Consider the following 218,925-nt stretch of genomic DNA (forward strand, 5'->3'; position numbering starts at 1 on the left):
AAGTAAGAAACTGAAAGTGAAAGCGGCAAGCTCGCCTATTCGTTCAGGAAGGGCGAGCGCCGCGGGTCGCGCACGAAGCTGCCGGCCAGCGCAGGTGCGCAGCCCGGTCCGTCCGATACGGTGACGCGGTCGGCGTCGAACCGCAGCGTGCGGGTGCAGCCGCCGGCCTCGCGCACCACGAGGCGCCGCTGCCCGTCGAGCACGTTCTTTCCCTGCAGCAGCATGTTCCCGCGCGAATCGGGGCAGATGTACAGATCGATGCTCAGCGTGCCGCCGACCTCCGGCGTCACGTCGAGGAAGCGGCCGTCCTTGGGGCATCGGCCCTCCACGTAGCGGCCCATCCACTGCAGAAGAGGGTGGCCGAGGTAGCTGATGCGCCGCTCGTAGTCCTGCTTCAGGCACTCGGCGTTGCCCTTGCATTCGCGTTTGCGAACGACGATCCAGTCGCGCTGGTCGCGTTTCAATAGGGTGGACCACTGGCCCGCATCGGGCATCTCGACCTGCCGCTTGTAGAGCGCGGCCATCGCCTCGTCCTGGCGCGAGAGGCCGGGGTCTGCGCAGATCGCCTTCTCGGTGGCGTTGCCGGCCTTGGCGCAGTCGAAGCTGGCGGCCGTTGCCAGCGGTGCGGCGGCAATGAAGCAGAGTGCCGTAATTGCTCGGCGTGTGGATGTCGGCATGCGGGGATCTCCTCGAAGCCGATGCTAGGAGAGGCCCGGCACGCCGTCGATGTGCCAAACGGACAAGGGCGCTATGCCCTTGGACAGAGAGAAGCCTCAGCCCCGGACGGCGTCGCCGGCCAGCCGCATCCACTCGCGGTTGACCGAGCGTGCGTGCGAGTTCCAGTGGCGCGCGGCCTGCTGGAGCTCGTCCCACTGGCGCTGCGCGCCGGCGGTGTCACCTTGCTGCGCGAGCCACGCGATGTAGCGGGCGCGGGCCTCGACGGTGTTGTAGCGGCCGAGCGCGTCCTCGAAGGCCTGGCGGGCTTCCGCCTGCTGGCTGTCGGCGGCGAGGGCGCGTGCGGTCAGTACCGCCACTTCGTCCTTGCGGTAGTCGTCGCGCGTGGAGCGCAGCGTATGCAGGGCCTGCAAGGCGTCGCGCCCGGCGGTGGCGCCGCCTGCGGCGAGCAGGGCGCTTGCCAGGCCGAACTGCAGTTCCGGGTCGGAGGCCAGCGGGCCCTTCAGCGCATCGCGGTAGTGGCCGACGGCGTCGGCGGCCTGGCCCCTGTCGAGCGCGGCCCTGGCGAGGCGCAGCTTGTTCTGGGCGGTGGGAGCGAGGTCGTAGGCCTCGGCGGCCGCGCGGTACTCGCGCTCGGGGTCGATGAAGCCGATGGCCGCGTTCGCCACCTTGCCCGCGGTGCGCTGCATACGCGAGGCGGGCAGGTACTCGACCACGAAGTACACGATGCTGCCCAGCAGCGGAAAGCTGAAGAGGATGAGCAGCCAGTACATCTGCTTGCCGTGGCGCATGGCATGCACGGCGAAGAACAGTGCGATGAGGACGTGCAGGCCCAGTCCCAGGAATGGCATCGATTTCTCTCTGAGTTGTTGTGGATGGCGGGCGCTTTTATAGCAGCGCGCCATGGCACTCAGGCTGACTTGAAGGGGCTGCGCTCGCCCAGGTGGTCCATGTAGTTCTCGATGCCCGCCCCCTCGCGTTCGAGAAAGCGCTCCACCGCGTCGGCGAAGGACGGATGCGCCAGCCAGTGGGCGCTGGTGGTCTTCACCGGCATCAGGGCGCGCGCCATCTTGTGCTCGCCCTGGGCGCCGCCCTCGAAGCGCTGCACGCCGTGCTCGATGCACCAGGCCAGCGGCTGGTAGTAGCAGGCCTCGAAGTGCAGGCAGTCGACGCGCTCCAGCGCGCCCCAGTAGCGGCCGTAGGCAACCAGCGGCCTGTCGGTATCCGTCGAGAGCGCGATCAGGCTGCTCGCCATCGGCTTGCCGTTGCGCTCGGCGATGAAGAGCAGCCACGCCTCGGGCATCGTGTCCGCCATGCGCCGGAAGAAGTCGCGCGTGAGGTAGGGCGGGTTGCCATGCTCGCGGTAGGTGCGTTCGTAGCAGCGGTAGAAGAAGTCCCAGTCGGCCTTGCAGATGTCAGCGCCGCGCGACCAGCGGAAGCTCACGCCGGCGTCCGCCACCTTGCGGCGCTCCTGGCGGATCTTCTTGCGCTTGTCGTGGGAGAGGCTCGCGAGGAAGGCGTCGAAGTCGGCGTAGTGCGCGTTCGTCCAGTGGAACTGCACCGTGTTGCGCAGCATCAGGCCCGCTTCGGTGCAGGCGGCGATGTCCGCATCGGCGCCGAACAGCAGGTGCAGCGACGACAGCTCGAGTTGCTTGCACAGCGCAATGAGCCCTTGCACCAGCAATGTGCGGCTTTCGGCATCGCGCGCCAGCAGCCGTGCCCCGGGCACGGGCGTGAACGGCACCGCCACCACCGCCTTCGGGTAGTAGGCGAGCCCGTGCTGCTCGTAGGCGTTGGCCCAGGCCCAGTCGAAGACGTATTCGCCGTAGGAGTGGTCCTTGACGTAGAGCGGGCACGCGGCCTGCAGCTGCTCGCCCTGCCACAGCGTGACGAACTGCGGCAGCCAGCCGCTGTCGGGCGTCGCGCTTCGGCTGTCGTTCAGGGCCGTGAGGTATTCGTGGCGCATGAAGGGCGACGGCTCGGCCTGGGTGGCAAGCAGCGCGTTCCACGCTTGCGGGCTCACCTCCGACGGAGACGGCAGAACCCGAATGACATAATCGTCCAAGCCTTTTTCTTCCTTCTGTATGACGCTCAAGCTCGCCATCGCGCAACTCAATTTTGTGGTGGGCGACCTCGCCGGCAACGCGAAAAAGATCGTCGATGCCGCACGCGATGCCCATGCCCAGGGTGCGCGCCTCCTGCTGACGCCCGAACTCTCGATTGCCGGCTACGCGGCGGAGGACCTGTTCCTGCGCCCCGCATTCACCGAAGCCTGTGATGATGCCGTGAAAGGCATCGCCGCCGCTCTGGCCGACCTCAAAGACATGGTCGTGGTGGTGGGGCATCCGACCGGCGGCAGCCTGCGCAGCCGCTCGGTGGCAGTGCAGATGCGCCACAACGCCGCCAGCGTCATCAAGGAAGGCCGCATCCTCGAAACCTACGCCAAGCGCGAGCTGCCCAACTACCAGGTGTTCGACGAGCGCCGCTACTTCACGCCGGGGCAGGGCACCTGCGTGTTCGAGGTGGAGGGTGTCTCGGTCGGACTGCTGATCTGCGAGGACGCCTGGTTCGACCAGCCGGCCGAGCTGGCGCGCGAAAGTGGTGCGGAGGTGGTGGCGGTGATCAACGCCTCGCCGTACCACGTGGGCAAGGAGGGCGAGCGCGTCGCGCGCATGGCCGACCGGGCACGCGCGGTGGGGCTGCCGCTGGTCTATGCGCATCTTGTTGGCGGGCAGGACGAGGTGGTGTTTGACGGTGCCTCCTTCGCGCTGCAGGCCGACGGCTCCACCGCGATGCAGGCCGAGAGCTTCCGGGAGAAGCTGGTTTTCGCGCAGTTGGAGCGCAAGCCGCAGGGCGGCGTGGGCTTCGTGGCCGACCCTGCTGCCGTGGCGCCGCCACGCGATGCCGAAGCCCAGCTCTGGGACGCCCTGGTGCTCGGCGTGCGCGACTACATCGGCAAGAACGGCTTTCCGGGCGCCATCCTGGGGCTTTCGGGCGGCATCGATTCCGCCCTGGTGCTCGCGATCGCGGTCGATGCGCTGGGCAAGGACAAGGTCCGCGCGGTGATGATGCCTTCGCCCTATACCGCCGACATCAGCTGGATCGACGCGCGCGACATGGCTGGCCGGCTGGGCGTGCGCTACGACGAGATTTCGATCAGGCACACCTTCGAGTCCTTCAAGGGCGCGCTGGCGGAGGAATTCAAGGGCCTGCCCGAGGACACGGCCGAGGAGAACATTCAGGCCCGCATCCGCGGGACGCTTCTGATGGGGCTGTCGAACAAGTTCGGCTCCATCGTGCTCACCACCGGCAACAAGAGCGAGATGGCCACCGGCTACTGCACGCTGTACGGCGACATGGCAGGGGGCTTCGCGGTCATCAAGGACCTGCTCAAGACCACGGTGTTCGCGCTGGCGCGCTGGCGCAACGCCCACGACCCGTACGGCACGGGCAGCGAGCCGATCCCCGAGCGGATCATCACGCGTCCTCCCAGCGCCGAGCTGCGGCCCGACCAGACCGACCAGGACAGCCTCCCGCCCTACGACATCCTCGACGGAATCCTGGCACGCTACATGCAGGACGACGAGGGCATCGACGAGATCATTTCGGCCGGCTACGAGCGCGCGGTGGTCGAGCGGGTCGCGCGGCTGATCAAGATCAACGAATACAAGCGGCGCCAGGCGCCGGTAGGCATCCGGGTCACCCATCGAAGCTTCGGCAAGGATTGGCGTTACCCTATCACCAGCAAATTCAACGAAACCGCCGGAGCGCAAAAACCATGAAGCAGATCACCGCCATCGTCAAACCCTTCAAGCTCGAGGACGTGCGCGAGGCCTTGGCCGAAGTGGGCGTCACCGGCCTGACCGTGACCGAAGTCAAGGGCTTCGGCCGCCAGAAGGGGCATACCGAGCTCTACCGAGGCGCCGAATACGTGGTCGATTTCCTGCCCAAGATGAAGGTCGAAGTGGTCGTCAACGAGGCCGACGTGGAGCGCTGCATCGAGGCCATCGTCAGTTCCGCGCGCACCGGCAAGATCGGCGACGGGAAGATCTTCGTGACTGGCGTGGAGCGCATCGTGCGCATCCGTACCGGCGAGGAAAACGAGAACGCTGTCTGATTGGTTCGCCCCAGGCTGCGCGCACTTCGTGTCGCTGCGCCAACCCCCTTCCGGGGGCAACACCTGAGGCCCGGCGGAGCCGGTTCCTCGGTGTTCTGGAATGGCTTTTCCGGGGTTGCCTGAGGGTCAGAGGTTTTCCGAGAGGCGGTCTTCGCGCGGGTGCAGCGGCACCTCGGCGCGCAGTGCGGTGAGCAGTTCGGGCACGTCGGTGCCTGTGCGGATCAGGTCCATCTGCCAGTCGCCCATGAAGCCCTCGCGCACGCTGTGCGCCAGGAAGCTCAGCAGGCCGTCGTAGTAGCCGGCGGTGTTGAGGATGCCGGTGGGCTTGTCGTGGTAGCCGAGCTGGCGCCAGGTCCAGATCTCGAACAGCTCCTCGAAGGTGCCGATGCCGCCCGCCAGGGCGATGAAAGCGTCGGCGCGCTCTCCCATCATGGCCTTGCGCTCATGCATGGTGTTGACCACATGAAGCTCGTCGCACAGGGGGTTGGCCAGTTCCTTGTCGACCAGCGCCTTGGGGATGATGCCGACGACGCGGCCGCCGGACTGGCGGGTGGCCTCGGCCACGGTGCCCATCAGGCCGGTTCGGCCACCGCCGTAGACAAGCTGACCGCGATGCTGGCCGATCCATTGGCCGACCGCCTGTGCGGCTTGGGTGAATTCGGGACGCTCGCCGGGGCGCGAGCCACAGTACACACAGATCGAAAATTCAGGAGTCATCCCGCCATCATGCCGCAGGCGGTGGGCCGTCTCATGACATGAAGCGCTGCCACAGTGCCGCGGCCCAGATGCCCCCGCACAGCGTGAGCGACAGCAGCACGGCGGCGCTGCCCATGTCCTTGGCGCGCTTGGAGAGGTCGTGCCACTCGGGCCCGATGCGGTCGATGGCGGCTTCCACGGCCGTATTGAGCAGCTCGACGATCATCACGAGGATGGCGCTGCCTGCGAGCAGTGCGACCTCGACCCAGCTCCGCCCGAGCCAGAAGGCGGCCGGGATCATGATGATCGACAGGATGGCTTCCTGGCGGAATGCGGGCTCGCTCCAGCCGGCGCGCAGGCCGTGCAGCGAGATCAGCGTGGCATGCCAGACGCGCTCGAAGCCCTTGCGGGCCTTCTGCGGGTTGACGGCGGGATCGGGAAGCTTCGGCACGGCACTCATCGGCGGCTCATCGGTTTGGAGGTGATGAGCCGTGTACCGGCCCAGGCGTCGTGCCAGAACTGGCGGTCGGGGTGAAAGCGTGCCAGCACGGCCCAGACGGCCACCCAGCCGAAGATCAGCACGGTCGATTTGCCGCCCGACAGCTTGAAGGGCGCGATGGCGGCCAGCGGCGGCAGGAACCAGACCCAGCTCAGCAGATAGCGCGCGAGCGCGCGGCGCTGGCTCACAGGCCGGCCGAGCATGTCGACGATGCGGATGTTCCAGGTTTTCATGGCGAGGGTCTGGCCCTTGGTCCAGAACCAGACGAAGTACACGCCGAATACTACGAAAAGGAAAGCCTGCAGCAGATGGCGCCGCGAATCCATGGCGTCGCGCATCTGGCCGAGGGTGCTGAAGAGCCAGCCCGAGACGAACACCACCGCGAACAGCAGCATGCCCTCGTACAGCCAGCAGGCCATGCGGCGCCAGAGGCCGGGCACTACGGAAACAGGAGCGCTGGCTGCGGGAGGGGTGGAGGAGGCGGGCTGGTCGGAGCCTGAGGCTTCGGAAGAGCTGGAAACCATCGAAGCCTTGCGGTCAGGGGGCCGAGGAGGAAGGCGGCTGCTCTGCTGCCGACGACGGCGCCGGCACCTGGGCTTCGGCGGGGACCGGCGGAGTCGCCGAGCTGGGCGACGGGGCAGGGGCTGCCGGCACCACGGAAACCGCTGGCGTCGCCGCCGCGGGGGCAGGTGCACGCTCGGGCGGTGACGACACCAGCACGGTCGTGGCCGGCGTGGCGGCAGGCGCGGGCGGCGGGGCCAGCAGGATGCGCGGTGTGTGCTGCCCGCCTGGGGTGATGGCGGGTACGGGCACGAGCTTCTGGGACGACACCGGCCGCACGGGAATGGCGGCGCCGCGTGGCTTGGGCGGAGCGCGCTCGGCGAGCTTGCGCTTTTCTTCTTCGCTCAAGGCTTGATACTGCTCCCACTTGACCTTGCGCTCGTCAGCCGGAATGCGCTTGACCTCGGCGAAGTTCAGGCGGGCCTGGGCGCGCTGCTGGTTGCTCAGGGCGGCCCATTCGATCATGCGGCTATGCAGGGTGGACTGGTCGTCCGCGGACATGCTCCCGAAGTTGCGCGAAAGCGCCAGCCACTTCCGCTTCTGTCCGATGTTCAACGTGTTCCAGTGGGTACCCAGGGGTTTGAGCGCCTGCTGTTGCTCGGCCGTGAGCTCGCTCCAGAGCGGCTTGGTCGTGGAGACCGCCTTGGGACTGGAGGCCGGCGCGGAGCTTCCAGCCGCTTTCGAGGCCGCCTCGGAGTGAGGCTGGGCGCAGGCAATCGTCAGGCTGAAGGCCGCGACAACAAACGCCCCTGCCCAAACGACTGCGCCCGCCGGAAGCGGGCGCAACGGGCGGGGGCTGTTCGCGCTGGAAGTGGAACGGCGTCGCATTCGATCGATGAAGGTTCAGTCGGAGGCGTTTTCGGCCTTGAGAAATTGGGCAAAACCGGGGTCGGTATAGGCGGCCGGAGGGAGATCGCCCGTCAGCAGCGCGGAATCCACTTCGGCCAGCTCGCTGGCGCGGTCGTCGTCCTGCATCACGCTGATGGTGATCAGGCCTGCGACGAGTGCGATCAGCGGCACCACGGAACCGATGCGGGTCCACCAGCTGCCGCCCATGGTCAGCGTATGGCCCGACTGAACCACCACAGGCGCGGCCCTCAATTGCGGGGCCTGCTTGCGCGCCGCAACGGCCTGCGCGCGCGCCACGCGCAGCCGCTCGCTGATGTCGTGCGGCAATTCGCCGTTGCCGGCCGAAAGGCGGGCGGCAAGACGCTTGCCGAACTGGTCTTCGGCGACGGTGTTGGTTGAGGTTGGAACCTTAGTGTTCATAGCGATATTCCCTTGGCCTTGAGCGCCTTGCTCAGAGCGTGGACGGCTCGCGAGCAATGGGTTTTGACGCTGCCCTCGGAGCAGCCCATCGCGGCGGCCGTCTCTGCGACGTCCATTTCCTCCCAGTAACGCATCAGGAAAGCCTCGCGTTGACGGCCCGGCAATGCTGCGATCTGCTCCTCGATTTCCTGGAAGATCTGGGCACGGCGGGTCGTGTCTTCGGCGCTCTCCGACTCCCTAGAGTCGGCCGGCGAGACGAAGTTCTCCAGCAGGTCGAAATCTCCGTCTTCGTCGACCGAATCGAAATCGCTGAGGTTGGAGAACAGGGCGCGCCTGGTTTTCTGGCGGCGGAACCAGTCGAGCGTGCAGTTCGACAGGATGCGCTGGAACAGCATCGGCAGTTCGGCCGCGGGCTTGTCCCCGTAGTGCTGGGCCAGCTTCATCATGCTGTCCTGCACGATATCGAGGGCTGCTTCTTCATCCCGCACGTGATAGACCGAGCGCTTGAAAGCGCGCCGTTCGACGCTTTTCAGGAAGTCGGAGAGTTCTTGTTCAGTGGCCAAGCGAGAGGGGGCGCGCAGGGCGCGCCGCGTGGGAATGGGGTCTAGCGATCGCTACGTTTATCGCCGCGGATTATGCCTTTGTAGCTTTACAAGGCAGCTGAAGCGAATATGAACGCCCGGAAATGTCATAATCCGGGTCGCAAGTCAAAAGGCAAACGGGTCACGGTCCGGCGGAACATCAGTCCGCTCATGGCTTTGGCCTCAAGTCCTGGCGCGACCTCACAAGGGTTGGCAAGGGGCACCCAAGGTATTTCGTTCCCGAAATAAACAAAGGTTGATCATGGAAATCTCCAAGGCGGAAATCGTCTCCGCAGCCGCTGCGTCCGCTGGCGCCGGCAACTCGACTCAGGAACTCATGGGCGCCGAAGTGCTGGTCAAGGCACTGCAGGCCGAAGGCGTCCAATACGTCTGGGGCTACCCAGGCGGCGCGGTTCTCTACATCTACGACGCGTTCTACAAGCAGGACACCATCCAGCACGTGCTGGTGCGCCACGAGCAGGCCGCCGTCCATGCGGCCGACGGCTATGCCCGTGCCACCGGCGAAGTCGGCGTGGCGCTGGTCACTTCCGGTCCCGGCCTGACCAACGCGGTCACCGGCATCGCGACGGCGTACATGGACTCGATCCCGATGGTGATCATCTCGGGCCAGGTGCCGACGGCGGCCATCGGCCTCGACGCATTCCAGGAATGCGATACGGTCGGCATCACCCGTCCCATCGTCAAGCACAACTTCCTCGTCAAGGATCCCAAGGATCTGGCCATGACGATGAAGAAGGCCTTCCACATCGCACGCAGCGGCCGTCCGGGCCCCGTGGTGGTGGACGTGCCCAAGGACGTCTCGTTCAAGAAGATCCCGTACGCTGGCTATCCCGACAAGGTCGAGATGCGCTCGTACAACCCGGTGCGCAAGGGCCACGGCGGTCAGATCCGCAAGGCGCTGCAGTTGCTGCTGGCCGCCAAGCGCCCCTACATCTACACCGGCGGCGGCGTGCTGCTGGGCAATGCCTGCAACGAGCTGCGCACACTGGTCGACATGCTGGGCTATCCGGTCACCAATACGCTGATGGGCCTGGGTGCCTATCCGGCGAGCGACCGCAAGTTCCTGGGCATGCTGGGCATGCACGGCACCATCGAGGCCAACAACGCGATGCAGAACTGCGACGTGCTGCTGGCGGTGGGCGCGCGCTTCGACGACCGCGTGATCGGCAATCCCAAGCACTTCGCGCAGAACGAACGCAAGATCATCCACGTCGACATCGACCCGTCGAGCATCTCCAAGCGCGTGAAGGTAGACATCCCGATCGTCGGCGACGTGAAGGACGTGCTCACCGAGCTGATCTCGATGATCCGTGAGAGCACAGCCAAGCCCGATGCAGGCGCCCTGGCCGACTGGTGGAAGACCATCGAGTCCTGGCGTTCGCGCGACTGCCTGAAGTACGACCGCGGCAACAAGGACGTGATCAAGCCGCAGTACGTGGTCGAGACCCTCTGGAACATGACCAAGGACACCGACACGTACATCACGTCGGACGTCGGCCAGCACCAGATGTGGGCCGCCCAGTACTACCGCTTCGACGAGCCGCGCCGCTGGATCAATTCCGGCGGCCTGGGCACCATGGGCGTGGGCATTCCCTACGCCATGGGGATCAAGCTCGCCAAGCCCGATTCGGAAGTGTTCACCATCACCGGCGAAGGCTCGGTGCAGATGTGCATCCAGGAACTCTCCACCTGCCTGCAGTACAACACGCCGATCAAGATCTGCTCGCTCAACAACCGCTACCTGGGCATGGTTCGCCAGTGGCAGGAGATCGAATACTCCGGCCGCTACAGCCACAGCTACATGGATGCGCTGCCCAACTTCGTGAAGCTCGCCGAGGCCTATGGCCACGTCGGCATGCTGATCGAGCGTCCACAAGACGTGGAGCCGGCGCTGCGCGAGGCGCGCAAGCTCAAGGACCGCACGGTGTTCATGGACTTCCGCACCGACCCGACCGAGAACGTGTTCCCGATGGTGAAGGCCGGCATGGGCATCACCGAGATGCTGCTGGGTTCCGAAGATCTTTGACCGATCGACGGAACGGACATTCGCTCAACTCTTAACTACTGACGAATCTATTGCCCGCCAAGCCCGCGCATTACCGTGCACGGGGGAGGGCGGCGAAAAGAGGAGTCACGCAAACATGAAACACATCATCGCAGTGCTGCTGGAAAACGAGCCGGGTGCTCTTTCCCGCGTGGTGGGCCTGTTCTCGGCCCGCGGCTACAACATCGAATCGCTCACGGTGGCGCCCACGGAGGACTCGAGCCTCTCGCGCATGACCATCGTCACCACCGGCTCGGACGACGTGATCGAGCAGATCACCAAGCACCTGAACCGCCTGATCGAAGTGGTGAAGGTCGTCGACCTCACCGAAGGCGCCTACACCGAACGCGAGCTCATGATGGTGAAGGTGCGCGCGGTCGGCAAGGAGCGCGAGGAGATGATGCGCATGGCGGAGATCTTCCGCGGCCGCATCATCGACGTGACCGACAAGAGCTACACCATCGAACTCACCGGCGACCACGGCAAGAACGACGCTTTCCTGGAAGCGATCGAGCGTAGCGCTATCCTCGAGACTGTCCGTACCGGTGCCAGCGGCATCGGCCGCGGCGAGCGCATCCTGCGCGTGTAGGAGGGTGAAGGCGCCCTCAGTTCATACGTTCATCCACACATGAGGCAAGAGTGATGCGAGGTCTGCTCGGTTTCGACAGGATGGTGACCCCGGCGATCGTCCGGGTGCTCTACTTCCTCGGACTGCTGGGCGTGGTCGTGCTGGCGGTGGCCGCGCTGTTCCAGCGGCAGTACCTGCCGGCCTTCACAGTCCTGATCTTCGGCACCATCGGCGTACGCATCTACAGCGAACTGCTCATCGTGCTGTTCCGCATCCACGACAGCCTCGTGTCCATCAACCAGCAGATGAAGGACCGGAATTCGTCCGGCCTTTGAGTGAAGTGCATCCGTACGGATGCTCGAGATTTTTTAGGAGAGATTGAAATGAAGGTTTACTACGACAAGGACGCTGACCTGAGCCTCATCAAGGGCAAGACGGTTGCAATCATCGGCTACGGCTCGCAAGGCCATGCGCACGCACAGAACCTGAACGACAGCGGCGTCAAGGTCGTGGTCGGCCTGCGCAAGGGTGGCGCCTCGTGGCCCAAGGTCGAGAAGGCCGGCCTGAAGGTCGCCGAAGTCGCCGACGCCGTGAAGGCCGCCGACGTCGTGATGATCCTGCTGCCCGACGAGCAGATCGCCAACGTCTACAAGAACGACGTCGCCCCCAACATCAAGGAAGGCGCTTCGCTGGTGTTCGCGCACGGCTTCAACGTGCACTACGGCTTCGTTCAGCCGCGCGCCGACCTCGACGTGTGGATGGTCGCTCCCAAGGCCCCTGGCCACACCGTGCGCAGCACCTACACCCAGGGTGGCGGCGTGCCCCACCTCGTGGCGGTGCACCAGGACAAGACCGGCAAGGCGCGTGACCTCGCGCTGAGCTACGCCACCGCCAACGGCGGCGGCAAGGCCGGCATCATCGAAACCAACTTCCGCGAAGAAACCGAGACCGACCTGTTCGGCGAACAAGCGGTCCTGTGCGGCGGCACGGTCGAACTGATCAAGGCCGGCTTCGAAACGCTGGTGGAAGCCGGCTACGCCCCTGAAATGGCGTACTTCGAGTGCCTGCACGAGCTGAAGCTGATCGTCGACCTGATCTACGAAGGCGGCATCGCCAACATGAACTACTCGATCTCGAACAACGCCGAGTACGGCGAGTACGTCACCGGCCCGCGCGTCGTGACGGAAGAGACCAAGAAGGTCATGAAGCAGGTGCTGAAGGACATCCAGACCGGCGAGTACGCCAAGAGCTTCGTGCTGGAAAACGCCGCCGGCGCTCCCACGCTGATCAGCCGCCGCCGCCTGAATGCAGAGCACCAGATCGAAGTCGTCGGCGAAAAGCTCCGCGCGATGATGCCCTGGATCAAGAAGAACAAGCTGGTCGACCAGACCCGCAACTGATCTGCGAGCCAGGAGGGCGCTTCGGCGCCCGTTTCCCGAGGGCCACCCGTTGCGGTGGCCCTTTTGTTTGACGAGGGGCGGCGCGGCCCCTGAACTACACTGCGAACCATGCGATTCAAAGATCAAGATGCTATCGAATGGATAGCTGTCAGCGCAGTGCCCACGAGGGATGGAGGCGAATTCAATGCATGACGACACGCTCCCCGACGATGTGCCGCCGCGCAAGCGGCGCAAGGGCATCTACATCCTGCCGAACCTGTTCACGCTGGCGGCGCTTTTCGGCGGCTTCTATTCGGTCGTGATGGCCATGAATGCGCGCTTCGACCTCGCGGCGCTCGGCGTGTTCGCGGCGATGATCCTCGATAGCCTCGATGGCCGCGTCGCGCGCATGACCAACACGCAGAGCGCGTTCGGCGAGCAGATGGATTCGCTGTCCGACATGGTGTCCTTCGGCGCGGCGCCGGCGCTCATCGCCTACGAGTGGTCGCTCAAGGGACTGGGCCGCTGGGGCTGGATCGCGGCCTTCGTGTACTGCGCCTGCGCGGCGCTGCGGCTCGCGCGCTTCAACGTCAACACCGGCGTGGTCGACAAGCGCTGGTTCCAGGGGCTGCCGTCGCCCGCGGCCGCGGCGCTAGTGGCGGGCTTCATCTGGCTGGTGAACGAGTGGGGCAAGCGGGGGGGCGAGGTGCTGTATCTCTCGTGGACGCAGATCACATGGGTGACTTTCGCGTTCACGCTGTACGCGGGCCTCACGATGGTCACCAACGCGCCGTTCTACAGCTTCAAGGACATCCAGATGAAGAAGAGCGTGCCGTTCGCGGTGATCGTGCTGATCGCGCTGGGCATTGCCGTCATCAACATCCATCCGCCGACAGTGCTGTTCGGCCTGTTCGTCGTCTATGGCCTGAGCGGCTACGTGGTCTATGCATGGCGCAAGGCCAAGGGCCAGCAGGCCAGCGTGATCAGCACGTCGACCGAGGAGCCCGACGAACGGGGCTTGCATAACTGAGTGTGGCTTGTGCTACATTCGTCACCCTCATGAACAAGATTTCGCTGCTGGCCCTACTAGACCTCCCTCGCGGGCGGAGACGGTAGCGCACGCGCAAATCCCTCACCACGGCCCGTTCGCACCAGCAACGGGCCGTTTGTTTTTTGGGGTTGCTGGTCGATTACCAACCATCTAAGAGAAATCGACATGCTCAAGCAACCTCAAAGCAAATATCGCGCATTCGCCCCGATCGGCCTCAAGGACCGTACCTGGCCCGATGCCGTGCTGACCAAGGCGCCGATCTGGCTGTCGACCGATCTGCGTGATGGCAACCAGGCCCTGGTCGAGCCCATGGACATCGCGCGCAAGATGCGCATGTTCGAAACCCTCGTGGCCATCGGCTTCAAGGAGATCGAAGTCGGCTTTCCCTCTGCTTCGCAGATCGAGTTCGATTTCGTGCGCAAGCTCATCGAGGAAGACCGCATTCCCGACGACGTGACGATCCAGGTGCTGACGCAGGCGCGCGACCACCTCATCGCTCGCACCTTCGAAGCGCTGCAGGGCGCCCCGCGCGCCATCGTGCACCTCTACAACGCCGTCGCGCCCGTGATGCGCCGCGTGGTGCTCGGCATGGACGAAGACCAGATCGTCGAGCTCGCCAGCAGCCACGCCCGCATGTTCAACGAGTTCGCCGCCAGGCAGCCGAACACGAAGTGGACCTTCCAGTACTCGCCCGAAATGTTCTCGGGCACCGACGTCCACTTCTCCAAGCGCGTAGTCGATGCCGTCACCGAAGTCTGGGCACCGACGCCCGAGCGCAAGTGCATCGTCAACCTGCCCACCACGGTCGAGCACTCCACGCCGAACATCTTCGCCGACATGATCGAGTGGATGCACCGCAACCTCGCTCGCCGCGACTCCATCGTGCTGTGCGTGCATCCGCACAATGACCGCGGCACCGGTACGGCGGCCGGCGAACTGGCCTTGATGGCCGGCGCCGAGCGCATCGAAGGCTGCCTTTTCGGCAACGGCGAGCGCACGGGCAACCTCGACCTGGTGAACGTCGCGCTCAACCTCTACACCCAGGGCGTCTCGCCGGAGCTCGACTTCTCGAACATCGACGAGATCCGCGCGACGGTCGAGCACTGCAACCAGATCCCGGTGCACCCGCGCCATCCGTACGTGGGCGACCTGGTCTACACCTCGTTCTCGGGCTCGCACCAGGATGCGATCAAGAAGGCCTTCGCGGCACGCAAGGACGGCGACATCTGGGAGATTCCGTACCTCCCCATCGACCCGAAGGACGTGGGCCGCAGCTACGAGGCCGTGATCCGCGTGAACAGCCAGTCGGGCAAGGGCGGCATGGCCTACCTGCTCGAGAGCGAATACGGCATCGAGATGCCGCGCCGCCTGCAGATGGAATTCATGCAGTCGGTGCAGCGCGTGATGGACGTGGCCGGCAAGGAGCTCACCGCCGCCGACCTCTGGCAGCTGTTCGTGCGCGAATATGGCATCGAGACCGCGCAATCGCTGCGGCACCGCCTGATCGAGGAGAAGAGCGAGGGCGCCGACGCCGCCGTGGCAATTCACGCCGACGTGCATTGGGACGGTGAAGTCCGCGCCATCGAAGGCCGCGGCAACGGCCCCATCGACGCCTTCACCCAGGCGCTGAGCCAGGCCACTGGCCATTCCGTGCGCGTGATGGACTACCACCAGCACGCCATCGGCGCGGGTGCCGACGCCAAGTCGGTGGCCTACCTGGAGCTGCGCGTGGATGGCAACCAGACGCTCTTCGGCGTCGGCGTGGACGCGAACGTGGTCACGGCCTCGCTGAAGGCGATCGTCTCGGGCGTGCAACGTGCGCGTGCCCGGGGCGCGCACAGCGCACAATCGGTGGTTGAAGTCGCCTGACGCTGAAGCGCTGGTCCGGTCCGGACGCGCAGGAAGGGCGCGTACGAAGGAGAACCACGATGACCGACCAGCTGATCATTTTCGACACCACCCTGCGCGACGGCGAGCAATCGCCGGGCGCCTCGATGACGCGCGACGAGAAGATGCGCATCGCCAAGCTGCTGGAGCGGCTGAAGGTCGACGTCATCGAGGCCGGCTTCCCGGCCAGCTCGAACGGCGACTTCGAGGCGGTGAAGGCGATCGCCAACGCGATCAAGGATTCGACGGTGTGCGGTCTCTCGCGCGCCAACGACCGCGACATCGGGCGCGCGGCCGAGGCCCTGAAGGGCGCCGCCCGGGGGCGGATCCACACCTTCATCGCAACTTCGCCGCTTCACATGGAAAAGAAGCTGCGCATGTCGCCCGAGGAAGTCCATGAGCAGGCCAGGCTGGCCGTGCGCTTCGCGCGCAACCAGATCGGCGACGTGGAGTTCAGCCCGGAAGACGGCTATCGCAGCGACCCCGACTTCCTGTGCCGCGTGCTCGAGACCGTGATCAACGAGGGCGCTACCACCATCAACGTGCCCGACACCGTCGGCTACGCCATCCCCGAGCTCTACGGCAACTTCATCAAGATGCTGCGCGAGCGCATTCCCAACAGCGACAAGGCGATCTGGTCGGTGCACTGCCACAACGACCTGGGCATGGCCGTGGCGAACTCGCTGGCCGGCGTGAAGATCGGCGGCGCGCGCCAGGTGGAGTGCACCATCAACGGCCTGGGCGAGCGCGCGGGCAATTGCTCGCTCGAAGAGGTCGTGATGGCTGTGAAGACCCGCAAGGACTACTTCGGTCTCGACCTGCGCATCGACACGCAACACATCGTGGCCGCGAGCCGCATGGTCAGCCAGACCACCGGTTTCGTGGTGCAGCCCAACAAGGCGGTGGTGGGAGCCAATGCCTTCGCGCACGCTTCGGGTATCCACCAGGACGGTGTGCTCAAGGCGCGCGACACCTACGAAATCATGCGCGCCGAGGACGTGGGCTGGACGGCCAACAAGATCGTCCTGGGCAAGCTCAGCGGTCGCAACGCCTTCAAGCAGCGCCTGCAGGAGCTGGGCGTGGCCATGGACAGCGAGGGCGAGATCAACGCCGCCTTCCTGCGCTTCAAGGAGCTGGCCGACCGGAAGTCGGAGATTTTCGACGAGGACATTCTTGCGCTCGTCAGCGCCGAAGAGGTGTCGAACGTTGGTGAGCAGTTTGCTTTCGTCTCTCTCTCCCAGCACAGCGAAACCGGCGAGCGCCCCCAGGCGAAAATCGTGTTCACCGTCCAGGGCAAGGAAGTCACCGGCGAATCCGACGGAAATGGCCCGGTTGATGCTTCCCTGAAGGCCATCGAGTCGCACGTCAAGAGCGGTGCCGAAATGGTTCTTTACTCTGTAAATGCCATCAGCGGCTCGACGGAAAGCCAGGGAGAAGTTACAGTCCGGTTACAAAACGCAGGGCGGGTGGTCAACGGTGTGGGTGCAGATCCGGACATCGTTGTCGCTTCGGCTAAGGCTTATTTGAGTGCGCTCAACAAGTTACAGAGCCAAGCTGAGAGAGTTGCGGCACAAGGTTAGGTTTTCGGGCGATCCTTGATATTCGAATGAAGAAGAGGATGCAAGTAACTGATATTGCGTGTCTTTTTTGATTTCGATACACTGCGGTCCTCGTTTTTGCCGCTGGAGATTTTTTAATGCCTGAAGCCCGCCTACGCCGAGTTTCCAGCCAGCGGTTCCTGCCCGCTTTCAAAGCCATCGCCGTCGCGCTCTGCGCCACGGCGTTTTTGCTGCCTGGCGCCCAGGCCGCGAAGAAGGAAAAGCCCGCCGCCGCCAAGACCGCCGTCGCCTCCAAGAAGGCGAAGGGGCCGGTGCCGGTCGAAGTCAAGCGCAACGCCGCTTCCTCCAAGACCGCCACTGTCGCCAAGCGCGGCGGCCGTGCCGAAAAGGCCGAACGTGCCGAGAAGGTGGTTCGCGGCGGCCGCAACGTCGTCGCCACCATCCACAAGAAGAACGGCAAGACCGTGGTGGCCGTGCAGCGCCGCTCGGTGGTTCGCGTCGTCGAGGCGCCCGCGCGCCAGTCCTTCGGCCAGATGGCCGGGCTGCATGGAACCGAAGATGCGCTCGACCTGAAGTCGAGCGTCGCCCTGGTCATCGACCAGGACACCCACGAAGTGCTGTTCAGCAAGAACGACCATGCCGTGCTGCCGATCGCTTCGCTTACCAAGCTCATGACCGGCCTGCTCATCAGCGAGGCCCATCTGCCGAACGACGAACTCATCACCATCACCCAGGACGACGTCGACACCGAGAAGCGCAGCAGCTCGCGCCTGACGGTAGGCACCACGCTCTCGCGCGGCGAACTGCTGCACCTGGCGCTGATGTCGAGCGAAAACCGCGCCGCGCACGCGCTGGGCCGCACCTACCCGGGCGGCCTGACGACCTTCGTGAGCATCATGAATGCCAAGGCCAAGATGCTCGGCATGAAGGACACGCGCTACGTGGAACCGACCGGCCTCTCGAGCCGCAACCAGTCGAGCGCGCAAGACCTGGCGCTGCTGGTCAATGCCGCCTATGCCGATGCCACGGTGCGTTCGCTGTCCACCTCGCCTGAATACCAGGTCGAAGTCGGCAACCGAGTGCTGCAGTTCAACACCACCAACCGCCTCGTGAAGAGCCCCGACTGGGAAATCGGCGTGCAGAAGACCGGCTACATCTCCGAAGCCGGCCAGTGCCTCGTGATGCAGGCGCGGGTGGCGGGCCGCAAGCTGATCATGGTGTTCCTGGATTCGGCCGGCAAGTTCAGCCGTATCGCCGATGCGGAGCGCGTCCGCCGCTGGGTTGAAGCCACGCACTCGGTGGGCTCGCCGGCGGCTTCGTCGCGCAATGCTGCTTACCAGGTGGCTGGCTGATCAGCCGATCGGGCAAGTCCCCGGCCCTCCACCTCCAACGAAAAACAGGCCCTCTCGGGGCCTGTTTTGCTTGGGGGTGGCTGTTTGGCCCGCTTGTCAGACGCTGGCCGATGGTGCAGACCCCCCCGAGGGTGACGGCGTTGCCGGCATGCCTTCCTTGAACCCCAGCGCACCCGAGATTTCGTTTGCCGTCGCCTGCAGCTTGGGCAGCCAGCCCTCGTCCAGCCGGTCGGCCGGCGCGGAGATCGACAGCCCCGCCACCAGCTTGCCCTGGTCGTCGTAGATGCCTGCGGCCATGCAACGCACACCCAACTCCAGTTCTTCGTTGTCGCGGGCAATGCCGTATTGGCGCGCCTTCGACAACTCGCGCTCCAGCGCCGGCAGCTGGGTGATGCTGTTGCGCGTGTGGCCCGCCAGGCCGGTGCGGGTGGCGTAGCTGCGCACCCGTTGCGGGTCATCGGCCGCCAGGAACAGCTTGCCGGTCGAAGTCAGGTGCAGCGCGGCGCGGCCGCCGATGGCACGCACCACCTGCATGCCCGAGCGCTCGCTGTAGGAGCGCTCGATGTACACGATCTCGTCGCCCTGGCGCATGCTGAGGTTGACGGGCTGCTGCGTCAGCTTGTGCAGCTCGCGCATCGGGCCCAAGGCCGCGTCGCGCACGTTGAGCCGGCCCTTGACCAGGTTGCCCAGCTCCAGCAGGCGCATGCCGAGCCGGTAGCTCCCGGCCTCGGGGCGGTCGACGAAACGGCCGACTGCCAGGTCGTTGAGGATGCGGTGCGTGGTCGACGGGTGGAGCCCCGTCTTTTCGCTGATCTCCTTCAGCGAAATGGCGTCCTCGCGCGATGCCAGGACGTCGATCAGCGCAAACATGCGCTCGATCACCTGGATCACGGGAACGGCGGGAATGTCGGATTGGTTTTTTCTCATGGCGCTCTGCGGTGATGACCGAGCGCCATTTTACCTTGTGAAATCACTTGGCGGCTGCCAGCGGCCATCCAACAACACTTCATGAGGGGAGAAGCGCGCCTTGTAGTTCATCTTGGGGCTGTGCTCGATCCAGTAGCCCAGGTAGACGTGCGGCAGCCCGAGCTTGCGGGCCTGCTCGATCTGCCATAGCACGCTGTAGGTGCCGTAGCCGGCGCTCGAATCGGGCTCGTAGAAGGTGTAGACGGCCGAGATGCCGTCGTTGAGCACATCGAGGATCGACACCATCCTGAGCGCTCCCGCGCTGCCGTCGGGCTGGGTCTCGCGGAATTCCACCAGCCGCGAGTTGACGCGGCTCTGGAGCAGGAACTGGGTGTACTGGTCGATGCTGTCGTGGTCCATGCCGCCGCCTGCGTGGCGGCCGTTCTGGTAGCGCAGGTAGAGCTGGTAGTGCTCCGGCATGAAGCACAGCTTGAGCACGCGGGCCTGCAGGTTTGCGTGCTGCTTCAGCGCCCGGCGCTGGCTGCGGTTGGGATGGAAGGCATTGGCCAGCACGCGCAGCGGAATGCAGGCCCGGCAACCATCGCAGTACGGCCGGTAGGTGAACATGCCGCTGCGCCGGAAGCCGCTGAGCACCAGGTCCGAATAGGCGTCGTTGTGGATCAGGTGGCTGGGCGTGGCCACTTGCGAGCGGGCTTGCCGGTCCGGCAGGTAGCTGCACGGGTAGGGCGCAGTCGCGTAGAACTGCAGTGTGTGAAGCGGGAGGTCCTTGAGGTGCGTCACGTCAGGGAAGGAGGTCGCGCTGAAAGGAGTTCGGACCAGTATACGGGCTCGAATCGCCACCGTGGGCCCTCTTGCTGCCGTGCCCCTGCCACGTGCGCGACGAAGCGCTTGCGCGCCATTTCGCGTGCGCCGAGGCTCGCGAGGTGGGCGGTGTTCTGCTGGCAGTCGATCATCCGCACGCCGAAGTGGCGGCATAGCGACACCAGCGCGGCCAGCGCGATCTTCGATGCGTCCGGCCGGCGGGTGAACATCGACTCGCCGAACACCGCGCGGCCCAGCGAAACGCAGTAGAGGCCGCCCGCCAGTTCGCCATCGATCCAGGTCTCGACGCTGTGGGCGTGGCCCGCGCGGTGCAAATCCGTATAGGCCGCCACCATGTCCGGCACGATCCAGGTGCCCGACTGGCCCACCCGCGGCGAGGCCGAGCAGGCCCTGATGACGGCCTCGAAACCGTGGTCGATGCGCACCTCGCAGCCGGGCGTTTCCACGAAGCGCGCCAGGGTCTTGCGCAGAGAGCGGTGCAGCCTGAACTCGTCCACCTGCAGCACCATGCGTGGGTCGGGGCTCCACCACAGGATCGGCTGGTCCTCGCTGAACCAGGGAAAGACACAGTTGCCGTACGCCTGCATCAGAGTATCGACGTCGAGAGCACCTCCGGCGGCCAGCAGGCCGGGCACCGGGTCGGCCACGCCCCAGGCCGAGGCGGGGTCGGGCAGGGCATCTCCAGGTTCCAGCCAGGGAAGTTGTCGCATGGGCATAGGTATACACGGCTTCGCAAACACCAATCCAGTGGGCGAAAATCGCTGGTCGCCGATATCGCCACCAGCGTTCGGCCCACACGCCACGGCACCACAAGACCCGCCGGAAACCCTATAGTGCACAGCTTGCATCCGCAGCACCCACGAACAGATCAGGCAGGCCCGAGCGCACGCCGGGGATAAGTACAAGAGGACAACGTTGACCACTGAACCCAATCCCACCCGCTTCGGCAGCGGCCAGGCAGTGCGCCGCCTGGAAGATGAAAGCCTTCTGTCGGGCGCCGGCCGCTACACCGACGACGTCACGCTCCCCGAGCAGGCGCACCTCGTCTTCCTTCGATCCTCTTACCCGCACGCGCGCATCCTGTCCATCGACACCAGCGCCGCCGCCGCCATGCCCGGCGTGCTGCGAGTGATCACCGGCGCCGAGATGGTGGAGGCCGGCGTCAAACCTCTTCCTGGTGCCGCCGGCTTCAAGCGCGCCGACGGCAGCGACAGCGCCAGCCCCCCGCGCCGAGCCATCGCCCACGAGCGCACCCGTTTCGTCGGCGAAGTGGTGGCGGCCGTGGTGGCCGACACCGTGCAGCAGGCGCGCGACGCCGCCGAAGCCATCGTGGTCGACTACGAAGACCTGCCCATGGTGGTCGACCTCGCCAGTGCCACCGCGGAAGGCGCGCCGCTGCTGTGCGAGGAGGCCACCGGCAACATCTCCGCCGAAATGCGCCACGGCAGCAGCGAGGCTGCCACGGCCGCCTTCGCCAAGGCCAGCCACGTGGTCGCGCTCGACGTGAACAACCAGCGCGTGGTCGCCCTGACGATCGAGCCGCGCTCGGTGCTCGCGGCGCGCGACGCCGAAACCGGCCGCCTCACGATCCGCATGAGCACCCAGATGCCCTCCGGCGTGCGCGATTCCATCTGCGCCGCCATCGGCCTGCCCAAGGAAAAGGTGCGCGTGGTGGTAGGAGATGTCGGCGGCGGCTTCGGCATGAAGACCGGCGCCTACCCGGAGGACATCGCCGTCGCCTATGCGGCGCTCCAGGTGGACCGGCCGGTGAAGTGGGTGGCCGACCGCAGCGAGGAGTTCCTCTCCAGCGCGCACGGCCGCGACATCGAGGCGCGCGCCGAGATGGCACTCGACGCCGATGGCAAGATCCTCGCGCTGCGCATCAAGACGCTGGCCAACGTCGGCGCCTACGCGACCGGCACCGGCGTCGCAATCCAGCTGCTGATCGGCCCCTGGGTGCAGACCAGCGTCTACGACATCCAGACCATCGACTTCCATTTCAAGGCGGTGCTCACCAACACCGCTCCCACTGGCGCCTACCGCGGCGCGGGCCGCCCCGAAGCCATCTTCACCATCGAACGGCTCATGGACGAGGCCGCGCGCCAGACCGGCATCGACCGCATCGTGCTGCGCCGGCGCAACTTCATCCGCCCCGAGCAGATGCCGTACAAGAACCCGATGGCGCAGACCTACGACACGGGCAACTTCGAGTCGGTGATGGACCAGGCGCTCACGCTTGCCGACTGGCAGGGTTTCGAGAGCCGCGCCGCCGAGTCGGCCGGCCGTGGCAAGCACCGCGGCCTGGGCATCGCCACTTTCCTCGAATGGACCGGCGGCAACGTGTTCGAGGAGCGCGTCACCGTCTCGGTGCAGGCCGACGGCGTGATCGAGGTTTTCTCGGCCGTCAACGCCATGGGGCAGGGCATTGCCACCTCGCTGGCCCAGCTCGCCGTGGATGCCTTCGGCGTGCCCATCGAGAAAGTGCGCGTGGTGCTGGGCGACACCGACCGCGGCGACGGCTTCGGCAGCGCCGGCTCGCGCTCTCTCTTCACCGGCGGCTCGGCCGTGCGCATCGGCGCCGAGCGCACCATCGACAAGGCTCGCGAACTGGCCGCGCAGGAGTTCGAGGCGGCGCTCGACGACATCGTCTACAGCCGAGGCGTCTTCAACGTGGCCGGCACCGACCTCGAACTCGACCTCTTCACGCTCGCGGCGAAGCAACCGGGGCGCGAGATCTTCGTCGACTCCACCAGCACCGTGGCCGGCCCCACCTGGCCCAACGGCTGCCACATCTGCGAGATCGAGATCGATCCGCCCACCGGCGAGATCAGCGTGGTGGCCTACAGCTCGGTCAACGACGTGGGCCGCGTCATCAATCCGATGATCGTGCGCGGCCAGCTCGAAGGCGGTGCGGTGCAGGGCATCGGCCAGGCGCTGTACGAGCAGGTGGTGTACGACCACGAGACCGGCCAGCCCGTCACCGGCAGCCTGATGGACTACGCCGCCCCGCGCGCCGACATCGTCGACACCATGTTCAACATGGAGATGGACGAGTCGACGCCCTGCAAGAACAACCCGCTGGGCGTGAAGGGCGTGGGCGAGCTGGGCACCATCGGCGCCACGCCGGCCATCGTGAATGCGGTGGCCGACGCCTTCGCGCGCAACGGCTTCGCTACGCGCGCGCCGCGGCTGCACATGCCGCTGAGCCCTGCGCGTGTCTGGCAGGCGATGCAAACGGTCGATTGAGCAATCGTTTTCGTGGGGCAGAAAGGCACCGGCCATGCTTGTCACCACCGAGGTCCGGACCGATGCGATCCGCATCGCCAGCTACCGCTGCGACGCGGGGCCCGACGCGCAGCCCTTCACCGAGCTGCACGAAGGCCATTCCGTCTCGTACGTGCGAAGGGGCAGCTTCGGCTATCGCACGCGCGGAAATGCCTATGAGCTGGTCGCCGGCTCGGTGCTGGTCGGCTGTCCGGGCGACGAGTACGTCTGCACGCACGACCACCATCTCTGCGGCGACGAGTGCCTGGCCTTTCATCTCTCGCCGGGCTTCGTAGACCTGATCGGCGGTGACCGCAAGACCTGGCGCACCGGCGGTGTGCCGCCGCTGGCCGAGCTCGTGGTCATCGGCGAGCTGGCCCAGGCCGCTGCCGACGGACAGAGCGACGTGGGGCTGGACGAACTGGGCATGTGGTTCGCGAGCCGCTTCGTCGAGGTCGTCTCGGGGCGAGCGAAGCCAAAGTTGCCGTCCCCGGCCATCTCTCGCGACCGCCGCCGCGCGGTCGATGCCGCGATGTGGATCGACGCCAACCTGCAGCACGACATCGGCCTCGACGGCGCCGCTGCCGAAGCCGGCCTGAGCTCCTTCCACTTCCTGCGGCTCTTCTCGCAGGTGCTGGGCGTCACGCCGCACCAGTACCTCGTGCGCTCGCGCCTGCGGCATGCCGCGCGCCTGCTGGCCGACGACGACAGCCGGCCCGTGACCGAGGTCGCGCTGGACGTGGGCTTTGCCGACCTCAGCAACTTCGTGCGCACCTTCCATCGCGCAGCGGGCGTGTCGCCGGGCGGCTTCCGCAAGGCGGCGAAAGGCGACCGCAAGATTCTCCAAGATCGCATCGCGGCGCTCTTCGATGATGGACTCCTGATCAACCCATCGAGTAGGAAGCCATCATGTACGACCACATCGGACTGAAAGTCAAAGACCTCGCCGCGAGCCGCCGCTTCTACGAAGCAGCGCTCGCGCCGCTGGGCCATGTTCCGGGCCCGCACGACGACAGCTACGCCGGCATCGGCCCGGCCGACGAACCCGCGCTGTGGCTCTACGCCGCCAAGGGCGCGAAGGGGCCGGGCACTCACATCGCATTCCGTGCACCGAACCACGAGGCCGTGGCCGCCTTCCACAAGGCCGGCCTGAAAGCCGGCGGCACCGACAACGGTGGCGCGGGCCCCAGGCCGGACTACAGCCCGACCTATTACGCTGCCTTCCTGATCGACCCCGACGGCAACAACGTCGAAGCGGTCTGCCCCTGAAGAGAGGTTCCACGCCATGGCCACGGTCTACAAGGAATTCATCGTCGAGGCGAGCGCGGCGCAGGTCTGGGACGCGCTGCGCCACTTCGATGCAGTGCACACGCGGCTCGCGCCGGGCTTTCTCACGGCCTGCACGATCGATGAGGAGGGCGCGCGCATCCTGACCTTCGCCAACGGCCTCGTCGCGCGCGAACTGCTGGTGGGCATCGACGAGGCCCATCGTCGGCTGGCCTACACCGTCACCGGCGGGCAGGCGAGGCATCACCATGCGACGGCGCAGGTTTTCGAGGAAGGCGAAGGCCGCTCGCGCTTCGTCTGGATCACCGACGTGCTGCCCGATGCGATGGCGGCCTACATCGGGCCGATGATGGAGCAGGGCGGCGCTGCCATGAAGGCCGCGCTGGAAGGTCGCCCGGTTCCGTCTGCGGCCTAGAAGTCTTCGAGCGGCAGCCCGACGTAGTTCTCCGCCAGCGCGGTGGAGGCGGCGGCCGAATGCACCAGGTAGTCGAGCTCGGCTTCCTGGATCTTCTGGCCGAAGGCGCCCGTCTCCGGAAAACGGTGCATCAACGAGGTGAACCACCACGAGAAGCGCTCGGCCTTCCATACGCGGCGCAGGCACAGGTCGGAATAGCGGTCGAGCGCCGAGGCCGACTTCTCGCCGTAGAAGATTTCGAATGCGCGCGAGAGATACCCGACGTCGGCCGTGGCGAGGTTCAGCCCCTTGGCGCCCGTCGGCGGCACGATGTGCGCCGCGTCGCCCGCCAGGAACAGCGAGCCGAAGCGCATCGGCTCGGCGACGAAGCTGCGCAGCGGTGCAATGCTCTTCTCCAGCGAAGGCCCGGTCACCAGTCGCTCGCGCGCTTCGGGGTCGAGGCGTGCGCGAAGCTCGTTCCAGAAAGCCTCGTCGCTCCAGTTCTCCACCCGCTCCTCGGTGGGCACCTGCACGTAGTAGCGGCTGCGCGTGGCGCTGCGCATGCTGCACAGCGCGAAGCCGCGCTCGGTGTTGGCGTAGATGAGTTCGTGCGACACGGGCGGCACGTCGGCCAGCACGCCGAGCCAGCCGAAGGGGTAGATCTTTTCGTAGGTCTGGATCGCATCGGCCGGCACGCTGGCGCGGCTCACGCCGTGGTAGCCGTCGCAGCCGGCGATGAAGTCGCATTCGATCTCGTGCGTCTGGCCATCCTTTTCGTAGCGCACGCGGGGCTTGCCCGACTGGAAGTCGTGTAGGCTCACGTTGGCCGCGCTGTAGATGGTGGCGAGCCCTTCGGCCGCGCGCGCTTCCATCAGGTCGCGCGTCACTTCGGTCTGGCCGTACACCGTCACCTGCTTGCCGCCCGTGAGGCCGTGCATGTCGATGCGGTGGCGCGCACCCTTGAAGAGCAGCTCGATGCCCTCGTGCGGCAGTCCCTCGGCCTTGGCGCGGGCGTCGACGCCCGCACGCGCCAGCAGGTCCATCGTGACCTGTTCGAGCACGCCGGCGCGGATGCGGCCGAGCACGTAGTCGCCGCTCTGGCGTTCGACAATGACGTTGTCGATGCCTGCCTTGTGCAGAAGCTGTCCGAGCAGAAGGCCGGCGGGTCCGGCTCCGATGATGGCGACCTGGGTGCGCATGTTCGTGTCTCCGAGAGGGTTTCACGAAGCGTAGGGGGCACGGGGCCTTCCAGGGAGGCCGTGCGCGCGGCTGTGTGCGATCATGCGAATGCGTGCGCGATCATCGCGCAACACTTCCACAGACGACGAACCCCATCCTCCATCGACCGAAGAATGAGCATCGCCAAGGCCGACTTCATCGAGGGCATCGCCAAGGGCATGGCCGTGCTCGAAAGCTTCGACACCGAGCGCCAGCGCCTGAACGCCACCCTGGCCGCCGAACGTGCCGGCCTCACGCGCGCAGCAGCCCGCCGCCATTTGCTGACGCTGGCCCACCTGGGCTACCTGGAAACCGACGGCAGCTATTTCTGGATGGCGCCGAAGGTGCTGCGCTTCTCGGGCAGCTATCTCGCGTCTTCCCGATTGCCGCGGGCGCTGCAGCCCACGCTGAACCGGCTCGCGGCGCAGACCGGCGAGTCGTTCTCGGCCGTGGTGCTCGACGGGGAAGAGGTGGTCATCGTCGCGCGCAGCGGCAGCTACGGCACGCCGACGCGCGTGCTGGCCTATGGCCTGCACCTGGGGGCGCGGCTGCCCGCGCATGCCACTTCCACCGGGCGCGTGCTGCTCGCGGCGATGGCGCCGGCGCAGTTCACGCAGTGGCTCAAGGGCCGGCATCTCGCACGGCTCACGCCGCGCACGGTGACGCAGGCGCGCGGCCTGCGTCAGCTGATCGCCCGCGCGCGCAAGGACGACTACTGTTTCGCCAGCGAAGAGCACGAGCTGGGCGTGCAGGCGCTGGCCGTGCCGCTGCGCGACATGCAGGGCCATACGGTGGCCGCGCTCAACGTGGTGCTCTCGGGCACGCGCTACCAGGAAGAGACGCTGCAGCGCGAGATGCTGCCGCTGCTGTTCGAGGCCGCACGGGAAGTCCGTTCGCTTCTCTGATCTGAACTTTGGCAGCGGCCCGCGCCTCGAATCCCCGAAACGGACACAACCATGCGACTCCTACTCCTCGAAGACGACGTGATGATCGGCGAAGCGGTGCTCGACCTGCTGCGCGCCGAGCAATACGCAGTGGACTGGGTGAAAGACGGCGAGGCCGCCGAATCGGCCCTGCGCACCCAGCAATACGACCTCGTGATGCTCGACCTCGGCGTGCCCAGGCGCGACGGGCTTGAGGTGCTGCGCAACCTGCGCGCGCGCAAGCAGCGCATGCCGGTGCTGATCGCCACGGCGCGCGACTCGGTGCAGCAGCGCATCGAAGGCCTGGATGCCGGCGCCGACGACTACGTGCTCAAGCCCTACGACCTCGACGAGCTGCTGGCGCGGATCCGGGCCCTGCTGCGCCGCGCGGCGGGGCGTGCGGAACCGGTGTACGAGCACATGGGTGTGAGCATCAACCCGGCCACGCGCGAGGTCACTGTGGCCGGCCAGCCCGTGGTGCTGTCGGCGCGTGAATGGGCCGTGCTGGAGCCCCTGCTGGCCCGGCCCGGCATGGTGCTGTCGCGCGCCCAGCTCGAAGAGAAGCTCTACAGCTGGAAGGACGAGATCAGCAGCAACGCCGTCGAGGTCTACGTGCACGGCCTGCGCAAGAAGCTCGGCGCGGAGCTGATCCGCAACGTGCGCGGCGTCGGCTACATGGTGCCGAAACTATGACTCACCCCCAGGCTTCGCGCACTTCGTGTCGCTTCGCCAACCCCCTTCCGGGGGCGACGCCTACGGCCCGGCAAAGCCGGTTCCGTGTCGTCCCGCGAAGGGGGCGTGTATGAGCAGAGTCATTGGTTCGCTGACAGGCTCGCTGCGCGCGCGGCTGCTGTGGTTCCTGCTCGCAGCCATCGTGCTGGCGGCGGGGGCGCAGGCACTGGTGGCCTACCGCACGGTGCTGGCCGAGGCCGACGATATCTTCGACTATCACATGCAGCAGATGGCGCTGTCGCTGCGCGCCGGCCTGCCGCCGAGCGCTGCGGTGGGCGGGCTGGGCGCCGCCGAGCAGAACTTCGATTTCGTCGTGCAGGTGTGGACGGCCGATGGCACGCGCATCTTCGAATCCGCCGAGCAGGCCGCGCTGCCGCAGCTCGCGGTGCTGGGCTTCGCCGACGTGAACGCGCGCGGCACCACCTACCGCGTGTTCTCGATGCAGACGCGCGGGCTGGTGATCCAGGTGGCGCAGGACATGGCCGCGCGGCGCCACATGGCCGGCACGCTGGCCCTGCGCACCATCGCGCCGGTGGCGCTGATGGCGCCGCTGCTGATGCTGGTCGTGTGGTGGGTGGTGAGCCAGTCGCTCGCGCCGGTGGCGCGGGTGCGCAAGCAGGTGGCCTCGCGCCAGGCCGACGATCTCTCCCCGGTGAGCGAGGAGAACCTGCCCGAGGAGGTGCGCCCGCTGGTGCAGGAACTGAACCTGCTCTTCGACCGCGTACGCCATGCCTTCGACGCGCAGAAGCACTTCGTCGCCGATGCCGCGCACGAGCTGCGCTCGCCGCTGGCCGCGCTCAAGCTGCAGGTGCAGGGCCTGCAGCGCGCGCCTGACGATGCCTCGCGCGAGTTGGCGGTGAGCAGGCTGGTGGCGGGCATTGACCGGGCGACGCGTCTGGTCGAGCAAATGCTTGCGCTGGCCCGGCATGAAGCCAGCATGGCGGCCGGCGCGAAGCCCGAGCCGGTGGACCTGGCCGAGGTGGCCCGGCTCGCGGTGTCCGACGCCGTGGCGGCCGCACAGGCGCGCGGCATCGACATCGGCATCGCCCATGCCGACAAGGCGGTGGTGCATGGACAGTCCGAGGCGCTTCGGATGCTGCTGCGCAACCTGCTGGAGAACGCGATCAAGTACACGCCGGTGGAAGGCCGCGTCGACATCGGCATCGCGCGCAAGGGCGATACGGCCGAACTCACCGTGGACGACAGCGGGCCAGGCCTGCCGCCGGAGGAGCGCGAGCGGGTGCTCGACCGGTTCTATCGCTCCGGCGAATCCCAGGCGCCCGGCAGCGGCCTTGGGCTGGCCATCGTCAAGTCGATTGCCGACCTGCACGGGGCCACGGTGGCGCTGGAGCAGTCGCCCAGCCTCGGCGGGCTGCGCGTGCTGGTGCGCTTTCCCGCGCGCTCCTGAACTGGAGCTGAGCCCCGGCCGCGCCGTTTAAGCGGCGCTTAAGTCAGACCCGCGACATTCCTTTCATCGTTTTGCGTCCATACGCCTTGAAAGGAACCGACAAATGAACTCACGTCTGACTTCGCCCCGTGCCCTGGCCATCGCGCTGGCAAGCGCCGGCGTGATCGGTGCCGTCGGCGCCGGCGCCTACACCAGCGCCCGCGCCGTGGGCGCGCCGACCACCAATGCCGTCGCCACCGCGCCCGCGGCCATGGTCACGCTGCCCGACTTCTCGACGATCACTTCGCGCGACGGCCCGGCCGTGGTCAACATCAGCGTGACCGGCACCATGAAGGCCTCCGACGACGAGGCAGCCGCCGAGATCCAGGGCATCGATCCGGACGATCCGATGTTCCAGTTCTTTCGCCGCTTCCAGGGCCAGATGAATCCGCGCGGCCAGCAACAGCAGCGCGAAGTGCCGGTGCGCGCGCAGGGGTCGGGCTTCATCGTCGACCCCAGCGGCATCATCATCACCAACGCCCACGTGGTGAAGGACGCGAAGGAAGTCACCGTCAAGCTCACCGACCGCCGCGAGTACCGCGCGAAGGTGCTGGGCGCCGACGCCAAGACCGACATCGCGGTGCTCAAGATCGACGCGAAGAACCTGCCCGTGCTCGCGCTGGGCAACACCAAGGATCTGAAGGTCGGCGAATGGGTGCTGGCCATCGGCTCGCCCTTCGGCTTCGAGAACACCGTCACGGCCGGCGTGGTGAGCGCCAAGGGCCGCTCGCTGCCCGACGACAGCTACGTGCCCTTCATCCAGACCGACGTGGCGGTGAACCCCGGCAATTCCGGCGGTCCGCTGCTCAACACGCGCGGCGAGGTGGTCGGCATCAACTCGCAGATCTACAGCCGCAGCGGCGGCTACCAGGGCGTGTCGTTCGCGATCCCGATTGACGTGGCGATCCAGGTGAAGGACCAGATCGTCGCCACCGGCAAGGCGCAGCACGCACGCCTTGGCATCGCGGTGCAGGAGGTGAACCAGGCCTTCGCCGATTCGTTCAAGCTCGACAAGCCCGAAGGCGCGCTGGTCTCGAACATCGAGAAGGGCGGCCCCGGCGACAAGGCCGGCCTGAAGGCGGGCGATGTGATCCGCAAGGTCGACGGCCAGCCCATCGTGTCCTCGGGCGACCTGCCCGCGGTGATCGGCCAGCAGGCGCCCGGCAAGAAGGTCACGCTCGAAGTGTGGCGCCAGGGCGAACGCCAGGAGCTGCAGGCCAAGCTCGGCGATGCGAGCGACAAGCCCGCGAAGGTCGCCAAGGCCGATGCCGACGTGGGACAGGGCAAGCTGGGCCTGGCGCTGCGCCCGTTGCAGCCGCAGGAAAAGCGCGAAGCCTCCGTCGACAACGGCCTGCTGATCGAAGACGCGGCCGGCCCCTCGGCGCAGGCCGGGGTGCAGGCGGGCGACGTGCTGCTGGCCATCAACGGCACGCCGGCGCAGAGCGTGGAGCAGGTGCGCGAGGTGGTGACCAAGGCCAGCAATAAGTCGGTGGCGCTCTTGATCCAGCGCGGCGAAGACAAGATCTTCGTGCCGGTGCGTATCGGTTGAGTTCGCCCCGCAGGCATGACGTCGCCCGCCCAGAGCCTCTCGGCTCACATCCTGCCCACGTCTGCGACCATGATCGGCGTGTGCATGACGGTGATGTCCATCGGGCACCTGGGGCCGCGCGACGACATGCGGCTTCTGATCGACCGCCTGCTCGCAGTGGACGCGCTGGTCTTCCTGGCCAGCGCGTTGCTGTCTTTCATCTCGATGCGTTCGCGCAGGTCGGGCGCGCGGCTGGAGGCCTGGGGCGAGATGGTCTTCATCGCCGGCCTCGGGCTGCTGGCGCTGGGTGCGGTGACGCTGGCCTTTGCCCTGCGCTGAACGGCTGCGCGGCGCCTCAGGCGGGCGAGCAGGGCCAGTCGAGCTGCATGCGCGTGCCGCCGGCGGCCGGGTCCGCCGTCTCGATCTGCAGCCGCGCGCCGATGGACTGGGCGCGCGCCCGCATGTTGGCGATGCCGTGGCCGGTTCTCCCGCCATTGGCCGGCGCCGAAGGCAGGCCGCGCCCGTTGTCGGTGAGCATGATGCGCACCAGCGCAGGCGTCTCTTCCCCGTGCCAGCTCGCGTGCATCACGATGCGCGTGGCGCCCGCGTGCTTGAGCACGTTGGTGAAGGCTTCGAGCAGGATGCGTTGCAGCTGCAGGGCCGCCTGTGCGGCGAAAGGCTCCAGCTGCGGGATCACTTCCACGTCCCACACCAGCTCGATGCCGGCGGCGTCGAGCCGCGGCTGCAGGCGGTAGCGCAGCGTGGCCAGCACGGTGGCCAGGTCGTCGTGCGTGGGCTGCAGCGAATCGACGGCCATGCGCATCTCGTCGAGCGCGAGCTTCACGTGTTCCTCGATCACCGTGCGGTCCGGTTTGGCCTGCGTCACCACGTTGAGGAGGCCGACCAGCTGCGAGCCGACGCCGTCGTGGATCTCCCGCATGATGCGCTGGCGCTCCAGCAGCACGGCCTGTTCCTGCTGCTGCTGGCGCATGGTGTCGAAGGCGCTGCGCAACTGCTCTTCGCGCTCGGCCACGCGGGCTGCGAGGTTGGCGTTGAGCGCGCGGTAGTCGGCTACGGTGCGGCTGTAGCGCTCGACCACCAGGCCGGCCAGGATCATCACGAAGAAGAACATCGCGTGCGCCGTCAGCGTGTAGTAGGCGCCGCCGAAGAGGCCCATGCGCACCAGCAGCAGGTCGTGCGCGCCGGCCAGGATGGCCAGCGTGCCCGCGGCCATCAGCACGCCCGCGATACGGCGGCGGTCCACCAGCGCCCCGTACACCACGTAGGGCAGGCAGATGATGCTGATGCATTGCAGGATGACGAGGCCGCCGGTCCACAGCAGCGGCTGCGCGAAGGCGAAGGAGGCGCAGGCCAGCGTGACCGACAGCGCGAGCGCCGTGTAGATCGAGCGCACCAGCCACGGCGGATTGCGCTCCAGCACCAACAGCACGAAGCGCGCGATCAGCCCGATGTGGCAGGCGTAGCAGACCGCCACGATGGCGCCCCACAGCGGCCAGGGAATGGCCACGTCGGGCCATACGCGGTCGAGGTTGCGCGCCACGCCCGAGAGCGCGGCCAGCGCGAAGCAGCCGTAGAGCGCGTCGCGCTGGCGCAGCCATAGCCCGCCGGCGATGCCGCCCATCAGCAGCAGGCTGACGGCATAGACGATGGCCGAGGTGTTGCGCCAGTTCTGCCGGGCGCGGTAGACCGTTGCCAGCGACGCCTCGGGGCCGTAGTCGATGCTGGCCAGCCCCGCGCCGCGCTGGCGCTGGATGGTGGTGCGCACCACCAGCGACTGTGGCTGGCCTGCCTGGTGCAGCACGGCCGGCACCGGCACCAGCAGGTTGCTCTTGGATGCGTCGTAGCTCGGCAAGCCCAGCGTGCCGTAGCTTGCCACCAGCGCGTCGTTGAACGAGATCGCCACCTGGTTGCCCGCGCCCGAGAGCAGCAGCGCGGCGGGCTTGCCGGCCGGCACCGCGGAAGCGGGCAGTTCGATGCGGTAGGTGGCCTTGCCGCCGCGCCCGGGGAATTCATGGTCCCAGCGGAAGGGAATCTCCACGCGTCGCTGCTGCGCCGGCAGGCCGTCGGGTTCGAGCACCGCCTCGGCCGAGGGAACGTCGAAAGCGTCGGGCGATTCCGCTGCGTCGGCATGGGAGGCCGCCGACGCCAGGGCGAGCCACAGGCACAAGGCGGCGAGCAGCAGGCGGCAGAGGCCGCCGGCGGTCACGCTAGGGAAGCCAGCCGAGGTTGCGGGCCTCGAACACAGCTTCCGATTTGTTGTGCACATCCAGCTTGCCGTAGATATTGCGGATATGGGTTTGGACAGTCGAGGCCGAGACTCCCATCTGCACACCGACTTCGACATAGGTGAAACCACGAGAGACCAGGTCGAGCACCTCGAACTCGCGCGGCGACAGGCGCTCGGGCACGACCGTCGGCGTGCCTGCCGCCTTGGCCGCGGCCTGTTCCCTGGGCGCGCCGCCCGAGTGCGCCTGCCAGCGGCGCAGCAGCTTGCGCGCGATGACCGGCGACATCGGCGAGCCGCCGGCGCGCAGGTGGCGGATGTGGGTGGCGAGGTCGGCCTCGGTGCCGTCCTTCAGCAGGTAGCCGCTGGCGCCGGCCTCGAAGGCCTGGACCATGTTGGCCTCGTCGCCGAAGATCGAAAGCACCATCACCGCGCATGCCGGCTGCATGTTGCGGCACTGGCTGATCACCTGCAGCCCGGGGCGGTCGGGCAGGCCGAGGTCCACCAGCAGCACGTCGATCGGGTTGTCGACCAGCCAGCGCAGGATGTCGCTGGCGTTGGAGGCGCTGTAGGCCAGGCTGAGGGACGGGTCTGCGTCGACCACGCGCGAGATGCGCTCGCGCATGCCGGTGTCGTCTTCGACGAGGGCGACCTGTGTTTCCGCAGTCATGCGTGGACCGGGCCCGGAAAGAAGCTGCATGCGCTCATGCATGGCGTGGTGACAAGGCGCATGGAGGAAAAGACCTGGGTTGCTGATGCCGCAAAGGGTAGGGGGCTGCCCGCTCGCTGCCCATCCTATATACGGGGGAGGCGGCCTACCGCTTTCGGTGGCCTATGGGATGTCTTGCCGGTTGCCGCCCTGGCCAGCCGCCCGGCCACGAGCGCGAGGTGCGCGACCAGCTCCAGAGGCGACTCGACCTCGAAATCGTGCGGCAGGCAGCCCAGCCACACGGCCAGCGCATCGAGCGAATTGGCCGCGGTGGCGATGCGGGTGGAACCGTCGCCGACAGCCTGCGGCGTGCCGCCGACCCAGCCGAGATAGGGCTCCAGCGCCTCGACGGGTGCATGCACCACGACCTGCGCATGGTGCAGGTAGGGCGATACCTTCAGCGCGTGCTCCATGTAGGCGGCCACGTCGCCATGGGGCAGCCGGCGCGGCGTGAAGCGCTCGCCGGTGGGCTCGGGCTCGACGATGCGGTCGAGGCGGAAGGTGCGCCAGTCCTCGCGCGCCACGTCCCACGCCAGCAGGTACCAGCGCCGGCCCGTCTGCACCACGCGATGCGGCTGCGCCGTGCGCTCGGTGAGGGCGTCGTGGTGGTCGCGGTAGCCGAAGCGCAGCTCGAGCCGGTCGGTGCAGGCTTCGGCGAGGAAGGACACGGCCTTCAGGCGCACGGGCGACTTGTCGTGCATCACCGGCACCACCGATGAGCGGACGCTGTCGAGCCGGCGGCGCAGGCGCGGCGGCATCAGCTGTTCGAGCTTGGCCAGCGCGCGCATCGAGGCGTTCTCGATGTCGCCCGAGGCGCCCACCGGGTTGCCCAGGCCGAGCGCGACGGCGATGGCTTCCTCGTCCTCGAGCAGCAGCGGCGGCATCGCGGTGCCAGCGCCGAGCCGGTAGCCGCCGGCCACGCCCGAGGTGGAATCGACTGTGTACCCCAGGCTGCGCAGGCGGTCGACGTCGCGGCGCAGGGTGCGCTCGGTGATCTCGAGCCGGGCGGCGAGGTCGGCGCCCGTCCAGGAGCGTTGCGCCTGGAACAGGGAAAGAAGCCGGATCAGGCGTGCGGTGGCGGAAAGCATGCGCGCATCATGCCTTTGATCGAGGACAGAATCTGTCCGCAATGGGTCGTAGCCTCGGTTCTTCTCTCAACCACCTCCGCACCGCGGAAAACAGGACGAAGACCCATGAAGAAGACGTACAACGGCAGCTGCCATTGCGGCAAGGTCCGCTTCCAGGCCCTGATCGATCTCGCCGAAGGCACGGGCAAGTGCAACTGCTCGATCTGCACCAAGACCCGCGCATGGGGCGCGATCGTGAAGCCGGATGCCTTCACGCTGCTTTCGGGGGAGGAGGACCTGTCGCTGTACCAGTTCAACTCGCACAGCACCGAGTGGCTGTTCTGCAGGAGCTGCGGCGTGCGTTCGTTCGGGCGCGGCAACGTGCCCGAAATCGGTGGCGCCTATGTGAGCGTCGCGGTGAACTGCCTGGACGACGTGACGCTGGAGGAACTGTCGACGGCGCCCGTCCGGTACATGGACGGGCGCAACAACAACTGGTTCGAGGCGCCGGCCGAGACGCGCTACCTCTGAGCGAGGCGGGTCGGCCGGCGGGTTGCTGCCTTCTTACTTGCGGCGGCGGGTTGCCGGCGCGGCGCCCGGTGCCGAGGTCTGCGAGGGAGCGGCACCGCCGTCCACGCCCAGACGACCGCCGCCGCCCAGGCCCTGGCCGCGCACCGTCTGCGCCTTGTAGTTGCGCAGCGAGCGGACCATCTGGTTGAAGGCGTCCATGAAGGCGGCCGCGATCACCTTGCCCTGCGGCGTGCGGGTGTAGCCGCCGATGCCGCCGGCGGCGGAGAGGCCGCCCAGGCCGGCGAAGCCCGCGAAGTCGGTCTTGGAGGCGCTGCCTTCGGCGGCCGCGACCTGCACGCCCGAACGGTTGTCGATCAGCGTCAGGAGGGCGCTGGCTTCCTTGGTCTGCAGGCTCGCGCCGAGGCTGGCGATGGCGCGGCCGCGGCCGCCGCCCACCAGGCCGCCGAGCGCGCCGCCCAGGCCGCCGGCATCGCTGTTGCTGAACACGATCTCGGGCGACAGGCCGTAGTCGGAAGCGACCATCTGGCCGCGGCCGAAGTTGCTGCCGCCGCGCATTTCGCCCGACTGCATCAGCGCGCGCTCGCGCGTCATCGCGTTCATGCCGGCTGCGCTGCGCTCGACCACCACGAAGCAGTTCGACTGCTGCACCAGCAGGCGCAGCAGGTTGGCCGTGGGAGGCAGCTTGTACTCGCCGGTGAGGATGGTGTACCAGCCCGCGTTCACGTTCTCGATCAGCGAGACCGTGCCCAGCGGCGAATCGCAGCGCTCGAGCTGGCTGCTTTCGCCGGAGGTCGCGGCGCCGGCGGCGCTGCCGGTGGCCACGGTCTTGGCCGACTGGCTGCCCATTTGCATGTCCATGGTCTGGCAACCCGAAAGGGCCAGCAGGCCGGCGAGTGCGCTTGCGAGAGAAAGTTTAGAAAAAGCCATGTCCCGATCTGTCAAGTGAAAAGAATGCGGCGCCCGTTGCGGACGTCACTTGTCAAGATCGAAGATGGATCTGCCCTGGCCTGTATGACCTCCCGATTCGACGCGCCGCCGGCGACCGCGCGACGATACGACCCGAGATTCAGGCACGCCAGTGCCGAAAGTCATGTGCATTCACGCGCGCCCGGCCGTGTGTTTTCCACCGCGCGGGCGGCGGGTTATCGGCCGGAGTCCGAAGTGTGGGAGGTGCGGGCCGCGGCAGCCCCTGTCCTCGATCGCCCGGCCGCGACGTCGGGCAGGCGCACTGCGCTTGGGGGACGGGCGGGTGGGGCGCGGCGATTCTATTACTCTGGAAACTTTCAGGAACACCGTGAAACAACGAGAGCTTCCATACCAATGGCTCAGGAGGGAAAAGCCGCGGGATGCGCTGTCCCGAAAGTTACATTCGGGCCTTCACTTCCAGGAGTTTCAGATGGCGACCAAGAAGAACATCGTTGGAGAAGCAGCCGCGGAACTGACCCGCCAGCAGGTGCAACAGGCCCTGGCCATTGCGGGAGCTTCGAACTTCAGCGCAGCGGCCGACCCGGCTTTCGTCGGCTCCATCCTGGTGGCCCTGGCAGTCAACACGAACTCGGTGAGCGCGACCATCGACAGCGCCAAGGACCGGACCAGCGCGGTGATCAAGCACTGAAAGAAACGGCCTGCCTCAGCGCGTGTAGTCGCCGCTGGCCTCGGGCTGGAAGAGCACTGCGGTCACACGCGCAGAGCGCTCGATGCCGTTGGGCATGCGCCAGCAGGCGAGCGCCCCGGTCTTCACCCCCAGCAGGCCGATGCCGACGGGCGACAGCACCGATACGAAGCCAGCGCCCGGCTGCGAGTCGCCGGGATAGCACAGCGTGATCTGCTGGCGCTGGCCCGTAGCCGGGTCCTCGATCTCGACCTGGGAATTCATCGTCACGAGGTCCGGCGGGACTTCGCGCGATGGCAGCACGTCCGCCGCGTCGAGCAGTTCGGTGAGTGCCGGTGGGAGCTGGTGATCCGCCAGTTTGCCGAGGCGGACGAAGTCGAGTTCGGTGAGCGTGCGCTCCCCGTGAATGGTGGCAAGCATGAAGCACTCCAGTTGAGTGCGGCGCCGTCAGGAACGAAGGAAATGAACGGCGACGCGGCCGCGCGGCGGGTGCCCGGCGGTCAATGGTTCGCGCATCAGAAGGAAGGGTAGCGGACCGCCGGGCTCAGGAAAGTGCGCAGGTGCGTCGGTAGGCCGCCATCGTCGCCACGGCACCGGTACGCGCTGCTTCGAGCGCAGCGTGCTTGCGGGAGTGGAACGAACGGGCCATGCGCACGAGTGTAGGGATGCACCACGAGCCCATCAAGCAATGGCCCCGCGTGTACTGCCGTTAAGCACGGCGGGCATGGGCTCATCGCGTTCCAACTGCGCTAGCCGGTTTCACGGCGTGCCTGTGCGGCGGATGGGAATCAGCAGGTCGGTGCGCAACTCGGCCTGCGAGACCTGCCGCGGCGAGTTCAGGTAGTGCTCCAGTGTTGGCCGGTCGTCGGGCTCGTAGCCGCTGGCGGGTAGCCAGCGGATGTAGAGGGCGCGCACGGCAGCGTTGATCTGCGAGTACGGGCCCGCGAGGCGATGCGCCGCGTAGCAGCCGCCGGGAATGTCGAGCATCTCGACTTCGGGGACTTCCGGCCAGGCATCGGGAGAGTCGACGGCGGCGTAGTACCTGAAGCAGATGCTGCCCTCCGGCTCGTCGAAAGACGCTCCCCAGCGGTCCGTGATGCGGGCCGTGCCGGCGTGCTGGCGCAACCGCCGATGAGTGTGAGGGATGGTCGAGAACGGCCCCTGGTGCCGCAGCGCATGCAGCCGTCGCGTCGGGTATTCGACGATGCGCACGGCTGGCGCGGCGACGCCGTCATCGGGTTGCGGCAACGCATCGACATCGAGAATCGCCCGCACCATCTTCTGCTGGAATGCGCGCGGCGACTGTCCGGTGAACTGGCCGAAGGCGCGCGTGAAGGCCTGCGGGCTTTCGTAGCCCACGGCCAGCGCGACCTGCGTGATGCTCTGGTCGCCGGCTTCCAGCAGCCGGGTGGCGAGCGCCAGTCGTACGCGCCGCACTGTGGCCGCCACGGTTTCTCCGGCCACGCTCGCATAGACGCGGTGGAAGTGGAAGGGCGAGAAGTGCGCGAGCCGCGCGAGGTCTTCGAGCCGGTGCTCGGCCATCGGATCGGCAACGATGGCCGCGACGGCGCGCGCGACGCGGGCGCGGTAGTCCTGCTCGATGCGGCGGCTGCTTTCCATGCGCGCGAGTGTGCGCCTTTCATGCGAGGGGCACTTAGCCGACTTTGCTCACATGGGCCAGCGGAGCAACCAAAGAAAAAGCCCGCTGTCCGTAAAGACAGCGGGCTCTTCAGAGAGCCTTGCGGCTTGATGGTGGCTCCTCGACCTGGGCTCGAACCAGGGACCTACGGATTAACAGTCCGGCGCTCTACCGACTGAGCTATCGAGGAACAAGCCTTAAATTATATGCAATGGATTTGCCGATCTCGGCGCTTCGACTGCATTTTTTGCATCGATGCGACGACTGCCTGCAAGAAACACCGCGCACCACTTCAAATGAAATGCCCCGCTACCTTGTGGGTAGCGGGGCATCCAGAGGCCTTGCGGCTTTGTGGTGGCTCCTCGACCTGGGCTCGAACCAGGGACCTACGGATTAACAGTCCGGCGCTCTACCGACTGAGCTATCGAGGAACAAGCCTTAGATTATAGCGTCATTTTTCATGACTTTCGGCAACGCGTTCAAAGTGCAACGCTCAGCCCCAGACGCAGCGTGCGCGGCGCGCCAGGGAACAGGTAGACATGCCCGAACTGGTAGGGCGATTCCTTCCAGTAGCGGCGATCGAACAGGTTGTCGACCGACAGCGTCCAGCTCGCGTTCGCGCCGCGCAGCTTAGTGTCGTAGCGCAGCACGGCATCGACGCGCGTCCACGAGGGCAGCGTGATCGAGCCATCAGGCAGCACGTTGCGGCGGCCTTCGTACGAGAGCTGTCCCGCAACCTCGAGGCCCGGCACCGATGCGAAGCGGTAGGCGGTCTGCGCGCGCAGCACCTGCTTGGGCACGTTCGTGGGCGACTCGCCGTTGAGCGCCGGATTGGCCGTGCTCCCGCGCCGCTTCGCATCGATCAGCGTCACGCTGCCACCGATGCGCCAGGGCCCCTGGTTCCACTGCGCACCCGCTTCGAGACCACGATGCACCGCCTTGCCGTCGTTGCGCACCTCGCACAAGCCGCTGCACAGGTCCATGTTGGTCAGCGGCCGCGAGATGTCGAACCATGCGAGCTGCCAGTTGAAGGCGTCGTTGCCGCCCTTGAGGCCAAGCTCCCACTGACGCGAGCGCAGCGCGGGCAGGGCCTGCCCCGCGTTGCTGTACTGCGAGATCCTGTTCGGCACCACCTGCGACTCGACTCCCCGCCCCCAGCTCGCATAGGCCAGCAGCCCCGGCTGGAAAGCGTAGCTCGCCGCTATCCATGGCGTGGTCACGTCCTGCTTGTAGCCGGTCGGATTCGAGCCGTCGTTGCCGATGCTGCTGCGGTCGAGCCGCGTATGGCGCGCGCCGAGCCAGGTGGTGAAGCGCTCGTTCCAGCGGATCGCGTCCTGCACCGAGAACTCGGTCGAGCGCTCGTCCCGGTTGGTCTGAGGCGTGGTGGCGTCCGGCGCCGGTGGCACGACGGCCGTGCCCCAGATGTTGCCGGTGCCCGCATAGTTGTAGGCCTGGTTGTCGAAGCGGTTGCGCACGCGGCTCTGCATCAGCCCGAAGCCGAGTTCGTGCCTCACGCTGCCCGTCGTCACGTTGCCCTTCAGGTTGATGCTGCCGGCCGTCAGCGTGCGGCGCTCGTTGTCGCTGCGGAAGTCGTAGAAGTCGAAGGTGCCATCGGAGCAGTAGCGGTCGTAGTTGCCTTCGGCGCCGCAGCCGAAGGCATAGGCCAGTCGGTCGTCGCTCTTCAGCCGCTGCTGGCCGATCTGCGCGCTCCAGCGCCAGTCGGCGTTCAGCGCCTGGCTGAAGCGCAGCGTGCCCGTCAGCGCCTTGAACACCGAGGGCTGCGACCACGGCTGGTTGTTGAGGTTGATGCGCGGATCCACCGGCGCCGGCAGCACGCTGCCCAGCAGGCTGTAGCCGTTCTGGCTGGGCTGCGTCTTGCGGCTTTGCTCGATCTCGAACTCCAGCACCGAGTCGCGCGTGATGCGCCAGTCGGCTGCGAGCGAGAACAGGTTGCGGTTGCCGTCGAGGTTGTGCGTGAGCGGCTTGAGGTTTTCGCTCGCCACGTTGATGCGGTAGCCGAACTGCCTGTTCTCGCCGAAGCGCCCGCCGAGGTCGATGGCGCCCAGCAGGCTGCCCCGGCTGGAAGTTTCGATGCGCACCGTGCGCAGGTCCTGTTCGGTGGGCCGCTTCACGACGTAGTTGACCAGCCCGCCCGGCGCGCTGGTGCCGGCCTGTATGCCGCTGGTGCCGCGCAGTATTTCGACGCGCTCCTTGTTGTCGAGCGGAATCGAAGTCTCGGCGCTGATCGGCAGGCCCTCGCGCCGGTAGTTGAAGCGGTTGTCGAGCACGAAGCCGCGCACCGTGAGGTAGTCCCAGTAGCCCGCCGAGTTGTAGGCGTCGGTGACGGAAGCGTCGAACTGCGTGAGGTCGGCGAGCCGTCGCGCGCCGCTGGCCTGCAGCTGCTTGCTGTCGATCACCGTGGCCGAGATCGGCAGCTCGCGCAGCGGCACGTCGCCGAAGCCGCTCACGTCGGCCTGCGGCGCGGCCGTGCCTTCGCTGACGGTGATCTCCGGCAGCGCGGATTGCTGCTGCGCATGCGCTGAACATGCCGCCGCAAAGAGCATGGCTGCCAGCGCGTGCGAGACGGGAGACAGCCGATGCCGGCCGGAAGAATCGAAGGGAAGCTCTGTCTTTTTCATTCTGTTCATTTGCCCGCAGCGGCATCGATGGCCGCGATCCATTCCGCGGCCGTGGCTTCCGGGTCGTCGGCCGCGACAAGCGCACGCACCACGGCGATGGAACCCACACCGGTCGCAAGCACCTCCGGCATCCGCACCGCATCGATGCCGCCGATGCCGACCTGCGGATAGCCGCGCAGCAGCCGCGCATAGGCGCCCAGCCGCGCCACGCCCTGCGGCGCGGTCGCCATCTTCTTGAGCGTGGTCGGGTACACGGCGCCCATGGCGATGTAGCTCGGGCTCACCTTGTCGGCGCGCACCATCTCCGCATAGCCGTGCGTGCTGACGCCAAGACGCAGGCCGGAGGCGCGAAGTTGCGCCAGTTCGTCTGGCGAGAGCGCGTCGAGATCCTCCTGGCCGAGGTGGATGCCATAGGCACCGGCCGCGATGGCAACCCGCCAGTGGTCATTGATGAAGAGCAGCGCGCCGGTACCTCGCACCGCCTCGACGGCCGCTTGAACTTCGCGCTCGATGGCCGCGCTGTCGTCCGACTTGAATCGCAGCTGCACCGTCGGCACACCCGCGCGCGCCATGCGGTCGACCCACTGCGCATCGGGCAGCACGGCATAGAGGCCGAGCCGTTCTGGGCAGGGCGGAAATGCGTCGTCGCGCGCGGTGGGCGGAAAGGGGCGCATGCCGAAGTCCTCCGGCGCGTCGGGCCACAACGCAGCATCGAAGCTGCTCAGGCGCTGTGTCTGCGCGGTCCATGCGAGGGCCAGGCATTCGGCGTCGATCTCGATGAAGCCGAGCGCGGAACACGCGCGCTTGGCGCCGCGATACACCGGATCGTCGGAAGAGAAGTCGGGCGCGCTCACCGGCGCCGACGTGATCGCGCCGAAGCGCAATCCGTGCGCAGCGACGATGGCCTGCGCGATGGCGCCGGAGTCGAATGTGGTGCTCATGATTCGTGGTGCCAGAAAGGCGTGCCGAGCACGGGCGTGCTGGGTTGCGCGGCCTCCTGCGCGGCCATGGCGCCGGCGCGATGCGCGCTGCGCCCGGCCTGCACCGCGTCGGCGAAGGCGCCGGCCATTGCGACCGGGTCCTGCGCCAGCGCGACGGCCGTGTTCAGCAGCACCCCGTCGTATCCCCACTCCATCACCTGGCAGGCGTGCGAAGGCAGGCCCAGTCCAGCGTCCACCAGCATCGGCACCTTGAGCCGGTCGCGCAGCACCTGCAGCGCGTAGGGGTTGACCGGTCCGCGGCCGGTGCCGATGGGCGCGGCCCAGGGCATCACCGCCTGGCAGCCGACGTCGACCAGGCGCTGGCACAGCACGAGGTCCTCGGTGCAGTAGGGCAGCACCTTGAAGCCCTCGCGGATCAACTGCGAGGCCGCGTCGACCAGGTTCAGCGTGTCGGGCTGCAGCGTGTAGTCGTCGCCGATCAGCTCCAGCTTGATCCACGAGGTGTCGAACAGCTCGCGCGCCATCTGCGCGGTGGCGATCACCTCCTGAATGCTGTGGCAGCCAGCGGTGTTGGGCAGCACCGGCACCGCGAGCTTGCGCAGCAGCTCCCAGAAGCCGTTGCCGAGCTCGCTGTTGCCCGAGCCCTGGCTGGCCGTCTGCCGGCGCAGCGAGGCAGTGAGCATTGCGGGCTTCGCGCGCTTCACGGCGGCTTCGAGCAGGTCAGGCGAGGGGTAGCGCGCGGTGCCCAGCAGCAGGCGGCTGTGGAAGGTCTCGCCGTAAAGCACCAGGGGGTCGTTCGGGGTCGTCATTTCTGTTGTCTCCATCAATCAGCCGCCCGTCACGGGGCGGATCACTTCGACGCGGTCTTCGGGTTTCAGCGCGCGCGTGGCGTAGGCCGAGCGCGGCACGAATTCGCGGTTCACGGCCACCGCGAAAGGCGGCGTGGCCTCCAGCGCGGCCAGCGCGTCGGTCAGCATCGCCTGGTCGGGCAGGGTGAAGGGCTTGTCGTTGATCAGGATGTTCATCGTCATGTGTCTCGGGTCTCCATGCCGAAGCTTTTCGCAAGGGGCGAGTGGCCCTGCGTCAGCACCTCCATCGCCGCGTCGAGCATCGCGGGCGCGATCATGAAACCGTGGCGGTACAAGCCGTTGATCTGCAGCACGCGCGGTTGCGGCAGGCGCAGGGCAGGGAGGTTGTCGGGCAGCGTGGGCCGGCATTGTGTCGCGATCTCGACGATGCGCGCCTCGGCGAAGCCGCTGTGCACCGCATACGCGGCACTCAGCAGTTCGAGCGTGGAGCGCACGCTGGCGGGCGACATGTCGTCCGACTCGATCTCGGTCGCGCCGATCACGAACAGGTTGCCCGGCTTGGGCGCGATGTAGAGCGGGTAGCGCGGATGCACGAGGCGCGTCGGTCGCTTCAGGCTCACCTCGGGCGCATGCACGCGGATGACCTCGCCGCGCACACCGCGAAGAGCATTCCACTGCGGACGGGCGCCGAGGCCGCGGCAGTCGATCACCCAGTCGGGCTGGCCTGTCGTGCCGGGCGAGAAGTCCGAAGGCGTACGCGGCGATTGCCAGTGCAGCGTGACGAGAGGGCTGCTCTCGAGCGTGGCGAGCAGCGAGGCCAGCAGCGCGCGGTTGTCGAGCTGGCCTTCGCCCGGAAGGAACAGGCCCTGAGCGAAGCGCTGGCCCAGCGAGGGCTCCAGCGTGGCGATCGCGCGGGCGTCGACGGATTGCATCGGCGCCAGCTCGGGCACCTGCGCACCGGTGTTCGCGAGCACGCGGGCGAGCCGCGTTGCTTCGGCCGCGTCCTGCCGGTGCCAGAGCACCAGCGTGCCTTCGCGCTGGAAGAACACGGGCTGTGCCAGCGGCGCGAGCAGCTCCGGCCAGCGCGCGAGCGCGTGCTGCCCCATGCGCACGACAGACACCGGTGCGACGGCCGATTCGGCCAGCGGCGCCAGCATCGCCGCGGCCACGCGCGCGGCCGCGCCTTCGGCCTCGGCGCTGCCGGCCTCGAACACATCGACCTTGCACCCGGCATGCGCCAGCGCCACCGCCATCAGCCGGCCCATGAGGCCTGCGCCGAGGATGGCGACCGAGTCGAAAGGAAGGCTCATGCCAGGGCTCCTTCGCGTCGCCGATAATTTTCGGCATGACCCAAGAGCCCACTCAGCACTACGCACGCGTGCTTTCCATCGCCGGTTCCGACAGCGGTGGCGGCGCCGGCATCCAGGCCGATCTCAAGACCTTCGCCGCCCTGGGCTGCTATGGCATGACGGCCATCACCGCGCTCACCGCGCAGAACACGCTGGGCGTCTCGGGTATCCACGGCGTGCCGCCCGATTTCCTCAAGGCGCAGATCCAGGCCGTGGTCGAAGACATCGGCGTCGATGCCGTCAAGCTCGGCATGCTGCATGCGCCCGAGGTGGTCGAAGTGGTGGCCTGGGCCATCGACCGCTACCAGCTGAAGAACGTGGTGCTCGATCCCGTGATGGTCGCAACGAGCGGCGATCGCCTGATCGAGGCCGAGACGGTGCAGGTGCTGGTGCGCGAGCTGTTCCCGCGCGCCGTGGTCGTCACGCCCAATCTCGACGAGGCGGCCCTGCTGATCGGCCATGCCATCGACGGCGTGGATGCGCTCGACGGCGCGGCCGACGAACTGCTGGCGCTCGGCGCGAAGGCCGTGCTGCTCAAGGGCGGCCATCTGCCGGGCAACGAAGTGGTCGATGTGCTGCTGCAGGCCGATAGCGAACGCAAGCGACTGGCCTCCGGCCGCATCGAAAGCCGCAACCTGCACGGCACCGGGTGCACGCTGTCGTCCGCCATTGCTGCGCACCTTGCGCTGGGCGCGACGCTGCCCGAGGCGGTCGAGAGGGCGCGCGCCTACATCCTCGGCGCGATGGCTGCAGGTGCAGACGTGAAGATCGGCGCGGGTCATGGCCCGCTCAACCACGGCTTTGCGCCAGTGCCGACGCACCGGCTGCCGTTGAAGGCCGGCTGAGCCAGGCCAGCGCGAAAGTCGCGGCCAGTGTCGGCAGCGCGGAGCCGAACTGCGGCGCCCACTTGGCAAGCGCGTGATACGCGGCGATGCCCGCGATCCAGATCAGTGCCGCGCCGAAGTCGATCTTGCGCCGCGCGCCTTGCGGCGATACCGCCTCGCCGCTGCCCAGCCGGCCGATGATCACCCCATACAGCGGCACGAACACCGAACTCAGCAGCAGCAGGAAGGGCTCCAGCGTGTGCATCGGCAGCACCAGCGCCAGCGCGATGCACAGCGAAGCCAGCAGCAGGCCCCAGCGCTTGACGCTCCAGCGCGGCAGCAGGCTGTGCGTGGAGACCGAGCCGGAGTAGACATCGCCGTACGCGTTGTCGAGCTCGTCGATGAGGATGAGGCCCAGCGCCACCAGGCCGCCCTGGGCCAGCAGCAGCGCGGTGACGAGGCCCGTGCCCGGTTCGGCCACGCTCACCACCATCACGCCCAGCGCGTAGCACCAGACGTTCGCGACCGCATAGCCGATCCAGGTGCCGCCGAATGCGCCGCCGAGGCCGCCGGAACTGCGCTTGCCGTGCCGCGCATAGTCCGCCACCAGCGGCAGCCACGACACCGGCATCGCGATCACCAGGTCGAGCGCACTGAACATGCCCATCGTGCCGTCGCCGGGGCGCGCCCAGAAGGCGTCCAGTCCCTTGGCCTGCAGTTGCGCCGCGAATTGCCACGTGAGCCACAGCAGCGACAGCACCACCAGCGGCAGCCCGAACCGGCTCACGAAGCGCCGCACCAGCTTCACCATCGAGCCAGCGAGCAGCGCCAGCAGCACCGCGCCCCACAGCAACGTCGTCAGCACGCCGCCCCAGAAGCTGCCCAGCGCCGGCCCCACCACCGTCTGGCCGATGGCCTGCGTGCCTTCGCGCATCACCACGAGTTCGAAGGTGGTCCAGCCCACCAGCTGCACGATGTTGAGCAGCACCGGCAGCCGCGCGAAGGCACTGCCGTAGGTGGCGTGCATGAGGCCGGCGCTCGCCAGGCCGCTCTGGCAGCCCAGCCGCGCGGTCCAGGCCAGCAGGCCCGCGCCGATGCAGGAGCCGAGCACGATGGCGATCGCCGCGTCGCGCGTGCCCACGGCCGGCACCAGGTAGGCGCCGATCTGCATCACAAGCAGGCCCACGCCGAGGCTGAACCAGAGCGAGGCATGGTCGTGCCAGCCGAACACGCGCCGCGAGGCGGGCAGGGGCGTCAGCGCCTCGTTCGAGACGCCAGCGGCATCGTTGTTCTTGTCGTCGTGTGCCATCCGTTTGCTCCAGTGCAAAAGGTTTGGCAGGTGGGCGAGGCCCCAGTGGCGCGGCTTTCACGCGAGAAGGCGCGAGAGGCCACCGGACCAGCTTCCCTGCGCGAGGATTACCTCAATCAGGTTCAAAGGGACTTTCTCAGCCGGACGGCAAGCCGCCCAACACCCCTAGCAAGTACGCCGCGGCAAACCCGTGGCGCGGAGCCGATTTTATGCGGGGCCGGGAAGCCGCGGCGCCAGGCATGCCTTTGCGGGCAGGGAAAACCCTCGGCATGCGGGTGCGCGGCGCGAGAATCGACCGCCGAGGAAAACGACGGCAGAAGAAACGGGAGCGCATGCCGATAAGCGTGCAGAAACAAGAAATGAAGAGGAGCTTGCATGGTCGATGAGGATTTCAAGGGCACCCGCCTCAGGCGGTTCAGGGTCGACGTGGGGACCATCATCTGCGCGGTGGCGCTGGTGCAGTCGCTGCTCCTGGTGGCCTTCGGCTACTGGGCCGCCGAGAGGCTGGTGTCGAGGCTCGGCACCGCCGCGCACAAGATCAACCACGACCGGGTCGAGGACAGCGTGCTCGCCTTCCTCGCGAAGACCGAGGCGGCGATCCGTGCGATCGCCGATTCGCCCAGCGTCCATGTGTGCGGGGAGGACGGCGAGCAGACCGCCGAGATGCTCTGGACGCTGCTGGAGCAGACGCCGGAAATCGACAGCATCAACGTGGCCACCGACCATGGCCACGTGCTGATGGCGGTGCGCTACCCGGTGCCGGCCATCCGCCAGGTGCTGCGCGCCGACGGATTCAGTACCGAGACCTGGCACTACAAGGACTCGCCGGACCGGGACGGCGGCGACGCGAAGCAGCGTTTTGCGACAACATCGATCTCGGCCTACCGCAGCGACTTCGATCCCGAGAAGCGCACCTGGTACCTGGAGGCCATGAAGGCGAAAGGACCGGTGTGGACCCAGCCATTCATGATGAGCGACTCGCAGGAGCTGGCCGTCGGGCACGCGCGGCCTTCGGCGCGCGCCGACGACGAAGGGCACAGGCGGGGACTCGTGGTCGATGCCAACGTGTCGCTGGGGCATCTGGCCAGGCTCGTGGGCGCCTTCGGTGCGCAGGGCCATGGCGAGAGCGCCCTGATGAGTTCGGACCACCACGTGATCGCGCGCAGCGACCATCCCGATCCGGTGCGCGAGCTGGAGTCGCCCGACAGCGGCGTGCTCGGCGCCATCCATGCGCACATGCTCTCGGTCAGCACGGCAGGCGGGGCCGACGACCAGGCCTTCTCCATCGAGCACGAAGGCAGTCGCTACCTCGTGCAGACCTCGCACCTGCCGCACACCCGGTGGCAGCTCGTGAGCTGGGAGCCCGAGGAGCTGCTGCTCGGTGGCCTGCAGCGCTCGGTGCTCTGGTCGCTGGCGCTGACGGTCAGCTTCCTGGCGCTGGCGCTCATCATTTCGCTGCGGTTGTCGAAGCTGGTGACCGGGCCCATCGAGAACCTCTCGCGCGTCGCGCGCCGCATCGGGCGGCTGGAACTCGACGACCTGCCGATCGAGCCGAGCCGGGTGCTCGAGGTGCAGCACCTCAACCAGGCGCTGGACGAATCCGCGCGCAGCCTCAAGGCCTTCAGCAAGTTCGTGCCGGTGGACATCATCCGGCAACTCGTCGCGGAAGGGCATGCGCTGGGGCCGAGCGGCTCGCCGAAGCGCATCACCGCGATGTTCACCGACGTGGAGGGCTTCACCAGCATCTCGGAGTCGATGCCGGCCGAGGTGCTCGTGCGCCAGCTCACCGAGTACTTCAATCTCGCCGCCGGCATCTTCGCGCGTCACGGCGGCGTGATCGACAAGTTCATGGGCGACGGCATCATGGTGCTGTGGGGCGCACCCACCGAACTCGAAGACGCTGAGTACCGCGCCTGCCTGGCGGCGATCGAGCTGCATGCCGAGATGAACGCGCTCAACGAGAAGTGGCGCGCCGAGGGCCTGCAGGAGTTCCGCACGCGCGTGGGCATCCACACCGGCCACGTGATCGCGGGTGTGCTCGGCTCGAGCAACCGCCTGTCGTACACCGCCATCGGCGACGCGATCAATGCGGCGAGCCGCATCGAGAGCGCCAACAAGGAGCTGGGCACGCGCACGCTGATCTCCGAGGCCACCTTCGAGGGGTTGGGCGGCCGGCTCGCCACGCGCCGCATCGAAGAGCTCGCGGAGCTGCGCGGGCGGCAGACGCGGATGACGCTGTACGAGCTGCTACAGATCGAGCATCAGCCGGGCTGAACGGGCCCGCGAGCAGCAGGGCAGGAACTGGTCATTGGCGGCCTGCTCCTCGGGCGTGAGATAGAGGTCGCGGTGCTCGATCTCGCCCCGCAGCACGCGCGTGAGGCAGGTGCCGCACACGCCCTGCGCGCAGGACACCGGGATGTCGACGCCCTCGGCTGCCAGCGCGTCCACCACGCTGAGCGAGGCCGGCACGCGCACCACGCGGCCCGAGCTGCGCAGCTCGACTTCGAACTCGCCTTGTTCGCCTGCCGGCTGCATCGCGCCCGAGAAGTATTCGAAGTGCACCTGGGCGTCCGGCCATTGCAGGTCGCGTGCCATGGCTCGCACCGCATCGAGGAAGCCCTGCGGACCGCACACGTAGATGTGCCTGCCGGGCGCCGGACGGCCGATGGTCGCGGCCAGGTCCAGCCGTTGCGCCGGTGGTCCGTCGTCATGGTGGAAGAACACCCTGTCGGCGAAAGCGCTGCCTTCCAGCCGACGCCGGTAGGGCGCCCGAGCGGCGGTTCGGCTGCAGCAGTGCAGCGCGAAATCCGCTCTCAGCGAGGCCAGCCGCGCGGCCATCGACAGCAGCGGGGTCACGCCGATACCGCCCGCGAGCAGCAGGCTGTGCGCGGCGTTTTCATCCAGCGGAAAGTGGTTGCGCGGCGGGCTGATGTTCAGCACAGCGCCTTCATGCACCGCATCGTGCATCGCGAGCGAGCCGCCGCGCGAGGCGGCGTCGCGCAGCACACCGATCTCGTAGTGCTCGTCTTGCCCTGGCAGGTTGCACAGCGAATACTGGCGCACCAGCCCGCCGGGCAGCGCCACGTCGATGTGCGCGCCTGGCGCGAAGCCCGGCAGTGGCGCGCCGCTAGCCGAAACCAGCCTGAAGCTGGCCACGTCCTCGGCCTCGACCGTCTTGCGCGTCACCCGCACGGCGATGGGCTGGCCCGCGATGGACGCCGCTGCGCTCATTCGCTCACGATGAAGTTGCCGGCGTCGAAATGCACGGGCGGCGCTGCCGGGTCGAAGCTCACGCCCGCCGGATCGCGCCCCTCGCGCACCGCATCGAGCTGGCGCTGCAGCAGCCGGCGCAGCATCACGATGCCGCGGTCGGAGGTGGCCAGGTGCTCTTCCGAATGCGCGGTGATCGCGCCCTGGCTCACCTGCGCCTCGTAGTCGCCCGGGAAGGCGCGGTGCTCGGCCTCGGTCAGCTCTTCCCACAGCTTGCCGTTCAGGCGCGAGCGCACGCGGGCCAGGTCGCCAGGCGTCTTCACGCGGCCCACGGTGTAGATGCGGAAGCTGTGGTCGTCGATGGGCAGCACCCAGCCGATGGACTCCACCCGGCCGTAGGCCGCCACGCGCGGGTTGGGCACCACGCGCAGCGTGGGCAGCACCGGGCCCGCCACGCGGCGGAAGACGCTGCCGTCCTCCAGCTTGCGTATCGAGATGATCTTCACGCCGGTGTCGGTGCTCTCGAAGGTCACGTCGGGCATCTGGCCCATCAGTGCCACGAACTGCGTGCCGCTGAAGCTGCCGTGCAGCACCGGCACGTGGAAGGGATCGGCCACGTTCTCGTAATGCTGCAGCCAGTTGCACGGAATGATCTGCGGCCCGCCGCCGCCGATGCTGTTGCCGTCGGCTTCCAGCGTCTCGCCCTCATCCAGCGTCTCCAGGCAGTCGTAGCGCGGCAGCACCGGCTTTTTCTCGGCCGGGCCGAGGTAGGCCCAGATCAGCCCGTACTGTTCCTGCACCGGATACCAGGGCTGGCGCACGCGGCCCCGGCTGCGCGCGCCGCCGTCGGGCTCGCAGGGCTGGTCGACGCAGTGGCCCTGCACGTCGAACATCCAGCCGTGGTAGCAGCAGCGGATGCCTTCTTCCTCGACGCGCCCGTAGTAGAGCGAGGCGCCTCGGTGCGCGCAGCGCCAGTGCACGAGGCCCGCTCGGCCCTTCCTGTCGCGGAACAGGATCAGGTCCTCGCCCAGCACGCGCACTTGGCGTGGCGTGTCGGTGGCGTCGGCGGCAAGGCCGATCGGGTGCCAGTAGCGGCGCAGCAGCTCGCCCATGGGCGTGCCGGCGCCGACCTCGGTCAGCTCTGGCTTGTGGCTGGGCGGCTTGCGGCCGTAGGCGGTGCCGGTATCGAAGGCGATCGGCTGCCATTCGTCAGCAGGGGATGCGGATGCGACGGTGCTCATTCGGGAGTGACTCCTGCGGCCTTGATCAGGTCCGCGACACGGGGAAAGTCGGCCTTGTAGCTGGCCCTGAACTCGGCGGGCGTGCTGCCCAGCGGCTCGAATCCGAAGCCCGCCAGGCGCTCCTGGATATCGGGCATCTTCGTGATCTCGCGCAGCGCGCTCGACCATTCGTCGAGCACGGGCTGCGGCGTCTTCGCGGGGGCATACACGCCGATCCAGCTGTCGAGGTCGAAGCCGGGAAAGCCCTGTTCGGTGAAGGTCGGCACGTCGGGCATCGAGCGCACGCGCTGGCGCCCGGTGATGCCCAGGACCTTGATGCGCCCGGCCTGCGCGAGGCCGCGCGCGGTCGCCGGATTGGCCCAGGCCACGCCCAGCGCCTCGCCGAACATGTCGTTGTGCGCCGCGGCCTCGGCCTTGTAGGGCACATGCACAAGATCGAGCTTGTTCTGTCGCGCCAGCAGCTCGCCGAACAGATGCGCGTTGGAGCCGTTGCCCCAGGTGCCGTAGGAGATGCCGGGATGCGCCTTGGCATAGGCCACGAACTCGCGCACGTTCGAGAACGGCGCCGAGGCGCGCGCGATCAGCATCGGCCCGCCGGTGGCCAGCTGCGACAGCGGCTCGAAGTCCTTCACCGGGTCGTAGGGCAGCTTCGGCTGCAGCACCACGTTGTTGATGTGCGTGAGCGGCAGCGTCAGCAGCACGGTGTAGCCGTCGGGCGGGGCCTTGGCGACGGTGTCGGCGGCGATGGTGCCGCTCGCGCCCGGTTTGGCCTCGACGATCACCGGCTGGTTCCAGCGGGCCTTGAGCTTTTCGGCGTAGACGCGGGCGATGGTGTCCATCGGGCCGCCCCCGGAGCCGAAGGGGATGATGCGCACTACGCGGCTCGGAAAGTGCGGCGTCTGCGCGAAGGCTGGCAGGGCGAGTGCCGTGAGGCCCGCGCCGAGGGTGCCGAGCGCGCGGCGGCGTGTGGCCTCGCCGGGCGGCGAGGGTCTGAACCGATTCATCGTGTCTCCAGTCGTGATGTACTTGTGCGCTCGACGATACGGACAGCCTGCCCCATGGGCAATTCGAAGCTTTTGATATGAGATATGGCCCAACGTGATATCCGCAGCCTCGACGTCGGCATGCTGCGGACCTTCGACGCGCTGATGCGCGAGCGCAGCGTGTCGCGCGCGGCGACCCGGCTCTTCCTGAGCCAGCCTGCGGTGAGCGCCTCGCTCAACCGGCTGCGCGATACCTTCGGCGATCCGCTCTTCACCCGCACCGCGCACGGCGTGGAGCCCACCGCCCGCGCGCAGGCCCTGGCCGGGCAGGTAGAGCGCGTGCTGGCCGACCTGTCGGCGATGCTCGAGCCCGGCGAGGGCTTCGACCCTGCCGGGTCGCAGCGCATCTTCCGCATCTCGGGCGGCGACTACGCGAGCCACCTGCTGCTGCCGAGGCTGGCCAACGAGCTGGTGGCCTGCGGCTCGCGCGTGCGCATCTACTGGGAGACCAGCTCCTTCCTCACGCTGACCGAGCGGCTGCGCAAGGGCGACTTCGACATCGCCGTGCTGCCGCGGCTGCAGCCGCCGAGCGACTGCGAATCGGAACTGCTGTACGAGGACCGCTACGTGGTCGCGGTGCGGCTGGGCCATCCGACGATGACGCAGCAAGCCACGCTCGACGACTTCTGCGATGCGCCGCACGTTTTCCTGGGCTACGGCAGTTCGGCACTCGACGATCTCATCGACCAGGTGCTGGCGCGGCTGGGCCGCACGCGCACCATGAGCGTGGCCATGACCAGCTTCGGCCAGATCGTCGACCTGCTGGCGCAGACCGACCATGTCGCCGTGATGCCGCTGCGCGTGGCCGAGCGCTTCAGGCATCTGCTCGCGGTGCATCCGCTGCCCTTCGAGCTGCAGGGCTACCGCTCGGTGGTGTGCTGGAACCGGCGCTCCAACTCCGACGCCGGCGTGCTGTGGCTGAAGGACGCGCTGCTGCGCATCGGGCGCGACGCGCCGGCCGAAGGCGCGGCTGCTAGCGGGCTCTGATCCGGCGCGCGAAGGCTTCGAGCCCGTCGATGGTGATCTGGATATGGCGCTCGAAGCTGCTGTCCAGCGGCACCGTCGTGCCGTTGTCCCAGCGCAGGATGAAGGCCTTGTTGGCCAGCTGCGCGAGGTTGCGCGTGAGCACCGGGTGGTCGAGCGGGCGGATCGTGTGCACGCGTTCGCGCAGCTCCTCGGCCCAGGCCTGGGTGTTGTCGGCGGGCAGGGGCGAGAACTCCATCGTCAGGAAGCCCAGCATCGCGGCGACCACGCAGTTGTAGGCCTCCAGCAGCGCTTCGTCTTCGAAGCCGGCGTCGGCCAGCGTGGCGAGGATGCCTTCGACCAGCTCCATCGGCAGGCTGCCGTTGGACACCAGCTGCGCCCCCAGCAGCTGCGCCACGTTCGGATGGCGCCGCACGGCGGCACGGCAGCGGCGGAAGAGTTCGGCGATCCAGTCCTTCCAGACGAGCTTGCCGGGTGGCGGCGCGACCTCGGCCATGACCAGCGCCGCCACTTCGGCCAGCAGTGCCTCGCGCGTGCTCACGTGCCAGTGCACCGTGGCCGGGTAGACGTCGAGCCGGGCCGCCACCTCGCGCATGCTGAAGGCGCCCAGGCCGAATTCGTCGATCTGCGCGAGCGCCTCCTCGGCGATGCGCTGCTTCGTCAGGCCACCGCCGCCGGAGGGGCGGCCGGCAGTGCGGGGTTTCGGTGGCTTGGGGGGCGATTGCTTCGTCATGGTTGCAGCCATTGTGCGGCAGTCAGGTTGACTGTATAAACAAAATAAATTGAGCATCGAACAATAAATCGCGCTGCATGCGACGGGCGCACAACCTACGAAGGACATCGCCATGGCGCACGCCGACATCGACCAGGCCCTCGCAGCAGCGCACCTGCGCTTCACCGAAAGCAATCCCGCCAGCCTGCGCCAGTTCGAGGAGCAGGCGCGCTACATGCCAGGCGCCAACAGCCGTTCGGTGCTGTTCTATGCGCCGTTCCCGCTGACCATCGCGAAAGGCGAGGGCGCGACGCTGTGGGACGCCGACGGTCACCGCTATGCCGACTTCATCGCCGAGTACACGGCCGGCGTCTACGGCCATTCGGCGCCAGAGATCCGGGAGGCCGTCGTCGAGGCGATGAACAGCGGCATCAACCTCACAGGCCACAACCTGCTCGAAGGTCGGCTCGCCAGGCTCATCTGCGAGCGCTTTGCGCAGATCGAGCAGCTTCGCTTCACCAATTCCGGCACCGAGGCGAACCTGATGGCGCTGACGGCTGCGCTGCACTTCACCGGCCGCCGCAAGCTCGTCGTGTTTTCGGGCGGCTATCACGGTGGCGTGCTGGGCTTCGGCGCCAAGCCGCTGCCGACGACCGTGCCTTTCGACTTCCTGGTGCTGCCCTACAACGACGAGCAGACCGCGCGCGAGCAGATCGAAAAACACGGCCCCGAGATCGCCGCCATCCTCCTGGAGCCGATGCAGGGCGCGAGCGGATGCATTCCGGGCCGGCTGGAGTTCCTGCAGGCGCTGCGCGAATCGGCCACCCGCGTCGGCGCGCTGCTGATCTTCGATGAGGTGATGACTTCGCGCCTCGCGCCGCATGGGCTGGCGAACAAGCTGGGCATCCGCTCCGACCTGACCACGCTGGGCAAGTACATCGGCGGTGGCATGTCGTTCGGCGCTTTCGGCGGACGTGCCGACGTGATGGCGCTGTTCGATCCGCGCACCGGGCCGCTGGCCCATTCGGGCACCTTCAACAACAACGTGCTGACGATGGCAGCGGGCCATGCGGGGCTCACGAAGCTGTTCACGCCGGAGGCCGCGGGCGCACTGGCAGCGCGTGGCGATGCGATGCGGCAGCGGCTGAACGCACTGTGCGCAAGCGAGGGCGTCGCGATGCAGTTCACCGGCATCGGCTCGCTGATGAATGCGCATTTCGTGGGCGGCGAGGTGCGCAGCACCGACGACCTGGCACCGGTCGACGCCCGGCTGCGACAGCTGCTCTTCTTCCACCTGCTGAGCGAGGGCATCTACACCTCGCCGCGCGGCTTCGTCGTGCTGTCGCTGCCGCTGACCGATGCGGACATCGACAGCTACGTGGCCGCCATCGGCAGCTTCATCGGCGAATACCGGGCGCTGCTGCCCGGTGCCGCCAGGAACTAGCGGGAGCCGGCCACGCCCAGCAGCTCGTGCAGGCGGGTGCTGGTGGTCGTGTACTGCAGCGGAACGGCCTTGCCGGGGAACACGATGGCCGTGGCACCCCAGGCGGCCAGCGTGGCTTCATGGAAGCCGCAGACGATGAGCTTCTTCTTGCCCGGGTAGGTGTTGATGTCGCCCACCGCGAACACGCCGCGTTCGCGGGTTTCGTACTTCTCTGTGTCCACCGGCACCTGCTTGCGCTCCAGCTCCAGCCCCCAGTCGGCGATGGGGCCGAGGCGCGGCGAGATGCCCAGGCAGGCGACCAGCGCGTCCAGCGGCAGGTCGAGCGTGGTCGCGTCGGGCGTGGTGATCTGGAGCTGCTTGCCGTCGAAGGCCGTGGGCTGGCCGACCTGGAAGGCCATCTTGCTCGCGGCCACGAGGGCGCGCATGGCCGAAACGGTGGCTTCCTCGGCCTGGAAGCCGTCGCGCCGGTGCACCAGCGTGACCTGCTTGGCGATGGCGGTGAGCGCGATGGCGGTTTCGAGCGCGATGTCGTCGCCACCGTTGACCACCACCGTCTGCCCGGCGAAGCGGTCCAGCGAATCGGGGTGATAGAAGAGCGAGGAGCCCTCGAATTGCGCGATGCCTTCGACCGCGATGCGCTTGGGCACGAAGGCGCCGACACCGGCCGCGATGAACACCGTTTTGGCGAGGAATGATTTGCCCGCCGAAGTGGTGAGAAGCAGCCGCCCGTCGGCCTCGCGCGCCAGGGTGGAAACCTGTTCGCCGAAATGGAATTGCGGCTTGAAGGGCGCCACCTGCTGCAGCAGCGACTGCGCCAGGTCGCGCCCGCTGGTCACGGGCGTGCCGGGGATGTCGTAGATGGGCTTGTCGCCATACAGCGCCACGCACTGGCCGCCGGCGGCGGGCAGTGCATCGACCACGTGGCAGGAGATTTCGAGCAGGCCCAGCTGGAAGGCCTGGAACAGCCCCACGGGGCCGGCGCCGACGATCAGCGCGTCGGTCTCGATCGGGGAAACGGCAGGGGCGGCGGGCTGGTTCAGCGCACCAGCTCCCCGATCTTGTCCGTCTTGTCCTTCCACTCCTCGGCGTCGGGCAGGGCGGGCTTGCGCTTGGTGATGCTCTTCCAGCCGTCGGCCTGGGCCAGCTCGGCGTTGATCTTGATGAAGGCGATCTGGTTGGCCGGCAGGTCTTCCTCGGCGTAGATCGCGTTGACCGGGCACTCGGGGATGCACACCGCGCAGTCGATGCACTCGTCCGGGTCGATCACCAGCATGTTGGGACCTTCGCGGAAGCAGTCGACGGGGCAAACGTCCACGCAGTCGGTGTATTTGCAACGGATGCAGGCTTCGGAGACGACGTGGGTCATTTGTTTTCTGGCGTCAGTGGTGAGGTCGGGGAAAACCCGGGATTTTAGGCCTTTGCGGCGGAGGGCTGCACGAGCACGGCAGCGGCGGTCTTGTGGGAGGCCGTATCGACCAGCACCAGCGAGCCCAGGGCGCGCGATTGCGTGAAGGGCAGCACCGCCAGCGGCTGCTGCAGCGCCAGCACCACGTCGCCGATGGCGTTGGCCTCGATCTGCGTCGCGGGCTCCGATTCGAGCGTGGTGATGTTCACGCGATCGACGATGCGCGCGACCTTGGCCTTCACCCAGCGGTGGCCCTGCAGCGCCCAGTAGACGCGTCCCGCGACCAGCGGCTCGTCGTCGAGCCAGGCGACGGTGGCGGTGATCTCGCGCACCGGCTCGAAGGCGCCGGGCGCCAGCAGCCAGTCGCCACGCGACACGTCGACCTCGCGGTCCAGCACGATGCCGGCGCTGTGGCCCGCATGCACCGCCTTCGGCTGGCGCGTGTGGCTCAGCACTTGGGCGACGGTGGCGGTCTGGTTGCTCGGCAGCACGGTCACGCGCTGGCCCGGCTCCACGTGGCCCGAGGCGACGCGGCCCCAGAACACGCGGCGGCCCTGCGAGGTGTCGGCCGACGACGAGAACTTCTCGACCCACTGCACCGGGAAGGCGAAGGGCACGGCTTCGTCCTGCGCCGTCACCGGCAGGTCTTCGAGCAGCTCGAGCAGGCTGGGGCCTTCGTAGCCGACCCAGTCGGCATGGCGCGTCGCCACGTTCCAGCCCTTGAGCGCGGAGATCGGCACGATGGCCGCGACTTTCACGCCGGCCGCTTCGGCAAAGGCGTTCAGCGCGGTCGAGATGCGCTCGAAGGCCAGGCCGGCATCACCGATGGCGTCCAGCTTGTTGATGGCGAACACGATCGACTGCACGCGCAGCAGGTGGCACAGCAGCGTGTGGCGGCGCGTCTGCGGCAGCAGCTCGCGCTTGACCACGGTGCCGTCTTCCACCTCGGCGGCCCAGGCCAGCTTGGTCGCGTCGACCAGCACCACCGCGGCGTCGGCGGCCGATGCGGCCGTGACCATGTTGCGCGTGTACTGCTCATGGCCCGGCGCGTCGCCGATGATGAACTTGCGCCTGGCGGTCGAGAAGTAGCGGTACGCCACGTCGATGGTGATGCCTTGTTCGCGCTCGGCCGAAAGGCCGTCTGTCAGCAGGGCCAGGTCCGTCTCGCCGCCGCGCTGCACGCCGGCCAGCTGGTCCTGCAGCACGGTCTTGCTGTCGACCAGCAGTCGGCCGATGAGCGTGCTCTTGCCGTCGTCGACGGAGCCGCAGGTGATGAAGCGCAGGGCGGTGCCGGTGTCGCCGTGGACTTCGGCGGGCGAGGCGTTTGAAATGACAGCAGCGTTCATTGAGTGATTCTCCAATTCGTGGAACACCGCGGAACCGGCTCTGCCGGGCCGCTGGTGTTGCCCCCTTCGAGGGGGTGGGCGTAGCGACACGAAGTGCGCGAAGCCTGGGGGTGGGTCAGAAGTACCCGTCTTTCTTGCGCTTCTCCATGGAAGCTTCCGAAGTCATGTCGTCCATGCGGGTGGCGCCGCGCTCGCTCACGTCGACCGACAGCGTCTCGAGCACCACGTCGCTCGCGTCGGCCGCCAGGCTTTCCACCGGGCAGGTGGTGGTGATGTCGCCCACGGTGCGGAAGCGCACGTCGCGCACCTGCACCGTCTCGCCGTCGCGAGCGGGGGTCAGCCCGGTCACCGGCACCAGCAGGCCGCGGCGCTCCACCACTTCGCGCTTGTGCGTGTAGTAGATCGAGGGCAGGCCGACTTCCTCGCGGGCGATGTACTGCCACACGTCGAGTTCGGTCCAGTTCGAGATCGGGAACACGCGGAAGTGCTCGCCCGGGGCCAGCCGGGTGTTGAACAGCGTCCACAGCTCGGGGCGCTGGTCCTTGGGCTGCCATTGGCCGAAGCTGTCGCGGTGCGAAAAGATGCGCTCCTTGGCGCGCGCTTTTTCCTCGTCGCGACGGGCGCCGCCGATCAGCGCATCGAAGCGGAATTCTTCAATCGCTTCCAGCAGCGTCACCGACTGGTGCGCGTTGCGCGACTCGCCCGGGTGCGCAAGGCGCACGGTGCCGCGCTTCATCGAGTCTTCGACGCTGCGCACGATGAGTTCTGCGCCCAGTTCCTTCGCGCGGCGGTCGCGGTACTCCGTGACCTCGGGGAAGTTGTGGCCGGTGTCGATCATCAGCAGCGGGTAGGGAATGCGGCCGACGCCGAAAGCCTTCTCCGCGCACTTCAGCAGCACCAGCGAGTCCTTGCCGCCCGAGAACAGCAGGGTGGGGCGCTCGAAGGCGGCCGCCACTTCGCGCAGGATGAAGATGGTTTCTTCCTCCAGCGCGTCGAGGTGCGTGTTGGACAGGTGCGCCGGCGGCAGCAGCAGTTCGGTTTCGGTACGTGCGTTCATCGGAGATGGGGCTGAATGCGGTAGGTCGGTGCGGTGCAGGGGCTCAGTGCGCGAGATGCAGTCCGCACTCGCGGTTGTCTTCGCCCTTGGTCGGGTCGACGTAGTCGAAGTTGTTGGGCAGGCCGTGCTTCACGCAGTACTCGTGCAGGTCCTTGGAAGACCAGTGCAGCAGCGGCGCGACCTTGATCAGCCCGTCGGGGTTGATGCTGACCGGGTCCATCTGCGCGCGCACGGCCGTGTCGGTGGCGCGCAGCGCGGTGAACCACACCTTCGGCGCCGTCTCACGCAGGGCGCGCGCGAAGGGCTCCAGCTTCACCTCTTCGGTGAATGCGGCGTGGCGCGGGTCGTCCAGCGCGGGCGTCGGGCCTTCCACCGCCTCGCGATGGGCGCGCGAGCGGCGCGGCAGGTAGATGTGCAGGTCCAGACCCAGCTGCTTCGTCACTTCGTCGGCGAAGCGGTAGGTGGCTTCGGTGTTGTAGCCGTTGTCCATCCACACCACCGGCACGTCGCGCTTCACCTGCGTGACCAGGTGCAGGATCACCGCCTCGAAGGGCCGGAAGTTGGTGGTGACGATGGCCGGCTGGCCCAGGCCGAGTGCCCAGTCCACCAGGCCCTGCGCGTTGCGGCCGAGTTCGGCGTTGATGCGTTCGATGTCGATGCTCATGTGCGGTGCTTTCCTGCGCTCTCAGTTGCCGGCCGCGAAGTGCGGCGCGGTCTTCACCGCGTCGCCCTGGTAGAAGGAAGCGAAGCGGTCGAACTGGCGCTGCGCGTCGGTGGCGTCCACGCCTTCCTTGAGCACGGCGCTGGAGAAGCCGGTGCGCTCCATCTGCACGAGCTGGTCGATCAGCACGTCGCCGGTGGCGCGGATGTCGCCGGTGAAGCCCAGGCGGCGGCGCAGCAGGAAGGCCTGGCTGTAGGCGCGGCCGTCGGTGAACTTCGGAAAGTGCAGGTCGATGCGCTCGATGTCGGCCAGGCACTCCTCGATGGCGAGCGGGTCGGCGTCGTTGGCCAGCTGCAGCACCTTCGGGTCGCCGTCGTCGACGTGCTCTTCCGCCGAGAGAATGTTCAGGGTCTTCTTCATGCTGCTTCCTCCACCTTGAAACGTGCACCGTTGGCGGCGGCCTTGAACGCGTCGTGGCCGACGCGGCGCAGCGTGTCGATGAAGTTCTCGCCGCTTTCGCGGGTGTCGCGGTAGGTGTTGAGCACGGCCTCGATCACGCCGGGCACTTCTGCCGCCGAGAACGAGGGGCCGACCACCTTGCCGGCCTGCGGTGTGCCGCTGAGCGCGGAGCCATCGGAGCCGCCGAGGGTGACCTGGTACCACTCCTTGCCGTCCTTGTCGACGCCGAGGATGCCGATGTGGCCGCTGTGGTGGTGGCCGCACGAGTTGATGCAGCCGCTGATGTGCAGGTCGATCTCGCCCAGGTCGTCGAGCTCGTCGAGGTCCTGGTAGCGCTCGGTGATGGCTTCGGCCACCGGAATGGAGCGCGCATTGGCCAGCGCGCAGAAGTCGCCGCCGGGGCAGGCGATCATGTCCGTCAGCAGGTGCACGTTGGCGCTGGCGAAGCCGGCGGCGCGGGCTGCGATCCACAGCGCGTGCAGGTCTTCGGCATGCACCCAGGGCAGCAGCACGTTCTGGTCGTGCGTCACGCGGGCTTCGCCGGCCGAGAAGCGGTCGGCGAGCTCGGCGATGGTGTCGAGCTGGTCGGCCGAGGCGTCGCCGGGCGCCTGCTTCAGGCGCTTGAACGACAGCGTCACGGCGCGCAGGGCCGGGTTCTTGTGCGGCGCCACGTTGCGCGCCAGCCAGCGGGCGAACTGCACGTCGTCGGCGGCGTGGTGGCGCAGCTCGGCGTCGGTCTTCTCGGCGCTCTGCAGCACGCGGGTGGCGAGCGCGGGCGGCACGAAGGATGCGGCCACGCGGTCGTACTCTTCCTGCGTGATGGTGTGCGGCGCGCCGTCGTGCTCGAGGATCTGCTTGTACTCGGCCTCGACATCGTCGATGTAGCGCTGCCCCTCGGCCTTCACCAGGATCTTGATGCGAGCCTTGTAGATGTTGTCGCGCCGGCCGTAGCGGTTGTAGACGCGGATCACGGCCTCGAGGTAGTTCATGATCTGCTGCCACGGCAGGAACTCGCGCAGCACCGTGCCCACGATGGGCGTGCGGCCCATGCCGCCGCCCACCTGCACGCGGAAACCGATCTCGCCGGCTTCGTTCTTCACCACGTGCAGGCCCACGTCGTGCCAGCCGGTGGCGGCGCGGTCCTCGGTGGCGCCGGTGATGGCGATCTTGAACTTGCGCGGCAGGAACGCGAACTCGGGGTGCAGCGTGCTCCACTGGCGCATGATTTCCGCGAACGGACGCGGATCGGCCACCTCGTCGACGGCGATGCCGGCGCGCTCGTCGCTCGTGATGTTGCGGATGCAGTTGCCGCTGGTCTGGATGCCGTGCATGTCGACCGAAGCCAGCAAGTCCATCACGTCGGCCGACTTGGCCAGCGGAATCCAGTTGTACTGGACGTTCTGGCGGGTCGTGAAGTGGGCGTAATGGGTGGGCAGCTTGTGGCTGCCGAGCAGGCCCTGCGTCTCGATGGCCTTCTTGTAGACCTCCGCCTCGGGCTCGTCGTATTCGCGGGCGATGCGGGCCAGCACGCGCAGCTGGCGGCTCGACAGTTCGCCGTAGGGCACGGCCACGCGCAGCATCGGCGCGTAGCGCTGCACGTACCAGCCGTTTTGCAGGCGCAGGGGGCGGAACTCGTCTTCGGCGAGCTTGCCCTTCTGCCAGCGCTCGAGCTGGTCGCGGAATTGGGCAGCCCGCTGGTGGACGAACTGGCGGTCGAATTCTGTGTATTGGTACATCGTGCGTTTGTCTTGAGGGAAGTGCGGTGCCGCGCGCGTAGCGGGTACCCCAGCAAGAAGGCGCGATTGTCCAAGTGCTCCTTATGGAACCAAACTATTTTTTGGTTCGCGCTTTATGCGGATAAGCTTATTCGCCAGTATCCATGCGGGTTTCCGGACGGTTTGATGCTTATTCCGGATAAGGCGAGGCAGCCGGAGCGAAGAGTCCGGCAAGGCGTTTCCGGGCACGCGCCTGCCCGGTGGCGGAAAGACGGAGGGCCGGGCAGCGCCGGCCGTCATCCGCTCAATCCAGCGGCAGATCGGCCTTCTTCGCCAGCGTCTGCCAGCGCTGGAGTTCCTGCACCACGAAGGCCGTGGTCTGCTCCGCCGTGGCGGGAGCCGGCGTCACGCCCGCGGCCGCGTAGCCCGACTGCACCTCGGGCTTCTGCAGCGCCTGCGCAATCGCCGCGTTGAGCGCGCGCACCCGCTCGGCCGGCACGCCCGCGGGCGCGGCCACCACGAACCACTGGTCCGCGTCGAAACCGGGCAGGCCGGCTTCGCGCAGCGTGGGCACATCGGGCAGCGCAGGCGAGCGCGTGGCAGTGGTCACGCCGTACGCATGCAGCTTGCCCGACTTGATGTGCGGCAGCACCGGCGTGATGCCGAGCATGCCCAGTTGCACCTGCCCGCCGACCACATCGGTGACGGCCTGGCTGCCGCCCTTGTAGGGCACGTGGACGATCCGCGTGCCGGCGATCTGGTTCATCAGCTCGCCGGCCAGGTGCTGGCTGGTTCCGTTGCCGGACGATGCGAAGCTGAAGGCCTTCGGGTCCTTGCCGGCGGCGAGCAGCGCGGCCAGCGTGGGCGGCATCGGGCTGGCCGTGGTGCCCACCAGCACCATCGGCCCCTTGGCCAGCGTGGCCACGCCGGTCAGTTCCTTGCCGATCCGGGGCACGGGCATGCTGGTCAGGATCGGCCCGGGAATGGTGACGACCGTCAGCCCGTCATGCGGTGCCCGTGCGGCCGCCTGCAGAGCGATGGCGCCCGCGGCGCCGGGCCGGTTGTCGACTACCACCGGCTGGCCGAGCGCCTGCTCGACGTGGCGCGCCACGAGGCGGGTCAGGATGTCCACGCTGCCGCCGGCCGGCTGGCCGACCAGCCAGGTCAGCGGGCGGGCACCTTGGGCAAAGAGGCGGGGAGAGGCCGCGAGCGCGACGGCGCCACCCAGGGCGGCCATTGCATGACGACGGGAGACGGAAGGCATCTTGTTCATGGGAGCTCGCTGTTCATCAGGTTAGTCGTCAAGCTGGCCGGGCGGCGTGTTCGGATGCCGCGCGAAGCTGTCCTGGAACGCCTTCACCAGCTTGAGCACCGGCCCCAGCACCCAGGTGTTGTAGACCAGCACGTCGGTCGTCTCCTTCGGGTCGCGGGTGGTGTTGAAGAGGTAAGGCGACTCCAGCTTGCCCTTGCCTTCGTTGACCTCGGGCTCCCAGTAGAAGTGCAGCTTCCAGTCGCGCCATTTCACTGCCCGCAACTCGTTCTTTATGTAGAAGGGAAAGCCCTCGCGGGCCGACTTCTCCTGCTCGCCCAGCAGGAAGGGCAGTTGGTCCACGCCGTCGATAGGCCTGTCCTGCGGCAGCTCGGCACCGGCCACGCCCGCCAGGGTGGTGAAGAGGTCGGTCACGTGCACGATCTCGTTGCTCACCCGGCCGGTTGCGATGCGGCCCGGCCAGCGCGCGATGAAGGGCACCCGCAGGCTGCCTTCCATGGCGGTGTGATAGGTGCCGCTCCAGGGGCCGGCCGTGCCCCGGTAGGGGGCGCGGAACTCGGGGCCGTTGTCGCTGCAGAAGATCAAAAGCGTGTCTTCGGCCGCGCCCAGTTCGTCGAGCGCGCGCACCACCTGGCCCACGCGGTGGTCCATCTCCACCATCGAATCGGCGAAGTCGCCCGCGCCCGTGCGGCCGGCGAACTCGGCGTGCGGCAGCGTGGGGAAATGCAGGTGCACCAGCGGCAGATAGAGAAAGAAGGGCTTGCCGGCCTCGCGCTGGCGCCGCATGAAGCCGATGGACATGTCGACCAGGTCGGCGTCGATCTGCCGCCGCGCCTCCAGGTCGTACACCTTCACGCCTTCCGAGGGCTCGCCGCTGCGGCCGCGCATGATCCAGGGCAGCTCCACCACGCTGGGGTCGAAGCCCACCGTCGAGGTGAACTGGCTCTCGTCCGTGGTGCGCGGAATGCCGTACCACTCGTCGAAGCCTCGGTCCGACGGAAAGCGCCCCGGCACGTCGCCCAGGTGCCACTTGCCGTAGTGCGCGGTGGCATAGCCCCGGGCAGAGAGCAGCTGGGCCAGCGTGATCTCGCGCCGCGTCAGCCCCTGCGGAAGGCCCGGCGGCACCGACTGCAGGCAGCCGGTGCGGATCGGGTGGCGCCCGCTCATCAGCGCGGAGCGGGTCGGCACGCAGTCGCTCTCCACATTGAAGTTCTGCAGCAGCAGGCCCTGCTTTGCGAGGGCGTCGATGTTCGGCGTGGGTGCGCCGCGCAGCGCGCCGCCGCCGTAGCAGCCCAGCTCGCCCCAGCCGAGGTTGTCGGCGACGATGAGCACGATGTTGGGAGAGGAGGAGGGTGAGGGCACGGCGATGGGCTCCGGGATTGGCGTTTTCGGAATCTAAGTGCCGATGTCTCCCAGACTCATTCCCAAGTCATCACTGAGTCATAAACTCGGGGAATGTCCCTGTCGATGCGCGATGTCCAGTATTTCCTCGCCGTGGCCAAGACCGGCCTGCTTTCCGCCGCGGCCGACGAGCAGGGCGTGACCCAGCCCGCCTTGACCAAGGCCGTGCGCCGGGTCGAGGGCGAGTTCGGGCTGCAGCTGTTCGAGCGCAGCGCGCGCGGCATGGTGCTGACTTCGGCCGGGCAGCGGGTCGCCGAACAGGTGCGGCGCCTGCAGGCCGACTACGCCGACACCGTGTTGCTGGCCAACGAGATGCGGGCGCAGCAGGCCGGGCTGCTGCGCGTGGGCGTGACCGACACCACCTCGGGCAACCGCGTCGCCGCTGCGTTGGGCACGCTGCTGAACCAACGCCCGGGGCTGCGGGTGCGCCTGCGCGTCGACCGCTCCGACACGCTGGCCACACTCGTGCGCGAAGGCGAGCTCGACCTGGCGCTGGTGCCCGCCTACGAGGGCCAGCCGCTGGATGCCGAGCGCACCAAGGTCGACAACGACCCGATGCTGCCGCTGGTGCGAACCGGCCATCCGCTGACGCAGCGCTCGCGCGTCTCGCTGGCCGATGTCACGGCCTACGGATGGATCTCGGGCCCGGCCACGTCGGCCGCCTTCAAGGCGATCACCGACATCTTCGCGCGCAACAACCTCGCTGCGCCCCGGGTCGTGATGGAAGTGCCGTTCGCGTCCGAGCTGAACCTGTCGGTGCTGGCCGCGACCGATCTGGTCACGCTGGTGCCGCGCTCTTTCATGCGGCATGCCGACGACAGCCGCTTCGCGGTGCTGCCAGTGCCGGCACTTCGCGTGCCGCGCGCGGTTGTGCTGCTTTCGCGCCCGGGCTCATCGTGGTCGCCGCTGATGCAGGCGCTGCGCGACAGCCTGCTGGCGCTCAAGGCCGCGTCGGCCTGAGTTGTTTGGATGGGGTCGTCGCGCCTCAGCGCAGCATCGACGACATCGCCGAGCAGCAGTTCAGCATGCGCACGGCCGCCTCCACCGTCGGCGCGGTGAAGCGCAGGGTGACGCCGTCCACGCGCTCGAAGCTCGGCCACTGGCAGAACAGGTCGGCCAGCGCGGAGGTCTGGGCGCGCAGCGTCACCGTCTGCGGCCCTTCGAAGACGAGCGGCTTGGCATTCGCGCGGGCCGCCAATGCTTCTTCCACGCCCGCACGGATCGCCCGGCGCGACTGCTCGGGCGAGAGCGACACGCCGCTGGTGCAGCCCGTGGCCTTCTTCGTCTCGACGAAGGTGGCGTGCGGGAAGAGCGGGCGGTTCTCGGCGATGAACACGTCGTCGCCGCTGGCCATCACCACCGGCACGCCGTATTCGCCGGCCAGCGCGCCGTAGAGCCCGGCCTCGCCCAGTTCCTCGCCGCCGAGCGAGATGCCCGCGAACGCGAAGCTGTTGATGGTGTGCGCGAGAATGCCGCGCCCCTGCGCGCGCGAGTGGTAGCCGACCATGCAGACGGCGTCCACGCCGCCTTCTTCCACGCCCGCCACCATGCTCAGGTAGCGCGGCTTGCCCTGGATCACGCGGGCGCGCGCGTCGAGCAAATCCGGCGGCATGTTGCGGAAGCCGCCGTGCGAATCGTTCACCAGCACCTCGGTCGCGCCCGCGTCGAAGGCGCCGGCGATGGCGGCGTTGGCCTCGTGCGTCATCAGCAGCCGCGCGCGCTCGTATTCGGGGTTGCCCGCGCGCACCTGCTCGGAGTGATAGACGCCGGCGACGCCTTCGATGTCGGTGGAGATCAGGACTTTCATGGGTGAAGGCTCGCGCTCAGGCGTGGTTTGAGAAGAGGGTGGAGGCGGGCAGCACGTCGGCCAGCGAGGCGCGGTGGTTGCCGTCGCGGCCGGTGACGGCGGTGGCGCGCCACAGGGCATGGATGATCGCCTGCTCGGTGCTGTCGGCCGCGGCCTGGAACAGGCCGTCGAGCAAACCGTCGTGCAGCATCGCCACGGCGGGCATCGGCCGCTCGACGCTGTCGGGCACGGTGTAGGCGGTGGAGAAGGCCAGCACGATGTCGCCGCTGCCGTGCCCGAAGACCGAGCCCGTGCGGGCCAGCCCGGCACCGGCGCGCAGCGCGAGGCGGCGCAGCTGGCGCGCGTCCAGCGGCGCGTCGGTGGCCACCACGATGATGATCGAGCCCTTCTCGGCCTCGTTCACCGCCGGCAGGCTGCGTTCGGCCTGCAGCGCGGCGAGCCGTTCGCCCACGGCGTGGCCGGCCAGCAGCAGCTGCGGCTGGCGCCCGTAGTTCGCCAGCACCAGCGCGCCGACCGTGTGGCACAGGCCCTCGCGCGCCGACACCCGCCGCGATGCGCTGCCGATGCCGCCCTTGAGCTGGAAACTCGACATGCCGCGCCCCGCGCCGACCGAGCCCTGCTCGAAGTTAGGGGTGGCGCCGGCCAGCGCGTGCAGGTAGTCGGCCTCGCTCACGGCCATGCGCTGGATGTCGTTGAGAAAGCCGTCGTTGCACTCGAACACCAGCGGATTGACCGTGGGCAGCGTGCGTCCGCATTCGGGGTTGTCGGCCACGCAGCGGCGGATCTGCGCCGCCGCCACCGCGCCGACCGAGAAGGTGTTCGTCAGCGCGATGGGCGTTTCGAGCACGCCCAGTTCTTCGACCTGCATCAGCCCGACACTCTTGCCGAAGCCGTTGAGCACCGCCACGGCGGCCGGCACCTTGTCGCGGAAGAGATCGCCCGCGTGCGGACGGATGACGGTCACGCCCGTCTGCACGGGGCCGTCGGCCAGCGTGCGGTGGCCGACGGTGACGCCTGCGACGTCGGTGATGGCGTTGCGTTCGCCCTGGAGCAGGCTGCCGATGAAGGGGAGGGAGGCCTGCTGCTTGCTGGAAGACATGAAGAAGGAAAACCGGATTTACTGGCGGTCGATCTTCGGATCGAGCGCGTCGCGCAGTGCATCGCCCAGCAGGTTGAAGGCGAGCACGGTGAAGAAGATGGCCAGGCTGGGGAAGAGCGCCACGTGCGGCGAGGTCACCATGTCGGCGCGGGCCTCGCTGAGCATCGCGCCCCATTCGGGCGTCGGCGGCTGCGCGCCCATGCCCAGGAACGAGAGGCTGGCGGCCGTGATGATCGAGGTGCCCACGCGCATCGAGAAATACACCACGATCGATGAGATGGTGCCCGGCAGGATGTGCCGCACGATGATGGTCCAGTCCGAGGCGCCGATGCTGCGCTCGGCCTCGATGTAGGTCTGCTGCTTCAGCACCAGCGTGTTGCCGCGCACGAGGCGCGCGAAGGCCGGCACGCTGAACACCGACACAGCCACCACCACGTTGGTCATGCTGCTGCCCAGGATGGCCACCACGCCCAGCGCCAGCAGGATGCCGGGGAAGGCGAAGAGCACGTCCGAGATGCGCATCACGATGCGGTCCCACCAGCCTTCGTAGTAGCCCGCCAGCAGGCCGAAGGCCGTGCCGACGATGCCGCCCAGCACCACCGACAGGAAGCCCGCCATCAGCGAGATGCGCGCGCCCATCAGGATGCGGCTGAAGATGTCGCGGCCCAGCGGGTCGACGCCGAACCAGTGCGCGGCCGAAGGGCCGGTGTTCAGCATGTCGTAGTCGAAGAAGTTCTCCGGATCGAAGGGCACGATCCACGGCGCGAACACCGCGACGAACACCAAGAGCAGCACGAAGGCCGCCGCGACGATGCCCACGGGCTGCTTCTTGAAGCGGCGCCAGCATTCGCCCCAGGGGGTGCGGACCTTGCCGGCGGTCTGCACGGCAGTCACTGCAGGAGATGGAATGGTTTCGGCAGGCACGCCGGAAGCTTGTTGCGTCATGGCTGCTTGCTCACTTGTATCGAATAGTCGGGTTGATGTAGCCATAGAGCACATCCACCACCAGGTTGATCAGGATGAATTCGAGCGAGAACAGCAGCACCAGCGTCTGGATCACGGGGTAGTCGCGCATCTGCACCGCGTCGACCAGCAGGCGGCCGAGGCCGGGCCAGTTGAACACCGCCTCCACAAGAATGGAGCCGCCCAGCAGGAAGCCGAACTGCAGGCCCATCATCGTCACCACCGGAATGAGCGCGTTGCGCAGGCAGTGCTTGATGATCACTGCGCGCTCGCGCACGCCCTTGGCGCGCGCGGTGCGCACGAAGTCCTCCTGGATCACCTCGACGAAGGAGGCCCGCGTGAAGCGCGCCATCACGGCCGCCACGGCCGCGCCCAGGGTGATGGAGGGCAGGATGTAGTGCTTCCAGCTGCTGGCGCCCACCGTGGGCAGCCATCCGAGCTGGACCGAGAAGATCTGCATCAGCAGCATGCCGAGCGCGAATGCGGGAAAGGAGATGCCCGAAACCGCGAGCGTCATGCCCAGCCGGTCGGGCCACTTGTTGCGGTACACGGCCGAGACGATGCCGATGGCCATGCCGAAGATCACCGCCCACACCATGCTGGTGATGGTCAGCATCACCGTCGGGAAGAAGCGCTCGCCGATCTCGGTAGCCACCGGCCGCCGCGTGCGGATGGAGGTGCCGAAGTCGCCCTGCAGCATGTGGGTGAAGAAGTTCACGAACTGCTGCGGCAGCGGCTTGTCCAGCCCGAGCTCCGCGCGGACCATGGCCACGGTCTGCTCGTCGGCGTCCTGGCCGGCGGCGAGACGCGCCGGATCGCCGGGCAGCATGTGGACGAACAGGAACACCAGCACCGCCACGATGAGCAGCGTGGGGATCAGGCCCAACAGTCGTTTGAGGAAGTAATTCAGCATGGCATCAGAAAACAGTCACCCTCATCCGGGGAACACCGCGGAACCGGCTTTGCCGGGCCGCAGGTGTTGCCCCCGGCGAGGGGGTTGGCGAAGCGACACGAAGTGCGCGAAGCCTGGGGGAGTACTTAGTTCGACACGGCGATGGCGTCGATGTTGATGTTGCCGTCAGGCATCACGAACACGCCCGACAGACGCTTGGCGTGCGCCGACAGGTTCTGCTCGGTGATCATCGGCACGCGCGGCAGGTCCTTGCGGATCTCTTCCTGCGCGGTCTTGTACAGCGCGGCGCGTTCCTTCTCGTCGGTGGTCACCAGCGCCTTGGCCAGCGAGCTGTCGACCACCTCGCTCTTGTAGAACGACATGTTGTTCAGCTTCGGAGCCCAGGCTTCCGAGGCGAACAGCGGGCGCAGGCCCCAGTCGGCCTCGCCGGTCGACGACGACCAGCCGGTGTAGTACATGCGGACCTTGGCCGTCTTCGGATCGGGCCATGCATCCACCTGCTCGGTGCGCTGGCCCACTTCGAGCGCCTGCACCTGCAGCTTGATGCCGATCTGCGCGAGCTGCTGCTGCACGAACTGGATCGTCTTCTGCGAGGTCGTGTTGTTGTAGGCGCTCCACAGCACCGACTCGAAGCCGTCGGGGTAGCCGGCTTCCTTCATCAGCTCCTTGGCCTTCTTCAGGTCGTAGGGAATGGGAGCCATCTTCTCGGCGTACTTCACGCCCTGTGGCAGCACGCCCTGCGCCGGGAAGGCATAGCCGCCGAACGCCACCTTGGCCAGCGCCTCCTTGTTGATGGCGTAGCCGATGGCCTCGCGCACCTTCGGGTTGTCGTAGGGCTTCTGCAGCATGTTGAATGCCAGGAAGCGCGTGATGATCGAGGGCGTTGCCACCACTTCGAGCTTGTCGCTCTTCTTCAGCAGCTCGGCCTGCTCATAGGGAATGGGGAATGCGAAGTCGGCCTCGCCGGTCTGCAGCATCGCGGCGCGCGTGTTGTTCTCTAGCACCGGCTTCCACGAGATGTTGTCGACCTTCGGGTAGCCCTTCTTCCAGTAGCCGTCGAACTTCTTGGCCTTGACGGCCTCGGTCTGCTTCCACTCGACGAACTCGAAGGGGCCCGTGCCCACGGGGTGGAAGGCGATGTCCTTGTTGCCCCACTTCTTCAGCGCGGTGGGCGAGATCATGGCGGCCGATGCGTGGGCCAGCGAGTTGATGAAGGGGCCGAAAGGCTCCTTCAGCGTGATGCGCACGGTGCTCGGGTTGACCACCTCGACCTTGCTCACGCGGTTGAACTGGTTGTAGCGCAGCAGCTTGTTGTCCTGGTTCAGCACGCGGTCGAGCGTGAACTTCACCGCGTCGGCGTTGAAGTCGGTGCCGTCGTGGAACTTCACGCCGGTGCGCAGCTTGATCGTGTAGACCAGGCCGTCCTTCGACACCTCGTAGCCCTCGGCGAGCACGTTCTGCACCTTCAGGTCCTTGTCGAACTGGAACAGGCCTTCATAGAAGGTCTTGGTCACGGCCGTGGTGATGGTGGTGTTGGTGTTGTACGGGTCCAGCGTTTCCGGCTGGTAGCCGATGGACAGCACCACGTCTTTCGCGGCCAGTGCCGTGCCCGAGGCGGCCAGCGCGGCCAGGCCCAGCAGTGCGGATGCCCATCGCAGGGAGGAGGAAGCTTGTTGCGTCATGGAAGAACTCCAGTCGGTTCGAGGAAAAAAGCAGGAGGGCCTGCGGGTTGAAAAAATTGATTGACCGTTCAGAACGCACCGCCGATGGCGTGCTGCGCGACGAAGTGACCCGGCGCGACCTGCACCAGCGGCGGCACCACGGGCTCGTCGCCCACGGCGCGGATCGGGCTGGGAATCTCGCCTTCGAGCAGCGCGCGCGGCTTGTGGCGGCGCGACGGGTCGGCCACCGGCACCGCGGCCATCAGCTTGCGCGTGTAGGGGTGCTGCGGCGCCTCGAACACCGCGCGGCGCGGGCCGATCTCGACGATCTGGCCCAGGTACATCACGGCCACCCGGTGGCTGATGCGCTCCACCACCGCCATGTCGTGCGAGATGAAGAGGAAGGCCACGCCCAGCTCGCGCTGCAGGTCGAGCATCAGGTTGACGATCTGCGCCTGGATGGACACGTCCAGCGCCGACACCGATTCGTCGGCCACCACCACCTTGGGGTTGAGCGCCAGTGCCCGCGCGATGGCAATGCGCTGGCGCTGGCCGCCCGAGAACTCGTGCGGATAGCGCTGCGCAGCCTCGGGCGGCAGGCCCACCTTCTGCAGCAGCCAGTCGACGCGCTGCTGCGCCTCGGCGCCCTTGGCGATGTTGTGGATGAGCAGCGGCTCCATGATCGAGAAGCCCACCGTCACGCGCGGATCGAGCGAGGCGAACGGGTCCTGGAAGATGAACTGGATGTTGCGGCGAAGCGCCTGCAGCTCGCGCGTGGGCAGCTCGCGGATGTTCTTGCCGCCGAACTCGATCGCGCCGCTCTGGCTCTCGACCAGGCGCAGCAGCGAGCGGCCGGTGGTTGACTTGCCGCAGCCCGATTCGCCCACCAGCGCCAGCGTTTCGCCGGGGTACAGGTCGAAGCTGATCTTCTCCACCGCATGCACGCGGCGCTTCACGCGGCCGAAGAGGCCGCTGCGCACGTCGAAGCGCGTGACGAGGTCGCGCACGCGCAGGATCGGGCCGGCGTCGGCGCGCACGGTGTCCTGCGGCGTGACTTGGCCGGACGCCGCGGTGTCGGCGCTGGCCTCGGTGCGCAGCAGTTCGAACTTGGCCGGCAGGTCGGTGCCCTGCATCGCGCCCAGTTTCGGCACGGCCGACAGCAGCGCGCGGGTGTAGGGGTGCCGAGGCGCTGCGAACACGTCGTCGGAGACGCCTTCTTCCACCTTGTCGCCGCGGAACATCACCAGCACGCGGTCGGCGATCTCGGCCACCACGCCCATGTCGTGCGTGATGAAGAGCACGCCCATGTGCATCTCCTTCTGCAGTTCGCGGATGAGCTGGAGGATCTGCGCCTGGATGGTCACGTCCAGCGCGGTGGTCGGTTCGTCGGCGATCAGCAGCTGCGGCTTGCACGACAGCGCCATGGCGATCATCACGCGTTGGCGCATGCCGCCCGAGAGCTGGTGCGGGAAGCGGTCGAGCACGTTGCGCGCCTCGGGAATGCGCACCAGCTCCAGCATGCGCAGGGCTTCGGCGCGCGCGGCCGCATCGCTCTTGCCCTGGTGGATGCGGATGGCCTCGGCGATCTGGTCGCCGGCGGTGAACACCGGGTTCAGCGATGTCATCGGCTCCTGGAAGATCATCGCGATGTCCGCGCCGCGGATGTTGCGCATGGCGCTGTCGCGCGCCTGCGCCAGGTCGAGCACCTCGCCGTTGCGGCGGCGGAACATCATGCTGCCGTTCAGGATGCGGCCGCCGCCGTGCTCCACCAGGCGCATCAGCGCGAGCGAGGTCACCGACTTGCCCGAACCCGATTCGCCCACCACCGCAAGCGTTTCGCCGTGGTCGACATGGAAGGACAGCTTCTTGACGGCATCGACCGTGCGCTCGGAAGTCGAGAAGCGAACGGTGAGGTCGTCGACGGCGAGAACGCGGCCGTCCGGCAGGGCGAGGGAAGGGGTGGACATGGGAGTGCGAGGAAAAGAGGGGGCTGCGAGCGCGTACGGCGTCAGGCGAAGATGGCCGTGAGGGGCGCTTCGTTGCCGCGCGCGTGGCCGCGGTACATGCCTTCGCTGTTGAAGGCCAGGCTCAGGTTGCCGTGGCGGTCCACGGCGATCAGCCCGCCGGAGCCGCCGACGGCCGGCAGCGACTGCTGCACCACGGCGTGCGTGGCGGCTTCGAGCGTCGCGCCGCCGTAGGCCATGCGCGCGCACACGTCGTAGGCGGCGGCGACGCGGATGAACATCTCGCCGCTGCCGGTGCACGACACGGCGGCCGTGCGGTCGTCGGCGTAGGTGCCGGCCCCGATGAGCGGCGAATCGCCGATGCGGCCGACGCGCTTGTTGGTCATGCCGCCGGTGGAGGTGGCGGCGGCCAGGTGGCCGTGCATGTCGAGCGCGACCGCGCCGACTGTGCCGAACTTCTTGTCCTCGTCGAGCGGGGACGGAGTTGCTGCTGCAGCCGCCGCCATCGTCGCGCCTTCATGGTCCGTCACCACGCGGCCCGTGCCGCGCACGCGGTAGAGCTGCTGGCGGCGCGCCTCGGTGGAGAAGAACGAAGGCTCGACCATCTCCAGCCCGCGTTCGCGCGCGAATGTCTCGGCGCCGGCACCGGCCAGCAGCACATGGGCGCCGTCTTCGAGCACGGCGCGCGCGGCGCGCACCGGGCGGCGGATGTGGCACACGCCCGCGATCGCGCCGGCGGCGAGCGTGGTGCCGTCCATCACGGCTGCGTCGAGCTCGTGGGTTTCGTCGTGCGTGAACACCGCGCCGTGGCCGGCGTTGAAGAGCGGACACTCCTCGAGCAGCTCCACCGCGAGGCAGGCGGCATCGAGCGCGGAGGCGCCCTTGAGCAGCATCGCCTGTGCGGCGGCCACGATGTTCTTCAGAGCATCGTGATAGGCCTGCGCCTGTTCCGCGCTCGTCGTTGCGGCGCTGATGGTGCCGGCGCCGCCATGGATGGCGATCACGGGCACATGGGTCTGGGTCATCGGGAAGCTTTCTTCTTCTTGCTGCCCGCGCCGCTGGGGGCGGGGGCATCGGGTGTCTGGGGTGCTGCCGCGGCGGTTCCGCTGATGCGCTGCAGGCCGTTGGCGCCATGCAGCCAGGGGCGCACAGCCTGCAGGATGCGGCCGGCCGACTGCACAGGGTCGGGCGCGCGCAGCGACACCGCGCTGGTCAGCGCCTCGATCAGCGCGAGCACGCTGGTCTCGCAGTTCGGGCGGTAGCTGGTTTCGGTCTGGCAGAACAGCGCCACGTCGGCCAGCGGCGCCAGCGGCGAGCTGGGCCGGTCGGTGAGGGCGATGACGGCGCAGCCCTGGCCGCGCGCGATCTGCGCGAGCGAAATGGTGTCCGTCAGGTAGCGCGGAAAGGTCAGGCCGATGAACACGTCCTGCGGCCCCGCGTGCATCAGCGTGCGCGCCGCATGCGTGACGCCGCTCACGCTGGAGAGCATGCGCACGTCGCTGCAGCTGCCGTCCAGCCCGTGCTGCAGCAGCCCCGCGAGCCACGCGCTCGCGCCGAAGCCGCCGATATAGACCGAGCGCGCCTTGCCGATGCGTTCCACCGCGGCTTCGCAGGCGGCGTAGTCCAGCGTCTGGCGCGTCGCGTCGATGTTGCGGCGGCTCTCGTCGAGCGCGGTGGCGAACACCTCGGCCACCGTGGTCGGCCGCTCCAGGTTGCCGCGCAGCCGCTCGACCGGCGCCACCAGCGGCTCGAAGCCGCGCACGAGCTCGGCCCGGAAGGTGGCGTAGCCGTCGAAATCCAGCGCCCGCGCAAAGCGGTTGGCCGTGGCCACCGACACGCCCACCACCGCTGCCAGCTCATCGATGGGCAGTGTGGCGACCTGCAGCGGATGCTCCAGCACGTAGTCGGCCACCTGCCGGTGCGAGCGCGACAGCCGTGGCAAGGCCTGCGCGATGCGCTGGGCCACGGTGGTGCCTGGGGAGTCGAAAGTGGTGCTCATGGAGGGTGCAATGCGCCCGAAAGTGTGCGTTTTTTGAAAACCGGTTTACAAATATAAGTCAGAGAAGAAAATTTTCTGTCATTTTTGATCGTTGCTGCAAGTAGCGGGCCAGGGATGAAGGGGATTCGGGAGGTGTAGAGGCGCACCGTTTCCCTCGTGGAGGGAACGCCCGGGCCGGTGACGGCGTGGTCTCTAGGTATTTTCCCTGATGTCGCTGATTTGCGCCGGCTGAAGGCCCGACTCGTCAAAATCCTCGGCAAATGAGGGATCTGCAATGAATGACGGGAAGCAACCGGACCGGGGTTCGACGCTGGGCGGACGGATCCTCAAGGTCGACCATGCGGGCGAGCAAGGCGCGGTCAACATCTACAGGGCGCAGATCTTCGTGGCGCAATGGACCGCACCCTCGCTCGTACCGGAGTTGCGTGAGTTCAAGTCCCACGAGGAAAGACACCGGGCTCTGTTCTGGGCAGAACTGCAGAGACGGGGATTGCGCAGTTGCCGCAGCTATTGGTTGTGCGGCATCGGCGGATGGGTACTGGGTCTGCTCACCGGGCTGCTGGGTCGCCATGCCATCGCTGCGACCACAGTGGCTGTCGAGCGCGTGGTGCTGGGACACCTGAAGACGCAATTGCGCGAACTGGCTGGCAAGGACGAAACGGCCGTCCATGTCATCTCGCAAATCGTCGAGGAGGAGCAGTTGCATCACGACCAGTCGGCGTCGCATGTGCGTGCGGGCCATGTGTGGACGAAGTTGCTGAGCCCGGTTGTTGCGGCCTCGACCGAGACGGTAATCTGGCTCGGAATGCGGCTTTGAGTTCGCTTCGATGAGTTCTTCATCCGGGCGATAAACTGCGCCCCGCACGTCGAAATCTCGGCGTGCTCGGGATTGGCGTCTCGAAGCATCTCTGCGTTTTCACCGGAGGCCATTCATGGCTGCTTCTACTCGCTCGCGTACGCCATCCGCATCAACCCGCTTCGACGCTGCCGAAGCCCTCGCTCTTCAAGCCTGCGACGACACCGACAGTCTTCGCGAAGTGCTCTGCGCCTATGCATGCCTCGAAAAGCTCATCGCGCCGCTGGAGGTGGGCGATACAGAACAACTTGGTCCCACGCGCACCGAACTCGGCTCCTTGGTGCGTCTGATCAATGAGGAAATGAGCCGTCGCATCGAAGCTGCCGACAGCGCGACCCGCGCGATGCGTGCGGCTTTGGCGAGGCCGGAGGCAGGCTGAGCGCAGCGCGGCCTTGTGCAGATCAGGCGCTGACCGGATTCATCGGCGACGGAGACGGCAGCCTCTCAGCTTGCGATTTCCTTTTGCATGAACACGCTCAGCGGGTCATCCGGGTAGCTCCCGAACGGCCCGCGCCGCGCGTAGCCCGAGCGCGCATAGAACGACAGCGCCTCCGGCTGGCTCACGCCCGTTTCCAGCCTGAACATCGCGCAGCCACGCGCCATCGCTTCGCCTTCAAGGAAGCGCAGCACTTTCGCCGCGATACCTTGCCCCCGGTTCTCGGGGCGCACATACATGCGCTTGAGCTCGCCGAACTCCGGCTCCATGACGATGGCACCGCAGCCGATGGCCGTGCCCTCGCCATCGCGGGCGACTGCGAACAGCACGTTCGGCACTGACAGCGCCGCGATGTCGATGCCGTAGTGGCACTCGGGCGGGTAGAGCGGCTTCTGGTAGGCGTCGAGGTCGTCGATGAGCTGGATGACGTCGGGCTGGGCGGGGCTTTCGAGGGAGATTCGCATCGGGCGATGGTAGCCAGCCGACGGGCGGTTGATTGGGAGAGTGGGGCGAAAGAAAACCCGCCGAAGCGGGTTGGGTGGAGAACAAGGGTCAGCGGCTCGCCCTCAATGTCTTCAGGCGACGTTCCGCTTCGCCCGGCGGAATTTTCCCTTCCGCTTCAAGTTTCTTGAGTCGCCGTTCGTCTGCCCGATTCAGCGCGTCCTTCAGGAGCTCCATCTTTCGAGCCCTGCAAGGATCGCATTCATAGTAGGTTTCCGGGCCGGGCGTGGGTTTGAGCTTGGCGTTGAGTTCGAAGGTATTGATGCGTCCCGTCGGCTCGATGCCGATCGCAATAGCTTTGCCGTTCTTGAACGTGACGCGCGCACCGCCAAGGCATCCGGTTCGTTCCGCGTACTCGTCGAAATAGGATTTCTCCGAGACCTTGCGCATATGCCGGAGTGCATGGCGAACATCTTCCTCGGTCAGGACCACGTCGTCGCAGTCAAGAAAGTTCTTGTTTTCCCATGCGGACCGTATTGAAGGCTCGGTGATTTCTATCTTCACCACGTCGGCAAGCGGATATCGCCTGTCGGCTGCGTGAGCAGCAAATGCCGTTGTGGCCGCAACAAGGGCTGCGATGCCAAGAATGCTGGCGTTGCTCATGGTGTTGGTACCTTCAGATTCCAATTCGCACCCTGCGCCTCTGTCGGATTCTTCCAACTGACGTCGGAATGTGGAAAGACTTCGCCCGGCGCAATCTGCATGGAACTCTCAAGCACGCTGACAAGCCACGCGAGCGATTGATTCTGTGCTGCGGACGGTGTGGGGAAGATGCCGAATTCTGCGCGCAGCTTTTCGAGAGGGCGGTTGGCTCGGACATCCGGATCCTTGAAGCCCGGCGGCAACCTGGCTCTGCCAACCATCTCGATTCCGATGGCTTCCATGTTGCCTGGATAGCGCTCATGCGGTGCCTTGCGCATTTCAATGCGATGAATCGCTGTGGCTCCAGCCTTTGCCGGAAAGTCCCGCGGGGTGCATTTGCCTGTTATCAGACACCTCGCCTTCAACGGCCCCACATGATTCGTCCTCTGATAAATCGCAGCCGTCTGATAGATCGTCCCATCCTTGTCGATGAGAAAGTGCGCTCCATTGGCCTTGGGGTTCCTGTAGCTGTTCAGCGATGACTCCAGCGTATCGGCGTCGGTCTGGTGCACGACGATGCCGGTGATGGCTGCGGTGCGTTTTCCTCGTTCGATCTGCGGACTGCGCGCATGCCGCACGCGCGCGTGACTGATCATTCCGTGTTCGTCGATTTCGACAAGCATGGGTTTTCCTCCCTGAAGATTTGTTGGTTATCGGCTCTGCAGAAGCCGGCTCTCGCGCGTCGGATGAGCGCGAGGCCACGACCTCGCGGCGCATGCTAAAGGCTTAAAAAGTGAACTGGTTGATGACTTCGTCAACCACTTGTGACCCGCTGCGCAAAGCCCATTCGTCCGCAGGGTTGAACGCGCCAACCAACAATGGCCGCGCGGCAGTCCGACCGGTCTGTCGGCCACCTTTCTTCATCCCGAATCCGCAAGCACCAAGGAGCACCACTTTGGAATACCGTCATCTGGGCAAATCCGGCCTCAAGGTCCCCGTACTGAGTTTTGGCACCGGCACCTTCGGGGGCAAGGGCGAGTTCTTCAGTGCATGGGGAAGCACCGACGTGGCCGAGGCGCGCAAGCTCATCGACATCTGTCTCGAAGCCGGCGTGAACATGTTCGACAGCGCCGACATCTATTCGTCCGGTGCGGCCGAGTCGGTGCTCGGCGAGGCGATCAAGGGGCGGCCGCGCGACAGGCTGTTGATCTCGACCAAGGCCACCTTCCGCAGCGGCGAGGGGCCTAACGACGTGGGCTCTTCGCGTCACCATCTGGTGCAGGCCGTCGACGGTTCGCTCAAGCGGCTGGGCACCGACTACATCGACCTGTTCCAGTTGCACGGCTTCGACGCGAGCACTCCGGTGGAAGAGACGCTCTCCACGCTCGACGACCTGGTGCGCGCGGGCAAGCTGCGCTACATCGGCGTGTCGAACTTCTCGGGCTGGCACCTGATGAAGTCGCTGGCCGTGTCGGAGCGCCACGGCCTCGCGCGCTATGTCGCGAACCAGGCCTACTACTCGCTGGTCGGCCGCGACTACGAATGGGAGCTGATGCCGCTGGGCATCGACCAGGGCATCGGCGCCGTGGTGTGGAGCCCGCTGGGCTGGGGCCGGCTCACGGGCAAGATCCGCCGCGGCCAGCCGCTGCCCGCCAACAGCCGGCTGCACGTGACGGCCGACATGGGTCCGCCGGTGCCCGACGAGCTGCTGTACCGCGTGGTCGATGCGCTGGAAAAGATCGGCGCCGAAGTCGGCAAGACGGTGCCGCAGGTGGCGCTCAACTGGCTGCTGCAGCGCCCGACGGTGTCCAGCGTGGTGGTCGGCGCGCGCGACGAGGCGCAGCTGCGGCAGAACCTCGGCGCGGTGGGCTGGAACCTCACGCCCGAACAGGTTGCCGAGCTCGACGCGGCCAGCGCGACGACGCGGGCCTATCCCTACTGGCACCAGCAGGGATTTCTCGAACGCAACCCGAACCCGGTCTAGCGTCCTTTTCTAGCCGGGCGTCAGCCCGAGCACCCAGCGCTTGAAGTCTTCCAGCGCCCCGGAGGCCGGCCGGCCTTCGGGGTACGCGAAGTAGTAGCCCTGGGGCACGTCGAGGTGCCGGTCGACCGGAATCACGAGTTCGCCCGTGCGCAGCTCGTGCTCGATCAGGATGCGCGGCGCCAGGCCCACGCCCATGCCGGCGGCCGTGGCCGCCACCACCATGGTGAAGAGCTCGTAGCGCGGCCCGCGCGAGGCATGCACCGTGTACTCCCAGCCCTGCTGCGCATACCAGTCGCGCCATGCATGGGCGCGCGTGCTCAGGTGCACGTGGCGGCAGCGCTCGAAACCGGCTTCGTCCCACGGCCCGTGCGCGTCGCGGAAGGCGGGGCTGCAGATGGGCACCATCTCGCCCTCGGAAAAGATCAGCCCGCCGCGCGTGTTGGGCCAGAACTGGTCGCCGAAGTAGATGGCCGCGTCGTAGGCGTTTTCCTGGAATGAAAAAGGCTGCGAGCGCGCCGACAGGTTCACCGTGATGTTCGGATGCAGCCGGCTGAACTCCGGCAGGCGCGGTATGAGCCACTGCGTGGCGAAGGTGGGCACCACTGCAAGCTCCAGCACGAAGCCCATCTCGTGGCCGGCGCTGATCTCCAGCGTGTCGCGGCGGATCTGGTCGAGGTGGCGGCGGATGCGCGCCGCGTATTCGCGCCCCGTGTCGGTAAGCGTGAGGCGGCGCCGCACGCGCGAGAACAGTGGCACGCCAAGGCGCTGCTCCAGCATGGCCACCTGCCGGCCGACGGCGCTCTGCGTGAGCGCCAGTTCGCTCGCCGCGCGGGTGAAGCTGCCCAGCCGCGCAGAAGCCTCGAAGGCCTGCAGCGCGCCGAGGTTGGGAATGTCTTTTCTCATCGGCGCTATTCTGCGTGCGTGCGCCGGGCAACAAAGAAAGGCAAGTCATGCGCCGTGTGGTGATCATCGGCGGCGGGGCCATCGGCTCCGCCATCGCCTACTTCCTGACCCGCGACCCCGACGGCGAGCGCTTCGAGGTCACGGTGGTCGAGCGCGACTTCTCGTACAAGCAGGCGTCGTCGGCGCTGTCGGCCAGCTCGATCCGCCAGCAGTTCTCCACCGCCATCAACATCCGGATGTCGCTCTACGGCATCGACTTCTTCCGCAATCTCGGCGAGACCCTGCGCGTGGGCGACGAGGTGCCCGACATCGGCCTCGTCGAGCCCGGCTACCTGTACCTGGCCTCGCAGGCCGGCGCCGAGGTGCTGCGCGAGAACCACGCCATGCAGAAGGCGCATGCAGTGGACGTGGCGCTGCTCACGCCTGACGAACTGAAGGCGCGCTTTCCGTGGATTTCGACGGAAGGCGTGGAACTCGCCTCCCTCGGCCTCTCGGGCGAGGGCTGGTACGACGGCTACAGCCTGCTGCAGGCTTTCCGCAGGAAGGCGGTTTCGCAGGGCGTGCGCTACGTGCAGGCGCATGCGACGGGGCTGCGCCGCAACGGCCGCACCGTGACCGGCGTGCAGCTCGACAGCGGCGAGACGCTGGAAGCCGACGTCGTCGTCAACGCCGCCGGCGCCTGGGCCGCGAAAGTGGCGCAATGGGCCGGCATCGACCTGCCGGTGCGCGGCCGCCGCCGCAGCGTGTTCAGCTTCTCGTGCCCCGAGACGCTGCCCGGCTGCCCGCTGGTGATCGACACCTCCGGCATCTGGCTGCGCCCCGAGGGCCGCCAGTTCATCTGCGGCTTCGCGCCGCCGGAAGACCAGGACCACAACGACGCGCCGCTCGAGGTCGAGTACGAAGCCTTCGACAGCTTCATCTGGCCCTCGCTGGCCGAGCGCGTGCCCGCTTTCGAGGCCATCCGCATGACCGGCGCCTGGGCCGGCTACTACGAGATGAACGTGTTCGACCACAACGCCATCCTCGGCCAGCACCCCGACTGCGACAACCTCTACTTCGCCAACGGCTTCTCGGGCCATGGCCTGCAGCAGTGCCCGGCGGCGGGGCGCGGCGTGGCGGAGTTGATCCGCTTCGGCGAGTACCGCAGCCTCGATCTGTCGCCGGTGTCCTTCGCGCGGATTCTCGAGAACAGGCCCTTGCTCGAGAAGAACGTGATCTAGGTCCTGTTTCGTCAGGGCATCGCCAGCGCGGTGAACGGCCCTTGCTGGCCCAGCGCGGATTGGCCTTCATTGAGCACCGCGACCAGCCTGCCGTAGAAGAACGGAAGGCCGAAGTCGATCGCGCTGGTGCCCGAACTCGCGGCGGCGATGTTGTCGACCGCCACGACGCCCGGATTGCCGGTGAAGAGCGATTGCGCGCTCGCGATCGCGAAGCTCTGGCTCAGCGCCGGGCCCGTCGCAGCCGTGAAGCTGGCGCTGAGGGCCAGTGTGCTCGCAGGGCAGTAGAAGCCCTTGAACGTGCCATTGCTCGCGCACTGGGCGATCGTGGAATCGTTGAGAAAGAAGAAGTTCGACCCGCTGTCCAGGAAGCTGTCGGGAAAGCTGGTGTTCTTGTAGCTGACCGAAAAGCTGAGCGTGCGCGAGTCGGTCTTCAGCACCGTCGCTCCGCTCATGGCGTTGTTGCCTTGCGTCGCCACGCCGAAGTAGAGCGTGCCGACGGTCACGCCTTGGCCGGCCGATGAGATCGCCGGCAGGCCGAGCACGACGCCGTTGTTGTCCTGCGCGAAATTGGCGACCACGTTCTGGGCCTGCATCGCGAGCGGAACCGTGGTCCCCTGGCACGACGCGCCGGCGGCGCAGGTGTAGTAGGTGGCCGGGATGACGCGCTGCGCGCATGCCGCGCCGCAGTCCTGGAGAACCGCGGCGACGCCGATGATGCCGTTCGTACCGAGTTTGTCCGGAGTGTTCTCGGGCTGCAGCGTGTTGTTGTCCGAGCATGCGGCGGGCACGTTGCCGGAGTTCGGATCGCCCACGATCTGCAGCGGCTGCGCGCTGGCGGACTTCGGCCCGAGCGTGACGTCGGCGACACGCATCGTTCCCCATGTGTAGCCGTCGAGGAACTGGGCGCAGGCGTTCAGCGGCGCTCCGTTCACGGCTTCCTGGGGCAGGGCCGACTTCATCGCCGAGTTCAGGGCGTCGGCCGCGATGCGGATGCCGGTGGAGCCGGTGTCGACCAGCACGTTGTCGATGGTCTGGCAGGTGCCGGTTCCCGGTGCGCAGAGCCTGATGCTCACCTGCGGCAGGTTGACGCCGCTCGAATCGGTGCCGTTGGACACGGTGAGCGGCATCGAATTCTGCGAACTCGACGCGGCGGTGGCGGGGGGAGTACTGGGCGCCGGAGCAGGCGCCGGCGCGGAGATGCCCGCGGCCGGCGTCGAAGTGGGCAAGAGCCCGATCGGCAATGCACCACCACCGCCTCCGCCGCCGCCACCGCAGGCAGCAAGGCCCAGCAGGCTCGCGGCACAAGCCACGGCGCGAAGGAGGTTCATGGCACCGGCTGGGCGCCGGTCGCCTGCTTGTCGTGAGTCCATGGGCACGAAGGGCGAAGATGAGTTGAAACGATCAGGAGCCTTGCGCAATGGCCAGCGAGTCGGGGTCGACTCCATCAGGCAGCATCCGCGGCAGCCAGGCGACGCCGGCCGACAGCCGCTGGTGCGACGAGGCATGGGCCGCGAAGTCCTCGTCGTGCTGCGAGGTCGTGGCGTGGGAGCCCCTGCCAAGCTGGCGCTGCGCCCGGGCGTTGTCGGCCATCTGCCTGGCGTAGCGCGTGCCCAGCAGCACCGAGAGTTCCGGCCGGCGCGGGCCGCGCCACGCGACGGCGAACACCGTGCCGTCGGCCGTCAGGTACTCGCGCTGGACCAGGCCATCGTCGGACGTGGTCTCCCGTGTGCTCCAGCCGGTGGCGGATTCCGTCTTGGCTGCGGCACCGGTCGCTTCGGCAGCGGCCGCCTTGCGCGACACCATGTCGATCCGCTGGCCCGGCGCCAGCGTGGGCGCGCCGCCTAATTCGGCGAACGCGAAAGGCGTGGCGAACAAGGACGCAGCCAGCGCCAGGACCGCTCGCATCGATGGCCTTCCGGCGCCGCGCGCATCGCACTCTCGTGACCCACGTTCCATTCAGTTTCCTTTCCGTCCCGACCGCGCGCAGATTACTGCCGGCCAGCGTCGGCTTGATAAAGACCCGGCGGGCCGCACAGGCAGGAGCGCCAAGTCGGCCAGCGATCAGGTTCGCGGTGTTAACGAGTGAGCGGCACGGGCGTACCATGCCCGCCAGAGAGGTGCCCCGCATGACCGAACGAACACTGATCGACACCGCCTGCGCGCTCGTCGCGGACGACAAGGGCCTGCTCGCGATGGACGAGAGCAACGCCACCTGCAACAAGCGCTTCGCCGCGCTCGGCATACCGCAGACCGAAGCCGCGAGGCGCGACTGGCGCGAGCTGATCGTCACCGCGCCGGGCCTGGCTGACAGCATCTCTGGCGCGATCCTTTTCGACGAGACGATCCGGCAGAAGACCAACGCGGGCCAGCCCTTTGCGAAGGCGCTGGCCGACGCCGGCATCATTCCCGGCATCAAGGTCGACACGGGCGCCAAGCCGCTGGCCGGGCACCCCGGCGAGACCGTCACCGAAGGGCTCGATGGCCTGCGCGAGCGCCTTGCCGAATACGCCACGATGGGCGCGCGCTTCGCCAAGTGGCGCGGCGTGATCGCCATCGGCGACGGCCTGCCGAGCCGCGCCTGCATACGTGTCAACGCACATGCACTGGCACGCTATGCCGCCTTGTGCCAGGAGGCCGGGCTGGTGCCCATCGTCGAGCCCGAGGTGCTGATGGACGGCGACCATTCGCTCGCGCGCTGCGCAGAGGTCACCGAGGAGGTTCTGCACCGCACCTTCGTTGAATTGCGCGCACAGGGCGTCCTGCTCGAAGGCATGCTGCTGAAGCCCAACATGGTGCTGCCGGGGCTGAAGGCTGCCGTGCAGGATTCCGTCGAGGCAGTGGCAGAGGCGACTGTGCAGTGCCTACTGCGCACCGTGCCGGCCGTGGTGCCCGGCGTGGCTTTTCTCTCGGGCGGCCAGCCTGCGCAGCTGGCGTCGGCGCGGCTCAACGAAATGAATCGCCGCTACAAATCGCGCCTGCCATGGGCGCTGACCTTCTCGTTCTCCCGCGCGGTGCAGCAGCCAGCGCTCGATGCATGGAAGGGCGATGCGGCCAATGTGGCGACTGCACAGCGGGCGCTGGTGGAGCGCACCAGCGCCAACCGGGCCGCGCGCCGCGGCGAATACAAGGAATGACCTGGCGCCCGCTCAGCCTGCCTTGGCCGCCTTCACCAGTGAAGGCGTGGCCTTGTAGCTTTCGGGGAAGAGCTTCTTCAGGTCGTCGATCTTCGGCATGTCGTTGATCGCGATGTAGGGCTGGCTCGGGTGCAGCGTCAGGTAGTCCTGGTGGTAGTCCTCGGCCGCGTAGAAGGGCTTCGACAGCTCGACCGTGGTGGCCAGCGGCTTGCCGAAGGTCTTCGCCTGGTTGAGCTGCGCGATGTAGGCGTTGGCAATGCGGGCCTGCTCGGCGTTCTCGGCGAACACGGTGGAGCGGTATTGGGTGCCGGTGTCCGGCCCCTGGCGGTTGAGCTCGGTGGGGTCGTGCGCCACCGAGAAGTAGATCTGCAGCAGCTTGCCGTAGCTGACCTGCTGCGGGTCGTAGGTGATGCGCACCGACTCGGCATGCCCCGTGCGGCCCGAGCCGACTTCGTCGTAGCGCGCCGTCTTCGCATCGCCGCCGGCATAGCCTGACACGGCGTTGCTCACGCCCTTGACGCGCTGGAACACGCCCTGAACGCCCCAGAAGCAGCCGCCGGCGAACACGGCGGTTTCGGTCTTCGTGCCCGGTGCCGGGACGAGGTCGGCGGTGGGCGCGGGCACGCGGCGGGCGGTTTCTGCGAAGGAGGGCGCCGCCTGCCAGACGAGGACTGCGGCAGCCAGCGTGCCGGCGGTGAGTGCGAAGGATTTCTTCATGGTGCGGATTCCTTGAGGGAGGTGACATTGACGCCGAATCGCCCCGGCGTCAATGGTGATGCGGTAGCGCTGTGGGGCGGCAGCGCGGTGGGGCGCCTACTTCTTCATTTCGTCCTTGCCCATGGCGTCCTTCTTCATGCCGTCCTTGGACATGGAGTCCTTCGCCATCGAGTCCTTCTTCATCGCGTCCTTCTTCATCGCATCCTTGGACATGGAGTCCTTGGCCATCGAATCCTTCTTCATGCCGTCCTTGGACATCGAGTCCTTGGCCATGCCGTCCTTCGCCATTTCGTCGGCGGCAAAGGCCGAGGCGCCGGCGAAGGCCATGCAGGTGGCGAGAAGGGTTGCGGTGAGCTTGTTCATTTGGCGTCTTCCTGAGTGAGTTGAGGTTGGGTCTTCAATGTCGGCTCGGTCCCGGTGGAACTCCGCCTTTCGCTTTCTTCGGCAGTCGAGTGGCTGTCGGCCCCTCAGCTCCCTCCGAACCAGTTGTAGCCCTGGTCTTCCCAGTAGCCACCGGAATAGGTGTTGGTGACGAACATCGCCTTGATGTGCTTGGGGTTCTTGTAGCCAAGCTTGGTCGGCATGCGCAGCTTCATCGGAAAGCCGTACTTCGGCGGCAGCGGCTGGCCGTCGTAGCTCAGCGCCAGCAGCGTCTGCGGGTGCAGCGCGGTCGGCATGTCGATGCTGGTGTAGTAGTCGTCGGCGCACTTGAAGCCGACGTACTTGGCCGTGAGGTCGGCGCCGATGTGGCGCAGGAAGTCGGCGAAGCGCACGCCGCCCCATCGGCCGATGGCGCTCCAGCCCTCCACGCAGATATGCCGCGTGATCTGCTCCTGCTGCGGCATGGCGCGCAGTTCGGCCAGCGTCCAGGCGTGCCTGTCGGCGACCATGCCGGTCACTTCCAGCCTGTAGCTGGCCTCGTCGACTTCGCGCACCTCGTCCTCGCCGTAGTAGGCGTTGAAGGGGAAGGGGCGGGTGATCTCGGCCTCCGTGTAGGTCGGCGCGAGCTGCGTGGGGCTGAAGATCAGGCCCTGCACCTTGTCGTTGAAGCGGGAGATCTTCGTGAGCGCGGCCTCCACCTGCGCGTTGTCGCTGATGCTGCAGCCGGTGAGCAGCGAAAGGCCGCCGAGGGTCAGCGAGCGGCGCAGGAAGACGCGGCGCGAGGGCTCGTCGAGCTTCTTCGCGATCAGCGTGCGGGCTTCGCGCAGCACGGCGTCGCCGTCGATGCCGCTCAGGGTGGGGGCTTTGAATATCTTCATCGGGCTTTGGCGGCGCGGCCGCGGATCATGGTGAGGAGCGTGCGGGGCACCAGGGCCACCATCACGAGGTGCACGACGACGAAGGCGACGATCGCGGCCATGCCGAAGAAGTGCACGCGGCGCGCCGACTCGTAGCCGCCCATCAGCTCGCGCAGCACCGGGAACTGCACCGACTTCCACAGCACCAGGCCCGAGAGCACGATCACGATCAGGTCGAGCATCACGAACAGGTAGGCCAGCTTCTGCACGCTGTTGTAGTGGCGCGGGTCGGCGTGCGAGAGCCTGCCCTTGAGCGCGGCCAGTGCGTCGTGCAGCACGCCGCGCGGCGTCAGCGGAAAGAACTTCGTGGCCAGCCTGCCGGTGGCGATGTTCATGAACAGGTAGACCAGGCCGTTGGCCACCAGCAGCCACATCGCCGCAAAGTGCCATTGCAGGGCGCCGCCGAGCCAGCCGCCGAGCGTGACCACGGTCGGGATGGTGAAGGGGAAGAAGGGCGAGGCGTCGTAGATGCGCCAGCCGCTGGTCACCAGGATCACCACGGCCAGCGCGTTGAGCCAGTGCGAGATGCGCATCCACAGCGGGTGGACCGGCCCGGCCTCGGCCGTGGCGGGGATGGGGGCGGTGGCTGTCGTGCTGTTCATGGGGCGGATTGTTCGGCGCACCCCATGGCCGATTCATCACGCAAAGTTCAATTAATCGTGATAACTCCGCCGGCCGGATGGCGGGACAATGGCGCCACCATGGACAATCCCAAGCGCGTGCTGATCGTCGAGGACGACGCCCACATTGCCGAACTGCTGCGCATGCACCTGCGCGACGAGGGCTACGCCATCGAGCATGCCGCCGACGGCCACGCCGGCCTTCGCGAGCTGGAGCGGGGCAACTGGGACGCGCTGGTGCTCGACCTGATGCTGCCCGGCATCGACGGCCTCGAGATCTGCCGCCGAGCCCGCGCGATGGCGCGATACACGCCGATCATCATCATCAGCGCCCGCTCGAGCGAGGTGCATCGCATCCTCGGCCTGGAGCTGGGGGCCGACGACTACCTGGCCAAGCCCTTCTCGGTGCTGGAGCTGGTGGCGCGCGTGAAGGCGCTGCTGCGGCGCACCGACGCGATGGCGCGCAACGCACGCATGGACTCGGGCAGCCTCACGCTGGGCAACCTCGACATCGAGCCGCTGGCGCGCGAGGTGCGGGTGGACGGCAAGCCGGTGGAGCTCACGCCGCGCGAGTTCGACCTGCTGTACTTCTTCGCGCGCAACCCCGGCAAGGTGTTCTCGCGGCTCGACCTGCTCAACCAGGTCTGGGGCTACCAGCACGACGGCTACGAGCACACCGTCAACACCCACATCAACCGGCTGCGAACCAAGGTGGAGGCCGACCCCACGCAGCCGAAGCGCATCCTCACCGTGTGGGGGCGCGGCTACAAGCTATCGGCCACCGGCAGCGCGGAGGAGGCCGCATGACGATGGCCTGGGCCACGCTCTCGCGGCGGCTCTCGGCCGTGTTCGCGGTGCTGCTGCTGGTGTGCTGCGGCGCGTCGGTGTGGCTGCAGGTTCGCTCCAACGGCATGCACGAGCAGGAAGTGGTGCAGCGCCTCTCGCTCGGGCTGGCGGCGCACATCGCCGAAAACTCCGAACTCATGAAGCCCGGAGGGCTCGACCAGGCGGCGGTGAAGGACCTGTTCGACAAGCTGATGGCCGTCAACCCCAGCGTGGAGGTCTATCTGCTCGGGCTGGACGGCCGCATCGAGGCGCAGGCCGCGCCGCCGGGGCACCTGAAGCGCGACAGGGTCGACCTGGGGCCGGTCCGCAAGCTGCTCTCGGGTGCGCCGCTGCCCATCGCGGGGGACGATCCGCGCAGCCCGAGCGGCACCAAGGTGTTCAGCGCCGCGCCGCTGCAGATGGGCGGGCGCGACGCGGGCTACGTCTACGTGGTGCTGCAGGGCGAGGACCACGACGCGCTGGTCGCCAACGTGGCGGCCGACAACGTGCTGCGCACGACGCTTTGGACGATGGGACTGGTGTCTCTGCTCGGCCTGCTGGCGGGGCTGGCCGCGTTCCGGCTCATCACGCGGCCGCTGCGCGAACTCACGGCGGCGGTGAAGCGCTTCGAGACCGAAGGCATCGCGTCGCTCGAAGGCGAAGCGCCTACGCTGGAGCGGCTTTCGCGCGGCAGCGACGAGATCGCCCAGCTGGGCCAGGCCTTCTCGCAGATGACGCGGCGCATTGCCGAGCAGTGGCGCGAGCTGACGCTGCAGGACCAGCAGCGCCGCGAGCTCTTCGCCAACATCTCGCACGACCTGCGCACGCCGCTCACCTCGCTGCACGGCTATCTGGAAACGCTGCTTCTCAAGGCCGGCACGCTCGACGAAGCCGAGCGGCGGCGCTATCTGGAAATTGCTCTCGGCCAGAGCCGCAAGGTCGGCCGGCTGGCGCAGGAAGCCTTCGAGCTGGCGCGGCTCGAATATGGCGTGGTCAAGCCCGAGAAGGAAAGCTTCGCGCTCGCCGACCTGGTGCAGGACGTGTTCCAGAAGTTCGAGCTGGCGGCGGAAGCCAGGCATCAGCGCCTGAAGCCCGACATCGCGCCCGGCCTGCCGGTGGTGTCGGCCGACCTCGGCATGATCGAGCGCGTGCTGACCAACCTGCTGGACAACGCCATCCGCCACACGCCCGAGGGCGGCGAGATCGTGGTGCAGCTGCGCGCCGAGAACGGCGGCGTGACGGTGCAGGTGAGCGACACGGGGCCGGGCATTCCGGGCGAGCTGCAGAAGGCGATCTTCACGCGCCCGGTGTTCATGAGCGGCTCGCGCGCCGACGGCACGGCGAGCAGCGGCGGACTGGGGCTGGTGATCGTCAAGCGCATCCTGCAGCTGCACGGCAGCGACATCCGGCTGGTGCAGCAGGCCGACAAGGGCGCTGTGTTCCGCTTCCAGCTGGGTGGGGCAACAGCGGGCTGAAGGCTTTTTCCGGGTCTGGGCGTGCGAGGCGGTCGATGCTAAAAAAGCAGCGCGACCGACCCTCAACACAAGGAGACAGCCCGCCATGCCAGCCTTCGAAACCGTCCTGATCGACAAGGATCCGCGGCACCCGCGCATCGCGCGCCTCGTGCTCAACCGGCCCGACAAGCTCAACGCCATCGGCGAGACCACGCCCGCCGAGATACGCCGCGCGGTCGAATGGGCCGAGGCCGACGACGAGGTGCACGTGATCGTGGTCGAGGGCGCGGGCCGTGCCTTCTGCGCCGGCTACGACCTCGGCGACTACGCCGAAGGCCATGGCCGACAGGGCGAAGGTGAGCAGGGCGACCACCCCTGCCGGCAGGAGAAGACGCCCTGGGACCCGATGCTCGACTACGCCGCCATGAAGCGCAACACCGACGACTTCATGGCCCTGTGGCGCAGCCGCAAGCCCACCATCGCCAAGGTGCACGGCTACGCGGTGGCCGGCGGCAGCGACATCGCGCTGTGCTGCGACCTGCTGACCATGGCCGACGATGCGCGCATCGGCTACATGCCCACGCGCGTGTGGGGCTGCCCGACCACCGCGATGTGGACCTACCGCCTCGGCGCCATGCGCGCCAAGCAGCTCATGTTCACCGGCGACACCATCACCGGCACGCAGGCAGCCGAATGGGGGCTGGCCAATCTCTCGGTGCCGGCCGAGCGGCTCGAGGAGGCCACGATGCAGCTCGCGCAGCGCATCGCGGGCGTGCCGAGCTCGCATCTCATGATGCACAAGCTGGTCGTCAACCAAGTCTGGCATTCGATGGGGCTGGAGCAGAGCCAGATGTTCGCCACCGTGTTCGACGGCATCACGCGCCACAACCCCGAGGGCATGTGGTTCAGGCGCCAGGCGGAGGCCGAAGGCTTCAAGAGCGCGGTTCAGTGGCGCGACAGCGGCCGGCCGATTCCGGAAGGCGACGAGGCGAGGGCGCGCATCGCCGAACTTGAAGCGAAGCTGGCGGCGCGCGGTTGAGCACCGCTGCCGCGGCGCTCAGCCTTCGCGGCGCGTGACGACCACCGTGGCCTCGAGCCCCTCGTAGGCCTCGGGGTCGCCGAACCAGCTGCCCGAGATCGGCGCCGCCAGCGAAGGGTCGCGTGCCACGCCGACACGGATCAGCTGGCCGCTGCCCATGAGGTTGTTGGTGGGGTCGAAGGCGAGCCAGCCCACGCCCGGCAGGTAGGCCTGCAGCCAGGCGTGCGTGGTGCCGGCGCCGGTCATCGAGTCGGGCTCGCCCTGCGCCCGCGCGGCGGTGTCGAGTGCCGCGTCGTAGAGGTAGCCAGAGACGAAGCGGGTGGCGATACCCAGGCGGCGCGTGGCTTCCATCATCAGCAGCGCATAGTCGCGGCAGCTGCCGCTGCCCAGCGCCAGCGTTTCCAGCGGCGTCTGCGTGCCTTCCTCGTCGCGCGCCTTGTATTCGAAGCTCCGGCCGATGTGCGCGTTCATGCGCGTGAGCACCTCGCGCGTGCTGTTGGGCTTGTCGGCCTGCAGGAACTGGTGGGCCCAGCGGATCAGCGTACCTTGCTCGTCGTCGTCGTGGTGCGGGCGCAGGTAGTGCTCCAGGTCGAGCCGCTCCTGCACCGAGTAGGCGAAGGGCAGGAATTCCGCGGACGGATCGAGCGTGAACAGGTCGCGCTGCGACGGCGGCACGTGCTCGATGGTGAAGGAGCACACGATGCGCAGCTCGGTGGCTTCGCCCAGCGGCTGCACCAGCGCGACGGAGTTGGAGTACGGGTCCTGGATGAGGCGCGTGTTCGCCTCCGGGCTCACCTGCAGGTCGGTGGCCAGCACGCGCAGGTCGTGGCTGTCGCGCGGGCGGAACATCACCCGGTGCAGGCCGAAGCTGACCGGCTTGCTGTAGCGGTAGACGGTGGTGTGCCTGATGTCGTACTGGATGGCCATGCGCCGCATTCTCGTGCCTTCGCGCGGCAAAAGTGTGGAACGCACGGGCGTCGATGCCGCAGAATCGGCGCCCGTCCATTCGACCGTCCGGCTCGCACATCCGTTGCGCCACCCAGGAGATTCCGGCCCGCCATGTACTGCGCCACCTTCATCTTCGCCAAGAAGCAGTTCGACGACGAGTTCCACCGCCTCGACCAGACCATCGCCGCAGCCGCCAGGTCGCTGCCCGGCTACCTGGGCGAGGAGACGTGGGAAAACCCGGGCAACGGGCTCGTGTCGAACGTCTACTACTGGGATTCGCTCGACAGCCTGCAGGCGCTGATCGGCCACCCCGTCCACAAGCAGGCGAAGGCCGCGCAGGCGAACTGGCTCGACGGCTACAAAGTGGTGATTTCCGAGGTGCTGCGCACCTACGGGGACAGCCGCATCGACCATATGCTGGCGCCCTCGGTGCAGAGCGCCGGGTAGGCAAGCGGTGCCTGAAGCGTTTGGCCTCGTCCAGGTGCTCGGCGGGCTGGCGATCGGCGTCTTCTCGGGCGCCATGGGCGGCCTGCTGGGTGTGAGCCCCGGCGGGGCGCTGGTGCCCGCGCTGGCATTGATGCCCGGGCTGGGCCAGCACGAGGCGCAGGCCGTGTCGCTCGCGGCGCAACTGGTGCCGACCAGCCTTGCGGGCTTTCTGCGCTACCGGGTCTCGGGGCACGGCGCGTCGTGGCGCACGGTGACCTGGATTTCGCTCGGCTTCCTGGCCGGCGCCTGGCTGGGCGCGCAAGGGGCGCATCGCGTGGCCGATGCGGCGCTGCGCTGGATGTTCGTCGGCTACCTGCTTGTGCTGGCGACGCTGGTCGTGCTGAAGTCGCCCGCGAGGGCCGATGGCGTCGTGGAACTGGCGCTGGAGCCGCGCGGCACGGCCGTGGCTCTGGCGGCGGTGGGCGTTGTCGCGGGCGCATCGTCGGGCCTGCTCGGCATCGGCGGCGGGTTGGCCATGACCGCGCTGCTGGCGGTGGCGCTTCACTACTCGCAGCATCGGGCGCAGGCCGTAAGCCTGGCGGTGAATGCCTTGCCGCTCGCGCTGCCGGCGGTGTTCGTCTACGCGAGCGTGGCGAACGGGCTGCCCTGGGTCTTGCTGGGGTGCGTCGTGCTGGGGCTGTGGATCGGCACGGCCGCAGGGGCGCGGCTCGCAACGCGGCTGAGCGAGCGGGCGCTGCGCAAATACTTCCTGGTGCTGGTGATCTGCATGGCGCTGTTGATGGCGTACCGCGCGTCGAGCGCGGCGGGCTGATTCAGAGCCGCTGCGTGCCGAGCGCCTTGGCCAGCGTGGCCGGCAGGGGCAGTGGCTCGGCGTGCCATTGCGCGGCTAGCAGTTCGGCGCACAGGGCCGCGAAGCTCAGGCCGCGCGAACCCAGGGCTGTGCAGGCCCAGAGGCCGGCATCGACAGGGCCTGCAAGGGGACGCCGGTCGCCGGAAGCGCATCGAACGCCGACCCATGTGTGGCTCTCGCCATCGATCAGCGCCCCGGCGGCGGCCGGGTGCAGGCGCGCGAGGCGCTCGCGGTTCGCGGCGCTGTCCGCCTCGGCTGGCTCGAGGCTGGTGCTGTCGCGATCGAAGGTGGCGCCAGCGAGCCACATCGGGGCCTCGCCGTGGTCGCCGGGGACGTGGGCGATCAGATGGCCGTCGCCATTGACTGGCGTGGCGGGCAGCAGAGCGCTGTCGTCGGGCACCGGGCCCCAGGCGACCTGTCCGCGTACTGGCTGCAGGGGGAGTGCGGGAGCGAAGCGGCCCGATTCGAAGCCGGCGCAGATGACGACGCGATCTGCTTCGGTCAGCAGCTCGCCCGCCGCGTCGAACAGCTGCCAGCCGCCTTCACGGCGCTCCAGCCGCGCCACCCGGCAACCGCCACGGAACTCGACGCCCGGCTGGCGCAGCCAGGCGGCGATCAAACGTTGCGGCTTCACCCAGGCTGCGCGGGCATGCCAGATCGCGGGAACACCTGCGGGCAAGCCTGCCGCTGCCAGCTGATCAGCACTGGCGGGCCACGATTCGTTCGGCCCCTGGCTGCTCCAGCCGGCGGGCACGCGGACATCGCCATCGGGCCGGCGCTCCAGCACGCCGCTGGCGCGCCAGTCCCGGCCTTCTTCGAGCAGCCGTGTCAGTTCGATCCAGGTCGCACGGATGCCGGCACGTGTGAGCCGCGAGAGCAGGGCGTCGTCGGGCGATACATGCGGCGCGAGCATGCCCACCGGCAGCCCCGAGGCGCCGGAGGCGGGCCAGTCGGCCGCGTCGAGCACCGTCACCTGCCAGCCGCGCCGCGCAAGGCTGGCCGCCACGGCCGCGCCCGCGAGGCCAGCCCCGATGACGGCACAGCGGCCCGGCGCCTCGACGCGCTCCGGCGCGGGTTCGCGGCGGCGCACGGTCCAGGCGGGGGCGAAGGTGCCGCGCAGGCAGTCGCGCTTGGGCGGCAGGCCGGGTCGCTTCTCGACGGCGAAGCCTTGCTGCGCGAGCGCATCGCGGATCGCCCGGGCGATGGTCCAGGTGGCGATGCGTGTGCCCTGGCGGGCGAAGCGCGACACGGCCTTGAGCGTGTCTGCGGACCACATTTCCGGGTTCTGCTGCGGGCTGAAGCCGTCCAGGAAGATGCTGTCGGCCTCGAAGCGCTGTGCGCGCAGCATCGGCTGCACGTCGCCGACGCACAGGGTGAGCAGCACGCGGCCCTCGTCGAAGGCCAGCCGATGGAAGCCGGGCAACAGGCCGTTCCACTGCGCGGCCAGTTCACCAGCAAGGGGTGCGAGTTCGGGGTACGCCCCGGCCGCGCGCACCAGATCGCCGGCCGAGACCGGATGGGCCTCGACCGAGACGAAGTGCAGCAGCCGAGGCCGTGCCGGATCGGCGCGCCACGCCTGCCAGGTTGTCAGGAAATTGAGGCCCAGGCCGAAGCCGGTTTCGAGAATCCGCCATTGGGGCTGTCCGCCCCAGGCCTCGGGCAGGCCGCAGCCGCCGAGGAAGACATGGCGCGACTGAGCCAGTGCGCCGGTTTCGGTGTGATAGATGTCGTCGAAGCGTTCGCTCCGGGGAACGCCGTCGGCGCGCCAGGTAACAGGCTCACCCCCAGGCTTCGCGCACTTCGTGTCGCTTCGCCCACCCCCTTCGAGGGGGCAACACCTGCAGCCCGACGAAGCCGGTTCTGCGGTGTTTCCCGAAGAAGAGGTGGGCGGCAATCGCGGGAGTGACCGTCAGGGGGCCGATGGGGGAACGTAGCCCTGGGCCACGTCGGCGCCTTCGCCGAAGAAGTGCTTTTCCATCTGCCGCGCCAGGTACTGGCGGGCGCGCAGATCGGCAAGGTTCAGGCGGTTTTCGTTGACCAGCATGGTCTGCTGCTTCAGCCAGGCAGCCCAGGCTTCCTTGCTGACGCTTTCCCAGATCCGCTTGCCCAACTCGCCGGGGTAGGGCGGGAAGTCGAGACCTTCGGCTTCTTTGCCGAGCTTGATGCACTGAACCATGCGTGCCATTTCTGTTGCCTTTTGAACGGGAAAAGTGGGGATACGGGGAAAAAGCGGGAAAGGGCTGCTTAGTTGATTTGGCTATTTAGAACTGAAAACTTGGTCGTTCCAGTTTCTATATGTCGTATTGAGAATACGCAGCTTCATCGATATGCCTTTTCAGAGCAAGACACCATGAGCCTTCGCCGCGACTTTATCAAGCTTTCCCTGGGTGCCGGCGTGGCCGGTGCCATGGCCCTGTCGGCGTTGCCGACGTTCGCGCAGGGCGCCGCGGCGGCCAAGGGCCCCGTGACGCTGCTGAACGTGTCGTACGACCCGACACGCGAGCTCTACGTGGACTACAACCAGGCCTTCGCCAAGTACTGGAAGGCCAAGACCGGCCAGGACGTGACGGTCAAGCAGTCGCACGGCGGCTCGGGCAAGCAGGCCCGCTCGATCATCGACGGCATCGATGCCGACGTGGCCACGCTGGCGCTCGGCGGCGACATCGACGCGCTGGTTTCGCACGGCGGCCTGGTCAAGGCCGACTGGCAGAAGCGCCTGCCGCACAACTCCGCGCCCTACACCTCGACCATCGTGTTCCTGGTGAAGAAGGGCAACCTCAAGGGCCTGAAGGACTGGGACGACCTGGTCAAGCCCGGCGTGCAGGTGATCACCCCGAACCCCAAGACCTCGGGCGGCGCCCGCTGGAACTACCTGGCTGCGTGGGAGTTCGCCAAGCGCAAGTACGGCGGCGACGCGAAGGCCAAGGAATACATCGGCAACCTGTTCAAGAACGTGCCCGTGCTCGACACCGGCGCGCGCGGCGCGACCATCACCTTCGTGCAGCGCGGCGTGGGCGACGTGCTGCTGGCCTGGGAGAACGAAGCCTTCCTGGCGCTGAAGGAATTCGGCCCCGAGAAGTTCGAGATCGTCGTGCCGTCGATCTCCATCCTGGCCGAGCCCAGCGTGTCGGTGGTCGACAAGGTCGTCGACAAGAAGGGCACGCGCGCCGTCGCCGAGGAGTACCTGAAGTACCTGTACTCCGACGAAGGCCAGGACATCGCGGGCCGCAACTTCTACCGCCCGACCTCCGAGAAGGCCAAGGCCAAGTACGACAAGCAGTTCCCCAAGCTCACGCTGGTGACCATCGACCAGGCCTTCGGCGGCTGGGCGAAGGCCGACAAGGAGCACTTCGCCGACGGCGGCTCCTTCGACCAGATCTACACAGCGAAACAAAAGTAACCCCCCAAGGCTGCGCGCACTTCGTGTCGCTTCGCCCACCCCCCCTGCCGGGGGCGGGCCGGCCGCTTCGGGCGGCCGTGCGCGGCGGCCCCCGCGAATTCGCGCTTTTTTTCATCGAACTGAGGTTTTCCGTGTCCGTTCTCCTGATTGCCGGTAGCCCGACGGCCCCGTCCCGTTCCACCGCCTTGCTCGATGCGGTGGGCGAGCGGCTGGCCCGGCGCCATGCGCGGATCGAGCGGCTCGCCGTTCGCGAACTGCCGGCGCAGGCGCTGCTGCTGGCCGAGTGGAACCATCCGGCCATCGAGCGCGCCATCGCCCAGGTGGCGGCGGCCCGCGTGATCGTGGTGGCCACGCCGGTCTACAAGGCGGCCTACAGCGGCCTGCTCAAGGTTTTTCTCGACCTGCTTTCGCAGAACGCGCTCAAGGGCAAGACGGTGCTGCCGCTGGCCACTGGCGGGAGCCCGCACCACATGCTCGCGCTCGACTACGCGCTGCGGCCCGTGCTGCAGTCGCTGTCGGCGCGCCACATCCTTCCGGGCGTTTACGCCAGCGAATCGCAGATCGCGCTGACGCCCGAGAACGCCTACCAGGTGCACAACGACCTGGCCGAACGACTCAACGAGGCCGTCGAGGTACTGGCCACCGAGGGCCTGAAGCTGCCGGCGACGCACGGCTTCGAGCCGGTGCCGTTCTCGCGCGTGCGATGTAGCGTCTGAAAGCACGGGCCGCGCGCCAGCGCGAGCCCGGCTTTTCCGGAACTCTTCCTCCGGTCATCCCGCTTCCCTTTTTGAACACCGCCTGTGCGCGGTGCGGGACAGCCTTTGCCTTTCGTTTCGCAACACCAAGGAACCCACGCATGACTCCCGTTGCCACCGAAGACTCCGTGCTCGACACGACCCCGCGCTCCCTGTGGCATGCGCTGGGCGACCTGGCCGCGAGCGTGATCGTCGTCAGCGCCGTCGCGCTGATCGTGAGCTTCATCGCCGCTGCCTGAGCGCGCGGCCAACACAGTCGAAAGCCTTCTCATGACACTGATCTCCGCCCCCCGCCGCCGCCTGCTGCAGGGCGTTGCCGCCGCCATTGCGCTGCCTTCGTTCGGCGCGCTGGCGCAGTCGTCCGCGCGCCAGTTCCGCATCGGCCACCAGAAGGGCTACCTCACGCTGCTCAAGGGCCGCGGCACGCTCGAGAAGCGCCTCGCGCCGCTGGGCGTGAGCGTGAAGTGGACCGAGTTCACCGCCGGTCCCGTACAGCTCGAGGCGCTGAACGTCGGCTCCATCGACTTCGGCGACGTGGGTGAGGCGCCACCCATCTTCGCGCAGGCCGCCGGCGCGCCGCTGGCCTACGTGGGCGCGACCGTGCAGCGTCCGCAGTCCGAAGCGGTGCTGGTGCCCAAGGGCTCGGCCATCAAGACGGTGACCGAACTGAAGGGCAAGAAGATCGCGCTCAACAAGGGCTCGAACGTCCACTACTTCATCGTCAAGCTGTTCGAGAAGCACGGCCTCTCCTACGCCGACCTGAACCTGGTCTACCTGCCGCCGGCCGACGCGCGCGCGGCCTTCGAGAAGGGCTCGGTCGATGCCTGGGTGATCTGGGACCCGTTCCTGGCCGCCGCCGAAAAGTCGCTCGACGCGCGCGTGCTGGCCGACGCCACGGGCGTAGTCGGCAACCGCGCCTACTACTTCTCGTCGCTGGACTACGTGGCGAAGAACGCCGACGTGCTGTCCATCGCGATCGAGGAGCTCAACAAGGTGGACGCATGGGGCGCCTCGAACAAGGGCGAGCTGGCCGGCGAGCTCGCCGCTCTCTGGGGCCTGCCCAAGCCTGTGGCCGAACTGTCGGTAAACCGTTCGGCGTACGGCACCACGCCCATCACCAAGGCCATCCTGGCCGAGCAGCAGAAGATCGCCGACACCTTCTTCGAGCTGAAGCTGATCCCGAAGAGGATCAACGTGCTCGAAGCGGCCGGCGCGGGAGTCGCGTGATGCAGATCTTCTGGTTCCTCCCCACGCACGGCGACGCCCGCTACCTCGGCACCAGCGAGGGCGCGCGCCCGATCGACCTGGCCTACCTGCAGCAGATCGCCGGCGCGGCCGACAACCTCGGCTACGAGGGCGTGCTGATACCGACGGGCCGCTCCTGCGAAGACCCGTGGGTCATCGCCTCCAGCCTGATCGGCGCGACGAAGAAGCTCAAGTTCCTGGTGGCGGTGCGTCCGGGGCTGCACCAGCCCAGCCTCGCGGCCCGCATGGCAGCGACCTTCGACAGGCTCTCGGGCGGGCGCCTGCTCGTCAACCTCGTGACGGGCGGCGACCAGGCCGAGCTCGAAGGCGACGGCGTGTACCTGGACCATGCCTCGCGCTACGAGCAGTCGGCCGAGTTCATCCGCATCTGGCGCGAGATCATCGCGCGCAGCCACGACGGGCAGGCCTTCGACTACGAGGGCAGGCACCTGAGCGTGAAGGGCGCGAAGCTGCTCTACCCGCCGGTGCAGAAGCCGTATCCGCAAGTGTGGTTCGGCGGCTCTTCGGCGGCTGCGCACGAGCTTGCGGCGGAGCAGGTCGATGCCTACCTCACCTGGGGCGAGCCGCCCGCCGAGGTCGCGAAGAAGATCGCCGACGTGCGGGCGCGCGCCGAGCGCAAGGGCCGGCGGGTCGAGTTCGGCATCCGCCTGCATGTGATCGTGCGCGAGACGGAAGACGCCGCCTGGAAGGCCGCCGAGGAGCTCATCAGCCGCGTGGACGACGAGACCGTGATCCGCGCGCAGGCCGCCTTCGCGCGCATGGATTCGGAAGGACAACGCCGCATGGCCGCGCTGCACGCGGGCGGCGCCAAGCGCACCCGCGCCGAGCTGGAAATCGCGCCGAACCTCTGGGCCGGCGTGGGCCTGGTGCGCGGCGGTGCCGGCACGGCGCTGGTGGGCGATGCGAAGACGGTTGCGGCGCGCATCGAGGAATACGCGGCGCTGGGCCTGGACAAGTTCATCCTGTCGGGCTACCCGCATCTCGAAGAGGCCTACCGCTTCGCCGAGCTGGTGTTCCCGCTGCTCTCGCGCAAGGCGAAGACACGGCTGGCGGGTGGCTCGCTGAGCGGCCCTTTCGGCGAAGTCGTCGCCAATCTCGATGCGCCTTCGCGCCTCGTCTCCCAAAGTTGAAGGACTGCCATGACCGAACAGGTTCAGGAACTGCCGGCGGTGGTGCCGGCGGAGAACGCTGGCAACAACGCATTCAAGGCCTTCGCCGCCAGCGTCGCGAAGCGGCTGGTGCCGTGGCTGGTGCCGGTGGGGCTCATCGTCTTCTGGCAGATCGCCTCGTCGCTGGGCTGGCTCAGCACGCGGGTGCTGCCGGCGCCGGTCGACGTGGTGAAGGCAGCGTGGAACCTCACGGTCTCCGGCGAGCTGTGGACGCACGTGAAGGTCAGCGCGGGCCGGGCGCTCGCGGGACTGGCCATCGGCGGCGGCGCGGGGCTGGTGCTGGGGCTGCTCACGGGTTCGGTGAAGTTCTTCGAGACGCTGCTCGACTCCACCATCCAGATGGTGCGCAACATCCCGGCGCTGGCGCTGATTCCGCTGGTGATCCTGTGGTTCGGGATCGACGAGTCGGCCAAGCTCTTTCTCATCTCGGTGTCGGTGTTCTTCCCGATCTACCTGAACACCTTCCACGGCATCCGCAACGTCGATCCGCAACTCATCGAGATGGGGCGCACCTACGGCCTGTCGCGCTGGCAGCTGTACCGCGAGGTGATCCTGCCGGGCGCGCTTTCGTCGATCCTCGTGGGGCTGCGCTTCTCGCTGGGCCTGATGTGGGTGATTTTGATCGTGGCCGAGACGATCTCGGCGCAGGCCGGCATCGGCTACCTCACGATGAACGCCCGCGAGTTCCTGCAGACCGACATCGTGCTGGTGGGCATCCTGCTGTACGCGCTGCTCGGCAAGCTGGCCGACCTGTTCGCGCGCGGTCTGGAGCAATGGTGGCTGCGCTGGCACCCCGGCTACCAGAAGAAGGCGAAGTGAGGGCAGGGAATGACGCAGTCGTCAGCCCCCATCACTCCTCGTGCCGCCGTCCTCGCCGAAAGACTGCTTCACCGAACGATCGACGCGCCGAACGTGGCGCTATTCAAGCCCGGAGCCTGAACAAACCATGAGTGCCGTACTGAAAGACATCCAACCCCTGGCTCGTTCGCACGAAGGCGTTGCGGGCGGCGTGCGCCTCGAGGCGCGCAACCTGCACAAGCGATATGGCGCGCGCGAGGTGCTGCGCAACACGCGCCTCGCCATCGAGCCGGGCCAGTTCATCGCCATCGTCGGGCGCAGCGGCTGCGGAAAGAGCACGCTGCTGCGGCTCGTCGCGGGCCTGGAGGAGCCGAGCTCCGGCAGCCTCTACACCGACGGCAAGGCCGTGAACGGCCTGCACGACGACACGCGCATCATGTTCCAGGAGGCGCGCCTCCTGCCGTGGCGCCGCGTGCTCGACAACGTGACGCTGGGGCTGCCGAACGACGCCAAGGCGCGCGGCAAGGAAGTGCTGGCGCAGGTCGGCCTGGCCGATCGCGAGAACGAATGGCCGGCGCGCCTGTCGGGCGGCCAGCGCCAGCGCGTGGCCTTGGCGCGCGCGCTGGTGCACCACCCGCGGCTGCTGCTGCTCGACGAGCCGCTGGGCGCGCTCGACGCGTTGACGCGCATCGAGATGCACCGCCTCATCGAGAACCTGTGGCAGCGCCACCGCTTCACCGCGCTGCTGGTGACGCACGACGTGCAGGAAGCCGTTGCGCTGGCCGACCGCGTGATCCTGATCGAGGACGGGCGCATCGCGCTCGACGAGAACATCGCGCTGGCCCGTCCGCGCTCGCAGGGCGACCCGGCCTTCGCCGCGATCGAAAAACGAATCCTCGACAGGGTGCTGCAGAAGTCCGGAGAGACCGAAGCCGAGAGCACCGACGCCAGCTGGCTCGCCACGCCCGCGCACGCATTGCGCTGGGCGATTTGATGTCCACCCCCAGGCTTGCCCACTTCGTGTGGCCGCCAACCCCCTCGCCGGGGGCAATACCAGCGGCCCGGCAGAGCCGGTTCCGCGGTATTCCTGGATGAACCCGTCAGCCCGTTCTTTCCTTCAACCCCGAAAGGTATTCCGCATGTCGCAGAACTGGAAATTCGAAACCCTGTCGGTCCACGCCGGCTACTCGCCCGATCCGACCACCCGCGCCGTGGCGCCGCCCATCTACCAGACGGTGGCCTACGCCTTCGACAGCGCCCAGCACGGCGCCGACCTGTTCGACCTGAAGGTGCCGGGCAACATCTACACCCGCATCAACAACCCGACGCAGGACGTGCTGGAGCAGCGCGTGGCGGCGCTCGAAGGCGGCATTGCCGCGCTCGCGCTGGCCTCGGGGCAGGCGGCTGTGACCTACGCGATCCAGACCATCGCCGAGGCCGGCGACAACATCGTCAGCAGCACCGCGCTGTATGGCGGCACCTACAACCTGTTCGCCCACACGCTGCCGCAGTTCGGCATCACCACGCGCTTCGCGGACCACCGCGATCCGTCGAGCTTCGAGAAACTGTTCGACGAGCGGACCAAGGCAGTGTTCGTCGAATCGCTGGGCAACCCGGCGGGCAACGTGACGGACATCGCGGCCATCGCCGAGATCGCGCACCGCAACGGCGTGCCGCTGATCGTCGACAACACGGTGCCCTCGCCGTACCTGAGCCGGCCCATCGAGCACGGCGCCGACATCGTGGTGCACTCGCTCACCAAGTACCTGGGCGGCCACGGCACCAGCATCGGCGGTGCCATCGTCGACTCGGGCAAGTTCCCGTGGGCGGAGCACAAGCAGCGCTTCAAGCGCCTGAACGAGCCCGACGTGAGCTACCACGGCGTGGTCTACACCGACGCGCTGGGCCCGGCCGCCTATATCGGCCGCGCGCGCGTGGTGCCGCTGCGCAACACGGGCGCGGCCATCTCGCCGTTCAACGCCTTCCTGATCCTGCAGGGCATCGAGACGCTGGCGCTGCGCGTGGACCGCATCAGCGACAACGCGCTGCGCGTGGCGCAGCACCTGAAGACGCACAAGGCGGTGAAGTGGGTCAACTACGCGGCGCTCGAAGACCACCCCGACCATGCGCTGGCGAAGAAGTACCTCGGCGGCAAGGCGAGCGGCGTGCTGACCTTCGGCATCGGCTCGGGGCGCGAGGGCGGCGCGAAGTTCCTCGACGCGCTGAAGCTCTTCACGCGCCTGGTCAACATCGGCGACGTGCGCTCGCTGGCCACGCACCCCGCATCGACCACGCACCGGCAGCTCTCGCCCGAGGAGCTGGCCAGGGCCGGCGTGACCGAGGACACGGTGCGCCTGTCGGTGGGCATCGAGCACATCGACGACCTGATCGCCGACCTCGACCAGGCACTCGCCGCGGCGTCGAACTGAAGAACATTTCATTTGAAGCAATGACCACTCTGCAAGCCATCCCCGAAGCCGCGCTGGACCAGCTGTTCCGCAAGGCCCGCACTGTGCACGCGTTCAAGCCCGTGGCCGTGACCGACGAGCTCATCCACAAGCTGTACGACCTCCTCAAGTGGGGCCCGACCGCCTTCAACGCCCAACCGGCACGCTACGTGTTCGTGCGAAGCGAGGAGGCCAAGGCGAAGCTGAAGCCGGCCGTGTCGGCGGGCAATACCGCCCAGACGCTGGCCGCCGGCGTGACGGTGATCGTGGCGCAGGACACGCGCTTCTACGAGCACCTGCCCAGCCAGTTCCCGGCCTACGACGCCAAGCCGCTCTTCGAGAAGAGCGCCGAGGCCGCGCAGGCCACGGCCTTCCGCAACAGCAGCCTGCAGGGCGCCTACCTGATCCTGGCCGCGCGAGCGCTCGGGCTCGATGCGGGGCCCCAGTCGGGCTTCAACGCCGACCTGGTCGACAAGGCCTTCTTCCCCGATGGCCGCTATCGCGCGAACTTCCTCGTCAACCTCGGCGTGGCCGACCACGCGGGCACCTTCGAGCGCGGGCCGAGGCTGGCGTTCGACGACGTGGCCGAGATCGTCTGAGCGCCGCCAGTCCGCCGTGCTTTTCCTCAACGAATTCCCTCATCAACCTGAAAGAGAACCCATCATGTCCATCCAAGCCATCAACGTCCGCAACCAGTTCAAGGGCAAGGTCCGCGAAATCATCCGCGGCGACGTCGTCTCCGAAGTCGACGTCGAAACCGCCTGGGGCATCGTCACCTCGGTCATCACCACGCGCTCGGTCGACGAGCTGCAGCTGAAGGTGGGCTCTGACGTGGTTGCCCTCGTGAAGTCCACCGAGGTTTCGATCGCGAAGCTCTGACGGACCCTCGGGCATCTGCGACGACCCGGCGCCGATTGGCGCCGGTTTTTTCGTTTGTGGGGTTTGTGTTTTCAGCGGTTTACCGAGCGTGGATTGATCGATCGTGCTGAATTTCTGAATTCATCATGATCTTTCAGTGACCTGAATTTTCTTTGAAGGCATCGCCATAGCATGCGCGCCGCGAGGTGCGGTCGGTGTCGTTTTTCGATGCATGGAAACGCCTCGTGAAGAGTCGTTAACCAATCAAAGATATTCAGGGAGGAACCGCATGCTCGTTGAGCTTGACGAACATGGAATGATCAGCCACGCGCGGGTGAGGCATGCCCGAAGTCCGCAGATCGAGAGAGGGAAGAGGGCAGGGGCGACTACGGGGATTGTTGTGCATCAGACGGATGCCGATACTTCGGCGTCTTCGTTGAACAGCTACAAGCGGCCGAAGGCGAACGGGGCGCACTTTCTCATCGACAAGGATGGGACGATCTATCAGACGGCTGCCATTTATCAGCGGACGAATCATGTGGGGCCGTTGCAGGCGAGGTGCCTGGCTATCCAAAAGTGCAAGCCGCGAGATTTCCCTGCGAAGGTGAGCGCAGCCGAGATGCATCGCATTGAGATGCTCAAGGCGCCTGCCGATCGATATCCGAGCAATATGGAGGCTATAGGGATCGAACTGGTCGGAAGAGCCAAATTGCCCCCGGGGTTCAAAGCGCTCGGTGAAGAAGCAACATGGTCACTCGACAAGATACGAGGCAAGTACGGCATATTTGAAACGCCGACCGCGGCTCAGAATCAATCCCTCTCGTGGCTTGTCAACGCACTCCAGGGGTCGATGCAGATCGCTGCGGATGAGGTATTTCGCCATCCCGTTGTCAGCAGGAAGAATCTGACGGAGGCGCAAGGCGCGAACTGGACTCTGTCCACCCCCAAACCATGACCATGACCAGGACCAAGAACTCAATAACCGTCGCTGCGCTAGCCGTGGCGGCAACCGCATTCTCGGTACACGCTGCCGACGGGCGCTATCCGGTCACTTATGTGCAGAAGGTGGAAATCACGCACCCTTCGCATCGAAGCGCGTGGGAGAACAAAGACTTTCTGGACTGCAACGACGTTGTTCTGACAGAAGAGGATGTTTTCTACGCCTTGCGGCACATGCGCAGAATTTCGTGGAAATCCTACGACCCGGAAAATACGGATACCACAGGGTGTGAAGGAAAAACGCTCGTCACGTTCAAGAACGGAAAGATCCTTGCGATGGGCATCGAGCCGACAGGCCGAATCAGTACCGGGGAATTCGACGCAAAGATGAAGCCCACAGCGAGTCCACCGAGCTTCTACGAATGCGACCCGTGCAGGCAACGCAAGATGGCGCTTCTAAAAGATGCTCTGCATCGCGCGGACGAGCGACGGCTCAAGCGACTTGAGGCGGAAGGCAGGATTCCTCCCGGTGAGGCGGAAGTCCGGCTGAAGAGGAGCAAGGCTGAGCGAGACAAGCCCTGAGGGCCTGTCAACTCGGTTTTTCTGACGGCCCACTGCAGTGGGCTGATCGCACCAACACACTATGAAAAAGACCATCAACTTGATGACCGCAGCGGCGCTGCTCCTCGCCGCGGGAGTTTCAGCGGATGCCGCCGACAAGCGATACCCGATTGCTTATGTGCAGAAAGTGGAGATTACGGATCCTTCGCACCGGAACATCGCCTGGGAGAACAAGGACTTCCTGAACTGCGACGACGTCGTATTGACGGAGGAGGATGTTCGCTATGCCTTGCGGCACATGCGTAGAGTTTCGTGGAAAGGCTACGACCCTGAACAAGTGGTGGACGCCACGGGATGCGAGGGCGAGGCACTCGTTACGTTCAAGAATGGACGGGTGCTCGCCATGGGCATCGAGCCTACTGGGCGAATCGGCACGGCGGAGTACGACCGAAAGGCGGATATTGTCACGGGGTCCACGAGCTTCTACGAATGCAGCTCTTGCCGGACACGCAAGATGGCCCTCCTGAAAGACGCACTGAACCGCGCAGACGAGCGAAGGCTCAAGAGGCTGGTGGCGGAGGGACAGCTCTCCGCCAGCGAAGCAGAGCGTCGCTTGAATTGGGCGCGAGTTCAGCGCGACAAGCCCTGACGCATCGACTGAAGCATGGCTTCCCCCGAAAACCCGCCACGGCGGGTTTTCTTTTGCCAGTCCTCCATCGGCGGCCCTCTTAGTCGCACAGCGCATTAGAAACTGCAAACAGCTTCCTTCCACCCCCACCAGGCGCCTCGCAGAATCTTCCGGATCCCCCGAAAAAAGGACCTCCGATGAGCGCCATTCTTTCTTCCACGATTCCCGCGCAAGCCGCGCACCACCACGAACTCGACATCGTCCGCCAGGCTGGGCACATCGGCGCCGAGGTGCGCGGAGTGCGTCTGTCGGGCTTGCTCCAGCCCGAGGTGTTCGGCGCCATCAAGGCCGCACTTCTGAAGCACAAGGTGCTCTTCTTCCGTGGCCAGCAGCACCTCGACGACGCCCAGCAGGAGGCCTTCGGCCGCCTGTGGGGCGAACTGGTGCCGCATCCCACCGTGCCTTCCCGGGACGGCACGCGGCTGCTCGAGCTCGACTCGCGCCACGGCGGCCGCGCCAATTCGTGGCACACCGACGTGACCTTCGAGGTCGCCTATCCGCAGGTGTCGATCCTGCGAGCGGTGGTGATCCCGGCCTATGGCGGCGACACGGTCTGGGCCAACACGGTGGCGGCCTACGAGAGCCTGCCCGACGATCTGAAGGCGCTGGCCGACCGGCTGCGCGCCATCCACGGCAACGACTACGACTACGCCGCCACGCGCTCACCGGCTGATCTGGACGAGGAGGGCACGAAGCGCTACCGCGATGTCTTCACTCGCCGCCTGCTCGAGGCCGAGCATCCGGTTGTGCGCGTTCACCCCGAGACCGGCGAACGCAGCCTCGTGCTCGGCCACTTCGTGAAGCGGCTGGCCGGACATTCCACGCACGATTCCGGCCATCTGCTGAACGTGCTCCAGAGCCATGTGCACCGGCTGGAGAACACGGTGCGCTGGCGCTGGACCCAGGGCGACGTCGCCATCTGGGACAACCGTGCCACGCAGCACTACGCGATCAACGACTACGGCGACCAGCACCGCGTGGTGCGCCGCGTGACCATCGCGGGCGACGTGCCGTATGGCGTGGACGGTGCAAAGAGCGTGGACCTGACGGCCCCGGCCGTGCGTGCGGCCGAAGCTGCACGAGCCGTCGCCTGATCGCGCCTGAATCGATCCTTTACAACGGCTGGTTGTTAGAAATCGACTTTTCAGTTGTTTGAGCTTCGGCGCCCGGCTCCTAAAGTGGTGGTTATCGCCACCAAGGCGTATCCAACGCACAACAGGAGCCTCACAGCATGTCAGTGGAAGTTGAAGAAGAAGTCATCGCCTTGCCCGAAGCACTCGAACAGGCGCGCGCCTCGGCCGCCGAGAGCAATCTGCCCTATGCCGGAGGCGTCAGGCCGCCGGTGGCCTGGGACCTGGTGCAGAAGGGCCAGGCCGTGCTGGTCGACGTGCGTTCCGGCGAAGAGCGCAAGTTCGTCGGCCACGTGCCCGGCAGCCAGCACGTGGCCTGGGCCACCGGCACGGCGCTCACGCGCAATCCGCGCTTCGTGCGCGAGCTCGAAGCCAGGCTCGCGAAGGACGGCGGCAAGGAAGCCGTCGTGCTGCTGCTGTGCCGCAGCGGAAAGCGTTCCGCGTTGGCGGCCGAGGCTGCGGCAAGGGCCGGCTTCACGAACGTCTTCAACGTGCTCGAAGGCTTCGAGGGCGAGATCGATGCGCAGCAGCATCGCGGCGGCTCCGACGGCTGGCGCTTCCACAAGCTGCCGTGGGTGCAGGACTGAGACCGCACCCCACACGACATTTCTCCGGGAGGAACTACAGATGGCCCATTTCGAGGTGAGCGACATCGTGCGCGCACTGCATGGCGTGCGCGACGAGTGGCGCGATTCGCAGCGGCGCTCGCGCGAGCCCGGCGCGCGCGAGTTTCCGTCGCGCGATGCGCTCGCGCAGATCGTCGAGTCGCTCAAGGGCGCGCTCTTTCCGATGCGGCTCGGCCCGCCGGACCTGCGCCACGAGAGCGAGGACTTCTACGTCGGCCACACACTCGACTCGGCCCTGCAGGCGCTGCTGGTTCAGGCGCGGCTGGAGCTGAACTTCAATGCGCGCCACGAGCCGCGCCCTGCCAGCGAAATCGACGATATCGCCACCGAGGCCGTGCGCCGCTTCGCGAATGCACTGCCGGGCCTGCGCAGCCTGCTCGACAGCGACGTGCTCGCCGCCTACCAGGGCGATCCGGCCGCGCGCAGCGTCGACGAGGTGCTTCTGTGCTATCCCGGCGTGCTCGCGATGATCCACCACCGCCTCGCGCACGAGCTCTACAAGCTCGGGCTGCCGCTGCTGGCGCGCATCGTGGCCGAGCTGGCGCATGCGCAGACGGGCATCGACATCCATCCGGGCGCGAAGATCGACGCGGGCTTCTTCATCGACCACGGCACGGGTGTCGTGATCGGCGAGACGGCCGTCATCGGCAAGCGCGTGCGGCTCTACCAGGCGGTCACGCTCGGCGCCAAGCGCTTCCCGACAGATACCGAGGGCAACCTGCAGAAGGGCCTGCCGCGCCATCCGGTGGTGGAGGACGACGTGGTCATCTACGCCGGCGCGACCATCCTCGGGCGCGTGACGCTCGGCAAGGGCGCCGTCATCGGCGGCAACGTGTGGATCACCGACGACGTGCCGCCGGGCGCGAGCGTCACGCAGGCCAGCCTGCAGAACGCACCGAAGGCAGGTGGCGTATGAAGGCGTTCGTCGAAGACTTCGGCGTGACCATCCGTCAGCTGCGCGAGGACAGGGGCTGGTCGCAGGAGGAACTGGCTGAGCGTTCCGATCTGAACCGCTCCTACGTTGGGGAAATCGAGCGCGGCCGTGTCATTCCATCGATCGTCACCGCGCAGAAGCTGGCTACCGCGCTGGGCATCAACATGGTCGGCCTGCTCATGCGCTGCGAGCAGCTCGAACAATCTCGCCTCGCGCGAAGGATCAACTTGGCGGCTATAGCCTGTTGAGGGAAAACCCGTGGCCGCCGGACACTGGTGGCCACTTTTTTCTCAACCACGAAAGCCTGATCCATGAGCGCAACAGTTGGTGGTACCACCGCCCTTGGCGACAACGCCGCAAGACAGCTGGCCAATGCCACCAAGACAGTCCCCCAACTCGAGACCATCAGCCCGCGCTGGCTGACGCACCTGCTGCAGTGGGTTCCGGTGGAGGCGGGCATCTACCGCGTCAACAAGGTCAAGAACCCGGAGGCGATCAAGGTCACCTGCACGTCGCGCGAGGAAGAAAACCAGCTGCCGCGCACCTTCGTCGACTACGAAGAGAGCCCGCGCGAGCACTACCTGAACGCCGTGAGCACCGTGCTCGACGTGCACACCCGCATCTCCGACCTCTACAGCAGCCCGCACGACCAGATCAAGGAACAGCTGCGCCTGACGATCGAGACGATCAAGGAGAACCAGGAGAGCGAGCTCATCAACAACCCCGACTACGGCCTGCTGGCGCAGGTGAGCGAAGAGCAGCGCATCTTCCCGCTGACCGGCGCGCCCACGCCCGACGATCTCGACGAGCTGCTGGCCAAGGTGTGGAAGGAGCCGGCCTTCTTCCTCACGCACCCGCTGGCCATTGCCGCCTTCGGCCGCGAGGCCACGCGCCGCGGAACGCCGCCGCCCACGGTGAGCCTCTTCGGCTCGCAGTTCATCACCTGGCGCGGCATTCCGCTGATTCCGTCGAACAAGGTGCCAGTGGCCGATGGCAAGAGCAAGATCCTGCTGCTGCGCGTGGGTGACAAGCGCCAGGGCGTGGTGGGCCTCTTCCAGCCGGGGCTGTCGGGCGAGCAGGGGCCGGGCCTGTCGGTGCGCTTCATGGGCATCAACAACCACGCGATCGCGTCGTACCTGATCTCGCTGTACTGCTCGCTTGCGGTGCTGACGACCGACGCACTGGCGGTGCTCGACGATGTCGAGATCGGCAAGTACCACGACTACGCCGACACCTACAAGTAAGCCGCTGTGAGCAGCATTCCATCGATCCCGGGCGAGGCGCCGTTCGACCCGGCGGTTCTCGCGCGCATGGCCAGCGCCATGTTCTCCGCACTGCCGGGCACGCCGCCCGACTCGGTGCCCGGCGTGGCGAACGGGCTGGTGCCGGGAGCGCAGTTTCCGGCCAACGTCGCGCCCGCGGGTTCACCGCTGGCGAGCCCTGCCGGCTTCGGGCCCAGCGTGCCGGGCACGCCGATTCCGCAGGGGCAGATCCCGGGCGCCAACCTGGTGCCGGCATCGCCGACGCAGGTGCCTTCGCTCGCGAACCGCGCACCGGCGCTGGTGCCGCACGCGGTGGCGGGCAATGGCGTGCCGGACAGCGTGCTCTCGGTGGCGCCGGCGTTCGAGCCGCGCTCGGGTGGCATGGTGCAGGGCGTGCCACAGCTGAATGGGGCAGTGGCACAGCAAGCCGCGGCTTCGTCGTTCTACTTTCTGGACAACGGCTACGGGCATCCCCCGGCCGGCGCGACCCCCGTGGTCTCGCCCCCTCTCCCGCTTGCGGGAGAGGGCTGGAGTGAGGGCCAGCGGACGACGCAAGGTGCGGGGCTGCCCCTCACCCCAACCCTCTCCCCAGAGGGGAGAGGGAGTGAACCCCAGTTCTACTTCGTCGACGCGGTGCGCCTGCCCAGCGGCTTCGTCACGCCCGCCAAGCCCGATCCGCGTGGCCCCGCCGCCGTGCCTCTGGCCGGCAGCGGGCGGCATCCGCTCTTCGACATCCACGCCGTGCGGCGCGACTTCCCGATCCTGCAGGAGCGGGTGAACGGCAAGCAGCTGGTGTGGTTCGACAACGCGGCCACCACGCACAAGCCTCAGTCGGTCATCGACCGCATCTCGTACTTCTACGAGCACGAGAACTCGAACATCCACCGCGCGGCGCACGAGCTGGCCGCGCGCGCGACCGACGCCTACGAAGGCGCCCGCGAGCGCGTGCGCAGGTTCATCAATGCGCCCGAGGTCGAAGAGGTGATCTTCGTGCGCGGCACCACCGAGGCCATCAACCTCGTGGCAAAGAGCTGGGGCGGCCAGCACGTGGGCGAGGGCGACGAGATCGTCGTGTCGAACCTGGAGCACCACGCCAACATCGTGCCGTGGCAGCAGCTTGCCACCGCCAAGGGCGCGAAGCTGCGCGTGATTCCGGTGGACGACTCGGGGCAGGTGCTGCTCGACGAATACCGCAAGCTGCTGAACGACCGCACGAAGATCGTCGCCGTCACGCAGGTCTCGAACGCGCTGGGCACGGTGGTGCCGGTGAAGGAGATCGTCGAGCTGGCGCACCGCGCTGGCGCGAAGGCGCTGTTGGACGGCGCGCAGTCGGTCTCGCACATGCGCGTGGACGTGCAGGACATCGGCGCCGACTTCTTCGTCTTCTCCGGCCACAAGGTGTTCGGCCCGACGGGCATCGGCGTGGTGTGGGGCAGGCGCGAGGTGCTCGAAGACATGCCCCCGTGGCAGGGCGGCGGCAACATGATTGCCGACGTGACCTTCGAGAAGACGGTGTTCCAGCCGATCCCGAACAAGTTCGAGGCCGGCACCGGCAACATCGCCGACGCCGTGGGACTGGGCGCCGCCATCGACTACGTCAACAAGATCGGCATCGAGAACATCGCGCGCTACGAGCATGACCTGCTGGTGTACGGTATGGCGCAGCTCGGCGCGATTCCGGGCGTGCGGCTGATCGGCACGGCTGCCGACAAGGCCAGCGTGATGTCCTTCGTGCTCGTCGGCTACACCACCGAGGAGGTGGGGCAGGCGCTGAACGAGGAGGGCATCGCGGTGCGCACCGGCCACCATTGCGCGCAGCCCATCCTGCGCCGCTTCGGCGTGGAAACCACGGTGCGGCCCTCGCTGGCCTTCTACAACACCTTCGACGAGATCGACCGGCTGGTGGCGGTGGTGCGGCGGCTCGCGTCGCAGCGGCGCGCGGGCTGAAGCCTGGTCAGTGAAGGTCAGTGCGTTGGCCCGAGGTGGCGGCTGAAGAAGGCCGCTACCTCGGCGTTGAATGCCTTGTGGAAGGCGATTCGGTCGAAGCCGGGCGCGTCGCGGCAGATCTCGATCCTGGCGTCGAGCTGTGCTTGCGAGCACGGTGCGAGAAAACCGAAGTGTTCGGCCTTGTCGGCCACATGCCATTCGGGCGCCACAGGCAGGTTGCCGCGAACGGCTGCCACGCTCTCGGGCGTGACGCCGTCGCCGCCGTAGGTCGACGCCCAGAGCTCGATCGGGATCTTCACGTTCTTCAGGCCCCGGGCGTCGAAGAGCATGCCGAGCGGGTCGGCGATCACGGCCGCCTTGATGCGGGTGTCGTGCGTCAGCGGCGTGGCCAGCAGTTCCTGGAAGCCCTGTTTCACCCATTCGCACGCCTTGCCGTCGGGCTGCGTTGCGCACGGTGATGAGGGCAGCGGCGGCAGCCGTTCGAAGTCCGGCCGCGCTCCCGCGAGCACGAGGCCCGTGTAGCCGCCCCTCGAAAATCCGTAGAAGCCGATCCGGTCGGCCGCGATCCTGCCGTGCGCGGGCCACTTCTGGAGCATGTGGTCGATCAGCCGCTTGATGTCGGTGGTTCGCGTCGCCAGCGCGACGATCCTGTCGTCCGGGCCGCCACGGAGCTGGAAGTTGTCTTGCGAATGGCTGATGGCCGCGACGATGAAGCCCGCGTCGGCGAGCGCCTGCGCCGTGTCGTGATGGCCGAGGAAGGAGCCGCCGTAGCCGTGCGAGATCACGATGAACGGCAGCCGGGCGTTGCCCGGCGGGAGCGGACAGTCCCGCACGCCCTGGATCGTGTTGCGGCCCAGCTTGATCTCGCCCGCGGGTGCGGCGCACGGTGTCCATACGGCGCCCTGCATGGCCGGGCCTTCGCGGTCGGCAGGTATATCGATGGTGCTGAAGCCGGCGGCATGGGCGAACACCGCCGACAGGCATGCGGCGGCGAGGCAGAAGGGGCGCAGAAGATGGAGGAGGCGCATTGCCCCAGTGTGCGGCGCCAGCCGGCGAGCCGCTTAGCAGGCTTTGCGGTCTTCGCAGGCCGCCGCGCTATGCTTGCGATTGTTAACAACGTTGCCTGCCTTCGCATGTCCCTGTCCCAAGCTTCTTCTCCCGCGCCCCGGGCCGCCGACGAATCCTGCGACGTGCTGGTCGTCGGCGGCGGTCCCGCCGGATCGACCATCGCCACGCTGCTGGCACGGCAGGGCCGCAAGGTGGTGCTGCTTGAGAAGGCGCACCACCCGCGCTTTCACATCGGCGAATCGCTGCTGCCCGCGAACGTGGAGCTGTTCGACAAGCTCGGCGTGCGCGACCAGGTCGAGAAGATCGGCATGCCGAAGTTCGGCATCGAGTTCGTCTCGCCCGAGCACGAGCACCGCAGCTATGTGGAATTCGGCGAGGGCCTGGACAAGTCGCTCGACTCGGCCTGGCAGGTCCGCCGCTCGGAGCTGGACGAGCTTCTGTTCCGCAACGCCGCCACCTGCGGCGCGCAGGCCATCGAAGGCTGCAAGGTGCGCGACGTGGCCTTCGACGCCGAGGGCGCGACGGTCCAGGCCGAGATGGACGACGGCGCGCGCCGCAGCTGGCGCGCCCGCTTCGTGGTCGATGCCACCGGCCGCGACACGCTGCTGGCCAACAAATTCCGCTGCAAGCAGAAGAACCCCGACCACAACAGCACCGCGCTCTTCGGCCACTTCACCAACGCCGAGCGGCTGGAGGGCAAGAAGGAAGGCAACATCAGCATCTGCTGGTTTCCGCACGGCTGGTTCTGGTTCATTCCGCTGGCCGACGGCACCACCAGCGTGGGCGCGGTCTGCTGGCCGTACTACCTGAAGACGCGCGACAAGCCGCTCAAGGAGTTCTTCTACGACACCATCGCCACCTGCCCGGTGCTGGTGGACCGCCTGAAGAACGCCACGCTGGTCGACGACGCGGTGCATGCCACCGGCAACTTCTCGTACTCCAGCACGCACGCCACGGGCGAGCGCTACCTGATGCTGGGCGATGCCTTCACGTTCATCGACCCGATGTTCTCCTCGGGCGTGTACCTCGCGATGCACAGCGCCTTCGACGGCGCCGAACTGGTGGCGACAGCGCTCGACAAGCCGGCCCAGCTGGCCGCTGTACGCAAGGGCTTCGAAGCCATGATGCGCAAGGGCCCGCGCGAGTACTCGTGGTTCATCTACCGCGTGACCAACCCGACCATCCGCGACATGTTCATGCATCCGGGCAACCCGTTCCGCGTGAAGGAAGGGCTGATGACGCTGCTGGCCGGCGACATCTACCGCGGCACGCCGATGCGCGGCCCGGTCGGCATGTTCAAGGTGCTGTACTACCTGATCTCCATCGGCAACATGCGCCGCACCTGGGAAGGCTGGAAGCGCCACCGCTTCAACATCCGCGACATGGGGATGCTGAAGGGCGAGACGATCCTCAAGTCGGACTGAGCGACAGGGCCAGTGTCACCGCGTGGGCGGTGCCGGGCACGGGACTGCTGAGCACGTCGATGCCCAGGTCGGCGAGCGTATCGGCCACGGGGGCCATCGAGGCCTGGGCCAGCACGACGACGTCGGCCTCGATTGCCGCCGCACGGATCGCGCCAGCCAGTGTCTCGATGTAGCGCGCGTGGGCTCCGGCTTCGAAATGCGGCCATGCGTCCTCGACGAACAGCAGGGCCGGCTGGACGGCGATTCCAGCGTTCTGTGCGGCGGAAAGAATCAGGGCCTTCGTAGGCGCCAGCGTGCTTTCGAGCGCTGCGGCGATCAGCACGCGAGGCCCGGTGCGAACGGCCTTGTCGGCCATGGCCCGGTCGATGCGCAGGGCTCTGAATGCATCGCCGGAGGGCGTGCGTTCCGCGATGGCGCCGATGGTCGAGCAGGTGCACACCACGACCTTTGCGCCGCCCGCGGCGGCTTCGCGCATCGCCTCGTTGACGCGGGCGATGAGGTCGGCGTCGTCGACGCCGGTGACGCGCGCGTCAGCCAGCAGCTCTTCGCGCACCACGTGCCGCACACGCAGCGCGGGAGCGTTCTCGCGCGCCAGCCGCTCGAATGTCGGCACGTGGACCTGTGCCGTGTGCAGGAAGGCGAGCGCGTCTTTCATCGGATCCTCAGACAGCCGCGGCAGCCTCGCGTGCGCGTCGCGCCTCGTAGGCCTTGAGGTGCACGTAGGCGGTGCGCAGCACGGTGGGCACCGTGGCGTTGCCGGGCGCTGCGCGGCTCAGCAGGTCGCCGACGATGTGATCGGCTTCCACGGCCGCGCCGCGCGCCATGTCCTTGTACATCGAGGCCGTCATCGGCGAGCCGGCGGCCGTGATGATGGTTCGGCCGCGCTGCGCGGCGGCGGGACGCGGCGCGAAACCATTGTGGGCGGCGATGGCGCAGCACTCGTCGAAGATCGACAACGCCACGTCCTGCCCGCCGGCGGCCACGATGTCGCCGATGGAGGCGTGCATCAGGCTGGTGAGGCCGGCGGCCGAGGCGATGAAGACCCACTTCTCCCACATGTCCTGCGAGATGTTCTCGCTGGCGGTGGCATCGAACTTCGCGCCGGCGAACTGCGCCGCGATGGCGTCGACCCGCGCCGAGCGGCCGCCCGCGCGTTCGCCGAAGCTCAGGCCGTGCATGTCGTTGAGATGCAGCACGCGGCCTTCGTCGTCGAGGGTGGCGGAGATCATGCACAGTCCGCCCAGCACGCGCTCGCTGCCGAATCGCTCGGCAAGCCTGTCGATGTGGCTCATGCCGTTGAGCAGCGGGAGGATCACGGTGTTCGGGCCCACGGCTGGCGCGAAGGAGTCCATGGTCGAGCCGAGGTCGTAGGCCTTGCTGCCGACCACGATCACGTCGTAGGGGCCGTCGATGCCGTCGGCCAGCACATGCTTCGGAGATGGCAACTGCAGGTTGCCGAAGGGGCTCTGCACCACCAGCCCGGTCTTGGCGAGCTGGGCCGCGCGGCGCGGGCGCAGCAGGAAGGTGACGTCGCGTCCCGCCTCCAGCAGACGGCCGCCGAAATAACCACCGAGTGCGCCGGCACCCACCACCAGAAATCTCATCGCGTTTCGCTCCTGTATTCGACAGAGGAAAAAAGACCGGCCGCGATGATGCCCGGGATCGCCGCAGCCTGCTTCGAGCGGGCGCCTTCCCTGGCTGTCGGCGGCGGGCAAATGGCAAGAGGTGGAACACGCGCGGGCGGTCCGGCACATGATGCGCGATGGCATCGTCCGGCAGGCCTGGGCGCAGGGCAGGTTCGACATGCCCCGAGCGCATCGATCGCGAGGCAGCGATCGGGTGCCACGGTGTAAATGCATGAACTTTTCCGGATAAGGTCTTGGGCGCTTCGCATAATCGCGTTCGTCATTTCCGACCCCCTCATCAAAGGAGCTTCACCCATGGCACAGACCCGCATCGCCGTCATCGTCGGCAGCCTGCGCAAGGATTCGTTCAACCACAAGCTGGCCCTCGCGCTGGCGCAGCTCGCGCCCTCGGACTTCACTTTCGAAAGCCTGCGCATCGACGACCTGCCGCTGTACAACCAGGACGACGACGCCAACCAAGCCGCTTCGGTGAAGCGCCTGAAGACCGAGATCGCGGCGGCCGACGGCCTGCTGTTCGTCACGCCCGAGTACAACCGCTCCATTCCCGGCGTGCTGAAGAACGCCATCGACCACGCCTCGCGCCCCTACGGCCAGAGCGCCTGGGCAGGCAAGCCGGCCGGCGTGGTCGGCATCTCGGTCGGCGCCATCGGCACCGCGCTGGCGCAGCAGCATCTGCGCAACATCCTGGCCTACCTCGACGTGCCCACGCTTGGCGCCCCCGAAGTGTTCCTGCAGGCCAAGGACGACCTGTTCGACGACAAGGGCCACATCGGCAACGAGGGCTCGAAGAAGTTCCTGCAGGGCTGGATGGACAAGTACGTGGCCTGGGTGAAGAGCCACTCGGCCTGAGATTCCGCGCAGGCCGGAACGAAAAAACCGCCCATCGGGCGGTTTTTTCATGGTGCGAGGCTGAACGTGCTCAGGCAGCCTGCGCGACGCTCTTCTGGTTCGCGGCTTCTGCCGTCGCCACCAGGATGTCGGCGCGGGCAGCCGCCAGGGCGCTGTTGCGGGCTTCGTCGCCCATCGCCACGCCCTCGGCGCGCACGATGCGCACGTCGGTGATGCCGAAGAACCCGAAGACTGCCTTGAGGTAGCTCTCCTGGTGTTCCATGGCCTGGCCGCCTTCGCTGGTCGAGTAGACGCCGCCGCGGCTGGAGGCCACGATGATGGTCTTGCCGCCGGCCAGGCCCACGGGGCCCTTGTCGGTGTACTTGAAGGTGCGGCCGACCTGACCGAGGCGGTCGATCCACGCCTTGAGCTGCGTCGGGATCGAGAAGTTGTAGAACGGCGTGCCGATGACGACCACGTCCGAAGCCAGGAACTGGCTCACGAGCTTTTCGGACAGGGCGTTTTCACGCGCCTGGGCTTCGGTGGGCTGGGCCTGCACGCCGACCTTGATGCCCAGCGCGTCGGCGCTGAAGTGCGGGGGGGCGTCGACGGACAGGTCGAGGTACTCCACGGTGGTGTCGGGGTGGGCGGCGCGCCATGCGGTCACGATCTCGGCCGAGAGCAGGCGCGAGGTCGAGTTGGTGCCGAGGATGCTGGAGTCGATGTGGAGCAGCTTCATTTCAATCAATCACTTTCTGTGTTGGCTGTCGGCACTCAAAATCGGCCGGCGATGGCGTAATTCTATTTTTGGGTCGAGTTGCCGATAAGTAGCCAAAAATTGCATAGATCGTTCTGATTGCAGGACAATGGCCGCCATGCAGGACCTCAACGACATGGTTTTCTTTGCCGAAGTGGCCGAACGCGGCGGCTTCGCGGCCGCCAGCCGGGCCTTGGGCATTCCCAAGTCGCGGCTCTCGCGGCGGGTGGCGGAGCTGGAAGAGCGCCTCGGCGTGCAGCTGATGCAGCGCAGCACCCGGCGGCTGTCGCTCACGCCGGCCGGCGAGATCTACCTGCGGCACGCTTCCGCGATGCGCGACGCGGCGCAGGCGGCGGCCGAGGCGGTGGCGCAGGTGCAGACCGAGCCCAGCGGGCTGGTGCGGCTGAGCTGCCCGGTCACTATCGCGCACAGCGGCCTGGCGCAGCTGATGCCGGTGTTCATGGAGCGCTACCCTGCGGTGCGCATCGACATGAAGGTGATCAACCGGCCGGTGGACCTGATCGAGGAGGGCATCGACATCGCGCTGCGCGTGCGGCCGGCCATCGAGGACAGCACGGTGCTGGTGGCCAAGACCTTCGGCTACAGCCGGGGCGTGCTGGTGGCGAGCCCGGGGCTGCTGGCGCGACACGGGCCGGTGCAGACGGTGGCCGACCTGGGGAAGCTGCCCACGGCGGCCATGTCGGTCAACGGGGAAGGGCGCAGCGACTGGCGGCTGGAAGGCCCGAACGGCGAGAGCCTCGTCCATTCGCATACGCCCCTCTATGTGGCCGACGACCTCGCCACGCTGCAGTTCGGCGCGCTGGGCGGCATCGGCGCGACCATGCTGCCCGACTACATGTGCCGTGCCGACGTGGAAGCCGGCCGTCTGGTACGGCTGCTGCCGGGCTGGGGGCCGCCGCCGGTGGTGGCGCACATGGTGTTTCCGGCGCGGCGGGCGCTGGTGCCGGCGGTGCGCAAGCTGATCGATTTCCTGATGGAACACCTGCAGAGCGCAGACATGCGGATGTTCTAGCGCCCGGCCGATCTGGGGCCGGGTTGCCCTCGTTATGCGGAAAACGTCATATCCAAACAAGCAGATATTCGTTTGGCATTGAAGCAAGGGTTCGCACAATCCGGGACTCCCATCCCCATCCAGGAGCGATCATGGCTACTCTGCGTCTAGGCGACACCGCCCCCAATTTCACCCAGGATTCCAGCGAAGGCCCCATCGACTTCTACCAGTGGGCCGGCGATTCGTGGGTCGTGTTCTTCTCGCACCCCGCCGACTTCACGCCCGTGTGCACCACCGAACTCGGCAAGACCGCGGCGCTGTCGGGCGAATTCGCCAAGCGCGGCGTGAAGCCCATCGCGCTGAGCGTGGACCCGGCCACCAGGCACAAGGAGTGGATCGGGGACATCAACGACACGCAGAACACCACGGTCAACTTCCCCATCATCGCGGACGCAGACCGCAAGGTGGCCGACCTGTACGACCTGATCCACCCGAACGCCTCGGCCACGGCCACCGTGCGCAGCGTGTTCATCATCGACCCGAAGAAGATCGTCCGCACGACCATCACCTACCCGGCGTCCACCGGCCGCAACTTCGACGAGATCCTGCGCGTGATCGACTCGCTGCAGCTCACCGACAGCCACAAGGTCGCCACGCCGGTGAACTGGAAGGACGGCGACGACGTGGTCATCATCCCGGCCATTCAAGACCCGGCCGAGCTCGCCGAGCGCTTCCCCAAGGGCTTCAAGGCCGTGCGCCCGTACCTGCGCATCACGCCGCAGCCGAACAAGTAAGCAAGCGGGCAGGGCAGCTCGGTCATGCAAACTCGTGTCGTCATCGTGCCCGGTTGGCGCGACTCCGGGCCCGGCCATTGGCAGAGCCTGTGGGAAGAGCGCATTCCGGGCGCAGCGCGCGTGGTGCAGGACGACTGGGCCTCGCCCAAGCGCGAAGCCTGGGTGAGCACGCTGGCCAGGCTGGTGCTCGACAGCCCCGGCCCGGTGGTGATCGCCGCGCACAGCCTGGGCTGCATCGCCACGGCGCACCTGCCGCCCGAGGCGGCTGCCCGCATCCGCGGCGCGCTGATGGTGGCGCCGGCCGACCCCGAACGCCGCGCCGTGCTCTCCGATTTCGCGCCCGTGCCTTATGCCGCGCTGCCGTACCGCAGCATCGTGGTGGCCAGCAGCAACGATCCGTACTGTCCGATCCGCTTGGCGGGCGCATATTCGCGCGCCTGGGGCAGCGAGTTCGTCCGGATGCAGAATGCGGGCCACATCAACATCGATTCGGGGCACGGGGACTGGCCGCTGGGCCTTGCCTTGCTCCAGTCGCTGACCGACGAGCCCGCCGCATGGTCGGCGGGCCGTGAATTTTCAGAGAACCTCGCAACTACATGACTTCCAGAATCAAGACCTTCGTCGCCGTGCTCGCGCTGGCGTCCTCCGCACTCGCCGGCAGCACCGCCTTCGCACAGGGCACCTCGCTGCTGAACGCCTCCTACGACGTGGCGCGCGAGTTCTACAAGGACTACAACGCGGCCTTCGTGGCGCACTACAAGAAGGCCACCGGCAAGGACGTGAAGATCGACCAGTCGCACGGCGGCTCCAGCGCGCAGGCCCGCGCGGTGGCCGACGGCCTCGACGCCGACGTGGTGACGATGAACACCTCCACCGACATCGATTTCCTCGCCAACGCCGGCGTGGTCGCGAAGGACTGGAACAAGAAGTTCCCCGAGAACGCATCGCCGACCACGTCGACCATGCTGTTCCTGGTGCGCAACGGCAACCCCAAGGGCATCAAGGACTGGGACGACCTGGTCAAGCCCGGCGTGCAGGTCGTGATCGTCAACCCCAAGACCGGCGGCAACGGCCGCTACGCCTACCTGGCCGCCTGGGGCTACATCAAGAAGAAGGGCGGCACCGACGCCCAGGCCGCCGAGTTCGTGGGCAAGCTCTTCAAGAACGTGCCGGTGCTGGCACGCGGCGGGCGCGACGCGACCACCGCCTTCCTGCAGCGCAACATCGGCGACGCACTGATCACCTTCGAATCGGAAGTGGTCTCCATCGACCGCGAATTCGGCACCGGTAAGGTCGACTCGGTCTATCCGTCGATCAGCATCGTGGCCGAGAACCCGGTGGCCGTGGTCGAGCGCACCGTCAAGAAGAAGGGCACGGGCGAGCTCGCCAAGGCCTACCTCGACTGGCTGTATTCCGAAGAAGCGCAGGAAATCGCCGCCAAGCACGCGCTGCGCCCGCGTTCGCAGACGGTGCTCAAGAAATACGCCGCGACCTTCAAGCCGCTGCAGCTCTTCACGGTGCAGGAACTCTTCGGCAGCCTCGGTGAAGCGCAGAAGGTGCACTTCAACGACGGCGGCCAGTTCGACAAGCTGTACACCCCTGGCGGCAGGTAAATGAGCGGCGCTGTTACTTCGGCGCTCCCGTCGGCGGGAGCGCCTTTTTCTCGTGCCAACCGGGCAGGCGGCGCCAAGCGCGTGCTGCCCGGTTTCCACATCACGCTGGGCTTTTCGATTCTCTATCTGAGCCTGATCGTGCTGATCCCGCTGTCGGCGCTGGTCTTCAAGACCTTCACGCTGAGCTGGGAGCAGTTCTGGGTGGCTGTGACCGCGCCGCGCGTGATGGCTTCCTACCGGCTGACCTTCGGCGCATCGCTGCTGGCCGCCATCGTGAACGCTGTGTTCGGCCTGCTGGTGGCCTGGGTGCTGGTGCGCTACAAGTTTCCGGGCAAGCGCATCGTCGACGCGCTGGTCGATCTGCCTTTCGCGCTGCCCACGGCCGTGGCCGGCATTTCGCTGACCGCGCTGCTCGCGGGCAACGGCTGGATCGGCCAGCTGCTGGAGCCGCACGGCATCAAGCTGGCTTTCACGCCGGCGGGCGTGGTGATCGCGCTGATCTTCATCGGGCTGCCCTTCGTGGTGCGCACGGTGCAGCCGGTGCTGGAAGACGCCGAGAAGGAACTGGAAGAAGCCGCCACCTCGCTGGGCGCGACGCGTCTGCAGACCTTCACCAAGGTGATCTTCCCGTCGATCGCGCCTGCGCTGCTGACGGGCTTTGCCATGGCCTTCGCCCGCGCCATCGGCGAGTACGGCTCGGTGATCTTCATCGCCGGCAACATGCCGATGATCTCGGAGATCACGCCGCTCATCATCATCGGCAAGCTGGAGCAGTACGACTACGCGGGCGCCACCGCGGTCGCGCTGGTGATGCTCGTCATTTCCTTCGTGCTGCTGCTGGTCATCAACGGCCTGCAGGCATGGCAGCGCCGTCGCGGAGGGGCCTGACATGAGCGCACCAACCAAAGTCGTTCGCCGTGCTCAGGCCGGCACCACCGAAGCCGCCTGGGTGCGCTGGCTGCTGATCGGCCTCGCGCTCGGGTTCATGTTCCTGTTCCTCGTGCTGCCGCTGGCCGCCGTGGCGACCGAGGCGCTGCGCAAGGGCGTCACCGCCTACCTCGAAGCGCTGAAGGAACCCGATGCCTGGAGCGCCATCCGTCTCACGCTGATCACGGCCGCCATCGCGGTGCCGATGAACCTGGTGTTCGGCGTGGCCGGCGCCTGGGCTATCGCCAAGTTCGAGTTCCGCGGCAAGGCGCTGCTGACCACGCTGGTCGACCTGCCGTTCGCGGTGTCGCCGGTGGTGGCGGGCCTGATCTACGTGCTGGTGTTCGGCGCACAGGGCTGGCTGGGCCCGTGGCTGGCCGAGCACGACATCAAGATCATCTTCGCCGTGCCCGGCATCGTGCTGGCGACCGTGTTCGTGACCTTCCCGTTCATCGCGCGCGAGCTCGTGCCGCTGATGCAGGCGCAGGGCACCGACGAGGAGCAGGCCGCCATCGTGCTCGGCGCGACCGGCTGGCAGACCTTCTGGCGCGTGACGCTGCCCAACATCAAGTGGGGCCTGCTGTACGGCGTCATTTTGTGCAACGCGCGCGCCATGGGCGAGTTCGGCGCGGTGTCGGTGGTGTCCGGCCACATCCGCGGCCAGACCAACACCATGCCGCTGCATGTGGAAGTGCTCTACAACGAATACCAGTCGGTGGCCGCCTTCGCCGTGGCCTCGCTGCTGGCGATCCTGGCGCTGGTCACGTTGGTGATCAAGTCGGTGATCGAATGGCGCCACGAGCGCGAGATGAAGGCCATTGCCGAGCTGCCCCCGGAACGCCCCCCTGAAGCCACCGCGGCCTGAGAGAGAGTGAGAGAGAAGAAATCATGAGCATCGAAATCCGCAACATCAGCAAGCAGTTCGGCGACTTCCGCGCGCTGCGCGACGTGAGCCTCGACGTCGATTCGGGCGAGCTGGTCGCGCTGCTCGGCCCCTCGGGCTGCGGCAAGACCACGCTGCTGCGCATCATCGCGGGGCTGGAGACGGCCGACACCGGCAGCATTCTTTTCTCGGGCGAGGACACCACCGACGTGCACGTGCGCGAGCGGCAGGTGGGCTTCGTGTTCCAGCATTACGCGCTGTTCCGCCACATGACGGTGTTCGAGAACGTGGCCTTCGGCCTGCGCGTGAAGCCGCGCAAGGAGCGCCCGAGCGACGCGCAGATCAGGCAGAAGGTGACCGACCTGCTCAAGCTGGTGCAGCTCGACTGGCTGGCCGACCGCTATCCCTCGCAGCTCTCCGGCGGCCAGCGCCAGCGCATCGCGCTGGCCCGCGCGCTGGCGGTGGAGCCCAAGGTGCTGCTGCTCGACGAACCCTTCGGCGCGCTCGACGCCAAGGTGCGCAAGGAACTGCGCCGCTGGCTGCGCCGGCTGCACGACGAACTGCATGTCACCTCCATCTTCGTCACGCACGACCAGGAAGAGGCGCTCGAGGTGGCCGACCGCGTGGTGGTCATCAACAAGGGGCAGATCGAACAGGTCGGCTCGCCGCAGGAAGTGTGGGACCAGCCCGCCAGCCCCTTCGTCTACGGCTTCCTGGGCGACGTGAACCTGTTCCACGGCCGTGCCGACAACGGCGCGGTGCAACTCGACGGCATGCGCCTCGAATCTCCCGAGCACAGCGGCGCGCGCGACGCCAAGGCGCGTGCTTATGTGCGCCCGCATGACATCGACGTGACACCCTACGTGAACGGCGCCTCGGGCATCGTCGCCACGCTGTCGCGCGCGATCGTCGTCGGGCCCATCGCGCGGCTGGAACTTGAGCCCACGGAATCGAATCCAGATAATCCGGGCTCCGGAACCATCATCGAAGCGCAACTCCCTGCGCAACAGTTCCGCGATCTGGGCTTGAAGGAGGGCGACACCGTCGTCGCCAATCCGCGCAAGGCCAGAGTGTTCGTAGAAGAAGATTGGGTATCTCCTTGATCGATTGGTACTTCGGCGCGCCGCGCCGCGCGTTCGGGCTGATCTGCCTGGCCTGTGTCCTGATGCTGGCCTTCGGGCTCTACCTGCAGCACGTGGTCGGGCTCGAACCCTGTCCCATGTGCATCGTGCAGCGGTACGCGCTGGTGCTGGTGGCGCTGTTCACCGGACTGGCCGGCGTGTTCCGCAACGTGGGCCTGCGTGTGGTGAGCGGCGTGCTGGCGCTGCTGGCCGCTTTCGGCGGCGCCTACACGGCGGCCTCGCAGAGCTGGCTGCAGTGGTATCCGCCCGAAGTCGTCACCTGCGGGCGCGACCTCTACGGGATGATCGAGACCTTCCCTCTGAAGCGCGCTCTGCCGATGATCTTCCGCGGCGGCGGCGACTGCTCGAAAGTCGACTGGTCGCTCTTCGGCCTGACGCTGGCGAACTGGTCGTTCATCGCGTTCGTGGTTCTCTCGCTGATGCTGATCACGCTGCTGGTTCGCTCGCGTCGCGCGCGCTGAGACGGTCGCGCAAAGAAAACGCCGCCCGACGGGCGGCGTTTTTGCGTTCTCGAAGACAGCGAGGCGGATTCGCCTCAGTTGAACCAGCCCTGGCCCGAGAAGCCGCAAGCCATTTCTTCCAGCAGGCTGCGCCAGTACCAGCGGGCCGAGCAGCTGTTGACCATCGCGGTGTTCATGGGCTGAGCCGTTTCGGTCTTGGCGGCAGGTGCGACGAAGCTCAGCAAGTCCTGCTGGGCCGAAACCTCTTCCACCTTCGTCTTCGACGTGGGCGCGCCGACGCTGGCGACGACGCCCGTCGTCCGCAGCATGTCGCTGTCCTGCGGGGTATGGGCCGCGCCCGCAATACCGCTGAAAGCCAGCAGCGTCGCAATTGCACCGGCCAGGGCTGCATTGCGCAGCAGCGTGTTCGACTGTTTGAATTTCATGGTCGTTTCCCTCAGTTGAATACGTCGGAAAAGTGATGCCCCGGCCGCGAAAAAAGATATTCGCGGGCCCATTGGCATCTGCTGTGGCGGGCGGCTTTCAGTGCGCTACCCAATTGCCAATGTAGGAGGGCAATTCGCGTGCACACAGTGCCTAAAGTCACGATCCGGCCGGGGTGTGAGCCGCAGTGCGTTCCCTTGTAAGAGGATGGTGTCAATGCACTGCGCGGGTCTTTAAAAGTCCTTCAGCAAACGCGGCTAGGATCGTGCGAAAACCGTGGAGCTTCTCCGGAACTTCCTTTCCGGCGCCGAATTCTTCTTGAAGGAAAAGCGGCCCGCCCCGGAGCCTTTCATCCATTCCTTCCGCATGCCCAATAACCCACCCCGGCGATCGCGCAAATACCTGATCGGCATTGCCGTTTTCATCGTGCTGGTCGTCATCGCCTCTTCATGGCTGCGGCCGGCGAAAAAAAGCGAATACCTCACCGCCACGGTGCAGCGCACCGATCTCGAGAACGCGGTGCTCGCCACCGGCGTGCTGCAGGCGCTCAAGCAGGTGGAGGTGGGTGCTCAGGTGAGCGGCCAGCTCAAGTCGCTGAAGGTAGTGCTCGGGCAGACGGTGAAGAAGGGCGACTGGCTCGCAGAGATCGACCCCGTCATCTCGCAGAACACCCTGGCGCAGGAGCAGGCCAGGCTCGACAACCTGCAGGCGCAGAAGCTCGCGAAGGAAGTGCGCGTCAAGCAGGCGCAGCTCACCTGGACCCGGCAGCAGGAAATGCTCGCGCAGGACGCCGCCGCCAGGCAGGACATGGAGAGCGCCGACGCTGAACTGCGTGCGCTGCGTGCAGACGCGGTATCGCTCGAAGCGCAGATCCGCCAGCAGAAGCTGGCTGTCGCCTCGGCGCAGCAGAACCTCTCTTACACGCGCATCGTCGCGCCCATCGACGGCGACGTGGTTTCCATCAACACGCTCGAAGGCCAGACCGTGGTCGCCGCCTTCCAGGTGCCCACGCTGATGAAGCTGGCCGACTTGTCGACCATGACCGTGAAGGCGCAGGTGTCGGAAGCCGACGTGGTGCGCGTGAAGCCGGGGCAGCCGGTGTACTTCACCATCCTCGGCGACCCCGACAAGCGCTACCACGGCACCTTGCGCGCGGTGCAGCCGTCGCCCGAGAAGATCAACAACGCCGTGTTCTTCAACGCGCTGTTCGACGTGCCCAACCCCGACCGCACGCTGCGCGTGGACATGACGGCGCAGGTCGCGATCCTGCTGGGCGAAGCGAAACAGGCGCTGACGGTGCCGTTGACCGCACTGGGCGCGCGCGACAAGGAAGGCCGTCAGGAGGTGCGCGTGCTCAAGCCCGATCAGACCGTGGAGACGCGCAAGGTGCGCGTCGGCATCTCCAACAACTTCCAGGCGCAGGTGCTCGAAGGCCTGAAGGAGGGCGACAGCGTCATCACCGGCGACGCTTCGGCGGTACCCGAGCGCGGCGAGACCGCCGACAACGGCGGCGGACGGGGCAAGCCTCAATGACGCAGCCGCTGCTCAGCCTGCGCGGCATCGGCCGCAGCTTTCCCTCGGGCGAGCAGGAAGTGCAGGTGCTGAAGGACGTGAACCTCGACGTCGGCAGCGGCGAAATGCTGGCCATCGTCGGCGCCTCGGGTTCGGGCAAGTCGACGCTGATGAACATCCTGGGCTGCCTCGACCGGCCGAGCACGGGCTCCTACACCGTTTCCGGCCAGGACGTGGGGGCGCTCGACAGCGACGCGCTGGCCGAACTGCGGCGCGAGCACTTCGGCTTCATCTTCCAGCGCTATCACCTGATGCAGCACCTGACGGCCACCGGCAACGTCGAGGTGCCCGCCGTGTACGCCGGCACCGACGGCCAGGCGCGCGACTCGCGTGCGCGCCAGCTGCTCGCTCGGCTGGGCCTGGGCGACCGCACCGAGCACCGGCCGAGCCAGCTCTCGGGCGGGCAGCAGCAGCGCGTGAGCATCGCGCGCGCGCTCATGAACGGCGGGCAGGTGATCCTGGCCGACGAGCCGACCGGCGCGCTCGACAGCCGCAGCGGTCAGGAGGTGATCGGCATCCTGCGCGAGCTGCACGCGCAGGGCCACACGATCATCATCGTGACGCACGACATGCAGGTGGCGAGCTGCACCGAGCGCATCATCGAGATCGCCGACGGCGTGATCGTAGGCGACAGGCCGAACGTGCCGAGTGTGCCGACCGTGGCGGCCCCGGCGCAGGAGGCTTCGCAGGCCGAAGGCGAACCTCCGGCTGCGATGACGAAGCCCGGGCTGGGCATCGCCCGCTTCAACACCGGCTGGGCCCGCTTCGCGGAAGCCTTCCGCATGGCCTGGCGCTCGATGATGGCGCACCGCATGCGCACGGCGCTCACCATGCTGGGCATCATCATCGGCATCACTTCGGTGGTGTCGATCGTGGCGATAGGAGAGGGCGCCAAGCGCTACGTGCTGTCGGACATCCGCGCCATCGGCACCAACACGCTCGATGTGTACCCGGGCCGCGACTTCGGCGACGACAAGGCGTCGAGCATCCGCACGCTGATACCTCCCGACCTCGACGCCATCGCGGCGCAGCCCTACGTTCACAGCGTGACGCCCGTGACCTCGCGCAGCCTGCGGCTGCGCTACCGCAGCGTGGACATCAACGGCACGGTCAACGGCGTGAGCGACAGTTTCTTTCGCGTGCGCGACATGCAGATGGCCAGCGGCGCGGCCTTCACCGCCTCCGACGTGCGCCACCAGTCGCAGGTGGTTGTTATCGACCAGAACACGCGGCGCAAGCTGTTTCCCGACGGAACCGAGCCGGTGGGCAAGATCATCCTCGTAGGCAGCCTGCCATGCACGGTGATCGGCGTGGCGCAGGAGAAGAAGACGGTGTTCGGCGACGGCAACAAGTCGCTCAACCTCTGGCTGCCCTACAGCACGGGCGCGAGCCGGCTCTTCGGGCAGCAGCATTTCGACAACATCACGGTGCGCATCCGCGACGACCAGCCCACCAAGGCGGCCGAGGACAGCATCGTCAAGCTGCTCACGCTGCGCCACGGCACAAAGGATTTCTTCACCTTCAACATGGACAGCATCGTCAAGACGGCGGAACGCACCAGCCAGTCGCTGACGCTGCTGCTGTCGCTCATCGCGGTGATCTCGCTGGTGGTGGGCGGCATCGGCGTGATGAACATCATGCTGGTGTCGGTGACCGAGCGCACGCGCGAGATCGGCATCCGCATGGCCGTGGGCGCGCGCCAGAGCGACGTGCTGCAGCAGTTCCTGACCGAGGCGGTGCTGGTGTGCCTGGTGGGTGGCCTGATCGGCGTGACGCTCTCGTACGGCATCAGCTTCCTGTTCTCGCTTCTCGTCAAGCAATGGCAGATGATCTTTTCAATCGGCGCCGTGGTTTCGGCGTTTCTCTGTGCATCGCTGATCGGCGTGCTGTTCGGCTACCTGCCGGCGCGCAACGCGGCGCGGCTGGACCCCATCGAGGCGCTGGCTCGTGAGTAAGGCGCATGTCCTTTCACTGGCCTCGGTGGCCATCGCGGTGCTCGCCCTGGGCGGCTGCACACTGTTCCAGCCGGAGCAGCGCGCCCAGCGGCCGTTCGACATTCCGCAGCGCTGGCAGCAGTCGGCTTCGCCCGCGACCACCGGGTCCGCGGTGGCGCTGTCCGCCCACTGGTGGAGGGCCTTCGATGATCCGCAGCTCGACCGGCTGATCGACAACGCACTGCGCACCAACAACAACCTGGCAGTGGCCGGCATCCGCGTGCAGCGCGCGCAGCTGCAAGCCGGGCTCACGAACACGAATCTCACGCCGGGCGTGATCGGGCAGGCCAGCACCAGCCGCAGCTACGACCTCAAGCGCGGCGGCGTGGCCGGCTCGGCGTCGAACTCGTCGGTGGCGCTGAGCTACGAGATCGACCTGTGGGGCCGGCTCTCAGCGCTGCGTAGCGCCGCCGACTGGGAGCTGAAGGCCACCGAGTCCGACCGGCAGGCGACTGCGCTGTCATTGATCGGCACCGTGGCGGGGCTCTATTGGCAGACCGGCTACCTGAACCAGCGCATCGCGCTGAGCGAAGCGGGCATGGAAGACGGCCGGCGCATCCTCGCGCTGGCGCGGGTCAAATACGCGGCGGGGGCCGTGTCAGGGCTGGACGTGGCGCAGGCTGGCCAGAACCTCGCGACGCAGGAAGCCGCCCACACTCAACTGCTGCAGCAGCGCGTGGAGGCACGCAACGCGCTGGCGATCCTGTTCGACCAGCCGCCGGAGCCGATGGCCGCCGAGCCGGCGCAACTGCCCGACATCGCATTGCCCTCCATCGATGCCGGCGTGCCCGCGAGCCTGCTGGGCCGCCGCCCAGACCTCCGCGCCGCAGAGCAGCGCCTGCGCAGTGCGCTGGCCAACGTAGACGCCACGCGCACCGGCTTCTATCCCACGCTGAGCCTGACGGGCACGCTGGGCACGTCGAGCACCGCGCTCGGCGAACTGCTGAAGAACCCCGTCGGCACACTGGGCGCCGGGCTGACGCTGCCGTTCCTGCAATGGAATACCGCGCGGCTGACGGTGGCCGTGTCGCAGACGCAGTACGAAGAGGCGGTGGCGGGCTTCAGGCAGTCGCTGTACACGGCGCTGTCGGAGGTAGAGAACGCGCTGTCGTCACGCACGCAGCTGCGTGCCGAAAGCGATAGCCTGGTGCTGGCGCTGCAGGAGGCGCAGCGCGCCGAGCGCCTGTCGGAAGTGCGCTACCGCGCGGGGGCGACCGCGCTGCAGCCGGTGCTCGACGCGAAGGACAGGCGCCGCGCGGCCGAGGTGTCGCTGGCGCAGAACCGGCTGAACCAGCTCAACGCGACGATGACGCTCTACAAGGCGCTGGGCGGGGCGGCAGTGGCTTCGTAGCGCATTTGCTCCCTCTCCCTCTGGGAGAGGGTTGGGGTGAGGGCATCGGCCTCCAAGTCGAGGCCGCGCTTCATCGGCTGCACAGTGCCCTCACCCTGACCCTCTCCCAGAGGGAGAGGGAAGAAGACATCAGTCCTGGAACGGCGGCTTCTTCGCCAGCTTGCGCAGCAGCAGCAGGGGCAGGCGCAGCACGAACTCGACCATAAGCCGCGTGTGCATCCAGGTGAGCAGCACGTTGTCGCGGCCATAGCGGAAGTGCGAGACGCCGCCTTCCTCGGCGGTCAGGTATTTCACCGGCGCGTCGATGTTGACCGGCTTCACGCCGCGCCAGGCCAGCCGCACGACGGCCTCGGTGTCGAAGTCGAAGCGGCGCATCCAGGGCTGGCGCGCCATCACCGCGATCAGGTCGGCCACCGGATACACGCGAAAGCCGTAGAGCGAGTCGCCGACGCCCGCGAACAGCGTTTCGAGCTGCGTCCACCCGTTCGACACGCGCCGGCCGCGCACGCGCAGCAGCGGCGCGCTGGCGTCGAACACCGGGCGGCCGAGCACCATGGTTTCGGGGCGAGCCAGCGAGGCTTGCATGAAGGCGGGGACCAGGTCGGCCGGATGCTGGCCGTCGGAGTCCATCGTCAGCGCGTGGGTGAAGCCGGCTTCCTTCGCGGCGCGCAGGCCGTGCAGCACGGCGGAGCCCTTGCCCTCGTTCTGCGGCAGCACCCACACGCGCAGTCCCGGGTCGCCCTCGGCCATCTGTTGCAGGCGCTCGCCGGTGCCGTCGTCGCTGCCGTCGACCACCACCCACACTGGGTTCCATTGCGCGCGCGCGGCGGCGACCGTGGAGAACAGGCGCTCGCCGGTGTTGTAGCTGGGAATCAGGACAAGGTGTGTGCGCGAGGCGTCTGGCATTCGGGGGACGCGTCGGTGGCGCGCTGCTCCATGTTTTGTCGGAAGTATTGTTCGAGCTCGGCCTGCAGCACGTCGCTGTCCTGCGTGGGCGCAAAGCGCTTGCCAAGCCGCAGCCTGAAGACGATGGGCAGCGGCGGCACGCGCCATAGCGGCCAGCCCTTGGCGAGGTAGGGCGAGTCGGTATCGATGAACACCGTCTGGATCGGCGCCTGCGCCAGCTTGGCAATCAGCGTGGTGCCCGGGCGGAACGGGTTGAGCGGCGGCGTCACCGTGCGGGTGCCCTCGGGGAAGATCACCAGCTGGCCGCCGTTGCGCAGGTCGTTCACCGCCAGCCGCACCATGGTGCGTGCCGACTTGTTGCTGATGTAGCGCGCCAGCCGGGCGCCCGCGCCCAGGAAGATGTTGCCCATCAGGTCGGCCTTCATGATGCAGGCGCTGCGCGGCAGCCGCGCCACCAGTAGCAGCGCGTCGAGCATGGTTGGGTGGTTGGCCACGAAGATCACGCCGGGCTCCTTGCTCATCGGGTCGAGGCAGCTGGCGTCGATGCGCATCATGCCGGTCACCGAGGCCAGCCACCAGAACATGCGGTAGGCGAAGGCGATGGTCATGCGGCCCAGGGCACGGGCGGGCGCCGCCGGCATCACCGGATGGATGAGCATGGCGAAGATGTTCCAGACCAGCGAAATCAGGCCGAGAAACAGCAGCAGCGCATAGAGCATCACCGCGAGCGGAATCGACGTGAGAAATCTCAGCACGCGGTTCATTGAATCGGTCAATCGGACGGAAGGACGGAACGGCCGAGCAACAGCCGGTCAGGCCCGCAGCTGCCCCGCGGCGACGGCGTGGGCCTCGATCTCGACCAGCAGGTCGCTGCGGCAGATGTCCGCCTCGAGGTAAACGGCGTGGCGAGCCATCGGCGCGTCGGCGCCCAGCGCTTCCTCGATGACGGCGCGCACCGTGGCGGTGTCGGAAGGGTGCCGCACGTAGACCACGCAGTCGAGCCCGGCCAGCGAGAAGGTCGCGCTGCAGCGCTCGTTCGCGGCTGTGATGACGGCCTGCAGGTTGCGCAAGGTCTCGCGCGTCTGCTCTTGCACGTCGCCATGGTGCACGGTCTCGTGGCCGACGATGCTCGCGGTGCCGGAGATGAAGAGGGCGAGGTTGCCGTCGCCGGTGTCAGCCAGCGCGGCGCGGGAGAAGGTCGGAGAGCGGGGGCCGTAGGTTTCGGGATAGCGGTAGGCCGAAACCTGCCGCGGATTCTCGACCGGCAGCGGCGCCTGCTGGCCGGCCAGGAAGCGGATCGACAGCGCACCCTGGTGGATGCCCAGCGCGCAGGCGGCCGGCGCGCCTTCGAAGGCTGCGCGGCCGGCTTCGAGGAAAGCTTCCTGGCGGCCCAGGTTGAACTGGCGGTAGCGCTCCAGGCCGCCGCCGTCGGCGTTGATCTGTGGCAGGTAGTTCCAGATGCGCTGCAGGTGCGGCGTGCCGGCCTGGTCCAGCGTCTTGAAAAGATCGCGGTAGGCGCGGTGCGCGAGTTCGGCCAGGCCCTGCTTCTCGGCGGATTCGTCGAGGTCGATGGCGCCGAGCAGCCAGTGGCCGTCGGTGCGCCAGCGCGCGATGCCGGTGGTGCCAGACTTGATCTGCGCACCGCCCGCGTGCCACACGTCGGCCATGGCGCCGCTGTCGGAGAGCACGCGCGCGTTGACCGTCGGCATCCAGGCCACGCCGTGCGGCGTGCCGTAGCCGAGCGCGGCGAAGGGGGCCTTGCCGTCGGTCGCCAGCGCCAGGCTGGCCGGCAGCGACAGGCGCTCGACGCGCAGATGGGTCTCGTGGCGCTGCGGCAAGGTGGCGTGCGACGGGGTGTCGGGATTCCCGGGCCCGACGGAAGGCGATGGCGTCATCGAACAATTATCACCAAAAGCATTGACCCGAATTCCGGCCTCCAGGGCCGGCGTTGTGTGCGCCGGACAGTAAACTCGGGGCTGCTCGGATTGACACAGAAACACAGGACAGCGAGATAGAAAGCCATGGCCGGACATAGCAAGTGGGCGAATATTCAGCACCGGAAGGGCCGCCAGGACGAGAAGCGGGGCAAGCTCTGGACCCGCGCGATCCGCGAAATCACGGTGGCCGCCCGCGCCGGCGGCGCCGATCTGGGCGCCAACCCCCGGCTGCGGCTGGCGGTTGAAAAGGCCAAGGCCGTCAACCTGCCCATCGACACCATCAAGCGCAACATCGACAAGGCCACGGGCAACCTCGAAGGCGTCAATTACGAAGAAATTCGTTACGAAGGGTACGGCATCGGCGGCGCCGCAATCATCGTCGACACCATGACCGACAACCGCGTGCGCACCGTGGCCGAAGTGCGCCACGCCTTCTCCAAGCACGGCGGCAACATGGGCACCGAAGGCTCGGTGGCCTTCCAGTTCAAGCACTGCGGCCAGATCATCTTCGCGCCCGGCACCAGCGAGGACAAGGTGATGGAAGCGGCCCTCGAGGCGGGCGCGGAAGACGTCGTCACGGACGACGATGGCGCCATCGAGGTGATCACTTCCGTGGCCGAATTCGAGGCCGTGAAGAACGCACTCGAAGCCGCCGGCCTGAAGCCCGACGCCGCCGAAGTCACCATGCGCGCCGAGAACACGGTCGAAGTGACCGGCGAGGACGCCGCAAGAATGCAGAAGCTGCTCGACGTGCTCGAGGACCTGGACGACGTGCAGGACGTCTATCACAACGCCTCGCTGTCCGAGTGAGCTGCCGTCGTCGAATGAATGTTTGTTGAATCACAGCGAGAAATGAAGGCCCGCGAATGAAGGTACTGGTAATTGGGGGAGGGGGCCGCGAACACGCTCTGGCATGGCGCCTGGCGCAGGCCGCACGGGTGAGCCGCGTGTACGTGGCGCCGGGCAATGGCGGCACCGCCAGCGACGAGCGCTACGACTGCATCGACATCACCGAGCCCGCCGCGCTGCGCGAGTGGGCCATCAAGGAAAAGATCGCGCTGACGGTGGTCGGTCCCGAGGCGCCGCTGGCGGCCGGCGTGGTCGACGAGTTCCGCGCGCATGGCCTGCGCATCTTCGGCCCGACCCAGGCAGCCGCGCAGCTCGAAAGCTCGAAGGCCTTCTCCAAGGCCTTCATGAAGCGCCACAAGATCCCGACGGCCGAGTACGAGGCCTTCACCGACGCCGCTGCCGCGCACGCCTACATCGACGCCAAGGGCGCTCCCATCGTCGTCAAGGCCGACGGCCTGGCAGCCGGCAAGGGCGTGGTGGTGGCCATGACGGCCGAGGAAGCGCACGAGGCCGTCGACTTCATGCTGGTCGACAACAAGTTCGGCGTGTCCCACAACGAAGGCGGCGCGCGCGTCGTCATCGAGGAATTCCTGCAGGGCGAGGAAGCCAGCTTCATCGTGCTGTGCGACGGCAAGAACGTGACCGCGCTGGCCACCAGCCAGGACCACAAGCGCCTGCTGGACAACGACGAAGGCCCCAACACCGGCGGCATGGGCGCGTATTCGCCCGCGCCGGTGGTCACGGCCGAGGTGCATGCGCGCGCCATGCGCGAGATCATCCTGCCGACCATCCGCGGCATGGAAAAGGACGGCATCCCGTACACCGGCTTCCTGTACGCCGGCCTCATGATCGACGCGGCCGGCCATCCGAAGACGCTCGAATTCAACTGCCGCATGGGCGACCCCGAGACGCAGCCGATCATGATGCGGCTCAAGTCCGACCTGTTCGAAGTCTTCTGGCACGCCACCGACGGCACGCTCGACCAGGTCGAGCTGCAGTGGGACCGCCGCGTGGCGATGGGCGTGGTCATGGCCGCGCACGGCTATCCGCTGTCGCCGCGCAAGGGCGACCGCATCACCGGCATTCCGGCCGAGGCGCCCGATGCGGTGGTATTCCACGCGGGCACCACGCTCGACAACGGCGAGCTCAAGACCAGCGGCGGCCGGGTGCTGTGCGTGACCGTTCTGGCCGACAGCGTGAAGCAGGCGCAGCAGCGGGCCTACGAGGTCGCGGCGCGCGTCAGCTTCGATGGCGCCCAGTACCGCAAGGACATCGGCTTCCGCGCGGTGCACGCACGCAACCCCCACGGCAGCTGATGCAGCAGGCCAATCCGGCGGCGGTCGGCGAGTACCTGCGCGGGCTGCAGCAGTCGATCATCGCGGCTGTCGAGAAGGCCGACGGCGGCACCTGCGTGCGCGATGCCTGGCAGAAGGCGCCCGGCGAGCCGCTGCAGGGCAACGGCCTGACCTGCATCCTCGAAGGCGGCGAGCTCTTCGAGCGCGCGGGCTGCGGCTTTTCGCAGGTGCGCGGGCCGAAGCTGCCGCCCTCGGCCACGCAGAACCGTCCTGAGCTGACCGGCGCGCCTTTCGAGGCGATGGGCGTGTCGCTGGTGTTCCATCCGCGCAATCCGTACGTGCCGATCGTCCACATGAACGTGCGCATGCTCGCCGCGCTCCCCGAGGGCAAGGAACCGGTCTGCTGGTTCGGCGGCGGCATGGACCTAACGCCCTGCTACGGCTTCGAGGAAGACGCGGTGCACTTCCACACCGTGTGCCGCGATTCGCTCGCCGCGTTCGGCGACGACAAGTACCCGCGCTTCAAGACCTGGTGCGACGAATATTTCTTCCTCAAGCACCGCAACGAGCAGCGCGGCGTCGGCGGCATCTTCTTCGACGATTTCTCCGAAGGCGGCTTCGAGAACGGCTTCGCGATGATCCGCTCGGTGGGCGACAGCTTCCTGACGGCCTACCTGCCCATCGTCGAGCGCCGCCGCGCCACGCCGTACACGGAGCGTGAGCGCAACTTCCAGCTCTACCGGCGTGGCCGGTACGTGGAATTCAACCTCGTGTGGGACCGCGGCACGCACTTCGGCCTGCAATCGGGCGGGCGCACGGAATCGATCCTGCTGTCGATGCCGCCGCTGGCGAGCTGGGCCTACCAGCAGCAGCCCGAGCCGGGCAGCCCCGAAGCCGCGCTCTACAGCGACTTCATCGTGCGGCGAGATTGGTTGTGAACTCTCCTCGCGGTAAGGCGCAACGCCGCATCGGCTTGTTTGGCGGCGCGTTCGATCCACCGCACAACGCCCACGTGGCCCTTGCCGAAGCCGCGATGGCGCAGCTCGATCTCGACGAGCTGCATGTGATTCCCACCGGCCAGGCCTGGCACAAGAGCAGGGCGCTCACGCCGAAGGGAGACCGGCTCGCCATGACCCGGCTGGCCTTCGGCGACCTGAAGGGCACCATCGTCGTCGACAGCCGCGAGGTGCTGCGCGACGGCCCCACCTACACGCTCGACACCCTGCACGAACTGCAGCGCGAGCAGCCCGGTGCCCAGCTGGTGCTGATCATGGGAGCCGACCAGGCCAGCGCGCTGCCGACCTGGCACGGCTGGCAGGATATACTCGGCATTGCTATTGTTTCTGTAGCGTATCGCGCACTATCGACGGGTAACACTGCCCGTTTTGATCCGAAATCACTGCCCGGCCTTCCTGCTGGCGCGCGTTTCGAGGCGCTCGAACTGCCTCCCATGGACATCAGCGCCACCGAGATCCGGCGGCGCGCGGCGCTCGGCGTGGACATTTCCTCGCTGGTTCCGCCCACGGTTGCACGCTATATTGACCAACACCACCTCTACCGCACTGCCTGATGACCACTGAAGCCGCCGCAAAGAAAGACACCCAGAAACTCCAGCGAGCCATCATCGATGGCCTCGAAGACGTCAAGGCGCAGGACATCCAGGTATTCGACACCGAGCATCTCTCGCCACTGTTCGAGCGTGTGATCGTTGCCTCGGGCACCTCCAACCGCCAGACCAAGGCGCTGGCCGCCAGCGTGCGCGACGCGGTACGCGAGGCCGGCTTCGCCAAGCCGCGCGTGGAGGGTGAGGACAACGGCGAGTGGATCATCGTGGACTGCGGTTCGGCCGTCGCGCACATCATGCAGCCCGCCATCCGCCAGTACTACCACCTGGAAGAGATCTGGGGCGACAAGCCGGTGCGCGCCAAGCTCGGCGGCACCAAGCCCGCGGTAGCCACCGCCTCCAAGGCCGGCGCCGAAGAGAAGAAGGCCGCCGCCAAGGCCCCGACGCTGCGCCGTTCGAGCGCCGCCAAGACCGCGATCCGCGCGGCCGAGCAGGAAGCCAAGGCCGCGAAGGCCCCGGCCAAGAAGACGGCTGCGAAGAAGGCTCCCGCCAAGAAGGCCGCAACCACCACCGCGCGCGTGCCGGTCAAGGTCGTGGGCAAGCCCGCCGCCAAGAAGCCGGCGGCAAAGAAGACCACGGCCGCCAGGAAGGCGCCAGCCCGCCGCGCATGAAGCTGCTGGTGGTCGCCGTCGGGCAGCGCATGCCCGACTGGGCACAGACTGCCTGGGACGACTATGCCAAGCGCTTTCCGCCCGAGCTCAAGCTCGAACTGCGCGCGGTCAAGACCGAGCCGCGCGGTTCAAAGACGCTGGAAACCCTCTACGCCGCCGAGCGCGAGCGCATCGAAGGCGCCATTGCGCGCGGAATGCGCATCGTGGTGCTCGACGAGCGAGGTACGGCGCTGACCACCAAGGCGCTCGCCGCGCGCCTGCAGACCTGGCAGGGCGAGGGCGATGACGTAGCCTTGGTCATCGGCGGGCCCGACGGGCTCGACCCGGCCTTCAAGGCCGCGGCGCACGAACGCATCCGGCTGTCCGACCTCACGCTGCCGCACGCGATGGCACGCGTGCTGCTGGTCGAGCAGTTGTACCGTGCGTGGTCGGTCAACGCGGGCCATCCCTACCACCGCGAATGACGAACGCCGCCGGGCACGTCGCGTTGCTCGACGAAAGGGGCCATGCGCTGGTGCCGGCGCTGCTGCCGGCCGAACTCCTGGACGCCGCCGCGCGGTCGCTCGACGACCGGCTGGGGCAGGCGGCGGGCAGCCGCAACCTGCTGGTCCATCCGCTTTGCGGCGACATCGCGGTTCGCCTGAAAGCGCGGCTGTGCGGCATGGGCCTGCTCGATGCCCGGTCGGTAGCCGTGCAATGCACGCTCTTCGACAAGACGCCCGGCAGCAACTGGCTGGTCGCGCTGCACCAGGACATGTCGATCCCGGCCTCGGGCGCCGGTATGGCCGCCGTCATCAAGGAGGGCGAGCCCTACGTACAGCCTCCGATCGACGTCCTGCAGTCGCTGCTTGCCGTGCGGGTGCATCTGGACGACTGCGGCGCCGACGCAGGACCGCTGCGCGTCGTGCCGGGCAGCCACCGCGCCGGTCGGCTCGATGGCGAGGAAGCGCAGGCGCTGCGAGCCGCCCATGGAGAAACCGTCTGCACCGCAGCGCAAGGCGATGTCTTGCTGATGCGCCCCTTGCTGCTGCATGCCTCGTCGCGCGCGAAATCGCCGGCGCGTCGCCGCGTCCTTCATTTTCTTTTCGGACCTCCGGGCCTGCCGCACGGGCTGGCCTGGAACCACACGGTGGCCGGCGATCCGCCGAGTCCACGGGAGACTTGAACCTTGCCCGATTTCATCTACCTCGCCTCGCAGAGCCCGCGCCGCGCCCAGTTGCTCGGCCAGCTCGGAGTGCGCCACGAACTGCTGCTGGCCGATGCCGACGAGGATGCCGAATCGCTGGAAGCCGTGCTGCCCAACGAAGCCCCGGCCACCTACGTGCAGCGCGTCACCGGCCTGAAGCTCGACGCCGCCGTGGCCCGGATGCGCAGGCGCGGCCTGCCCGACGCGCCGGTGCTTTGCGCCGACACCACGGTCGCGCTCGGCCGCACCATCCTCGGCAAGCCGGAGGACGAAAAGGACGCCGCTCGCATGCTGCGGATGCTCTCGGGCACCACCCACCGCGTGCTGACCGCCGTGGCGCTGCATCACGGCAGAAAGAGCCATGCCGCGCTCAGCGTGTCGCGCGTGCGCTTCGCCGACATCACGAAGCCGCAGATCGCCCGCTACGCCGAAAGCGGCGAGCCGTTGGGCAAGGCCGGCGCGTACGCCATCCAGGGCGCGGCGGCGGCGTTCGTCGAGCACATCAGCGGGTCCTATTCGGGCATCATGGGCCTCCCCATGTTCGAGACCGCACAACTCTTGCGGCAGGCGGGGATGCTCAAGTGAATACGCCATGACACTCAAGACCGCATTCTTTTTCAGGGCCGCCGCGGAACCGGCTTCGCCGGGCCGCTGGCGGCGCCCCCCTGCAGGGGGGTGGGCGAAGCGACACGAAGTGCGCGCAGCCTGGGGGGCGAACCTATGAGTCAAGACATATTGATCAACTGGTCTCCGCAGGAGACCCGCGTGGCGCTGATCGAGCACGGTGCGGTGCAGGAACTGCACGTCGAGCGCACGCTGGAGCGCGGGCTGGTCGGCAACATCTACCTGGGCAAGGTGTCGCGCGTGCTGCCGGGCATGCAGTCGGCCTTCATCGACATCGGCCTGGAGCGCACTGCCTTCCTGCATGTCGCCGACATCGTCGCGCCGTTCACGCCGGGTTCGCGCCCCAGCGCCCCGGCACCCGAGCGCGACCACCGCAACGGCGGACCGATGGTGCCCATCGAGAAGCAGGTGTTCGAAGGCCAGTCGCTGCTGGTGCAGGTCATCAAGGATCCCATCGGCACCAAGGGCGCCCGGCTTTCCACGCAGATCAGCATCGCCGGGCGGCTGCTGGTGTTCCTGCCGCAGGACAACCACATCGGCGTGTCGCAGAAGATCCCGGCCGAGCAGCGCGAGTCGCTGCGCACCCGCATGCTGGCGCTCATCGAGGCGGCTGCCGCGGCCGACAGCGGCGGCGTGGTGCCGGCCAACACGGGCGGCTTCATCCTGCGCACCAACGGCGAAGACTCCAGCGACGCGGAGCTTGCCGAAGACATCGCTTACCTGCGCAAGACCTGGTCGCGCATCCGCGAAGCCTCGATGCGCATGCCGCCGATGTCGCTGCTGCACCAGGACCTGAGCCTGCTTCAGCGCGTGCTGCGCGACATGACGGGCGAGGAGACGCAGACCATCCGCATCGACTCGCGCGAGCAGTTCGAGCTGCTTTTGAAGTTCGGTCTCGAATACATGCCCAAGGCAGCGGGCAAGCTGCAGCACTACAAGGGCGAGCGCCCGATCTTCGACCTGTACTCGGTCGACGAGGAAATCGCCAAGGCGCTGGGCCGGCGGGTCGACCTGAAGTCGGGCGGCTATCTGGTGGTCGACCAGACCGAGGCCCTGACCACGGTGGACGTGAACACCGGCGGCTTCGTCGGCGCGCGCAACTTCGACGACACCATCTTCAAGACCAACCTCGAGGCTGCTCAGGCCATCGCGCGGCAGCTGCGGCTGCGCAACCTGGGCGGGATCATCATCGTCGACTTCATCGACATGGGCCGCGACGACCACCGCGAGCAGGTGCTGGCGGAGTTCCGCAAGCAGCTCGCGCGCGACCGCGTGAAGACCACGGCGGGCGGCTTCTCGCAGCTGGGGCTGGTGGAGATGACGCGCAAGCGCACGCGCGAATCGCTGGCGCACATGCTGTGCGAACCCTGCATCGCCTGCGGCGGGCAGGGCATCGTGAAGACCGCGCGCAGCGTGGCCTACGACGTGATGCGTGAAATCTTGCGCGAGGCGCGTCAGTTCACGCCGCGCGAGTTCCGCATCGTCTCGTCGCCGCAGGTGATCGAGCTCTTCCTCGACGAGGAAAGCCAGCACCTGGCGGGCCTGAGCGACTTCATCGGCAAGCCGATCTCGCTGCAGGCCGAGCCGGCGATCGGGCAGGGGCAGTACGACATCGTGCTGCTCTGACCGGGCAGGATCAGAGCGTCGGATCCTGCCCCGGCGGTGCGCTTCGCACGGCCAGCGTCTGCAGCCGCGCATACAGCCCGTCGAGCGCCATGAGCTGTTCGTGGCTGCCTTGCTCGGCGATGCGGCCTTGCTCCATCACGATGATCCGGTCGGCGTGCTGGATGGTCGAAAGGCGGTGCGCCACGATCAGCGTGGTGCGGTTCTGCATCAGGCGCTGCAGGGCGTCCTGCACCAGGCGCTCGGATTCGGTGTCGAGGGCAGACGTCGCCTCGTCGAGCAGCAGCACGGGCGCATTCTTGTAGAGGGCGCGGGCGATAGCCAGGCGCTGGCGCTGGCCTCCGGAGAGCTGCGTGGCGTTATGGCCCAGCACGGTGTCGATGCCCTGGGGCAGGTTCTCGACGTGCGAGCTCAGGTTGGCCGCTGCTATGCATTGCTGCACGCGCTCGCGGTCGATCTCGGCGCCAAGCGCCACGTTGGCTGCCAGCGTGTCGTTGAGCATCACCACGTCCTGGCTCACCATCGCGAACTGGGCGCGCAGGCTCTTGAGCTGCCATTCGCTGGTGTCGTGGCCATCGAGCAGCACCTGGCCGCCGCTGGGCTGCACGAAGCGCGGCAGCAGGTTGACCAGCGTGGTCTTGCCCGAACCCGAGGGGCCCACGAAGGCCACCACCTGGCCGGGCTCGATGGTCAGGCTCACGCCGTCGAGCGCGCGCTGCTCGTCGTCGCCGCGGTAGCTGACCCGCACGTCGCGCAGCTCGATGCGGCCCTGGGCATGTTCGAGGCTGAAGCTGCCTTGCGACTCTGGCGCCACTTCGTCGATGAGGATCAGCCCGCGCTCCAGAGCAGCGAGGCCGCGCGTGATCGGGCCGGCCACTTCGGCAAGGCGGCGGATCGGCGCGATCAGCATCAGCATGGCCGTGATGTAGGCCACGAAGCCGCCCACGGTGAATCCCTGCTTGCCGCTTTGCCACAGCGCGATCATCACCACCACCGAGAGCGCGAGCGAGGCCATCATCTGCGTGAGCGGCGTGGTGGCCGCCTGGGCGATGGTCGACTTCACGGCCAGCCGGTTCAGGCGCTGGCTGAGCTGCTCGAAGCGGCGGCCCTGTGCGCCTTCGGCGCCGTGCAGCCGCACCACGCGGTGGGCGAGCACGTTTTCCTCGACCACGTAGGCCAGCTCGTCGGTGGCCTGCTGGCCCTGCTGCGTCAGGCGGTAGAGCCGCTTGGAAAACACCTTCATGATCCAGGAGATGCTGGGCACCAGGAAGGCGACGATGAGCGTGAGCTTCCAGTTCAGGTAGACCAGATAGCCCAGCAGCGCAATCAGCGTGAAACCGTCGCGCGTGAGCCCGAGCAGCGCCTGCACCAGCAGCATCGCACCGGTCTGCACTTCATAGACGACCGTGTTCGAAAGCGCGCTGGCCGACTGACGGGCGAAAAGCGCGAGCTCGGCGCCGAGCAGCCGCTCGAACAGCACCCGCCGCAGCTTCTGCATGCCCTCGTTGGCGATGCGCGAGAGCGCGTACTGCGAAATGAACTGAGCGATGCCGCGCACCGCGAACAGCAGCAGCACGGCGGCGGGCACGAACCACAGGGGCATCTGGCCGCGCGTGAAGCCGCGGTCGAGCAGCGGCTTGAGCAGGGCGGCCATCAGCGGTTCGGTGACGGCGGCGAGCAGTGCCCCGATCAGTCCGAGGGCCCACCATTGACGGGAGCCGCCAAACCAGGTCATGAGTCGCGCCAGGCGGCGCATCAGGGGAGGGCGCGCGTTCTCGGCGCCGGGGGATGCTTGCATGGCGGCGGATTTTACGGGGCGGGCCTTTGCAGGCCCGGTGCTGCCCCGTCTGTAGGACCGGATCGACGGATAAACGTTTTGTGACGGCAGGCCCCGGCCAGTGTGTAACATGTCGGCCGTTGAAGCCGGGGAGAACTTTTTCACCCCGAAACCTCTCCGAACCGCATGAACAAGCCGTTGCCAGCCCAAATTCCAACTCCTTCTTCATCGCTATTTGCACGCCGCACCGTCATCGCGGCTCTCGCTGCCACCCCCATGATTCCCGCTCTGGCCCAGTTCCGGGTCGAGGTTTCCGGTGTGGGGCTCACGCAGCTGCCGATCGCGCTCGTTCCATTCAAGGGGCAGGAATCCTCCCCGCAGAAGATCTCCGACATCGTCCAGGCCGACCTGGAACGCAGCGGCCAGTTCCGCGGCGTCGATGCCTCGGGGCAGGCCCTCGACGAGGCATCGCGCCCCGATCTTTCGCTGTGGCGCCAGCGCACCGCTGATTCGCTCGTGGCGGGCAGCGTCACCCGTCTGGCCGACGGCCGCTTCGACGTGCGCTTCCGCCTGTGGGACGTGGTGAAGGGTCAGGACCTCGGCGGCCAGAGCTACACCGTTCCCCAGGGCGACCTGCGGCTGGCATCGCATCGCATCGCCGACTACGTTTACGAGAAGCTGACCGGCGAAAAGGGCATCTTCTCGACCCGCATCGCCTACGTCACCAAGGGCGGCAGCCGCTACTCGCTGTGGGTGGCCGACGCCGACGGCGAGAACGCGCAGGCCGCGCTCGCCAGCCCCGAGCCGATCATCTCGCCGTGCTGGTCGTCCAATGGCCAGCAGCTCGCGTACGTGTCCTTCGAGTCGCGCAAGCCCGTCGTGTACGTGCACAACGTGGCCACCGGCCAGCGCCGCCTGCTTGCCAACTTCAAGGGCTCCAACAGCGCCCCGGCCTGGGCACCCGACGGCAACTCGCTGGCCGTCACGCTCAGCCGCGACGGCGGTTCGCAGCTTTTCTCCATTCCCGCCAGCGGCGGCGAACCGCGCCGCCTGACCCAGAGCTCCAGCATCGACACCGAGCCGGTGTACTCGGCCGACGGCAGCACGATCTATTTCGTGAGCGACCGCGGCGGCGCTCCCCAGATCTACAAGATGAGCGCCGGCGGCGGCAGCCCCACGCGGGTGACCTTCAGCGGCACCTACAACATCTCTCCATCTGTCAGCGGCGATGGCCGGTGGTTGGCCTACATCTCGCGAGTGGGCGGCGCCTTCAAACTCCATGTGATGGAGTTGGCAACCGGCAACGTCAGCGCGATCACCGACACCTCCGCGGACGAAAGTCCGAGTTTTGCTCCGAACAGCAAGCTGATCGTCTACGCCACCCAGCTCCAGGGCCGCGAAGCCCTGATGACGACCACGCTCGATGGAAAAATAAAGGCACGACTGGCGGGACAGGCGGGAGACATCAGGGAACCGGACTGGGGTCCGTTCCAAAAGCAATGACCAAGGTTTATTTGAGGAGTTTGAAAAAATGTTGAAACGTACGCTCTATTCGCTGGCCATCGTGGCTCTCATCGCCGGTTGCTCGTCGGGCACCAAGCTCAACGAAACGCCGGTGACCGACCGCTCGGGCACGGCTGGCGGCCAGCAGGGCGCCAGCACCGTGGCACCTGTCACCATCGACCCGACCGCGGGCACCGCGCAAGGTCCGGTGGGCGTCGAGCGCATCGTCTATTTCGACTACGACAGCTACACGGTCAAGCCCGAGTTCCAGTCGCTGATCGACGGCCATGCCCGCTTCCTCAAGGCCAACCCGCAGCGCCGCATCTCGATCGAAGGCCACACCGACGAGCGCGGCGGCCGCGAGTACAACCTGGCCCTCGGCCAGAAGCGTTCCGAAGCCGTGCGCCGCGCACTGACCCTGCTGGGCGTGAACGACAACCAGATCGAAGCCGTGAGCTTCGGCAAGGAAAAGCCGGCTGTGACCGGCTCGGGTGAGGAAGTCTGGGCGCAGAACCGCCGCGCCGAAATCCGCTACACCCGGTGATGCCACGCGCCCTACTGCGAGGCGCGGCGCTGGCCGCCGCCTTGCTCTGCGTCTCGGCGGCCTCGCAGGCCGCGCTGTTCGAGGATGACGAGGCTCGCCGCGCCATCCTCGACCTGCGCCAGCGCGTCGAGGCCATGCGCCAGCAGACCGACCAGCGGCTCACCGACGAGAACGGCCAGTTGCGTCGCAGCCTGCTCGACCTGCAGAACCAGATCGAGCAGATGCGCGGCGACCTGGCCCGCATGACCGGCCAGAACGAGCAGCTCACGCGCACGCTGAGCGAAATGCAGTCGCGCCAGACCACCATCGACGACAAGCTCAAGCAGAGCGAGCCCTCTAAGGTGTCGGTGGACGGCCGCGAATTCACCGCCGATCCCAAGGAGAAGGCCGACTTCGAGGCTGCCCTCGGCGTCTTCCGCTCAGGCCAGTTCGCGCAGGCGCAGACCGCGTTCGCCGAATTCGTCAAGCGCTACCCTCAGAGCGGCTACAACGCCTCGGCGCTGTTCTGGCTGGGCAATGCGCAGTACGCCACGCGCAACTACAACGAGGCCATCGCGAACTTCCGCTCCATGCTCTCGCTCGCGCCCGACCATGCCAAAGCTCCCGAGGCCGTGCTGTCGATCGCGAACTGCCAGATCGAGCTGAAGGACACGCGCGCCGCGCGCCGTACGCTGGAAGACCTGACCAAGGCCTATCCGCAATCCGAAGCCGCGCAGGCCGGCCGCGAGCGTCTCTCGCGCCTGCGCTGATGCGGGCGGAGCATTCCGCTTGAGCGCGATCATCGCTACCGCATCTCTCACTCCTCCCACAGCCGCCGCGGACGTCGTCACAGACACCGCGGCGCCTGACTTTGCGCGCCGCTTCGGCGGGCTCGAGCGGCTCTACGGCGTGTCCGGCGCAGCGCGCATCCGCGATGCGCACGTGCTGGTCGTCGGCATCGGCGGCGTGGGCTCGTGGGCGGTCGAGGCCCTGGCGCGCAGCGGAGTGGGGCACCTGACCATGATCGACCTCGACCACGTGTCGGAGTCGAACATCAACCGCCAGATCCATGCCCTCGACGCGACCGTCGGGCAGGCCAAGGTCGAGGCGATGCGCGAGCGCATCGCCCAGATCAACCCCGAGTGCAAGGTGCAGGCCATCGACGATTTCGTCGAGCCCGGCAACTGGCTTTCGCTGCTCGAGGCCGCGCAGGCTGCGAACGGGCCGGCAACGGCCGTCATCGACGCCTGCGACCAGGTGAAGGCCAAGGTGGCGATGGCGGCCTGGGCGCGTGCTTCGCGCGCCGCCTTCGTCACCGTGGGCGCGGCGGGCGGCAAGCGGCAGGCGCACAAGGTGGACATCGAAGACCTGTCGCTCGTCACGCACGACCCGCTGCTGGCCCAACTGCGCCAGCGCCTGCGCAAGGAGCATGGCGCCCCGCGCGAGGGCCGCAAGATCGGCATCGCCTGCGTCTTCAGCCGCGAAAGCGTGGCTCCGCCGGACGCCTCGTGCGCCATCGAAAGCGGCGACGGCACGCTCAACTGCCATGGCTACGGATCGGTGGTCAGCGTGACCGCGACTTTCGGCCAATGTGCGGCAGGTTGGGTCTTGGACAAAATAGCGTCCAAGCTCACGCTATAATCTTTGGCTTTGCTGGATGTCACTCCAGCAAAAACAGAAAAACGGCTCCGGGACGTTAGCTCAGTTGGTAGAGCAGCGGACTTTTAATCCGTTGGTCACTGGTTCGAATCCAGTACGTCCTACCAAGCCTTCTTCGAAATCCTCGCCTGCCTTGTGCACGCGAGGATTTTTTCTTGGCGGGTGGACGCAGAAGGACTCCGAAGCATCCTCGCCGATGCCGATCTTCAGGGCCGCTGTTGAGGGCACCCCAGCCTGAACTGCCTGTCCCGCGTGCGATGCCGTTCGGCGCGCTGCCAATCCTGCGTGTACATGCCTTGCGGCTGCCTCCCTAGCGCGTCCAGCCACATGATGCGTTCGGCGAGCCCGCTGCATTCTTCATTCATTCCGCGATCGACGTTCTGCGCCACCTGGCGCTCGTGTTCGCGCTGCTGCTCTGCGATGACTGCGTTGCTCCGCCTCGATGCCTCGCGCTCCTGCAGGCTCATTCCGTCGGCGATGTTCACGTCGCGCCGCAGGCGAACGGTGGTGGCGCGCGAGCCTTCGGGACACGGGCCGTCGGAGTACGCGGCCTTTCCTGAAGGCGTGAGGCACTTCGTGACTTCGAACGTGTCTGGCGCAGTTCGGTTTTCCTGCGGCGCATAGGATGGCAACGACGGTGCAGGCCGGCTGTTCGCGGAAGGCGGCGCGGATGCAGAGGGCAACGCGGAGGGACGGCTAGGGTGTTGCGACAGTAGCCACTCGGCCGCCAGGTAGAACGCGAACACCACGATCACGGCCACCGCCAGCCACAGGGCCAGGCGGCGCTCCGGAGGCGGCTGCCGCAGGTTGCGCTCCCAGGTCGTCATCGCTTCCCGGCGTTCGCGCATCGGATCGTGGTCGTCGTCGGTGCTCATGGGGCCGTAGTATCAAGGACCCTGTCCAGGACAAGAAAAAACCCGCCGTGGGGGCATGGCGGGTTTCTTGTCTTGAGGCTCGGCCTCTGGCGCTTCGCATCGTCGCCGGGCCGAACTGCCGAGCCGCTCAGGCCTCGGGCGCCACGCTGCCCGGAAGTGTTGCCGGCGGCGTGGCGCCTCCTGCTGTCGGTTCCTCGCCGGCGCTTTCTTCCTTCTCATGCCGCGCCGCGATGAACAGGTACATCGCCGGCACCACGAAGAGCGTGAACAGCGTGCCGATGGAAAGCCCGCTGAAGATCACGATGCCCATCGCCTTGCGGCCCGCGGCGCCGGCGCCCGAGGCGATCACCAGCGGCAGCACGCCGAAGACCATGGCGGCGGTCGTCATCAGGATGGGGCGCAGTCGGGTGCCGGCGGCTTCCACGATGGCGTCGAGCTTGCTCAGGCCCTGCTTCTGCAGGCGGTTGGCCACCTCGACGATCAGGATGCCGTGCTTGCTGATGAGGCCCATCAGCGTCACCAGGCCGACCTGCGTGTAGATGTTCATCGAGGCGAAGCCCCAGAAGATGAAGATCATCGCGCCGAAGAGCGCCAGCGGCACCGACACCAGGATCACCACCGGGTCGCGGAAGCTCTCGAACTGCGCCGCCAGCGCCAGGAACACGATGATCAGCGCGAACACGAAGGTGATGGCGAAGTTGCCCGACTCCTGCACGAACTGTCGCGACTGGCCCGAGTAATCCACCGTGTAGCCGCTGGGCGCCATCTGCTGCACCAGGCCGCGCAGGTACTCCAGCGTCTCGCCCTGCGTGCCGCTGGGCACGCCCTGGATGGTCACGGAATTGAGCTGCTGGAAGTGGTTCACCGTCTCCGGCTGCACGCTGTACTTCAGGCTCGCCACCGTGCTGGCCGGCACCACGCCGCTGGGCGTCTTGATGTAGAAGTTCAGCACGTCCGACGGGTTCAGCCGGTCGACCTGCTGCACCTGCGGGATCACCTTGTACGAGCGGCCCGAGATGGAGAAGTAGTTGACGTAGGCACCGCCCAGCGCCGCGCCCATCGCGTTGCCCACGTCCTGCTGCGTGATGCCCAGCGTGGCGATCTTGTCGCGGTCGACCACCACGGAGGCCTGCGGCAGGTCGATCTTCAGGTCGGCGTCGATGTAGTAGAACTTTCCGTCGGCGCGCGCCTTGTCCATGATCTGCTGGGCGAGGGCATTCAGGTTCTCGAAGGGCTCGGTCGTCTTGATGACGAACTGCACCGGCAGGCCCGAGGCGCCCGGCAGCGCCGGGAACTGGAAGGCCACCACCTTCGCGCCGGCAATGCCGTTCCAGCGCTTCTGCAGGTCGGTCTGGATGTCGTGCGCGCTGCGCGTGCGCTCGTCCCAGGGCTTGAGCAGCACGCCCGCGATGCCCGCGTTGGTGCTGGGCACGCCGGTCAGCTGGAAGAGCTGCGCGTACTCGGGCGTGTCGTGCGCGATCTTGAAGATCTGGTCCGCATACGTCTGCATCTGGTTGATGGTGGCCGTGGGCGCGCCCACCACCTGCGACAGCACGATGCCCTGGTCTTCCTCGGGCGCGAGCTCCGACTTCGACATCTTGAACATCACGAACAGCAGCGCCACCAGGATCGCGCCCATGACGATCATCACCGGCCAGGTCTTGAGCACGCCGCGCAATATCAGCTGGTAGCGGTGGTGCACGCGCTCGAAGACGTGCTCGATCTTCATCGCGAACTTGCCGCTGTCCTGCTCGGGCTTGAAGAAGCGCGAGCACATCATCGGCGACAGCGTGAGCGCCACGATGCCCGACACCACCACCGAGCCGGCCAGCGTGAAGGCGAACTCGGTGAAGAGCGAGCCGGTCAGTCCACCCTGGAAGCCGATGGGCACGTACACCGCCACCAGCACCACCGTCATGGCAAGGATGGGACCGCCCAGTTCGCGCGCCGCGAGCAGCGAGGCCTGCATGGGCGACTTGCCCTCTCGCATGTGCCGGTCGACGTTCTCCACCACGATGATCGCGTCGTCCACCACCAGGCCGATGGCCAGCACCAGCGCCAGCAGCGTGAGCAGGTTGATCGAGTAGCCCAGCGCCAGCATGATGAAGAAGGTGCCGATCAGCGACAGCGGCATCGCGATCACCGGCACCACCACCGCGCGCAGGCTGCCCAGGAACAGGTAGATCACCACCGTCACGATGACCAGCGCTTCCACCAGCGTCTTGATCACTTCGCTGATGGACGTGTTGATGAAGTCGGTCGAGTCGTAGACGATCTTGCCCGTCAGGCCCGTGGGCAACTGGGACTGGATGTCGGGGAACACCGTGCGCACCTGCTTGGCCACGTCGAGGATGTTGGCCTCCGGCGCGACCTTGATGCCGATGAACACCGAGCGCACGCCGTTGAAGGCCACGTTGAAGTCGTAGTTCTCCGAGCCCAGGGTCACGTTGGCCACGTCCTGCAGGCGCACGATCGCGCCGTTGGCGCTCTTCACCGACAGCTGCTTGAACTCGTCCACGCTGTGCAGCGAGGTGCCGGCCGTCAGAGGCACGCTCACCATCTGGCCCTTGCTCTGGCCGACGGCCGCGAGGTAGTTGTTGGCGGCCAGCGCGGCGCTCACGTCGGTGGCGGTCACGCCGTAGGCGGCCATCTTCTGCGCGTCGAGCCAGGCCCGCAGCGCGAAGGTGCGCGCGCCCAGGATCTCGGCGGTCTGCACGCCCGGAATGGCGTTGAGCTTGGGCTGCACCACGCGCACCAGGAAGTCGGTGACGTTGTTGTTGGGCAGCGTGTCGCTGTAGAAGCCGATGTACATGGCGTCGGTGGTCTGGCCCGTGGCCACCGTCAGCACCGGCTGCTGCGCCTGCGGCGGCAGCTGGTTGCGCACCGAATTGACCTGCGTGTTGATCTCGGTCAGCGCGCGGTTGGAGTCGTAGTTCAGCCGCAGCGTGGCGGTGATGGTCGACACGCCAAGGCTGCTGGACGACGACAGGTAGTCGATGCCCTGCGCCTGCGACACGGCGGCCTCCAGCGGCTGCGTGATGAAGCCCGCGACCGTGGCCGCGTCCGCGCCGTAGTAGGCGGTGGCGATGGTGACCACGCCGTTCTCGGTCTTCGGGTACTGGTTGACCGGCAGCCCGGCCAGCGCGCGCAGCCCGAGCACCACGATCAGCATGCTCACCACCATCGCCAGCACCGGCCGGCGGATGAAGATGTCCGTGAAGTTCATGCGGGCGACCTCACTTTTCCTGCGGCGTCGGCGCCGGGTTGTTGGCGGGCTGGACGCTGTTGTCCACCACCACCGGCGTGCCGTTCTTCAGCTTGTTCTGGCCGCTGCTCACCACCACCTGGCCGGCCGTGAGGCCCTTGACGATGGCGATCTGGTCGCCGCGCGTCGGACCGGTCTCGATGAAGACCTGCTGCGCGACGAGCTGCTTCGCGCCCGGCGGATTGGCGGGCTGGGCGGGAGCACCCGCGGCGCCAGCGGATCCTGCCTTCGGCGGCTCGGCCTCCTTCACCACGTACACGGTCGAGCCGTACGGGTTGTAGGTCACGGCGGTGGACGGCAGCGTGAGCTGCTCCTGCACGCTGCCCACGTCGATCTTCACGTTGGCGAACATGCCGGGCAGCAGCTGCTGCTTCGGGTTGGAGACGGTGGCCTCCACCTGCACGTTGCGCGTGGCGGCGTCCACCTTCGGGCTGATCGCGTTGATCTTGCCGCTGAAGGCCTGGCCCGGAAAGGTGTCCACCGTCAGGTTCACCACCTGGCCCACCGCCAGCCCCGCGAGCTGCTGCTGGGGCAGGGCGAAGTCGACGTAGATCGGGTCCAGCGTCTGCAGCGTGACGAGCTTGTCGCCCGCGTTCACGTACTGGCCGGGGTTCAGCGTGGTGATGCCCAGGCGGCCCGAGAAGGGCGCGCGGATCGATTTCTTCGCAACCACCGCGGCCTGCTGCTCGACCTGTGCGCGCTTGGCCTTCAGGTCGTTGGTGTCGGCGTCGATCTGCGCCTGGCTCACCGCCTGCACCGCGAGCTGCGCCTGGTCGCGCTTGAGCACGGTGGCGGCCTGCGCTGCGGCGGCTTCGGCCGAGTGCAGCAGGGCGATGTCGGAATCGGCGTTGAGCTCGACCAGCAGGGTGCCGGCCTTCACGTCCTGCCCCGACTTGAAATGCACCGTGCGCACCAGCCCGGCCACTTCGGTGCTCAGGTCGGCGCCGCGCACCGGATTCAGCGTGCCGACCGCGGTGAACTGCGACTGCCACTGCAGCTTCTGCACCTCGGCCGTCGACACCGTCTGCGGCGCCGGCTTGGGCACGGCGGCGATCAGCGCGCGGATCTGCATGAACTTGCCGAACGCGAGCACGGCGACCAGCAGCAGTACGCAGCCGATCATGATGATCATTCTTCGGGTCATAAATTGGCTTTTCTTGGAGTTTTTGGAGTGTTCGGGGCCGCTCAGTTCTGCGGCGCTGCTGCCTGGGAAGCCTGCTGAGCCGATTGCGCCGGTTGCGCCGGTTGCGCCGGCTGTCCGGGCGCGATGGCCGCATTGGCGAGCGCACCGCGGTTCCACCAGCCGCCCCCCAGCGCCTGGAAGAGGGCGGCCGTGTCGGCATAGCGCGCGGCCTGCGCCTGCACCAGCGCGGTGTGCGTCTGCAGCCAGGCCTGCTGCGCGGTCAGCAGCGTCACGTAGCTCACCGCGCCGGCGCGAAACTGCGCGGTCGACAGGTCGAGCGATTGCCTGGCGAGCGATTCGGCCGTGGCCTGGGTCTGCAGCGCGGCGGCGTCGAGTTCGAGCGCGCGCAGTGCATCGGCCACGTTCTGGAAGGCGCCGAGCACGGTGTTGCGGTATTGCGCCGCCGCCGAGTCGTAGGCCGCGACGGCGGCGCGCTGCTGCGCGCGCAGGGCGCCGCCGTTGAAGATCGGCTGCGTGAGCCCGGCGCCGATGTTCCACAGTGTGGTCGGCCCGGTGAACAGGTCGCGTGCGCGCAGGGAGGTGTTGCCGTAGCTGGCGCTCAGCTGTATCTGCGGATAGAGGTTCGCCGTGGCCACGCCGACCGCCGCGCTGGCCTGGTGCAGCTGCGCCTCGCTGGCGCGCACGTCGGGCCGCTGGCGCGCGAGCTCGGAGGGCAGCGACAGCGGCAGCTCCTGCGGCAGCGAGAGGCTGGCGAGATCGAATTCGGGCAGGCCCTGCTCTGACGGCAGGCGGCCCGCGAACACCGCGAGCTGGTGGCGCGTCTGCGCGAGCGACTTCTCCAGCGGCGGGATCGCCGCCTGCGTCTGCGCGACCTGCGTGCGCTGCTGCAGCACGATCGACTTCGGGATCGCGCCGGTATCGAACTGCTTTTCGATCACGCCCAGTTGCTCGCGCTGTGCCTGCAGCACCTCGCGCGTGGCCTGCAGCTGGCCGCGCAGCGCGGCTTCGCGGATCGCGGTGGTGACGAGGTTCGACGTGAGCGTGAGGTAGGTCGCCTCGACCTGGTAGCGCTGCGCTTCCACGGCGGCCTGCGCGCCCTCGATCTGCCGGCGCGAGCCGCCGAACACGTCGAGGTTGTAGCTGACGTTGACCGAGGCGTTGTACAGCGTGAGCAGCTGGCCGCCCGGCACCTGCGTGCTGACCTCGGAGGCCCGCTCGCGCTGCGCGCCCAGTTGTGCCGTGACCTGCGGCCACAGCAGGTTGCCCGACTTCGCGTCATAGGTGGCTTCGGCCTGCCGCAGCGCGGCCTGCGCGGACGCCAGCGTAGGGCTCTGTTCGAGCGAGGCGCGGATCAGCCGGTCGAGCTGCTGGGAGCGGAACACCTCCCACCACTGGGCCGGGATGTCACGGCCCGGCAGCAGTTCCTGGGCCTGTCCGGCCGGCACGTCGGACTTCGCGGTGCGCGCCGGCATCGGCGCGGGGGTGTAGTCGGCACCGCTGGCGGCGGCGGGAAGATCGGGCGTCCTGAAATCCGGCCCGACCGCGCAGCCGCCCACCAGCAGCAGGACGACGCCGAGCACGGCACCCTGAACGGGCCACCCCGGCCGCGAGCGCGCAGGCGCAGCGCGCAACGACGAACCGGGGTGATCCTCCAACGCATTGTTTTCTTGATATTGCATGGGGCAGCGGTTGTACACCCGGAACGCCCGGGCTGCCTGACTTTCCCGAAGTCTCGTAGCCGTCGCCCCGCGTTGCGAGGCCGTTGCGACGAAACAGGATCTGCACGGCGCGAAATGTACGGGCAAGGCGCCAAACGCACCACCCCAAGGCGCTGGCATCAAATCAACGACGGCCCAATGCCAGAAACACCGAGGAACCGGCTTCGCCGGGCCTCAGGTGTTGCCCCCGGTAGGGGGTTGGCGAAGCGGCACGCAGTGCCGCGCAGCCTGGGGGCGAGCAACATCCAGACAAAAAAAAGCCCGCACGAAGGCGGGCTCGAAGGTGACCTGCTGGAGGAGGGAGGATCAGAGGATGCAGGCCACAGGGAGAGCCATGAATATCGCTTCCGAACCTGCACGCAACCTGACCTCGACGGAATCCTGTTCCACGCTAATTTCCGGCTCATTCTTTGCCGGACGCGTCAATCGCGCTCGCGATCGGTCCTCGCTCAGTCTTCGTCTTCCCACTTGCCGACAACGGTGCCCAGCACGGTGAAGGACGTGCGTACCGGCTCGTGCTTCGGGTTCAGCGGCAGCAGCCAGCGGCGGCCGTCGTCCTGCTTGAACACCTTGAAGGTGACCTCGTCGCTGTCATCGAGCTTCGCGATGACGCGTTCGCCGTCGTCGGGCTTTCTCAGCGCGGTATCGACGAAGACGATGGAGCCTGGCGGGTAGCTCTTCAGCAGGCCGCTGGTGGAGGTCATGCTGTCGCCGCGAACGCGCAGCGCATAGCTCTGGAGGCTGTGGTGGGCGATGCAGGGAATCCAGCGCTCGGCGTGCGGCTGCTGCGAGATCTCGTGGCTGTCCCAGTTGGCTGCGTCGGCCCAGGAGATGAGCGGCACCGTGCCTGGCGTGCGCGGGTTGAAGCTGGGAATGGACGGCGGCGTGTGCGTCACCCGATAGGGGCCGAGCGGTTCGCTGACCCGGTCGCGGGCCTGGCGGAGCTGGTCTTCGTCCCACGGGGCGGGGCCGTCGCCGGTGTCCAGCCAGTTCGGATCGGCACGGTAGGCGCGCGCCAGGGCCAGCACGCTCATGGAGCGGGTGACGTCGCCTCGTTCGATCTTGGAAATGCTGGATTGCTTGACGCCCGAGACCGCTTCGGCCTGCTTCTGCGTCATCTTGGCGAATTTGCGCGCGGCAAGGGCGCGTTTGGCAATGCTGTCCATCGAGTGGGGATTTAAGCCCAAACGAATATTCTTCTCAAACTCTAGAATAGTAAAAAAAGGGAGGAAAGAATGAAGCCACGGGAGTTGGTTCTGGCGTTGAGGGCCATGGGCCTCACGCAGAAGCAGATCGAAGAGAGAACGGGAATTCCCCAGCCGACGGTCTCCAAGATCGGGCTGGGCCGGGTGGCCGACGTGATGTCGCGCCACTATGTCGCGCTGGTGGCCGCCTACGAGCAGCGGGTGAAGGAGGAAGCGCTCAAGCCCGGGCCTGAGGCTTTCCGCCAGCCCGAGAAGAAAAAGCAGCCATAGCGATGAGCGCGCGATGCGCCGTCAACTATGGCCGTCGGGCCTGTGGCTCGACCGCACGCTTTGCGTGCTGCTGGCGCTGCTGTCCCTCGCGGGGCTTGCCTTCGGGCTGATCGCGGCGCGCCCGGCCTTTGCGGGCGGCGGCTGCTTCGGGCTGGTCTGCGCGGCGTGGGCGGCGCAGGTGCTCTTCGATGGCGAGGCGCTCAGGCGCTCGCGTGCGGTTCGGGCGGCGCGAGAGCGAGGGTGGTACTGACCCGGACGCAGTCCTTGATGTGCTGTTCGCCGAGGGCGCGCAGCGCCGCGTAGCCGAGCGCGGCCGACACCACCTGCCCGGCGATGGGCACGTACTTGGTCGCCTGCTTGGCCGTGAGGCGCACGCCCGCGTGCCTGGCGAGGCGCAGCAGCAGGTCGCGCGTGACCAGCCTGCCGACCAGCAGCGCGCCCACCGTGGTCGCGGCCTTCTGGATGCGCTCGCGCTGGTGCGGCGCGAGCTTCTCGACCTGCGTGACCGAAAGGCCGAACTCGGCGCTGATCTGCGGCACCAGCCGCGAGAGCAACGCGGCGTCGGCCATCCAGTCCAGGCCTGGCAGGGGAACCGCGCTGGCCGCTGCCGCCATCAGCGCCTTGCGGCTGATGAGGCGGCGGCTGCGGTGGACGGCGGCGATGAGCTTCTCATCGCCCCGGGCCAGTTCGATGGCTGACGGCATCCGGTGGCTCCCTTCCTTCTTCCTGCCTGCGTGGCCTTTCGGTTCAGGCCGCCAGGGCTTCCAGCTGGTCCGAAAGGGCCAGCCAGCGCTCCTCGAGGCGGCCGATTTCGTCGTTGAGCGCCTTCAGCCGCTTGCCGGCTTCGGCGATCTCGCCGGCGGGCAGCGGCTGGGCCAGCCGCGCTTCGAGCTCCGCACGCTCGGTGGCGGCCTTGGCCAGGCGCTCGTCGATCTGGGCGATTTCGCGCTTGATCGGTTTGGCCTGGTCGCTGCGCTGCTGGCGATCCTGGGCATCCTGCTTGCGCTGCTGGGGCGCGGGCGTGGCTGCGGCGGCCGGTGCCGCGGCGGCTTCGGCCTCGCGCACCGCCACCTTGGCTTCCTCGCGCAGGCGCTTGGACTCGTCGAGCAGGTAGCGCTGGTAGTCGTCGAGGTCGCCTTCGAAGTCGCCGACCACGCCGCGGCCCACCAGCCAGAACTCGTCGCACACCGAGCGCAGAAGCGCGCGGTCGTGGCTTACCAGCATCAGCGTGCCCTCGAATTCGTTGAGCGCCACGGCCAGCGCCTCGCGGGTGGCGAGGTCCAGGTGGTTCGTCGGCTCATCGAGCAGCAGCAGGTTGGGGCGCTGCCACACCATCATCGCGAGCACGAGGCGGGCCTTTTCGCCGCCGCTCATGGTGCCCACGGGCTGCTTGACCATGTCGCCGCTGAAATTGAAGCTGCCCAGGTAGCCGCGCAGCGCCTGTTCGCCCGAGGGCTCCCTGGCGTTGCCGCCGAGCTCGCGCGCCAGGCGCACCATGTGCTCCAGCGGGTTGCTCCCGGGGTGCAGCACGTCGAGTTCCTGCTGCGCGAAGTAGCCGATGTTCAGGCCCTTGCCCTCGGTGACCTGGCCCGCCAGCGCACCCATCTCGCGCGCGATGGTCTTCACCAGCGTCGACTTGCCCTGGCCGTTGGCGCCCAGGATGCCGATGCGCTGGCCCGCCAGCACCGAGCGGTTGACGCCGCGCAGGATGGTCTTGGGCTCGGCGTCTTCCACGACGTAGCCGAAGCTCGCATTGCTGATCGACAGCATCGGGTTCGGGATGTTGCCCGGCTCCTTGAACTCGAAGCTGAAGTCGGCTTCGGCCAGGAGCGGCGCCACGCGTTCCATGCGCTCCAGCGCCTTGACCCGGCTCTGCGCCTGCTTGGCCTTGCTGGCCTTGGCCTTGAAGCGGTCGATGAACTTCTGCAGGTGGGCGATCTTTTCCTGCTGCTTGGCGAAGGCCTGCTGCTGCTGCTCCATCTGCAGCGCGCGCATATCCTCGAACTTGCTGTAGTTGCCGCCGTAGCGCGTGAGCTGGGCGTTGGCGATGTGCAGGGTGACGTCGGTCACGGCGTCGAGGAACTCGCGGTCGTGGCTGATGACGATCATGGTGCCCGGGTACTTCTGCAGCCAGGCTTCGAGCCACACCAGCGCGTCCAGGTCCAGGTGGTTGGTGGGTTCGTCCAGCAGCAGCAGGTCGCTCGGGCACATCAGCGCGCGGGCCAGTTGCAGGCGCATGCGCCAGCCGCCGGAGAAGCTGTTGACCGGCGCGTCGAGCTCGTGCGTCTTGAAGCCCAGGCCCAGGATGAGCGCCTGCGCGCGCGGCACGGCGTCGTGCTCGCCGGCGTCGGCCAGGTCGGTGTAGGCGTGGGCAAGCTCCATGCCGATGTCGGCGTCGTCGGGGTTCTCGGCGTAGGCGGCCTCGATGGCGGCCAGCTGCTCGCGCAGCTCGGTCAGGCGGGTGTCGCCGCCCACCACGAAGTCGGTGGCCGACTCCTCGGTCTCGGGCATGTTCTGCGCCACCTGGGCCATGCGCCACTGCTTGGGAATGGAGAAATCGCCGCCGTCTTCGTGCAGCGTGCCGTTGAGCAGGGCGAAAAGGGTCGACTTGCCGGCGCCGTTGCGGCCCACCAGCCCGACCTTCTCGCCGGGGTTGAGGGTGACCGTGGCGCCGTCGAGCAGGACCTTGGCGCTGCGGCGAAGAATGACGTTCTTGAGAGTGATCATGAATAGGAGCCTGACGGGGGATTATCCCGTGGGGGCTATAGGCATTCGCGAATGCGGGGTCAGAACGCAGAGGTCGCGAAGGTTCCGCAGAAGTCGCAGAAGAAAAACCGAATATTCGGCTCTTCTGCGATTTCTGCGTGGTTTCTGTTTTATTCCTGCGTCCGGCCGTCCGATTTCAGCAGCGCATCCCGTGCCACCAGCAAAACCTGGTCTTCGCCCGCCGAGGTTTCGAGCCAGAAGACTTCGAGCTGCGGGAATGCCGCCTCGAAGTATTCGCGCTCGTTGCCGATCTCCAGCACCAGCACTGCGCGCTCGCTCATGCGCGAGGGCGCGTCGGCGAACAGCTGCCGCACGAAATCCATGCCGTCGGTGCCGCCGGCCAGCGCCAGCTCGGGCTCGGCGCGATATTCGGCGGGCAGGGCGGCCATGCTGGCGCTGTTCACGTAGGGCGGGTTGCACAGCACCAGGTCGTAGGGGCCGGGCAGGTTCTTCAATCCGTCGGATTCGACCAGCCTCACGCGCGAGTCCAGCTCGTGGCGGGTGACGTTGATGGCCGCCACTTCGAGCGCCTGCACCGACAGGTCGCCCGCGTCCACCGTCACTTCCGGGTAGGTGAGCGCGGCCAGCACGGCAAGGGAGCCGTTGCCGGTGCACAGGTCGAGCACGCGCTGCGTGTGTTCGCCCAGCCAGTAGTCGATGGTTCCGTCGGCGATCAGCTCGGCGATGAAGCTGCGCGGCACGATGGCGCGCTCGTCCACGTAGAAGGGCACGCCCTGCAGCCAGGCTTCCTTCGTGAGGTAGGCGGCGGGCTTGCGCGTGGAAATGCGCTCGTCGATGAGCGCTGCCGCCTTGCCCGCGTCGACGGGCGACACGGGCCTGTCGGCCACGCCGTCGAGGTCGTCCAGCGGCAGCTTCAGGCGCCACAGCACCAGCCAGGCGGCTTCGTCGAAGGCGTTGGCGGTTCCGTGGCCGAAGGCGACGCCGGCTTCTTCCAGCCGCTTCGCGCCCGACTCGATGAGTTCGATGACGGTGCTCATCCGGCGAGCGCGGCGTCCAGCCGCTTCAGGGCGCGCAGGTAGATGTTCTTCAGCGTCTCGATCTCGGCCACTTCGATGTGCTCGTCGATCTTGTGGATGCTGGCGTTCACCGGGCCCAGTTCGACCACCTGCCTGCAGATCTTGGCGATGAAGCGCGCGTCGCTGGTGCCGCCGCTGGTCGAAAGCTCGGTCTCGATGCCCGTTTCTTCGCGGATGGCGCCCTGCACCGCCTCCACCAGCTCACCCGGCGTGGTCAGGAAGGGCTGGCCGCCGATGGTCCAGGCCAGGGTGTAGTCGACCTGGTGCGCATCGAGCACGGCGTGCACGCGCTGCTGCAGCGACTCGGGCGTGGATTCGGTCGAGAAGCGGAAGTTGAAGTCGATCACCGCGCTGCCCGGGATCACGTTGCTCGCGCCGGTGCCTGCGTGGAAGTTGCTGATCTGCCAGCTGGTCGGCTGGAAGTACGGGTTGCTCGCCGCGTCCCAGCCGCCGGCGGCGTTGATGGCCACCAGCTCGGCCAGCGCGGGCGCGACCGCATGCACCGGGTTCTTCGCCAGGTGCGGATAGGCGATGTGGCCCTGCACGCCCCTGACCGTGAGCTTGCCGCTCATGGTGCCGCGGCGGCCGTTCTTGATCATGTCGCCGCAGCGCTCCACGGCCGTGGGCTCGCCGACGATGCAGTAGTCGATGGTCTCGCCGCGCGCGGCCAGCGCGTTGCAGACCACGACGGTGCCGTCGACGCCGGGGCCTTCCTCGTCGCTGGTGAGCAGCAGGGCCAGCGTGAGACGCGGCTCGGGCACGGCCTGCAAGAAGTCTTCGATGGAGGTCACGAAGGCCGCGACCGAGGTCTTCATGTCGCAGGCGCCGCGGCCGTAGAGCTTGCCGTCGCGGTGCGTGGGCGTGAAGGGGTGGCTGGTCCACTGCTCGACGGGACCGGTGGGCACCACGTCGGTGTGGCCGGCGAACACCAGCGTCTTCGTGGCGGCCTGGGCGTTCGCGGGACGGCGCACCGCCCACAGGTTGGTCACCCGGAAGTCGGCCGGGCCGCTCTCGATGGTCTCCAGAGTGAAGCCCAGCCGCGCCAGCCGCTCGCCGAGGATCTGCTGGCAGCCCGCGTCGTCGGGGGTGACGGAAGGGCGCGAGATGAGTTGTTCGGCTAGCTGGAGCGTACGGGACATCGGGAAAAGGCTGGGTTCAGAACTTCACGTCTAGCGTGATGTCGGTGAAAGTGGGTTCGTCGACCTGGTCCGTCAGGTGGCGGTCGTCGACCTGCTGCTTGGGCGCCGCGCGGTTCTGCAGGCGCCACATGAGGTTGGTGGGCGAGTCGGCCTGCGACAGGCCCTCTTCGCGGGTGATGCGCTCTTCGACGATGAGTCGGGCGATGTCTTCCTCGAAGGTCTGCGAGCCTTCGGCCATCGACTTTTCCATCGCCTCCTTCACGCCGGAGAAGTCGCCCTTCTCGATCAGCTCGGCCACCAGCGCGGTGTTGAGCATGACTTCGAGCGCCGGCACGCGGCCGCCGGTCGGCGTGCGCAGCAGGCGCTGCGACACGATGGCGCGCAGCGCGCCGCCCAGGTCGCCCAGCAGCGTGGGGCGCACCTCGACGGGGTAGAAGCTCAGGATACGGTTCAGCGCGCGGTAGCTGTTGTTGGCATGCAGCGTGGCCACGCAGAGGTGGCCCGACTGCGCGTAGGCGATGGCGGCGGACATGGTGTCGCGGTCGCGGATCTCGCCGATCTGGATTACGTCGGGCGCCTGGCGCAGCGCGTTCTTCAGCGCCGTCTGCAGCGAGGTGGTGTCGCTGCCCACGTCGCGCTGGTTCACCACCGACTTCTTGTTGGTGTAGGTGAACTCGATCGGCTCCTCGACCGTGAGGATGTGGCCGCTGGCGTGCTCGTTGCGGTAGTCCAGCATCGAGGCCAGCGTGGTGGTCTTGCCCGCGCCAGTGGCGCCGACCATCAGGATCAGCCCGCGCTTTTCCATGATGAGCGTCTTCAGGATGTCGGGCAGGTTCAGCTCGTCGAAGCTGGGAATGGTGGAGGCGATGTGCCGCACCACCACCGCGTAGGTGCCGCGCTGGCGCATGGCGCTGATGCGGTAGTTGCCGGCGCCCTCGATGTGCACCGCCATGTTCAGCTCGCCCGTGCTCTCCAGCTCCTGGATGCGCCCGGCGGGCACCACCTCGGACAGCAGCGCCAGCGGCGCCGTGGGCGGCAGCACCTGCGCGTTGACCGGCAGGCAGATGCCGTTGATGCGGATCAGCACCGGCGAGTGGGCCGAGAGATAGATGTCGGAGGCCTTGCGTTCGGCCATCAGACGAAGAAGCCGTTCCATCATGTTCATCGGTCTCTCTCCTCGGGTGCTGTTTGAATCATTCGTGGGCTGCGTGCGGGCCGTGGTCTTCGCGGGGAACGCCGCGGAACCGGCTTTGCCGGGCCGCTGGCGTTGCCCCCTGCAAGGGGGTGTGCGAAGCGACACGAAGTGCGCGCAGCATGGGGGTGTGCCTGGTTTAGTCGCGCAGCAGGTCGTTCAGGCTGGTCTTCGAGCGCGTCTGCGCGTCGACCGTCTTCACGATGATCGCGGCGTAGGTGCTGTAGTCCTGGCCCGACTTGGTCTTCTTGGGCAGGTTGCCGCTGATGACCACGCTGCCGCTGGGCACGCGGCCGTACGAGATCTCGCCGGTGTCGCGGTTGAAGATCGGGGTGCTCTGGCCGATGTACACGCCCATGCCCAGCACGGAGTTCTCTTCGACGATCACGCCCTCCACGACTTCGGAGCGCGCGCCGATGAAGCAGTTGTCCTCGATGATGGTCGGGTTGGCCTGCAGCGGCTCCAGCACGCCGCCCAGGCCCACGCCGCCGGACAGGTGCACGTTGGCGCCGACCTGCGCGCACGAGCCCACGGTGGCCCAGGTGTCGACCATGGAGCCTTCGCCCACGTAGGCGCCGATGTTCACGTACGAGGGCATCAGGATCGCGCCCTTGGCGATGAAGCTGCCGCGGCGGGCCACGGCCGGCGGCACGATGCGCACGCCGGAGTCCTTCAGCTCGTTGGCCGACAGGTGCGAGAACTTGGTGGGCACCTTGTCGTAGAAGCCGAGCGAGCCGGACTGCATCTGCTCGTTGTCCTTCAGGCGGAACGACAGCAGCACGGCCTTCTTGACCCACTGGTGCACGGTCCACTTGCCCACGCCTTCGCGGGTGGCCACGCGCAGCTTGCCGTTGTTGAGTTCGGTGATGACGTGCTCGACGGCGTCGCGCACTTCGGCCGGCGACGAGGCGACCGAGATGTTGGCGCGGTCTTCCCACGCGGCGTCGATGATTTGTTGCAGTTGCTGGGTCATGGAGGGTCTCGGGTGAAAAATGGGAGCAGGGGCCAGGAGAGGCGGATCAGCGGCGGGCTTCCTTGCAGAAGCGCACGATGCGCTGTGCGGCCTCCACGCATTCGGCCGTTTCGGCCACAAGCGCCATGCGGATGCGGCCCCGGCCGGGGTTGACGCTGTGCGCGCCGTAGGTGGTCTGGCGCGCCAGATAGCTCCCCGGCAGAACCGTCACATTGTATTGAGCGTAAAGCGCCCGGGCGAAGGCTTCGTCGTCGCCAGCCCACACTTCGGGCACGCCGGCCCACAGGTAGAAACTGGCGTCGGGCAGGCGCACGTCGAGCACCGGCTCCAGCAGCGGGGTGACGGCTGCGAACTTGGCGCGGTACTGGGCGCGGTTGTCGACCACGTGCGACTCGTCGCCCCAGGCCGCGATGCTGGCGGCGGCCACGGTGCCGCTCATGGCGCTGCCGTGGTAGGTGCGGTAGAGCAGGAATTTCTTGATGATGGCCGCGTCGCCCGCCACGAAGCCGCTGCGCAGGCCGGGCACGTTGCTGCGCTTGGACAGCGAGGTCAGCGCGATCAGGTTGCGGAAGTCGGGCCGGCCGAGCTTGACCGAGGCCTCGAGGCCGCTGAGCGGGGGCTCGTCGCGGAAGTAGATCTCGCTGTAGCACTCGTCGGCCGCGATCACGAAGCCGTGGCGGTCGGAGAGCGCGAAGAGCTTCTTCCACTCGTCCAGCGCCATCACCGCGCCCGTGGGGTTGCCTGGCGAGCAGACGAACACCAGTTGGGTGCGCGCCCAGATCTCCTCGGGCACGCTGTCCCAGTCGACCGCGAAATTGCGCTCCGGCACGCTGGGCACGTAGTACGGCTCGGCGCCGGCCAGCAGGGCCGCGCCTTCATAAATTTGATAGAACGGATTCGGCGACATCACCGCCGGCTGCGGCGAGGCCGTCGGGTCGACCACCGTCTGGGCCAGCGAGAACAGCGCCTCGCGCGAGCCGTTGACCGGCAGCACCTGCGTGGCCGGGTCGAGGGTGAGGCTGTAGCGGGTCTTGAGCCAGTCGGTGAAGGCGGTGCGCAGCTTCAGGTCGCCGGCGGTGGCGGGGTAGGCGGCCAGCGCGCCGAGGCTGGCGCTCAGCGCGTCCTTGATGAAGCCCGGCGTGGCGTGCTTGGGTTCGCCGATGCCCAGGCTGATGGCCGTGAACTCGGGGTTGGGCGTGACGCCCGCGAACAGCTGCTTCAGCCGCTCGAAGGGGTAGGGTTGCAACCGGGAAAGCAGGGGATTCATGGCCGGGATTATCGGTGACAGGTGTTACCGCTCCCGGCGAAGCGGCTACTCGCGGCGGCCGGCAGCAAGGCTCAGGCTGCGCTGCGCCGGTAGAAGGCCAGCGAGCCGGCCAGGGCCAGCAGCATGCCGCCGCAGGCGCGGTCGATCCAGCGCGTGGCCGACACGGTCAGAAGCCGGATCGCCCGGGCGCCGACGAAGGCATAGGCCAGCATCACCGCCATGTCCAGGCCCGCGAAGATCAGCGCGATGACGATGTACTGCGGCGCCTGGGCCGCCGACGGGTCGATGAACTGCGGCAGCAGCGCCGAGCAGAAGATGTAACCCTTGGGGTTGGTCACTGCCACCAGGAACGACTTGAAGAAGATGCGCCGGCTCTCGCCCGCCGTGGCCGAGGGGGGCGCATCGGCGGCCGGCAGGTGGAAGCCGCCCCTGGAGCGCAGCATGCGCAGGCCCAGCCAGGCCAGGTAGATGGCGCCCACCCATTTCAGCATCGAGAACCAGAACTCCGACGCGGCCAGCAGGGCGCCCAGGCCCAGCGCCACCGCGCCGACGAGCACGAAATCGGACAGCACCGCCCCGAGCATCCCCGGCAGCGCGCGGCGCACGCCATGGCGCGAGCCGTTGCTGAGCGCCAGCAGCACCGTGGGCCCGGGCGTGGCGATGGCGGCGAAGGCCACGATGGCGAAGAGCAGGGCGGTGGCGAGCGTCATCGGGGCAGTCTCCTTGTTGAGTTTTGGCGGCCGGGGCTAGATCTTCTTGACCAGCACCTGGCTCTTGCGGTCCCAGTTGTACTTGCGCTTGCGGGCTTCGGGCAGCCAGTCGGGGTTGACCTGCTGGAAGCCGCGCTTGAGGAACCAGTGCATGGTGCGCGTGGTGAGCACGAAGATGCTCTCCAGGCCGATGGCCTTGGCGCGGTGCTCGATGTGCTTGAGGATGCGCTCGCCGTCGCCCTGCGACTGCGATTGCGGCGACACCGTGAGCGCCGCCATCTCGGCCGTGCGCGCCTCGGGATAGGGATAGAGCGCCGCGCAGCCGAAGATCACGCCGTCGTGCTCGACCACCGTGTACTGGTGGATGTCGCGCTCGATCTCGGTGCGGTCGCGCTTGACCAGCGTGCCGTCGCGCTCGAAGGGCTCGATCAGCTGCAGGATGCCGCCGATGTCGTCCACCGAGGCCTCGCGCAGGCTCTCGAGCTTCTCGTCGATCACCATGGTGCCCACGCCGTCGTGCACGTACACCTCCAGCAGCAGCGAGCCGTCCAGCGCGAAGGGCAGGATGTGGTTGCGCTCCACGCCGGCCTTGCAGGCCTTCACGCAGTGCTGCAGGTAGAAGGCGGTGTCGGTGGGCTTCTGCGGCGGCGGCAGCGAGGCCAGCAGCTTCTCGGCGGCGTCCAGCGGCAGCTCGGTGTCGATGGGGTTGTCCTCGCTCTCGGGCAGCTCGCTGTCGATGCGGATGCCGGGAATCTCGGTCAGGAAGATCAGCTTGTCGGCCTGCAGCGAAATGGCCACGCTGGTGGCGACTTCTTCCATCGTCAGGTTGAAGGCCTCGCCCGTGGGCGAGAAGCCGAAGGGCGACATGAGCACCATGGCGCCGAAGTCGAGCGTGCGGCGGATGCCGGCGGCGTCCACCTTGCGCACCAGGCCCGAATGCTTGAAGTCCACCCCGTCGACCACGCCCACCGGCCGCGCGGTGATGAAGTTGCCCGAGATCACCCGCACCGTCGAGCCCGCCATCGGCGTGTTGGGCAGGCCCTGGCTGAAGGCGGCCTCGATCTCGTAGCGCAGCTGGCCGGCGGCTTCCTGCGCGGAGTCGAGCGCCACTTCATCGGTGATGCGGATGCCGTGCGAGTACTTCGCCTCGTGCCCCTTGGCCGCCAGCTGCTCGTTGACCTGCGGACGGAAGCCGTGCACCAGCACGATCTTCACGCCCATGCTCTGGATCAGCGCCAGGTCCTGCGCGATGTTCTGCAGCTTGCCCGCCGCGATCGCCTCGCCCGCGAGCCCGACCACGAAAGTCTTACCGCGGTGCGTGTGAATGTAGGGCGCGACCGAGCGGAACCAGGGCACGAAGGTGAAATTGAAGACGGTGGACATGGGGCGTGATTGTGCATTCATGAAGGGGCATTTGCCTGACTCGGCCGACTCGGCCCGACCCGGGCCGGGTCAGGCGAATCAGGCGATCGCGCGCAGCACGCGGGCCGCGCTGGCGGGGACCGAGCCGCCGCCTGCGCGAGGCGCGGGAGGCGGCGGCAGCGGCAGTCCCCCGTGCCGGGCACGGAAGCCCGCCAGCAGCGCCGCGTAGGCGTCCGTGGCCGCGTGGGCCTCGCCCGAGCCCGGATCGGGCAGCCCCAGCATTGCCGCCAGCGCTGCCGGCGCGATGGAGCCGTCGCGCAGCAGCGCATCGACCACCGTCATCAGCGCCGGCGTGTGGGCCTCCAGCAGCGCCAGCGCGCGCTCGTGCTCCTGCGCCAGCAGCGCTTCGATCTCGGGGTTGGTGGCCGCGATATCGGTGTTGACGTTGTCGCCCGGGTCGTTCGCGACGTCGGTGCGGCTCAGCCGCGTGCCGAAGGCGAAGTGGCGCACGTACTGCGCCGCATTGGCGGTCGCCTGCATGAAGTCCTGCGTGGCGCCCGAAGTGCAGGCCTGCTCGCCGAACACCAGCTGCTCGGCGGCGCGGCCGGCCAGGCTCACGCAGATGCGGTCGCGCAGGTTCTCCTTCGACCAGGCCTTGCGCTGCTCGTAGCTGTTGTAGCCGCCCTCGAACGAGGCCACGTTGATCTTGATCTCCTGCGGCGCGCGGCCGAAGAGCAGGCCGTACGCCACGCCGTGGCCGGCCTCGTGCACCGCGAGCAGGGCGCGGAAGTCCTCGCTCGAACGCTGCTTGAGGCGGTTCAGCTCCAGTGCCACCGGAAACTGGCGGCGCGCCTTGCGGTACTTCGCCGAGATGGCCGACACGCCCGCGTCCAGCGAGAGCCATACCGGCTCGCTGCCGTTGGCGCCTTGCTCCAGCGCCCACAGCGCGGCGTTGACCAGCGTGGCGCTCAGGATCGCGTGGATCGACGAGAACAGCGGCCGCGTGCCCTGCGCCGGGAACACCGCGTTGGCGTAGATCTGCTCGTACACGCTCGCATCGAGCACGAAGCGCACGCCGGAGCTCTCCTGGATCTCGGCCACGTAGCGGTCGCAGATCGACAGGATCAGGCGCACGTAGGTCGCGCGGTTGAACGAGGGGTAGATCACGTGGTTGTTGCCGAGGCGGGCGATCTGCTCGGGTCGGAAGCGCTCGGCCAGCGCCTTCTTCACGTCGATGACGGAGAGCTTCTTCGTCAGGGCGTGGAAGATGTCGGCGTCGGTGTCGCAGTCTTCGACACGCTGGGCCGTCTCGGCGTACATCTCGTCGAGGTTGCCCGAGACGAACACCAGCAGCTTGCTGTAGTCGGTCTCCCAGCTCTGCTGCGTGTCGCGGAAGGCGCGCAGGCGCGCGTGCACCTCGGCGGGCTTCCAGGCCATGATCTGCAGCAGCGTTTCCGACAGCTTCAGGCAGCGCTTCACCTCGCGCGCCTCCCAGGGCGACAGGTGCAGCTTGCGCTTCTTGTCGTACTTCTTCTTGTCGGTGCCGTCGCGGTCCTGCGTGTATTCGGTGTAGGCCAGCGACGACTCGATCTCGCCGAGCATCGAAAGCGCGGGCGGCAGGCGGCCGTCGGACAGCAGCGCCCACACGTCCTGGTAGCGCTCTACCTTGGCGTCGTTGCCGCCGTTGTCGACCGTGCGGAAGCGCTGGAACTCGTCCAGCACCAGGATGCCGGGCATGCCCTCGGCGATGCCCGACTCGGCCAGCATGGCCGAGATGGAGCCGCGGCTGTGATGGCCCGAGCCATGGCTGAAACCGTCCATCTGCACTTCGATGAAGCGGTCGTAGAAGCCCAGGTGCTGCGCGAGCCTGCGCACCAGCTGCGTCTTGCCGGTGCCGGTGAGGCCCCAGAGGCAGACGATGACGGGGCGGCTGATGAGCTGCGGCAGCACATACCAGGCGCGAAGCGAATCGATCACGCGATCGATGATGTCGTCGATGCCGAAGAGCTCGGTCTTCAGTGCTTCGGCGACGGTCTGCAGGTGGCGAGTGCGCTCGGCGAGCTCGGCATGCAGTTGGGTACGGATGTCTTTGGACATGTTTTTCTTCTTGGATATCTGACGGGAACAGGAATGCGGCCGCCCCTTCACCATGAAGGAGTCGGCGGGCGTGACGCTGTGGGTGTCGGTTGCGGCGCTTCGGTCTGCGAAGCGCGCCGACCGTGTCGATGGCGCGGGCTTCAGGCCGGGCGAGGCAACTTGACCCTTCCGTGCGCACGGGGCGCACGGCTTGCGCAGCGACGGCGCAAGGTGGTGAGGGCAAGGCGGTAGGACATGGACGCGATCGTAGTGGCGGTTTGCAATTGAGTAAAGACTATTTACGGATCGTGTTGCAATCGAACCGCGCGCTGTGGATGCCGTGCAACAACGGTGGTGCGCGCCGATAATCGACGGTTTGCCTGCCGCGCCGGCCCGACGACTGTTTTCCCTTGACGACCACCACACCCCTTCGCATCGAATTCCCCGAATCGCTTCCTGTCTCCAGCAGGCGCGACGAGATCATGGACGCCATCTCGGCGCACCAGGTCGTGATCGTCTGCGGCGAGACGGGCTCGGGCAAGACCACGCAGTTGCCCAAGATCGCCCTCGCGCTGGGCCGCGGCAAGATCAACGCCGAGCCCGGCAAGGGCCGGCTCATCGGCCACACACAGCCGCGCCGCATCGCCGCGAGCTCGGTGGCCAAGCGCATCGCCGAGGAGCTGAAGACGCCGCTGGGCGACGTGGTCGGCTTCAAGGTGCGCTTCCAGGACCGCCTCTCGCGCGACGCCTCCGTCAAGCTGATGACCGACGGCATCCTGCTGGCCGAGACGCAGACCGATCCGCTGCTGAAGGCCTACGACACGCTCATCATCGACGAGGCCCACGAGCGCTCGCTGAACATCGACTTCCTGCTGGGCTACCTGCGCGAGATCCTGCCGCGCCGGCCCGACCTGAAGGTGATCGTCACCTCGGCCACCATCGATGCAGATCGCTTTGCCCAGCACTTCGCCTCGGCGAAGGGGCCGGCGCCCACCATCTTCGTCTCGGGCCGCACCTATCCGGTGGAGCAGCGCTACCGCCCCTTCGAGGAATCGCGCGAACACGACCTGAACGACGCCATCGCCGACGCGGTCGACGAGCTCTGGCGCGATCCGCACAACGCGGGCGACATCCTCGTCTTCCTGCCAGGTGAGCGCGAGATCCGCGAGGCGGCCGACCACCTGCGCCGCCACTTGAGCCACCAGCCGCTGCTGCGCAGCGCCGAAGTGCTGCCGCTGTTCGCGCGGCTCTCGGGGCCGGAGCAGGACCGCATCTTCGACGGCCACACCGGCCGGCGCATCGTGCTGGCCACCAACGTGGCCGAGACTTCGCTCACCGTGCCGGGCATCCGCTACGTGATCGACACCGGCACCGCGCGCGTCAAGCGCTACAGCTTCCGCAGCAAGGTCGAGCAGTTGCTGGTCGAGCCGATCAGCCAGGCGGCCGCCAACCAGCGCGCGGGCCGCTGCGGCCGGGTGGCGAACGGCATCTGCATTCGCCTGTACGACGAGAAGGATTTCGAGAGCCGTCCGCGCTTCACCGACCCCGAGATCCTGCGCTCCTCGCTCGCAGGCGTGATCCTGCGCATGAAGTCGCTGCGCCTGGGCGACGTGGCGCGCTTCCCGTTCCTGGAGGCGCCGTCGCCGCGCGCCATCGCCGACGGCTACCAGCTGCTCAACGAACTGGGCGCGGTCGACGACGCCAACGAACTCACGCCGACCGGCGCGGAGCTGTCGAAGCTGCCGCTCGACCCGCGCGTGGGCCGCATGATCCTGGAGGCCCGCTCGCGCGGTGCGCTGGAAGAAGTGCTCGTCATCGCGTCGGCCCTGAGCGTGCAGGACGTGCGCGACCGCCCGATGGACGCGCAGCAGCAGGCCGACCAGGCGCATGCGAAGTTCGACGACGAGAAGAGCGAGTTCAGCGGCTACCTGCGGCTGTGGAAGTGGATCGCCGACGCGCGCGGCGGCCATGGAGACACCCACAAGCTGAGCAATCGCCAGTACGAGCAGCTGCTGCGCCAGAACTTCATCAACATCCGCCGCGTGCGCGAGTGGCGCGACATCCATTCGCAGCTGCTCACGGTGGTCACCGAGCACAAGTGGCGCATCAATTCTCAGCCTGCCGGCTACGAGGCGCTGCACATGTCGATGCTGTCGGGCCTGCTGGGCAACATCGGCTGGAAGCTGGAGGACGACGAGGCCTACCTCGGCGCGCGGGGCATCAAGTTCCACAAGCACCCCGGCGCTCACCTGAAGAAGAAGCCCGGGCGCTGGATCGTCGCGGCCGAACTGGTCGAGACCACGCGGCTCTTCGGCCGCGGCATCGCCAACATCGAGCCGCAGTGGCTCGAACAGGTGGCCGGACACCTGCTGAAGAAGCAGCTGCTCGATCCGCACTGGGAGAAGAAGGGCGCGCAGGTGTCGGCGCTGGAGCGCGCGACGCTCTATGGCCTGGTGGTGTACAGCGGCCGGCGCGTGGACTTCACGCGGGTCGACCCCGTTGCCGCGCGCGAGATCTTCATCCGCGAGGCGCTGGTGGGCGGCCAGTGGGAAACCAGGTTCCCGTTCCTGCAGGCCAACCGCAAGCTGGTGCGCGAGGTCGAGGGGCTGGAGCACAAGTCGCGCCGGCAGGACGTGCTGGTCGACGACGAGCTGATCTTCGCCTTCTACGACGCGCAGCTGCCCGCCGACGTGGCCGGCGGCGCCAGCTTCGAGAACTGGTACCGCCAGGCTTCCAAGGACCAGCCGCGCCTGCTGTACCTGACGCGCGACGAGCTCATGCGCCACCAGGCGGCGGGTATCACCACGCAATCATTCCCGCCTACGCTGCGGCTGGGCGGCGTCGATTGCGCCGCGAGCTACCTGCACGAGCCCGGCGACGCGAAGGACGGCCTCACCGTCAGCGTGCCGCTCTTCGTGCTCAACCAGGTGAGCGAGGAGCGTTGCGAGTGGCTGGTGACCGGCATGCTCAAGGACAAGATCCAGGCGCTGCTCAAGAGCCTGCCGCAGCGCCCGCGCTCGCGGCTGGTGCCGCTGCCCGAGTCGGCCTCGAAGCTGGCTGAAGAACTGTCGGCGCCCGAAGTGTTCGGCACCGGCTCGCTGACCGACGTGCTGCTCAAGCGCGTGCGCGACATGACCAGCATCGACGTCAAGCGCGCCGACTTCAAGCTCGACATGCTGGCGCCGCACCTGTTCATGAACCTGCGCGTGGTCGACGAGCACGGCCGGCAGCTGGGCATGGGGCGCAACCTCGGCGCGTTGAAGGCGGAGCTGGGCGCGCAGGCGCGCGGTGCCTTCCAGGCGCTGGCGGGGTTGAACGTCAAGGCGTCGCCGCAGAAGAAGGCAGCCGCCGCCGCGCCGGACGACCGGTCGAAGACACCTCCCTCGAAGGCGGCCGAGGCCCCCGCCGCGCTGCCCGCCGGCCAGCGTTACACGGCCTGGACTTTCGGTGAGCTGCCTGAACTGATGGAAGTGCGCCGCGGCTCGCAGTCGCTGATCGGCTTCCCGGCGCTGCGCGACGAGGGCGACGCGGTAACCATCGAAGTGTTCGACGAACCGGCCGTGGCGGCCGCCAGGCATCGCGCCGGCCTGCGCCGCCTGTTCGCGCTGCAGCTCAAGGATGCGCTCAAGTACCTGGAAAAGAACATCCCCGACCTGCAGAAGATGTCGGTGGCCTACATGCCGCTGGGCACGTCGGAAGAACTGCGCGCGCAGATCATCGACGTGGCGATCGATCGCGCCTTCCTGCAGGAGCCGCTGCCGACCGACGAATTCGCGTTCAAGCGCCGGCTGGAGGAGGGCCGCGGCCGGCTCACGCTGATCGCCAACGAGGTAGCCCGGCTGGCCGGCACCGTCCTCGTCGAGTACGCGGCTGCCGTGCGCAAGATCAAGGACACGAAGATCCAGCCTGAAGCCGTGCAGGACGCCGCGCAGCAGCTGCAGCGCCTTGTCGGCAAGCGCTTCATCTCCGACGCGCCCTGGACGCAGCTGCAGCACTTCGCGCGCTACCTGAAGGCCATCGTGCTGCGGCTGGACAAGCTGCGCGCCGATCCCGCACGCGACGCGAGCAAGCTCGCCGAGCTGAAGCCGCAGGATCAGCGCTACTGGCGCCTGGTCGCAGAGCGCAAGGGGGTGGTGGACGAGCGCATGCTCGAATTCCGCTGGCTGCTGGAAGAGCTGCGCGTGAGCTTCTTCGCGCAGGAGCTGCGCACGCCGCAGCCGGTGAGCGTGAAGCGGCTGGACAAGGCCTGGGCGCAGCTGCAGGCCTGATGGCACGAAGAAAAGCCCGCTTGCGCGGGCTTTCCCTTGGTTCCCTCAGTAACGTGACGCGTTGGCCGCAAAGGCTATATGCGTCCCATGAGCACGAGGATCACCACGATCAGCACGACCAGGCCAAGGCCGCCGCTGGGTCCGTAGCCCCAGGAGCGGCTGTAGCCCCAGCTTGGCAGGGCGCCGATCAGCAGCAGGATCAGGATGATCAGCAGAATGAATGAGAGCGACATGTTTTCTCTCCAGGGCGTTGTTGCGATGAGTCTTCATGCTGGCCCCATCGAATCGCGCGGAGGGCCGGAGGGTAGCCCCTCCGGTGGTCAGGCAACGTCCTACCGTGGGCGTCGGCGCTTTGCCGGCGTGCTCGCAGGCATGAACAGAAGCCCCGCCGCCACCAGCAGGAAAACAAGGCCCAGGCCGCCCGTGATGGCCGCGCCGCCCCACAGCGAAAAGAAGCCGTCGAGCATGGCGTCCTGCGGGTCGTTCGGGTCGAAGAACACATCGACCGTTTCGCCGACCTCGTAGGCCGGCGGGCTGCTGCTGCTCGACGGCGCGAACTCGATGATCTCGCCCGACGGTGCCTTGAAGCGCACCAGCGGCTTCCAGGTGCCCGACTCGTTGCGCTTCGAGCTTTCGACGTGGAGCAGCCGCATCACCTCGCCCTGCGTGCGGCTGGCCGAGGCGATGAAGGTTGCCGTGTTGTGGTGCAGCAGCCAGGCGACGGCGCACAGCACGAGGCCGACCGCACCGAAAACGAGCCTCAGGATCGCAACCGGGTTGTTCTTCATTCGGGCAGCGTCGTCCGGGCAACGCCGCCGCGTCAGAGGCGCGCGAGGCGCTCCAGCGCCGCGAGCAGCGTTTCGTCCTTCTTGGCGAAGCAGAAGCGCACCACGCGCTGGTCGAAGCCATTGCCGTAGAAAGCCGACAGCGGAATGGCGGCCACGCCGATCTCGCGCGTGAGCCACAGGCAGAACTCGGCCTCCGAGAGGTCGCTCACCGCCGAGATGTCCACGCACTGGAAGTAACTGCCTTCGCTGCGCAGCAGCCTGAAGCGGGTCTTCTCGGCCAGGCCGGCGGCGAACAGGTCGCGCTTGCGCTGGTAGAAGGCCGGCAGCTCCAGGTAAGGCTTCGGCTCGGCCATGTACTGCGCCAGCGCATGCTGCATCGGCGTGTTCACGGTGAACACGTTGAACTGGTGCACCTTGCGGAACTCCGCCATGAGCGGGGCTGGCGCGGCCACGTAGCCGACCTTCCAGCCCGTGACGTGATAGGTCTTGCCGAAGCTGCTGACGATGAAGCTGCGCGCAGCCAGCCCCGGAAAGCGCGCCACGCTCTCGTGGCGGGCGCCGTCGAACACCATGTGCTCGTAGACCTCGTCGCTGATCACGAACACGTCGGTGGGCGCGAGCAGTTCCTCGAGCCGGCGCATCTCGGCCTCGGTCCACACCGTGGCGCTCGGGTTGTGCGGCGTGTTGATGATGATGGCGCGCGTGCGCGGCGTGAGCGCGGCGGCGATCCTGTCGAAGTCGGGGCGGAAGGTGCCGGGCACCAGCGGCACGCGCACCACGCTGCCGCCGGCCAGCTCGATGTTGGGCACGTAGCTGTCGTAGCAGGGCTCGAGCACGATCACCTCGTCGCCCGGCCGCACCACCGCGAGGATGGCCGTGATGATCGCCTGCGTGGCGCCAGCGGTGACGGTGATTTCCGTGGCCGCGCTGTAGTCGTGGCCGTACTGCGCCGAGATCTTGGCGGCGATGGCATCGCGCAGCGCCGGAATGCCTGGCATCGGTGGGTACTGGTTGTGGCCCGCGGCCATGGCGGCCGTCACGTCTTCGAGCAGCTTCGGATCGCAGTGGAAGTCCGGGAAGCCTTGGCCCAGATTGACCGCGTTCTTCTCCGCGGCCAGCGCCGACATCACGGTGAAGATGGTTGTGCCGACGGCCGGCAGCTTGGTGACGATGTCGGGCGTGCGTGGGGACGTGCTCATGATGTTCGTGATTTCTTCAACTGTTGTTCCACATGCCACTTGCTCGTCGCGGCCCCTTCCAGGAACACCCCGGAACCGGCTTTGCCGGGCCGCAGGTGTTGCCCCTTGCAAGGGGGTTGGCGAAGCGACACGAAGTGCGCGAAGCCTGGGGGTGATCCTGTTTACAGTTCGTAGTCTTGTTGGTGGCCACTCAAGGCCTTCGCGATCAGGTTGCGGTCGAGTCGGTCGGAGAGCAGCTCGGCGAACTTGAACACGAAGTTGCGCAGGTACGCACTGCGCTTGAACGCGACCCGCGCGATATTCTGGCCGAACACATGGCCCATCGGGCGCACCACGAGGTCGGCGTTCGACTCGTCGCGCACCGCCATCTCGGCCACGATGCCAACGCCCAGCCCGAGGCGCACGTAGGTCTTGATCACGTCGGAGTCGATGGCCTCGAGTGCGATGCGCGGGGTGAGCTTCTTCTGCGCGAAGGCGTGGTCGATGCGGGTGCGGCCGGTGAACGAGGGGTGGTAGGTGATGATCGGCTCGCTCGCCAGGTCTTCGAGCGAGACGCGCTCCTTGGAGGCCAGCGGGTGGTCCTTGGGCAGCACCAGCACGTGCTGCCATTCGTAGCAGGGCAGGGTCACCAGCTCGGCGTAGCCGTCGAGCGACTCGGTGGCGATGCCGATCTCGGCGATCTCGTCGATCACCATGCGCGCCACCTGGTCGGGCGAGCCCTGGTGCAGGCTGACGTTGACCTTGGGGTAGGCCTCGCGCAGGTTGGCCACGGGCACCGGCAGCACGTAGCGCGCCTGGGTGTGGGTGGTGGCGATGGAAAGCGTGCCGCTGTCCTGTGCGCTGAACTGCTCGCCGATGCGCTTGAGGTTGCCCACCTCGCGCATGATCAGTTCGATGCTGGCGATGACGTGCTGGCCGGGTTCGGTGACGCGCTTCAGCCGCTTGCCGTGGCGCGCGAAGATCTCGACGCCCAGTTCTTCCTCGAGTTCGATGATGGCCTTGGAGACCCCGGGCTGCGAGGTGTGCAGTGCCTTGGCCGCCTCGGTGAGGTTCAGGTTGCGCCGCACGGCTTCCTGAACAAACTTGAACTGATGCAGATTCATATCAAATTCCGTCTTATTGCGGAATTCATTATGCCTTCGGAATCTATCGAAATTGCCGAATGTTCATGATTTGACCGCAATCCGGGCCAGGAGATCGACCAGTTCGGGCTCTTCGCCCACGATTCGGGCCAGCGAGAAGCCCACGGCGGGCCAGCGCCGGCGCAGCGCCTCGACCTGCAGCGGCAGGTCTTCGCGCGCGTGCTTGCCCATGCCGAGGAAGAGCGGAACCACCCGGATGGCGGTGGCGCCGCCGCCGATCAGCGTCTCGACTGCGGTGGGCAGGTCGGGCGTGGCCAGCTCCATGTAGGCGCAGGCCACGCGGGCGTCGGGATCGTCGGCGCGCACCCGCTGGGCGACGGCCTCGATGGGCTGGCGCCAGCGCTCGTCGCGCGAGCCATGCGCCAGCAGGACGATGCCCCGCCGGATGCCCTGGGCTGTGGTCATCGTCGCAGCACCAGCCAGCTGAAGGCCGTGAGCGACATCACCGAGTAGATCAGCCCCGGCGCCGCCGCAGTGAGCCATGGCGACCAGTTGCTGAGGTTGCCCAGGTAGCCGAACACGTTGTTCAGCAGGAAGAAGCTGATGCCGATCATCACGCCGCCGAACACGTAGGTCGTGATGCCCGACTGGCGGAAGTGCAGGTAGGCGAAGGGCAGGGCGAGCACCACCATCACCAGGCACGACAGCGGATAGAACACCTTGCGCCAGAACTCGATCTCGTAGCGCTGCGCGGTCTGGCCGTTGGCGTCGAGATGGCGGATGTAGTCGAACAGGTCGATCGTGCTCATCCGGTCGGGCCGCAGCAGCGCCACCGACACCATCTCGCCGGTCAGCGAGGTCGGCCAGTTCAGCTGCGGGATCTTGGTGGTGACGATGTGCGCCTGCTCGGCCGAGCTGCGCGTGTCGTATTTCTGCTCTTCCACGCCGGTGAGCATCCAGTGGCCGTCGTTGCCGATGGCGGCCGAGGCCGCGGTGATCTGTGTCTTGATGTAGCCGTTCTCGTCGAACTCGAAGATGCGCGGGCTCTTCAGCGCGCCCTTGCGGTCGATGGCCAGCACGTTCACCGCGTAGGAGACGTTGTCGCGCTTCTCCTTGAGCCAGGCGCCGGTGTTGCCGGCCAGCGAGTAGGTGCCCTGGTACTTGGCCTTCAGCAGCTGGCCGGTGCGCTCGGACAGCGGCGCGACGTAGTCGCCGATGGCGAAAGTCAGCACCACGAAGCCGATGCCCATCAGCAGCAGCGTGCGCAGCGCACGCCAGGGACCCAGCCCGCTGGTGCGCAGGATGGTGTATTCGGAACTCTGCGCCAGCCGGGCCATCACGAAGATCGAGCCGATCAGCACCGTGATCGGCAGCAGTTCGTAGAGATGGCTCGGGACCAGCAGGGCCACGTAGACGAGCGCCTGCGCGGGCCCGTAGTTCAGGCTGTCCGGCTTGCCGATGGACTGGAGTTCGTCGACGAAGTCGAAGAAGAAGAAGAGGCTCAGGAAGCCGAGCGTCACGAACGCGACGGCCTTCAGCACCTCGACGTAGATCAGGCGTCTTATCGTTTTCACGTGGGTTCGATCCTGGGAGCGGAAGGCGGCATGGCCGGGGTGGCGGACGGGCTCCTCCTGATCCGGCGCCCCCAGTTGTTCTGGCGGGCGCCGAGCCATGCCAGGTTGATCAGCAGCACGCCGCCGTGCAGCAGCAGCATGAAGCCACCCATGCCGAACTTGCCCGAGCTGATCCAGCTCTGGCCCAGGTTGAGCATGTTGTAGTAGACGACGAAGGCGAAGAGCGCGAGCAGGAGGTTGCCGCTGCGGCCCACGCGCGGATTGCCGCTGGAGACGTTCAGCGCCAGCAACACGAAGTTGACGGCCGCCAGCAGCATGCCGATGCGCCAGGCCAGCTCGCCGCGGCTCGCATCGCTCGCGTCGGTCAGCAGCGACAGCGTGGTGCGCGCGCGCGGAGGTGTCGCGTCTCCCGTGAGGCCGGAGCTTCCGCCGGCACGCGTGCCGTAGGTCTTGAATTCGCTGATCTTCAGGCCGGTGGCGGTCATCGGCTGCTCGAGCCGCTGGCCGTTGTTGAGCAGCAGGTAGCGCGAATCGCCGATGTTCTCGATGCTGCCGCTGCGCGCCGAGGTCGTGATCTGCATGTTGCGCTCGATCGACCAGATGAAGACGTTGGTGGCCCTGGAGTTGTCGGGCGTCTCCTTGTCGATGAAGAACACGCGCACCCGGCCGGCGGATTCGCGGAATTCACCCGGCGCCACGCGCTCGATGTCGCTGCGCTGCTCGTACTGCTTGCGCATGCCGATGGTCTGCGAATTGGCCCAGGGCCAGCCCACCAGCGCCATCACGGCGATCAGGATCAGCACCGGCCAGGCGAAGCGGAACAGCGGCTTGACGAAGTCGGCCATGCCCTGTCCGCTGGAGAGCCAGATGACCATTTCGCTGTCGCGGTACATGCGCGACAGGGTGCCGACGATGGCGATGAACAGGCTCAGGCTCAGGATGGTCGGCATGTAGCCGAGCACCGTGTAGGCCATCACCAGGAACACCTCCTGCGGATTCACACTGCCCTTGGACGCGAGCCCGAGGGTGCGGATGAGCATCATGGTCATCACGATGGTGACCAGTACCACGAGGGTCGCTCCGAAGCTGCGGGACAGCTCCTTGCGTAGGGAAGAATGGAATAACATCGTTCGAGGAAAAAAAGGATTATGGACTTTCAACTCAAGACCCTCACCGTCGCCCAGGCCGCAGCCGAGAAATCCGATGTCCTGATCGTGCTCGTCGGCAGCGCTCCCATCACTTCCAAAGACCCGCTTTCCGTGCTCGCCGCCAGCGCCCGCAAGGCCGGCGACCTGCCCGACAAGGCCGGCAAGCTGCTCGGCCTCTACCGTTCTGAAGACGTGGTCGCGGGCCGCGTGGTGCTCGCCGCCATCGGTGACGGCAAGCCCGCCTCGGTGCGCAGCGGGGTCGCGGCGGCAATCAGTGCCGCCAAGGCGCAGGCTCCCAAGCGCGTGACCCTAGCCTTCGCGCAGCCCGCCGATGGCGCGGCGGTGGCCGCAGCCGTCACCGCGGCGGCCGACGCCAGCTATGTCTACACCACCACCAAGTCGAAGGCCGAACCCCGCAGCATCCGCCAGCTGACCATCGGCGTGGCCGACGCCGGGGCGGTCTCCGCCGCCTACGACGAAGCCCGGGCCACCGTCCGGGGCATCGAACTGGCCAAGGAATGGGGCAACCGCCCCGCCAACCACGCCACGCCCACGCTGCTGGGCGAGGCAGCAAAGGAGTTGGCGAAGCTGCCGAACATCAAGTGCGAGGTGCTGGGGCCGAAGGAAGTCGAGAAGCTCGGCATGGGCTCCTTCGCTGCCGTGGCGCAGGGCTCGGCGCAGCCGCTGCGCTTCATCGTGCTGCGCTACCACGGCGCGCCCAGGAGCCAGGCACCCGTGGTGCTGGTCGGCAAGGGAATCACCTTCGACACCGGGGGCGTCTCGCTCAAGCCGGCGGCCGAAATGGACGAGATGAAGTTCGACATGTGCGGCGCGGCCAGCGTGCTCGGCACCTTCCGCGCGCTGGGCGACATCCAGCCCGCCATCAACGTGGTCGGCCTCATTCCCTCGTGCGAGAACATGAACGACGGCCGTGCCGTGAAGCCGGGCGACGTGGTGACCAGCATGAGCGGCCAGACCATCGAAGTGCTCAACACCGACGCCGAGGGCCGGCTCATCCTGTGCGACGCGCTGACCTACGCCAAGCGCTTCGAGCCCGCCGCCGTGATCGACATCGCCACGCTGACGGGCGCCTGCGTGATCGCCCTGGGCGGCGTGCGCAGCGGCCTGTTCGCCAGCGACGACACGCTGGCAGCCGCGCTCGAAGCCGCCGGCGAAGCTTCGCAGGACCGCTGCTGGCGCATGCCGCTGGACGACGACTACGCCGAGGGCCTGAAGAGCAACTTCGCCGACGTGGCCAACATCGCCGGCCGTGCGGGTGGCGCCATCACCGCCGCCAAGTTCCTGCAGCGCTTCACGAGCGACTTCGCATGGGCGCACCTAGACATCGCCGGCACGGCCTGGAAGAGCGGGGCGGCCAAGGGCTCGACCGGCCGGCCGGTGGGGCTGCTGGTGTCCTACCTCATGGGCCGCGCGGGCAGCGCCGACGCAGCGGGCAAGGCCGACGGTGCCAAGGCGAAGTCCGGCAAGAAGGCCGGCAAGGCCGCCGCGGCTCCCGCTGGAAAGACCCGGACCGAGAAGTGACCGAGATCGGCTTTCACTACAACGCGCGCGACAAGCTGAACTACGCCTGCCGGCTGGTTCGCAAGGCCGTGAACACGCGCGGCCTGCGCGTGGTGGTGGTGGGCGATGCGCGCTCGCTCGATGTGGTCGATGCGGCGCTCTGGCAGCTGTCGCCGGTGGACTTCGTCGCGCACTGCCGCGACGATGCGCCGGTCCACGTGGTCGCGCGCTCAGCCGTGGTGCTGTCGTCGCAAGGCGCCGACGCGGCCTCGCTGCCGCACCGCGAGATGCTGGTGAACCTGGGCCTCGAAGTGCCTGCGGGCTTCGAGCGCTACGAACGCATGATCGACATCGTGAGCGACGAGGCCAACGACCGGCAGGTCGGCCGGTCGCGCTGGCGCCACTATGCCGATCGCGGCTACACCATCCAGCCGCACGACTTCGCAAAGAGTTCCTGACATGGCCAGCACGCTGCGCACGCCGCCCCGGTTCGTTCCCACACTGACGACGGTGCTCGACATTCCCGCGGAGCCCGCGAGTCCCGAGCCGCAGCCCGAGCCGGTGCCCCAGCCCGACCCCGCGAACTCGATGGCATTGCCGCCTGCGGCACAGCTATCGCAGGCAGAAATCGTCAGCCTCGAAGAGCAACTGCTGCATCGCGTCCTGCAGCGCGTCGACCTGTCTCTGGAAGAGCGTTTGAGCGACACCGTGTCAGCTGCCGTTCAGCATCAACTCGATGCGATGGTGCCGCGTCTGCGCAATGAAATCGAGGCTGTTCTGCGTGCGCTCGTGATCGAGGCAATGGCCGCGGAACTCAGCGAAAACACCGGGTCTACGCCAGCTTCCGGGGCCTGAATACTGGGCTAAACTGCGCCGCAGGTCGGAAGGGCGTGAGGGTGCCGCTGGTCTGCGGCGCGAAACTTGCGAGGTCTGCGCGCCCGGATCGCACGACCGGTGTTTTTATTCTTTTCATCCAAGTTCTGGAGGTTCCCATGCAATTGAAATGGACTGCGGTCGCACTGGCTGCAATCACGCTTGTGGCTTGCGGCAAGAAGGAAGAAGCCGCTGCCCCTGCGGCAGCGCCCGCGCCAACGGCCGCGGCCCCGGCTGCTGCGCCTGCACCCGCACCTGCCGGAGACACCCTGGTCGTCAAGATCGGTCACGTGGCACCTACCAGCGGTCCCATCGCCCACCTCGGCAAGGACAACGAGTTCGGCGCCAAGATGGCCATCGAAGACCTGAATGCAAAGGGCATCAAGATCGGTGACAAGGTCGCCAAGTTCGAACTGGTTCCCGAAGACGATGCTGGCGACCCGAAGCAGGGCACGGCCGTCGCCCAGAAGCTCGTGGACGAAAAGGTCAATGGCGTTGTCGGTCACCTGAACTCCGGCACCACCATCCCCGCCTCCAAGCTGTACAGCGACGCTGGCATTCCGCAGATCTCGCCTTCGGCAACCAACCCGAAGTACACCCGCCAGGGCTTCAAGACCACTTTCCGCGTCGTGGCTGACGACACGCAGCTCGGCGGCACGCTGGGCAAGTACGCCGTCGAAACGCTCAAGGGCAAGAACATCGCCGTGATCGACGACCGCACCGCCTACGGCCAGGGCGTCGCAGAAGAATTCGAGAAGTCGGCCAAGGCAGCTGGCGCCACCATCGTGGGCCACGAGTTCACCACCGACAAGTCGACCGACTTCAACGCCATCCTGACCAAGCTGAAGGCTGCCAAGCCCGACGTCCTGTTCTTCGGCGGCATGGACGCCGTGGGCGGCCCGATGCTCAAGCAGGTCAAGCAACTCGGCCTGAACGTCAAGTTCATGGGCGGCGACGGCCTGTGCACCGGCGAACTGCCGAAGCTGGCTGGCGATGCCATCGGCGAAGACATGGTGGTGTGCGCTGAAGCCGGCGGCGTCGACGGCGACTTCAAGCAGCCCCTGGAAGACTTCAAGGCCAAGTTCAAGACCAAGAACGGCGTGGACGTGCAGATCTATGCACCGTACGTGTACGACGCGGTCAACGTGCTGGCCGAAGCCATGGTGAAGGCCGGTTCGTCCGACCCCGCCAAGTACCTGCCCGAAGTCGGCAAGGTCCAGTACAAGGGCGTGACCGGCCCGATCGCCTTCGACGAGAAGGGCGACATCAAGAACGGCGCCCTGACGCTGTACACCTACAAGGGTGGTGCGCGTACCCAGATCGCCGTGGTGCGTTGATTCGCTCCAGCCGAAAAGAGAAAAGGGCCTTCGGGCCCTTTTTCATTCCCGCTCCGTTTGCGGGGGCTGTGGATCAGAGTGGCGTCAGAGCGGCGCCAGGCCAGACGGACGGTTGGCGTTGCAGTATTCGATGAAGGCGTCGAGGTCCCGCGACTTGTCGAACACCGCGTCGGCGCCCAAGGCGGTGCAGCGGGCCCGGATGTCGGCCGTCACGTAGTTGCTGAGGACCACGACCCGCTGGCTGGGCTTGCGCTCCTTGCAGCCGCCGAGCACGCCGAGGCCGGAACCTTCCTTCAGGAACAGGTCGACGATGAGCAGTTGCCAGTCGTCGGGATGCGCAGCGAGCCAGGCGAGGGCGTCGCTCTCGGTCTCGGCGAAGCCGACCACACGGCCATTGACCAAATCCTCGAGTGCCGGGACCAGGTTGTCCCTGATGGTCTTGTTGTCCTCGACGAGGAACGTGATGAGGGCCATGCCGTGGTTTCGCTTTGAGAACGAATAGCGTAGCGTGCCTGACGCTGCCCACGCGTAGGAGAAAGGATATGGACGCGGTGCGCCGCCCCGTCAGTCCGAACCCTCGGCGCGGATCTTCGCCTTGAGCTTCTCGGCCAGCGCCTGGCTTTCGTCGCGCTCGGCCGTCACCTCGAGCCGTTTCTCGATTTCCTCGCTCAGGGCCGCATTCACCTCGGCGAGCTTCTCGGCAGACTGGGCCAGCTTTTCCTCCAGCTGGCTGGTGTGCTCGATGGCCTGCGCCACCTCGCCGACCTGCACTTCCTCGGGCAGCTCCTGCTCGAGCACCGTGTTCACCACGGCGAGGTTGTCCGATGCCCGCTGCACTTCGGCGGCCACCTGCTCGCTCTTCTCGAGGGTGTGGTCCAGCGTTGTGGTGCCGCGCGGCGGGTTTTTGGGTTTTCCGGCCATCGGAGTTCCTTAGGGGGCTTGGAAGTAGAACCTTTGGATCGTACTGCCAGACGAGGGGCTCGGGAGGCCATGGCTGGTTGTTGCAAAGCAACGCATTGCCTTTCAAGCCGAGGGCGCGACCCGGATGGCAAAAACAAAAAAAGCCCAGGTGCTTTGGGCAACCTGGGCTTCTTGTTTCTCTGGCGGAGCAGGCGGGATTCGAACCCGCGGAGGGCTATTAACCCTCACACGCTTTCCAGGCGTGCGACTTAAACCGCTCATCCACCGCTCCGAAGCCCACGATTGTAGCAGTCAGATCAGCCCTGATTCGCCTGACCTTGCGCCGAAGACTTGCCGGCCTGCACCATCCGCATCGCCGAAGCGATGAGCGAGGCGGTCTCGGTCATGTTGCTCGGCACGATCAGCGTGGTCTTGGAGTCGGCCGCGACCTTGCCGTAGGCGTCGACAGCGCGCTCGGCCACCTTGAGCTGCACGGCCTGTTCGCCGCCCGGCTGGCGGATGGCGGCCGCCACCCGCTCGATGGCATCCGCCGTCGCCGTTGCCACCGCCGTGATGGCCGCTGCCTCACCCTGGGCGTTGTTGATCTGCGCCTGCTTCTCGCCCTCGGAGCGGGCGATGAAGGCCTCGCGCTCGCCGGTGGCGATATTGATCTGCTCCTGGCGGCGGCCTTCGGATGCTGCGATCAGCGCGCGCTTCTCGCGCTCGGCCGTGATCTGGCGCTGCATCGCCTGCAGGATCTCCTTGGGTGGCGTCAGGTCCTTGATCTCGTAACGCAGCACCTTCACACCCCAGTTCAGCGCCGCCTCGTCGATCGCCGCCACCACCTGGGCGTTGATGACGTCGCGTTCCTCGAAGGTCTTGTCGAGTTCCAGCTTGCCGATCACGCTGCGCAGCGAGGTCTGGGCGAGCTGCGTGACGGCCACGATGTAGTTCGACGAGCCATAGCTGGCACGCATCGGGTCGGTCACCTGGAAGTACAGGATGCCGTCGACCTGCAGCTGCGTGTTGTCGCGCGTGATGCAGATCTGGCTGGGCACGTCGAGCGGGATTTCCTTCAGGCTGTGCTTGTAGGCCACCCGGTCGATGAACGGGATCAGGAAGTTGGGGCCGGGCGTCATCGTGCCGTGGTACTTGCCCAGCCGCTCGCGGATCCAGGCGTTCTGCTGCGGCACGAACTTGACCGACTGGCTGATGAAGATGATCGCGATGACCAGGATGATGAGGGGTACCGAAAATTCCATGGTGCGCTTCCTTTTTCTATGTACGGACTGACTGACTAAACCTTGTCGACCACCAGCCGGCTGCCGACCACCTCGACCACGCGATGCTCGCCGGTGGAAGGCGTACGCCCCGCACGCTGGACCACCGTCCACTGAGCGCCCCGGTAGCGCACAGTCGCCGTGCCGTCGGCGTTCCAGGCATCGACCTGCACGCTCTCGCCGATGTCGAGGTTCACGTCGCGGTTGGCTTCGGTGGGAGGGGCAGGGGGGCGCCTGCGCTGGATCGTGTACCAGACCAGTACAGCCCCCACGCCGATGACGGCCGCCACGATCAGCTGAGTGACGGTGCCGAAGCCCAGGTGCGCGGAGATCGCCGCAGCCGCGAAGCCCGCCGCCAGCAGCAGGAGATAGACGGTGCCCGAGAGCAGCTCGAGCACGATGGCCGCCCCCGCGATCAGCCACCAGACAGTGGAATTTGCCATGTCGACTCCTCGTTTTTTGCTTGTTCGATGCGCGCCATTCTGAGGCATCCGATCCAAGCGCTTGTCCTACGTAGGGATACTGGGCAGCAAAGGGAAAAACCGGTCTTGTCCGACGGCACCGGATGTCTTGCGCGAAGCTGACCGGATCCGTCATCCGAATTCCGTACACTTCGCGCCTCGCTACATTGCCCTGTGTGTCCTTTCCAGCCTGACCGTCCGGAGCCCCGCTCATGAAATTCCGCTTTCCCATCGTCATCATCGACGAGGACTTCCGCTCCGAAAACACTTCGGGCCTCGGCATCCGCGCTCTCGCGCAGGCCATCGAGACGGAAGGTTTCGAGGTGCTGGGCGTCACCAGCTACGGCGACCTGAGCCAGTTCGCCCAGCAGCAAAGCCGCGCCAGCGCCTTCATCCTGTCGATCGACGACGAGGAGTTCACCATCGGCCCCGACCTCGACCCGGCCGTGCTGAACCTGCGCACCTTCATCGGCGAAGTGCGGCGCAAGAACGCCGACGTGCCGATCTACATCTACGGCGAGACCAAGACCTCGCGGCACCTGCCCAACGACATCCTGCGCGAGCTGCATGGCTTCATCCACATGTTCGAGGACACCCCCGAGTTCGTGGCGCGCCACATCATCCGCGAGGCCAAGAGCTACCTCGAGAGCGTGCAGCCGCCGTTCTTCAAGGCGCTGATCGACTACGCCGAAGACGGCTCCTACTCGTGGCACTGCCCGGGCCATTCGGGCGGCGTGGCCTTCTTGAAAAGCCCCGTGGGCCAGATGTTCCACCAGTTCTTCGGCGAGAACATGCTGCGCGCCGACGTCTGCAACGCCGTGGAAGAGCTGGGCCAGCTGCTCGACCACACGGGCCCTGTGGCGGCCAGCGAGCGCAACGCGGCGCGCATCTTCAACGCCGACCACTGCTTCTTCGTGACCAACGGCACCAGCACCAGCAACAAGATGGTGTGGCACCACACGGTGGCGCCGGGCGATGTGGTGGTGGTCGACCGCAACTGCCACAAGTCGATCCTGCACGCGATCATCATGACCGGCGCGATTCCGGTGTTCATGAAGCCCACGCGCAACCACTTCGGCATCATCGGCCCCATTCCCAAGAGCGAGTTCGAGCAGAGCGCCATCAAGGCCAAGATCAAGGCCAACCCCCTCCTGGCCGACGTGGACGCCGACAAGGTCAAGCCGCGCGTGATGACGCTCACGCAGTCGACCTACGACGGCGTCATCTACAACACCGAAACCATCAAGAACATGCTCGACGGCTACGTCGACACGCTGCACTTCGACGAGGCATGGCTGCCGCACGCGGCCTTCCACCCGTTCTATGGCGCCTACCACGCGATGGGCAAGCGCCGGGTGCGTCCGAAGGAGTCGCTGGTGTTCGCCACGCAGTCCACCCACAAGCTGCTGGCCGGCATCAGCCAGGCCAGCCATGTGCTGGTGCAGGACTCGCAGAACCGCCAGCTCGACCGCGACCTCTTCAACGAGGCCTATCTGATGCACTCGTCGACCAGCCCGCAGTACGCGATCATCGCGAGCTGCGACGTGGCCGCCGCCATGATGGAGCCGCCCGGCGGTACCGCGCTGGTGGAAGAGAGCATCCTCGAGGCGCTGGACTTCCGCCGCGCCATGCGCAAGGTCGAGGAGGAGTTCGGCAAGGACGAGTGGTGGTTCAAGGTCTGGGGCCCCGAGAAGCTCGTCGAAGAGGGCATCGGCCGTGCCGAAGACTGGATCATGCACGGCGAGAAGAACGGCCAGCAGAAGACCGGCAAGGGCAAGAACTCGTCGCGCAACTGGCACGGCTTCGGCGAACTGGCCGACGGCTTCAACATGCTCGACCCGATCAAGTCGACCATCGTCACGCCGGGCCTGGACCTCGAAGGCAACTTTGCCGAGACCGGTATCCCGGCCAGCGTCGTGACCAAGTTCCTCGCCGAGCACGGCGTGATCGTCGAGAAGACCGGCCTCTACAGCTTCTTCATCATGTTCACCATCGGCATCACCAAGGGCCGCTGGAACACGCTGCTGACTGCGCTGCAGCAGTTCAAGGACGACTACGCGCGCAACCAGCCGATGTGGCGCATCATGCCGGAGTTCTGCCAGCAGCACCCCGGCTACGAACGCCTGGGCCTGCGCGACCTGTGCCAGCACATCCACCAGCTGTACGCGCGCTACGACGTGGCCCGCCTCACGACCGAGATGTACCTGAGCGACCTGACGCCGGCCATGAAGCCCAGCGATGCCTTCGCCCACATCGCCCACCGCAAGACCGAGCGCGTGGAGATCGACGACCTCGAGGGCCGCATCACCACCAGCCTGATCACGCCGTATCCGCCGGGCATTCCGCTGCTGATCCCGGGCGAGGTGTTCAACAAGAAGATCGTCGACTACCTCAAGTTCTCGCGCGAGTTCAACACGCAGTGCCCGGGCTTCGAGACCGACATCCACGGCCTGGTGGCGCGCGTCGACGAGACGGGCAAGAAGCGCTACTACGCGGACTGCGTCAAGGAATCCAGGTAAGGGGCGAGAGGGCTGATCAGGGCTGATTGGCCAGCCCAGCAGCCGGCCAATCAGCCTTCGCGCACCCGCATGAAGCGTGCGAAGCGGGGCAGGCCCTTGGCGGTCAGGCCGTTGTAGCGGTAGGTCACCCAGGTGCCGATGGCGGGCGGGTTCTCTCGCTCGGCATCGGTCAGGCCGGTGCCGAGCCTGAAGCGTTTGCCTTCGGGCGTCTCGACCACCAGCGCGCCCAGCCGGGTGCTGTGCCTGCCCTTGCCGGGCAGGTGCTCGATCACTCGGGCTTCGGCGTCCTCGTAGGGCTTGACCTTGAGCAGGTCGTTGCCACGTTCGCCCTTGTAGAGCGAAGCCCCGCGGTGGAGCATCAGGCCTTCGCCGCCCATCTTCACCGTCTTGTCGAGCAGCGCCTGCAGGGCTTCGTGCGTGGTGGCGCGCTCCTGTGGCACGGGCACGACCCACGGTGCGTCAGTGATCGGCAGCAACTTGCGCAGGGCAGCCAGCCGCGTCGTGAAGTCGCCGGGCTGCGCAGGCAGGTCGAAGACCATGTAGCGCATCTCGTGCCAGGCGATGTCGTTAGGCGTCTGGTTGCGTGCGGTCGACACCGCGTGCGCGAACCGGCCCCGGCCGGCCCAGAGCTCGCCGTCGAGCGGCTGCTTCGGCAGTGGAGTGGTGAACCATGCCGGGGCGACGATGCGTTCGCCGCCGCGCGTCCAGAGCTGCCTGCCGTCCCAGAAGGCGCGTACGCCGTCGTACTTCTCGCTGACCCAGTAGTCCGCCAGCGACATGTCCCGGCGGTAGGTCTCGGCCAACATCAGCGGCGGCGCGGGCTCGCGCGCGAGCGCGGCCGGCGCGATGGCCAGGCCGAAAGCGGCGAGCAGCAGGGAACGGCGGTTCAACACGATGCTATGAAATAGAGAGCAAAAAAAGCAAGGCCGCTTGCGCGGCCCGTCTTTGTGGGCGTTGGGCGGGCTACTCGGCCATGCCGCCGACCACGTTGCTGAAGCCGCCGTCCACGTAGGTGATCTCGGCGGTCACGCCGCTGGCCAGGTCGCTCAGCAGGAAGGCGGCGACGTTGCCCACTTCCTCGATGGTCACGTTGCGCCGGATCGGCGATGCGTCGGCCACGGCCGCCAGCATCTTGCCGAAGCCCTTGATGCCGCTGGCCGCCAGCGTCTTGATCGGGCCCGCGCTGATGCCGTTGACGCGCATGCCCTTCGGGCCCAGCGAGGCGGCCGTGTAGCGCACCGAGGCTTCGAGCGAAGCCTTGGCCAAGCCCATGGTGTTGTAGTTGGGCAGCGCGCGCTCGGCACCCAGGTAGGTCAGCGTGAGCAGGGCCGACTTGTCGTTGAGGTAGGGCAGGGCCGCCTTGGCCATGGCCGGGAAACTGTAGGCGCTGATGTCGTGCGCGACCTTGAAGCCCTCGCGCGAGAGCCCGTCGAGGAAGTCGCCCGCGATGGATTCGCGCGGCGCGAAGCCGATGCTGTGCACGAAGCCGTCGAACTTGGGCCAGGTTTGGGCGAGGTCGGCGAAGAGCTTGTCGATCTGGGCGTCGTCGCTCACGTCGCAGTCGAAAATCAGCTTCGAGCCGAAGTCTGCGGCATATTCGGTGATACGGTCCTTGAATCGCTCGCCGACGTAGCTGAAGGCGAGCTCCGCGCCCTGGTCGTGACAGGCCTTGGCAATGCCATAAGCAATGGAGCGATTGCTCAGTACACCGGTGATCAGCAGTTTCTTGCCCGAAAGAAAGCCCATGGGGTTGCCTTGTGAAAATCTTGGGCAGAATTCTCGCATGCGAGGTTGGCTGCTTCTGACGATGGCTCTCTTGGCGTCCACCTCGTGGGCGGCACACGGTCTGGGCATGGGTTACGAGCCCAAGTACCCGGCGTCCTTCAAGAATTTCGACTACGTGAACCCCGACGCCCCCAAGGGCGGCGACCTGGTCCTGTCGTCCAGCGGGAGCTTCGACAAGCTCAATCCGTTCACGCTCAGGGGTGTGCCGCCGGTGGGCATGGGCTACAGCTCCAACGGTTTCGTGTTTTCCGAGTACGGCCTGGTCTTCGACTCGCTGATGACGCCCAGCGAGGATGAACCCTTCTCCAACTACGGCCTGCTCGCCGAGGACGTTCAGCTGGCGCCGGACCGCCTGAGCGTCACCTTCCGCCTGAACCCGAAAGCGAAATTCTCCGACGGTTCCCCGGTGCTCGCGAAGGACGTGAAGTACTCCTTCGACACCCTGATGAGCAAGCAGGCCGGCCCGACCTTCCGCTCCTACTGGGTGGACATCAAGGACGCCGTGGTGGTCGGGGAGCGCACGATCCGCTTCGATTTCAAGCGCCAGAACTCCGAGTTGCACATGATCATCGGCCAGTTGCCGGTGTTCTCCAGCGCCTGGGGCAAGGGCAAGCCCTTCGACCAGATCGTGAGCGAGCCGCCGATCGCCAGCGGGCCCTACGTGGTGGACAAGGTCGATTTCGGCAAGTACATCTCGTACCGCCGGCGGACGGACTACTGGGCCGCCGATCTGCCGGTGCGCAAGGGCATGTTTAATTTCGGCTCGGTGTCCTACCAGTACTTCAAGGACAAGCTCGGCGAGGAAGAGTCGCTCAAGGCCGGCTCGCTCGATGCGATGGAAGAGGGCTCGATCATCGCCTGGGTGCGTCGCTACAAGGGTCGCCGCTTCGACTCCGGCGAGCTGATCAAGGAAGAGATCTCGCACCGCCGCTTCACCGGCATGCAGGGCTTGGTGCCCAACCTGCGGCAGCCCCGCTTCCAGGACATGCGCGTGCGTCAGGCACTCGCGCTGGCCTTCGACTTCGACTGGCTCAACCAGCATCTGTTCTATGGGCGCCGGGCGCGCACCACGAGCTACTTCCAGAACAGCGACGACCTGATGGCGCAGCCCGAGGTCACTCCGGAAGAGCAGGCGCTCATGGATCACCTGAAAAACAGGCAGCGCTACATCGACAACACCAGGGGCGAGCTGCCGCGCCCGGCCGCAAGCGGAGACACGGCCGAGGGCCTGCGCCGCAACCTCGTGCGCGCGCAGGAACTGCTGCGGGAGGCGGGCTGGACCTACAGGAACGGCGCCCTGCGCGACAAGGACGGCACGCCCTTCGTCATCAACTTCGACATCGCGGATCGAAGCTCGGGCGTGGTGCTCGCGCCTTACGCGCGCAACCTCGCCAAGCTCGGGATCACGCTCGACTACCGCCTTCGCGATCCGAGCCTGCTGAAGAAGAAGCAGGACGACCTCGAGTTCGACATGGCCATCAACATCGCCGGTGGCTCGTCGAGCCCGGGCAACGAGCTCTTCGACGACTTCGGCTCCAAGTCGGCCAACGAGAAGGGCAGCCAAAACCTTGGCGGCATCAGCGATCCGGTGATCGATGAGATCCTGGAGGTGATCGTCAACTCCCCCGACCGCAAGTCGCTTGCCGCTGGCGCGCGCTTGCTGGACCGTTACTTGCTCCACCAGAACTACGTGATCCCGATGTACTACGGCAAGCAGTATTTCATTGCCCACAAGCGCAAGCTGCGCCGGCCGGAGGCCCCGCTGCCGCAGCGCCTGCTCGCCGGCTCGGCGATGCTGACGATGTGGTGGATCGACCCCGCCGCGAAGTAGCCGGGCGGACGGACCAGCAACCCATAAGCAAACCGAGACACGAGCAGACCAGACCGCATGGCCGCCTACCTCCTCAGACGCCTTCTGCTGATCATTCCGACGCTGTTCGGGGTGCTGCTGATCAATTTCATCATTGTCCAGTTCGTTCCGGGCGGCCCCGCCGAGCAACTGCTGTCGCAGCTGACGAACAAGGAGAACCGCATCTCCGGCGGTCCCGCCGGGCGCGCCCTCGATGCCAGGCAGGTGGCGGAAATCAAGGCGCTCTATGGCTTCGACAAACCGGCGCCGGAGCGTTTCTGGCAGATGCTCAAGCAGTTCGCCAGCTTCGACCTGGGCAAGAGCTTCTTCCAGAGCAAGGACGTATGGCAGCTCATCAAGGAGAAGCTGCCAGTCTCCATCAGCCTCGGGCTCTGGACCTTCTTCATCAGCTACCTCATAGCGGTGCCGCTCGGCGTGGCAAAGGCGGTGCGCGCCGGTTCGCGCTTCGACTTCCTGACCACGCTTCTGGTGCTGGTCGGCTATGCCATTCCGGGCTTCGTGCTGGGCGTGGCGCTGCTGGTGATCTTCGGAGGCCAGCTCCAGTGGTTCCCGTTGCGCGGGCTGACCTCGCCGAACTGGGAGTCGCTGAGCTGGGGCGCGCGAATCGTCGATTACCTGTGGCATATCACGCTGCCGGTCACGGCGATGGTGCTCGGCAGCTTCGCGATCACCGCGATGCTCACCAAGAATTCCTTCCTGGAGGAAATCCGCAAGCAGTACGTGCTGACGGCGCGCGCAAAGGGGCTGGCCGAGCGCCAGGTCCTGTGGAAGCACGTGCTGCGCAATGCGCTGATTCCGATCATCACTGGCTTCCCGGCGGCGTTCATCGGCGCCTTCTTTGCGGGTGCGCTCCTGATCGAGACGCTGTTCTCGCTCGACGGCATGGGCCTTCTGAGCTACGAGAGCGTTCTGCGGCGCGACTACCCGGTGTTCCTGGGCACGCTCTATCTGTTCACGCTGATCGGACTGGTGACCAAGCTCATCTCCGATCTCTGCTACGTCTGGGTCGATCCGAGGGTGAAGTTTGACTGACAAGAAGAACGAAGCGCCCGCCGTGGTGTCGGTGAGCCCGGGGCGCCGCGCCTGGCGCCGCTTTCGCCGCAATCCGCTCGGGTTCTGGAGCCTGGTGATCTTCTCGGCGCTTGTGGTGCTGAGCCTTTTCGCCGACGTGCTGTCCACCGACAAGCCGCTCATAGTGCGCTACGAGGGTCAGACCTATTTCCCTGTACTGCGCGACTATTCCGAGAAAACCTTCGGCGGCGATTTCGAGACGCCGACCGACTACCTCGATCCATTCATCGAGCAGCGCATCACGCAGGGCGGCAACTGGGCGATCTACGCGCCCAACCGCTACGGTCCCAGCACGCTCAACTACTTCTCGAAGCCGCCGAACCCCGCGGCGCCCTCGGGCGAAAACCTGCTCGGCACGGACGAGCGGGGGCGTGACCTGCTGGCGCAGCTGATCTACGGTTTCCGCGTGAGCGTGCTGTTCGCGCTGGCGCTCACGGTGATCGGCGTGGTGCTGGGCGTTGCGACCGGCGCGGTACAGGGCTTCTTCGGCGGCAAGACCGATTTGACCTTCCAGCGACTGATCGAGATATGGAGCGCGATGCCGGAGCTGTACCTGCTGATCATTTTCAGCGCGATCTTCACGCCCAGCGTGGCGCTGCTGCTGATTTTGCTGAGCCTGTTCGGCTGGATGGGGCTGTCCGACTACGTTCGTGCCGAGTTCCTGCGCAACCGACAGATGGACTACGTGCGCGCGGCGAGGGCGCTCGGCGTGGGCAACCTGCAGATCATGTGGCGCCACATCCTTCCCAACAGCATGGTGCCGGTCGTTACCTTCCTTCCGTTTCGCATGAGCGCGGCGATCCTTGCGCTGACTTCGCTCGACTTCCTCGGGCTCGGCGTGCCGCCCGGTACGCCGTCGCTGGGCGAGTTGCTGAGCCAGGGCAAGGGCAACATCGATGCCTGGTGGATTTCGCTGTCGACCTTCGTTGTGCTGGTCGTCACGCTCATGCTGCTGACCTTCATGGGCGACGCCCTGCGCGACGCTCTCGATCCCCGGAAGGCCGACAAGTGATGAGCAGCGACGCACAACAATCCGCCGGCAATCGGCAGCCTCTTCTCGAAGTGGATGGCCTTCGCATCGCCTTCGGCGGCAAGGAGGTGGTGCACGGCATCGACTTCCGGATGGCCGCGGGCGAGAAGCTCGCGCTCGTCGGCGAATCCGGCTCGGGCAAGACCGTCACCGCACTGTCGCTGCTGCGGTTGGTGCAGAACGCAGAGCTTTCGGGCAGCGCCCGACTCTTCGGCAACGGGCAGAAGGAGCAGAAACAGCAGGCGCCGCGCGACCTGTTGTCGATCCCCGAGCGTCAACTGCGCGGCATCCGCGGCAAGGAGATCGCCATGATCTTCCAGGAGCCGATGACCGCGCTGAACGCGCTCTACACCGTGGGCGACCAGATCGCCGAGGTGCTCGAGCTGCACGAGGGCCTCTCGAAACGGGAGGCGCAGGCGGCGGCGGTCCAGTTGCTGGCCGATACGGGCATTCCCGAGCCGGCGCGGCGGGCCAGGGCGTTCCCGCACCAGCTCTCGGGAGGCCAGCGCCAGCGCGCGATGATCGCCATGGCGCTCGCCTGCAAGCCGCGCCTGCTGCTGGCCGACGAGCCGACCACCGCACTCGACGTGACCGTGCGCGCGCAGATCCTCGACCTGCTCGCCGACCTCCAGCGCAAGCACGGCATGGCGGTGCTGCTCATCACGCACGACCTGAACCTGGTGCGCCGCTTCGCCGATCGCGTGGTGGTCATGGAAGGCGGCCGCATCGTCGAGCATGGCCCGGTGGCCTCGGTGTTCGAGGCGCCGCAGCATCCCTACACGCGCAAGCTGATCGACAGCCATCCCGAGCGTGACGTGGCAGCCGTGGCCGTGAACGCCGGCACGGCACCGCTGATCGAGGCGAAGGCGCTGCGCGTGAGCTATCCGGTGCCGAAACCGGGTTTTGCCGGCTGGTTCGGCAAGGGCGAATTCGTGGCGGTGCAGGGCGCCGATTTCCGCATCGCGCCCGGCGAGACGCTGGGCGTGGTCGGCGAGTCGGGCTCGGGCAAATCGACACTGGCGCTGGCAGCGCTGGGATTGCTGAAGCACAAGGGCGCGCTCACGGTCGCCGGCAAAGGCTGGGCGGTGGACCGGGCCTCCGACCTGGCGTTGCGCCGGGTGATGCAGGTGGTGTTCCAGGATCCGTTCTCCTCGCTTTCTCCGCGCATGACGGTGGAGCAGATCGTGGGCGAAGGGCTGCGGGTGCATGCGCCGGCGCTGGGTGTCGAGGCGCGCCGCGCGCGTGCGCTGGCCGCGCTGGCCGACGTCGGCCTGACGGAGGCGCAGTTTCCGGCGCTGCTTGATCGCTATCCGCACGAGTTCTCGGGCGGGCAGCGGCAGCGGCTGGCGATCGCCCGGGCGCTGATCGTCGATCCGCAACTCCTGGTGCTCGACGAGCCCACGAGCGCGCTCGACGTCACGATCCAGAAGCAGGTGCTGGGCCTGCTGCAGCGGCTGCAGCGTGAGCGGGGGTTGAGCTACCTGCTGATCACGCACGACGTGGAGGTGATCCGTGCGATGGCGCACAACGTCATCGTGATGAAGGACGGCGCCATCCTCGAAACCGGGCGGGTCGAACAGGTGCTGGACGCGCCCGAGCACCCCTATACGAAGAAGCTGGTGGCCGCCGCGCTGCTGGAATAAGACGGAGACTGCAAGAAGAATGTCGGAAATCGGACGCGACCGGCGCGGTGCATGGCGCGCGGCGCTTGCCTGCATGGTCACCCTCGCGGTGGCGATGGGCCTGGGGCGCTTCGCCTTCACGCCCATGCTGCCCATCATGCTGCACGAAGGAAAGCTCGAACTGGCTGCCGGCGGGGTGCTGGCGTCGCTCAACTACCTGGGCTACTTCCTCGGCGCCGTGAGCTGCGCGGCTATCGGCATCAAGGCATCGAGCATGGTGCGCGGCGGCCTGCTGGCCACGGCCGCGCTGCTGGTGGGCATGGGGCTGCTGCACAGCTTCGCGAGTTGGGGCGTGTTGCGCACGGCGGCGGGCGTGATGAGCGCCTGGGTCTTCGTCTTCGCCTCGGGCTGGGGGCTGCGCCGGCTGGCGGAGACGAATGCGCCGACGCTGGCCGGAGTGATCTATACGGGGCCGGGGATAGGCATCGCCATGACCGGGCTGCTGGGCGGTGCGCTGGGGCGGTGGGGCTCGGACGCGGGCTGGATCGGGCTGGGCATCCTCGCGGTGGTGCTGATCGCCCTGATCTGGCGGGTGTTCGACGACGGCGAAATTGCGCCGGCCGGCGGTGCGGCGGCTCCGGCGCCGGCTGCGGCGGCCCGCATTGCCGGGCCGGACGACCGCAGCGACGCGATCTGGCTGGTCGTGCTCTACGGGCTGGCGGGCTTCGGCTACATCATCACGGCCACTTTCCTGCCGGTGATCGCCCGGCAGGCGCTGCCGGGGTCGTCCTGGCCGGATTTCTTCTGGCCGCTGTTCGGGGCGGCCATCATTCCGGGGGCGCTGATCGGTGCCCGTGCGCCGACGCACTGGGACAACCGGCTGCTGCTGGCCGTGGCCTATGCGCTGCAGGCGCTGGGCGTGGTGCTTTCGGTGGCGTGGCCCAGCATTCCTGGGTTCGCTCTGGGCAGCCTGCTGCTGGGCATGCCGTTCACCGCCATCACTCTTTTTGCGATGCGGGATGCGCGCCGGCTGCGCGGCAACGCGGCGGCGGGGCTGATCGGCTATGCGACGGCCTCGTACGGGGTGGGGCAGATCGTCGGGCCGCTGTTCGCCGCGCCGCTGGCGCAGCGGACCGGGTCGTTCCAATTGCCCTTGCTGGTTGCGGCGGCTGCGTTGGCGCTCGGGGCGGTGCTGTTCGCCTTCGTCTGGTTCAAATCGCGTCGCGCGGCCGTGGGGACCCCGCAATAGCGTGTCAGGGCGCTTGGAAGCCCTTCATTAATTGCGCAAATAGCATATAATTCGAGGCTCACGACCAAACGGGCGGGTACCAACCGCCCGTTTTTTTTGGTCCATCCATTCCGGGCTTTCATTCATGGCTATCTGGCATCCGTGGCGGGCGGATGGCAGGGCCGGGCATTTAAAAAGGCACTTTCGAACACGTGGCATTGCAGCAAGTAGTGGAACAAACCGTGGCCGGCCTCGGCTACGACCTGGTCGAGATCGAACGTTCGGCCGGGGGATTGCTGCGCGTGACGATTGATTTGCCCTGGAAAGCCCCCACCTCCGAAGCTGTGGCCGCAGGGCTGCCGGAACCTTTCGTCACGGTCGAGGACTGCGAGAAGGTCACCCGCCAGCTGCAATTCGCGCTCGAGGTCGACGGCGTTGACTACAAGCGGCTCGAAGTGTCCTCGCCGGGTATTGACCGTCCGCTTCGCAATGAGCAGGATTTCGAGCGATTCGTGGGCGAGGTGATCGACATCACGCTCAAGGCGCCGATGGGCGCCGCCGCGGCCGGCCAGGTGGCGGCCAACCGCAAGAAGTTTCGCGGCACGCTGGAGCGGGCCGCACAGGTAGAGGGCGCCGGCGCCCCGGGCTGGCAGATCGTCTGGAGCGATGCGCCCGAGCCCAAGCCGGGTCAAAAAGTGAGCAAGAAGCGCGCGCCCGCAACGCTGCAGGCGCTCGGCTTCGCGCTGGACGAGCTGCGCGAGGCGCGGCTCGCGCCAATTGTGGATTTCAAGGGCCGCAAGGCCAGAACCCAGCCGGGTTTTTCGGATATTGACGACGGAACGCAGGTTCCGGACTGACCAGAGGAGTGGTGGCATGAATCGCGAAATGTTGATGTTGGTGGATGCGATCTCGCGCGAGAAGAACGTCGAGCGTGACGTCGTCTTCGGCGCGGTCGAGTCCGCGCTGGCGCAGGCCACCAAGAAGCTCCATCAGGGCGATGTGGACATCCGCGTCTCGGTCGATCGCGACAGCGGCGACTACGAAACCTTCCGCCGCTGGCACGTCGTGCCCGACGAGGCCGGCCTGCAGCTGCCCGACCAGGAAATCCTGCTGTTCGAAGCCAAGGAAGAAATGCCCGACATCGAGGTCGGCGAGTACATCGAGGAGGCCGTCGACTCGGTGCCCATCGGCCGCATCGGCGCCATGGCCGCCAAGCAGGTCATCCTGCAGAAGATCCGTGACGCCGAGCGCGAAATGCTGCTCAACGACTTCATGTCGCGCGGCGACAAGATCTTCGTGGGCACCGTCAAGCGCCTGGACAAGGGCGACATCATCGTCGAGGCCGGCCGCGTCGAAGGCCGTCTGCGCCGCAGCGAAATGATCGCCAAGGAGAACCTGCGCAACGGCGACCGCGTGCGCGCCATGATCATGGAGGTCGACCTGACGCTGCGCGGCGCGCCGATCATCCTGTCGCGCTCGGCGCCCGAGTTCATGATCGAGCTGTTCCGCCAGGAAGTGCCCGAGATTGAGCAGGGCCTGCTCGAAATCAAGAGCTGCGCCCGCGACCCGGGCTCGCGCGCCAAGATCGCCGTGCTCTCGCACGACAAGCGCGTCGACCCGATCGGCACCTGCGTCGGCGTGCGCGGCACCCGCGTCAACGCCGTGACCAACGAACTGGCCGGCGAGCGCGTGGACATCGTCCTGTGGAGCGAAGACCCGGCCCAGTTCGTGATCGGTGCGCTGGCTCCGGCCAACGTGTCGTCGATCGTGGTCGACGAAGAGAAGCACGCCATGGACGTGGTGGTCGACGAGGAGAACCTCGCCATCGCCATCGGCCGCGGCGGCCAGAACGTGCGCCTGGCTTCCGACCTCACCGGCTGGAAGATCAACATCATGGACGCCAACGAGTCGGCCCAGAAGCAGGCGAGCGAAACCGACGCCAGCCGCAAGCTCTTCATGGAGAAGCTCGACGTCGACGAGGAGATCGCCGACATCCTCATCTCGGAAGGCTTCAACAGCCTCGAGGAAGTGGCCTATGTGCCGATCTCCGAGATGCTGGAGATCGAGGCCTTCGACGAAGACACCATCAACGAGCTGCGCGCGCGTGCCAAGGATGCGCTGCTGACCATGGAGATCGCCAAGGAAGAGGGCGTCGAGTCGCAGTCCGCGGTGTCGCAGGACCTGCGCGACCTCGAAGGCCTGAGCCCCGAGCTGATTCCCAAGCTGCACGAAGCGGGCGTGAACACCCGTGACGACCTTGCCGACCTCGCGGTCGATGAACTCACCGAGATCACCGGCCAGAGCGCCGATGACGCCAAAGCCCTCATCTTGAAGGCCCGCGAACACTGGTTCGCCGGCCAAGAGTGACGGTCATGGAGGCACGAAACCAATATGTCCAGTACCACTGTCGCCGAGTTCGCGAACGAGCTCAAGAAGACTCCCGAAACCTTGCTTGACCAGCTCAAGAGCGCAGGCGTGCCCAAGGCTTCCGCCGCCGACGCCCTCACCGAGGCCGACAAGCAGCGCCTGCTCGGCCACCTGAAGGCCAGCCACGGCACTGTCGAGCCCGAGCGCAAGAAGATCACGCTGACCAAGAAGTCGACCAGCGAGATCAAGCAGGCCGACTCCACCGGTCGCGCCCGCACCATCCAGGTCGAGGTGCGCAAGAAGCGCACCTTCATCCAGCGCGACGACGGCCACCTGGCCGCCGCCTCCGAGACGGCGCCTGCCGCCGTCGAGGCGCCCGCTGCGGCTCCCGCGGCCCCTCGCATCGACGAGGCCGAACTGGCCCGCCGCGAGGAAGAGGCACGCCGCCAGGCCGAACTGATCCGCCGCCAGGAAGAAGAACTGGCCGAGAAGCGCCGCCAGCGCGAGGAGGCCGAGGCACGCGAACGCGAGCAGGCCGAGAAGGCTGAAAAAGCCGAGCAGGAAGCTGCGCGCGCCGCCGCCGAAGCAGCCGAGAAGAAGGCTGCCGCTGCGGCCGCGGCTGCTGCTGCCGCCGCCAAGCCGGTCGCTGCCCCTGCGCCTGCGGCTGCCGCGGTCAATGCTGCCGCCGATGCTGCTGCTGCCGAAAAGGCAGCAGCCGAGCAGAAGGCCGCCCAGGCCAAGGAAGACGCGAAGGCCAAGGCCGCCGCCGAATCCAAGGCCCGCGCCGAGGAAGAAGCTGCGCGCGCCCGCGATCTGGACGAGCGCCGCCGCAAGGCCCTGGCCGAGGCCGAGGCCATCCGCGCCATGATGAACGCGCCTGCCCGCGTGCTGGTGCCGCACAAGGCGCCCGAGAAGCCGCAGGCCGAGAAGGCTGGTGGTGTCAAGGGCACGCTGCACAAGCCGACCGCTCCGGCAGCGCGCGCTGGTGCGCCCGCGGCTCCCGGCGCTGCAGCGGCTCCCGCCGCGCCCGGCAGCGGCAAGGAAGTCAAGTCCGCGAAGCTCTCGTCGAGCTGGGCTGGCGATCCGGCCAAGAAGAAGGAAATCAAGACCCGCGGCGACGCCAGCGGTGGCGTGGGCCGCAGCAACTGGCGCGGTGGCCCGCGCGGCCGCCGTGGCAACGACCGCGGAGGCCATGAAGAGCAGCACGTGCCGGCCGCACCGGTCGAGGCACGCGTGCTCGAAGTGCACGTGCCCGAAACCATCACCGTGGCCGAACTGGCGCACAAGATGGCCGTCAAGGCGCAGGAAGTCATCAAGCAGCTGATGAAGCTGGGCCAGATGGCGACCATCAACCAGTCGCTCGACCAGGACACCGCCATGATCCTGGTGGAGGAAATGGGCCACAACGCGGTGGTCGCCGCGCTGGACGACCCCGAAGCCTTCACCGACGAGGACGTGTCGGCGCAGATCGCCGAGCCGCTGCCGCGCGCTCCGGTCGTGACCGTCATGGGTCACGTCGACCACGGCAAGACCTCGCTGCTGGACTACATCCGCCGCGCCAAGGTCGCCGCGGGCGAAGCCGGCGGCATCACGCAGCACATCGGCGCCTACCACGTGGAAACCGAGCGTGGCATGGTGTCGTTCCTGGACACCCCGGGTCACGAGGCCTTCACGGCCATGCGTGCCCGCGGCGCGCAGGCCACCGACATCGTGATCCTGGTGGTGGCGGCCGACGACGGCGTCATGCCCCAGACCAAGGAAGCCATCAAGCACGCGAAGGCTGCTGGTGTGCCGATCGTGGTCGCGATCAACAAGATCGACAAGCCCGATGCCAACCTGGACCGCGTGAAGCAGGAACTGGTGGCCGAGGAAGTCGTGCCCGAGGAGTACGGCGGCGACGTTCCGTTCGTCGGCGTGTCGGCCAAGACCGGCCAGGGCATCGACGACCTGCTCGAGCAGGTCCTGCTGCAGGCCGAAGTGCTGGAACTCAAGGCGCCGGTGGATGCCGCCGCCAAGGGCCTGGTCATCGAAGCGCAGCTCGACAAGGGCCGCGGCCCGGTCGCCACCGTGCTGGTGCAGTCCGGCACGCTGAAGACCGGCGACGTGGTGCTGGCCGGCTCGACCTACGGCCGCGTGCGCGCCATGCTGGACGAGGACGGCAAGCCAACCAAGTCCGCGGGCCCGTCGATCCCGGTCGAGATCCAGGGCCTGACCGAAGTGCCGCAGGCCGGCGACGAGTTCATGGTGATGGGCGACGAGCGCCGTGCGCGCGAAATCGCCACCTACCGTGCCGGCAAGTTCCGCAACACCAAGCTGGCGAAGGCCCAGGCCGCGAACCTGCAGAACATGTTCACCGACCTGTCGGCGGGCGAAGTGCAGACGCTGCGCATCATCATCAAGGCTGACGTGCAGGGCTCGCAGGAAGCGCTGTCGCAGTCGCTGCTCAAGCTGGCGACGGACGAGGTCAAGGTGCAGGTGGTCTACGCCGGCGTTGGCGGCATCAGCGAAAGCGACATCAACCTCGCCATCGCCTCGAAGGCGGTCGTGATCGGCTTCAACGTGCGCGCCGACGCCGGTGCGCGCAAGCTGGCCGAGAGCAACGGCGTGCAGCTGAACTACTACAGCATCATTTACGACGCCGTGGACGAGATCAAGGTCGCAATGTCGGGCATGCTGGCGCCGGAGCGCCGCGAGGAAATCATCGGCTCGGCCGAAATCCGCACGGTGTTCGTTGCCTCGAAGATCGGTACGGTCGCGGGTTCGTACATCACCTCGGGTTCTGTCAACCGCAGTGCGCATTTCCGCCTGCTGCGCGACAACGTGGTGATCTACACCGGCGAGATCGACTCGCTCAAGCGCATGAAGGACGACGTGCGCGAAGTCCGCGAAGGCTTCGAGTGCGGTATCAAGCTCAAGAACTTCAACGACATCAAAGAGGGCGATCAGCTCGAGTTCTTCGAGATCAAGGAGATCGCTCGCACGCTGTAAAGCGCGCCGCGATATCGGGCTCATTGCCGCGTTGCAGCCGTCTTGCCGTACTGAAGTACTGTCTGCGCCGGCGCGCCTTGCACTGAGCCCGATCTCGCGACGCTAGTGATTTATCGAATGCCTAAGAAAAAAGCAGCCGCTCCCAACCGCGCCTTCAAGGTCGCCGATCAGATCCAGCGCGATCTGACGGAGTTGATCGCGCGCGAGTTGAAGGACCCGCGCGTGGGCATGGTCACGCTCCAGGCCGTCGAGGTCACGCCCGACTACGCGCATGCGAAGGTGTTCTTCAGCCTGCTCACGGGCGACGTGGCCGAAACGACCGAGGCTCTGAACCAGGCCGCAGGCTTCCTGCGCAACGGCTTGTTCAAGCGCCTGCATATCCACACCGTGCCGACGCTGCACTTCGTGTTCGACCGCACCACCGAGCGTGCGGCCGACATGAACGCGCTCATCGCACAAGCCGTCGCTTCGCGCTCGAAAGACGACTAGCCATGAACGCGCCACGCACAAGGGTGCAGCGGCGCCCTGTGCATGGGGTGTTGCTGCTCGACAAGCCGCTGGGTTTCTCCAGCAACCAGGCCTTGCAGAAAGCCAAGTGGCTGCTGCGCGCCGAGAAGGCGGGCCATACCGGCACGCTCGACCCGCTGGCCACCGGCGTACTGCCGCTGTGCTTCGGCGCCGCCACCAAGTTCAGCCAGCTGCACCTGGACGCCGACAAGACCTACGTGGCCACGGCACGCCTTGGCGTGAAGACGTCCACCGGCGATGCCGAGGGCGAGGTTGTTTCCCGGCGCCCGGTCCATGTCACCCCTGAGGACCTGGCACGCGTCGAGACGCAGTTCACCGGTCCGATCCGCCAGGTGCCGCCGATGCATAGCGCGCTCAAGAAAGACGGCAAGGCGCTGTACGAGTACGCCCGCGAAGGCGTGGAGGTCGAACGCGCGCCGCGCGACGTGGTCATCCACAAGCTCGGGATCCGGGCGATCGACGCCGACACCATCCGCATCCTCGCGTCCGTCAGCAAGGGCACCTACATCCGCACGCTCGGCGAAGACATCGGCGAAGCGCTCGGCTGCGGCGCGCACCTGAGCTCGCTGCGGCGCGTCGCGACCGGCGGCTTCGCCGAGGCCCAGTGCGTCACCATCGAGGCGCTGGAGGCCATGGACGAGGAGGAGCGCCTCGCGCAGCTCCTGCCGGCCGAATCGCTCGTGGGCGGCCACAGCCGCGTCACGCTGGGCACGGAAGATGCGGCACGCTTTCTTTCGGGCCTGCGCCGCCGGGGGGGCTGGGCCGATGCGGACGAGGTGGCCGTCTTCGGCGCCCAGCCGCCGGCCTTCCTCGGCACGGCCCACGTCAAGGCCGGCGAACTGATTCCGGGGCGCTTGCTGAACCCCATCGAAATCCAGCAAATTCTTTTGAACGCACAACAGACCGAAGCGACACCATGAGTACCAAGCAAATCCGCAATATCGCCATCATTGCCCACGTTGACCATGGCAAGACCACGATGGTCGACCAGTTGCTGCGCCAGTCGGGCACCTTCGCCGAGCACGAAAAAGTGGTCGACACCGTGATGGACAACAACGCGATCGAAAAGGAACGCGGCATCACCATCCTGGCCAAGAACTGCGCCGTGAGCTGGAAGGGCACCCACATCAACATCGTCGACACCCCCGGCCACGCGGACTTCGGCGGCGAGGTGGAGCGCGCTCTCTCGATGGTCGACGGCGTGCTGCTGCTCATCGACGCCCAGGAAGGCCCGATGCCGCAGACCCGCTTCGTGACCAAGAAGGCGCTGGCGCTGGGCCTGAAGCCCATCGTGGTGGTGAACAAGGTCGACAAGCCGGGCGCCAACCCCGACAAGGTGGTCAACGCCGCCTTCGATCTGTTCGACAAGCTCGGCGCGACCGACGAGCAGCTCGACTTCCCGGTGGTGTACGCCTCGGGCATCAACGGCTGGTCCTCGCTGGAAGAAGGCGCGCAGGGCGAGCAGTGGGGCCCCGACATGTCGGCCCTGTTCGACACCATCCTGAAGCACGTGCCCTCGCAGAAGGGCGACCCGGCCGCGCCGCTGCAGCTGCAGATCTCGGCGCTCGACTTCTCCACCTTCGTCGGCCGCATTGGCGTGGGCCGCATCAGCCAGGGCACGCTCAAGCCCATGATGGACGTGCTGGTCATGGAAGGCCCCGATGGCAAGACCATCAAGGGCCGCGTGAACCAGGTGCTGACCTTCCAGGGCCTGGACCGCGTGCAGGCCACCGAAGCCGGCCCGGGCGAGATTGTGCTGATCAACGGCATTGCCGACATCGGCATCGGCGTGACCGTCACCGACCCGGCCAACCCGGCTCCTCTGCCGATGCTGAAGGTCGACGAGCCGACGCTGACGATGAACTTCTGCGTCAACACCAGCCCGCTGGCCGGCCGCGAAGGCAAGTACGTCACCAGCCGCCAGATCTGGGACCGCCTGCAGAAGGAACTGCAGCACAACGTCGCTCTGCGCGTGAACGAGACCAGCGAAGAGGGCGTGTTCGAAGTGATGGGCCGCGGCGAACTGCACCTGACCATCCTGCTGGAGAACATGCGCCGCGAAGGCTACGAAATGGCCGTGTCCAAGCCGCGCGTGGTGTTCCGCGAAATCGACGGCGAGCGCCATGAGCCGATCGAGCTGGTGACGGCCGACATCGAGGAAGGCCACCAGGGCGGCGTGATGCAGGCACTGGGCGAGCGCAAGGGCGAACTGGTCAACATGGAACCGGACGGCCGCGGCCGCGTGCGCCTCGAATACCGCATTCCGGCGCGCGGCCTGATCGGCTTCACGAACGAATTCCTGAACCTCACGCGCGGCTCGGGCCTCATCAGCAACATCTTCGACAGCTACGAGCCGCACAAGGGCGACATCGGCGGCCGCAAGAACGGCGTGCTGATCTCGATGGACGACGGTGAAATCTTCACCTACGCGCTGGGCAAGCTGGACGACCGCGGCCGCATGTTCGTGAAGGCGAACGACCCGGTGTACGAAGGCATGATCGTCGGCATCCACAGCCGCGACAACGACCTGGTGGTGAACGCCACGCGCACCAAGCAGCTGACGAACTTCCGCGTCTCTGGCAAGGAAGACGCGGTCAAGATCACGCCCCCGATCGAACTCACGCTCGAATACGGCGTGGAATTCATCGAGGACGACGAGCTGGTCGAGATCACGCCCAAGAGCGTGCGCCTGCGCAAGCGCTTCCTGAAGGAGCACGAGCGCAAGCGCGCCAGCCGCGACCTGATGCAGGGCTGAGATCGAACGGCCGCTCGCAAGGCACTGTTCTTTTTCTTCTCTCTCTCCATGCGCCTGACGCACGGCGGCGCCGTCTGGCTGATGGTCGTCGTGACCCTGATGTGGGGCACGGCGGGCGTCGTCACGCGGCATCTGACGCAGGCGCACAGCTTCGAGATCACCTTCTGGCGCAGCCTCTTCACGACGCTGGCGCTGCTGGTGATCCTGCCGCTTTGGCGCGGACGCGCCGTGTTCTCCCAATTGCGCCGCGGCGGGCGCGAGATCTGGATCTCCGGCGTGTGCTGGGCCGTGATGTTCACGGCTTTCATGGTCGCGCTCACGCTGGCTTCGACGGCCAGCGTGCTGGTCACCATGTCGCTCGGGCCGCTGTTCACCGCGCTGGCGGCGCGCTTCTTCATCGGGCACCGGCTGCCGGCGCGCACCTGGCTGGCCATCGTGGTCGCGGGGGCGGGCATCGGCTGGATGTATGGCACGCAGCTGATGGCAGGCGGTGGCGGGTCGCTGGCCGGCACGCTGCTCGCGCTGTGCGTACCGCTGGCGGGCGCGGCGAACTGGACCGTGGTTCAGCACGCTCAGGCCAAGGGCCACAAGATCGACCTGGTGCCGGCAGTGCTCATCGGCGCGGTGATCACGGCGCTCTTCACGCTCCCGTTGGCATGGCCGTTCCGGGCCGGCGCGCACGATCTCGGGCTGCTGGCTTTCCTGGGCGTGTTCCAGCTCGCCATTCCGTGCGTGCTCTCGGTGCTGTGCGCCCAGGTGCTGAAGGCGCCCGAGGTCGCGCTGCTGGCCTTGCTGGAAGTGATCTTCGGCATCGCGCTGGCCTGGATCGGTGCAGGCGAACAACCCGCGCCAAGCGTGCTGGCCGGGGGCGCGCTGGTGATCGGCGCCCTTGTGTTCAACGAGCTCCTGGCGCTGCGCGGACGGCGCACCGCCGTTGCCGACACCGCGGTGCCGGGCGCGCACTGACTTTTTTCGCTACTGCCGCAGGCTGGGATTCGGTACGCCGATGCTGCCCATGCGCGCCTCGAGCACCTTGCGCATGAAGGTCTGGGCGAAATCGTCGCCCACGCGCCAGCCGCCGTTGTCGTCTTCCACGAAGGTGAATTCACCCTTGACCGGCAGGGAGCTGTCGCTGCCGGAAAGAGCGCTCATCAGGCTGTCGTTGTATTCGACGACCAGCGGGCAGGCATGGCCCGTGCCGTCCTCCAGCTTTCGGCAGGGGCCGGTGGGCTCGATCTCGGCAATTGCCCGCGAACGGTTGGGGTCCTTGCGCACGAGGCCGGAGTCGGTGCGCGGGCGCATGCGCGCGGCCGAGGCCGTCCGCGCGGAGCCGAGCGGCGCCGCGCCTTCGCGGAAAGCCTTCTCCATCGCCTCGCGGCCGATGGGCTCGGCGTTGTAGAGCGGCCGGCCGTCGGCGTCGAGATTCCCGAAGCGGGCCTCGACGACGGCCACATCCGCGCCTCGCACCACCATGTCGTCGCCCTTCGGTTCGGTGGGGCCGATGGTGTAGGCCATCGGCTCCCTGCTGTCGCCCTGAGTCATGACCGCGGTGCAGCCGCGGATGCGCTCCGGCTTGCGGTAGCCGACCTCGCGCATGCCGCCGACGGTGGGCGTTTCGATCACGGCTCCCGCGTCGGGATCGAGGCGGCGCATGCGCACGTCCATGCTCACGCGGCGCATGAGGCTGTCGAGCGTCTTTCGGGTGGACGCGGCATCGCAGGCGGGCACGCTGGCCGGAGCGAAGGCATACCAGCCGATCCCGCCGCCGATCACCGCCACCGCCACGGCGAACTTCAGCGCGCCGATGCGGCTGGTGCGTTTCTGGCGCGCTTGCCATGCCTTCACGGCCTGCTCGTCCGCCTCGATGAGTGCCTGCGCGCCGGCCACGATGCGCACGCGCTCGACGGCCGTGGCAAAGGCCGGCTCGGCCGCGACCTGGGCACGCAGGGCGTCGAAGCGCTCTCTTTCGAGCGGACCTTCCGTGGCCAGCCAGGCCAGCGTGGCGATGGGGGAGGCGGGCACGGTGCCCACGACGGGCGTTTCGATCAGCGCCATGTTGCGCGTCTCGGCGTCGATCAGGGAGTCCTTGCAGAGTGATTCGATGGCTTCGTGCGTGATTCCCTGTTCCGCGAGTTCGAAGAGGTCGTCGGCGTCGATGGCTGTGTCCGTGGCGTCGTCCCAGTGCGGGGCGTCCTCGTCGATACGGTCGACCGCGGCGTGCTGTTCTGCCTCGGTGACAAGGCCGCGCACGCGCATCCATGCCAGTGCATGGGCCGGGCTCGGCAGCGCAGGGAGTGCGGCGGTCTCGGGGTGGGCGAGCACGGCGTCGTGCTGCGCATCGCTGATCAGGCCCTGGTTCAGCAGGGCGCGGAACGCGTCCAGGTTGGCGTCGGGAGTCATGCGGGGATTCTGCCGTGTGCGGCGCCGGCCCCGTACGGGGGGAACCGGCAAGAAAAACGCCGGCGGGAGCCGGCGTTTGCAAGTCGAGCCTGATGTCGATCAGGGACGGGCGATCTTCCAGGCGCCGTTCGCGAAGCCGTCGCCGGTCTTGTCGCCTGGCTTGGCGTCCTTGGCCCAGTAGTACAGCGGCCAGCCCTTGTAGGCCCACTGGCGCTTGCCGTCTTCGCGAATGATGATGGTGTAGCCACCGATGGGCTTTGCGGTGTCGGCCACGCCCAGCGGAGGCCAGTTGGCGGCGCATTGGCCGTTGCAGGCGGAGGTACCGGCACCGGCGGTGTCCTTGGTGAAGGTGTACAGCGTCATTCCGTTCGGCCCGACCAGCACGCCGTCGGCGGTGCGGGTGGGCGTGTCGGGTGCGCTTGCGGTCTTGTTGGACATGCTGCCGCAGCCGGCAAGCAGGGCCGCCGCGAGGATCGAGGCGCTGAGCAATTTCATGCAGTTTCTCCTTCGGTTGAAAAATCGCGAAAACCAGGGCCGGTGGCGAAGCACCGGACGAGGGGGATGCGCGAGCCGGCAGTTTATGCGGTCATCAAGACAGATCGCGGTAGGCCAGCGTCGCAAGTTTGAGCAAAAGGTCGCGCGGCAGCTTGCCGGCGATGGCGTAGCCGAAGCCCTGGTCCACCCAGTAGAAGCTCGGCACGGGGCCCTCGGAGGCGAAGCGGAAGGCGGTTTCGTTGCCGGCGGGGCCGCCGGCGGCACGCGCGTCGAGGGTGCCGACGTAAAGCGTCACGCGCTCGCCGGCGGCATCCTCGAACATGAACTGCGCGCGCGCGCCGGTCTCGCCGGGCAGCAGGCGGCCGCCGACCAGCGTGTAGCCCTGGCTGGAGAGATCGGGCACCTTCAGCGGCCGGTCGAGGCGCCTGGAGAGCCACTGCACCAGATGCTGCTGCTCGGACGCGGCCACTTCGACGGGGTGCCGTTTTTCGGGCGCATAGACGGCATGGGCCACCGAGGCGTCGTGCACGAATTCGCGCAGGGCCGGCGCTCGGGCCAGCTGCGCGCCTGCGTGCGGCGCGGACCACCGGGCCCATTGCGCATTCCCGATCCAGCCGGCGGCGAAGGCCACCAGCAGGCCGGCAGCCAGGCCACCCCAGCGCATCCAGGAGCCGCCTGGGTTGCGATCGAGCGCGCCCATCAGCGGCGTGGGAATGGGCGTATCGAGCAGCTCGCGGTGCAGCCGGCGCAGCGCATCGCGCTGCGAATGCCACGCCGCGACCTTGGCGGCCACGGCGGGATCGCGCGCCATCGCAGCCTCGACCGCCTCGCGGCGATCGGGGGCCAACTGGCCGTCGACCCAGGCATGCAGTTCGTCTTCGGTAGGGGGCGGGGCGGGGCGGTTCATGGTCTTGCTGCGGTGGGGTCGTTCACTTGAGACGGCGCAGGCCCGGGCGTGCCGGGGCCGATGCGCCATCCATCAGCTCCTGCAGCCGGACGCGGGCGCGCGAGAGGCGCGACATCACCGTGCCGACGGGAACGCCGAGCACCTTGGCGACCTGGGCGTACGACAGGTCTTCGAGCGTCACCAGCAGCAGCACGGCACGCTGCTCCTCGGGCAGTTGCATCAGGCAGCGCTGCAGGTCCAGGCCCGTGCCCTGGTCGCGGCCGGGATCGGCGAGGCCCTGCACCTCGTGCGCCACGTCGTCGAGCGGCACCACAGCGTGGGGCGGCGGCGTGCGCCGCACCTGGCTCGCGAAGATGTTGTGCATGACGGTGAAGAGCCAGGCGCGCAGGTCGCTGCCCACCACCCACAGTCGCCACTTGCCGCAGGCGCGCTCCAGCGTGTCCTGCACCAGGTCGTCGGCCGCCCAGGCATTGCCCGTGAGCGCTCGCGCGTAGCGGCGCAGGCTCGGGATGTGCTCTACGAGCAGGCGGGCGTCCATGGGGTGGCTGGCTGGTCAGGGCCTGGCGGTCTTCCAGGTGCCGTTGACGCCGTCACCGGTCTTGTCGCCAGGCTTCGTGTCCTTGGCCCAGTAGTACAGGGGCCAGCCCTTGGCGGCCCATTGCTTCTTGCCATCGTCGCGCGTGACGATGCTGAAGTCGCCGCTGGGCTTGTCGCCATCGGCCGCCATGAAGGGCGGCCAGTTGGTGGCGCAAGCGCCGTTGCAGACCGACTTGCCGTTGCCGGCCGTGTCCTTGTCGAACGTGTAGAGCGTCATGCCGTTCGGCCCGACGAGCGCGCCGTCGGCGGGCTTGGGCTGGGCGAAGGCGGGGACCGCGAGAACGGCGCTGAGCAGAACGGCCGAAGATGCTCGGAAAGGCGACATGGAGAACTCCTTGTGTTGGCGACACCGGCGTTCCGGTGACATCCGCACAAACGCCCGCGGCCGGGCTTTTATTCCGCCGCCTTGCAAAAAAAGTTCAGCGGTTGCGGCTCTTCATTGCGCGCTCGACCTCGCGCTTGCCTTCGCGGTCCTTGATGGTGTCGCGCTTGTCGTGCTCGGCCTTGCCCTTGGCCAGCGCGATCTCGCACTTCACCTTGCCGGCCTTCCAGTGCAAATTGAGCGGCACCAGCGTGTAGCCCTTTTGTTCGACCTTGCCGATCAGGCGGCGAATCTCGTCCTTCTTGAGCAGCAGCTTCTTGGTGCGCACCGAGTCCGGGTTGACGTGAGTGGAGGCGCTCTTGAGCGGGTTGATCTGGCAGCCCAGCACGAAGAGCTCGCCGTTGCGGATCACGACGTAGCCGTCGGTCAGCTGCACCTTGCCTTCACGCAGCGATTTGACTTCCCAGCCTTCCAGGACCATGCCGGCCTCGAAGCGCTCTTCGAAGAAATAGTTGTACGCAGCCTTCTTGTTGTCTGCGATGCGGGAGGAGGAGGTATCTTGTTTTTTGGTGGCCATGACTCGGAAATATGGGGGCTGCATGGCTTCAATACAATCCGTCGCGCACGCTGTGCCGATTCTATGAAAACAGTCAACAAGTCCGTCCTCATCTGGTACAGCGCCGAAGAGATGTATGCGCTCGTCACCGATGTGGCCAAGTATCCGCAGTTTCTTCCGTGGTGCGACAAGTCGCGCGTCATCGAGGAAGACGAGGCCGGCATGACGGCCGAAGTCGGTCTCGCATTCGCCGGCCTGCACCAGAGCTTCACCACCCGCAACACTCATGTTCCGGGGCGTGAGGTGCAGCTGAAGCTGGTCGACGGCCCGTTCTCCAACCTCGACGGCAAATGGAAGTTCACGCCCGTGGGCGAGCAGGGCGAGCGGGCCTGCCGCGTAGAGCTGCACCTGAGCTACGGCTTCAGCAACTTCGCCCTGCAGGCGCTCGTGGGCCCCGTGTTCGACACCATCGCGTCCAGCCTGGTCGAGGCCTTCGTCAAGCGCGCCGAGCAGGTCTACGGCTCGTCCTGAGCGCGACGATGACCATCGAGGTCACACTGAGCTGCTCGCCCGCGCCCCGCGAGGTGTTCGAGCAGGTGCTGCATCTTCCTTCCGAGGCGACACTGGCCGATGCCGCGAAGGCCAGCGACCTCTCGCAGCGCTTTCCGGATCTCGATTGGCGCCACGCCATGACGCCCGGTATCTGGGGCAAGGCCGTGGACTGGGACCAGACGCTCAAGGACGGCGATCGCGTCGAGCTGTGCCGGCCGCTCACGGTCGATCCGAAAGTGGCGCGCCGGGAGCGCTTCCAGCGCCAGGGTGCGCGGGGCACCGGCCTGTTCGCGAATCGCCGCAAGGGCGGCAAGGCCGGTTATTGATCGTGTGACCGCGGCTTACTTGCAGTCGCTGTTGATCACGTCCTGGATGCGCTTCTGCTCGGCGGCGCGGGCGTTGTCATCCATGATCTCGCGCTCGCCCTTGGCGTTGACCCGCGCGAGGCGGATGCCGCTGTCGACCGTGGCCTTGCTCTGGCGGGCGAGGGCGCAGTTGTCGGCCTTGGCCTTGGCCACCTTGGCTTCTTCGGCGGCCTGCTTGGCCTTCTGCTCGGCTTCGGCTTTCTTGGTCTTTTCCTCGAGTTCCTTGTCCACGCCGGTGGGCTTCGGCGCTGCGGCGGCCTTCGGCGCGGCAGCGGGGGCTTCGGCGGTGCCTTCCGCGGCCGGTGGCGCGTCGACGTTCGGGTTGGCGGTGGAGCGCGCCGCGGGCGGCGGGCCCACGCGGCGCAGGATGTTCTTCTCGGGCACGTCGGGCGGCGGGGCCTGGTCGCTGAAGACCTTCTTGCCGTTCTTGTCGAGCCATTGCCATTGGGCGCTTGCCGACATCGGCAGCGCAACGACACATCCCAGTACCAGCCAGTGCACGAATTTCATCCCTGAAGTTTAGCCGGGCCTTACTTTTTGCAACATCCGGATAGGGTGGTTTTGCAACGTTCGTCAATCGCCCGCGCCGGCAAACCCATTGGCGGCCTCGTTACAATCCTTCTTTTGGAGCCTCACCCATGCGCCTTCTCGGCAAAGCGCTGACCTTCGACGACGTGTTGTTGGTGCCAGCCTTCTCCCAGGTCCTGCCCAAGGACACCTCCCTCGCCACCAAGTTCTCCCGCAACATCACGTTGAACCTGCCGCTCGTTTCCGCGGCCATGGACACCGTGACCGAAGCCCGCCTCGCGATCGCCATCGCGCAGGAAGGCGGCATCGGGATCGTGCACAAGAACCTCACCGCGCAGCAGCAGGCCGCAGAAGTGGCCCGGGTGAAGCGCTACGAGTCGGGCGTGCTGCGCGATCCGGTCGTGATCACGCCGACGCACTCGGTGCGCCAGGTGATGGCCTTGTCCGACCAGCTCGGCATCTCGGGCTTCCCGGTGGTCGACGCCGGCAAGGTGGTCGGCATCGTCACCGGCCGCGACCTTCGCTTCGAGAGCCGCTACGACGTGCCCGTCAGCGAGATCATGACGCGCCGCGAGAAGCTCATTACCGTGCCCGACGGCACTACGCTTGCCGAGGCCAAGGCGCTGCTGAACAAGCACAAGCTCGAGCGCCTGCTCGTCATCAACGGCGACTGGGAGCTCAAGGGCCTCATCACCGTCAAGGACATCACCAAGCAGACCAGCTTCCCCAACGCCGCGCGCGACGCCAACGGCCGCCTGCGCGTGGGCGCCGCGGTCGGCGTGGGTGACGGCACCGAGGAGCGCGTCGAGGCGCTGGTGAAGGCCGGTGTCGACGCCATCGTGGTCGACACCGCTCATGGCCACAGCGCCGGCGTGATCGAGCGCGTGCGCTGGGTCAAGAAGAACTATCCGCAGGTCGACGTGATCGGCGGCAACATCGCCACCGGCGACGCCGCCCGCGCGCTGGCCGATGCCGGCGCCGACGCGGTCAAGGTCGGCATCGGCCCCGGCTCCATCTGCACCACCCGCATCGTGGCCGGCGTGGGCGTACCGCAGATCATGGCGGTCGACAGCGTCGCCACCGCACTGCAGGGCACGGGCATTCCGCTGATCTCCGACGGCGGCGTGCGCTACTCGGGCGACATCGCCAAGGCCATCGCAGCCGGCGCCAGCACTGTCATGATGGGCAGCATGTTCGCCGGCACCGAAGAGGCTCCGGGCGAAATCGTGCTGTACCAGGGCCGCAGCTACAAGAGCTACCGCGGCATGGGCTCCATCGGCGCGATGCAGCAGGGCAGTGCCGACCGGTACTTCCAGGAATCGACCACCGGCAACCCCAACACCGACAAGCTGGTGCCCGAAGGCATCGAAGGCCGCGTGCCCTACAAGGGCTCGATCGTCTCGATCGTCTACCAGATGGCCGGCGGCGTGCGCGCCAGCATGGGCTACTGTGGCTGCGCGACCATCGAGGACATGCAGAACAAGGCCGAGTTCGTCGAAATCACCACGGCCGGCATTCGTGAGAGCCACGTTCACGACGTGCAGATCACGAAGGAAGCGCCGAACTACCGCGCTGATTGACCACAATCTGGCCAGACCTTGAAAGTCAGGCCAGACTGGGGTTAAAATTTGGGCCAGATTCAAATTTTCTGGCCCAAATGCAATCCATCGGCATCGCCGAAGCCAAGAACAACTTCTCCGCCCTGATCGACTCCGTCGAAAAGGGCGAGGAGGTTCGCATCACCCGCCACGGCAAGGAAGTCGTGCGCATGTTGCCGGTGCGCCGCAAGCCGGTCATCACCGACGAGCAGATCGAGCGCGAGCTCGGCCAGATCGACGCGCTCCACGCCACCATCCAGCCCGGGCCGCAGCCGCGTGCCCTGCTCGACGAAGGGCGCCAGCAATGACGGCCTTCGTCATGGACGCCTCGGTCACCGCCGCATGGCTCTTGCCAGACATGGCCAGCAAGCACACCCGCAGGCTCTACGCCGCCATCCGCCGCGACGAGGTCGAGCCGCAGGCGCCCAACGCCTGGCAATGGGAGTGCGCCAACATCCTCGCCAATGGCGTGCGCAGCGGCCGCATTCCGTCGTCCGCCGTGGAAGGACTGTGGAGCGTGCTCGACGCCATCCGCCACCGGGTCGAACTGCACGAGCTCGCGCCGGCCCAGCACAAGGCCGTGCTCGCCGTGGCCATCGACGCCGGCATCTCGCTCTACGACGCGGGCTATCTGTGGCTCGCCAAATCGCTCAATCTCCCGCTCGCCACCTTCGACGAGCAACTCATCCAGGCTGCACCCCAGGCGGGAGTGAAGCTGCTCGACATTTCAACGCTCTGAGTCCCAACGCCCATGCAACACGACAAGATCCTCATCCTCGACTTCGGCTCGCAGGTCACGCAGCTCATCGCACGCCGCGTGCGCGAAGCCCATGTGCTGAGCGAAGTGCATCCCTGCGACGTCACCGACGAATGGGTGCGCGAGTACGCCGCCGACGGCCACCTCAAGGGCGTGATCCTCTCCGGCAGCCACGCCAGCGTGTACGAGGAAACCACCGACAAGGCCCCGCAGGCCGTGTTCGACCTGGGCGTGCCCGTGCTCGGCATCTGCTACGGCATGCAGACCATGGCGCACCAGCTCGGCGGCAAGGTCGAGGGCGGCCACAAGCGCGAGTTCGGCTTCGCGGCGGTGCGCGCCCACGGCCACACCGCGCTGCTGAAGGACATCGCCGACTTCACCACGCCCGAGGGCCACGGCATGCTCAACGTGTGGATGAGCCACGGTGACAAGGTCACCGAACTGCCGCCGGGCTTCAAGCTCATGGCCAGTACCGACAGCTGCCCCATCGCCGGCATGGCCGACGAGGCGCGCCGTTACTACGCGCTGCAGTTTCACCCCGAAGTGACGCACACCGTGCAGGGCAAGGCGATCATCGATCGCTTCGTGCTCGGCATCTGCGGCGCCAAGCCCGACTGGGTCATGCGCGACCACATCGCCGAAGCCGTCGAGAAGATCCGCGAGCAGGTGGGCGATGAAGAAGTCATCCTGGGCCTCTCGGGCGGTGTCGATTCGAGCGTGGCCGCCGCGCTCATCCACCGCGCCATCGGCGACCAGCTGACCTGCGTGTTCGTCGACCACGGCCTGCTGCGGCTGAACGAGGGCGACATGGTCATGGAGATGTTCGAGGGCAAGCTGCACGCGAAGGTGATCCGCGTCGACGCCAGCGATCTCTTCCTCGGCAAGCTCGCGGGCGTGAGCGACCCGGAAGCCAAGCGCAAGATCATCGGCGGCGAGTTCGTCACCGTGTTCAAGCAGGAAGCCGCGAAGCTCAAGGCGGGCGGTGGTGGACACAAGGGCGCGACCTTCCTGGCGCAGGGCACCATCTACCCCGACGTCATCGAGTCGGGCGGCGCCAAGAGCAAGAAGGCCGTCACCATCAAGAGCCACCACAACGTGGGCGGCCTGCCCGAACAGCTCGGTCTCAAGCTGCTGGAGCCGCTGCGCGACCTGTTCAAGGACGAAGTGCGCGAACTGGGCGTGGCCCTCGGCCTGCCGCCCGAAATGGTGTATCGCCACCCGTTCCCCGGTCCCGGCCTGGGCGTGCGCATCCTCGGCGAAGTGAAGAAGGAATACGCCGACCTGCTGCGCCGCGCCGACGCGATCTTCATCGAGGAGCTGCGCAACTTCACCGACGAAGCCACCGGCAAGACCTGGTACGACCTCACCAGCCAGGCCTTCACCGTATTCCTGCCCGTCAAGAGCGTGGGCGTGATGGGCGACGGCCGCACCTACGACTACGTGGTCGCACTGCGCGCCGTGCAGACCAGCGATTTCATGACCGCCGACTGGGCCGAGCTGCCGTACGCGCTGCTGAAGAAGGTGTCGGGCCGCATCATCAACGAGGTGCGCGGCATCAATCGCGTGACCTACGACGTGTCGAGCAAGCCGCCGGCGACGATCGAGTGGGAGTGACGAACGACGCAACGCGGCTGCGCTGATGCAGGGCCGCGTCGATCAGGCCTCGGAAGAAGCGGACTTTCAGAAGCTCGCCTTCAAACCCACCGTAAAGATCCCGCCCTTCGCCTGCTTCGACAGCTTGCCGAAGTAGTCGTAGTCCGCGGCGACCGACAGGTTCTGCGTCATGCGGTACTCGGCGCCGAAGCCGGCCATCATGCCGGTCGAGCTGCCCGAGATGCGCTGGTTGGGCAGCACCCAGTTGTTGTCGCCGGAGACGCGCCCGCGCGCGATGCCCAGGCGCCCGTTGAGCGCGAAGGATTCGCCCAGCGGCAGCCGGGCGGTGGCGGCCGCGTAGAAGACCTGGCCGGTGCCGGACTGCAGTCGTGAATAGGCGCCGTTCGAACTCCACTGGCTCACGCGGCCAAGGCGTGCATAGCCGGCTTCGACGCCAAAGGTTTCGGTGAAGCGATACCCGCCGTACAGCTTGTAGGCCGTTGCGCTCTTGCTGCTCTTCTCGCCGCCCCATGGCACGGGCACGCGGTTGGAGGACGAGAGGCTGTAGCTCGAACGGCCGATGGCGCCGCCTACATAGATGCCGGAGTCCTGGTTCTGGCCGGCGGCGCTCGCAGTCATGGAGACGGTACCTAGCAGAATGGCTGCTGCGAGGACGGTGCAGGCTTGCGTTTTCGTCAAGATGAAGTTCCTGGATGGATGGTTGATTGAGATCGATCGACAGGTGGCTTCCGTGCATCGACTGCCGCAGTGCCACCAGCGTGAGACGATTCTCGAAACGCAGCCTGAAGGAGTGCTTGTCGCTTGCTGAAGAGCAGATGAAGGGCGCATGCCATGGGCGATGATCGAGGCATGTCAGATCAGCTTCTTCTTCCCGGTATCGAGCCTCCGCCCAAACCCTTGCCACGCCCTCGGAGCAAAGCGCGCAGCAGCAAGGCTCCGGCGCCGGAGCACTCTCTCTTCTTCGCAATTCTTCCGGGCCCGCAGGATGCCGCTTCGATCGCCGCGCTGGGCGAGCGCATGAATTCGCAGCACGCACTGAAAGGAACATTGGTAGCGGCGCATCGCCTGCACGTCACGCTCTTCGATCTGGGCGAGTACGCAGAGGTGCCGGCCGACAAAGTCTCGTTGGTCACGAAGGCAGCCGCCTCGGTGCCGCCTCCCGCGTTCGACATCGTCTTCGAGAAGGCGATGAGCTTCGCCAAGGGCGCGCTCGCGCTGTGCTCCGACGACGAGGAGGGCACCTCCGCGCTCAAGGCCTTCAGGCAGCGCCTGGGCGAGGCGCTCGCCGATGCGGGCCTGAAGCCCGCGCGCTCTTTCACGCCGCACATGACGCTGGCCTACGCACGGCGCAAGCTCGAGAGGCATGCGCTCGAAGCACCGGTCCGGTGGTCGGCTGGCTCTTTGGTGCTGATCGACAGCCATGTGGGCGAGGGCGTGCACGAAGTGCTGGGCCGTTGGCCCGATGCGGCCTGAAAAGATGGAGCCCTGCGCTCTGTTCTGCCTCGCATCGACGCCTTCTGTATCTGTTTCGTCTCGCACGCGCTGATGACAATGGCACTCCCTTTCACGGAATCGACATGACAGCAGAAATGACCCGGGACCAGATCGCAGACCAGATTGCCGCCGAGCTGGGCCACAGCTTCGACGGCGAGATCATTGCCGGTGGCCATTACGTGCCGCTGGTGCGCGACGGCCGCACGATCTACCTGAGCGGCCAGGTGCCGCGCGTGGGTACCACGGTGGTTGTCACCGGTCGCGTGGGCGATGCGGTGTCGCTCGACAAGGCGCGCGAGGGCGCACAGATCTGCGCATTGCGCAGCCTCGCGCTGCTGCGGCGCGCGCTCGGCTCGCTCGAGGCGGTGGAGAAGGTCCTGCGCGTCGGCGTGTTCGTGCAGTGCACGGCCGATTTCACGCAGCACAGCGAGGTGGCCGACGCCGCTTCCGACCTGCTGCACCGCGTTTTCGGCGAGGCCGGCGTGCACGTGCGCACGGCGGTCGGCGTCTACGCGCTGCCGAAGAACGCGACCGTCGAGGTGGAGATGACGGTCGCCGCGAAGCACAACATCGGCTAGCGCGGCGCGATGGCCAGGATGTCCCGCGCCAGCTGCGCGATCGTCAGCGGCGCGCAGCCTTCGGCGTTGTTGCTCACGGTGACGAAGGCGTTCTGGCCCGCGCGGGTGGTGCCGGCAATCACCTTGGCGAGCGCGGCGCGCGTTTCCGGATCCGGGTCGACGATCTTGTCGAAGGGGCCGTAGAGCTTTTCGGCGTCTTCGTACCCGAAACGGCCGTGGCGCCGGTGCAGGTTCCAGCGGCACACCAGCGGACCGGGCCACATGGCACGCAGCATCGGAAGCTGGTCCTCGATCGGCGGCATCTTCGCGTGCAGGCCCATGCAGAAGGTGGCGCCCACGCTGCGCAGCATTTCGGCGAAGGCGGGGTTCAGCAGTTGCGGGTCGCGCACTTCGACGGCGATCACGGCGTCCGGCGCGGTCGACGAGATGTCGGGCAGCGATTCGAGCATCGCCGCGATGCGCGCCAGCAGCGCGGGCTGGTCGGCCAGGATGTGCCCCGGAATCGGGCTCAGCTGGAACACCAGCACGCCGATGCGATGGCCCAGCCCTTCGAGCGCGGGCAGCACGAATTCCTGCCGCGCGATCTCGCTGCTGAGGAACACCGGGTTGGCCTGCATGCCGCGGCCGCTTTCGTCGCGCACCGTCGCGTCGGTCACCAGGCTCGGCGCCTTCACCATGAAGCGGAAGTCGTCGGGCACCATGCCCGCGTAGCGTGCGTACTGGCTGGCGGTGAGGGCGCGGTAGAAGTTGCGGTCCACGCTCACGGTGCGGAACAGCGGATGCTTCGCGAGCGCCGAGAGACCGTTCTTCGAGAGCACTGTCTCGGCGTATTCGCCGTCCCAGACCAGGTTGGCCCAGCCGGGGTAGCTCCACGATGAGGTGCCGAGGCGCAGGTTGGGCGGCAGCGCAGCCGCCAGCTCGACCAGTTCCGGATCGCTGGGCGCGGGCTCGACCGTGGCGGCGCGCGGCTTCTTCTTCGCGGCTGGCTCGGCGGGCGGCGGCGCGGCCGAAGGAGCGTCCTCGGGGCGCGGAAGATCGGGAAAGAGGGAGTCCTGTACGTCGGCCATGGCTGGTTCCGCATTTTCGGCCAGGCGAATGGCTTCGCCGCGCCGGGCACAATCCGCGCCATGAAACAGTGGTTGCGCGCGCAAGGTGGTTGGTGGCTGGCATGGCTTGCCCTTACCGCCGTGGGCGCTGTGTGGATCGCACGCGCCGAGCTCGCGCAGATGCAGCAGGACTTCGAGACCGACGTGCGCATCGCGCACCGCCTCATGAGCCAGCAGATGGTGCAGTACGACGCCGTGCTGGCTACGCTCGCGCTGCTGGAGCCCAGTACGGGCGCGGAACATCCCGAGCAGCGCCTGCCTTCCGTCTATTCATCGATCCTGCGCGTGCAGCGGCGCGACCGCGACCAGCCGTGGCCCGACAGCGCCCGCGCCGGCGCACTGGAAGCCGCCGAGGCGCGTTCGCGCAGCCTTCAGCGCGCCGATCTGGCCACGCTCGATCTGGCCCGTGGCCGCTACACGCTGGTGATCGGCGCCACGCCCTTCAGCTATGCGCTCGACATCGACCTTGCAGGCTCCGTGCCGTGGCGCGACTGGCCGATGAATCCGCAGCGCAGCCCGGTACGGTTGAGCCTGCAGCGCGACGGCCAGCAACTGGTGCTGCAACCCGGCGCCCTGTCCGCGAGCCCGGAGAGCGGATGGCGTTTCGCCCTGAGCAAGGCGCTGGCCTCGCCGAGCCAGCCCTTCGATCTGGTGGCCGAGCGGCAGGTGGGATGGGGAGAGCTGCCATGGCGTGCCATCGCCGGCTGGGCCCTGGCGATGGCGGTGTTGGTGGCAGGCCTGTGGGCCGCGCAGCGCCAGCGCGTGGCGCGGCGGCGGGCCGAGGAGCTGCTGCGGCTCGGTCAGGTCGCGCGGCTCAATGCGCTCGGAGAACTGTCCGCAGGCCTCGCGCACGAACTCAACCAGCCGCTGACGGCGGTGCTCGCCAACGCCCAGGCCGCCCGCCGGTTGCTCGACGAAGAGCCGCCCGACCTGGCCACCGCACGCGACGCCATGGGGCAGGCCGTCGAGCAGGCCCGGCGCGCGGCCGGCGTGGTGGGGCGCCTGCGCCGCGTGATAGAGCGGCCCGAGGCCGGCGGCGATACCAGGCCACTGGTGCTGCAGGAGGTGGTGCGCAGCGCCATGCACCTGCTGGCGCCCGAGTTCGCGAAGCACGACGTCGCCGCGCAGTTCGATGCCACGGCCCAGGCGCCGGTGCGCGTGCAGGCCGAGGCGGTGGCGCTGGAACAGATCGTGCACAACCTGCTGATGAACGCGCTGCAGGCGCTGGAGCTCGTGCCGGCGGCCGAGCGGCGCCTCGTGGTGTCCGTCGGCCGCAATGGGCAGGAGGGCGTGCTGACCGTGACGGACAACGGACGCGGCATCGCCCCCGAAGCCCTGCCGCGCCTCTTCGAACCTTTCTTCAGCACACGCGAGGGCGGGCTGGGCCTCGGCCTTAGCCTCAGCGAGACGCTGGCCGGCGGCATGGGCGGCAGCCTGAGCGCCGCCAACGTCTCGCCGCGCGGCGCGCGTTTCACGCTGCTGCTGCCACTCGTCGCACCATCGCCGTGAACACCTCGAACACCCATCCGCCGCAGTCCCCGCTGGTCCACCTGATCGACGACGACCAGGCGGTGCGCGACGGCCTCTCGCTGCTGATCGGCACGGTCGGGCTGCGCGTGCAGGCCTGGGCCGATCCGCAGGCTTTCATCGACGGGTTCGACCGTGCGAGCGTCGGCGCCATCGTGCTGGACGTGCGCATGCCCGGCATCAGCGGGCTCACCGTGCTCGACCGGCTGGTGGCGCAGGGCGTGGACCAGCCGGTGATCATGCTGACGGGCCACGGCACGGTCGAGATGTGCCGCCGCGCCTTCAAGGCCGGCGCGGCCGAGTTCCTCGAAAAGCCGGTGGACGATGAGCAGCTGCTCGAGGCATTGCAGCAGGCGGTGCGCCAGCACGTGCGCTCGCGCGAGCGTTCGCAGGCCGACAACGCCGCGCGCGAGCGGGTGGCGCAGCTGTCGGAGCGCGAGCGCGAGGTGCTGACCTTCATCGTGCAGGGGCTCACCAACAAGGAGATCGCGCGCACGCTCGCGCTGTCGCCGCGCACGGTCGAGACGCACCGCGCCAACCTGTTCGCCAAGCTCGGCTGCGATTCGCTGGCGCAGCTGATCCGGCGCTATGCGGTGCTGGTGGACGGGGAGGGCGCTCCGTAGAACTACGGAGCGCCGGGCGTAGCCGTACGAATGGCACGCGCGGGCGGCGTTTTCTACAGTGGCGCAGCCGTCGGCAACAGCCGGCGCAACAACCCGAATCCACTGGAGATAACGAACAATGCAATCCATCATCCGCCTCGGCGGCGTCGCCGTCCTGCTCGCAGCCTCAGTCGCCCAAGTGCAGGCCCAGGCCCAGGCGCCCGCGCCGGCCGTGCGCACCGAGAAGAACATCTCGCTCGCCCTGGCCAACCAGATCGCCGCCGAAGCCGTGGCCGCCT

General features: G+C 67.3%; 218 protein-coding genes, 4 tRNA genes and 1 riboswitch (2 of these 223 only partly in view). Of the genes, 114 read left to right on the forward strand and 108 right to left on the reverse strand.

Annotation, left to right across the window (positions count from 1 at the left end; all coding sequences use genetic code 11):
* A protein-coding gene (ppa, locus tag EJP67_RS02685; RefSeq protein ID WP_126019134.1) for an inorganic diphosphatase crosses the window boundary here: on the forward strand, positions 1-6 show its 3' portion. It extends 522 nt beyond the left edge of the window; only the last 6 of its 528 coding nucleotides appear in the window; the start codon falls outside the window, past its left edge; it ends in the stop codon at positions 4-6.
* A gap of 29 nt (positions 7-35) precedes the next feature.
* On the opposite strand, the gene EJP67_RS02690 is transcribed toward ppa, so the two are convergent.
* The 3 genes from EJP67_RS02690 to EJP67_RS02700 all read right to left on the reverse strand — a co-directional run bounded on the left by EJP67_RS02690 (position 36) and on the right by EJP67_RS02700 (position 2,740).
* Entirely contained in the window at positions 36-677 is a 642-nt protein-coding gene (locus EJP67_RS02690) for a lysozyme inhibitor LprI family protein (protein ID WP_126019136.1), read from the reverse strand.
* A 96-nt stretch (positions 678-773) separates the two neighbouring features.
* Positions 774-1,526, reverse strand: a complete 753-nt coding sequence (locus EJP67_RS02695; RefSeq protein ID WP_126019138.1) for a hypothetical protein — start codon at positions 1,524-1,526, stop codon at positions 774-776.
* A gap of 59 nt (positions 1,527-1,585) precedes the next feature.
* A complete protein-coding gene (locus tag EJP67_RS02700) occupies positions 1,586-2,740 on the reverse strand; it encodes a GNAT family N-acetyltransferase (RefSeq protein WP_126019140.1) in 1,155 nt (384 codons plus the stop codon).
* 19 nt (positions 2,741-2,759) lie between these two features.
* On the opposite strand from EJP67_RS02700, the gene EJP67_RS02705 reads away from it, so the two are divergent.
* Positions 2,760-4,457 carry an NAD+ synthase gene (locus EJP67_RS02705; RefSeq protein WP_126019142.1) on the forward strand — a complete coding sequence of 566 codons (1,698 nt, stop codon included), beginning with the start codon at positions 2,760-2,762 and terminating at the stop codon, positions 4,455-4,457.
* Entirely contained in the window at positions 4,454-4,792 is a 339-nt protein-coding gene (locus EJP67_RS02710) for a P-II family nitrogen regulator (RefSeq protein ID WP_093054409.1), read from the forward strand. The genes EJP67_RS02705 and EJP67_RS02710 overlap by 4 nt, the downstream gene beginning before the upstream one ends.
* 126 nt (positions 4,793-4,918) lie before the next feature.
* Here the strand turns inward: EJP67_RS02710 and EJP67_RS02715 are convergent, their stop codons facing one another.
* Genes EJP67_RS02715 through EJP67_RS02740 form a run of 6 tightly spaced genes read right to left on the reverse strand, consistent with a single transcriptional unit; the run spans position 4,919 to position 8,380 of the window.
* Complete coding sequence (locus tag EJP67_RS02715) at positions 4,919-5,509, reverse strand: LOG family protein (RefSeq protein ID WP_126019144.1); 591 nt, start codon at positions 5,507-5,509, stop codon at positions 4,919-4,921.
* Between the two features lie 31 nt (positions 5,510-5,540).
* Positions 5,541-5,948: a diacylglycerol kinase gene (locus tag EJP67_RS02720; RefSeq protein WP_126019146.1), complete on the reverse strand. Its 408-nt coding sequence runs from the start codon at positions 5,946-5,948 to the stop codon at positions 5,541-5,543.
* A complete protein-coding gene (locus EJP67_RS02725; protein WP_126019148.1) occupies positions 5,945-6,511 on the reverse strand; it encodes an RDD family protein in 567 nt (188 codons plus the stop codon). Before EJP67_RS02725 ends, EJP67_RS02720 begins: the two co-directional genes overlap by 4 nt.
* Positions 6,512-6,524: 13 nt before the next feature.
* Positions 6,525-7,376, reverse strand: a complete 852-nt coding sequence (locus EJP67_RS02730; RefSeq protein WP_126019150.1) for a DUF3106 domain-containing protein — start codon at positions 7,374-7,376, stop codon at positions 6,525-6,527.
* 15 nt (positions 7,377-7,391) lie between these two features.
* On the reverse strand, positions 7,392-7,817 hold the full coding sequence (locus EJP67_RS02735; RefSeq protein WP_126019152.1) for a DUF3619 family protein: 426 nt from the start codon (positions 7,815-7,817) through the stop codon (positions 7,392-7,394).
* Positions 7,814-8,380, reverse strand: coding sequence for an RNA polymerase sigma factor (locus EJP67_RS02740; protein ID WP_126019155.1), 567 nt, complete (start codon positions 8,378-8,380; stop codon positions 7,814-7,816). The genes EJP67_RS02735 and EJP67_RS02740 overlap by 4 nt, the downstream gene beginning before the upstream one ends.
* Positions 8,381-8,660: 280 nt before the next feature.
* Here EJP67_RS02740 and EJP67_RS02745 point away from each other — a divergent pair, with 280 nt between their 5' ends.
* The 8 genes from EJP67_RS02745 (at position 8,661) to EJP67_RS02780 (ending at position 18,259) form a co-directional block, all read left to right on the forward strand.
* Positions 8,661-10,445, forward strand: a complete 1,785-nt coding sequence (locus EJP67_RS02745) for an acetolactate synthase 3 catalytic subunit (protein WP_126019157.1) — start codon at positions 8,661-8,663, stop codon at positions 10,443-10,445.
* Between the two features lie 115 nt (positions 10,446-10,560).
* Entirely contained in the window at positions 10,561-11,052 is a 492-nt protein-coding gene (gene ilvN / locus EJP67_RS02750) for an acetolactate synthase small subunit (RefSeq protein ID WP_081266310.1), read from the forward strand.
* Positions 11,053-11,105: 53 nt separating this feature from the next.
* Complete coding sequence (locus EJP67_RS02755; protein WP_126019159.1) at positions 11,106-11,366, forward strand: DUF4282 domain-containing protein; 261 nt, start codon at positions 11,106-11,108, stop codon at positions 11,364-11,366.
* A gap of 48 nt (positions 11,367-11,414) precedes the next feature.
* The gene (gene ilvC, locus EJP67_RS02760; RefSeq protein WP_081266312.1) at positions 11,415-12,431 is read left to right on the forward strand and encodes a ketol-acid reductoisomerase; all 1,017 of its coding nucleotides are present in this window, start codon (positions 11,415-11,417) and stop codon (positions 12,429-12,431) included.
* A 184-nt stretch (positions 12,432-12,615) separates the two neighbouring features.
* Positions 12,616-13,440, forward strand: a complete 825-nt coding sequence (gene pssA / locus EJP67_RS02765; protein ID WP_019652981.1) for a CDP-diacylglycerol--serine O-phosphatidyltransferase — start codon at positions 12,616-12,618, stop codon at positions 13,438-13,440.
* Between the two features lie 186 nt (positions 13,441-13,626).
* Positions 13,627-15,330: a 2-isopropylmalate synthase gene (gene leuA / locus EJP67_RS02770; protein WP_126019162.1), complete on the forward strand. Its 1,704-nt coding sequence runs from the start codon at positions 13,627-13,629 to the stop codon at positions 15,328-15,330.
* 59 nt (positions 15,331-15,389) lie between these two features.
* Positions 15,390-16,928 carry a 2-isopropylmalate synthase gene (locus EJP67_RS02775; protein WP_126019164.1) on the forward strand — a complete coding sequence of 513 codons (1,539 nt, stop codon included), beginning with the start codon at positions 15,390-15,392 and terminating at the stop codon, positions 16,926-16,928.
* Between the two features lie 116 nt (positions 16,929-17,044).
* The gene (locus EJP67_RS02780; protein ID WP_126019166.1) at positions 17,045-18,259 is read left to right on the forward strand and encodes a serine hydrolase; all 1,215 of its coding nucleotides are present in this window, start codon (positions 17,045-17,047) and stop codon (positions 18,257-18,259) included.
* Positions 18,260-18,355: 96 nt separating this feature from the next.
* On the opposite strand, the gene EJP67_RS02785 is transcribed toward EJP67_RS02780, so the two are convergent.
* From EJP67_RS02785 to aat, 3 genes are read right to left on the reverse strand one after another with little or no spacing between them, the layout of a single operon-like run.
* Positions 18,356-19,186: an IclR family transcriptional regulator gene (locus EJP67_RS02785; protein ID WP_126019169.1), complete on the reverse strand. Its 831-nt coding sequence runs from the start codon at positions 19,184-19,186 to the stop codon at positions 18,356-18,358.
* A 30-nt stretch (positions 19,187-19,216) separates the two neighbouring features.
* Positions 19,217-19,966 carry an arginyltransferase gene (locus EJP67_RS02790; protein ID WP_126019171.1) on the reverse strand — a complete coding sequence of 250 codons (750 nt, stop codon included), beginning with the start codon at positions 19,964-19,966 and terminating at the stop codon, positions 19,217-19,219.
* Positions 19,963-20,718 carry a leucyl/phenylalanyl-tRNA--protein transferase gene (gene aat, locus EJP67_RS02795; RefSeq protein ID WP_126019173.1) on the reverse strand — a complete coding sequence of 252 codons (756 nt, stop codon included), beginning with the start codon at positions 20,716-20,718 and terminating at the stop codon, positions 19,963-19,965. The genes EJP67_RS02790 and aat overlap by 4 nt, the downstream gene beginning before the upstream one ends.
* Positions 20,719-20,923: 205 nt before the next feature.
* Between aat and EJP67_RS02800 the strand changes: the two genes are divergently transcribed.
* From EJP67_RS02800 to EJP67_RS02815, 4 genes are read left to right on the forward strand one after another with little or no spacing between them, the layout of a single operon-like run.
* Positions 20,924-23,254, forward strand: coding sequence for a xanthine dehydrogenase family protein molybdopterin-binding subunit (locus tag EJP67_RS02800; RefSeq protein WP_126019175.1), 2,331 nt, complete (start codon positions 20,924-20,926; stop codon positions 23,252-23,254).
* 34 nt (positions 23,255-23,288) lie between these two features.
* Positions 23,289-24,203, forward strand: coding sequence for a helix-turn-helix domain-containing protein (locus tag EJP67_RS02805; RefSeq protein ID WP_126019177.1), 915 nt, complete (start codon positions 23,289-23,291; stop codon positions 24,201-24,203).
* Positions 24,182-24,541 carry a VOC family protein gene (locus EJP67_RS02810; RefSeq protein WP_093054451.1) on the forward strand — a complete coding sequence of 120 codons (360 nt, stop codon included), beginning with the start codon at positions 24,182-24,184 and terminating at the stop codon, positions 24,539-24,541. Before EJP67_RS02805 ends, EJP67_RS02810 begins: the two co-directional genes overlap by 22 nt.
* 16 nt (positions 24,542-24,557) lie before the next feature.
* On the forward strand, positions 24,558-24,974 hold the full coding sequence (locus EJP67_RS02815; RefSeq protein ID WP_126019180.1) for an SRPBCC family protein: 417 nt from the start codon (positions 24,558-24,560) through the stop codon (positions 24,972-24,974).
* On the opposite strand, the gene pobA is transcribed toward EJP67_RS02815, so the two are convergent.
* Entirely contained in the window at positions 24,971-26,152 is a 1,182-nt protein-coding gene (gene pobA, locus EJP67_RS02820) for a 4-hydroxybenzoate 3-monooxygenase (protein ID WP_126019182.1), read from the reverse strand. The two genes, EJP67_RS02815 and pobA, sit on opposite strands and share 4 nt — an antisense overlap.
* A gap of 153 nt (positions 26,153-26,305) precedes the next feature.
* Here pobA and EJP67_RS02825 point away from each other — a divergent pair, with 153 nt between their 5' ends.
* The 5 genes from EJP67_RS02825 (at position 26,306) to EJP67_RS02845 (ending at position 31,140) form a co-directional block, all read left to right on the forward strand.
* Positions 26,306-27,076 carry an IclR family transcriptional regulator domain-containing protein gene (locus EJP67_RS02825; RefSeq protein WP_126019184.1) on the forward strand — a complete coding sequence of 257 codons (771 nt, stop codon included), beginning with the start codon at positions 26,306-26,308 and terminating at the stop codon, positions 27,074-27,076.
* Between the two features lie 51 nt (positions 27,077-27,127).
* On the forward strand, positions 27,128-27,787 hold the full coding sequence (locus EJP67_RS02830) for a response regulator (protein ID WP_056518096.1): 660 nt from the start codon (positions 27,128-27,130) through the stop codon (positions 27,785-27,787).
* Positions 27,788-27,896: 109 nt separating this feature from the next.
* Positions 27,897-29,234 carry an ATP-binding protein gene (locus tag EJP67_RS02835; protein ID WP_126019186.1) on the forward strand — a complete coding sequence of 446 codons (1,338 nt, stop codon included), beginning with the start codon at positions 27,897-27,899 and terminating at the stop codon, positions 29,232-29,234.
* 103 nt (positions 29,235-29,337) lie between these two features.
* Positions 29,338-30,822, forward strand: coding sequence for a DegQ family serine endoprotease (locus EJP67_RS02840; RefSeq protein WP_126019189.1), 1,485 nt, complete (start codon positions 29,338-29,340; stop codon positions 30,820-30,822).
* Positions 30,823-30,837: 15 nt separating this feature from the next.
* The gene (locus tag EJP67_RS02845) at positions 30,838-31,140 is read left to right on the forward strand and encodes a hypothetical protein (RefSeq protein WP_126019191.1); all 303 of its coding nucleotides are present in this window, start codon (positions 30,838-30,840) and stop codon (positions 31,138-31,140) included.
* A 16-nt stretch (positions 31,141-31,156) separates the two neighbouring features.
* Here the strand turns inward: EJP67_RS02845 and EJP67_RS02850 are convergent, their stop codons facing one another.
* From EJP67_RS02850 to EJP67_RS02860, 3 genes are all read right to left on the reverse strand, one after another.
* Positions 31,157-33,028, reverse strand: coding sequence for a sensor histidine kinase (locus tag EJP67_RS02850; protein ID WP_126019193.1), 1,872 nt, complete (start codon positions 33,026-33,028; stop codon positions 31,157-31,159).
* Position 33,029: 1 nt separating this feature from the next.
* Complete coding sequence (locus EJP67_RS02855) at positions 33,030-33,716, reverse strand: response regulator (protein ID WP_126019195.1); 687 nt, start codon at positions 33,714-33,716, stop codon at positions 33,030-33,032.
* Positions 33,717-33,841: 125 nt separating this feature from the next.
* Positions 33,842-34,843 carry a helix-turn-helix transcriptional regulator gene (locus EJP67_RS02860; protein WP_126019197.1) on the reverse strand — a complete coding sequence of 334 codons (1,002 nt, stop codon included), beginning with the start codon at positions 34,841-34,843 and terminating at the stop codon, positions 33,842-33,844.
* 105 nt (positions 34,844-34,948) lie between these two features.
* On the opposite strand from EJP67_RS02860, the gene EJP67_RS02865 reads away from it, so the two are divergent.
* Positions 34,949-35,353, forward strand: coding sequence for a GFA family protein (locus EJP67_RS02865; RefSeq protein ID WP_126019200.1), 405 nt, complete (start codon positions 34,949-34,951; stop codon positions 35,351-35,353).
* Positions 35,354-35,386: 33 nt separating this feature from the next.
* Here the strand turns inward: EJP67_RS02865 and EJP67_RS02870 are convergent, their stop codons facing one another.
* Positions 35,387-36,280 (reverse strand): CsgG/HfaB family protein, encoded by an 894-nt coding sequence (locus tag EJP67_RS02870; RefSeq protein WP_126019203.1) that lies wholly within the window; start codon positions 36,278-36,280, stop codon positions 35,387-35,389.
* 469 nt (positions 36,281-36,749) lie between these two features.
* On the opposite strand from EJP67_RS02870, the gene EJP67_RS02875 reads away from it, so the two are divergent.
* Positions 36,750-36,968, forward strand: coding sequence for a hypothetical protein (locus EJP67_RS02875; RefSeq protein ID WP_126019206.1), 219 nt, complete (start codon positions 36,750-36,752; stop codon positions 36,966-36,968).
* A 15-nt stretch (positions 36,969-36,983) separates the two neighbouring features.
* Here EJP67_RS02875 and EJP67_RS02880 read toward each other — a convergent pair whose 3' ends face one another.
* From EJP67_RS02880 to EJP67_RS02920, 9 genes are all read right to left on the reverse strand, one after another.
* Positions 36,984-37,385, reverse strand: a complete 402-nt coding sequence (locus EJP67_RS02880) for a GreA/GreB family elongation factor (RefSeq protein ID WP_126019208.1) — start codon at positions 37,383-37,385, stop codon at positions 36,984-36,986.
* A 339-nt stretch (positions 37,386-37,724) separates the two neighbouring features.
* The gene (locus EJP67_RS02885; protein ID WP_126019210.1) at positions 37,725-38,585 is read right to left on the reverse strand and encodes an AraC family transcriptional regulator; all 861 of its coding nucleotides are present in this window, start codon (positions 38,583-38,585) and stop codon (positions 37,725-37,727) included.
* A gap of 133 nt (positions 38,586-38,718) precedes the next feature.
* Positions 38,719-38,794, reverse strand: a tRNA-Asn gene (locus EJP67_RS02890).
* A gap of 165 nt (positions 38,795-38,959) precedes the next feature.
* Positions 38,960-39,035: transfer RNA gene (locus tag EJP67_RS02895), tRNA-Asn, on the reverse strand.
* 48 nt (positions 39,036-39,083) lie between these two features.
* Entirely contained in the window at positions 39,084-41,243 is a 2,160-nt protein-coding gene (locus EJP67_RS02900; RefSeq protein WP_126019213.1) for a TonB-dependent siderophore receptor, read from the reverse strand.
* 5 nt (positions 41,244-41,248) lie between these two features.
* On the reverse strand, positions 41,249-42,184 hold the full coding sequence (gene thiE, locus EJP67_RS02905) for a thiamine phosphate synthase (protein ID WP_126019215.1): 936 nt from the start codon (positions 42,182-42,184) through the stop codon (positions 41,249-41,251).
* Positions 42,181-42,993 carry a thiazole synthase gene (locus tag EJP67_RS02910; RefSeq protein ID WP_126019217.1) on the reverse strand — a complete coding sequence of 271 codons (813 nt, stop codon included), beginning with the start codon at positions 42,991-42,993 and terminating at the stop codon, positions 42,181-42,183. Before EJP67_RS02910 ends, thiE begins: the two co-directional genes overlap by 4 nt.
* A gap of 18 nt (positions 42,994-43,011) precedes the next feature.
* Positions 43,012-43,215 (reverse strand): sulfur carrier protein ThiS, encoded by a 204-nt coding sequence (gene thiS, locus EJP67_RS02915; protein WP_126019219.1) that lies wholly within the window; start codon positions 43,213-43,215, stop codon positions 43,012-43,014.
* Positions 43,212-44,303 carry an FAD-dependent oxidoreductase gene (locus EJP67_RS02920; RefSeq protein WP_126019221.1) on the reverse strand — a complete coding sequence of 364 codons (1,092 nt, stop codon included), beginning with the start codon at positions 44,301-44,303 and terminating at the stop codon, positions 43,212-43,214. The genes thiS and EJP67_RS02920 overlap by 4 nt, the downstream gene beginning before the upstream one ends.
* Positions 44,304-44,338: 35 nt before the next feature.
* On the opposite strand from EJP67_RS02920, the gene thiD reads away from it, so the two are divergent.
* A complete protein-coding gene (thiD, locus tag EJP67_RS02925) occupies positions 44,339-45,187 on the forward strand; it encodes a bifunctional hydroxymethylpyrimidine kinase/phosphomethylpyrimidine kinase (RefSeq protein ID WP_126019223.1) in 849 nt (282 codons plus the stop codon).
* On the opposite strand, the gene EJP67_RS02930 is transcribed toward thiD, so the two are convergent.
* Positions 45,132-46,475: a purine-cytosine permease family protein gene (locus tag EJP67_RS02930; protein WP_126019225.1), complete on the reverse strand. Its 1,344-nt coding sequence runs from the start codon at positions 46,473-46,475 to the stop codon at positions 45,132-45,134. The two genes, thiD and EJP67_RS02930, sit on opposite strands and share 56 nt — an antisense overlap.
* Positions 46,476-46,551: 76 nt before the next feature.
* Positions 46,552-46,652: riboswitch (TPP riboswitch) on the reverse strand.
* Between the two features lie 198 nt (positions 46,653-46,850).
* Here EJP67_RS02930 and EJP67_RS02935 point away from each other — a divergent pair.
* Positions 46,851-48,749: an adenylate/guanylate cyclase domain-containing protein gene (locus tag EJP67_RS02935; RefSeq protein WP_126019227.1), complete on the forward strand. Its 1,899-nt coding sequence runs from the start codon at positions 46,851-46,853 to the stop codon at positions 48,747-48,749.
* Here EJP67_RS02935 and EJP67_RS02940 read toward each other — a convergent pair.
* The 3 genes from EJP67_RS02940 to EJP67_RS02950 are packed head-to-tail and all read right to left on the reverse strand — an operon-like array spanning position 48,723 to position 51,930.
* Positions 48,723-49,706: a PDR/VanB family oxidoreductase gene (locus EJP67_RS02940; RefSeq protein ID WP_126019229.1), complete on the reverse strand. Its 984-nt coding sequence runs from the start codon at positions 49,704-49,706 to the stop codon at positions 48,723-48,725. The two genes, EJP67_RS02935 and EJP67_RS02940, sit on opposite strands and share 27 nt — an antisense overlap.
* The gene (locus EJP67_RS02945; protein ID WP_126019232.1) at positions 49,703-50,926 is read right to left on the reverse strand and encodes an aromatic ring-hydroxylating dioxygenase subunit alpha; all 1,224 of its coding nucleotides are present in this window, start codon (positions 50,924-50,926) and stop codon (positions 49,703-49,705) included. The genes EJP67_RS02940 and EJP67_RS02945 overlap by 4 nt, the downstream gene beginning before the upstream one ends.
* On the reverse strand, positions 50,923-51,930 hold the full coding sequence (locus EJP67_RS02950) for a Bug family tripartite tricarboxylate transporter substrate binding protein (protein WP_126019234.1): 1,008 nt from the start codon (positions 51,928-51,930) through the stop codon (positions 50,923-50,925). Before EJP67_RS02950 ends, EJP67_RS02945 begins: the two co-directional genes overlap by 4 nt.
* Before the next feature lie 84 nt (positions 51,931-52,014).
* On the opposite strand from EJP67_RS02950, the gene EJP67_RS02955 reads away from it, so the two are divergent.
* Positions 52,015-52,956 carry a LysR family transcriptional regulator gene (locus EJP67_RS02955; protein WP_126019236.1) on the forward strand — a complete coding sequence of 314 codons (942 nt, stop codon included), beginning with the start codon at positions 52,015-52,017 and terminating at the stop codon, positions 52,954-52,956.
* On the opposite strand, the gene EJP67_RS02960 is transcribed toward EJP67_RS02955, so the two are convergent.
* Positions 52,943-53,686 (reverse strand): TetR/AcrR family transcriptional regulator, encoded by a 744-nt coding sequence (locus EJP67_RS02960; protein WP_165909536.1) that lies wholly within the window; start codon positions 53,684-53,686, stop codon positions 52,943-52,945. The two genes, EJP67_RS02955 and EJP67_RS02960, sit on opposite strands and share 14 nt — an antisense overlap.
* Before the next feature lie 112 nt (positions 53,687-53,798).
* Here EJP67_RS02960 and EJP67_RS02965 point away from each other — a divergent pair, with 112 nt between their 5' ends.
* Positions 53,799-55,109, forward strand: a complete 1,311-nt coding sequence (locus EJP67_RS02965; RefSeq protein ID WP_126019241.1) for an aspartate aminotransferase family protein — start codon at positions 53,799-53,801, stop codon at positions 55,107-55,109.
* Here the strand turns inward: EJP67_RS02965 and EJP67_RS02970 are convergent.
* The 9 genes from EJP67_RS02970 to EJP67_RS03015 form a co-directional block, all read right to left on the reverse strand.
* The gene (locus EJP67_RS02970; RefSeq protein ID WP_240650474.1) at positions 55,106-56,188 is read right to left on the reverse strand and encodes an NAD(P)/FAD-dependent oxidoreductase; all 1,083 of its coding nucleotides are present in this window, start codon (positions 56,186-56,188) and stop codon (positions 55,106-55,108) included. The genes EJP67_RS02965 and EJP67_RS02970 overlap by 4 nt on opposite strands.
* Complete coding sequence (gene fdxA / locus EJP67_RS02975) at positions 56,146-56,475, reverse strand: ferredoxin FdxA (protein ID WP_126019243.1); 330 nt, start codon at positions 56,473-56,475, stop codon at positions 56,146-56,148. The genes EJP67_RS02970 and fdxA overlap by 43 nt, the downstream gene beginning before the upstream one ends.
* A 44-nt stretch (positions 56,476-56,519) precedes the next feature.
* Positions 56,520-57,860, reverse strand: coding sequence for a sulfate adenylyltransferase subunit 1 (locus EJP67_RS02980; protein ID WP_126019245.1), 1,341 nt, complete (start codon positions 57,858-57,860; stop codon positions 56,520-56,522).
* Positions 57,861-57,975: 115 nt separating this feature from the next.
* Positions 57,976-58,917 carry a sulfate adenylyltransferase subunit CysD gene (gene cysD, locus EJP67_RS02990; RefSeq protein WP_126019247.1) on the reverse strand — a complete coding sequence of 314 codons (942 nt, stop codon included), beginning with the start codon at positions 58,915-58,917 and terminating at the stop codon, positions 57,976-57,978.
* A gap of 43 nt (positions 58,918-58,960) precedes the next feature.
* Positions 58,961-59,581: a phosphoadenosine phosphosulfate reductase domain-containing protein gene (locus tag EJP67_RS02995; protein WP_126019249.1), complete on the reverse strand. Its 621-nt coding sequence runs from the start codon at positions 59,579-59,581 to the stop codon at positions 58,961-58,963.
* A 21-nt stretch (positions 59,582-59,602) separates the two neighbouring features.
* On the reverse strand, positions 59,603-59,998 hold the full coding sequence (locus EJP67_RS03000) for a DUF934 domain-containing protein (protein WP_126019251.1): 396 nt from the start codon (positions 59,996-59,998) through the stop codon (positions 59,603-59,605).
* Positions 59,995-61,773: a nitrite/sulfite reductase gene (locus tag EJP67_RS03005; protein WP_126019253.1), complete on the reverse strand. Its 1,779-nt coding sequence runs from the start codon at positions 61,771-61,773 to the stop codon at positions 59,995-59,997. The genes EJP67_RS03000 and EJP67_RS03005 overlap by 4 nt, the downstream gene beginning before the upstream one ends.
* A gap of 283 nt (positions 61,774-62,056) precedes the next feature.
* On the reverse strand, positions 62,057-63,025 hold the full coding sequence (locus EJP67_RS03010) for a Bug family tripartite tricarboxylate transporter substrate binding protein (protein ID WP_126019255.1): 969 nt from the start codon (positions 63,023-63,025) through the stop codon (positions 62,057-62,059).
* Positions 63,026-63,046: 21 nt separating this feature from the next.
* A complete protein-coding gene (locus EJP67_RS03015; RefSeq protein WP_126019258.1) occupies positions 63,047-64,384 on the reverse strand; it encodes an arylsulfatase in 1,338 nt (445 codons plus the stop codon).
* Positions 64,385-64,477: 93 nt separating this feature from the next.
* On the opposite strand from EJP67_RS03015, the gene EJP67_RS03020 reads away from it, so the two are divergent.
* The gene (locus tag EJP67_RS03020) at positions 64,478-65,383 is read left to right on the forward strand and encodes a LysR family transcriptional regulator (protein ID WP_126019260.1); all 906 of its coding nucleotides are present in this window, start codon (positions 64,478-64,480) and stop codon (positions 65,381-65,383) included.
* Between the two features lie 25 nt (positions 65,384-65,408).
* Here the strand turns inward: EJP67_RS03020 and EJP67_RS03025 are convergent, their stop codons facing one another.
* From EJP67_RS03025 to EJP67_RS03060, 8 genes are all read right to left on the reverse strand, one after another.
* Positions 65,409-66,230 (reverse strand): M55 family metallopeptidase, encoded by an 822-nt coding sequence (locus tag EJP67_RS03025; RefSeq protein WP_126019263.1) that lies wholly within the window; start codon positions 66,228-66,230, stop codon positions 65,409-65,411.
* 16 nt (positions 66,231-66,246) lie between these two features.
* Positions 66,247-67,329 carry a P1 family peptidase gene (locus EJP67_RS03030; protein WP_126019267.1) on the reverse strand — a complete coding sequence of 361 codons (1,083 nt, stop codon included), beginning with the start codon at positions 67,327-67,329 and terminating at the stop codon, positions 66,247-66,249.
* Between the two features lie 18 nt (positions 67,330-67,347).
* Entirely contained in the window at positions 67,348-68,274 is a 927-nt protein-coding gene (gene gsiD / locus EJP67_RS03035; protein WP_126019270.1) for a glutathione ABC transporter permease GsiD, read from the reverse strand.
* Positions 68,275-68,284: 10 nt separating this feature from the next.
* Positions 68,285-69,205, reverse strand: coding sequence for a glutathione ABC transporter permease GsiC (gene gsiC, locus EJP67_RS03040; RefSeq protein ID WP_126019272.1), 921 nt, complete (start codon positions 69,203-69,205; stop codon positions 68,285-68,287).
* A gap of 125 nt (positions 69,206-69,330) precedes the next feature.
* A complete protein-coding gene (gsiB, locus tag EJP67_RS03045; RefSeq protein ID WP_126019275.1) occupies positions 69,331-70,887 on the reverse strand; it encodes a glutathione ABC transporter substrate-binding protein GsiB in 1,557 nt (518 codons plus the stop codon).
* A gap of 68 nt (positions 70,888-70,955) precedes the next feature.
* Positions 70,956-72,833: a dipeptide ABC transporter ATP-binding protein gene (locus tag EJP67_RS03050; protein ID WP_126019277.1), complete on the reverse strand. Its 1,878-nt coding sequence runs from the start codon at positions 72,831-72,833 to the stop codon at positions 70,956-70,958.
* Positions 72,834-72,874: 41 nt separating this feature from the next.
* Positions 72,875-73,855, reverse strand: a complete 981-nt coding sequence (locus EJP67_RS03055; RefSeq protein WP_126019279.1) for an isoaspartyl peptidase/L-asparaginase family protein — start codon at positions 73,853-73,855, stop codon at positions 72,875-72,877.
* Positions 73,852-74,829: a MurR/RpiR family transcriptional regulator gene (locus EJP67_RS03060; RefSeq protein WP_126019281.1), complete on the reverse strand. Its 978-nt coding sequence runs from the start codon at positions 74,827-74,829 to the stop codon at positions 73,852-73,854. The genes EJP67_RS03055 and EJP67_RS03060 overlap by 4 nt, the downstream gene beginning before the upstream one ends.
* A 274-nt stretch (positions 74,830-75,103) precedes the next feature.
* Between EJP67_RS03060 and EJP67_RS03065 the strand changes: the two genes are divergently transcribed.
* Together EJP67_RS03065 and EJP67_RS03070 are read left to right on the forward strand one after the other, a co-directional pair.
* The gene (locus tag EJP67_RS03065) at positions 75,104-75,646 is read left to right on the forward strand and encodes a demethoxyubiquinone hydroxylase family protein (protein WP_126019284.1); all 543 of its coding nucleotides are present in this window, start codon (positions 75,104-75,106) and stop codon (positions 75,644-75,646) included.
* A gap of 115 nt (positions 75,647-75,761) precedes the next feature.
* On the forward strand, positions 75,762-76,064 hold the full coding sequence (locus EJP67_RS03070) for a hypothetical protein (protein ID WP_126019286.1): 303 nt from the start codon (positions 75,762-75,764) through the stop codon (positions 76,062-76,064).
* A gap of 65 nt (positions 76,065-76,129) precedes the next feature.
* Here the strand turns inward: EJP67_RS03070 and EJP67_RS03075 are convergent, their stop codons facing one another.
* The 3 genes from EJP67_RS03075 to EJP67_RS03085 form a co-directional block, all read right to left on the reverse strand.
* The gene (locus EJP67_RS03075; protein ID WP_126019288.1) at positions 76,130-76,585 is read right to left on the reverse strand and encodes a GNAT family N-acetyltransferase; all 456 of its coding nucleotides are present in this window, start codon (positions 76,583-76,585) and stop codon (positions 76,130-76,132) included.
* Positions 76,586-76,673: 88 nt separating this feature from the next.
* Entirely contained in the window at positions 76,674-77,225 is a 552-nt protein-coding gene (locus EJP67_RS03080) for a hypothetical protein (protein ID WP_126019290.1), read from the reverse strand.
* On the reverse strand, positions 77,222-77,887 hold the full coding sequence (locus tag EJP67_RS03085; protein ID WP_126019292.1) for a peptidoglycan recognition protein family protein: 666 nt from the start codon (positions 77,885-77,887) through the stop codon (positions 77,222-77,224). The genes EJP67_RS03080 and EJP67_RS03085 overlap by 4 nt, the downstream gene beginning before the upstream one ends.
* Before the next feature lie 272 nt (positions 77,888-78,159).
* Between EJP67_RS03085 and EJP67_RS03090 the strand changes: the two genes are divergently transcribed.
* On the forward strand, positions 78,160-79,188 hold the full coding sequence (locus EJP67_RS03090; RefSeq protein ID WP_126019295.1) for an aldo/keto reductase: 1,029 nt from the start codon (positions 78,160-78,162) through the stop codon (positions 79,186-79,188).
* Between the two features lie 9 nt (positions 79,189-79,197).
* Here EJP67_RS03090 and EJP67_RS03095 read toward each other — a convergent pair whose 3' ends face one another.
* On the reverse strand, positions 79,198-80,091 hold the full coding sequence (locus EJP67_RS03095) for a LysR substrate-binding domain-containing protein (protein WP_126019298.1): 894 nt from the start codon (positions 80,089-80,091) through the stop codon (positions 79,198-79,200).
* Between the two features lie 47 nt (positions 80,092-80,138).
* Between EJP67_RS03095 and EJP67_RS03100 the strand changes: the two genes are divergently transcribed.
* Complete coding sequence (locus EJP67_RS03100; protein WP_126019300.1) at positions 80,139-81,311, forward strand: NAD(P)/FAD-dependent oxidoreductase; 1,173 nt, start codon at positions 80,139-80,141, stop codon at positions 81,309-81,311.
* 11 nt (positions 81,312-81,322) lie between these two features.
* Here EJP67_RS03100 and EJP67_RS03105 read toward each other — a convergent pair whose 3' ends face one another.
* Together EJP67_RS03105 and EJP67_RS03110 are read right to left on the reverse strand one after the other, a co-directional pair.
* The gene (locus EJP67_RS03105; protein ID WP_165909537.1) at positions 81,323-82,639 is read right to left on the reverse strand and encodes a DUF3443 family protein; all 1,317 of its coding nucleotides are present in this window, start codon (positions 82,637-82,639) and stop codon (positions 81,323-81,325) included.
* A gap of 73 nt (positions 82,640-82,712) precedes the next feature.
* Positions 82,713-83,216 (reverse strand): DUF2844 domain-containing protein, encoded by a 504-nt coding sequence (locus EJP67_RS03110; RefSeq protein ID WP_165909538.1) that lies wholly within the window; start codon positions 83,214-83,216, stop codon positions 82,713-82,715.
* 221 nt (positions 83,217-83,437) lie between these two features.
* Between EJP67_RS03110 and EJP67_RS03115 the strand changes: the two genes are divergently transcribed.
* Complete coding sequence (locus tag EJP67_RS03115) at positions 83,438-84,445, forward strand: class I fructose-bisphosphate aldolase (protein WP_126019306.1); 1,008 nt, start codon at positions 83,438-83,440, stop codon at positions 84,443-84,445.
* Between the two features lie 12 nt (positions 84,446-84,457).
* Here the strand turns inward: EJP67_RS03115 and msrA are convergent, their stop codons facing one another.
* From msrA to EJP67_RS03135, 4 genes are all read right to left on the reverse strand, one after another.
* A complete protein-coding gene (msrA, locus tag EJP67_RS03120; RefSeq protein WP_126019308.1) occupies positions 84,458-85,162 on the reverse strand; it encodes a peptide-methionine (S)-S-oxide reductase MsrA in 705 nt (234 codons plus the stop codon).
* A gap of 96 nt (positions 85,163-85,258) precedes the next feature.
* Positions 85,259-85,525, reverse strand: coding sequence for a pentapeptide MXKDX repeat protein (locus tag EJP67_RS03125; RefSeq protein ID WP_126019310.1), 267 nt, complete (start codon positions 85,523-85,525; stop codon positions 85,259-85,261).
* Positions 85,526-85,629: 104 nt separating this feature from the next.
* Positions 85,630-86,421: a molybdopterin-dependent oxidoreductase gene (locus EJP67_RS03130; RefSeq protein ID WP_126019312.1), complete on the reverse strand. Its 792-nt coding sequence runs from the start codon at positions 86,419-86,421 to the stop codon at positions 85,630-85,632.
* Positions 86,418-87,062 (reverse strand): cytochrome b/b6 domain-containing protein, encoded by a 645-nt coding sequence (locus EJP67_RS03135; RefSeq protein ID WP_126019314.1) that lies wholly within the window; start codon positions 87,060-87,062, stop codon positions 86,418-86,420. The genes EJP67_RS03130 and EJP67_RS03135 overlap by 4 nt, the downstream gene beginning before the upstream one ends.
* A gap of 99 nt (positions 87,063-87,161) precedes the next feature.
* On the opposite strand from EJP67_RS03135, the gene EJP67_RS03140 reads away from it, so the two are divergent.
* From EJP67_RS03140 to EJP67_RS03150, 3 genes are all read left to right on the forward strand, one after another.
* Positions 87,162-87,887, forward strand: coding sequence for a response regulator transcription factor (locus EJP67_RS03140; protein ID WP_126019317.1), 726 nt, complete (start codon positions 87,162-87,164; stop codon positions 87,885-87,887).
* Positions 87,884-89,380, forward strand: coding sequence for a sensor histidine kinase (locus EJP67_RS03145; protein ID WP_126019319.1), 1,497 nt, complete (start codon positions 87,884-87,886; stop codon positions 89,378-89,380). The genes EJP67_RS03140 and EJP67_RS03145 overlap by 4 nt, the downstream gene beginning before the upstream one ends.
* Positions 89,381-89,465: 85 nt before the next feature.
* The gene (locus tag EJP67_RS03150) at positions 89,466-90,398 is read left to right on the forward strand and encodes a crotonase/enoyl-CoA hydratase family protein (protein WP_126019322.1); all 933 of its coding nucleotides are present in this window, start codon (positions 89,466-89,468) and stop codon (positions 90,396-90,398) included.
* Positions 90,399-90,416: 18 nt separating this feature from the next.
* Here the strand turns inward: EJP67_RS03150 and EJP67_RS03155 are convergent, their stop codons facing one another.
* Positions 90,417-91,325, reverse strand: a complete 909-nt coding sequence (locus EJP67_RS03155; protein ID WP_240650475.1) for a transglutaminase family protein — start codon at positions 91,323-91,325, stop codon at positions 90,417-90,419.
* Between the two features lie 132 nt (positions 91,326-91,457).
* Here EJP67_RS03155 and EJP67_RS03160 point away from each other — a divergent pair, with 132 nt between their 5' ends.
* Both EJP67_RS03160 and EJP67_RS03165 read left to right on the forward strand, forming a co-directional pair.
* Positions 91,458-91,793: an antibiotic biosynthesis monooxygenase family protein gene (locus EJP67_RS03160; RefSeq protein WP_126019324.1), complete on the forward strand. Its 336-nt coding sequence runs from the start codon at positions 91,458-91,460 to the stop codon at positions 91,791-91,793.
* A gap of 7 nt (positions 91,794-91,800) precedes the next feature.
* Positions 91,801-92,604, forward strand: a complete 804-nt coding sequence (locus EJP67_RS03165; RefSeq protein WP_126019327.1) for a sulfite exporter TauE/SafE family protein — start codon at positions 91,801-91,803, stop codon at positions 92,602-92,604.
* Position 92,605: 1 nt separating this feature from the next.
* Here EJP67_RS03165 and mnmC read toward each other — a convergent pair whose 3' ends face one another.
* Positions 92,606-94,537: a bifunctional tRNA (5-methylaminomethyl-2-thiouridine)(34)-methyltransferase MnmC2/FAD-dependent 5-carboxymethylaminomethyl-2-thiouridine(34) oxidoreductase MnmC1 gene (gene mnmC, locus EJP67_RS03170; protein WP_126019329.1), complete on the reverse strand. Its 1,932-nt coding sequence runs from the start codon at positions 94,535-94,537 to the stop codon at positions 92,606-92,608.
* Between the two features lie 15 nt (positions 94,538-94,552).
* Positions 94,553-94,828, reverse strand: coding sequence for an oxidative damage protection protein (locus EJP67_RS03175; protein WP_126019332.1), 276 nt, complete (start codon positions 94,826-94,828; stop codon positions 94,553-94,555).
* Positions 94,829-94,993: 165 nt separating this feature from the next.
* On the opposite strand from EJP67_RS03175, the gene EJP67_RS03180 reads away from it, so the two are divergent.
* The 19 genes from EJP67_RS03180 (at position 94,994) to EJP67_RS03265 (ending at position 111,423) form a co-directional block, all read left to right on the forward strand.
* Positions 94,994-96,043: a sulfate ABC transporter substrate-binding protein gene (locus EJP67_RS03180; protein ID WP_126019334.1), complete on the forward strand. Its 1,050-nt coding sequence runs from the start codon at positions 94,994-94,996 to the stop codon at positions 96,041-96,043.
* Positions 96,044-96,174: 131 nt separating this feature from the next.
* Positions 96,175-96,759, forward strand: a complete 585-nt coding sequence (ssuE, locus tag EJP67_RS03185; RefSeq protein ID WP_126019337.1) for an NADPH-dependent FMN reductase — start codon at positions 96,175-96,177, stop codon at positions 96,757-96,759.
* A gap of 140 nt (positions 96,760-96,899) precedes the next feature.
* Positions 96,900-97,037: a hypothetical protein gene (locus EJP67_RS33530; protein WP_165909539.1), complete on the forward strand. Its 138-nt coding sequence runs from the start codon at positions 96,900-96,902 to the stop codon at positions 97,035-97,037.
* A 31-nt stretch (positions 97,038-97,068) separates the two neighbouring features.
* On the forward strand, positions 97,069-98,025 hold the full coding sequence (locus tag EJP67_RS03190; protein ID WP_126019340.1) for a sulfonate ABC transporter substrate-binding protein: 957 nt from the start codon (positions 97,069-97,071) through the stop codon (positions 98,023-98,025).
* Positions 98,025-99,194, forward strand: a complete 1,170-nt coding sequence (gene ssuD, locus EJP67_RS03195; protein ID WP_126019342.1) for an FMNH2-dependent alkanesulfonate monooxygenase — start codon at positions 98,025-98,027, stop codon at positions 99,192-99,194. Before EJP67_RS03190 ends, ssuD begins: the two co-directional genes overlap by 1 nt.
* A 9-nt stretch (positions 99,195-99,203) precedes the next feature.
* Positions 99,204-100,052 carry an aliphatic sulfonate ABC transporter permease SsuC gene (ssuC, locus tag EJP67_RS03200; RefSeq protein WP_126019346.1) on the forward strand — a complete coding sequence of 283 codons (849 nt, stop codon included), beginning with the start codon at positions 99,204-99,206 and terminating at the stop codon, positions 100,050-100,052.
* 127 nt (positions 100,053-100,179) lie between these two features.
* On the forward strand, positions 100,180-101,025 hold the full coding sequence (locus EJP67_RS03205; RefSeq protein WP_126019348.1) for an ATP-binding cassette domain-containing protein: 846 nt from the start codon (positions 100,180-100,182) through the stop codon (positions 101,023-101,025).
* Positions 101,026-101,170: 145 nt separating this feature from the next.
* Complete coding sequence (locus EJP67_RS03210; RefSeq protein ID WP_126019350.1) at positions 101,171-102,460, forward strand: O-acetylhomoserine aminocarboxypropyltransferase/cysteine synthase family protein; 1,290 nt, start codon at positions 101,171-101,173, stop codon at positions 102,458-102,460.
* Between the two features lie 20 nt (positions 102,461-102,480).
* Entirely contained in the window at positions 102,481-103,077 is a 597-nt protein-coding gene (locus tag EJP67_RS03215; RefSeq protein WP_126019351.1) for a malonic semialdehyde reductase, read from the forward strand.
* 64 nt (positions 103,078-103,141) lie between these two features.
* A complete protein-coding gene (locus EJP67_RS03220) occupies positions 103,142-103,357 on the forward strand; it encodes a TOBE domain-containing protein (RefSeq protein WP_007829250.1) in 216 nt (71 codons plus the stop codon).
* A gap of 268 nt (positions 103,358-103,625) precedes the next feature.
* A complete protein-coding gene (locus EJP67_RS03225) occupies positions 103,626-104,291 on the forward strand; it encodes a peptidoglycan recognition protein family protein (protein WP_126019354.1) in 666 nt (221 codons plus the stop codon).
* Between the two features lie 2 nt (positions 104,292-104,293).
* Positions 104,294-104,857, forward strand: coding sequence for a hypothetical protein (locus tag EJP67_RS03230; protein WP_126019356.1), 564 nt, complete (start codon positions 104,294-104,296; stop codon positions 104,855-104,857).
* A 61-nt stretch (positions 104,858-104,918) separates the two neighbouring features.
* Complete coding sequence (locus tag EJP67_RS03235; protein WP_126019358.1) at positions 104,919-105,485, forward strand: hypothetical protein; 567 nt, start codon at positions 104,919-104,921, stop codon at positions 105,483-105,485.
* 176 nt (positions 105,486-105,661) lie between these two features.
* Entirely contained in the window at positions 105,662-106,618 is a 957-nt protein-coding gene (locus tag EJP67_RS03240; protein ID WP_126019360.1) for a TauD/TfdA dioxygenase family protein, read from the forward strand.
* A gap of 137 nt (positions 106,619-106,755) precedes the next feature.
* Positions 106,756-107,241: a rhodanese-like domain-containing protein gene (locus tag EJP67_RS03245; protein ID WP_126019363.1), complete on the forward strand. Its 486-nt coding sequence runs from the start codon at positions 106,756-106,758 to the stop codon at positions 107,239-107,241.
* 40 nt (positions 107,242-107,281) lie between these two features.
* Positions 107,282-108,196 carry a serine O-acetyltransferase EpsC gene (epsC, locus tag EJP67_RS03250; RefSeq protein WP_126019365.1) on the forward strand — a complete coding sequence of 305 codons (915 nt, stop codon included), beginning with the start codon at positions 107,282-107,284 and terminating at the stop codon, positions 108,194-108,196.
* Positions 108,193-108,462, forward strand: a complete 270-nt coding sequence (locus tag EJP67_RS03255; protein ID WP_125950756.1) for a helix-turn-helix domain-containing protein — start codon at positions 108,193-108,195, stop codon at positions 108,460-108,462. The genes epsC and EJP67_RS03255 overlap by 4 nt, the downstream gene beginning before the upstream one ends.
* A 63-nt stretch (positions 108,463-108,525) precedes the next feature.
* Positions 108,526-109,458 carry a family 2A encapsulin nanocompartment shell protein gene (locus EJP67_RS03260; protein WP_126019367.1) on the forward strand — a complete coding sequence of 311 codons (933 nt, stop codon included), beginning with the start codon at positions 108,526-108,528 and terminating at the stop codon, positions 109,456-109,458.
* A 66-nt stretch (positions 109,459-109,524) separates the two neighbouring features.
* The gene (locus EJP67_RS03265) at positions 109,525-111,423 is read left to right on the forward strand and encodes a family 2A encapsulin nanocompartment cargo protein cysteine desulfurase (protein ID WP_240650525.1); all 1,899 of its coding nucleotides are present in this window, start codon (positions 109,525-109,527) and stop codon (positions 111,421-111,423) included.
* A gap of 17 nt (positions 111,424-111,440) precedes the next feature.
* On the opposite strand, the gene EJP67_RS03270 is transcribed toward EJP67_RS03265, so the two are convergent.
* On the reverse strand, positions 111,441-112,451 hold the full coding sequence (locus tag EJP67_RS03270) for an alpha/beta hydrolase family protein (protein WP_126019369.1): 1,011 nt from the start codon (positions 112,449-112,451) through the stop codon (positions 111,441-111,443).
* 105 nt (positions 112,452-112,556) lie between these two features.
* Here EJP67_RS03270 and EJP67_RS03275 point away from each other — a divergent pair, with 105 nt between their 5' ends.
* Positions 112,557-113,915: an NAD(P)/FAD-dependent oxidoreductase gene (locus EJP67_RS03275; RefSeq protein ID WP_126019371.1), complete on the forward strand. Its 1,359-nt coding sequence runs from the start codon at positions 112,557-112,559 to the stop codon at positions 113,913-113,915.
* Here EJP67_RS03275 and EJP67_RS03280 read toward each other — a convergent pair.
* Positions 113,902-114,570 (reverse strand): Asp/Glu/hydantoin racemase, encoded by a 669-nt coding sequence (locus tag EJP67_RS03280; RefSeq protein WP_126019373.1) that lies wholly within the window; start codon positions 114,568-114,570, stop codon positions 113,902-113,904. The two genes, EJP67_RS03275 and EJP67_RS03280, sit on opposite strands and share 14 nt — an antisense overlap.
* A 7-nt stretch (positions 114,571-114,577) precedes the next feature.
* On the reverse strand, positions 114,578-115,519 hold the full coding sequence (gene panE, locus EJP67_RS03285; RefSeq protein WP_126019375.1) for a 2-dehydropantoate 2-reductase: 942 nt from the start codon (positions 115,517-115,519) through the stop codon (positions 114,578-114,580).
* Between the two features lie 336 nt (positions 115,520-115,855).
* Between panE and EJP67_RS03290 the strand changes: the two genes are divergently transcribed.
* A complete protein-coding gene (locus EJP67_RS03290) occupies positions 115,856-116,410 on the forward strand; it encodes an NADPH-dependent FMN reductase (protein ID WP_126019377.1) in 555 nt (184 codons plus the stop codon).
* A gap of 70 nt (positions 116,411-116,480) precedes the next feature.
* On the opposite strand, the gene EJP67_RS03295 is transcribed toward EJP67_RS03290, so the two are convergent.
* On the reverse strand, positions 116,481-117,128 hold the full coding sequence (locus EJP67_RS03295) for an FMN-dependent NADH-azoreductase (RefSeq protein ID WP_126019379.1): 648 nt from the start codon (positions 117,126-117,128) through the stop codon (positions 116,481-116,483).
* A 136-nt stretch (positions 117,129-117,264) separates the two neighbouring features.
* Here EJP67_RS03295 and EJP67_RS03300 point away from each other — a divergent pair, with 136 nt between their 5' ends.
* From EJP67_RS03300 to EJP67_RS03335, 8 genes are all read left to right on the forward strand, one after another.
* Positions 117,265-118,179 carry a LysR family transcriptional regulator gene (locus tag EJP67_RS03300; RefSeq protein ID WP_126019381.1) on the forward strand — a complete coding sequence of 305 codons (915 nt, stop codon included), beginning with the start codon at positions 117,265-117,267 and terminating at the stop codon, positions 118,177-118,179.
* A gap of 131 nt (positions 118,180-118,310) precedes the next feature.
* Positions 118,311-118,952: a peroxiredoxin gene (locus EJP67_RS03305; RefSeq protein ID WP_126019383.1), complete on the forward strand. Its 642-nt coding sequence runs from the start codon at positions 118,311-118,313 to the stop codon at positions 118,950-118,952.
* 24 nt (positions 118,953-118,976) lie between these two features.
* Positions 118,977-119,552 (forward strand): RBBP9/YdeN family alpha/beta hydrolase, encoded by a 576-nt coding sequence (locus tag EJP67_RS03310; RefSeq protein ID WP_126019385.1) that lies wholly within the window; start codon positions 118,977-118,979, stop codon positions 119,550-119,552.
* Positions 119,549-120,565, forward strand: a complete 1,017-nt coding sequence (locus tag EJP67_RS03315; RefSeq protein ID WP_126019387.1) for a sulfate ABC transporter substrate-binding protein — start codon at positions 119,549-119,551, stop codon at positions 120,563-120,565. The genes EJP67_RS03310 and EJP67_RS03315 overlap by 4 nt, the downstream gene beginning before the upstream one ends.
* A complete protein-coding gene (gene cysT, locus EJP67_RS03320; RefSeq protein ID WP_126019390.1) occupies positions 120,566-121,453 on the forward strand; it encodes a sulfate ABC transporter permease subunit CysT in 888 nt (295 codons plus the stop codon).
* A 1-nt stretch (position 121,454) separates the two neighbouring features.
* Positions 121,455-122,357, forward strand: coding sequence for a sulfate ABC transporter permease subunit CysW (cysW, locus tag EJP67_RS03325; protein ID WP_126019392.1), 903 nt, complete (start codon positions 121,455-121,457; stop codon positions 122,355-122,357).
* A gap of 23 nt (positions 122,358-122,380) precedes the next feature.
* Entirely contained in the window at positions 122,381-123,478 is a 1,098-nt protein-coding gene (locus EJP67_RS03330) for a sulfate/molybdate ABC transporter ATP-binding protein (RefSeq protein WP_126019394.1), read from the forward strand.
* Complete coding sequence (locus tag EJP67_RS03335; protein ID WP_126019397.1) at positions 123,475-123,978, forward strand: disulfide bond formation protein B; 504 nt, start codon at positions 123,475-123,477, stop codon at positions 123,976-123,978. Before EJP67_RS03330 ends, EJP67_RS03335 begins: the two co-directional genes overlap by 4 nt.
* A 74-nt stretch (positions 123,979-124,052) precedes the next feature.
* Here EJP67_RS03335 and EJP67_RS03340 read toward each other — a convergent pair whose 3' ends face one another.
* Complete coding sequence (locus tag EJP67_RS03340) at positions 124,053-124,403, reverse strand: hypothetical protein (protein WP_126019400.1); 351 nt, start codon at positions 124,401-124,403, stop codon at positions 124,053-124,055.
* Between the two features lie 364 nt (positions 124,404-124,767).
* Here EJP67_RS03340 and macA point away from each other — a divergent pair, with 364 nt between their 5' ends.
* Genes macA through EJP67_RS03355 form a run of 3 tightly spaced genes read left to right on the forward strand, consistent with a single transcriptional unit; the run spans position 124,768 to position 129,318 of the window.
* Positions 124,768-125,934, forward strand: a complete 1,167-nt coding sequence (macA, locus tag EJP67_RS03345) for a macrolide transporter subunit MacA (protein WP_126019402.1) — start codon at positions 124,768-124,770, stop codon at positions 125,932-125,934.
* Positions 125,931-127,928: a macrolide ABC transporter ATP-binding protein/permease MacB gene (gene macB / locus EJP67_RS03350; RefSeq protein WP_126019406.1), complete on the forward strand. Its 1,998-nt coding sequence runs from the start codon at positions 125,931-125,933 to the stop codon at positions 127,926-127,928. The genes macA and macB overlap by 4 nt, the downstream gene beginning before the upstream one ends.
* On the forward strand, positions 127,921-129,318 hold the full coding sequence (locus EJP67_RS03355) for an efflux transporter outer membrane subunit (protein ID WP_126019409.1): 1,398 nt from the start codon (positions 127,921-127,923) through the stop codon (positions 129,316-129,318). The genes macB and EJP67_RS03355 overlap by 8 nt, the downstream gene beginning before the upstream one ends.
* A gap of 129 nt (positions 129,319-129,447) precedes the next feature.
* Here the strand turns inward: EJP67_RS03355 and EJP67_RS03360 are convergent, their stop codons facing one another.
* Genes EJP67_RS03360 through EJP67_RS03370 form a run of 3 tightly spaced genes read right to left on the reverse strand, consistent with a single transcriptional unit; the run spans position 129,448 to position 132,119 of the window.
* Positions 129,448-130,224, reverse strand: coding sequence for a glycosyltransferase family 2 protein (locus EJP67_RS03360; protein ID WP_126019411.1), 777 nt, complete (start codon positions 130,222-130,224; stop codon positions 129,448-129,450).
* Positions 130,191-130,988, reverse strand: coding sequence for a lysophospholipid acyltransferase family protein (locus tag EJP67_RS03365; RefSeq protein WP_126019414.1), 798 nt, complete (start codon positions 130,986-130,988; stop codon positions 130,191-130,193). The genes EJP67_RS03360 and EJP67_RS03365 overlap by 34 nt, the downstream gene beginning before the upstream one ends.
* Positions 130,989-131,036: 48 nt before the next feature.
* Complete coding sequence (locus tag EJP67_RS03370; RefSeq protein ID WP_240650476.1) at positions 131,037-132,119, reverse strand: chorismate transformation FkbO/Hyg5 family protein; 1,083 nt, start codon at positions 132,117-132,119, stop codon at positions 131,037-131,039.
* A gap of 126 nt (positions 132,120-132,245) precedes the next feature.
* On the opposite strand from EJP67_RS03370, the gene EJP67_RS03375 reads away from it, so the two are divergent.
* The 9 genes from EJP67_RS03375 (at position 132,246) to rng (ending at position 139,976) form a co-directional block, all read left to right on the forward strand.
* Positions 132,246-132,971: a YebC/PmpR family DNA-binding transcriptional regulator gene (locus EJP67_RS03375; RefSeq protein ID WP_126019416.1), complete on the forward strand. Its 726-nt coding sequence runs from the start codon at positions 132,246-132,248 to the stop codon at positions 132,969-132,971.
* Positions 132,972-133,027: 56 nt separating this feature from the next.
* Positions 133,028-134,326, forward strand: a complete 1,299-nt coding sequence (gene purD, locus EJP67_RS03380; protein ID WP_126019418.1) for a phosphoribosylamine--glycine ligase — start codon at positions 133,028-133,030, stop codon at positions 134,324-134,326.
* Positions 134,326-135,243, forward strand: coding sequence for an oxygen-dependent coproporphyrinogen oxidase (gene hemF, locus EJP67_RS03385; RefSeq protein WP_126019420.1), 918 nt, complete (start codon positions 134,326-134,328; stop codon positions 135,241-135,243). Before purD ends, hemF begins: the two co-directional genes overlap by 1 nt.
* Positions 135,240-135,875, forward strand: a complete 636-nt coding sequence (gene nadD, locus EJP67_RS03390; RefSeq protein WP_126019422.1) for a nicotinate-nucleotide adenylyltransferase — start codon at positions 135,240-135,242, stop codon at positions 135,873-135,875. Before hemF ends, nadD begins: the two co-directional genes overlap by 4 nt.
* Entirely contained in the window at positions 135,875-136,540 is a 666-nt protein-coding gene (gene rsfS / locus EJP67_RS03395) for a ribosome silencing factor (protein WP_126019424.1), read from the forward strand. The genes nadD and rsfS overlap by 1 nt, the downstream gene beginning before the upstream one ends.
* Positions 136,537-137,004 carry a 23S rRNA (pseudouridine(1915)-N(3))-methyltransferase RlmH gene (gene rlmH / locus EJP67_RS03400; RefSeq protein WP_070060813.1) on the forward strand — a complete coding sequence of 156 codons (468 nt, stop codon included), beginning with the start codon at positions 136,537-136,539 and terminating at the stop codon, positions 137,002-137,004. The genes rsfS and rlmH overlap by 4 nt, the downstream gene beginning before the upstream one ends.
* Complete coding sequence (locus tag EJP67_RS03405; RefSeq protein WP_126019426.1) at positions 137,001-137,705, forward strand: phytanoyl-CoA dioxygenase family protein; 705 nt, start codon at positions 137,001-137,003, stop codon at positions 137,703-137,705. The genes rlmH and EJP67_RS03405 overlap by 4 nt, the downstream gene beginning before the upstream one ends.
* Positions 137,706-137,708: 3 nt before the next feature.
* Complete coding sequence (locus EJP67_RS03410) at positions 137,709-138,311, forward strand: Maf family protein (RefSeq protein WP_126019428.1); 603 nt, start codon at positions 137,709-137,711, stop codon at positions 138,309-138,311.
* A 135-nt stretch (positions 138,312-138,446) separates the two neighbouring features.
* On the forward strand, positions 138,447-139,976 hold the full coding sequence (rng, locus tag EJP67_RS03415; protein ID WP_126019430.1) for a ribonuclease G: 1,530 nt from the start codon (positions 138,447-138,449) through the stop codon (positions 139,974-139,976).
* A 10-nt stretch (positions 139,977-139,986) separates the two neighbouring features.
* Here the strand turns inward: rng and msbA are convergent, their stop codons facing one another.
* Positions 139,987-141,771: a lipid A export permease/ATP-binding protein MsbA gene (gene msbA, locus EJP67_RS03420; RefSeq protein ID WP_126019432.1), complete on the reverse strand. Its 1,785-nt coding sequence runs from the start codon at positions 141,769-141,771 to the stop codon at positions 139,987-139,989.
* Positions 141,772-142,026: 255 nt separating this feature from the next.
* Between msbA and tolB the strand changes: the two genes are divergently transcribed.
* From tolB to EJP67_RS03445, 5 genes are all read left to right on the forward strand, one after another.
* Positions 142,027-143,253: a Tol-Pal system beta propeller repeat protein TolB gene (gene tolB / locus EJP67_RS03425; RefSeq protein WP_221297482.1), complete on the forward strand. Its 1,227-nt coding sequence runs from the start codon at positions 142,027-142,029 to the stop codon at positions 143,251-143,253.
* A 28-nt stretch (positions 143,254-143,281) separates the two neighbouring features.
* A complete protein-coding gene (gene pal, locus EJP67_RS03430) occupies positions 143,282-143,797 on the forward strand; it encodes a peptidoglycan-associated lipoprotein Pal (RefSeq protein ID WP_126019437.1) in 516 nt (171 codons plus the stop codon).
* Positions 143,797-144,546 (forward strand): tol-pal system protein YbgF, encoded by a 750-nt coding sequence (gene ybgF / locus EJP67_RS03435; RefSeq protein ID WP_126019439.1) that lies wholly within the window; start codon positions 143,797-143,799, stop codon positions 144,544-144,546. Before pal ends, ybgF begins: the two co-directional genes overlap by 1 nt.
* A 19-nt stretch (positions 144,547-144,565) precedes the next feature.
* The gene (locus EJP67_RS03440; protein ID WP_206169441.1) at positions 144,566-145,417 is read left to right on the forward strand and encodes a tRNA threonylcarbamoyladenosine dehydratase; all 852 of its coding nucleotides are present in this window, start codon (positions 144,566-144,568) and stop codon (positions 145,415-145,417) included.
* A 49-nt stretch (positions 145,418-145,466) separates the two neighbouring features.
* Positions 145,467-145,542 (forward strand) — tRNA-Lys (locus EJP67_RS03445).
* A 99-nt stretch (positions 145,543-145,641) separates the two neighbouring features.
* Here the strand turns inward: EJP67_RS03445 and EJP67_RS03450 are convergent.
* From EJP67_RS03450 to EJP67_RS03470, 5 genes are all read right to left on the reverse strand, one after another.
* The gene (locus EJP67_RS03450; protein WP_126019441.1) at positions 145,642-146,310 is read right to left on the reverse strand and encodes a hypothetical protein; all 669 of its coding nucleotides are present in this window, start codon (positions 146,308-146,310) and stop codon (positions 145,642-145,644) included.
* A gap of 127 nt (positions 146,311-146,437) precedes the next feature.
* Entirely contained in the window at positions 146,438-149,536 is a 3,099-nt protein-coding gene (locus tag EJP67_RS03455; RefSeq protein ID WP_126019443.1) for an efflux RND transporter permease subunit, read from the reverse strand.
* A gap of 10 nt (positions 149,537-149,546) precedes the next feature.
* Entirely contained in the window at positions 149,547-150,719 is a 1,173-nt protein-coding gene (locus tag EJP67_RS03460; RefSeq protein WP_126019445.1) for an efflux RND transporter periplasmic adaptor subunit, read from the reverse strand.
* Positions 150,720-150,760: 41 nt separating this feature from the next.
* Complete coding sequence (locus EJP67_RS03465) at positions 150,761-152,398, reverse strand: efflux transporter outer membrane subunit (protein ID WP_126019447.1); 1,638 nt, start codon at positions 152,396-152,398, stop codon at positions 150,761-150,763.
* 488 nt (positions 152,399-152,886) lie between these two features.
* Positions 152,887-153,603 carry a helix-turn-helix domain-containing protein gene (locus EJP67_RS03470; protein ID WP_126019449.1) on the reverse strand — a complete coding sequence of 239 codons (717 nt, stop codon included), beginning with the start codon at positions 153,601-153,603 and terminating at the stop codon, positions 152,887-152,889.
* 69 nt (positions 153,604-153,672) lie between these two features.
* Between EJP67_RS03470 and EJP67_RS03475 the strand changes: the two genes are divergently transcribed.
* Positions 153,673-153,912 carry a helix-turn-helix domain-containing protein gene (locus tag EJP67_RS03475; RefSeq protein ID WP_126019452.1) on the forward strand — a complete coding sequence of 80 codons (240 nt, stop codon included), beginning with the start codon at positions 153,673-153,675 and terminating at the stop codon, positions 153,910-153,912.
* Positions 153,913-153,925: 13 nt separating this feature from the next.
* A complete protein-coding gene (locus tag EJP67_RS03480) occupies positions 153,926-154,162 on the forward strand; it encodes a hypothetical protein (RefSeq protein WP_126019454.1) in 237 nt (78 codons plus the stop codon).
* Here the strand turns inward: EJP67_RS03480 and EJP67_RS03485 are convergent.
* The 10 genes from EJP67_RS03485 to EJP67_RS03530 all read right to left on the reverse strand — a co-directional run bounded on the left by EJP67_RS03485 (position 154,113) and on the right by EJP67_RS03530 (position 166,455).
* Positions 154,113-154,616 (reverse strand): hypothetical protein, encoded by a 504-nt coding sequence (locus EJP67_RS03485; RefSeq protein ID WP_126019457.1) that lies wholly within the window; start codon positions 154,614-154,616, stop codon positions 154,113-154,115. The two genes, EJP67_RS03480 and EJP67_RS03485, sit on opposite strands and share 50 nt — an antisense overlap.
* Positions 154,617-154,659: 43 nt before the next feature.
* Positions 154,660-156,639, reverse strand: a complete 1,980-nt coding sequence (locus tag EJP67_RS03490; protein WP_126019459.1) for an ABC-F family ATP-binding cassette domain-containing protein — start codon at positions 156,637-156,639, stop codon at positions 154,660-154,662.
* 149 nt (positions 156,640-156,788) lie between these two features.
* Positions 156,789-157,676, reverse strand: coding sequence for a 50S ribosomal protein L3 N(5)-glutamine methyltransferase (prmB, locus tag EJP67_RS03495; RefSeq protein ID WP_126019461.1), 888 nt, complete (start codon positions 157,674-157,676; stop codon positions 156,789-156,791).
* The gene (dapE, locus tag EJP67_RS03500; RefSeq protein ID WP_126019463.1) at positions 157,673-158,854 is read right to left on the reverse strand and encodes a succinyl-diaminopimelate desuccinylase; all 1,182 of its coding nucleotides are present in this window, start codon (positions 158,852-158,854) and stop codon (positions 157,673-157,675) included. The genes prmB and dapE overlap by 4 nt, the downstream gene beginning before the upstream one ends.
* 16 nt (positions 158,855-158,870) lie before the next feature.
* Positions 158,871-160,019, reverse strand: coding sequence for a PilT/PilU family type 4a pilus ATPase (locus EJP67_RS03505; RefSeq protein WP_126019465.1), 1,149 nt, complete (start codon positions 160,017-160,019; stop codon positions 158,871-158,873).
* A gap of 166 nt (positions 160,020-160,185) precedes the next feature.
* Positions 160,186-161,019, reverse strand: coding sequence for a 2,3,4,5-tetrahydropyridine-2,6-dicarboxylate N-succinyltransferase (gene dapD, locus EJP67_RS03510; protein ID WP_126019468.1), 834 nt, complete (start codon positions 161,017-161,019; stop codon positions 160,186-160,188).
* A 46-nt stretch (positions 161,020-161,065) separates the two neighbouring features.
* Complete coding sequence (gene dapC / locus EJP67_RS03515) at positions 161,066-162,286, reverse strand: succinyldiaminopimelate transaminase (RefSeq protein WP_126019470.1); 1,221 nt, start codon at positions 162,284-162,286, stop codon at positions 161,066-161,068.
* Positions 162,287-162,357: 71 nt separating this feature from the next.
* Positions 162,358-162,996 (reverse strand): LysE family translocator, encoded by a 639-nt coding sequence (locus tag EJP67_RS03520; RefSeq protein WP_126019473.1) that lies wholly within the window; start codon positions 162,994-162,996, stop codon positions 162,358-162,360.
* 36 nt (positions 162,997-163,032) lie between these two features.
* A complete protein-coding gene (argA, locus tag EJP67_RS03525) occupies positions 163,033-164,379 on the reverse strand; it encodes an amino-acid N-acetyltransferase (protein ID WP_126019475.1) in 1,347 nt (448 codons plus the stop codon).
* Between the two features lie 78 nt (positions 164,380-164,457).
* Entirely contained in the window at positions 164,458-166,455 is a 1,998-nt protein-coding gene (locus EJP67_RS03530) for an AAA family ATPase (protein ID WP_126019477.1), read from the reverse strand.
* Between the two features lie 389 nt (positions 166,456-166,844).
* Here EJP67_RS03530 and hrpA point away from each other — a divergent pair, with 389 nt between their 5' ends.
* Positions 166,845-170,702: an ATP-dependent RNA helicase HrpA gene (hrpA, locus tag EJP67_RS03535; RefSeq protein WP_126019479.1), complete on the forward strand. Its 3,858-nt coding sequence runs from the start codon at positions 166,845-166,847 to the stop codon at positions 170,700-170,702.
* 74 nt (positions 170,703-170,776) lie between these two features.
* On the opposite strand, the gene EJP67_RS03540 is transcribed toward hrpA, so the two are convergent.
* From EJP67_RS03540 to lptF, 7 genes are all read right to left on the reverse strand, one after another.
* Positions 170,777-170,935 carry a DUF3309 family protein gene (locus EJP67_RS03540; RefSeq protein ID WP_126019481.1) on the reverse strand — a complete coding sequence of 53 codons (159 nt, stop codon included), beginning with the start codon at positions 170,933-170,935 and terminating at the stop codon, positions 170,777-170,779.
* A 99-nt stretch (positions 170,936-171,034) separates the two neighbouring features.
* Entirely contained in the window at positions 171,035-171,490 is a 456-nt protein-coding gene (locus tag EJP67_RS03545) for a DUF3592 domain-containing protein (protein WP_126019484.1), read from the reverse strand.
* A gap of 32 nt (positions 171,491-171,522) precedes the next feature.
* Positions 171,523-172,689 (reverse strand): pyridoxal phosphate-dependent aminotransferase, encoded by a 1,167-nt coding sequence (locus EJP67_RS03550; protein WP_126019486.1) that lies wholly within the window; start codon positions 172,687-172,689, stop codon positions 171,523-171,525.
* 161 nt (positions 172,690-172,850) lie between these two features.
* Positions 172,851-173,792, reverse strand: coding sequence for a CysB family HTH-type transcriptional regulator (locus tag EJP67_RS03555; RefSeq protein WP_125950822.1), 942 nt, complete (start codon positions 173,790-173,792; stop codon positions 172,851-172,853).
* 63 nt (positions 173,793-173,855) lie between these two features.
* The gene (locus EJP67_RS03560; protein ID WP_126019488.1) at positions 173,856-174,236 is read right to left on the reverse strand and encodes a sirohydrochlorin chelatase; all 381 of its coding nucleotides are present in this window, start codon (positions 174,234-174,236) and stop codon (positions 173,856-173,858) included.
* Positions 174,233-175,345: an LPS export ABC transporter permease LptG gene (lptG, locus tag EJP67_RS03565; protein ID WP_126019490.1), complete on the reverse strand. Its 1,113-nt coding sequence runs from the start codon at positions 175,343-175,345 to the stop codon at positions 174,233-174,235. Before lptG ends, EJP67_RS03560 begins: the two co-directional genes overlap by 4 nt.
* Positions 175,342-176,472 carry an LPS export ABC transporter permease LptF gene (lptF, locus tag EJP67_RS03570; protein ID WP_126019492.1) on the reverse strand — a complete coding sequence of 377 codons (1,131 nt, stop codon included), beginning with the start codon at positions 176,470-176,472 and terminating at the stop codon, positions 175,342-175,344. The genes lptG and lptF overlap by 4 nt, the downstream gene beginning before the upstream one ends.
* Positions 176,473-176,493: 21 nt before the next feature.
* On the opposite strand from lptF, the gene EJP67_RS03575 reads away from it, so the two are divergent.
* From EJP67_RS03575 to EJP67_RS03590, 4 genes are all read left to right on the forward strand, one after another.
* A complete protein-coding gene (locus EJP67_RS03575) occupies positions 176,494-178,035 on the forward strand; it encodes a leucyl aminopeptidase (RefSeq protein ID WP_126019494.1) in 1,542 nt (513 codons plus the stop codon).
* Positions 178,032-178,472: a DNA polymerase III subunit chi gene (locus tag EJP67_RS03580; protein WP_126019496.1), complete on the forward strand. Its 441-nt coding sequence runs from the start codon at positions 178,032-178,034 to the stop codon at positions 178,470-178,472. Before EJP67_RS03575 ends, EJP67_RS03580 begins: the two co-directional genes overlap by 4 nt.
* 1 nt (position 178,473) lies before the next feature.
* The gene (locus tag EJP67_RS03585; RefSeq protein ID WP_126019498.1) at positions 178,474-178,869 is read left to right on the forward strand and encodes a hypothetical protein; all 396 of its coding nucleotides are present in this window, start codon (positions 178,474-178,476) and stop codon (positions 178,867-178,869) included.
* Positions 178,870-179,006: 137 nt separating this feature from the next.
* Positions 179,007-180,224: a branched-chain amino acid ABC transporter substrate-binding protein gene (locus tag EJP67_RS03590; protein WP_126019500.1), complete on the forward strand. Its 1,218-nt coding sequence runs from the start codon at positions 179,007-179,009 to the stop codon at positions 180,222-180,224.
* Between the two features lie 84 nt (positions 180,225-180,308).
* Here EJP67_RS03590 and EJP67_RS03595 read toward each other — a convergent pair whose 3' ends face one another.
* From EJP67_RS03595 to EJP67_RS03615, 5 genes are all read right to left on the reverse strand, one after another.
* The gene (locus tag EJP67_RS03595) at positions 180,309-180,698 is read right to left on the reverse strand and encodes a response regulator (protein ID WP_126019503.1); all 390 of its coding nucleotides are present in this window, start codon (positions 180,696-180,698) and stop codon (positions 180,309-180,311) included.
* A 90-nt stretch (positions 180,699-180,788) separates the two neighbouring features.
* Complete coding sequence (locus tag EJP67_RS03600; RefSeq protein ID WP_126019505.1) at positions 180,789-181,145, reverse strand: hypothetical protein; 357 nt, start codon at positions 181,143-181,145, stop codon at positions 180,789-180,791.
* Positions 181,146-181,325: 180 nt separating this feature from the next.
* Positions 181,326-181,416: transfer RNA gene (locus tag EJP67_RS03605), tRNA-Ser, on the reverse strand.
* Between the two features lie 25 nt (positions 181,417-181,441).
* Positions 181,442-182,386 carry an SPFH domain-containing protein gene (locus tag EJP67_RS03610; protein WP_126019508.1) on the reverse strand — a complete coding sequence of 315 codons (945 nt, stop codon included), beginning with the start codon at positions 182,384-182,386 and terminating at the stop codon, positions 181,442-181,444.
* 35 nt (positions 182,387-182,421) lie between these two features.
* On the reverse strand, positions 182,422-182,847 hold the full coding sequence (locus EJP67_RS03615) for an NfeD family protein (protein WP_126019510.1): 426 nt from the start codon (positions 182,845-182,847) through the stop codon (positions 182,422-182,424).
* Positions 182,848-183,077: 230 nt separating this feature from the next.
* Between EJP67_RS03615 and EJP67_RS03620 the strand changes: the two genes are divergently transcribed.
* Positions 183,078-185,384, forward strand: coding sequence for an arginine/lysine/ornithine decarboxylase (locus EJP67_RS03620; RefSeq protein ID WP_126019512.1), 2,307 nt, complete (start codon positions 183,078-183,080; stop codon positions 185,382-185,384).
* A gap of 50 nt (positions 185,385-185,434) precedes the next feature.
* Here the strand turns inward: EJP67_RS03620 and EJP67_RS03625 are convergent, their stop codons facing one another.
* On the reverse strand, positions 185,435-186,277 hold the full coding sequence (locus tag EJP67_RS03625) for a DNA ligase (RefSeq protein WP_126019514.1): 843 nt from the start codon (positions 186,275-186,277) through the stop codon (positions 185,435-185,437).
* Between the two features lie 70 nt (positions 186,278-186,347).
* Positions 186,348-187,130 carry an enoyl-ACP reductase FabI gene (gene fabI, locus EJP67_RS03630; RefSeq protein ID WP_126019517.1) on the reverse strand — a complete coding sequence of 261 codons (783 nt, stop codon included), beginning with the start codon at positions 187,128-187,130 and terminating at the stop codon, positions 186,348-186,350.
* A gap of 61 nt (positions 187,131-187,191) precedes the next feature.
* Between fabI and EJP67_RS03635 the strand changes: the two genes are divergently transcribed.
* From EJP67_RS03635 to EJP67_RS03690, 12 genes are all read left to right on the forward strand, one after another.
* A complete protein-coding gene (locus EJP67_RS03635) occupies positions 187,192-189,000 on the forward strand; it encodes an extracellular solute-binding protein (protein ID WP_240650477.1) in 1,809 nt (602 codons plus the stop codon).
* Positions 189,001-189,057: 57 nt separating this feature from the next.
* The gene (locus tag EJP67_RS03640) at positions 189,058-190,071 is read left to right on the forward strand and encodes a microcin C ABC transporter permease YejB (RefSeq protein ID WP_126019520.1); all 1,014 of its coding nucleotides are present in this window, start codon (positions 189,058-189,060) and stop codon (positions 190,069-190,071) included.
* Positions 190,064-191,122, forward strand: coding sequence for an ABC transporter permease (locus tag EJP67_RS03645; RefSeq protein WP_240650478.1), 1,059 nt, complete (start codon positions 190,064-190,066; stop codon positions 191,120-191,122). The genes EJP67_RS03640 and EJP67_RS03645 overlap by 8 nt, the downstream gene beginning before the upstream one ends.
* Positions 191,122-192,783, forward strand: coding sequence for an ABC transporter ATP-binding protein (locus EJP67_RS03650; protein ID WP_126019522.1), 1,662 nt, complete (start codon positions 191,122-191,124; stop codon positions 192,781-192,783). Before EJP67_RS03645 ends, EJP67_RS03650 begins: the two co-directional genes overlap by 1 nt.
* A 19-nt stretch (positions 192,784-192,802) precedes the next feature.
* A complete protein-coding gene (locus EJP67_RS03655; RefSeq protein ID WP_126019524.1) occupies positions 192,803-194,011 on the forward strand; it encodes a YbfB/YjiJ family MFS transporter in 1,209 nt (402 codons plus the stop codon).
* 191 nt (positions 194,012-194,202) lie between these two features.
* Positions 194,203-194,847: a ribosome maturation factor RimP gene (gene rimP, locus EJP67_RS03660; RefSeq protein WP_126019526.1), complete on the forward strand. Its 645-nt coding sequence runs from the start codon at positions 194,203-194,205 to the stop codon at positions 194,845-194,847.
* Between the two features lie 16 nt (positions 194,848-194,863).
* Positions 194,864-196,357: a transcription termination factor NusA gene (gene nusA / locus EJP67_RS03665; protein ID WP_126019528.1), complete on the forward strand. Its 1,494-nt coding sequence runs from the start codon at positions 194,864-194,866 to the stop codon at positions 196,355-196,357.
* 24 nt (positions 196,358-196,381) lie between these two features.
* Complete coding sequence (infB, locus tag EJP67_RS03670) at positions 196,382-199,345, forward strand: translation initiation factor IF-2 (protein WP_126019530.1); 2,964 nt, start codon at positions 196,382-196,384, stop codon at positions 199,343-199,345.
* Between the two features lie 117 nt (positions 199,346-199,462).
* Positions 199,463-199,834, forward strand: a complete 372-nt coding sequence (rbfA, locus tag EJP67_RS03675) for a 30S ribosome-binding factor RbfA (protein WP_019652808.1) — start codon at positions 199,463-199,465, stop codon at positions 199,832-199,834.
* 2 nt (positions 199,835-199,836) lie between these two features.
* Positions 199,837-200,793, forward strand: coding sequence for a tRNA pseudouridine(55) synthase TruB (gene truB / locus EJP67_RS03680; RefSeq protein WP_126019532.1), 957 nt, complete (start codon positions 199,837-199,839; stop codon positions 200,791-200,793).
* Entirely contained in the window at positions 200,790-202,628 is a 1,839-nt protein-coding gene (gene typA / locus EJP67_RS03685) for a translational GTPase TypA (protein WP_126019534.1), read from the forward strand. Before truB ends, typA begins: the two co-directional genes overlap by 4 nt.
* 48 nt (positions 202,629-202,676) lie before the next feature.
* Positions 202,677-203,594 (forward strand): DMT family transporter, encoded by a 918-nt coding sequence (locus tag EJP67_RS03690; protein ID WP_126019536.1) that lies wholly within the window; start codon positions 202,677-202,679, stop codon positions 203,592-203,594.
* A gap of 9 nt (positions 203,595-203,603) precedes the next feature.
* On the opposite strand, the gene EJP67_RS03695 is transcribed toward EJP67_RS03690, so the two are convergent.
* From EJP67_RS03695 to smpB, 6 genes are all read right to left on the reverse strand, one after another.
* Entirely contained in the window at positions 203,604-205,028 is a 1,425-nt protein-coding gene (locus EJP67_RS03695) for a hypothetical protein (RefSeq protein WP_126019538.1), read from the reverse strand.
* Between the two features lie 99 nt (positions 205,029-205,127).
* Positions 205,128-205,523 (reverse strand): COG4315 family predicted lipoprotein, encoded by a 396-nt coding sequence (locus tag EJP67_RS03700; RefSeq protein WP_126019540.1) that lies wholly within the window; start codon positions 205,521-205,523, stop codon positions 205,128-205,130.
* Between the two features lie 94 nt (positions 205,524-205,617).
* Positions 205,618-206,430 carry an anti-sigma factor family protein gene (locus tag EJP67_RS03705; RefSeq protein ID WP_126019542.1) on the reverse strand — a complete coding sequence of 271 codons (813 nt, stop codon included), beginning with the start codon at positions 206,428-206,430 and terminating at the stop codon, positions 205,618-205,620.
* Positions 206,431-206,452: 22 nt separating this feature from the next.
* Positions 206,453-206,968 carry an RNA polymerase sigma factor gene (locus EJP67_RS03710; RefSeq protein WP_126019544.1) on the reverse strand — a complete coding sequence of 172 codons (516 nt, stop codon included), beginning with the start codon at positions 206,966-206,968 and terminating at the stop codon, positions 206,453-206,455.
* Positions 206,969-206,983: 15 nt separating this feature from the next.
* Entirely contained in the window at positions 206,984-207,352 is a 369-nt protein-coding gene (locus EJP67_RS03715) for a COG4315 family predicted lipoprotein (RefSeq protein WP_126019546.1), read from the reverse strand.
* A 94-nt stretch (positions 207,353-207,446) separates the two neighbouring features.
* A complete protein-coding gene (gene smpB / locus EJP67_RS03720) occupies positions 207,447-207,926 on the reverse strand; it encodes an SsrA-binding protein SmpB (RefSeq protein ID WP_126019548.1) in 480 nt (159 codons plus the stop codon).
* Between the two features lie 63 nt (positions 207,927-207,989).
* On the opposite strand from smpB, the gene EJP67_RS03725 reads away from it, so the two are divergent.
* On the forward strand, positions 207,990-208,436 hold the full coding sequence (locus EJP67_RS03725) for a type II toxin-antitoxin system RatA family toxin (protein WP_126019549.1): 447 nt from the start codon (positions 207,990-207,992) through the stop codon (positions 208,434-208,436).
* Positions 208,437-208,444: 8 nt separating this feature from the next.
* On the forward strand, positions 208,445-208,783 hold the full coding sequence (locus EJP67_RS03730; RefSeq protein WP_126019551.1) for an RnfH family protein: 339 nt from the start codon (positions 208,445-208,447) through the stop codon (positions 208,781-208,783).
* A gap of 15 nt (positions 208,784-208,798) precedes the next feature.
* On the opposite strand, the gene EJP67_RS03735 is transcribed toward EJP67_RS03730, so the two are convergent.
* Positions 208,799-209,332: a DUF4124 domain-containing protein gene (locus EJP67_RS03735; protein ID WP_126019553.1), complete on the reverse strand. Its 534-nt coding sequence runs from the start codon at positions 209,330-209,332 to the stop codon at positions 208,799-208,801.
* 128 nt (positions 209,333-209,460) lie between these two features.
* Here EJP67_RS03735 and guaB point away from each other — a divergent pair, with 128 nt between their 5' ends.
* From guaB to guaA, 4 genes are all read left to right on the forward strand, one after another.
* Positions 209,461-210,930 carry an IMP dehydrogenase gene (gene guaB, locus EJP67_RS03740; RefSeq protein ID WP_126019555.1) on the forward strand — a complete coding sequence of 490 codons (1,470 nt, stop codon included), beginning with the start codon at positions 209,461-209,463 and terminating at the stop codon, positions 210,928-210,930.
* 77 nt (positions 210,931-211,007) lie between these two features.
* Positions 211,008-211,256 (forward strand): type II toxin-antitoxin system Phd/YefM family antitoxin, encoded by a 249-nt coding sequence (locus EJP67_RS03745; protein WP_093195299.1) that lies wholly within the window; start codon positions 211,008-211,010, stop codon positions 211,254-211,256.
* Positions 211,253-211,687, forward strand: coding sequence for a type II toxin-antitoxin system VapC family toxin (locus EJP67_RS03750; protein ID WP_165909540.1), 435 nt, complete (start codon positions 211,253-211,255; stop codon positions 211,685-211,687). The genes EJP67_RS03745 and EJP67_RS03750 overlap by 4 nt, the downstream gene beginning before the upstream one ends.
* Positions 211,688-211,699: 12 nt before the next feature.
* Complete coding sequence (gene guaA / locus EJP67_RS03755) at positions 211,700-213,319, forward strand: glutamine-hydrolyzing GMP synthase (protein ID WP_126019557.1); 1,620 nt, start codon at positions 211,700-211,702, stop codon at positions 213,317-213,319.
* Positions 213,320-213,385: 66 nt separating this feature from the next.
* On the opposite strand, the gene EJP67_RS03760 is transcribed toward guaA, so the two are convergent.
* A complete protein-coding gene (locus tag EJP67_RS03760; RefSeq protein WP_165909541.1) occupies positions 213,386-213,997 on the reverse strand; it encodes a porin family protein in 612 nt (203 codons plus the stop codon).
* A gap of 339 nt (positions 213,998-214,336) precedes the next feature.
* Between EJP67_RS03760 and EJP67_RS03765 the strand changes: the two genes are divergently transcribed.
* Positions 214,337-214,792, forward strand: coding sequence for a 2'-5' RNA ligase family protein (locus EJP67_RS03765; protein ID WP_240650479.1), 456 nt, complete (start codon positions 214,337-214,339; stop codon positions 214,790-214,792).
* A gap of 104 nt (positions 214,793-214,896) precedes the next feature.
* Positions 214,897-215,391 carry a RidA family protein gene (locus EJP67_RS03770; RefSeq protein WP_126019563.1) on the forward strand — a complete coding sequence of 165 codons (495 nt, stop codon included), beginning with the start codon at positions 214,897-214,899 and terminating at the stop codon, positions 215,389-215,391.
* Here EJP67_RS03770 and EJP67_RS03775 read toward each other — a convergent pair.
* Positions 215,388-216,458 (reverse strand): DUF72 domain-containing protein, encoded by a 1,071-nt coding sequence (locus tag EJP67_RS03775; RefSeq protein WP_126019565.1) that lies wholly within the window; start codon positions 216,456-216,458, stop codon positions 215,388-215,390. The genes EJP67_RS03770 and EJP67_RS03775 overlap by 4 nt on opposite strands.
* A 60-nt stretch (positions 216,459-216,518) precedes the next feature.
* Between EJP67_RS03775 and EJP67_RS03780 the strand changes: the two genes are divergently transcribed.
* The 3 genes from EJP67_RS03780 to EJP67_RS03790 form a co-directional block, all read left to right on the forward strand.
* Positions 216,519-218,006, forward strand: a complete 1,488-nt coding sequence (locus tag EJP67_RS03780; RefSeq protein WP_126019567.1) for a sensor histidine kinase — start codon at positions 216,519-216,521, stop codon at positions 218,004-218,006.
* Complete coding sequence (locus EJP67_RS03785) at positions 218,003-218,647, forward strand: response regulator transcription factor (RefSeq protein WP_126019569.1); 645 nt, start codon at positions 218,003-218,005, stop codon at positions 218,645-218,647. Before EJP67_RS03780 ends, EJP67_RS03785 begins: the two co-directional genes overlap by 4 nt.
* A 118-nt stretch (positions 218,648-218,765) precedes the next feature.
* Positions 218,766-218,925, forward strand: partial view of a GlcG/HbpS family heme-binding protein gene (locus EJP67_RS03790; RefSeq protein WP_126019571.1) — the 5' portion only. 353 nt of this gene lie beyond the right edge of the window; only the first 160 of its 513 coding nucleotides appear in the window; the start codon lies at positions 218,766-218,768; its stop codon lies off the right edge, out of view.

It is taken from the genome of Variovorax guangxiensis (genome assembly GCF_003952165.1).
GTDB classification, from domain to species: Bacteria; Pseudomonadota; Gammaproteobacteria; order Burkholderiales; family Burkholderiaceae_C; genus Variovorax; species Variovorax guangxiensis.

Excerpts from the sequence above, each read along its gene's own strand:
- EJP67_RS02690 (WP_126019136.1), bottom strand. The coding sequence starts at position 677 with ATGCCGACATCCACACGCCGAGCAATTACGGCACTCTGCTTCATTGCC.
- EJP67_RS02695 (WP_126019138.1), bottom strand. The coding sequence starts at position 1,526 with ATGCCATTCCTGGGACTGGGCCTGCACGTCCTCATCGCACTGTTCTTC.
- EJP67_RS02705 (WP_126019142.1), top strand. The coding sequence starts at position 2,760 with ATGACGCTCAAGCTCGCCATCGCGCAACTCAATTTTGTGGTGGGCGAC.
- EJP67_RS02710 (WP_093054409.1), top strand. The coding sequence starts at position 4,454 with ATGAAGCAGATCACCGCCATCGTCAAACCCTTCAAGCTCGAGGACGTG.
- EJP67_RS02715 (WP_126019144.1), bottom strand. The coding sequence starts at position 5,509 with ATGACTCCTGAATTTTCGATCTGTGTGTACTGTGGCTCGCGCCCCGGC.
- EJP67_RS02720 (WP_126019146.1), bottom strand. The coding sequence starts at position 5,948 with ATGAGTGCCGTGCCGAAGCTTCCCGATCCCGCCGTCAACCCGCAGAAG.
- EJP67_RS02725 (WP_126019148.1), bottom strand. The coding sequence starts at position 6,511 with ATGGTTTCCAGCTCTTCCGAAGCCTCAGGCTCCGACCAGCCCGCCTCC.
- EJP67_RS02730 (WP_126019150.1), bottom strand. The coding sequence starts at position 7,376 with ATGCGACGCCGTTCCACTTCCAGCGCGAACAGCCCCCGCCCGTTGCGC.
- EJP67_RS02735 (WP_126019152.1), bottom strand. The coding sequence starts at position 7,817 with ATGAACACTAAGGTTCCAACCTCAACCAACACCGTCGCCGAAGACCAG.
- EJP67_RS02745 (WP_126019157.1), top strand. The coding sequence starts at position 8,661 with ATGGAAATCTCCAAGGCGGAAATCGTCTCCGCAGCCGCTGCGTCCGCT.
- ilvN (WP_081266310.1), top strand. The coding sequence starts at position 10,561 with ATGAAACACATCATCGCAGTGCTGCTGGAAAACGAGCCGGGTGCTCTT.
- EJP67_RS02755 (WP_126019159.1), top strand. The coding sequence starts at position 11,106 with ATGCGAGGTCTGCTCGGTTTCGACAGGATGGTGACCCCGGCGATCGTC.
- ilvC (WP_081266312.1), top strand. The coding sequence starts at position 11,415 with ATGAAGGTTTACTACGACAAGGACGCTGACCTGAGCCTCATCAAGGGC.
- pssA (WP_019652981.1), top strand. The coding sequence starts at position 12,616 with ATGCATGACGACACGCTCCCCGACGATGTGCCGCCGCGCAAGCGGCGC.
- leuA (WP_126019162.1), top strand. The coding sequence starts at position 13,627 with ATGCTCAAGCAACCTCAAAGCAAATATCGCGCATTCGCCCCGATCGGC.
- EJP67_RS02775 (WP_126019164.1), top strand. The coding sequence starts at position 15,390 with ATGACCGACCAGCTGATCATTTTCGACACCACCCTGCGCGACGGCGAG.
- EJP67_RS02780 (WP_126019166.1), top strand. The coding sequence starts at position 17,045 with ATGCCTGAAGCCCGCCTACGCCGAGTTTCCAGCCAGCGGTTCCTGCCC.
- EJP67_RS02785 (WP_126019169.1), bottom strand. The coding sequence starts at position 19,186 with ATGAGAAAAAACCAATCCGACATTCCCGCCGTTCCCGTGATCCAGGTG.
- aat (WP_126019173.1), bottom strand. The coding sequence starts at position 20,718 with ATGCGACAACTTCCCTGGCTGGAACCTGGAGATGCCCTGCCCGACCCC.
- EJP67_RS02805 (WP_126019177.1), top strand. The coding sequence starts at position 23,289 with ATGCTTGTCACCACCGAGGTCCGGACCGATGCGATCCGCATCGCCAGC.
- EJP67_RS02810 (WP_093054451.1), top strand. The coding sequence starts at position 24,182 with ATGTACGACCACATCGGACTGAAAGTCAAAGACCTCGCCGCGAGCCGC.
- EJP67_RS02815 (WP_126019180.1), top strand. The coding sequence starts at position 24,558 with ATGGCCACGGTCTACAAGGAATTCATCGTCGAGGCGAGCGCGGCGCAG.
- pobA (WP_126019182.1), bottom strand. The coding sequence starts at position 26,152 with ATGCGCACCCAGGTCGCCATCATCGGAGCCGGACCCGCCGGCCTTCTG.
- EJP67_RS02825 (WP_126019184.1), top strand. The coding sequence starts at position 26,306 with ATGAGCATCGCCAAGGCCGACTTCATCGAGGGCATCGCCAAGGGCATG.
- EJP67_RS02830 (WP_056518096.1), top strand. The coding sequence starts at position 27,128 with ATGCGACTCCTACTCCTCGAAGACGACGTGATGATCGGCGAAGCGGTG.
- EJP67_RS02835 (WP_126019186.1), top strand. The coding sequence starts at position 27,897 with ATGAGCAGAGTCATTGGTTCGCTGACAGGCTCGCTGCGCGCGCGGCTG.
- EJP67_RS02840 (WP_126019189.1), top strand. The coding sequence starts at position 29,338 with ATGAACTCACGTCTGACTTCGCCCCGTGCCCTGGCCATCGCGCTGGCA.
- EJP67_RS02845 (WP_126019191.1), top strand. The coding sequence starts at position 30,838 with ATGACGTCGCCCGCCCAGAGCCTCTCGGCTCACATCCTGCCCACGTCT.
- EJP67_RS02855 (WP_126019195.1), bottom strand. The coding sequence starts at position 33,716 with ATGACTGCGGAAACACAGGTCGCCCTCGTCGAAGACGACACCGGCATG.
- EJP67_RS02860 (WP_126019197.1), bottom strand. The coding sequence starts at position 34,843 with ATGCTTTCCGCCACCGCACGCCTGATCCGGCTTCTTTCCCTGTTCCAG.
- EJP67_RS02865 (WP_126019200.1), top strand. The coding sequence starts at position 34,949 with ATGAAGAAGACGTACAACGGCAGCTGCCATTGCGGCAAGGTCCGCTTC.
- EJP67_RS02870 (WP_126019203.1), bottom strand. The coding sequence starts at position 36,280 with ATGGCTTTTTCTAAACTTTCTCTCGCAAGCGCACTCGCCGGCCTGCTG.
- EJP67_RS02875 (WP_126019206.1), top strand. The coding sequence starts at position 36,750 with ATGGCGACCAAGAAGAACATCGTTGGAGAAGCAGCCGCGGAACTGACC.
- EJP67_RS02880 (WP_126019208.1), bottom strand. The coding sequence starts at position 37,385 with ATGCTTGCCACCATTCACGGGGAGCGCACGCTCACCGAACTCGACTTC.
- EJP67_RS02885 (WP_126019210.1), bottom strand. The coding sequence starts at position 38,585 with ATGGAAAGCAGCCGCCGCATCGAGCAGGACTACCGCGCCCGCGTCGCG.
- EJP67_RS02900 (WP_126019213.1), bottom strand. The coding sequence starts at position 41,243 with ATGAAAAAGACAGAGCTTCCCTTCGATTCTTCCGGCCGGCATCGGCTG.
- thiE (WP_126019215.1), bottom strand. The coding sequence starts at position 42,184 with ATGAGCACCACATTCGACTCCGGCGCCATCGCGCAGGCCATCGTCGCT.
- EJP67_RS02910 (WP_126019217.1), bottom strand. The coding sequence starts at position 42,993 with ATGACGACCCCGAACGACCCCCTGGTGCTTTACGGCGAGACCTTCCAC.
- thiS (WP_126019219.1), bottom strand. The coding sequence starts at position 43,215 with ATGACGATGAACATCCTGATCAACGACAAGCCCTTCACCCTGCCCGAC.
- EJP67_RS02920 (WP_126019221.1), bottom strand. The coding sequence starts at position 44,303 with ATGAGCCTTCCTTTCGACTCGGTCGCCATCCTCGGCGCAGGCCTCATG.
- thiD (WP_126019223.1), top strand. The coding sequence starts at position 44,339 with ATGACCCAAGAGCCCACTCAGCACTACGCACGCGTGCTTTCCATCGCC.
- EJP67_RS02930 (WP_126019225.1), bottom strand. The coding sequence starts at position 46,475 with ATGGCACACGACGACAAGAACAACGATGCCGCTGGCGTCTCGAACGAG.
- EJP67_RS02935 (WP_126019227.1), top strand. The coding sequence starts at position 46,851 with ATGGTCGATGAGGATTTCAAGGGCACCCGCCTCAGGCGGTTCAGGGTC.
- EJP67_RS02940 (WP_126019229.1), bottom strand. The coding sequence starts at position 49,706 with ATGAGCGCAGCGGCGTCCATCGCGGGCCAGCCCATCGCCGTGCGGGTG.
- EJP67_RS02945 (WP_126019232.1), bottom strand. The coding sequence starts at position 50,926 with ATGAGCACCGTCGCATCCGCATCCCCTGCTGACGAATGGCAGCCGATC.
- EJP67_RS02950 (WP_126019234.1), bottom strand. The coding sequence starts at position 51,930 with ATGAATCGGTTCAGACCCTCGCCGCCCGGCGAGGCCACACGCCGCCGC.
- EJP67_RS02955 (WP_126019236.1), top strand. The coding sequence starts at position 52,015 with ATGGCCCAACGTGATATCCGCAGCCTCGACGTCGGCATGCTGCGGACC.
- EJP67_RS02960 (WP_165909536.1), bottom strand. The coding sequence starts at position 53,686 with ATGACGAAGCAATCGCCCCCCAAGCCACCGAAACCCCGCACTGCCGGC.
- EJP67_RS02965 (WP_126019241.1), top strand. The coding sequence starts at position 53,799 with ATGGCGCACGCCGACATCGACCAGGCCCTCGCAGCAGCGCACCTGCGC.
- fdxA (WP_126019243.1), bottom strand. The coding sequence starts at position 56,475 with ATGACCCACGTCGTCTCCGAAGCCTGCATCCGTTGCAAATACACCGAC.
- EJP67_RS02980 (WP_126019245.1), bottom strand. The coding sequence starts at position 57,860 with ATGAACGCTGCTGTCATTTCAAACGCCTCGCCCGCCGAAGTCCACGGC.
- cysD (WP_126019247.1), bottom strand. The coding sequence starts at position 58,917 with ATGAACGCACGTACCGAAACCGAACTGCTGCTGCCGCCGGCGCACCTG.
- EJP67_RS02995 (WP_126019249.1), bottom strand. The coding sequence starts at position 59,581 with ATGAGCATCGACATCGAACGCATCAACGCCGAACTCGGCCGCAACGCG.
- EJP67_RS03000 (WP_126019251.1), bottom strand. The coding sequence starts at position 59,998 with ATGAAGAAGACCCTGAACATTCTCTCGGCGGAAGAGCACGTCGACGAC.
- EJP67_RS03005 (WP_126019253.1), bottom strand. The coding sequence starts at position 61,773 with ATGTACCAATACACAGAATTCGACCGCCAGTTCGTCCACCAGCGGGCT.
- EJP67_RS03010 (WP_126019255.1), bottom strand. The coding sequence starts at position 63,025 with ATGAACAAGATGCCTTCCGTCTCCCGTCGTCATGCAATGGCCGCCCTG.
- EJP67_RS03020 (WP_126019260.1), top strand. The coding sequence starts at position 64,478 with ATGTCCCTGTCGATGCGCGATGTCCAGTATTTCCTCGCCGTGGCCAAG.
- EJP67_RS03025 (WP_126019263.1), bottom strand. The coding sequence starts at position 66,230 with ATGAAAGTCCTGATCTCCACCGACATCGAAGGCGTCGCCGGCGTCTAT.
- EJP67_RS03030 (WP_126019267.1), bottom strand. The coding sequence starts at position 67,329 with ATGTCTTCCAGCAAGCAGCAGGCCTCCCTCCCCTTCATCGGCAGCCTG.
- gsiD (WP_126019270.1), bottom strand. The coding sequence starts at position 68,274 with ATGACGCAACAAGCTTCCGGCGTGCCTGCCGAAACCATTCCATCTCCT.
- gsiC (WP_126019272.1), bottom strand. The coding sequence starts at position 69,205 with ATGCTGAATTACTTCCTCAAACGACTGTTGGGCCTGATCCCCACGCTG.
- gsiB (WP_126019275.1), bottom strand. The coding sequence starts at position 70,887 with ATGACGCAACAAGCTTCCTCCTCCCTGCGATGGGCATCCGCACTGCTG.
- EJP67_RS03050 (WP_126019277.1), bottom strand. The coding sequence starts at position 72,833 with ATGTCCACCCCTTCCCTCGCCCTGCCGGACGGCCGCGTTCTCGCCGTC.
- EJP67_RS03055 (WP_126019279.1), bottom strand. The coding sequence starts at position 73,855 with ATGACCCAGACCCATGTGCCCGTGATCGCCATCCATGGCGGCGCCGGC.
- EJP67_RS03060 (WP_126019281.1), bottom strand. The coding sequence starts at position 74,829 with ATGAGCACCACTTTCGACTCCCCAGGCACCACCGTGGCCCAGCGCATC.
- EJP67_RS03065 (WP_126019284.1), top strand. The coding sequence starts at position 75,104 with ATGAATGACGGGAAGCAACCGGACCGGGGTTCGACGCTGGGCGGACGG.
- EJP67_RS03070 (WP_126019286.1), top strand. The coding sequence starts at position 75,762 with ATGGCTGCTTCTACTCGCTCGCGTACGCCATCCGCATCAACCCGCTTC.
- EJP67_RS03075 (WP_126019288.1), bottom strand. The coding sequence starts at position 76,585 with ATGCGAATCTCCCTCGAAAGCCCCGCCCAGCCCGACGTCATCCAGCTC.
- EJP67_RS03080 (WP_126019290.1), bottom strand. The coding sequence starts at position 77,225 with ATGAGCAACGCCAGCATTCTTGGCATCGCAGCCCTTGTTGCGGCCACA.
- EJP67_RS03085 (WP_126019292.1), bottom strand. The coding sequence starts at position 77,887 with ATGCTTGTCGAAATCGACGAACACGGAATGATCAGTCACGCGCGCGTG.
- EJP67_RS03095 (WP_126019298.1), bottom strand. The coding sequence starts at position 80,091 with ATGAGAAAAGACATTCCCAACCTCGGCGCGCTGCAGGCCTTCGAGGCT.
- EJP67_RS03100 (WP_126019300.1), top strand. The coding sequence starts at position 80,139 with ATGCGCCGTGTGGTGATCATCGGCGGCGGGGCCATCGGCTCCGCCATC.
- EJP67_RS03105 (WP_165909537.1), bottom strand. The coding sequence starts at position 82,639 with ATGAACCTCCTTCGCGCCGTGGCTTGTGCCGCGAGCCTGCTGGGCCTT.
- EJP67_RS03110 (WP_165909538.1), bottom strand. The coding sequence starts at position 83,216 with ATGCGAGCGGTCCTGGCGCTGGCTGCGTCCTTGTTCGCCACGCCTTTC.
- EJP67_RS03115 (WP_126019306.1), top strand. The coding sequence starts at position 83,438 with ATGACCGAACGAACACTGATCGACACCGCCTGCGCGCTCGTCGCGGAC.
- msrA (WP_126019308.1), bottom strand. The coding sequence starts at position 85,162 with ATGAAGAAATCCTTCGCACTCACCGCCGGCACGCTGGCTGCCGCAGTC.
- EJP67_RS03125 (WP_126019310.1), bottom strand. The coding sequence starts at position 85,525 with ATGAACAAGCTCACCGCAACCCTTCTCGCCACCTGCATGGCCTTCGCC.
- EJP67_RS03130 (WP_126019312.1), bottom strand. The coding sequence starts at position 86,421 with ATGAAGATATTCAAAGCCCCCACCCTGAGCGGCATCGACGGCGACGCC.
- EJP67_RS03135 (WP_126019314.1), bottom strand. The coding sequence starts at position 87,062 with ATGAACAGCACGACAGCCACCGCCCCCATCCCCGCCACGGCCGAGGCC.
- EJP67_RS03140 (WP_126019317.1), top strand. The coding sequence starts at position 87,162 with ATGGACAATCCCAAGCGCGTGCTGATCGTCGAGGACGACGCCCACATT.
- EJP67_RS03145 (WP_126019319.1), top strand. The coding sequence starts at position 87,884 with ATGACGATGGCCTGGGCCACGCTCTCGCGGCGGCTCTCGGCCGTGTTC.
- EJP67_RS03150 (WP_126019322.1), top strand. The coding sequence starts at position 89,466 with ATGCCAGCCTTCGAAACCGTCCTGATCGACAAGGATCCGCGGCACCCG.
- EJP67_RS03155 (WP_240650475.1), bottom strand. The coding sequence starts at position 91,325 with ATGGCCATCCAGTACGACATCAGGCACACCACCGTCTACCGCTACAGC.
- EJP67_RS03160 (WP_126019324.1), top strand. The coding sequence starts at position 91,458 with ATGTACTGCGCCACCTTCATCTTCGCCAAGAAGCAGTTCGACGACGAG.
- EJP67_RS03175 (WP_126019332.1), bottom strand. The coding sequence starts at position 94,828 with ATGGCACGCATGGTTCAGTGCATCAAGCTCGGCAAAGAAGCCGAAGGT.
- EJP67_RS03180 (WP_126019334.1), top strand. The coding sequence starts at position 94,994 with ATGAGCCTTCGCCGCGACTTTATCAAGCTTTCCCTGGGTGCCGGCGTG.
- EJP67_RS33530 (WP_165909539.1), top strand. The coding sequence starts at position 96,900 with ATGACTCCCGTTGCCACCGAAGACTCCGTGCTCGACACGACCCCGCGC.
- EJP67_RS03190 (WP_126019340.1), top strand. The coding sequence starts at position 97,069 with ATGACACTGATCTCCGCCCCCCGCCGCCGCCTGCTGCAGGGCGTTGCC.
- ssuD (WP_126019342.1), top strand. The coding sequence starts at position 98,025 with ATGCAGATCTTCTGGTTCCTCCCCACGCACGGCGACGCCCGCTACCTC.
- ssuC (WP_126019346.1), top strand. The coding sequence starts at position 99,204 with ATGACCGAACAGGTTCAGGAACTGCCGGCGGTGGTGCCGGCGGAGAAC.
- EJP67_RS03205 (WP_126019348.1), top strand. The coding sequence starts at position 100,180 with ATGAGTGCCGTACTGAAAGACATCCAACCCCTGGCTCGTTCGCACGAA.
- EJP67_RS03210 (WP_126019350.1), top strand. The coding sequence starts at position 101,171 with ATGTCGCAGAACTGGAAATTCGAAACCCTGTCGGTCCACGCCGGCTAC.
- EJP67_RS03215 (WP_126019351.1), top strand. The coding sequence starts at position 102,481 with ATGACCACTCTGCAAGCCATCCCCGAAGCCGCGCTGGACCAGCTGTTC.
- EJP67_RS03220 (WP_007829250.1), top strand. The coding sequence starts at position 103,142 with ATGTCCATCCAAGCCATCAACGTCCGCAACCAGTTCAAGGGCAAGGTC.
- EJP67_RS03225 (WP_126019354.1), top strand. The coding sequence starts at position 103,626 with ATGCTCGTTGAGCTTGACGAACATGGAATGATCAGCCACGCGCGGGTG.
- EJP67_RS03230 (WP_126019356.1), top strand. The coding sequence starts at position 104,294 with ATGACCAGGACCAAGAACTCAATAACCGTCGCTGCGCTAGCCGTGGCG.
- EJP67_RS03235 (WP_126019358.1), top strand. The coding sequence starts at position 104,919 with ATGAAAAAGACCATCAACTTGATGACCGCAGCGGCGCTGCTCCTCGCC.
- EJP67_RS03240 (WP_126019360.1), top strand. The coding sequence starts at position 105,662 with ATGAGCGCCATTCTTTCTTCCACGATTCCCGCGCAAGCCGCGCACCAC.
- EJP67_RS03245 (WP_126019363.1), top strand. The coding sequence starts at position 106,756 with ATGTCAGTGGAAGTTGAAGAAGAAGTCATCGCCTTGCCCGAAGCACTC.
- epsC (WP_126019365.1), top strand. The coding sequence starts at position 107,282 with ATGGCCCATTTCGAGGTGAGCGACATCGTGCGCGCACTGCATGGCGTG.
- EJP67_RS03255 (WP_125950756.1), top strand. The coding sequence starts at position 108,193 with ATGAAGGCGTTCGTCGAAGACTTCGGCGTGACCATCCGTCAGCTGCGC.
- EJP67_RS03260 (WP_126019367.1), top strand. The coding sequence starts at position 108,526 with ATGAGCGCAACAGTTGGTGGTACCACCGCCCTTGGCGACAACGCCGCA.
- EJP67_RS03265 (WP_240650525.1), top strand. The coding sequence starts at position 109,525 with ATGGCCAGCGCCATGTTCTCCGCACTGCCGGGCACGCCGCCCGACTCG.
- EJP67_RS03270 (WP_126019369.1), bottom strand. The coding sequence starts at position 112,451 with ATGCGCCTCCTCCATCTTCTGCGCCCCTTCTGCCTCGCCGCCGCATGC.
- EJP67_RS03275 (WP_126019371.1), top strand. The coding sequence starts at position 112,557 with ATGTCCCTGTCCCAAGCTTCTTCTCCCGCGCCCCGGGCCGCCGACGAA.
- EJP67_RS03280 (WP_126019373.1), bottom strand. The coding sequence starts at position 114,570 with ATGAAAGACGCGCTCGCCTTCCTGCACACGGCACAGGTCCACGTGCCG.
- panE (WP_126019375.1), bottom strand. The coding sequence starts at position 115,519 with ATGAGATTTCTGGTGGTGGGTGCCGGCGCACTCGGTGGTTATTTCGGC.
- EJP67_RS03290 (WP_126019377.1), top strand. The coding sequence starts at position 115,856 with ATGGCACAGACCCGCATCGCCGTCATCGTCGGCAGCCTGCGCAAGGAT.
- EJP67_RS03295 (WP_126019379.1), bottom strand. The coding sequence starts at position 117,128 with ATGAAGCTGCTCCACATCGACTCCAGCATCCTCGGCACCAACTCGACC.
- EJP67_RS03300 (WP_126019381.1), top strand. The coding sequence starts at position 117,265 with ATGCAGGACCTCAACGACATGGTTTTCTTTGCCGAAGTGGCCGAACGC.
- EJP67_RS03305 (WP_126019383.1), top strand. The coding sequence starts at position 118,311 with ATGGCTACTCTGCGTCTAGGCGACACCGCCCCCAATTTCACCCAGGAT.
- EJP67_RS03310 (WP_126019385.1), top strand. The coding sequence starts at position 118,977 with ATGCAAACTCGTGTCGTCATCGTGCCCGGTTGGCGCGACTCCGGGCCC.
- EJP67_RS03315 (WP_126019387.1), top strand. The coding sequence starts at position 119,549 with ATGACTTCCAGAATCAAGACCTTCGTCGCCGTGCTCGCGCTGGCGTCC.
- cysT (WP_126019390.1), top strand. The coding sequence starts at position 120,566 with ATGAGCGGCGCTGTTACTTCGGCGCTCCCGTCGGCGGGAGCGCCTTTT.
- cysW (WP_126019392.1), top strand. The coding sequence starts at position 121,455 with ATGAGCGCACCAACCAAAGTCGTTCGCCGTGCTCAGGCCGGCACCACC.
- EJP67_RS03330 (WP_126019394.1), top strand. The coding sequence starts at position 122,381 with ATGAGCATCGAAATCCGCAACATCAGCAAGCAGTTCGGCGACTTCCGC.
- EJP67_RS03340 (WP_126019400.1), bottom strand. The coding sequence starts at position 124,403 with ATGAAATTCAAACAGTCGAACACGCTGCTGCGCAATGCAGCCCTGGCC.
- macA (WP_126019402.1), top strand. The coding sequence starts at position 124,768 with ATGCCCAATAACCCACCCCGGCGATCGCGCAAATACCTGATCGGCATT.
- macB (WP_126019406.1), top strand. The coding sequence starts at position 125,931 with ATGACGCAGCCGCTGCTCAGCCTGCGCGGCATCGGCCGCAGCTTTCCC.
- EJP67_RS03360 (WP_126019411.1), bottom strand. The coding sequence starts at position 130,224 with ATGCCAGACGCCTCGCGCACACACCTTGTCCTGATTCCCAGCTACAAC.
- EJP67_RS03365 (WP_126019414.1), bottom strand. The coding sequence starts at position 130,988 with ATGAACCGCGTGCTGAGATTTCTCACGTCGATTCCGCTCGCGGTGATG.
- EJP67_RS03370 (WP_240650476.1), bottom strand. The coding sequence starts at position 132,119 with ATGACGCCATCGCCTTCCGTCGGGCCCGGGAATCCCGACACCCCGTCG.
- EJP67_RS03375 (WP_126019416.1), top strand. The coding sequence starts at position 132,246 with ATGGCCGGACATAGCAAGTGGGCGAATATTCAGCACCGGAAGGGCCGC.
- purD (WP_126019418.1), top strand. The coding sequence starts at position 133,028 with ATGAAGGTACTGGTAATTGGGGGAGGGGGCCGCGAACACGCTCTGGCA.
- hemF (WP_126019420.1), top strand. The coding sequence starts at position 134,326 with ATGCAGCAGGCCAATCCGGCGGCGGTCGGCGAGTACCTGCGCGGGCTG.
- rsfS (WP_126019424.1), top strand. The coding sequence starts at position 135,875 with ATGACCACTGAAGCCGCCGCAAAGAAAGACACCCAGAAACTCCAGCGA.
- rlmH (WP_070060813.1), top strand. The coding sequence starts at position 136,537 with ATGAAGCTGCTGGTGGTCGCCGTCGGGCAGCGCATGCCCGACTGGGCA.
- EJP67_RS03405 (WP_126019426.1), top strand. The coding sequence starts at position 137,001 with ATGACGAACGCCGCCGGGCACGTCGCGTTGCTCGACGAAAGGGGCCAT.
- rng (WP_126019430.1), top strand. The coding sequence starts at position 138,447 with ATGAGTCAAGACATATTGATCAACTGGTCTCCGCAGGAGACCCGCGTG.
- msbA (WP_126019432.1), bottom strand. The coding sequence starts at position 141,771 with ATGCAAGCATCCCCCGGCGCCGAGAACGCGCGCCCTCCCCTGATGCGC.
- tolB (WP_221297482.1), top strand. The coding sequence starts at position 142,027 with ATGATTCCCGCTCTGGCCCAGTTCCGGGTCGAGGTTTCCGGTGTGGGG.
- pal (WP_126019437.1), top strand. The coding sequence starts at position 143,282 with ATGTTGAAACGTACGCTCTATTCGCTGGCCATCGTGGCTCTCATCGCC.
- ybgF (WP_126019439.1), top strand. The coding sequence starts at position 143,797 with ATGCCACGCGCCCTACTGCGAGGCGCGGCGCTGGCCGCCGCCTTGCTC.
- EJP67_RS03450 (WP_126019441.1), bottom strand. The coding sequence starts at position 146,310 with ATGAGCACCGACGACGACCACGATCCGATGCGCGAACGCCGGGAAGCG.
- EJP67_RS03455 (WP_126019443.1), bottom strand. The coding sequence starts at position 149,536 with ATGAACTTCACGGACATCTTCATCCGCCGGCCGGTGCTGGCGATGGTG.
- EJP67_RS03460 (WP_126019445.1), bottom strand. The coding sequence starts at position 150,719 with ATGACCCGAAGAATGATCATCATGATCGGCTGCGTACTGCTGCTGGTC.
- EJP67_RS03465 (WP_126019447.1), bottom strand. The coding sequence starts at position 152,398 with ATGCAATATCAAGAAAACAATGCGTTGGAGGATCACCCCGGTTCGTCG.
- EJP67_RS03470 (WP_126019449.1), bottom strand. The coding sequence starts at position 153,603 with ATGGACAGCATTGCCAAACGCGCCCTTGCCGCGCGCAAATTCGCCAAG.
- EJP67_RS03475 (WP_126019452.1), top strand. The coding sequence starts at position 153,673 with ATGAAGCCACGGGAGTTGGTTCTGGCGTTGAGGGCCATGGGCCTCACG.
- EJP67_RS03480 (WP_126019454.1), top strand. The coding sequence starts at position 153,926 with ATGCGCCGTCAACTATGGCCGTCGGGCCTGTGGCTCGACCGCACGCTT.
- EJP67_RS03485 (WP_126019457.1), bottom strand. The coding sequence starts at position 154,616 with ATGCCGTCAGCCATCGAACTGGCCCGGGGCGATGAGAAGCTCATCGCC.
- EJP67_RS03490 (WP_126019459.1), bottom strand. The coding sequence starts at position 156,639 with ATGATCACTCTCAAGAACGTCATTCTTCGCCGCAGCGCCAAGGTCCTG.
- prmB (WP_126019461.1), bottom strand. The coding sequence starts at position 157,676 with ATGAGCACCGTCATCGAACTCATCGAGTCGGGCGCGAAGCGGCTGGAA.
- dapE (WP_126019463.1), bottom strand. The coding sequence starts at position 158,854 with ATGTCCCGTACGCTCCAGCTAGCCGAACAACTCATCTCGCGCCCTTCC.
- EJP67_RS03505 (WP_126019465.1), bottom strand. The coding sequence starts at position 160,019 with ATGAACATGATGGAACGGCTTCTTCGTCTGATGGCCGAACGCAAGGCC.
- dapD (WP_126019468.1), bottom strand. The coding sequence starts at position 161,019 with ATGACCCAGCAACTGCAACAAATCATCGACGCCGCGTGGGAAGACCGC.
- dapC (WP_126019470.1), bottom strand. The coding sequence starts at position 162,286 with ATGAATCCCCTGCTTTCCCGGTTGCAACCCTACCCCTTCGAGCGGCTG.
- EJP67_RS03520 (WP_126019473.1), bottom strand. The coding sequence starts at position 162,996 with ATGACGCTCGCCACCGCCCTGCTCTTCGCCATCGTGGCCTTCGCCGCC.
- argA (WP_126019475.1), bottom strand. The coding sequence starts at position 164,379 with ATGTCCACCGTCTTCAATTTCACCTTCGTGCCCTGGTTCCGCTCGGTC.
- EJP67_RS03530 (WP_126019477.1), bottom strand. The coding sequence starts at position 166,455 with ATGTCCAAAGACATCCGTACCCAACTGCATGCCGAGCTCGCCGAGCGC.
- EJP67_RS03540 (WP_126019481.1), bottom strand. The coding sequence starts at position 170,935 with ATGTCGCTCTCATTCATTCTGCTGATCATCCTGATCCTGCTGCTGATC.
- EJP67_RS03545 (WP_126019484.1), bottom strand. The coding sequence starts at position 171,490 with ATGAAGAACAACCCGGTTGCGATCCTGAGGCTCGTTTTCGGTGCGGTC.
- EJP67_RS03550 (WP_126019486.1), bottom strand. The coding sequence starts at position 172,689 with ATGAGCACGTCCCCACGCACGCCCGACATCGTCACCAAGCTGCCGGCC.
- EJP67_RS03555 (WP_125950822.1), bottom strand. The coding sequence starts at position 173,792 with ATGAATCTGCATCAGTTCAAGTTTGTTCAGGAAGCCGTGCGGCGCAAC.
- EJP67_RS03560 (WP_126019488.1), bottom strand. The coding sequence starts at position 174,236 with ATGACCACAGCCCAGGGCATCCGGCGGGGCATCGTCCTGCTGGCGCAT.
- lptF (WP_126019492.1), bottom strand. The coding sequence starts at position 176,472 with ATGTTATTCCATTCTTCCCTACGCAAGGAGCTGTCCCGCAGCTTCGGA.
- EJP67_RS03575 (WP_126019494.1), top strand. The coding sequence starts at position 176,494 with ATGGACTTTCAACTCAAGACCCTCACCGTCGCCCAGGCCGCAGCCGAG.
- EJP67_RS03585 (WP_126019498.1), top strand. The coding sequence starts at position 178,474 with ATGGCCAGCACGCTGCGCACGCCGCCCCGGTTCGTTCCCACACTGACG.
- EJP67_RS03590 (WP_126019500.1), top strand. The coding sequence starts at position 179,007 with ATGCAATTGAAATGGACTGCGGTCGCACTGGCTGCAATCACGCTTGTG.
- EJP67_RS03595 (WP_126019503.1), bottom strand. The coding sequence starts at position 180,698 with ATGGCCCTCATCACGTTCCTCGTCGAGGACAACAAGACCATCAGGGAC.
- EJP67_RS03600 (WP_126019505.1), bottom strand. The coding sequence starts at position 181,145 with ATGGCCGGAAAACCCAAAAACCCGCCGCGCGGCACCACAACGCTGGAC.
- EJP67_RS03610 (WP_126019508.1), bottom strand. The coding sequence starts at position 182,386 with ATGGAATTTTCGGTACCCCTCATCATCCTGGTCATCGCGATCATCTTC.
- EJP67_RS03615 (WP_126019510.1), bottom strand. The coding sequence starts at position 182,847 with ATGGCAAATTCCACTGTCTGGTGGCTGATCGCGGGGGCGGCCATCGTG.
- EJP67_RS03620 (WP_126019512.1), top strand. The coding sequence starts at position 183,078 with ATGAAATTCCGCTTTCCCATCGTCATCATCGACGAGGACTTCCGCTCC.
- fabI (WP_126019517.1), bottom strand. The coding sequence starts at position 187,130 with ATGGGCTTTCTTTCGGGCAAGAAACTGCTGATCACCGGTGTACTGAGC.
- EJP67_RS03635 (WP_240650477.1), top strand. The coding sequence starts at position 187,192 with ATGGCTCTCTTGGCGTCCACCTCGTGGGCGGCACACGGTCTGGGCATG.
- EJP67_RS03640 (WP_126019520.1), top strand. The coding sequence starts at position 189,058 with ATGGCCGCCTACCTCCTCAGACGCCTTCTGCTGATCATTCCGACGCTG.
- EJP67_RS03650 (WP_126019522.1), top strand. The coding sequence starts at position 191,122 with ATGAGCAGCGACGCACAACAATCCGCCGGCAATCGGCAGCCTCTTCTC.
- EJP67_RS03655 (WP_126019524.1), top strand. The coding sequence starts at position 192,803 with ATGTCGGAAATCGGACGCGACCGGCGCGGTGCATGGCGCGCGGCGCTT.
- nusA (WP_126019528.1), top strand. The coding sequence starts at position 194,864 with ATGAATCGCGAAATGTTGATGTTGGTGGATGCGATCTCGCGCGAGAAG.
- infB (WP_126019530.1), top strand. The coding sequence starts at position 196,382 with ATGTCCAGTACCACTGTCGCCGAGTTCGCGAACGAGCTCAAGAAGACT.
- rbfA (WP_019652808.1), top strand. The coding sequence starts at position 199,463 with ATGCCTAAGAAAAAAGCAGCCGCTCCCAACCGCGCCTTCAAGGTCGCC.
- truB (WP_126019532.1), top strand. The coding sequence starts at position 199,837 with ATGAACGCGCCACGCACAAGGGTGCAGCGGCGCCCTGTGCATGGGGTG.
- typA (WP_126019534.1), top strand. The coding sequence starts at position 200,790 with ATGAGTACCAAGCAAATCCGCAATATCGCCATCATTGCCCACGTTGAC.
- EJP67_RS03690 (WP_126019536.1), top strand. The coding sequence starts at position 202,677 with ATGCGCCTGACGCACGGCGGCGCCGTCTGGCTGATGGTCGTCGTGACC.
- EJP67_RS03695 (WP_126019538.1), bottom strand. The coding sequence starts at position 205,028 with ATGACTCCCGACGCCAACCTGGACGCGTTCCGCGCCCTGCTGAACCAG.
- EJP67_RS03700 (WP_126019540.1), bottom strand. The coding sequence starts at position 205,523 with ATGAAATTGCTCAGCGCCTCGATCCTCGCGGCGGCCCTGCTTGCCGGC.
- EJP67_RS03705 (WP_126019542.1), bottom strand. The coding sequence starts at position 206,430 with ATGAACCGCCCCGCCCCGCCCCCTACCGAAGACGAACTGCATGCCTGG.
- EJP67_RS03710 (WP_126019544.1), bottom strand. The coding sequence starts at position 206,968 with ATGGACGCCCGCCTGCTCGTAGAGCACATCCCGAGCCTGCGCCGCTAC.
- EJP67_RS03715 (WP_126019546.1), bottom strand. The coding sequence starts at position 207,352 with ATGTCGCCTTTCCGAGCATCTTCGGCCGTTCTGCTCAGCGCCGTTCTC.
- smpB (WP_126019548.1), bottom strand. The coding sequence starts at position 207,926 with ATGGCCACCAAAAAACAAGATACCTCCTCCTCCCGCATCGCAGACAAC.
- EJP67_RS03725 (WP_126019549.1), top strand. The coding sequence starts at position 207,990 with ATGAAAACAGTCAACAAGTCCGTCCTCATCTGGTACAGCGCCGAAGAG.
- EJP67_RS03730 (WP_126019551.1), top strand. The coding sequence starts at position 208,445 with ATGACCATCGAGGTCACACTGAGCTGCTCGCCCGCGCCCCGCGAGGTG.
- EJP67_RS03735 (WP_126019553.1), bottom strand. The coding sequence starts at position 209,332 with ATGAAATTCGTGCACTGGCTGGTACTGGGATGTGTCGTTGCGCTGCCG.
- guaB (WP_126019555.1), top strand. The coding sequence starts at position 209,461 with ATGCGCCTTCTCGGCAAAGCGCTGACCTTCGACGACGTGTTGTTGGTG.
- EJP67_RS03745 (WP_093195299.1), top strand. The coding sequence starts at position 211,008 with ATGCAATCCATCGGCATCGCCGAAGCCAAGAACAACTTCTCCGCCCTG.
- EJP67_RS03750 (WP_165909540.1), top strand. The coding sequence starts at position 211,253 with ATGACGGCCTTCGTCATGGACGCCTCGGTCACCGCCGCATGGCTCTTG.
- guaA (WP_126019557.1), top strand. The coding sequence starts at position 211,700 with ATGCAACACGACAAGATCCTCATCCTCGACTTCGGCTCGCAGGTCACG.
- EJP67_RS03765 (WP_240650479.1), top strand. The coding sequence starts at position 214,337 with ATGAATTCGCAGCACGCACTGAAAGGAACATTGGTAGCGGCGCATCGC.
- EJP67_RS03770 (WP_126019563.1), top strand. The coding sequence starts at position 214,897 with ATGACAGCAGAAATGACCCGGGACCAGATCGCAGACCAGATTGCCGCC.
- EJP67_RS03775 (WP_126019565.1), bottom strand. The coding sequence starts at position 216,458 with ATGGCCGACGTACAGGACTCCCTCTTTCCCGATCTTCCGCGCCCCGAG.
- EJP67_RS03780 (WP_126019567.1), top strand. The coding sequence starts at position 216,519 with ATGAAACAGTGGTTGCGCGCGCAAGGTGGTTGGTGGCTGGCATGGCTT.